We start from the raw sequence: 175,988 nt of genomic DNA, 5'->3' as shown, positions 1-175,988 counted from the left end.
TCGCCGTTTAAAGTGGTACGCGAGCTGGGTTTAGAACGTCGTGAGACAGTTCGGTCCCTATCTGCCGTGGGCGCTGGAGAATTGAGGGGGGTTGCTCCTAGTACGAGAGGACCGGAGTGAACGCACCGCTGGTGTTCGGGTTGTCATGCCAATGGCACTGCCCGGTAGCTAAGTGCGGAAAAGATAAGTGCTGAAAGCATCTAAGCACGAAACTTGCCCCGAGATGAGTTCTCCCTGACTCCCAGAGAGTCCTGAAGGGACGTTGAAGACGACGACGTTGATAGGCCGGGTGTGTAAGCGCAGCGATGCGTTGAGCTAACCGGTACTAATGACCCGTGAGGCTTAACCTTACAACGCCAGAGGCGTTTTTGAGAGACAGATTTTCAGCCTTGTACCGGATATTCTGCGCGGCCATCAGCGGCGGCGCGGAGAACAGAATTTGCCTGGCGGCTGTAGCGCGGTGGTCCCACCTGACCCCATGCCGAACTCAGAAGTGAAACGCCGTAGCGCCGATGGTAGTGTGGGGCCTCCCCATGCGAGAGTAGGGAACTGCCAGGCATCATATAAGTGAAGAAGCCCCGCACGAAAGTGCGGGGCTTTTTTACGTCTGTTGTTTGCCACTTTAAGCTGAAACATTTTCATTTTCTGCATGAAACCTCGACAATCTCTGCTGATCACTATAATGTTGGGCATCCAGATGTCTAAACGTTTATATGGTTGCAAGAGGTGAGCAGGTTATGCCAATCAGGGTTCCCGACGAATTACCGGCAGTGAATTTTTTGCGTGACGAAAATGTCTTTGTCATGACATCGTCGCGCGCCAGTGTTCAGGAGATCCGCCCACTTAAAGTTCTCATACTGAATCTGATGCCGAAAAAGATCGAAACGGAGAATCAGTTTCTGCGTCTGCTTTCCAACTCGCCCTTACAGATCGATATTCAGCTGCTTCGCATCGACAGCCGTGAGTCACGCAATACGCCCACTGAGCACCTCAACAACTTCTACTGCAATTTTGAAGATATCCAGCACGACAACTACGATGGCTTAATCGTCACAGGTGCACCACTGGGACTGGTCGATTTTAATGATGTCGCCTACTGGCCCCAGATTCAGCGCGTACTGCACTGGGCCAATGAGCACGTCACCTCCACCCTGTTTGTTTGCTGGGCAGTGCAGGCTGCGCTTAATATTCTGTATGGCATTCCCAAGCAAACCCGGCATAACAAACTTTCCGGCGTCTATGAGCATCAGATACTGCATCCTCATGCGTTACTGACCCGGGGTTTTGATGATAATTTCCTTGCGCCACACTCACGCTATGCTGATTTTCCTACTCAACTGATCACGGATTACACCGATCTTGAGCTGTTTGCTGAATCGGAACAAACCGGTGCCTATCTGATGGCGAGTAAAGACAAACGGCTGGTGTTTGTTACCGGGCATCCGGAGTATGACGCGCTGACATTGTCTGGTGAATATCATCGTGATTATGAAGCGGGAGTAGGCCCGGAAATACCTTATAACTACTTCCCGCAGGATAATCCGGTACTGCCACCGCGCGCCACCTGGCGCAGTCACGGCAATCTGCTGTTCTCAAACTGGCTCAACTACTACGTTTACCAGATCACGCCGTTCGATCTGCGCCATATGAATCCGACGCTGGAATAGTCCCACCCGACAATCAACTGAACCGTGTTAGCCGATGGCAACACGGTTTTTTTTCGTGCGTAAAACAGAGAAGAAAGTGGTTCCTTTAGTAAATAAAAATTTAAATTCAAATAAAACAACATGATATAATGATTTAATACTAAAAATGGAAATAGTTTTTGATTTAGAAAAATAAATGCTTATGCTCTGATCCTGTCGCTCACAAAACAAACACCGCGTGGATCCGCTGCATTCGATCCTTTGAATACAGGAGAAAGCCAGCATGACAGACTCAGTGATCAGCCATACCCTCTCTTTCAGCCAGCCCTTTAACCATGCCGAACAGCAGTTGTTAACCCCCGAGGCCGTCTCTTTTCTGGAGGCGCTGGTTGCACGCTTTGCACCACAACGCAACGTGCTGTTATCAGCTCGCCAGCAGCGTCAGCAGCAATATGACCAGGGCTATCTGCCAGACTTCGATATGGAAACCGCTTCCATAAGATCCAGCGAATGGCGTATTCAACCCATTCCGGCAGACTTAGAAGATCGTCGGGTCGAGATTACGGGGCCACCCGAGCGAAAAATGGTTATTAATGCCCTGAACGCAAACGTAAAAGTTTTTATGGCCGACTTTGAGGATTCGCTGTCGCCGGAGTGGTCAAAGCTGATTGACGGGCAGCTTACCCTGCGTGAGGCGGTGCATGGCACGCTGCGTTACACCAGCGACACGGGCAAAATTTATCAGCTCGGCGCTAACCCAGCGGTACTGATGTGCCGGGTCCGCGGCCTGCATCTGCCAGAAAAACATGTCAGCTGGCAGGGCGAGGCAATTCCGGGCGGGCTGTTTGATTTCGCGCTTTATTTCTTCCACAACGTCCGGCCTTTACTGGCTAAGGGCAGCGGACCTTACTTCTATTTGCCTAAGACCGAGAGCTGGCAAGAGATCGCCTGGTGGCGTGAGATCTTCAGCTTTAGCGAAGATCAGTTCGATCTGCCGCGCGGCACTATCAAAGCAACAGTGCTGATTGAAACCTTACCCGCCGTGTTTCAGATGGATGAGATCCTGTGGAATCTGCGCGATCACATCGTTGGACTCAACTGTGGCCGCTGGGATTACATCTTCAGCTACATCAAAACCCTGAAACAGCATCCGGATCGCGTCCTGCCGGATCGCCAGTCCGTCACCATGTCTCAGCCGTTTCTGGATGCTTACTCGCGCCTGCTGATTAAAACCTGTCATCGCCGGGGAGCATTCGCAATGGGCGGGATGTCAGCGCTGATCCCCGCTAAAGATCCGACGCGTAATGCCTGGGTGCTGCAGCGCGTGACGGAAGATAAACAGCGGGAGGCGGGCAACGGGCATGACGGCACCTGGATTGCCCATCCGGGCCTGGCAGATACCGCAATGGCGATCTTCAATGCCGTGCTGGGCGACCGACCCAATCAGCTGCATGTCATGCGTGAAGAGGATGCCGCAATCACGGCGGAGCAGTTACTCGCGCCCTGCATGGGCGAGCGCACTGAAGCCGGAATGCGGGCCAACATCCGCGTTGCGCTGCAATATCTTGAAGCGTGGATTAGCGGCAACGGCTGTGTGCCGATTGACGGACTGATGGAGGATGCCGCGACTGCTGAGATCGCGCGTACCTCAATCTGGCAATGGATTCGTCACCAGCAAATGCTGAACAGTGGCCAGCAGGTCACAGCCGAACTGTTTCTGCGCTGGCTGAGCGAAGAGCTGCATCTGCTGCAAAACGCGCTGGGCGAAGCCCGTTTTAGTGCCGGTCGCTATAACGACGCGGCACAGCTGATGGCGCAGATCACTACCGAACGCGAGCTGGTTTCCTTTCTTACCCTGCCAGGCTACCGCCTGATCCCCTGAACAGAGGAGCTATTGCCATGACACGTACTCAACAGATAGATCAACTGGAACAACTCTGGCAGACCGCACGCTGGCAGGGCATTACCCGCCCTTACAGCGCAGCAGAGGTTGTCAATCTGCGCGGTTCTGTTCTGCCCGCCTGTACGCTGGCAGAGCGCGGTGCAGAAAAATTATGGGCGCTGCTGAACGGGGAGGCGAAGAAAGGGTACATCAACAGTCTGGGTGCGCTCAGCGGCGGCCAGGCACTGCAGCAGGCTAAGGCGGGCATCGAAGCGATCTACCTTTCTGGCTGGCAGGTGGCTGCGGATGCCAACGTGGCAGGGCAGATGTATCCCGATCAGTCTCTCTACCCGGTGAACTCTGTGCCGGAAGTCGTGACCCGCATTAATCAGACCTTTCAGCGTGCCGATCAGATTCAGTGGTCCAGCGGTATCGAAAAGGGTGACAGCCGGTACACCGATTTCTTCCTGCCGATTGTTGCCGATGCGGAAGCCGGTTTTGGCGGCGTACTCAATGCGTATGAGCTTATGAAAGCGATGATTCAGGCGGGCGCGGCTGCGGTCCACTTCGAAGATCAGCTGGCGGCAGTAAAAAAATGCGGTCACATGGGCGGTAAAGTGCTGGTACCGACTCAGGAAGCGATTCAGAAACTGGTGGCGGCACGGCTGGCTGCCGATGTGATGGGTGTGCCAACCATACTGCTGGCCCGCACTGACGCCGATGCCGCGGACCTGATTACCTCAGATTGCGATGAATACGATCGTCCCTTTATCCGTGGCGACCGGACGGCAGAAGGCTTCTTCCGCACTCATGCCGGTATTGAACAGGCGATCAGCCGCGGGCTGGCTTATGCACCTTATGCTGACATCCTGTGGTGCGAAACCTCGACGCCGGATCTGGCGATGGCGCAGCGCTTTGCCGACGCCATTCATGCGCGCTTCCCGGACAAACTGCTGGCTTACAACTGCTCACCGTCGTTCAACTGGAAGAAAAACCTCGACGATCGCACCATCGCGACGTTCCAGCAGGCGCTCAGCGACATGGGCTATCGCTTCCAGTTCATCACGCTGGCGGGCATCCACAGCATGTGGTTCAACATGTTCGATCTGGCGCATGCCTATGCCCAGGGCGAAGGCATGCGTCACTACGTGGAAAAGGTGCAGCAGCCTGAGTTCGCCGCCCGCGATCGCGGTTACAGCTTCTCGTCACATCAGCAGGAAGTGGGCACCGGTTATTTCGATCAGGTGACCAACATCATTCAGGGCGGTAAGTCTTCTGTCACCGCGCTCACCGGCTCGACCGAAGAGCACCAGTTCTGACGCTTTTTCTCTGACGGATTCCCCGCCCGCACCACGCGGGCGGGCATTGACCGGAGCTGACTATGCCACCACGTGAATCCCTGATCGCCCACACTATTTTGCAGGGTTTTGATGCGCAGTATGGCCGCTTTCTGGATATTACCGCCGGGGCGCAGCAACGGTTTGAGCAGGCGGAATGGCAGGCAGTGCAGCATGCCATGAAGGCCCGCATTCATCTCTATGATCATCATGTCAGGCTGGTCGCCGATCAGCTGCGGGTGCTGAATGGCGCGGCCAGCTGGGATGAGATTTTCTGGCTGCGGGTCAAGGATCACTATCAAAGCCTGCTGCCTGGCTATCCACGGCATGAGATCGCTGAAAGCTTCTTTAACTCGGTTTACTGCCGGTTGCATGGACATACTGACCTGAAACCGGACCGGCTATTTATCTTCAGCTCCCAGTCCCAGACCGCACCGGTCACACCTTTGAGGCCGTTGTCACGCCATTATCAGCCGGAGCGGGGGTGGCGGGCATTAGTGGATCAGGTGCTGGGAGATTTACCGCTGACGCTGCCGTGGCAGCATCGCGCGCGCGATGTCGGCTGGATTGTCCGCCACCTGCAGTCGCATTTCCCCCGGCTGGATCAGGGCTGGCTTGAGGTTAACAGTGAACTTTTCTATCGCAACAAAACCGCCTGGCTGGTGGCGCGCCTGCATCTGCCGGAGGGCATTTTTCCCTGTCTGCTGCCGATCCAGCGCACTGAAACTGGCGAGCTGTGGATCGACACCTGCCTGACCGATGTGAATGACGCCAGCATTGTCTTTGGTTTTGCCCGTGCCTATTTCATGATTTATGCCCCGGTGCCTGCGGCGCTGGTGGCCTGGCTGCAACCAATTCTGCCCGGCAAAACCCTGGCGGAGCGCTATATAGCGATTGGCTGCCAGAAGCACGGTAAAACTGAAAGCTATCGTGAATATCTTCAGGCGCTGGCAGAGAGTGACACCGCTTTTGAGATCGCGCCTGGCGTGCGGGGCATGGTGATGCTGGTCTTCACGCTGCCGGGCTTTGACTGGGTGTTCAAGGTGATAAAGGATCGCTTCGCACCGCAAAAAGAGGTAACGGAAGCGCAGGTCCGCGCCTGTTATCAGCAGGTCAAAGAGCACGATCGCGTAGGGCGCATGGCAGATACGCAGGCGTTCGAGCAGTTTGCGCTGCCACTGTCGCGCATCTCACCGGCACTGCTGACGGAACTCCACGCCTGCGTGGCAGAAAAGCTGCATATCGAAGATGATCGCCTGATCATTCGTCATCTGTGGCTGGAGCGTCGCATGCAGCCGCTTAACCTCTACCTGGCGCAGGCCAGCGACGCTGAGCGACGACACGCTATTGAAGAGTATGGCCACGCGATTAAACAGCTCGCAGCCGCCAACATCTTTCCTGGTGACATGCTGTTTAAAAACTTCGGCATAACCCGTCATGGGCGCGTGATTTTCTACGACTATGATGAGATCCGCCCGATGCAGGAGCTGAACTTCCGGGAGGTGCCCGCGGCACGCTATGAGGAAGATGAACTCAGCGCTGAGCCGTGGTACAGCGTTGGGCCGGATGATGTCTTTCCGGAAACCTTCCGCTATGCGCTATGCAGTGAAGCCGTGACCGGGGCCTTGCTGCTGCAACTCCATCCGGAGATATTCGACGCCCGCTGGTGGCGGGCGCAGCAGCAGCGCCTCGCTCATGGCCATGTGGAAGAGGTGATCGCCTGGCGGCAGACGCAGCGTTTTAGTGTCTGCTACGCCGCAGAAACCGTTAACGACCGCTGTACGCCAGCGTAACCTGACGCGCTTCGCGGATGACCAGCGCACCTAATTCTGTAATGCGATCGTCTGTCATGCGGGCGATGGGGCCGGAAATCGAGAGCGCGGCAAACGCCTCGCCATGTTCATCATAAATGGGGGCGGCGACACAGCGCAGTCCGAGTGCATGCTCTTCATCATCCAGCGAAAAGCCCGCTTTGCGTACCTGCGCCAGATTCTCTTTCAGGCTCTGCGGTGACATCAGGGTTTTCGGCGTGTAGTAGTGCAATCCTTTCTGATGCAGCAGGGCGGTGACCTGTTCATCACCCAGATGCGCCAGAAACGCTTTGCCTGCACCTGACGCATGCATCGGTAGCTTGCCGCCTATCGGCGCGGACATCCGCATCAGCTGGGTACACTGCACCTGATCAATGATCACCGCCTGGTGGTCACTGAGATCCAGCACCGCCAGATTTACCGTCTCACCGGACTGCTCCATCAGGCGACGCAGCACCGGGTGGACCAGCGCCAGCAGATTGCGGCTTTGCAGGAAACTGCTGCCGACCACAAAGGCGTGTGCGCCGATTGTCCACAGCCCGAGATCGCCCACCTGACGGACAAAGCCCTGCTGCTGCATGGTGCTGAGCAGGCGATGCGTGGTGGAGTTAGGCAAACCCGCCTGCTGCGCCAGCTCGGTCAGCGCCACGCTGCCATGTGAGTCAGCAATCAGCTCCAGCAGCGTCAGGCCGCGCGTCAGCGACTGGACCTGACCACCCGCGGTTGCGGCGACAGGGGTGCCGCGGGGTTTCTTACCGCGCTTAACGGGAACAGGCGTTGCCATCGTTGTTTCTCCTTTTACATTGTGGAAATCATTTTCGTTTTAATTACGCGGTTTGCAAACGCTGGTTTTCTGGTCAGACCTGTGCAGCCATTATCTGAACCTGACTCAGAAGAGGTTACTTTGTCGCCAGACAGGCTTGTGCCAGAATGAAAAACAGGGTTTTCCGCCAGCAGACTGACGTGAATGGGGCAACAGTGAGCAATAAAATCGACGCGCTACATCAGCAGCTCGCACGACGCATTATGGTGTTGGATGGCGGCATGGGCACTATGATCCAGAGCTACCGGCTGAAGGAAGAGGATTATCGCAGCAGCCGTTTCGCGGACTGGCCCTGCGATCTCAAAGGCAACAACGATCTGCTGGTGCTGAGTAAACCGTCGGTGATCCGCGAGATCCACGATGCTTATCTGGCTGCCGGTGCGGATATCCTGGAAACCAACACCTTCAACGCGACGTCGATTGCGATGGCGGATTACCAGATGGAAAGTTTATCGGCGGAGATCAACTTCGAAGCGGCCCGGCTGGCGCGCGCCTGCGCCGATGCGTGGACGGCGAAAACGCCGGATCGTCCGCGCTACGTCGCAGGTGTGCTTGGCCCGACTAACCGCACCTGCTCGATCTCACCCGACGTCAACGATCCCGCCTACCGAAACGTTACCTTCAATCAGCTGGTGGAAGCCTACCGCGAATCGACCCGCGCGCTGGTGGAGGGCGGTGCTGACCTCATCATGATTGAAACGGTGTTCGATACGCTGAATGCCAAAGCGGCCATTTATGCGGTACAGACTGAGATGGAAGCGCTGGGTGTGAAACTGCCGCTGATGATCTCCGGCACCATCACCGACGCCTCAGGCCGGACGCTCTCCGGCCAGACCACCGAAGCCTTTTACAACTCGTTGCGTCATGCCGAACCGCTCTCTTTTGGCCTGAACTGCGCGCTGGGACCGGATGAGCTGCGTCAGTATGTGGCGGAGCTGTCGCGCATTGCCGAGGGCTACGTCACTGCCCATCCCAACGCCGGTCTGCCCAATGCCTTTGGCGAATACGATCTCGATGCAGAGCTGATGGCGGAGCAGATTGGTGAATGGGCCACCTCGGGCTTCCTCAATATTATTGGCGGCTGCTGTGGCACCACCCCGCAACATATTGCGGCCATGGTCGCAGCGGTTGACGGCGTCGCGCCGCGCAGGTTGCCGGTAATTCCGGTGGCCTGTCGTCTCTCCGGCCTGGAGCCGCTGAACATCACCACAGAGTCACTGTTTGTTAACGTCGGTGAGCGCACCAACGTCACCGGCTCAGCAAAATTTAAGCGGCTGATTAAAGAAGAGAAGTACAACGACGCGCTGGAAGTGGCGTTGCAGCAGGTGCAGAGTGGCGCGCAGATCATCGACATCAACATGGATGAAGGGATGCTCGACGCTGAAGCGGCGATGGTGCGCTTTCTGAATCTGATTGCGGGCGAACCCGATATTGCCCGCGTGCCGATCATGATCGACTCATCAAAATGGGCAGTGATTGAGAAAGGGCTGCAGTGCATTCAGGGCAAAGGGATTGTGAATTCGATTTCGATGAAAGAAGGTGAAGCGGCCTTTATCCACCATGCGCGCCAGGTCCGGCGTTACGGTGCGGCGATGGTGGTCATGGCGTTTGACGAAGTGGGCCAGGCAGATACCCGCGCCCGTAAAATCGAAATCTGTCGCCGCGCTTACCGAATTCTGACCGAACAGGTCGGCTTCCCGCCGGAAGATATCATTTTCGATCCCAACATCTTTGCGGTTGCCACCGGCATCGACGAGCATAACAACTACGCGATGGATTTCATCGGTGCCTGTGAAGACATCAAGCGTGAATTACCCCATGCGCTGATCTCCGGTGGCGTCTCTAACGTGTCGTTTTCATTCCGTGGCAACGACACGGTGCGTGAAGCGATACATGCGGTGTTCCTCTACTACGCCATCCGAAATGGCATGGATATGGGCATCGTCAACGCAGGCCAGCTGGCTATCTATGACGATCTGCCTGCAGAACTGCGCGAGGCGGTAGAGGATGTGATTCTTAACCGCCGGGAGGATAGCACCGAGCGGCTGCTGGCGCTGGCGGAAAAATACCGTGGCGGTAAAAGCGACGGTGCGCAGGACAAGCAGCTCGCCGAGTGGCGCAGCTGGGATGTGGTGAAGCGGCTGGAATATTCGCTGGTCAAAGGCATCACGGAGTTCATCGAGCAGGATACCGAAGAGGCGCGCCAGCAGGTGCCACGCCCGATAGAGGTGATTGAGGGGCCGCTGATGTCCGGCATGAACGTGGTTGGCAACCTGTTCGGCGAAGGCAAAATGTTCCTGCCGCAGGTGGTGAAATCGGCGCGCGTGATGAAGCAGGCGGTGGCGTATCTGGAGCCGTTTATCGAAGCCAGCAAAGAGGCGGGGCGCAGTAACGGTAAAATCGTGCTGGCTACCGTCAAAGGCGACGTGCATGACATCGGCAAAAACATTGTCGGCGTGGTGCTGCAGTGTAATAACTACGAAATTATCGACCTTGGCGTGATGGTGCCGGGCGAGAAAATCCTCAAAACAGCGCGTGAAGTGAAGGCAGACATCATCGGCCTGTCTGGCCTGATTACGCCGTCGCTGGATGAGATGGTCAATATGGCGAAAGAGATGGAGCGGCAGGGCTTTACCTTGCCGTTGCTGATTGGCGGCGCGACCACCTCGAAGGCGCATACTGCCGTCAAAATTGAACAGCACTACAGCGGCCCGACGGTCTACGTGCAGAACGCCTCTCGCACCGTTGGCGTGGTGTCGTCGCTGCTCTCCGCCACCCTGAAAGACGATTTCATCGCCCGAACGCGCAAAGAGTACGAAACCGTGCGCATCCAGCATGCACGTAAAAAGCCGCGCACGCCGCCGGTCTCGCTACAGGCGGCGCGCGATAACGCCACCTCAATTGACTGGGAGAGCTACACGCCGCCGGTGCCGCATCGCCCTGGTGTCCGTCAGGTGGAGGCCAGCATTGCGACGCTACGGCACTACATCGACTGGACGCCGTTCTTTATGACCTGGTCGCTGGCGGGTAAATATCCCCGCATTCTGGAGGATGAGGTGGTGGGTGAAGAGGCGCAGCGTCTGTTTGCCGATGCCAGTGAGATGCTCGACAGATTGAGTGAGGCGTCGCTGCTAAAGCCGCGTGGCGTGGTCGGTATTTTCCCGGCTAACCGGGTTGGTGATGATATCCATATTTACCGTGACGAGCGACGCGATGAAGTTTTGTGTGTGAGTCATCACTTACGTCAGCAGACCGAGAAAACCGACTTCGCCAACTACTGCCTGGCGGATTTCGTCGCCCCAAAAACCGCCGGAAAAGCGGATTACCTTGGCGCGTTCGCGGTGACAGGCGGACTGGAGGAGGATGCACTGGCGGAGGCGTTCGATCGTCAGCACGATGACTACAACAAGATCATGGTGAAAGCGCTGGCGGACCGTCTGGCAGAAGCCTTTGCTGAATACCTGCATGAGCGGGTGCGTAAGGTGATCTGGGGCTTTGCGCCCAACGAAAATCTGAGCAATGAAGAGCTGATTCGCGAAAATTATCAGGGGATACGTCCGGCACCTGGCTATCCGGCCTGCCCGGATCACACTGAGAAAGCGGTCATCTGGACGCTGCTGGGGGTGGAAGAACAGATCGGCATGACGCTCACCGAATCCTTTGCCATGTGGCCGGGCGCAGCCGTCGCTGGCTGGTACTTCAGCCATCCTGACAGCCGCTATTTCGCCGTGGCGCAGATCCAGCGTAACCAGGTGGAGGATTATGCGGTACGTAAAGGCATGTCGGTCACAGAGGTGGAGCGCTGGCTGGCACCGAATCTCGGCTACGATGCGGACTAAATAAAAAAAGCGGCAGAAGGCTGCTTGAAGGGAGGGGAATTAACTCGGGACCTGTCAGCTGTGATATCGAGCCAGCGCAGGAAACACGGTCAGATCGGAAAGACGCAAAAGCCGTCATCCATGACACGCTCGGCCCGCGCGATTACGCACCTCATCCCTGAGGTGCGCCCGTTGCCGGGCCAACGCTCTGCGTTGTTCAAAAACGCTCCCGGCGTTTTTGTCCATGGCGCGGGACGCTTTCCTCTTCTGTCCATGTCTCCTGTGCATCAGGCTTCTTCATCGCTGAGAATCACCCCGTCCGGGCTTGTCAGCCAGCTCATCCATACAGGTGACTTCCTGAAGCGCGTGCCGAAGTCAAAGCGATGGGAGCATACGTCTGGAGTAAAGCATCGCGGGCCACGGATGGCCCGCGTTGAGCCGCCATGGATGGCATCTTTGCGTCTTTACGTAGGGCGTATGCTCCCTGAGCCTGCTTTCTGTTAACCGCATGAAACGGCCCTGAGGCCGCCTCTGCTTAGTTGAAGCGAGCGTCGCGATCCGACGTCAGATCATACAGCTGGTACTTACGTCCCAGCATCTGACCGCCATCACGCGTCAGCGGCACCCAGTTCACCTGCGCGCGACCGCGTGTTGGCGTCACGGTGAACAGATCCATCGGCACGGAGATATAGAAGCCTTTGGTGAAGTCGCCTTCGCCATACTCTTCAGACGAGACGTTGGTTTTGGTGGCATAAACACCGACCATCACGCCGCTGTCGAAGCGCTTCGACACATCGACCGTCACGCCTTTATCTTTTGCCAGATACTGTCCTACGCTGGTTTTAACCAGCACATCCTGCATGAACCACGGACGCCAGTAACCGGTGAGGTTGCCGGTGGTCGCTTTATAGCGGTTAAACTGCATCATATTGTCCCAGTCACGCTGACGGACGTAGTTGGCATCGACACCCACGGCCCAGTTCGCATCGACCGGACGATAAAGCAGCTCGCCGCCCACGCCGCCGTACATCGTCTCCAGATAGCCGCCGTAGACCTGACCATAGAAGCCGTTACCGAGGTGGCCCATATAATTCGCCTGCAGATCGTTGACATAAACGTTGTTCTCAACGTAATCGCGGATATGAGTACGCACGCGCGGCAGCGAAGAGTCCGCCGGTGCGCCGTTGTAGTTGAACTTGTCGTAGTTATTGGCGAGGTTACCAAACAGACTGCCGCCCACCAGCAGGTGATCCGTCAGCCAGTAATCCGCATTGGCCATGACGCCAACCTGATACATGTAGAAGCTTTCCGGGCCACCCACCGACTGATTCAGCACCGGTGACAGGCTGTAGTTCAGGCGATCTTTACGGATAAACATACCCTGCTCAGTGTTACCCGGATCGACCGGTTCTTTGCGGATCTGTTGCAGCGGCTGCTCGTGGCCCAGCGGGTAGCCTTCCAGCTCTTTACGCAGACTGGCAACTTTCGTTTCAGTGGTCACCTGCGGCATGTTAAAGCGCGACTCGGTCACATTGATCGTGTCGATGCCGTCCGGCAGGTGGTTCATGATGATGCGGTTAGCGCGATCCACCCCTTCACGGGTATCACGATACTTCGTCTGCTCGCCTGACACATACAACGTGTGGCCCTGAGTCTGAATCCGCGGACCATCAAGGCCCGCGTTGTATTTCAGATCGGTCAGCTGAGTGCCGACTACCGTCGGTTCCAGCAACTGCGGCTGCGGCTGTGGATTGTAGGCCGGCTTCTCGCTGTCGATATGCACCTGACGCAAATCATTAAAGTTGGTACGGATGGTGACACCAAACATAAAGGTATTACCGCGTTCGTAGCTGGCGTTGATGTCAGCCCAGTCGGTCACACGGTAAATCGCGCCGACGTTGAGCTTGCTGCGCTGATCAAGGCGGCCAGCAAAGTCATTCTGGTAGTCGTTGCCCTCATACTCCATCTTGAGTCGCAGCGGCTGCCAGGGCGTCTGATACTCCACGCCGCCGAAAAATGCTGTCGGACCGTGGAACATCTGCGAGCCATTGATGGAACCCGCTTCGCCCACCTGTGGACGCTGGCAATAGCTGTCGCTGTAGGAGCAGAACGGGTTCTTCACGGTGCCGCTATTGCCGAGATAGCCCCAGCCGAGGCCCAGGGTGAAGTCGAACGGTCCCCAGGCTTTAGTTCCCACCACATATTCACTGTCGAACAGGCCGGTACCACCGAGATCGCGCGTTCCCACCGCCACTTCCGGCAGCCAGAAGCCTTCCTGCCACAGACGCAGTTTCAGGTCGAAGGCTTTATCCTTATAGCTCTGCGTGCCGCTGAATTCTGACACTGCACTGTACTGCCGGGTGCGCACGTCGGTATAACGCACGGTCGTCTCCAGCCAGGGAAAGAGCTGCAGTGACGCTGAGTAATAGCGGTACTGATCGTTGTCACGCGCATTGAGGCTGAACTCGCCTTCTCTGGACATGCGCGCCGTCGGCACCTGCATCAGGCCCACACCACCGAAGTCAGATTGTGACGGGCCCACCGGCGCGGGGAAGGTGTCGGCCTGCGCCTGACAGGCTGCCGCCACGGAAACAGCCAACAGGCTGAAGAGATAACGTTTTTTCATCAGTCTGGTATCCGGTGAGTCAGTACGGAAAGGATGCGATCGTTCAGGTCTTCATAGCTGCCTGGCAGGCTCCATGAGGAAAAGCCGAGCCAGATAACGCTGCCTGGCTCCACTTCCGCGTGGCGGTGATTCCAGTATGCAACCGGCACCTGCTGTGTGGCGCCTGAGGGCGCAATGACCGTGACAAAATTGCGTTCTGCGCCGGAGAGTGACGGATGACCCTCCAGATAGTCGCGTACTGATTTACCCGGCTGCCAGCTCACTTTGCCTGCGCCGCTTAATGCGCCGAGCAGCAGTACTGAATCGGATGGTGCCTGCAGCCAGAGGTCATAGCTGCCTTCCAGCCGACGGTTGTCCGCCGGATGGAGACGAATCCAGTCCGGGTCAAGCGGGGTGAACTGACGACCTGTCACGTTGATGGCGCTCAGCTGGCGGATGACCTCATCAATGGCCGCTGCCCGATCGCCGCTGCTGTCAGCACGCCAGGCACGTAACGCGGCAAGCGTCTGTTGATATTGCTGCTGTGCGACGGCGCTGGCACCGCGCTCAGCAATAACGGTACGTCGCCAGTCCGTGTTGGTCTGTAGCGGAGGCAGTGTCACCAGTTGTGAGAGATCCGCGATCTGGCTCAGCTCAGCCTGACCACCGTTGTGCGGTGCATGGACGATAACCTGCGCAGTCGCCTGCGCTTCTGCGGCGCTGAACAGGCTCAGCCCGGCCAGCAAAATAGTGATTTTTTTCATGATTTCGCCGGCTTCAGAATAGTAATATCAACAGGGAAGGCATCGGCCGCCAGCATCTGATGGGCCTGCACCACATCACCGCTGCTGTTGTCGATCCAGAAGGTGTTTTCCCACTCGCGGTTACTGCTGTCGATGCTTACCTGCTCATGCCAGACACGGCATGGGATGCGGTTGCCCGCCACGGTCAGCACTTCGTCGGTGCCACGCTGGAAGGTGGAGCGTAGGGTCGCACCGCGAACCTTGCCCTGCTCGGTCCACTGCACAATGCGGGTCCAGCCTGCGCCACTGCTGATATGCAGGCTGTCAGCAAGCGGATCCTGTTGCAGATTGCTGACGCTCAGCAGGTTATCCGGTAAGCCCAGGGTTTTAACCAGGCGGCCGTGCTGTGTCACCAGCATCGCCTGATCCTGCGTCACCCATTTCTGCTGCCCCTTCTCGTTGTAGCCCAGCACCACAAAAATGCGCGGACCGTCATTCAGACGAGCATAGAGACTGGCATAGGGAAGATTGTTGACCTGTTGATCGGTGACGGTCACGTCATCCGGACCGTTAACCGCGAGCAGCAGGGTCTGTTCAAGACCTTTTTGCGTTTGTGTACAGGCCTGCAGCAGCAGGCAAGCGAGCAGCAGAGGAAGTCGGCGCACTGTGTGTCCCTGATAAGTCATGCCAAAGTAAAAAATAACCACACAGGCGTGTGGTTATGTTTAAAGGTGCTCTGCCCGTCACGGCTGGCTGCAGAGATACAGGTTGCGAGGCTTAGCGTCATCACTTAACGGAGTCAGTGATTCAGCCTCGGCCCGTTTGCTGCAAATCAGCAATCAGACGAGAGTCGGGCATCCATCAACGAGTGGTGCTCGTCGTGGTCGTGGTTGTTGTACCGGTATTTGCACCGTCACCACCGCCAGAAGCAGCAATGCCGAGCCCAACCAGCGCGCCAAGTGCGCCGATACCGACAGCCGTGGACGTGCCAGCAGAGATTGCTCCCGCCTGCGCGCCAGCTGCAGTACCTGCTTCACCTGCTTCCTGCGGCGCAGCAAATGCGCTGGAAGAAGCAGCAACGAGGATCAGGGCTGCACCGGCAACCATAGTTTTTTTCATAACAACGTTTCCTGCATTGAGTGAATGAAGGATCTCTGACCGGCGACAAGGGCAATACAGACAGGCTGCAGCCAAAGCGACGGACAGTCCCATTGCGGGCGCGTTCATTATAGGGCAACAAAATATCAGAGTTCAGTGCCATAAAAACCAGGGTAAATAACGAAGCAATTGCGTGATTTAATCAGCTGGATTGGGGATAACTACTTTTTATATCGGAGTTTTTCCGGTTGATACCCTATATTTCGCTACGGGTAAGGCAAATGCAAAGCGGAATGTTCTTTTTTAGTTATATCTGGCACGGAATAAGAATAATCAGAATTTACTCAGAAGGGATTAATTTAAATATGGCTATAAATCAACAGCTAATCCTGCTGCCAGCCAGTTTCAGATCCATTTTATACTGGATATCACACTGTTTTAGCACCCGATGTTCAGAATTATCTTAGGGTATTTTAAGACTTTTCCCGCGCTGGCGTGAATGACAAAATCGATTATCAGGCCGCCCGGATGGAAAAAGAGACAAAAAAAGGGCGGCAATGTTGCCGCCCGATGAAATTAACACCAATTAACGCCAGGATTTATAGCGGTTAATTAAGGCATTAGTGGAACTGTCGTGAGAGGTAATTTCGTCCTCATTTTCCAGTTCCGGCAGAATACGGTTCGCCAGCTGCTTACCTAATTCCACACCCCACTGATCGAAGGTGAAGATATTCAGGATGGCACCCTGCGTGAAGATTTTGTGCTCGTACAGCGCAATCAGCGCGCCCAGGCTGTACGGCGTAATCTCACGCAGCAGAATGGAGTTAGTCGGACGATTACCTTCAAACACCTTGAACGGCACAATGTGGGCTACAGATTCTGCCGATTTGCCGGCATCGGTAAACTCTTTCTCCACGACGTCGCGTGACTTACCAAACGCCAGCGCTTCGGTCTGGGCAAAGAAGTTAGAGAGCAGCTTCGGATGGTGATCCGCCAGCGCGTTATGAGTAATAGCCGGCGCAATAAAGTCACACGGAACCAGTTTGGTCCCCTGATGGATCAGCTGATAAAACGCATGCTGACCGTTAGTACCGGGTTCGCCCCAGATAATAGGGCCAGTCTGGTAGTCCACCGGATGACCGTCGCGATCCACATACTTGCCGTTAGACTCCATATTTCCCTGCTGGAAATAGGCGGCAAAGCGGTGCATGTACTGGTCGTAAGGCAGAATCGCTTCGGTTTCGGCACCAAAGAAGTTGTTGTACCAGATGCCAATCAGCGCCAGCAGCACCGGCAGGTTCTGCTCTGCCGGGGCAGAGGCGAAGTGCTGGTCCATGGCATGTGCGCCGCTCAGCAGTTGCTCGAAGTTATCGAAACCAATCGAGAGAATGATCGACAGGCCGATCGCTGACCACAGTGAATAGCGGCCGCCAACCCAGTCCCAGAATTCAAACATGTTATTGGTGTCGATACCGAATTCACCCACTGCTTTGGCATTGGTCGACAGTGCAGCAAAGTGTTTCGCTACATGCTGCTGATCGCCAGCGGTTTTCAGGAACCAGTCGCGCGCGCTGTGGGCATTGGTCATGGTTTCCTGGGTGGTGAAGGTTTTCGATGCGACCAGGAACAGGGTGGTTTCCGGGCTGAGATCTTTCAGCGTTTCGGCGATGTGGGTGCCGTCAACGTTGGAGACGAAATGCATATTCAGATGGTTTTTATACGGGCGCAGCGCTTCCGTCACCATAAACGGGCCCAGATCGGAGCCGCCGATACCGATGTTCACTACGTCGGTGATCGCTTTACCGGTATAGCCTTTCCATTCGCCGCTGATGATGCGCTCTGAGAAGCCTTTCATCTTGTCCAGCACGGCATTGACCTCTGGCATCACATCTTTGCCATCCACCAGAATCGGCGTGTTACTCCGGTTACGCAGTGCGACGTGCAGCACCGCACGATCTTCGGTGCGGTTAATCTTCTCACCCGAGAACATAGACTTAATGGCACCGCTGAGATCGGTCTCTTTGGCCAGCGCCTGTAACTTATCGAGGGTTTCCTGGGTGATGCGGTTTTTGGAGAAATCCACCAGCATCTGATCATCAAAGGTGGCAGAGAATTTGGCAAAACGATCGGCATCCTGGGCGAACAGATCGGCAATTTCTACCGATTTCATTTGCTCAAAATGCTGTTGCAGCGCTTTCCAGGCTGCGGTTTGTGTCGGATTGATATTTTTCATGGCAACACTCTTGTTGATATTAAGAACCGTCATTCCATCGGAGGCACATCATGCCTGTTTAGCGTTTCAGTATGACCACACTTGTAACTGAAAGGAAAAATTTTGTCAGCGCACGCCGCGCAGACGAGATGAACGCTGCGGTCTGTCGTCAGCATTCACTGGCGCGAACCGCCTGCGGATGGCAGTCGTATCACGCGCTAAAGTGTGACGCGAAAGCCTGCGCAAAACGTTGTGCCGTGTCAGGGATTGTTGCAGGGGCTGAACCCATTAAGCACTGTAGCCGCTGCGGCGCAGGGCAATTTGTTTTCTGATGCGGCTCTCCGGCCATCGCTGACATTGACAGCAGGTCCAGAAAAGGCTAGATCTATGCGCCTACTTGCGCACCTGTGTGCAAGCCAGAAGAGGCGCGTCGCCCAGGCAGTGTGTTGGAGGAACCGTATCCGGTGAAAACACATCATGGGGAGCGACGCCGAGGTGGGTCAGCACGCGGTGTGTTGCCTGTCGGCTACAGGGGCTGAATCCTCTGGGTTGTCACCAGAAACGTCTGCAGTCGACGTTTTGCAAGGTGGGGCGCTTCTGGGTGACTCGTCTATCCGATCTTGTCCGCCCGTTTCTGCTCTTTCCTTGTGCCTGGCTGAAAGAATGTTTCTCGACCCTTTCATCGGCGAGAACAAGATAACCTGACACGAGGTCTTACATGTCTCAAACTCTGATAGTGGCAAAATTTGGCGGCACCAGCGTAGCCGATTTTGAAGCGATGAACCGCAGCGCCGATGTGGTGCTGCAGGACGCCAGCACGCGTCTGGTGGTGCTCTCTGCCTCGGCAGGCATTACCAATCTGCTGGTTGCGCTGGCTGAAGGCCAGCAGGCTCCCCAGCGCGCTGCTCTGCTTGATGATATCCGCCGTATTCAGTACGCCATTGTCGATCGCCTGCAGCATCCGGGCGTGATCCGCGATGAAATCGATCGGATGATCGACAATATCAGCACGCTCTCAGAAGCGGCGTCACTCGCCACCTCAAATGCCCTGACCGATGAACTGGTCAGCCACGGCGAGCTGATGTCCTCACTGCTGTTTGTTGAAATTCTGCGTGAACGTCAGGTGAATGCAGAGTGGTTTGATGTTCGCAAAGTGATGCGCACCGACGATCATTTTGGTCGGGCAGTCCCGGATGTTCAGGTGCTGGCGGAGCAGGCGACGGCGCAGTTGCAGCCGCGTATTGCGCAGGCGCTGGTGATAACTCAGGGCTTCATCGGCAGTGAAAGCGAAGGGCGCACCACCACCTTAGGGCGTGGCGGCAGTGATTATACCGCCGCGCTGCTGGGCGAAGCGCTGAATGCGGCGCGGGTCGATATCTGGACGGATGTGCCGGGTATCTATACCACCGATCCGCGCGTGGTGCCGACGGCCAAGCGCATTGATGAAATCACCTTTGAAGAAGCCGCTGAGATGGCGACGTTTGGTGCAAAAGTCCTGCATCCGGCGACGCTGCTGCCCGCCGTACGCCGGGGTATTCCGGTCTTCGTCGGCTCCAGCAAGGATCCGGCAGCGGGCGGCACCCGCGTTTGCAACGAAACCCGCAACCCGCCGCTATTCCGGGCGCTGGCGTTACGCCGTAAGCAGACGCTGTTAACGCTGCACAGCCTTAACATGCTGCATACGTTTGGTTTCCTTGCCGAACTGTTTAGCATTCTGGCGCGTCATAACGTCTCCGTTGACCTGATCACCACCTCCGAAGTGAGCGTGGCGCTGACGCTGGACACCACCGGCTCGACCTCAACCAGCGCCAGTCTGCTGACCCAGGCGCTGCTGACTGAACTCTCGTCGCTGTGCCGGGTAGAAGTGGAGGAAGATCTGGCGCTGGTGGCGATTATCGGCAATGAGCTGTCAAAAGCCTGCGGTGTTGGCAAAGAGGTGTTTGGTGTACTCGACCCGTTCAACCTGCGGATGATTTGCTATGGTGCCAGCAGCTACAATCTCTGCTTCCTGGTACCGGGCAACGATGCGGAAAGCGTAGTCCGCACGCTACATCGTAATCTGTTCGAGTAAGCTTCTCCGCTTTTCAGGCCGCGCCAGCGCGGCCTGAAAAGCGGCAAAAAAGGTGCAGTCTGGCCTGATCCTCATCTGGTTTCCTTCCTCCATATAGTTCCATAAATACAAAGACTTATTGATAATATTGCCAAATGGCAACCCCTTTCTTTGCGCATTTCGTGTACCGGCGTTGCGCTCCCTTTCCTCAGATTTATAATCCCGCCGCTGAATCCATTCACCCAAATTTAGGAAATATCATGAAAAGGTTAGTCGCAGAGGCGCTGGGGACTTTCGTACTGGTTGCAGGCGGTTGTGGTAGTGCCGTACTGTCAGCGGCGTTCCCGGAACTGGGCATTGGCTTCATGGGCGTGGCGCTGGCTTTCGGGCTGAGCGTGCTGGTCATGGCGTATGCGGTCGGTCACATCTCTGGCGGTCACTTTAATCCGGCCGTCACCCTGGGATTAGTGGCAGGCGGACGTTTCTCCGCCTCGCAGGCCATTCCTTACATCATCGCGCAACTGGTGGGCGGCATTGCTGCTGGCGCGGTGCTTTATCTGATCGCCAGCGGTAAAGGCGACTTCAGCGCAGCGGCCAGCGGCTTTGCGGCAAATGGCTACGGCGAACACTCGCCGGGCGGCTTCAGTTTGCAGGCAGGCATGATCACTGAGGTCGTGATGACGGCTATCTTCCTGATTGTGATCATGGGCGCTACCAGCGAACGCGCGCCAAAAGGCTTTGCGCCAATCGCGATTGGCCTGGCGTTAACTCTAATCCACCTGATTAGCATTCCAGTGACCAACACCTCCGTTAACCCGGCCCGCAGCACCGCAGTAGCCCTCTTCCAGGGTGACTGGGCGATCGCTCAGCTGTGGATGTTCTGGTTAATGCCGATTATCGGTGCCGTGATTGGTGGTTTGATCTACCGCGGTTTAGAGGAAAAAGCAGCGTAATTTCTGCGATATGCAGCGGATCGGCAGCAGTCGATCCGCATTTTCCTGCCTCGCCCCATCTTCGCCTTACGCCATGATAATGAAATGTTATGATCCCGCCTTCGTCACGGCAGTCGTTCCTGCCTGGCGACGCTCTATGGCAAATCTGCACTAAACATAACATTCTTATAAGGAAGTCTGGCTATGCTCGCCACGTTAACCCGCCTGTTCCCGCTCTGGGCCGTGCTGCTGTCTGTCGCCGCGTATTACTCTCCAGGTACCTTTCTTGGCATCGGACCCTGGGTCACTTATCTGCTGATGCTGATTATGTTCGGCATGGGTGTCACCCTGAATATCGACGATTTCAAACGGGTGCTGACCCGGCCTGCGCCGGTGGTTGCCGGAACGTTCCTGCACTATCTGGTGATGCCGCTAGCCGCCTGGGGGCTGGCAAAACTCTTTCATATGCCGCCCGATCTGGCCGCCGGTATGATTCTGGTCGGCTCAGTTGCCAGCGGCACGGCCAGCAACGTCATGATCTATCTGGCGAAAGGGGATGTGGCGCTGTCGGTAACCATTTCTTCCGTCTCCGCGCTGGTGGGCGTGTTCGCCACGCCGCTGTTAACCCGCTTTTATGTTGATACCCACATTCAGGTTGATGTGGTGGGCATGCTGCTGAGCATCGTGAAGATCGTGGTGATCCCGATTAGCCTTGGGCTGATCATTCATCACAGCATGAACAGCGTGGTGCGTCGGGTGGAGCCGTGGCTGCCTGCGTTTTCGATGGTCTGCATTCTGCTGATCATCAGCGCGGTAGTCGCGGGCAGTCAGGGTTTCATCGGATCGGTGGGCCTGATGGTGATCGCGGCGGTGATCCTGCATAACGCGATTGGTTTGCTTGGCGGCTACTGGGGCGGCAAACTGTTTGGCTTTGATGAGTCAACCTGCCGCACACTGGCGCTGGAGGTCGGCATGCAGAACTCCGGTCTGGCGGCGACGCTGGGCAAACTCTACTTCTCGCCGCTGGCGGCATTGCCGGGCGCGCTCTTCTCAGTGTGGCACAACCTGTCAGGTTCACTGCTGGCGGGGTACTGGTCCGGAAAGCCGATTAAGAAGAAGTAAACGTGACGGCGCATTAATGCGATGCGCCGCTTCTCACTGCTGCAGCGCCGGACGATAGCCGTTCCGGCGCTGCAGCAGGCTATTCACCTGCCTTATTCATAATCTCGCTCATCATCGGGTTGTTCCAGCACGGTATAGGCCACGCTGCAGAAGAGGGAATTCAGGCGCTTCATGTCGCCGAGTAAACCGAGGTGCAGCGAGCTGGTTTCAATGCTCTGCACATTCTGCTGATGCAGGCGATCAACATGGGCGTGAGAGTAGCGACGAATCATCAGACGGAAGCGATGTTTCGCGCGGCGCAGACGTCTGGCGCTGGTGACATCGTGCGACAGAAACACCGACAGGCTCATTCTGAGGTTGGCGATCAACAGTTCCTGTAGCCCCTCCAGTTCCTTTAATCCTTCGGCAGAAAATGCACGGCCCGCTGCAAGCGACTTGTCAGCGACATCGCCGCTCATTCGCTCAATAATGTCACCGGCCTGCTCCAGATTCAGCGACATTTCAATGATTTCACCCCAGCGGCGCGAATCCTCTTCCGGCAAATCCTCTTTGGGCATCCGCGCCAGATAGAGTTTGATGGCGGTATAGAGCACATCGACATCATCATCCAGCCGCCGCACCGTGCGCTCCTCGCGGGATTCACCATGCACGACTTTATTAAACGCTTCCAGCATCTGTTCCAGCACGTCACCCATGCGCAGCGCTTCGCGGGCAGCATTCACCAACGCCAGCGCCGGGGTATCCAGCGCGCTGCGATCGAGGTGCTTTGGCTTGAGCTGCAGCGCGTTGTCGACGTCGTCGGCAATGAGTCGACGGCAGAAGCGCGCCATCAGGTCAGCAAACGGCACCATCGCCACGCAGCGGATCAGGTTGTAGAAGACGTGGAAGAAGATCACCAGCTCTTCATCGTTGACCGGCAGCTTATCGAGCCAGGTCGCCACGATATCGACAAAGGGCAGGATCAGGACGCAGCCAATGAACTTGAACAGCAGGCTGCCGAGCGCTACGCGCTTACCGGCGGCATTCGAGCCGCTGGCGTTAATCATCGCCAGCAGACCGCTGCCGAGATTGGCACCAATGACCAGACAGAGCGCGACCTTGAACGAAATCACGCCTGTGGCGGTGAGCGTTGCGGTAATCAGCACCGCGGCCAGACTGGAGTAACTGATAATGGCAAACACGGCGCCCAGTAGCGCATCGAGCATCACGTCGCCCGTCAGACTGGAGAAGAGTACCTGCACACCCGCGGCCTGAGTAATCGGACGCGCCGCTTCGACAATCAGTTGCAAGGCCAGCAGGATCAGGCCCAGGCCAATACTGGCGCGGCCTAATTGACCGGCGCGGGTCTGCTTGCGGCTGAGGAAGAACACCACGCCAAAGAAGATAAACAGCGGTGAGAGCCAGGAGAGATCAAAGGTCAGGATACGGGCCATGATAGCGGTACCGACATCCGCGCCCAGAATCACCACCAGTGCGGGCGTCAGGCTGACCAGATTCTGCGCCACAAAAGAGGTGACCAGCAACGTCGTGGCATTACTGCTCTGCACCAGCGTAGTCACGCCGATACCCGCCAGAAACGCCATCGGTTTTTTTTCGATGCTGCGGCTCAGCACGCGGCGCAGATCGGCACCGTAGACCCGCATGATGCCGGTTCGCACGATATGCGTGCCCCAGACCAGCAGGGCCACTGCAGAAAGTAAATTAAGCAGGGTTAACACGGGGTATCGCTCCTCGTTTGTCAGGCTTCAAACAGCACAGACTGCCAGCCTGACAGCGAGAGCAATCTGTGAAGGGGATTGCCGTGCGATGCGTAATTTTTTCCTGTGTTTTAAGCCACCTGGCGCAAAGTCGACAGCTCTAATTGTAGACCAATCTTCCTGCCAGCGGGATGCAAATCCGCCGCCGATCGGTTAAGCACATCGACCGAAAGTTCCACGTCATGCGCCCGGATACGGTAGCGGATGACGTTGCCCAGCAGGCTGTGGCTGAGGATTTCCGCAGGAATACCCTGGCCCGGCGCGGTTAACAGCATTGATTCCGGGCGAATAGCCACCTGGTTATGGAAAGGCTGGCCGGTCAGCCGCGTCGCCTGCTCGGCACTCAGCAGGTTGTAATTGCCAATAAATCCGGCGGCGAAAAGATCAACTGGCTGGGTATAGAGCGCTTCTGCATCGCCGTTCTGCACGATTTTGCCCCGGTTCATCAGCACGATGCGGTCGGAGAGCGTCAGCGCCTCCTCCTGATCGTGGGTGACGAACAGGGTGGTGAGATTCAGCTCACGCTGGATGCGCCGGATTTGATCGCGCAGATGGCGACGGATACGTGCATCCAGCGCCGACAGCGGCTCATCCAGCAGCAGCAGCCGTGGACGCGTGACCAGTGAACGCGCCAGCGCCACGCGCTGACACTGGCCGCCTGACAGCTGATGCGGATAACGGCGCGCATAGTCACTGAGTTCCACCAGTTCCAGCACCTCCCGCACCCGCTGGCGGATCTGTGCCTCGGGCAGCTTCTGCATCTTCAGGCCAAACGCGACGTTCTTCTCCACCGTCATATTGGGAAACAGCGCATAGCTCTGGAACACCATGCCGATGGCGCGCTTCTGCGGGGCCAGCGGCACGATATCCTTGCCCTCCAGCCTGATTTCACCGCTGTCGACGCCGGTTAATCCCGCCAGACAGCGCAGCAGTGTTGATTTGCCGCAGCCGCTGGGGCCGAGCAGGGTCACAAATTCCCCTTCAGCAGCGCTGAAATCAATCTGCTCAAAAATCGGCGTCGGTCCATAGGACTTGTTCAGCTCTCTGACCTCAAGGTAACTCATATTCAGCCTCGTTCGGGATTCAGGGCATTAGCCAGCCAGGTGACCAGCAGCACCACAAAGAAACAGGAGATCACCAGCGCGCTGGTGAAGTGACCGCTGCCGTTACGCATGTTGAAGAGGTAAACCTGCAGGGTTTCATAACGGTTGCCGACCAGCAGGTTAGCGAAGACAAATTCGCCAATCAGAAAGGAGAACGAGAGCAGCACGGCAATCAACATCCCTTTGCTCAGGTTAGGCAGCACCACCCACAGCGCCGCCTGCCAGGTGCTGGCACCCAGCAGTTGTGCAGCATCAATCAGCTCTTTAAGGTTGATTGCCTGCATATTGTTCGCCAGTGCACGATAGATAAAAGGCAGTGCGATAGTGAAATAGCAGCCGATTAAGATCCACGGCGTGCCGGTCAGCATCAGCGGTGACGAAGAGTAGAGCTGGAGCAATCCCACGGATGACACCACCGGCGGTACGGCAAAAGGCATCAGAATCAGGATGTTCATCACCGAATCGAGTCGGGGAAAATAGTAAGCGATTACAAACATGGCAGGCAGCACCAGCACCAGCGAGAAGAGCAGCGCACCAAAGCAAATCAGCAGCGAATGACCCAGTGCCGTCAGAAAACGTGGATCGCTCCAGAGCTGGATGAACCACTTCAGGCTATAGCCCTGCGGCAGAATGGTATTACTCCAGTCGGACGAGATTGCATAGAGCAGTGTAGCCAGCAACGGCAGCGCCAGCAGGGTAAAAAGTAACCCAACCATGATCCGGTGATAGAGGTGCTCAGCACGTGACATGACGGCTCCTTTCATGGCTGTTTCGCATTGAGATAGCTGCGGCGCACCAGATACTGCTGCACCAGGGTGATGAGCGCCATAATCGTCACCAGCAGCATCGCCAGCGCGCTGCCGGTGTTGGGATCGAGCGAAATATCACCGGAGACCAGCGCGGCGATGCGTACCGGCACCACGTTAAAATTACCGGTGGTCAGAGCATAAATCGTGGCGTAAGCGCCCAGCGCATTCGCCAGCAGGATCACAAAAGTTCCGAGCAGCGCCGGGAACAGAATCGGCAGACCGATATGCCACCCGTAGCGCCAGCGGCTGGCACCCAGTAGCGCTGCGGACTCCTGCCACTCCTTTTTCAGCCCGTCGAACGCCGGATAGAGCAGCAATACGCCCAGCGGGATCTGGAACCAGGTGTAAACCAGCACCATGCCGTTGCGCGAGAAGAGTCTGAAGTTCTCAATCACACCATAATGGCGCAGCAGCAGCGTCAGACAGCCGTTCAGCCCCAGCAGAATCACAAAGGCAAACGCCAGCGGAACACCGGCAAAGTTGCTGGTCATGTTGGTAAAAGAGATAAGGAAGCGCTGGAGTCGTCCGCCGCCGAGCTGATGCAGCGAATAGCCGGTGACCAGCGCAATCAGCAGTCCCCAGACGCTGGACCAGAGCGAGATATCCAGTGAGAAGCGAAATGCCTGCTGGTAGAAAGGCGAGGTGAGAATGTCCTGATAGTTATCCCAGCCCCACTGGCTGTTCATCTCACTCCAGAAGCTGTTGATGGCGATCCACAGCAGCGGTGCCAGCTGAAAGGCGACCCAGAACAGGGCAAACGGCAGCAGCAGCAGCAGGGCAAAGCCTTTTCTCCTCATCTCTGTGGCTCCGCCAGCAGTCCGCGGCAGACCGGTTTGTCATGCGGCACCTCAAGCAGTTCGCACAGGGTGCCGCACAGATCGGTCTGCTGCGGTGCCAGATCAGGCTGCAGCGAGAAGGCCCGGCCAAAGACAAACAGCGGCACCGTGGTCTCCTCAGGCAGAATGCCGCCATGGGAGCGATCGTCATTCATACCGTGATCGGCGGTCACCATCACCTGATAGCCCTCGGCCAGCCACAGCGGCATCCACTGCGACAGCAGGCCGTCGGCGATGCGTGCCCGGTTGCGGTACTGCGGTGAGGAGAGCCCCGATTTATGACCGGCGTCGTCGATGTTCATCGGGTGGATCAGCAGGAAGTCGGGATCGTGACGCAGCCGCAGGCTCTCTGCGTCTTCAAACAGATGCGAATCGGGATAGCTGTCGTCAGAGTAAAAATGACCATACTGAATCGGCAGTTCCGGTGCGTCCGTATGCCGATCGCGCGCCGGAACAAACGGGGTTCGGTTATAAAGTTCACTCACCCAGTGGTAGGCCGCCGCCGCGGTGGTCAGGCCCGCGGCACGGGCAAAGTGAAAGATGCTGCGCTCGCGACTTAACCGGCTGACGCCATTGTGAATAATGCCGCTTCTGACCGGCGGGACGCCGGTCAGGATGCACTCATAAAGCGGCCGCGACAGCGACGGCAGTTCACAGGTCAGACGATAATAAAAACCGTTGCCCTGCGAACATTCGGCATGCAGATAACCCATTGCATGTTGTGCGACCTGATTGCTCAGCCCATCCAGCACCACCAGGATAGTCTTCATTTCCTCTCCCCGCCGCAGGTTACTGCTGCATGTTGATGATGACGTTTTCCTGCCACAGGCGCGGCAGCATTTTTGACGATTTATCCCAGGCGGCCTGATCTTTAACCGGACGGGCATTTTTATACTCTGACTGCGGCAGCAGGCGAGCCTGAACATCGGCAGGCAGCGTCAGATGCTCGGCACGAATCGGACGGGCATAGCCCTTCGCCAGGTTAATCTGACCCTGGTCTGAGAAGATATATTCGCGCGTCAGTTTTGCCGCGGCAGGATGTTTCGCATATTTGTTGATGAGGGTGGTGTAACCGGAAGTCACAGAACCGTCAGAGGGGATCACCACTTCGTAGCGGCTTTTATCAATCTGGTCACGGTAGTTAAGGGCGTTAAAGTCCCACACCACTGACATCTGCACTTCGCCTTTTTCGATGTTGGCGATCACCGGATCGGTCACGCCAAGACGCCCCTGTTTTGCCAGGTCAGCAAAGAATGCCAGCGCCGGTTTCAGGTTCTTCTCGTCGCCGCCTAATGCGTAGTTTGCCGCCAGCACACCGTTGGCTGCCTGAGCTGCCACGCCGACATCACCGATAGTAACCACATACTTACCTTTTTTCAGATCGGCCCAGCTGTGGGGGATATCCTTAACCTGCTGCTTGTCGATCAGGAAAGCGATGGTGCCGGTATAGGCCAGCGCCCAGTGACCCTCTTTATCTTTGGCCCAGGCCGGGATCTGATCCCAGTGGGTCGGTTTATACGGCTGCGTCAGCCCTTTCGCCACGGCGATGGGGCCAAAGGCCGCGCCGACGTCGCCGATGTCAGCGCTGGCGTTATCTTTCTCCGCATCAAATTTCGCCAGCTCCTGCGCCGATGACATATCGGTGTCGCTGTGCTTAAGGCCATATTTGCTGTTGAGATCGCTCCAGGTCTCCTTCCAGTTGGCCCAGCTGTCCGGCATCCCGACGCTGTTGACCTGGCCTTCACTGCGCGCCGCTTTTTCCAGCGCGGCGAGGTCGTTATCGGCGGCCTGCGCGACGGGCAGGGTGAGCACTACAGCACTGGCTACTACAGAGGCGATAAACGCTTTCATCTCAGTTGCTCCGGGTGTAAGTTGAGGGGCCTGACTGGTCTAGTCCAGCAAGAACCGAGCCAATGTAGCCCCTCTATATGAACGATTTATGACAAGGCGGCGCGGTGCGGGGAAGGGACGACAAAAGACGCGGCCCGTTCGCCCACCTCAGGCGCGTTTACCTGAACAGTAAGAGTGCGAAGTCGCACCAAAATGAGGCTACTGTTGTGGAGTCGATAGCACTCAAAACGGCGGATGCGATTGCCAGCGCGCTGCTGACGCGCATCCAGGCGGGGGAGTTCAGCGGCGGACGACTGCCGGCAGAACGTGCCTTAAGCGAGGCGTTCAGCACCACCCGGATTACCCTGCGGGAAGCGCTGGGCAAGCTGGAAGCCCAGGGGATGATCTACCGGGAACTGCGTCGCGGCTGGTTTATCGCGCCACCACGTCTGATTTACAATCCGCTGCATCACAGCCACTTTCATGCCATGGCGAGGGAGCAGGGACGGCAGGCGACCACGGAGGTGATCGCTGCTGAGCAGGTTGCGGCGCACGACAGCGTAGCGACTGCGCTGCGTCTGGCTCCAGGTTCGTCGGTTTACTGTATTCGCCGCCTGCGCCGCATTGATGGGCGCGCGGTGCTCTATGTAGAACACTACCTCAATCCGCGTTTTTTCCCTGGCCTGCTTGATGAAGATCTGACCCGCTCCCTGACCGATCTCTATGACCAGCGCTACGGTATTCGCTACGGCGGCGCGCGCTTCACAATTCTGCCCGGCCCGTTACCGGAGGTGGCTGCACCCACGCTCAATGTGGCACCGGGCAGTCCCGGTCTGCTGATCACCCGTATCAACCGCAATCAGCTAAAAGAGGTGATTGATTGCGACTGTGAATACTGGCGGTACGACGCGCTCTGTGTGGATGTTGAGGCTTAGGGTTATTGTGATTTGCATCACACTCACGCATGATATCGCGCGCTGATAACCCCTTTTTAAAGGCGCAACATGAGTGACAAAAATCCTTTTGCCCGCCACCTTGCAACGGTACTGCAATGGGTGCTGAATCTGGGTCTGCTGAGTCTGGCGATCATCCTGATCGTCTTTTTAGGCAAAGAGACTATTCATCTGGCAAACGTCCTGTTTAATACCGGCGAGCAGGCTTCTTCTTACCTGCTGATTGAGGGAATTGTTATCTATTTCCTCTACTTCGAATTTATTGCCCTGATTGTTAAGTACTTTCAGTCGGGCTATCACTTTCCCCTGCGCTACTTCGTCTATATCGGTATCACGGCCATTATCCGCCTGATTATCGTCGACCATAAAAATCCCTTCGATACCCTCTGCTACTCAGCGGCGATCCTGATTCTGGTGGTCACACTGTGGCTGGCCAACAGTAACCGGCTGAAACGCGAATAATCCACCTGCCGTCTGACACGACGGCAGGTGTTCGCATCGCCGCTCTGCGCTAAACTAGCGACCTGAAAATTATCGGGAGTGGTGCCATGCCGCAAGACGCACTCAGCTTATTACGTTCGCTCAACTGGCTTTCTCCGTCGCAGGCTACCCTTACGCCACCCTTGCTCGACTGGCTGATGGAGGAGGATTCGATGACGCGCCGTTTTGAACAGCACTGTCAGCGGGTCACGGTTCAGCCGCTACGTGAAGGCTTTATCGACGCCAGCGAGTTGGGTGAGGAAAGGGCGTTGTTACCAGACGATGAACGCTTCTGGCTGCGCGAAGTGCTGCTATCCGGCGACGATCAGCCCTGGCTGGCTGGCCGCACGCTTGTGCCGGAAAGTACCCTTAACGGGCCAGAGGCGATGCTGCAACAACTCGGTACTCGTCCTCTTGGGCGCTATCTTTTTTCGTCGTCGACGCTGACCCGCGATTTTATTGAGCCGGGGCAGGTGGAGGGATTATGGGGACGGCGTTCCCGCCTGCGTCTCTCTGGCAAACCGCTACTGCTGACTGAACTGTTTTTACCGGCATCGCCGCTCTATCGCGATCTGGTCTGAGGATTTTGTGGTGCAAACGAGCTTAAGTATGAATAAATGGCGGGCCTACGCTCGCCTGATGCGTATCGACAAACCGATTGGGACGCTGCTGCTGATGTGGCCCACGCTCTGGGCATTATGGCTGGCTGACATGGCGATGCCGCCGCTGCCGGTGCTGGTGGTATTCGTTGCCGGGGTATTTGTCATGCGCGCGGCCGGTTGTGTGATCAATGACTACGCCGACCGCAAAGTTGATGGTCATGTGGAGCGTACGAAGCACCGGCCACTGGCCAGCGGCGCGGTGAGTGCCAAAGAGGCGAAGCTGCTGTTCGTGATCCTGGCGCTGGTGGCTTTTGCGCTGGTGCTGACCATGAACCTGATGACGATTATGCTCTCGGTTGTGGGGCTGGCGCTGGCCTGGGTTTATCCGTTTATGAAGCGCTACACTCACCTGCCGCAGGTCGTACTGGGGGCCGCGTTTGGCTGGGCGATTCCGATGGCATGGTCCGCAGTTAGTGAGTCCTTACCTCTGGTCTGCTGGCTGGTGTTTATTGCCAACATCTGCTGGACGGTTGCTTATGATACGCAGTATGCGATGGTTGATCGGGACGATGACCTCAAGATTGGCGTAAAGTCGACGGCGATTTTATTTGGTCGTTTCGACAAGCTGATCATCGGGTTGCTGCAACTGGCAACCCTGCTGCTGATGGCGCTGGTGGGCATGATGCTGCATCTGAACGGTGCCTTCTACTGGACGTTGCTGCTGGCGGCTGCGCTGTTTGTTTATCAGCAGAAGCTGATCGCCGGACGCGAGCGCCAGCCCTGTTTCCAGGCTTTTCTGAATAACAATTATGTCGGGATGGTGCTGTTCCTCGGCGTACTGATGAATACGCCGCCGTTCACTCAGCTGTTCTGACTGGAAAGGCAGCCTGTCATAGCGGGAAGACCGCGCCTGCACAGGGGACAGGGCCAGATCGGAAAGACGCAAAAGCTGTCATCCATGACGGCTCGGCCCGCGCCATCCCTGGCGCGGGACGCTTTCCTCTTCTGTCCCTGTCCCCTGCGCGTCAGGTTCTTCGTTGCTGTAAGAAGCCTGCCAGACAGCCCTGTGCGACATAAAAAAGGCGACCCTAAGGTCGCCTTTTTTGCTTTACGCGGGTATCAGTCGTGCGCGACAGCCGTTTCAATGGTCATCCGGACATCGCTGGTCACCAGGTCAGCCAGGATATGCCAGGTGGCCTGGGTCTGGGCCACATCCGCATCTCCGCTGTCGCTGATGTAGCCTTCATCACGCAGCGTCAGTACCAGTGAGGTAAAGACCGCTTTGTCGAAGAACTCCGGCGCATTGATCCCGTGCAGTACCGACAGACGCTGAGCCAGCGTCCGGCTCTCTTTCTCCAGCGTGCCGCGGTTAATCGTCGGCTTGGCGCTGAGAATCGAGAAGGTAATGGCATAACGCTGTAGCGTTTCACGCACACCGGCAGCCAGCAGTTGCAGCGTGCGGTAGCGCGCTGCGGTAAAGCGCAACTCACCGGCTTCGACGGTAATCAGGCCCTGACGCGCCAGCTCCTGACTGATGTCAGTCAGCAGTTGTGGCAGCTCATCGGTCTGCCAGCGCAGGAACAGTTCGCTCTTCAGCATCGGATAGATCAGGCTCACCTGACGCAGCAGTTCCGCTTCGCTCAGCGTCTGATGCTGCTGAACAATGGCGGCAATCAGCGACGGCATTACCAGCATGTGATGAATGTTGTTGCGGTAATAGGTCATCAGCACCGCCTGCTCACGCGGCAGAATGATGATGTCGCCAATACTGTCCTTTTCACTCTCAAACTTATTCATACCCATGGCGTGATCCAGCAGCGCTTCTGCTGAGAGATCGGGTACGGTTGCGTTAGGTGAATAAGGCACATTGCGCAGCAGCTGGGTGTAGCACTCCAGTTGTTCTATCAGCTGTTCGCGGGTAAGTGAGCGCTGACGTGAGGCAAGCAGGGCCGTGACACAGAGGTTCATGGCGTTAGCCGCGCCCGCTTCATTGATACGTACCATCAGGCTGGCCGCGATATCATTTACCGTCGGTGTTAACCAGCTCGGACGCTGCGGCTCAATCGGATCGATCGCGTCGCGCCATTCCGGTACCCGCTTGTTAAGATAGTTGACCAGCGGCAGCGGTTCGCCAAAGTTAACGTAACCCTGACCGAGGTTACGCAGCTTGCGCAAGCCACGCACCATCTGCATGAAGCCCTCTTTCTCTTTCGCCGCGCCGCGCAGTTCTTTGGCGTACGTACCCACTTCCATCACGTGCTCGTAGCCGATGTAGATCGGCACCAGCGTGATCGGGCGATTACCGCCGCGCAGCATCGCCTGCAATGTCATGGCTAAGGTGCCGGTTTTCGGATCCAGCAGGCGACCGGTACGAGAACGACCACCCTCGACAAAGTACTCAACCGAATAGCCGCGGGTAAACAGCTCACCAAGATATTCGCGGAACACCGTGGCGTACAGCTTGTTGCCTTTAAAGGTGCGACGGATAAAGAAGGCACCCAGACGACGGAAGATCGGACCGGCTGGCCAGAAGTTAAGGTTGATACCGGCAGCAATGTGTGGCGGTACCAGCCCCTGATGATAGAGCACGTAGGAGAGCAGCAGATAATCCATGTGGCTGCGGTGGCAGGGCACGTAGACAATCTCATGTCCATCCTGCGCCAGCTGGCGCACTTTTTCGCCGCCATTGACGTTGATGCCCTGATAGAGACGGCTCCAGAGCCAGCCCATCACGCGGTCGGTAACGCGAATCGCTTCATAGGAGAAGTTCGCCGCAATCTCTTCCATCATCTCGACGGCATTCTGCTGCGCTTTCTCATGGGAGATTTTTTTGCTGCGCGCCTCATCTTCTACTGCTTTTTCAATCGCTTTGGATTGCAGCAGACGATTAAACAGATCCTGACGGGCCGGTAAACGCGGGCCAATCGCAGCCAGCCGCTGACGGGCAAAATGGATACGCGCGACGCGGGCCAGCTTCTGCGCGATCGACTTATCTGTCCCATGTTCCGTGGCCATACGCCGCAGAGAGACGGTCGGCGAGAAGCGGACAAAGCTGTCGCGCCCATGCCAGATGACCGCAAAGAACTTCTGCACGCCGTTCAGCACCCGCAGGTGTGGTGTGGCTTCGCCCTGAACTTCACGTCCCGGTGCACGACCAAACATCACGGTGACGGGAAGCATCTGAATATCCAGCGTGGGATTATTGCGATGCAGGTCCAGGTAATCGTGGAAAATTTTCACCGATTCCACGCTGGGTACAAAATAGGGGAAGACGCGCGGGCCATCGTGGATAAAGACGTGGCGAGGCAGCAGGGAACCATCAATCTCCAGTGGAGAGAGCGGATCGGGCAGATGATGCCGCAGACACTGCGCGCGCAAAGTCAGTAAGTCAGCCTTCGAATCGTAAGGCAAAACATACATAATAGGTCGGGTCGGATCCAGACCATGTTCAGACACGGGATCGGCCGGAATGGCCTTACTCTTTACCAGAAACGAGAGTGGTAAATTAAGCAATTTATAATAAAGTTTACGCCAACCTGACATAGACAACATGAAGCCTCTTGTTAGCAAAGCGCCGCAAGCATACCAGAAAGTGCAGCGAAGATCTGTGGTGGTGCCAAATGCACGCAGCCCAGACATTGACGTCAATCCGATAAAAGGGTTCCCACACATGGCAAATAATGCCACCGGACTTATCAGAATAGTAAAAGCCGCAGGTTACTCCTGGCAGGGGCTGCGTGCCGCGTGGCAACATGAAGCGGCGTTTCGTCAGGAAGCCCTGGCTGCGCTGGCGGCGATCATTATCGCCTGCTGGCTGGATGTCGATGTGATCTCGCGCATCCTGATGATTGGGTCGGTGGTGCTGGTGGTCATCGTCGAAATCCTCAATAGCGCCATTGAAGCGGTGGTCGATCGCATCGGTCAGGAGCATCATCCGCTGGCAGGCCGGGCCAAAGATATGGGCTCTGCGGCGGTACTGATCAGCATCTTACTGGCACTGTTTGTCTGGATCGCGCTGCTCTGGACACATTTGCGATAAGCGTTCCATATCGCGCCAGAAGCCGCGTTTTGCCTGACAATCGGTTTCCATTTCGCCAATACCTGTATATACTCACAGCGACTGTATAAACAACCAGGGGGCGGGATGAAAGCATTAACCAGCAGGCAGCAGCAGGTCTATGACCTGATTCGCGACCATATTTCTTCAACAGGCATGCCGCCTACGCGCGCAGAGATTGCTGCACAACTGGGCTTCCGCTCACCGAATGCGGCAGAAGAGCACCTGAAAGCGCTGGCGCGTAAAGGCGTCATCGAGATCGTTTCCGGTGCATCGCGCGGCATTCGTCTGCTAATGGAAGAAGAAGCCTCAGAAGGCATACCGTTGATTGGCCGGGTTGCTGCCGGTGAGCCGATCATGGCGCAGGAACATATCGAAACCCACTATAAAGTGGATCCGGGCCTGTTTAAGCCGTCTGCTGACTTCCTGCTGCGCGTCAGCGGAATGTCGATGAAAGATATCGGGATTATGGATGGCGACCTGCTCGCGGTACATAAAACCCAGGATGTGCGCAACGGCCAGGTTGTCGTTGCCCGCATTGATGATGAAGTCACCGTTAAGCGCTGGAAAAAGCAGGGTGCTATCGTGCATCTGCTGCCTGAAAACAGCGACTTCGACCCGATTGTTGTCGATACCCGTGCACAGTCCCTGACCATCGAAGGTCTGGCGGTTGGCGTGGTACGCAACGGCGAGTGGCTCTGATTTGAGGCCGGCGTGCATTCGCCTTTACTGATGCTATTCTGTCTGCCCTAATTTTGTCGCTGCCTGTTTTGCGCAGCGACACCGAGCACGGAACGGCGAATGCGCTTTATTACGGCAACCGATAAAAACCTCTGGCGGCTTGCGCTGCCGATGATCCTTTCAAATATCACTGTTCCCTTACTGGGGGTGGTCGATACTGCAGTCATTGGTCATCTCGACAGCCCCGTCTATCTTGGCGGGGTTGCGGTCGGGACCACGGTGACCAGCTTCCTCTTTATGCTGCTGCTTTTCCTTCGAATGAGTACAACTGGCCTGACGGCACAGGCGTTTGGTGCGGGCGATAAAACCGCGCTGGCACGCGCGCTGACTCAGCCGCTGATTATTGCGCTGCTGGCAGGTGTACTGTTCATCGCTTTACGTTATCCGATTATTCAGCTGGCGACCCATCTGGTTGGCGGTAATCCCGCGGTACTGGAACAGGCGGCGCTGTTTATTCAGATTCGCTGGCTCAGTGCGCCTGCTACGCTGGCAAATCTGGTCATTCTGGGCTGGCTGCTGGGCGTGCAATATGCGCGCGCGCCGGTGATCCTGCTGGTGGTGGGCAATCTGGTTAATATTGTGCTCGATCTCTGGCTGGTGATGGGGCTGCACTGGGGTGTCGCGGGTGCGGCAACCGCCACGGCGCTGGCGGAGTATATTACACTGGGTGTCGGCAGCATCATGGTCTGGCGGGTCCTGAAGCTGCGCGGTATTCCCCTGAGCCTGCTGAAGCAGAGCTGGCGCGGAGACAGCGGCCGGCTGCTGCGGCTGAACCGGGATATCATGCTGCGCTCATTGATGCTGCAACTCTGTTTTGCCTCGCTGACCGTGCTGGGCGCGCGGCTGGGCCCGGATGTGGTGGCGGTCAACGCGGTATTGCTGATGTTCATTACGTTCACGGCCTATGCGCTGGATGGCTTTGCCTACGCGGTTGAAGCGTTTGCTGGCGAGGCGCATGGTGCAAAAGATGGCGGCAAACTGCTGCGCGTCTGGCACTCTGCCTGTCGACAGGCAGTTGTGGTGGCGCTGTTCTTCTCGCTGATCTATGCCATTGCTGGCCCGCAGATTGTTACCCTGTTGACCTCTCTTCCTTCGCTGCAACAGAGTGCTGACCGCTATCTGGTCTGGCAGATCGTTATGCCGCTGATCGGCGTCTGGTGTTATCTGCTGGATGGGATGTTTATCGGCGCAACGCGTGGACGTGAGATGCGTAACAGCATGGTGATGGCAGCAGCAGGCTACTTTCTGACGCTGCTGAGCGTACCGGCGCTGGGCAATCACGGACTGTGGCTGGCGGTAACGGTTTTCCTGGCGCTGCGCGGTCTGTCACTGTGGCTCATCTGGCGCAGGCACTGGCGTCAGAACAGCTGGTTTGATGCCTGATGCTGTAGAGGTGGATACAGACTATTCTGTATTATTCCAGGGTTTTGAAAATTGCTACTATAATTAACTTTATCCGGCGCAGTTAACCAGCGCTTTGTATTGTTATTTTGTAAAGTAGCAAGATAATCATTAAACCCTGAGGATTGGAGGTCTGCCAAGAATAAAGACGAAGCGAGCGGCAACTGGAAGCAGTTCAAAGGTAAAATGAAAGAGAAATGGGGCAAGCTGACCGACGATGACATGCAGGTTATCGAAGGTAAACGCGATCAGCTGGTCGGTAAAATCCAGGAACGTTATGGCTATGCGAAAGATGAAGCAGAGCGTGAAGTGACGAACTGGGAAGGCGAGAACAAAGACCATCGCTGGTAATGCAGCGGTGAGCAGTTAATACGTTCCGGTGCGGCTGCACCGGAATCACGCAATGATATGCCGGTTATCCGCGTTTTCCCCGCTTTTTACCCTCATCCTGATGATCGTGATCGCAGCTTTCATGGCGCGTACAGGCTTCAACCGCAGCACAATTTTCACATAAGCCATGGGCTTCAATGACGCTATGGCGTAAAGCGAACTGCGCTTCACCTGCCAGCGTTGCGATAATCTTCTCCACACCCTGCGCCTGTTTCTCCGTTACCGCAGCACAGCGGTCGCAGACCAGCATCACCGACGTATGGGCTGGTGCGTCAAAGTGGTGACACATGACGTAGCTGTTGTTGGACTCCACCCGATGAATGAAACCCTGCTCGAGCAGGAAATCCAGCGCACGATAGACCGTGGGCGGCTTAGCCTGCGGTTCGCTGATGCGGAGCTGATCCAGCAGATCGTAAGCGCTGATTGAACCAGGCTGTTCGGCCATCAGGCGCAATACCTCAGCACGCTGCGAAGTCAGACGTACACCGCGCTGCAGGCACATTTTTTCAGCCTGAATCAAAATTTGCTGCGACGTCATGTTTGTCATGAAAAATTCTCCGCTGGATAAGTGATGTTATTTTATCACACATAGTTTTGCGGCGCTGATGTTCGTTTTTGCCTGATAAAACAGCATTATTTGCCTGATAAAGCAGCATTTTAAGAATTTCGGCCGCTATCTATCTCAAATATGACGAGAAATCAGATCCATTCTCAATCGACCTGAAGCGGAATTTGTTGGCATTTTGCTTTGCATCTCACTGTGTTAAGAAGTAATGTTCAGAAAGACTTAAGAAAAGTCTGGCATTATTTGAAATACCGCGACGCAGTTTGAACAATTACAACGGTTTTTTGATTGGAAACGTCCAATCCTTTGAATTAAGACACTGTTTCCTTTGAATTCACAGCAATAACGCGTTAGCCAGAGTTCACAATAGGGCTAACAAACTATTCAGTCGTTGAATGTTTCAATGACAATTTCTCAGGTGATGGCAGGCAAATGGTGAAAAAATCCGCTCAACGTTCAGCGCTGAAATATTCCGCTGCAGCGACCGCGCTTTTCCTTTCTTCTTCCGCCATGGCGGCAGGGACCTGGTATGATGCACGTAATGACGCCATGGGCGGTACCGGCGTAGCATCTTCTGTTTATGGCTCAGCAGTGCTGGTGAACCCGGCATTAATGACGCGTGCTAAGTCTGACGATAACGTCAGCATTATTCTTCCCTCGGCAGGTATTCAGGTTACTGACAAAGATAAGCTGATCGATAAAGTCGATGATATTACGGACACCGTAGATCGCTATCGTGACGTAATTGGTAACCTGACTTTTGCAGATTATCTGCGTGGCTATCCTGAACTGCGCGCTGCCTCCGGCGATGTTGCTGACAAGCTAAGCGATCTGCGCGGTAACAAGGCGGACGGCAGTGCAGGCGTGGCCGTGGCCGTTACGATCCCCAATGAGACTCTGCCTTTTGCATTTGTTACCAAAGCCTACGGTACGGCGCACGTCCGTGCCAACGTGGTCCAGGGTGATATCGACTACCTGCGCGGTGTCGCTAATGGAACGGTGCTGCCAAGTCCAGGCGATCAAAATAACCTTCGTTCCAGTGCGAATGGCTTAGCGGCATTGACCATTGATTATGGTGTGGCGGTGGCGCATGAGTTCACCATCGCTGGTCAGCCGGTCTCGGTGGGCGTGACGCCGAAAGTGCAGAAAACCTCGCTCTATAACTACACTGCCAGCATCTATAACTACGACAAGAACGACATCAACAATAGCCAGTATCGCAGCACCGACACCGGCTTTAACGTTGATGCCGGTCTGGCGACCACCTTTGCTGAAAACTGGACGCTGGGGGTGACCGGACAGAACCTGGTTTCGCGCGATCTGCAGACCAAAGAGGTCAACGGGTTCCGCGATACCTATCAGATTCGCCCGCTGGTCACCACCGGCCTGTCCTGGGATAAAGGTCCATTTACCGTGACCGGCGATGTGGATCTGACGGAAACCAAACGCTTCAAAACGCAGGATAACAGCCAGTATGCGGCAGTAGGCGCGGAATACCGCGTGCTTGACTGGCTGCAGCTGCGTGCCGGTTATCGTGCGGACATGCGGTCTAATGACGAAAATGTTGCCACCGCAGGTTTTGGTCTGTCACCGTTTAACAAAGCTGTCCATCTGGATCTGGCCGGCTCTGTAGGCGCTAACAACACCTGGGGCGCGATGATGCAGCTGGGCTTTAACTTCTAAATACGTTATTCAGGCTGTTCGGGGGCGGGCGATGCACTATCGCCCGCCCTTGTGTTATCCTTGCACAGAATTCCATCACCCTTAATTACCGGATTGTCTGCGCTTCATGTCTAATTTCTCTTCGCAACGTTTCTCTGTCGCCCCTATGCTCGACTGGACCGATCGCCACTGTCGCTATTTTCATCGTCAGCTCACCGGTGACACGCTGCTCTACACCGAAATGGTGACCACGGGCGCGATCATTCATGGCAAAGGGGATTACCTGGCTTATAGCGAGGCTGAGCATCCGGTCGCGTTGCAGCTTGGTGGTAGCGATCCGGCGGCGCTGGCGCAGTGTGCGAAGCTGGCAGAGCAGCGCGGCTACGATGAAGTAAATCTGAACGTCGGCTGTCCTTCGGATCGGGTTCAGAATGGCCGTTTCGGTGCCTGCCTGATGGCCGAGGCGAATCTGGTCGCGGATGCGATTAAAGCGATGCGTGACGTGGTGTCGATTCCGGTCACGGTGAAAACCCGCATCGGGATTGATGAGCTGGACAGCTATGAATTTCTGACCGACTTTATCGGCACGGTGGCAGGTCGCGGTGAGTGCGAGACATTTATTATCCATGCGCGAAAAGCCTGGCTCTCCGGCCTTAGCCCCAAGGAGAACCGCGAAATTCCACCGCTGGATTATCCCCGCGTCTGGCAGCTGAAACGCGATTTTCCGCATCTCACGATCGCGCTTAATGGTGGCGTAAAAACGCTGGAAGAGGCACAGACCCACCTGCAGCACCTGGACGGTGTGATGATGGGACGCGAAGCCTATCAAAATCCGGGCATTCTGGCGCAGGTCGATCAGACGCTGTTTGGTCGTCAGCACCCCGCGGCTAACCCGGTGGAGGTGGTACGCGCCATGTATCCCTATATTGAAGCGGAGCTGGCGAAGGGCACGTATCTGGGACACGTCACTCGCCATATGCTGGGACTGTTCCAGGGGATCCCGGGTGCACGCCAGTGGCGACGTCACCTGAGTGAAAACGCCCATAAACCGGGTGCCGATGTTCGCGTACTGGAAGCGGCGCTGGCGCTGGTGGCGGATAAGATCCCACAGGAAGTCTGATTTCTGACCTGAACAAGAAAGCCAGCTTTTGAAGCTGGTTTTTTTACGCCAGAATATGGTTTTTCTCACCAGGTCGCTACGCCTTTTTTAAGCCTTATCAGTATAAAATCAATACGTTATCGATTGGCACGCTTTTTGTAATAGCTATAACAACTGATTTCAATAGGAGCGCTGACGTGGAAATTTTATTCGTATTGGGGTTTTTCCTGATGCTGTTGCTGACCGGCGTTTCACTGCTGGGCGTGCTGGCGGCACTGGTGGTCGCAACCCTCGTGATGTTTGTCGGTGGACTGTTTGCACTTGTTATCAAAGTGTTGCCGTGGCTGGTGCTGGCGGTTATCGCTGTATGGCTGCATCGTGCCTTTTTTGGCGATAGCGATGCGCGAGCGCGTCGTAAGCTGAGACGTAAGATCAGCAGGTTAGACCGTAAAGGCTGGCGTTAAATGCGGTGACGATCACAGTGTGAGAGATTGTTCGGCGCTGATCTGCAATTAAACATATTTTTTACTTATGTTTTCTGGCAGGATGCCTGTCGTCAAATCGATGTGCCATCGACTCGACATGAATTCATCGCCGCTGTCCCTACACCAGCGCGAACAAAAAATAAAAAAAAGAAGAGGGCTTCCCGGGGGAAGCCCTTTTTGTTGCTGACGGGGCGCTGACGGTTACGGGATTAACAGGCAGGATCCCTGCGTGGCGCGGCTCTCCAGCATCTGGTGCGCTCTACTGGCCTCTTTCAGCGCAAACTTCTGCTGCTCCGGCACATCAACCTTGATCGCGCCGCTCGCCAGCAGGGAGAACAGCTCGGCACTGGCGGTTTCCAGCTCCTGGCGATTGGTGATATAGCCAAACAGGGAAGGTCGGGTTACAAACAACGAGCCTTTCTTATTCAGAATGCCCAGATCGATGCCGGTCACCGGACCGGAAGCATTACCAAAACTGACCATCAGGCCATGACGACGCAGCGAATCCAGCGATGCTTCCCAGGTGTCTTTACCCACGGAGTCATACACCACGCCCACTTTTTTCCCTTCCGTCAGTTCGCTGACGCGCTGTGCAATGTTCTCTTCGCGATAATTAATGGTGGCCCATGCTCCAGCATTTTTTGCCATCGTGGCTTTTTCCGCTGAACCCACGGTGCCGATCAAATGCGCACCCAGCGCTTTTGCCCACTGACAGGCAATTAATCCGACGCCGCCCGCCGCAGCATGAAACAGGAAGGTCTCACCAGCGCTGATTTTATAGGTCTGACGCAGCAGATATTGTGTGGTCAGCCCTTTCAGATAGCTTGCTGCACCCTGCTCAAAGCTGATCGCCTCCGGAAGATGCATCAGACGGTCTTCCGCTACGTTGTGCACCTCACTATAAGCCCCCATCGACGCCAGACAGTAGACTACGCGATCGCCGGGTTTAAACAGCGTCACACCACGGCCAACCCGCGACACCACACCCGCCGCTTCCGTCCCCAGGCCAGAGGGAAAAGCGGCAACCGGATAGAGCCCGCTGCGAACATAGGTATCGATGTAATTAATCCCGATAGCGCGATGCTCGACCTGCACTTCATGTTCAGCCGGGTCAGCAGGTTCAAAATCTGTCCACGCTAAGACGTCCGGGCCGCCATGCGCGCTGAACTGAATATGCTTTGCCATTCTGACTCCTGTGATTGTTTCATCATGAGGGTGAGGCGCGCACCCTAACTAAGGTATACTTGCGCGTCCCCACAGAAGATCGGTAATGCATTCACTATGGCAGGAAATAAACCCACCAACAAATCGAACGAAACGCAGGATCGCCAGCTCGCAGGCGTGAAAATGCCCCCGCATTCTCTGGAAGCGGAGCAGTCGGTGCTCGGTGGGTTAATGCTGGATAACGAGCGCTGGGATAACGTCTCTGAGCGCGTCGTCGCGAATGATTTTTTCAACCGCTCGCATCGACTGATTTTTTCCGAGATGCAGCGGCTGCTGGAAAACAGCAAGCCTATTGACCTGATTACGCTCTCCGAATCGCTGGAAACCCGGGGCGAACTGGAGATGGCAGGCGGCTTCGCCTATCTGGCTGAGCTGGCAAAAAACACCCCGAGTGCAGCAAACATCGGTGCTTATGCTGACATCGTGCGTGAACGTGCGGTGGTGCGTGAGATGATCTCTGTCGCCAACCAGATTGCCGATGCCGGTTATGATCCGCAGGGACGTAACAGCGAAGAGCTGCTCGACTTTGCGGAGTCGAACGTCTTTAAAATCGCTGAAGCGCGCGCGGATAAAGATGCTGGCCCGAAAAACATTGAGCAGATTCTGGAATCGACCGTTTCCCGTATCGAATCGCTCTATCAGACCCCGCACGATGGTGTCACCGGGGTCGATACCGGCTATCAGGATCTGAATAAAAAGACCGCGGGCCTGCAGGGTTCTGACCTGATTATTGTTGCCGCACGTCCGTCGATGGGTAAAACCACCTTTGCGATGAACCTGTGCGAAAACGCCGCCATGCTGCAGGAGAAGCCGGTGCTGATCTTCAGTCTGGAGATGCCCAGCGAGCAGATCATGATGCGTATGCTGGCGTCACTTTCCCGCGTCGATCAGACCCGCATCCGAACCGGACAGCTGGATGATGAAGACTGGGCGCGTATCTCCGGCACCATGGGCATCCTGCTGGAGAAGAAGAACATGTACATTGATGACTCTTCCGGCCTGACCCCCACTGAAGTGCGTTCGCGTGCCCGACGTATCTACCGTGAAAACGGTGGCTTAAGTTTGATTATGATCGACTACCTGCAGCTGATGCGCGTGCCGTCATTGTCTGACAACCGTACGCTGGAGATTGCTGAGATCTCCCGCTCGCTGAAAGCGCTGGCTAAAGAGCTGAATGTACCGGTGGTGGCGCTGTCGCAGCTTAACCGCTCACTGGAACAGCGTGCTGACAAGCGTCCGGTCAACTCGGATCTGCGCGAATCAGGCTCGATCGAGCAGGATGCGGATTTGATCATGTTTATCTATCGCGATGAGGTTTACCACGAGAACAGCGATCTGAAAGGGATCGCCGAGATCATCCTGGGTAAACAGCGTAACGGCCCCATCGGTACGGTACGCCTGACCTTTAACGGTCAGTGGTCGCGCTTTGATAACTACGCTGGCCCGCAATACGACGACGAATAATCTCTGCTTTGTGCTGTCATGCACGATCTGTGCATGACAGCCCCCATCATCAGAAAATAGTGTTGGACAACCTCTCGGGTTATCGGGTTATCTGTAACAAAGCGACGCCCATTACGCTGTGGAAACGGAATGACTCACGTAGACGATTACGACCTTAAAATCCTGACTTTATTACAATCTAACGGCCGGCTGACCAATCAGGAACTCAGCGATCTGGTCGGCCTTTCTGCCTCTCAATGTTCCCGCCGCCGTATCAATCTGGAACAGGCTAACCTCATCCTGGGTTATCACGCCCGGCTGTCACCCGATGCCATCGGGCTTGGCATGGTGGGATTGATTGAGGTACGCCTGATTAACCACACCGCGGAATATGTTGAGAGCTTTCACCGGATGGTGGAGCAGGAGCAGGCGATCGTCGATGCCTATAAAACTACGGGTGATGCAGACTATCTCCTCAAAGTGGCGGTGGCCGATCTCAACTCCCTCAGTGCGTTAATCAGCCAGTTAGTTGCCGGACACCAGAGCGTTTCTCATGTGAAAACCTCAGTGGTACTGGGACGAATGAAAGAGAACGGGCTGATGATGATTCCCGGAGAGAAGACGCGCTAAAAGGATGCGCGCTGTGCGATTTTGGTGCACACTGGCGGCAGTTAATGCGAATAACGCGCATCGTAATAGAGCTTAACGCATAGATTAACGGTATAAGCCGGAATTTATGCATAAAGTTATCTTTCAAAGCGCCTTAGATATCAATGGGATATCGCTGGCATCCGCTTTACAGCCCTTCAGTGCTGTGACGATGGTGCGTTTTTTGCATCGGAACCGCATCATTTGCACTGAGAAAACCCCCATGGATAACATTGCAGAACCCACCCGCGTCCCGCATTCGCGCATTGAAGATGCGCTGGCGATGGTGCTCGGCACACTGATGGTCTCGTTCGGCGTCATTATGCTGAAACAGGCCGGTGCGCTGACTGGCAGCACCGCAGGTATCGCTTTTCTGATCAGCTATCTCTCGACGCTCTCGTTCGGCAGCGCATTCTTCCTGATCAATATCCCGTTTTACTGGCTGGCGGTAAAACGCATGGGCTGGGAATTTACCCTGAAAACCTTCTGCGCCGTCGGGCTGGTGTCGCTGTTCACCCATCTGCACCCGCTGTTTGTCCACTTTTCTGACCTTAACCCCTTCTATGCGACACTGTTCGGTAACGTCATCATGGGAATCGGGTTTATAGTGTTATTTCGACATAAGGCGAGCCTGGGCGGCATCAATATTCTGGCGCTGTGGCTACAGGATCGCTTCGGGATCCGCGCGGGTAAACTGCAGATGGCAGTCGATACCTGCGTCGTGCTGGCGTCACTGTTTGTGGTGAGTGGCCCCATCCTGCTCGCGTCGATTGCGGGTGCGGTGATCCTGAACCTGATTATTGCAATGAACCACCGTCCGGGACGCTATCGGGTTTAAATCGCCTTTTACCTCTGGACCAATCATGGAGACCTACACCGTGTTTCAAAACGTTGATGCCTATGCTGGCGATCCGATTCTGTCGTTGATGGAAGCGTTCAAACAAGACCCACGCGAACACAAAGTTAACCTGAGCATCGGGCTTTATTACAACGAGCAGAACATTATCCCGCAGCTAAAGGCCGTGGCGGCTGCTGAAGAGCAGCTCTATGCTGAGCCGCATCAGGCATCGCTTTATCTGCCAATGGAAGGGCTGAACAGCTACCGTAGTGCGATTGCCCCGCTGCTATTTGGTGCCGATCATCCGGTGTTAAAGGCGGGCCGTATTGCGTCGATTCAGACCCTTGGCGGTTCTGGCGCGCTGAAAGTCGGCGCGGATTTCCTGAAGCGCTACTTCCCGCAGTCTGCCGTATGGGTCAGCGATCCGACCTGGGAAAACCACATCGCAATTTTTAACGGTGCAGGTTTAGAGGTAAACACCTATCCCTGGTATGACGCAGAGACTCACGGTGTGCGGTTTGATGCCTTTATCAGCACCCTGAAAACTCTGCCCGCGCAGAGCATCGTGTTGCTGCATCCCTGCTGTCATAACCCGACCGGCGCTGACCTGACGGATGCGCAGTGGGATCAGACCGTTGAGGTGCTGAAAGCACAGCAGCTGATTCCTTTCCTGGACATCGCCTATCAGGGCTTTGGTGCCGGTATGGAGCAGGATGCGTATGCGCTGCGCGCGGTCGCGGCAGCGGGCCTGCCTGCGCTGGTCAGCAACTCCTTCTCCAAAATCTTCTCGCTCTATGGCGAGCGCGTAGGCGGTCTTTCTATCGTCTGCGACAGTGCCGAAGAGTCAGCACGTGTGCTGGGCCAGTTAAAAGCCACCGTTCGCCGTAACTACTCCAGCCCGCCGAATTTCGGTGCACAGGTTGTCGCACGCGTCCTCAACGACGAGGCGCTGAAGGCCAGCTGGCTGGCTGAAGTAGAGGCGATGCGTCTGCGCATTCTTGCGATGCGCCAGTCGCTGGTGGACGTACTGAGCACCGCGCTGCCAGGTAAAAACTTCGACTACCTGCTGAAGCAGCGCGGCATGTTCAGCTATACCGGCCTGAGTGCGCAGCAGGTTGATCGCCTGCGTAACGAATTTGGCATCTATCTGGTGGGCAGCGGTCGCATGTGTGTGGCCGGTCTGAACAGCAAAAATGTGCATCAGGTAGCGGAAGCGTTTGCCGCCGTGATGTAACAGCAGCAAGGCCGTAAATAAGACCGCCAGGGTTTTCTCTGGCGGTTTTTTTATGGGTCAGGGTTTACCTTTCGGCGACATGCTGCACACTTAAACGGGATAACCGTTTCAGGAATAAGCTATGTGGCATCAACAAACTATAACGCTGAGTGCGAAGTCGCGCGGATTTCATCTGGTCACCGATGAAGTCGTTAATTCGCTTTCCGGACTACGTGATATCAAAACCGGACTGCTGCATCTGCTGTTGCAGCACACTTCGGCGTCGTTAACCTTAAACGAGAATTGCGACCCGACGGTGCGTAGCGACATGGAGCAGCATTTCATGCGGCACGTGCCGGAGAATGCGCCTTATCAGCACGACTATGAAGGACGTGATGATATGCCCGCGCACATCAAATCATCGACCTTAGGGGTTTCGTTGTTATTACCGGTTCAGCGGGGACGTCTGGTGCTGGGCACCTGGCAGGGTATCTGGCTGGGCGAGCATCGCATTGATGGCGGTGCCAGGCGGATTGTCGCCACTTTACAAGGGGAGTCGTAATGAATAACTCAGACTTACTGACCTATTGCATGAGCAAGCCGGGCGCGGAGCAGAGCGTCCACAATGACTGGAAGGCTACCCAGATTAAAAGTCACGGCGTGCTGTTTGCGATGGTGCACGAGGTAAAAGGGCGGCCCGCCGTCTCGCTGAAATCGACGCCAGCGCTGGCGGAATTACTGCGCGAAGAGCACAGCGATATTATTCCCAGCGAGCATCTGAATAAGTCTCACTGGAGCACGCTGTTCCTCGACGGTTCGCTGAAAGATTCGCAGATCTACTATCTGGTCGATGCCTCATACCAGCAGGCGGCGGCTGCCCGTTAAACGGCAATAAAAAACCCTCTTACCTGAGCAGGAGGGTTTCAGATCAAGCAGTTTACGCGGCAGACTGATCGCGCAGCGTATTGATATCGATAACAAAGCGATACTTCACATCGCTTTTCAGCATGCGCTCATAGGCTTCGTTGATCTGGTCCATCGCAATCAGCTCAATGTCTGACGTAATCCCGTGCTCGCCACAGAAATCGAGCATCTCCTGGGTTTCCGCGATGCCGCCAATCAGTGAACCGGCGATGCTGCGACGTTTAAAGATCAGGTTGAAGACCTGGGGTGCCGGATGATCGTGCTCCGGTGCGCCCACCAGCGTCATGTTGCCATCCAGTTTCAACAGGGTGATGAACGGATTGAGATCGTGCTGAGCCGCCACGGTGTTCAGGATGAAGTCAAAGCTGTTCGCGTGCTGCGCCATCTGCTCTGCATCTTTGGAGATCACCACTTCATCGGCACCCAGACGTTTGCCATCTTCAATTTTGGATGGTGAAGTGGTGAACAGCACCACATGCGCGCCCATGGCGTGCGCAATTTTTACCCCCATATGGCCCAGGCCGCCTAAGCCTACGATCCCCACTTTCTTGCCTGGACCGACATTCCAGTGACGCAGCGGCGAATAGGTGGTGATACCGGCACACAGCAGCGGTGCAACGCCCGCCAGCTCCAGGTTCTCAGGAATCCGCAGCACAAAGCTCTCATCAACTACCATCGACGTTGAGTAACCGCCGTAGGTAATAGCGCCGGTTTCGCGATCTTCGCCGTTATAGGTGCCGACAAAGCCGTTTTCGCAATACTGCTCCAGACCCTGCTGACAGCTCGGACAGCTGCGGCACGAATCGACCATGCAGCCGACGCCAACCAGATCGCCGACTTTGTATTTCTGCGTTTGTGGACCAACAGCCGTCACGCGACCCACAATTTCATGACCCGGAACCACGGGGAAAATGGTGTTTTTCCACTCATTACGGGCCTGATGCAGGTCTGAGTGGCAAACGCCACAGAACAGCACCTCAAGCTGAACGTCATGGGCGCGCAGCTCACGCGGCTTAAAATCGAACGGTGCCAGTTTGGATTTTGCATCCTGAGCAGCATACGCATGCGTAATATTCATGGTGTCTCCAGTTTCGATGTGTCGTGAGTGTTTTTTGATGATGTGCAGCAGCGTGGATGTGCTGCGAAAACAGGGCGACGCCAGGGGCGTGCCAAAGAGGAACCGCTTAAGGATAGTCAGCGTGGGGAAAAGCGTATATGCCTATACATGTCTGAATCTTGCCTGATTCTGCATTTTTCTGGCTGAATCAGCAGGGGGTAAAAAAAGGCCCGCACGCGGCGGGCCTGAGTGAATTACTTCTATAACAGGGGCTTCAGGAAGCGTGCGGTGTGGGATTTCTCACACTCCGCCACGGTTTCTGGCGTGCCAGCAACCAGGATTTCACCGCCGCCGCTGCCGCCTTCCGGACCGAGATCGACAATCCAGTCTGCGGTTTTGACCACATCGAGGTTGTGCTCAATCACCACGATGGTGTTGCCCTGATCGCGCAGCTTATGCAGCACTTCCAGCAGCTGCTGGATATCGGCAAAGTGCAGGCCAGTGGTCGGCTCATCCAGAATGTAGAGCGTCTGACCCGTGCCACGCTTCGACAGCTCACGCGCCAGCTTCACACGCTGGGCTTCCCCGCCGGAAAGAGTGGTGGCGGATTGACCGAGGCGGATGTAGGTGAGACCGACATCGATCAGCGTCTGCAGCTTACGCGCCAGCGCTGGCACGGCATCAAAGAACTCTCGCGCCTCTTCGATAGTCATCTCCAGCACTTCGTGGATGCTCTTGCCTTTGTACTTCACTTCCAGCGTTTCACGGTTATAGCGTTTGCCTTTGCACTGGTCGCACGGCACATAAATGTCCGGCAGGAAGTGCATCTCGACTTTCAGCACGCCATCACCCTGGCAGGCTTCACAGCGTCCACCCCGCACGTTGAAGCTAAAGCGACCCGGATTGTAGCCGCGCGAACGCGCTTCCGGCACGCCCGCAAAGAGTTCACGCACCGGGGTAAAGATACCGGTGTAGGTGGCCGGGTTGGAGCGCGGTGTTCGACCAATCGGGCTCTGGTCGATGTCAATCACTTTGTCGAAGTGCTCCAGCCCCGCTACGTCACGGTAAGGTGCCGGTTCGGCGATGGTCGCGCCGTTCAGCGCCCGCTGGGCAATCGGGAACAGCGTATCGTTGATCAGGGTCGATTTACCCGAACCGGACACACCGGTAATACAGGTGAACAGCCCGACCGGCAGCGTCAGCGTGACATCCTTAAGGTTGTTGCCGCGAGCGCCGGTAATCTTCAGCACTTTGGCCGGATCGCCTTTAACGCGCTCCTCTGGCACCACAATGCCACGCTTGCCGCTCAGGTATTGACCGGTCAGCGACTCTTCCTGCGCCATAATCTGATCAACGGTGCCTTCCGCGACGACCTGGCCGCCGTGTACGCCTGCACCCGGACCGATGTCGATCACATGATCAGCGGCACGAATCGCATCTTCATCATGCTCAACCACGATTACGGTGTTACCGAGGTCGCGCAGATGAATCAGCGTGCCGAGCAGCCGTTCGTTGTCGCGCTGGTGCAGGCCGATTGAAGGCTCATCCAGCACATACATCACGCCGACCAGACCCGCACCGATCTGGCTGGCCAGACGGATACGCTGTGCTTCACCCCCGGACAGGGTCTCGGCGGAACGAGACATTGATAGATAGTTCAGGCCGACATTGACCAGGAAGCTCAGGCGATCGCCAATCTCTTTCAAAATTTTCTCAGCGATCTTCGCACGCTGGCCGCTGAGTTTCATGTTTTCAAAGAAGGACATCGCATGACCGATGCTCATCTCAGAGATGGTTGGCAGCGTGGTGTTCTCCACGAAGACGTGGCGCGCTTCACGACGCAGACGGGTACCTTCACAGCTGGCACAGGCGCGGTTGCTGATAAACTTCGCCAGCTCTTCGCGCACCGCAGAGGATTCCGTCTCTTTATAGCGGCGCTCCATGTTATTGAGCACGCCTTCAAACGGATGACGGCGAACCGAGGTATCGCCGCGATCGTTGATGTACTTAAATTCGATGCTCTCTTTGCCTGACCCATACAGAATCACTTTCTGCACGTTGTCAGGCAGGCTACCGAACGGCGCTTCAATATCAAAACTGAGGTGGTCCGCCAGCGAACGCAGCATCTGGAAATAGTAAAAGTTACGACGATCCCAGCCGCGGATAGCACCGCCCGCCAGCGAAAGTTCAGGGTTCTGCACCACGCGATCAGGATCGAAATATTGCTGTACGCCCAGGCCGTCACAGGTTGGACAGGCGCCCGCCGGGTTGTTAAAGGAGAACAGGCGCGGCTCCAGCTCACTCATGCTATAACCACAAATCGGGCAGGCGAAGTTCGCGGAGAAGAGCAGCTCTTCGGCCTCGCTGTCATCCATGTCCGCCACAATCGCCGTGCCGCCTGAGAGCTCCAGGGTTGTCTCAAAGGACTCTGCCAGACGCGTCGCCAGATCGTCACGCACTTTAAAGCGGTCAATCACCACTTCGATGGTGTGCTTCTTCTGCAGCTCCAGTTTCGGCGGGTCTGACAGGTCGCACACTTCGCCGTCAATACGCGCACGGATGTAGCCCTGCGTCGCCAGATTTTCCAGCGTTTTGGTGTGCTCACCCTTACGATCTTTCACTACCGGGGCCAGCAGCATCAGGCGACGACCTTCCGGCTGCGAGAGCACCTGATCCACCATCTGACTCACAGTCTGCGCCGCCAGCGGTACGTTGTGGTCCGGGCAGCGCGGTTCGCCTACGCGGGCAAACAGCAGACGCAGGTAGTCGTGGATCTCGGTGATGGTTCCCACCGTCGAACGTGGGTTATGCGAGGTGGATTTCTGCTCAATGGAAATGGCGGGCGACAAACCTTCGATATGATCGACGTCCGGCTTCTCCATTAACGAAAGAAACTGGCGCGCATACGCAGAGAGCGACTCCACATAGCGGCGCTGACCTTCCGCATACAGCGTATCAAACGCCAGTGAGGATTTACCGGACCCTGACAGGCCGGTTACCACAATGAGTTTGTCGCGTGGGATGGTCAGGTTGATGTTTTTCAAATTATGGGTGCGGGCACCACGAACTTCGATCTTATCCATTCACCTTTCCCGGATTAGCTGCACTCACCGTGCCTTGCCGACACGGCCAGAATAAACGTGTCATTATGGCACAAAAAATAGACTGAATATATATCCAGTACTCTCAGGCCTGGAAGCGGAGAGGGATTAAAACTGGAACCCCGCTCGAAAGTGGGAAACAGTCCGCAGGACGTGTTAGAATTGATGGATTAGACTGTATGCATTAACTCATCGGGAGACAGCAACATGGCCAGTCGTGGCGTTAACAAAGTGATTCTTGTCGGGAATCTGGGTCAGGATCCGGAAGTACGTTACATGCCAAATGGTGGCGCGGTTGCCAACATTACGCTGGCTACGTCGGAAAGCTGGCGCGACAAGCAGACCGGTGAAAACAAAGAGATCACGGAATGGCACCGTGTAGTGCTGTTTGGCAAACTGGCTGAAGTCGCAGGCGAATACCTGAAAAAGGGGTCGCAGGTCTACATCGAAGGCCAGCTGCGCACCCGTAAATGGCAGGATCAGGGTGGCCAGGAACGTTATACCACTGAAGTCGTGGTTAACGTTGGCGGCACCATGCAGATGCTGGGTGGCCGTCAGCAGGGCGGCAATGCCGGTGCAGGCGCGCAGGGTGGTGGCAACAACAATGGCTGGGGTCAGCCGCAGCAGCCGCAGGGCAACAACAACCAGTTCAGTGGTGGCGCGCAGTCCCGTCCGCAGCAACAACCGCAGAGCGCTCCGGCCAGCAACAACAACGAACCACCAATGGATTTCGACGACGATATTCCATTCTGATTCCGCTGAACTGAGAATGCAAAAAAGCCCGCTTATGCGGGCTTTTTTATGCACGGCTTTTGCATGCGGTTACGACCACTCCGTCACAATATCCTCTGTGCTCAGCACGCGCGGCACGTTGCCCGGAATCGACAATGAGGACCAGACTTCATTGTGCTGGTTTATCAACGCTTCAGCGCTGACCCAGTGACGATCGGCGGTGGTGTGCGCATCAGCAGCAACCGTAATGGCATAACCCGCACTGGCACCCACTTTTATGGTGGTATCCAGACAGTAGTCAGTGGCGCAACCGCATACCACAAACTCTTCCACCGCCAGCTTCTTTAACAGTGCGGCCAGCTCAGTCTGCCAGAAGCTGTCGCAGGCGGTTTTTGTCACGTAATGTGCGCCAGCAGGCTGAACCAGTTCTGGCAGCAGATTAAAAGTGTCATTTCCCTCGCACATCGCGCCTTCGCGGTGCTGGATAAAAAGGGTGATATCGGCGCGTTCAGTCAGCCGGTTAATCTGCGCCACCCGTCCCGCCTGGTCGAAGCGCGGCGAGCTGAAGACCCCATTCTGCATATCGATAACCACTACCACACGCTGTGCCATACTTAACCCACTCCGCCTGAAAAAAACAGTGTTATCTACGGCGTTGCGGATAGCAATCTTTTGCATTTTAGCCCCGGTCACAGGCATGCTTAGCAGACGGGTTAAATAAGGAGAGAGAAGTGAACGGTGTTCCGGCAAGTTTCCCCTGTGAAAAAGATCGCGCCCGGTTCCGGCAACTCGCAGAGCTGCCCGGTGTGGAACTCTATCAGGCCCACATCTCTCGCTACGCCTTTGAACCTCACACTCATGAAGCCTTTGGGATCGGCACCATTGAAGCGGGCGCACAGCGCTTTCGCTATCGCGGCACCGAATATACTGCGCCGGAGAACTCACTGGTCATGATGAACCCGGATGAGCTGCACACCGGTGAGTCAGCGTGCGAAGAGGGCTGGCGCTATCAGATGATCTACATCCAGCCGCAGCTGATGGATGAACTGACCGGCGACCGCGGCTGGTGGTTTAACGAGGCGCTGCTGACCGATCCGCGCGTGGCGCAGCCGCTTTCCCGCCGGCTTGCCGCACTCTGGCAGGCAGAGTCTGAACTGGCGCGCCAGAGCCTGATTGCTGAGCTGCTACTGCAAATCCGTCCGCTGGCGCGTATGTCCTCACAGGGCAGACCCGATGCCCGGCATCGTTTTGATCAGGTCAGAGAATTTTTGCGCGCAAACCTCGCAGAACCGGTGCGGCTGGAGGAGCTGGCGGCGCTGGCTTCACTGTCGCCGTGGCACTTCTTACGTGCCTTTCGCCAGCACTATCACGTTACGCCGCATCAGATGCTGATGGCTTTCCGGCTCTATGACGCCAAGCAAAGGCTGGCACAGGGTGAAGCGGCCGCCAGCGTCGCGGCGGCGGTTGGATTAACCGATCAGGCTCATCTCACCCGCGCCTTTGCTCACCGTTATGGCATTACGCCGGGCCGCTATCAAAAGCAGGTCCGCCAGCCCTGATACCACCGCAATCTGCTACAAGCATTTCCCGCCCGAACCCGCCACACTCTGCCAAAAGTCTGTATAAGGAAGAAATCATGTTTGCGGGAATTATGTTTGCCGTCACCGCCGGGCTGATGTGGGGGCTGATCTTTGTCGGGCCGCTGCTGGTGCCAGACTATCCCGGCGCACTGCAATCAGCGGGACGCTATGTGGCGTTTGGTCTGATTGCGCTGCCGCTGGCCTGGCACAGCCGTCGTCGTCTGCGTCAGCTGTCACGCGCTGACTGGCTTGAGGCCATGAAGCTCTCGCTGGTGGGAAACCTCTTCTACTATGCGTTTCTGGCGAACGCCATTCAGCGTACCGGCGGGCCGGTCTCCACCATGATTATCGGCACGCTGCCGGTGGTGATAGCTGTCACGGCTAATCTCTGTTATGGCCATCTTGAAGGTCGGCTGCCGTGGCGGCGGCTGTTTCCGGCACTGGTCATGATGGCGGCTGGCTTACTCTGCGTGAATGCGGCGGAACTGCAGAGTCAGGGTGCCACGCTGGATCTCAGTCGTTATCTGACTGGCATCGTGCTGGCACTGTTGGCGGTAGCCTGCTGGACCTGGTATCCGCTGCGTAATGCCCGCTGGCTGCGCACGCATCCTGAACTGCGCCCCTCAACCTGGGCTACCGCGCAGGGGCTGGTGACGCTACCGTTGGCACTGATCCTGTACGCGCTGGTCAGCGTACAGCTCGCCTGGCAGCAGCCCGGTTTTTCCCTGCCGTTCGGGCCGCGCCCCACGGTATTCATCGCTTTGATGCTGACGATTGGCCTGCTCTGCTCCTGGCTTGGCACCTTATGCTGGAATGCTGCCAGCCAGCGTCTGCCCACCGTAATGATGGGGCCGCTGATCGTTTTCGAGATACTCTTTGGCCTGTTATGGACTTTTCTCTGGTATCAACGCTGGCCGCCGCAGCTCACTCTGATAGGAATTGTTTGTCTGATGGCGGGTGTGATCTGGGCAATGCGCATCAAACCACAACCGCAGGTAGTTACGATTAAAGAGTAAACCGTAAAACTCACCGAATACCTTTACCGCGCGGACAACACACTGCGCGGCTTTTTAAGATTAAACCCTATCCTGATTTGCTCGCTCTTCGGCAGATTTATACCGCGAAATCGATTTCATGGTTCCGCACTGTTGTCCGGTATTCCCCCATAACCTCATTCATCCTCCCTTTGTCAGTAAAAAAACGGCCCTTTCTGGCGACTGAAAGTAGCCTGTTCCATCTCTGGCAACCTTTCACTGGTCAGATATCGGTCATTAATCAGGAAAAATAGCGCAGCATTATGGACGTTACGCTTTTATCCGCTGCGGTTTATTGCGTTATGGTCCTGTGAAAAGGGGACTAAAAACCACCATTAACTTCACTCAGTGATAAATGAGTAAGAGAATTCCGCCGCTGCGTTAATAATTAAAGATTAATGTCTGGCATCAATGATGCGCAATGAAGAGAGCCAAAAGATAGAGTCATAACGTTAGTGATAAGGAGCAATAAACTATTTAACCCGGATTAATCCTGGAGAAAGTTAATGTAATGAACCCATCATCGGGAATTAAAGCGTAACCGCAAAATTCCAGGCAGATCCACCATTAACTCAAATGTACGGTGATTGTTTTTTGTGCGATGTTTAAAGCGGCTTAATGATGTTGAGACGATTTAGTTCCGACGATTAGCAGGGTTAAACTAAAAATGGGAAGGCCCAATCCCGCATAAACGGGATTGGGAGGGGAAGATAAGGCGTGGAATGCGAGACTTTTGCTGTTGTGAATCAATTTTACCGCAAAAAAAGAAGCTTAGCTGTGAAGCCATTCATTAGTTATAAATGGAGCGGAAAAGGGGGCCGCAATTGTCCTGTTAAATGATCTTCATCTCTTCTGGTAAGAACAAATCTCAGCGTTAAGTCTAAAAAGCGCGGTAGCATTAGGTTTAGCGATTCTCCGTGCTTGACGGATAGTGGTATACGCTGCGGCTGATATCTAATAAGCGGCAGCTGCGACGGGTGCCAATGTCGAAGGTAGTCTGCAGGAAATCTACAGCCTGTCGTTTTTCATTAGTCGTAAAGAAGTGCTTCAGAACGCTCTGCAGCATCTCTTTATCCGAGTTGAGGGTCTGCAGTTCGCGTGTGACATTCTGCAGTTTTTCTTCCAATTCCTTGATTTTTCTGCCTTCTTCCGAAGACAACCCAGAAAACTTCTTTTTCCAGCTATAGAACGTGGCTTCAGAGATGCCTAACTCTTCACAAATCTCTCTGACTTTCACGCCCGATTCAGAAGCTTTAATGGCATTTGTGATTTGATCTTCGCTGTATCGTGACTTTCTCATAAATGCTCTTACCTTTCTTATCGATTAATGGATGAGAATGACTTTAATAATTTCTGGCACTGTAAGATTTTATTAAGGCAGTATTAAAGTGCGCGAATTGAATTGCGAAGCCTAAATTAAGATATTTAGAAGAAATATCATCATGGGATAAATCTTATTTTATTCTTATCCGCGGAGCGTGCCTTCCTGGAGGCGGGTTTTTGTTATAAATTCATCGCATCCAAAATACGAAAAAATTCTACGTACACTGGATATTTAGCTTCGCCGACTTGATTAATATGCCGGTATAGCGCTTTAGGGTTGTTTTATTCTCAGCCTGAAATCGTTTCCATTTGAAGTGATTCGCGCCATTTATAATAAGAATTATCCTGAATTCACTCTCCGGATCATGATTTACATCTCAATTTTCGGACCAGTTTGGTCTGAAGTCATACATTTTCGCCAGGCCCACTGAGCGCTTATTAATTCGTTACAGGGATGTTGTACCGAAGCGGTTGTAGTTGAGTAATACTAAGGAAGAGTCGATGAAATTGAGCGTAATGTCTAATGCCGCCTGGATGATGTCTGAGAAGATCATCTCCGTTTTTGGCGTCATTTTTGTGACGTCTTACGTGGCGAAATCCTTTGGTCCAACGGTGTTTGGCCAGATGGCGTTTTCTACTTCACTATTTGCAATGGTGCAAACCGTCGCAATCTTTGGCACCGAAACCATTCTGTTTAAGCGCGTCAGCAAAAATGCGTCGAAAGGCCTGCGTCTGATGACCATCGCCCGTACGCTGCGCATGGTACTGTTGCTGGTCACTTCGGTGCCAGTCTTAATTTGGGTCTGGTACAACATGCAGGAAAACTTCCTGGCGTTTGCACTGGCCTCATTTGTTGCCTCGGTTTTTGTCACCCAGGACACCTTCAGCGTTTATAACAACGCACGTCTTGCCTCGCGTCTTAACACCATCGCTAACGCGGTGGGCATGCTGCTGAGTTTCGGCATCAGCTTTACCGTGGCCTGGCTGCGTCTTAATCCGCTCTGGCTGACGCTGTCGATTGTTGCCGTGACGCTGGTGCCTTACCTGATCAAGCGGCACAACTTCTATCAGGACCATCAGGATCAGATGCCACCGCGCGAAAAGCGCACCGCCTATCTGCGGTATCTGATGTATGCCGGTCTGCCGCTGGCGATCTCCAGCATCTTTATCTCGGTGCAGGTCAAAGCGGCGCAGATGTTTCTGGCAGGCACGGCACCTGCGCGCGATCTCGGTCTCTTTGCGGCGGCGAATACTATTTCCGCCTCCTGGATTTTTATCCCGGTTGCGCTGATCACCTCCTGCTTCACTGAAATCTTCAGGGAGCGCGGCGAGGTCGCCATTAAGCTGGCTGCCCGGCTCAATGGCTACGTTATGGCGGTTTCATTGCTGATGCTGCTCGTCATTTCGCTTTACGGCGAGCAGATCATCATCGCGTTGTATGGACCGGAATACACACAGTCAGGAAGTCTCATTACGTTGCTGTCGATAGCGACCAGCTTTTCGGCAATGGGGACCGTAGCGTATCGCTACATGGTCAAAGAGGGAGGATTTAACTACTTGCTGAGGAAAATCATCTGCCTGATGGTTATCAGTCTGCCGCTCTCCTGGTGGTTGATCCAGGGTCACGGCATCATGGGGGCCGCGTGGAGCGTTTTCCTTTCAGAACTTTTGTCCCTGACCGTAATGAATTACTTCTTTAAAAACGGCGTCATTCAAAAGATTCAGGTTTCCTCACTCAACTACAAAACATACAAATGAGGTCAGATATGCTCAAGTTGAAAGAAGAACTCAGAAGAAGTGTGCAGTACTTTATCAAGAAGATGCCCTGGGCTTATCAGGACCGCATCTACTACTTCCATAAGTTCAGAAAGCTGCCTAATCTGCGTCAGCCAAAAGTGTTCAACGAGAAGGTGTTGTACCGTAAGTTTATCTTCGGCGATTACCAGAACTATGGTCGTCTGTCAGATAAGTACTCGGTGCGCGAATTCATTGCTGAAAAAATCGGTAATGAATACCTGATCCCGCTGGTACATGAAACCACTGACCCGACCACGCTGAACAGCCTGCCTTGCTGGAAGGGAACGGTGATCAAGCCGAACCACGCTTCCAACATGGTAGAAATTCTGCTGGAAGAGCCGGACGCGCTGCGTAAGCAGCAGATCATTCATGACTGTTATCGCTGGCTGAAGACCGACTTCGCCAACGAAGCGCGTGAGATTCACTATCGCTACATCAAGCCACGCATCCTGGTTGAGAAGTACATTGGTGATGGCAAAAGCGCGCCGATCGATTACAAGTTTCATATGTTCAACAAGCGTGATGGCAGGTTTGAATATGTGCTGCAGGTGATCTACAACCGCTGTCAGCCGCTGCTGTCGATGAATTTCTATGTGAATAACCTCAATGAGGCCTATCACAAGATTCGCGATACCGGTCTGGATGTGTCACCGATTATGCCATCACTGGAACATGCGCTCGAACTGAGCAAGAAGCTGGCCAGTGATTTCGACTACGTGCGTGTGGACTGGTATATCCATGACGAGCATATCTACTTTGGCGAACTGACCTTCACCCCAGGTGCAGGGCTGGTTACCGGATTGGATCGTGGTTTAAACCAGATGATGGGAGATATGTGGATTCAGGACCGCCGCGGAACGCAGAGCCCGGGCGTTACAGTGCAGGATGTTAATATTCCTGCCATATTGAAGAAAATTTAAGTTCACACAGCAATATAAAAAACCCCGCTAAGCGGGGTTTTTTATGCGTAAAAATCAGGGCATCGGCCAGTCGGCAGGCGCCTGGCTCATCACATCGATAAAGGCGTGCTTTGAGATTTCCACGAAGTTATGCACGTTTTCCATGCTCAGGGTAATGCCCATCAGACCGGTAACAAACCAGCAGGTCATGCCTAAACCAATCCCGCCACACATAAAGGCCATCACGTGACGGCTATCCTGACGAAGTTTGGTTTTCAGGGTGCTGGCAAAAAACATCAAGATTGCGCTCAGCAGTTCCCAACGCATAACAAGAAAACTGGCGGTTAACGTAGCCATCGGCCGGACCTCAATATCAGTAAGTATTCCTGACAATCTGCGGACATCACCGGCGACAAAAAAGTGTGTCAGGTAGGACTTTTTCGCCGTCAACCCAGGTTCAAAGTGTGACTTGGGTCACATTATATCACCCGATTTTAAATTTTGAACAAAATTTGACTCTTGTATGGTAGTGACGTGCAGGAAAAGTGAGCAGCAGAAGAAGAACGGCGGGGAAATCAGTCAGATGCGCCCGGAGCGGGCGCAGCGAAGCATTAACGGACCGGGCAGCACTCGCCGGTGGTGCGCTGGGTAAAGCTGTTGATCGGATCGTTACAACCAAAACTCAGCAGGCGAGGGCGCTGAATCGCCTGGCGTCGCATGGTGTGGCGGTATGCGGTCGGAGTCTGTGAAAACTGACGACGAAACACCCGTGAGAAGGTCTGCTGCGAGTCATAGCCATACTGCATCGCGATATCAAACACCGGGCGCTGTGTCTGCGACAGGGCTTCTGCTGCCAGCGTCAGGCGGCGCTCACGAATATAGCCACCCAGCGTCTGTTTCGTCACGGAACGGAACATACGCTGCAGGTGCCATTTCGAATAGCCTGATTTTGCCGCAACCTCATCAATCGACAGGCTCTTATCGAGGTTCTGGTCAATCCAGTCCGTCAGGGAATGAATGATCTCTTCTTGCATCATGGCCTCATCCTTCTGGTGCTTAATAAGGGGTAATGGGATTTTAGGGGTTTCAATGGAGAAGGAGTATAATTCCTCAAGTTAACTTGAGGTAAAGGGTCTGATGAAAAAAGAACGTAACTATCCAAAACCGGTCTTAACACCCGGTGAAGTGGCGCGCCGCAGCGGTGTGGCGGTCTCGGCGCTGCACTTTTATGAAACCAAAGGCCTCATTTTCAGTACCCGTAACAGCGGCAATCAGCGCCGATACAGTCGTGACGTGCTGCGACGCGTGGCGATCATCAAGATTGCTCAGCGCATTGGCATCCCGCTGGCAACGGTCAGTGACAGTCTCGACCACATTCCGCCAGATAAGCGCATGTCGACGACGGAATGGGATGCGCTGACCCAGCACTGGCGTGAAGAACTGGATAAGCGCATTGAAACCCTGACCCGCCTGCGCAATGACCTGGATGGCTGTATCGGCTGCGGCTGCCTGTCGATGCGTGACTGCCCGCTGCGTAATCCCGGTGACCGGCTGGGTCAGCAGGGGTCAGGTGCAGTGCTGCTCGACCCGGAACAGGATGATAAACATCCGTCTGTGGAGTGACGTCTATACTTGGTGAAGGTCAAAACACAGGGAATCATGATGATCACCGTTCACCATCTTGAGAAATCGCGCTCGCATCGGGTGCTGTGGCTGCTGGAAGAGCTGGAAGTGCCGTATCAGATTAAACGCTATCAACGTGAACCGACCATGCTGGCCCCGGAAGCGCTGAAAAAAGTGCACCCACTGGGAAAATCGCCGGTCATTACTGACGGGAACCAGGTGGTAGCAGAATCGGGTGCCATTCTCGAATACCTTGAAGAGAAATATGATCATGAATTCCGCCTGAAAGTGAGTGATGAGGCGTCACGGTTACAGTGCCGCTACTGGCTGCACTATGCCGAAGGCTCGCTGATGCCGCTGCTGGTGATGAAACTGATCTTCGGTCAGATGGGTAAAGCGCCGGTGCCCTGGCTGCTGCGTCCGGTCGGCGCGGCATTTGGCAAAGGGGTACAGAAGGCGTTTCTGGATAAACAGCTCAAGCCGCACAGGCAGATGATTGAACAGCATCTGGCAGCCAATCCGTGGTTTGCCGGTGAGCGTTTCACCATTGCGGATATCCAGATGAGCTTTCCGCTGCTGGCACTGGCGCGCCGTGCCGGACTGGATCGGATGCCTGCCACTGAGAAATGGTTGCAGACAGTGCAGCAGCGTGCGGCCTGGCATCGCGCGATTGCGCAGGGCGGCGAGCTTTCGCTGCCAGGTTAATCGTCTCTCTCCGCCGGCGTATCCTGTTTCATCACGACTGCGCCGGTGCGAATCCTTCCTTTATATGACATTAACGTTATGGTCTCAGCGTTTCGGGCTGGTCTCTGCCAGCCTCTTGCGTCCAATCTTATGCCAAAGAATCTCCCTCTTAGAGTTGAAAACGTGGCGCTAAACGCCGGATAATCGCATGCCTTTTTATCTGGCCGCTTTTGACGGCTAATTATCTGCGGCAAGGTAAACGTTTGCCTGGTGGTGAATCCCGACGGTGAGGCCGTTTACCCGCTTATTCCAGGGACAGCGATGGTCGCAGAGCGATCCACACAACAAAAATTTTTGAGGCTCAACTATGTCAACTGAATCACGCCCGGCCAGTGGTAAACTGGACGCCTGGTTCTCGATCTCGGCGCGCGGCAGCAGCGTGCGTCAGGAAATTCTGGCCGGACTCACCACCTTCCTGGCGATGGTTTACTCCGTCATCGTGGTACCGGGGATGCTGGGCAAAGCCGGTTTCTCGCCCTCCGCCGTGTTTGTCGCCACCTGTCTGGTCGCCAGCTTTGGTTCCATCCTTATGGGGCTGTGGGCCAATCTGCCAATGGCCATTGGCTGCGCCATCTCCCTGACTGCTTTTACCGCTTTCAGCCTGGTGCTGGGTCAGCACATCAGCGTGCCGGTGGCGCTGGGCGCGGTGTTCCTGATGGGCCTGCTGTTTACCCTGATCTCCGTGACCGGCATTCGTGCCTGGATTTTGCGTAACCTGCCGATGGGCGTGGCGCACGGCACCGGTGTCGGGATTGGCCTGTTTCTGCTGCTCATCGCCGCTGACGGCGTGGGTCTGGTGGTGAAAAACCCGGCTCCGGGCCTGCCGGTGGCACTCGGTCACTTCACCACTTTCCCGGTGATGATGACGCTGCTGGGACTGGCCGCGATTATCGGACTGGAGAAGCGCCGGGTACCGGGCGGCATCCTGCTGACGATTATTGCTATTTCGCTGATTGGCCTGATCTTTGACCCGTCGGTGACATATCAGGGACTGTTTGCCCTGCCGAGCCTGCGTGACGCCAGCGGTCAGTCGCTGCTGTTCAGCCTCGACATCATGGGGGCGATGCAGCCTGTGGTACTGCCCAGCGTGCTGGCACTGGTGATGACGGCGGTCTTTGACGCCACCGGCACCATTCGCGCGGTCGCGGGGCAGGCCAGTCTGCTGGATAAACAGGGCCAGATTATCAATGGCGGTCGTGCGCTGACCAGCGACTCCGTCAGCAGCCTGTTTGCGGGTCTGGTAGGCGCATCACCGGCTGCGGTCTATATCGAATCGGCGGCAGGGACAGCGGCCGGTGGTAAAACCGGTCTTACCGCGATTGTGGTCGGCCTGCTGTTCCTCGCCATCCTGTTTATGTCGCCGCTGGCTTATCTGGTGCCCGCTTACGCGACTGCGCCAGCCTTAATGTATGTGGGTCTGCTGATGCTCAGTAACGTGGCGAAAGTGGACTTCAGTGATTTTGTCGATGCGATGTCAGGCCTGCTCACTGCGGTGATTATCGTGCTCACCTGCAACATCGTCACCGGCATCATGATCGGTTTCGCCAGCCTTGTGGTGGGGCGTCTGTTCGCCGGTGAATGGCGTAAGCTCAACGTCGGCACCGTGATCATTGCCGTTGCGCTGGTGGCATTTTATGCCGGTGGCTGGGCGATCTGACTGTACAACCGGGCGTGCGGCTGCGCGCCCGGAATTTTCCACTTTTTTCCCGCCCGGCGCACGCGTAGCTGACAATCTTCACCGCAGTTTGTTTTACACTTTAGCGCTTAACCAATGATTGAAAGAAACGACGCCTAAGGAAAGCATGGAAATCTTTTTTACTATTCTCATCATGACGCTGGTCGTGTCGCTCTCTGGCGTCGCGGCCCGCATTCTCCCTTTTCAGATCCCGTTGCCGCTTGTGCAGATCGCCGTAGGTGCGATGCTGGCCTGGCCAACGTTTGGTCTGCATGTCGACTTTGATCCGGAGCTGTTTCTGGTGCTGTTCATCCCGCCGCTGCTGTTCGCAGATGGCTGGAAAACGCCGATCAGTGAGTTCCTGCATCATGGTCGCGAAATCATCGGCTTAGCGCTGGCGCTGGTGCTGATTACCGTGATCGGCATCGGCTATCTGATCTACTGGATGGTGCCAGGTATCCCGTTGATCCCGGCCTTTGCGCTGGCGGCAGTGCTGTCGCCGACCGATGCTGTAGCGCTCTCCGGCATTGTCGGTGAAGGTCGCATTCCCAAGAAGATTATGTCGATCGTGCAGGGTGAAGCCCTGATGAATGACGCATCGGGCCTGGTATCACTGAAGTTTGCCGTCGCCGTCGCCATGGGCACCATGGTGTTTACCTGGGGCGGTGCCAGCGTTGAGTTCCTGAAAGTCGCCATTGGCGGCCTGATTGCTGGTGTGGCCATCTGCTGGCTGTACGGTAAATCGCTGCGCCTGCTCAGCCGCTGGAGCGGTGACGATCCGGCGACGCAGACCGTGCTGCTGCTGCTGCTGCCATTCGCCTCTTATCTGATTGCCGAACATCTGGGTGTCTCAGGCATCCTGGCGGCTGTCGCGGCCGGTATGACCATCACCCGTTCCGGCATTATTCGTCAGGCTCCGCTGGCGATGCGCCTGCGTGCCAACAGCGTCTGGCAGATGCTGGAGTTCGTGTTCAACGGCATGGTCTTCCTGATGCTGGGCCTGCAGCTGCCGGACATTCTGCAGACCTCAATCGACCAGGCGCAGGCCGATCCGAATGTGGAACTGTGGATGCTGTTCGCCGATATCGGGCTGGTCTATGCCGCGCTGATGATCGTGCGTTTTGGCTGGCTGTGGATTATGCAGCGCTTCAGCAAACGCCTGCTGAAGAAGAAGCCGCTGGAGTTCTCAAATTACTCGCTGCGTGAACTGCTGATCGCCTCGTTTGCCGGGGTACGCGGTGCAATCACCCTGGCCGGTGTGCTCTCTATCCCGCTGTTCCTGACCAACGGCGAGCCTTTCCCTGCGCGTTATGAGCTGGTGTTTATCGCCACCGGCGTGATTCTGTTCTCGCTGCTGGTAGGGGTCGTGATCCTGCCAATTTTGCTGCGCGGCATTGATAGTATCGACAAAGGTGCCCATCGCCGTGAGCTACAGAATGCCCGTGCGGTGATGGCGGGTGCAGCGATTGAGAGCCTGCACAAGATGGAAGAGCGGCTGGAGAATGAGTCAGAAGAGAACATCGATCCGGAACTGCTGAAAGAGGTCAGTCTGCGCGTGATTGGCAACTTACGCCGCCGCGCCGAAGGCAAGAATGATCTTGAACATGCATTGTTTGCTGAGAACCTTGAGCGTCGCTTCCGCCTGACCGGGCTGCGTGCCGAACGTGCGGAGGTCTATCATCTGCGCGCCACCCAGCAGATCTCCAATGAGACGATGCAGAAGTTACTGCACGACCTGGATCTGCTGGAAGCACTGCTGATCGAAAAAGAAGAGTAATTTGCTAACTGGCACGCCTGTGGATTCATGCGGGCGTGCCAGCTTTTCACACCGACAGGCGCGGCGGTTCATCCGGCCAGTGCTCGCGACAACAGTTGATCCACGCCTGCGCACTACGCGACAGATAACTCCCTTCCCGCCAGATCAATCCCAGACTCCACTTCAGCTCCGATTCCAGCGGCAGCCACAATAATGACTGCTTATCCAGCCGCTGACAGATCGGCTCCGGCAGAATCGCCACCCCCATCTCCGCCTGCACCATTGCCGCCAGAAAATCCCATTGACCGCTGCGCACCGCCACCGTTGGCGTCAGGCTAAGCCGCTGAAACGCCTGCATCAGCTGACGATTCAGCGAGAACTCCTCATTGAAAATCAGCAACGGGTGCGCTGCCAGCTCCGCCAGTCCTATCTGCTGGCGGCTGAGCCACGCCGGGCGGCGCGGCAGCAGCACGCAGAGCGGATGATGCATCAGAGGCAGGGTGTTCAGCGGCAGCCCGGCATCGACCGGCAGCGCGGTCAGAGCGATATCCAGCGTGCCCGCCAGCACCGCCTGCTGTACGGTCAGGCCGCCGAATTCAGAGATTTTCAGCTTCACGCCAGGATAGCGGCGGCGAAAGGCGGAAATCGATCCGGCTATCTGCATCCCGACCATCGGCGGAATACCGAGCCGCAGCTCACCGGTTTTGAGCTGGTTGATGTCACCAATCTCCGCCTCAAGTTGATGAAACTCCTGCAGGATCGCCAGGCCGCGCTGATAAACCGCCTGGCCGCTGTCGGTGAGGTGCAGACGGCGGCCATCCCGCAGGATCAGCGTACAGCCCAGCTCCTCCTCCAGCTGACGCAGCATTTTGCTGATGGTCGGCTGTGTCACAAACAGCTTTTGCGCTGCACGGGTAAAGCTCTGCTGGCGGACTACTTCAGTAAAGTAACGCAGGGCGCGGACATCCATAACTATTCCTTTAAGGCATGATTACGATAATTTTAATTCATTTTTTTCACCTTATGCGGACGATTTATACTGATGACATCATTTTAATGGGGAGACAAGGTGATGGCGTCAGCACTCGCTTTTCGCACTAACCGCGCCGTGCAGTGGCTCAGCCTGCCGCTGCAATTGGGCTTCTATATCGGCCTGTTTGTCGCCTGTGACCGGCTGGTGAGCTGGCTGAAGCTGCCGCTGCCCGCCAACATTGTCGGGATGTTGCTGCTGCTGGCATTAATCGTGACGCGTATTGTGCCGCTGAACTGGGTAAAAGCCGGGTCACGCTGGCTGCTGGCTGAGATGCTGCTGTTCTTTATCCCGGCGGTGGTGGCGGTGGTGAATTATGGCGATCTGCTGCGGGTCGATGGCTGGCGCATCTGCGTAGTGATTGGCGTCAGTACGCTGCTGGTGCTGGCCTCTACCGCCTGGGTGGTGGACCGGCTCTATCAGTATGAAGTCGCGCGCGCCGCGCGTAAGCAGGATCCTCATGCGTGATTTTTTGCTCAGCCTGCTGTGTGTGGCGGTTACGCTGCTGGTGTATGCGCTGAATAAACGGCTGTATCGCCGCTGGCGTACGCTGCTGTTAATGCCGCTGGTGATGACGCCGCTGGTACTGGTGGCGCTGCTGCTGCTGACCCACATCAGCTGGCAGGATTACATTGCAGAAAACCACTGGCTGCTCTGGCTGCTGGGCCCGGCGACGCTGGCGTTTGCGGTACCGGTCTACGAGAACGTAGCGATTATAAAGCGGCACTGGCTGTCGCTGAGCGCCGGTGTGCTCACCGCCACGCTGGTCGCCGTCTGCAGTTCGGTCTGGCTGGCACGGCTGCTGACGCTGCCGGAGTCAATCCAGCGCAGTCTTGCCGTGCGCTCCATTACTACGCCGTTTGCGCTGGCCGCCGCCGGGCCGATTGGTGGTCAGCCCGATCTGGTGGCGCTGTTTGTGGTCATTACTGGCGTGTTTGGCATGGTGGTGGGTGACGTGCTGTTTCTGCGCATCGCGATTAAGCAGGGGGTGGCGAAAGGGGCCGGGTTTGGGGCTGCGTCGCACGGTGCCGGAACGGCTCGCGCTTATCAGCTTGGACAGCAGGAGGGCGTCGTCGCCAGCCTGGTCATGATGCTCTCGGGAGTGGTGACCGTGATACTGGCTCCGGTGATTGGACACCTGATGTGGACAATATAGTCTACACTGCGTTGCGCAGGGACAGCTGCAATTCTGAACGCGACACGTATTTTTACGTAAAGTTTCCCGGATTTTGTTGTCTCCCCGTTTCAGGCTGTTAACCTTGCGGCCGAATTAATTGTCCTTCACGGAGTGGAATCATGTTTAAGCATCTTGTTACCGGAAGCGCCCTCGGGCTGGTTTTACTGAGCGGTGCCGCTCAGGCGATTGAAGGGAGTGTTGATGTCAGCGAACACAACACCAACCTGAATCTGGGTCTGGGCACCACTACACCCGGTCTGTTTCTGAAAGGTAACTGGCTGCGTAGCGACCATGATGGCAGCACCTACGGTGCCGGTCTGGGCTACAACGTTGACTTCGGGCCGCTGCGTCTGGCGCCGACCGCAAAAGCGATCTTCACCCATCCTGAAGATGGAAAAGATGGGTTTGCGGTGGCGGTGGGTGGTGCAGCGCACTATAGCCTGAACAGTATGTGGGGCCTGTATGGTGAATATTATTATGCGCCAGAGTCGTTCACCGATCAGCTCGACAGCTATCAGGAAGCCGCTGGCGGCCTGAGCTTCACGCCGGTTTCACTGCTTAACCTGCGTGTGGGTTATCAGTACATCGAACTGAACAACAAAGATGGACGCAAAGATAACGTGCTGGTCGATGGCCCGTACGTGGGTGCATCACTGCGCTTCTGATTCTGTTGCGTGAAAGAAAAGGGCGGCTACCTCGGTAGCCGCCCTTTTTTATTGTCCGATCGTCAGGAATGAAAAACGGCGATCAGTGCGCTTTACCCTGTTCAATCCCGGTACCGGTCTGCGAGCGAATAAACTGTGCGCGGAAGCGTGAACGCTCCTCTGCGCCCTGCTGCGAATGGTCGGTAATGGAGAAGAGCCAGATACCGACAAAGGCTACCACCATTGAGAACAGCGCCGGATACTCATACGGGAAAATCGGCGTGGCGTTGCCCAGCACCTGTACCCACACGGTCGGGCCCAGGATCATCAGGATAACCGCGGTCAGCAGACCGAGCCAGCCGCCCACCATCGCGCCACGTGTAGTGAGTTTTGACCAGTACATCGACAGCAGGATGATCGGGAAGTTACAGCTGGCCGCAATCGAGAAGGCCAGCCCGACCATGAAGGCGATGTTCTGCTTCTCAAACAGAATACCCAGCGCAATCGCCACCACGCCCAGTGCCAGCACGGTGATTTTAGAGACCCGCAGCTCATCTTTTTCGCTTGCCTGACCTTTACGATAGACGCTGGCGTAGAGGTCATGCGAAACCGCCGACGCGCCCGCCAGGGTTAAGCCTGCGACCACCGCCAGAATCGTGGCGAAGGCAACCGCAGAGATAAAGCCCAGGAAGGTGCTGCCGCCGACCGCGTTAGCCAGATGCACTGCCGCCATATTGGTGCCGCCAATCAGCGCGCCGCTGACATCTTTAAAGGCCGGGTTCGCACCCACCAGCAGAATCGCACCGAAGCCGATAATAAAGGTCAGGAAGTAGAAGTAGCCCATAAAGCCGGTGGCCCAGAAGACGCTTTTACGCGCCTCTTTGGCATCCGCGACGGTGAAGAAGCGCATCAGAATATGCGGTAAACCTGCCGTACCAAACATCAACCCCAGCCCCAGCGACAGCGCCGAGAGAGGATCTTTGACCAGCCCGCCAGGCTGCATAATCGCGATGCCTTTGGGATGGACCGCCATCGCCTCGGTGAACAGCGTATTAAAACTGAAGTTGGCCGCCTTCATCACCATTATGGCCATAAAGGAGGCACCAAATAGCAGCAGGACTGCTTTGATGATCTGCACCCAGGTGGTCGCCAGCATGCCGCCAAACAGTACATACATCACCATCAGAATGCCGACCAGAATCACCGCAACATGGTAGTTCAGGCCGAACAGCAGCTGGATGAGTTTACCGGCACCCACCATCTGGGCGATCAGGTAGAGCGCCACCACCACCAGTGAACCGCAGGCTGACAGGGTACGGATCGGCATCTGCTTCAGACGATAGGAGGCGACATCGGCAAAGGTATAGCGACCCAGGTTGCGCAGCCGCTCGGCGATTAAAAACAGAATCATCGGCCAGCCGACCAGGAAGCCGAGCGAGTAAATCAGCCCGTCATAGCCGGAGGTGTAGACCAGCGCTGAAATGCCCAGGAACGAGGCCGCTGACATGAAGTCACCCGCCATCGCCAGGCCATTCTGGAAGCCGGTGATATTGCCGCCTGCGGTGTAGTAGTCGTTACGCGAACGGGTTCGCTTTGACGCCCAGTACGTAATCCCCAGCGTGGCACCGACGAAAATCGTAAACATGATAATCGCCTGATAGTTGGTCGCCTGGCGCTGCACCGCACCGGTGATTGCATCGGCGGCCAGCGCTGAAAACGGCAACATTAAGGCCAGCAGCCACAAGGTGAGACGGGTCATGATTTCACCTCGCTGAGGATCGCTTTGGTTAAACGGTCAAACTCACCGTTGGCGCGCCAGACATAGACGCCGGTCAGCACAAACGACATCACAATCAGCCCGACACCAATCGGGATACCGCGGGTGACGTTGGTACCGGCATGCAGCGGCGCGCCGAGCCAGCCCGGTGCAAATGCAATCAGCAGGATAAAGCCAACATAGAGCACCAGCATGATCAGCGACAGCAGCGTCGCGAATGCCTGGCGCTTACGGACTAACTCATGAAAACGGGGATTACGTTCAATCTGCTGATTGATTGCATCCTGATTCGAAAGGGCGTCATTCATCACATTTTCTCCAGAGGGCTTGCAGGCGAGAACCTCACGACAGGGCGCGGATTCAGCTGGTTATAATTTTTGTGACTAGCGAAACAGACTGCGTAGGGCGGGTGTGGCGGGAAGCGATCTTCCCGCCGGACAGCGTGCGCTTAAGGCATTTTGATCGACTGTTTCTCCTCAAGCAGTTTTTCGACGACGCCAGGATCGGCGAGGGTCGAGGTATCACCCAGGTTACTGGTATCGCCGGTGGCAATTTTGCGCAGAATACGCCGCATGATTTTGCCGGAGCGGGTTTTCGGCAGTGAGTCGGTCCAGTGCAGCACATCAGGCGTGGCGAGCGGGCCGATCTCTTTGCGAACCCACTGTCGCACCTCGGTATAGAGCTCCGGCGACGGCTCTTCGCCATGATTCAGCGTGATATAGGCATAAATCGCCTGGCCTTTGATGCTGTGCGGAATCCCGACGACGGCGGCTTCGGCAATTTTAGGATGCGACACCAGCGCCGATTCAATTTCGGCAGTGCCAAGACGGTGACCGGAGACGTTGAGCACGTCGTCGACACGTCCGGTGATCCAGTAGTAGCCATCTTCATCGCGACGGGCACCGTCACCACTGAAGTAGACGTTTTTAAAGGTAGAGAAGTAGGTCTGCTCAAAACGGTCATGGTCGCCAAAGAGGGTGCGCGCCTGTCCTGGCCAGGACTCGGTGATCACCAGATTGCCTTCACAGGCACCTTCCTGCGGCTGACCTTCGTTATCCACCAGTGCCGGTTGCACACCAAAGAACGGCCGGGTGGCGGAACCCGCTTTCAGCTCAGTCGCACCCGGCAATGGCGTGATCATGAAGCCGCCGGTTTCGGTCTGCCACCAGGTATCCACTATCGGGCAACGGCTGTTGCCGATTTTTTTGTAGTACCACTCCCAGGCTTCCGGGTTAATGGGCTCACCGACCGATCCCATAATGCGCAGGCTGCTGCGATCGGTACCTTCAATAGCCTTATCGCCTTCCGCCATCAGCGCACGGATGGCGGTGGGTGCGGTATAGAGCAGGGTGACGTTATGTTTATCGACCACTTCCGCCATGCGGCTCGGCGTGGGCCAGTTCGGCACCCCTTCAAACATCAGCGTGGTGGCACCGCACGCCAGCGGGCCATAAACCAGATAGCTGTGTCCCGTTACCCAGCCGACATCGGCAGTACACCAGTAGATATCATCCTGATGGTAATCAAAGACGAACTTAAAGGTGGTGGCGGCATAGACCAGATAACCGCCGGTGGTATGCAGTACGCCTTTAGGCTTGCCTGTAGAGCCGGAGGTATAAAGGATAAACAGCGGATCTTCCGCGCCAACTTCGGCTGCAGAGTGATTGGTGCTGGCGTCCCGCATCAGGTCATGCCACCACCGATCGCGGCCTTCAACCCAGCCCACATCTTTACCGGTGCGCTGGAACACCACCACGTTTTTGACGCTGGTGACATTCGGGTTTTTTAACGCATCATCGACATTTTTCTTCAGCGGAATGCTGCGACCGGCGCGGATCCCTTCATCGGCGGTAATCACCAGCGAGGCGCTGGAGTCGACGATGCGGCCAGCGACCGCTTCCGGTGAGAAGCCGCCAAAAATCACAGAGTGAACGGCACCGATACGCGCACAGGCCAGCATTGCCACCGCCGCTTCAGGCACCATCGGCATGTAGATCGCCACCACGTCGCCTTTTTTTACTTCCAGCAACTCAAGCACATTGGCGAAGCGACAGACTTCAGTATGCAGCTGGCGGAAAGTCAGCGTTTTACTTTCGCTGGCGTCGTCGCCTTCCCAGATAATCGCCGGTTGATCGCCGCGCGTCGCTAAATGACGGTCAAGGCAGTTTGCCGCCAGGTTGAGCGTGCCATCTTCGTACCAGCGAATGTTAATGTTACCTGGCGCAAATGAGCAGTTTTTCACCTTGCTGTAAGGTTTAATCCAGTCAAGGATTTTACCCTGTTCGCCCCAGAAACTGTCTGGATCGTCGACAGATTGCTGATACATCGCCTGGTACTGTTCAGCCGTAATCAGGGCGTTTGCTGCAATGTTCTCTGGAACGGGATGTTTGTGTATTTGGCTCATGGCGGATCTCCTTGAAGATGTTAATGATATGTCAATCAATGGTTAATTGAAGCCTGCGCCATAGCTTTGTTTCTTTTTTGCGCCACAGATCACGAGATAAACCTCTTAGGGAGAAGCGTGAAGCCGTTCTGATATTTCCGGTTAACTCTCTGGCGGCCAGGGGAAATTAAGAAGGGGTATCATTTGGGATTAGGCTGGATAAAAAGCAAGCAAACGCGCCTGGCGCGTTTTTAACCCACTCTGCATAGCTATGCGTAAATTCATCTAAGTATTACTTTTCATAACAGCAGGTTAGGGATTTTTAGTGCTGGCAGCACTTTATGCTACTCAGGTGGCTAACTTTTAATCGGATCCGCCAGGGGTTGCATTTACCACAGTGAAAATGGTACTTATCTCGCCCCTGTTCTGCAGGTATCAACTCAGACCGCGTCTGAAAATGGGTATGGGAATCATCAGATTTTCATACGAGGCGCTGTTTCTAAACACCCTCTAATTTACCGGGCTTTTTGCTCACTCCCTGTGTGTATTGTCTTCTGCACCTTCGCAGTAGAGAGAAACGGGTTTTGACTGAGGAAATTACGCGTTATGAAAGGTTTTAAAATCAGCCTGGCCTGGCAGATTCTGACAGCCCTGGTGCTCGGCATCGTTGTGGGTGCTGTGTTGCATAATCAGCCAGACAATCGTGAATGGTTAGTCACCAACATTCTCAGTCCTGCAGGCGATATCTTTATTCATCTTATCAAGATGATTGTGGTACCGATTGTGATTTCATCCCTGATTGTCGGCATCGCTGGCGTGGGTGATGCAAAGAAGCTGGGACGCATCGGCGTCAAAACAATTCTCTACTTTGAAGTGATCACCACCATTGCCATTGTGGTCGGTATTACGCTGGCCAACGTATTTCAACCCGGCACCGGCATTGATATGTCAACGCTGGCAACGGTGGACATCTCTAAATATGAAGCGACCACGGCAGAGGTACAGGGCGGTCCGCACAGCCTGGTAACCACCATTCTGTCGCTGATCCCGCAGAATATTTTCGCCTCTATGGCGAAAGGCGACATGCTGCCGATTATCTTTTTCTCGGTGCTGTTTGGCTTAGGCCTGTCGTCACTGCCGTCAGAACAGCGCGATCCGCTGGTGAACCTGTTCCGTGGCATCTCTGAAGCGATGTTTAAAGTAACGCACATGATCATGCGTTATGCGCCGGTCGGTGTGTTCGCGCTAATCGCGGTGACGATAGCTAACTTCGGTTTTGCCTCGCTGTGGCCGCTGGCTAAGCTGGTGCTGCTGGTTTATGCGGCGATTCTGTTCTTCGCCTTTGTGGTGCTGGGCGGGGTCGCGCGCTTCTGTAAGCTGCGCATCACCACGCTGATGCGTATTCTGAAAGATGAGCTGATTCTCTCTTACTCCACGTCCAGCTCGGAAACCGTGTTACCGCGCATCATGGAGAAGATGGAAGCCTACGGCGCGCCGAAAGCGATCACCAGTTTTGTGGTGCCGACCGGTTATTCATTTAACCTGGACGGGTCAACGCTGTATCAGAGTATCGCGGCGATCTTTATTGCGCAGCTGTATGGCATTGACCTGTCGCTGACCGATGAGATTGTGCTGGTCCTGACGCTGATGGTGACCTCGAAAGGGATCGCTGGCGTGCCGGGCGTATCCTTCGTGGTGCTGCTGGCTACGCTGGGCAGCGTCGGCATTCCGCTGGAAGGTCTGGCATTTATCGCCGGTGTTGACCGCATTATGGATATGGCGCGTACCGCGCTGAACGTGGTCGGTAACGCGCTGGCTGTCCTGGTGATTGCCCGCTGGGAAAACCAGTTCGACGCCGAACAGGCGAAAGCGTATGAGCTGCAGTTGCGGACGCAGACCGCAAGCTGAGAACAGCGTTAGCGTAAAGAAGGGCTCAACGAAAGTTGGGCCTTTTTTGTTGGTGTGGCTTAGTTCTTACCTGGTCAATAGAGCAGAAATGAAAGATCAGCCTTTGTGCCGTTCAGTCGGGCACAAAGACGGGCTGCGTAAAGTCGGCGTAAACCCGTCCCTGAGCCTCGGCCGCCGGTTACTCGCCTCATCCATGAGGCTCGCCCGCAAGCGGGCCAGCGCTTTACGTTGTTCAAAAACGCTCCAGGCGTTTTTGTCCATGCGGCGGACGCTTTACTCCGCTATTCATGTTTATTCGCCACACTTGTTCGAACAGCAGTAAAACAGCCTGAGGGAAGAAAAGGTTCACCTGAAGAGTAAAGCGTCCCACGCCAGGGACGGCGTGGGCCGAGCGTCATGGATGACGAATGCGTCTTTACGATCAGGTGAACCTTTTCTGACCGGCTCCGATTTCCCAGCAACACTACTCACACACCCTGCGCCCAGACCGGAATGCGCAGTGATCAAGTGCCGAATGCCCGATATCACTCATTCAGCCCACTCCCTGCAACATGACTCACCCCACATCCATTGAAAAAAGATCTCACCCAATGAATTAATCATTCGTTATGATATTTGTTAATTTGAATAATTTATTCCTTAACGGAGCCCGCCATGAAACTCGACCTCAGCCAGATGATCACCGAAGGCCGCAATCCGGCCAGCCAGAACATTGATGAACTCTCCACCGAAGCGATGCTGCGCGTCATTAATGATGAAGATAAAAAGGTGGCGCTGGCGGTTGAGGCCATCGTGCCGCAGATCGCTGCCGCCGTTGACGCCATCTGCGCTGCGTTTAAGGCAGGTGGGCGATTAATCTATTGCGGTGCGGGCACCTCCGGGCGGCTGGGCATCCTGGATGCCAGCGAATGCCCGCCCACCTTTGGTACACCCCGCGAACAGGTCATCGGCCTGATTGCCGGCGGCCATACCGCCATACTCCAGGCGGTCGAAAATGCCGAAGATAACCGGGAGCAGGGCGCGCAGGATCTGAAAGATATTCACTTCAGCCGCCACGATGTGCTGGTCGGTATCGCCGCCAGCGGCCGCACACCTTATGTGCTGGGCGCGCTGGCTTACGCTAACGAGCTTGGCGCAACCACCGTGTCGCTCACCTGTAATCCCAGCAGCGCCATGTCGCAGGTCGCTGCGATTGCGCTCACGCCGGTGGTCGGCCCGGAAGTGGTCACCGGCTCCTCACGGATGAAAGCGGGCACGGCGCAAAAACTGGTGCTCAATATGCTCACCACTGGCTCGATGATCCGCAGCGGAAAAGTGTACGGCAACCTGATGGTCGACGTGGAAGCCACTAATCAGAAACTGGTGCAGCGCCAGGTCAACATCGTCATGCAGGCCACGGACTGTGATGACGCAATCGCCAGCGCCGCGCTCACCGCCTGTGGCGGACACTGCAAAACCGCGATCCTGATGGTGCTGGCTGACCTGGCCGCCGATGAGGCAAAAGCGCTGCTCAGTCAGCATCAGGGCTTTATCCGCCAGGCTCTGCAGGCAGCGGGAGCACGCTAATGGCGAAAATCACCGAGGCACTGTTGCGTGACATCCTGCAGGCGGTCGGTGGCGCGCAAAATATCGCGGCCTGTGGTCACTGTATGACACGGCTCCGCCTGACACTGAATCAGCCAGAACAGGCTGATCTGACAGGATTAAAAAGCCTGCCGGGCGTGCTGGGTGTAATCGACAGCGAGGCGCAGTTACAGATTGTCCTGGGGCCAGGCAAAGCGCAAACCGCCGCCGAGGGGATGCAGAGCCTGCTGACAGAGGGCGGAACAGCAGAACTCAGCCAGCTGGCAGCGCAGCAGAAGCAGCAGCTCAAAGCGAAGCAGACCAGCGGGGTGCATCAGTTTCTGTCGCGCTTCGCCACTATCTTCACCCCGCTGATCCCAGGCTTCATCGGCGCGGGACTGTTGCTGGGCTTTGCCACGCTGATTGAGCAGAGCCTCCACCTTAATGTGCCCGGCGACCACGCGCACTGGCTGCTGCACACCGTGGCGTACATGAAAGTGTTCGGCAAAGGGCTGTTTACCTTTCTCAGCATCCTGATTGGCTACAACGCGCAAAAAGCCTTTGGCGGCAGCGGCGTCAATGGTGCCATCATCGCTTCGCTGTTTGTGCTCGGCTATGTGCCCACGGCCACCACCGGCTACTACAGCGGCATGGAGAGCTTCTTTGGCCTGACGATCGACCCGCGCGGCAACATTATCGGCGTGCTGATGGCGGCGATTATCGGGGCGTGGATTGAGAAACAGCTGCGCAAAATCATTCCTGACAACCTTGATATGATCCTGACTTCGCTGTTTACGCTGGTGATTACCGGGGCCATCACCTATCTGCTGATCATGCCGCTGGGTGGTGAACTGTTTAAGGGGATGTCGTGGCTGTTTATCCACCTCAATAACAATCCCTTTGGCTGTGCGCTGCTGGCTGGGCTGTTCCTGAGCGCGGTGATGTTCGGCATCCATCAGGGCTTTATTCCGGTCTACTTTGCGCTGATGGAAACGCAGGGTTTTAACTCGCTGTTCCCGATTCTGGCGATGGCGGGCGCAGGTCAGGTCGGCGCATCACTGGCACTGTGGTGCAAAGCAGAAAAAGGGGCGCTGCTGCGGGCACAGATTAAAGGGGCTATCGTGCCGGGCCTGCTGGGCGTCGGAGAACCACTCATTTATGGCGTCACGCTGCCGCGCCTCAAACCCTTTATCACCGCCTGCGGTGGCGGGGCGCTGGGCGGTTTCTTTATCGGGCTGGTAGCATGGCTGGGTTTGCCGGTTGGGATGAATACGGTATTCGGCCCTTCCGGGCTGGTCACGCTGCCGCTGATGACCTCCAGCCAGGGGATCTTCGCCGGTATGGCGGTTTACCTGGCTGGGCTGATCGTGGCCTGGGTCGGCGGATTCCTGCTGACCTGGTGGTTTGGCACCCGGAATGTTGACCTCAGCTGACTGGCTGCCGGAATTCTGAAATCCGGCTAACGGATGAATAATCACCCAAAAATGTGAAAGCCGCTGCAAAGCGGCTTTTTATTGCCAGTAATTTAACTTAATCGCTAAAGAGTAGGCGGACGCATGCCGAAAACATAAAAAAAGGTAATCGTTATTTCTCAGCCCACAGTTTTCACGCTGGCACGCAGACTGTCACGTGCAGGACGTCGGGTCTTCAAGGACTTTTGATGCGTAACAACCAGCCTGTCTCTCAGCGTGAATATCAGTTTGACGAGCATGCGACACTCATGTCGACCACCGATCTCAACAGCCACATCACTTATGCCAACGACGCCTTCATCGAAGCGAGTGGATTCTCTGCCGAAGAGATTAACGGCCAGCCGCATAACATGGTGCGTCATCCCGATATGCCACCAGAAGCGTTTGCTGATATGTGGGCGACGCTGAAACAGGGTGAACCCTGGACCGCGCTGGTTAAGAACCGCCGTAAAAATGGCGATCACTACTGGGTGCGGGCTAATGCCATTCCGGTGGTGCGCGACGGTAAAGTGCAGGGCTATATGTCAGTACGCACCAAACCCACGGCAGAGGAAGTCCGTCAGACCGAAGCGCTCTATCAGGATTTTCGTGAAGGCCGGGCCAAAGGGCGACGTTTTCACAAAGGCCTGCTGGTTCGCAGCGGCTGGCGTCGTCCCGCCTCCATTCTGAAAATGCTGCCCCTGCGCTGGCGGATCCGCAGTACGCTGCTGGCATTACTGCCCCTCTCGGTGGCAGGTGTCTGGGCGCTGGGTATGACGCACGCAGCACTGGCCGGCTTTGCTGCAGGTATGGCGGCGCTACTCACACTGAGCAGTCTGTGGCTGGAGCAGCAGATTTCACGCCCTATCGAGCGGATGTGTAAGCAGGCGCTGAGCGTGGCGACTGGTGCGAGTCACAAAGTTGAGCAGATGGATCGCGTTGATGAGGTCGGTGTCACGCTGCGCGCTATCGGTCAGCTCGGATTGATGTTCCGCTGGCTGGTGGATGATGTCAGCGGACAGGCGATCAATGTGCTGAGCGCCAGCGACGCCATCGCCCGCAGCAACAACGAACTCAGTCGCCGTACCGAACAGGCCGCGGCCAACGTGCAGCAGACCGCGGCCACCATGAATGAAATGACCGCCACAGTGAAGAGCAATACCGAAACCGCGCACGAGGCGAATAGTCTCTCAGCCAGCACCAGCCACGCTGCCAGCAAAGGTGGGGAGGTGATGAGTGAGATGATGGGCATGATGGGCGAAATTGCCGACAGTTCAAAACGGATCGCCAATATTACCAGCGTCATCGATGGCATTGCCTTCCAGACCAATATTCTGGCGCTGAATGCCGCCGTGGAAGCGGCGCGGGCCGGTGAGCAGGGCAAAGGCTTTGCCGTGGTGGCGGGTGAAGTCCGCAGCCTGGCTCAGCGCAGCGCCAAAGCCGCCAGCGAAATCAAAATGCTGGTCGAAACCAGTGCCAGCCGCGTTCAATCGGGCAATGAGCACGCCAGCGCGGCAGGCCGCACGATGCAGGATATCGTGTCGCAGGTGCAGAATGTCACCGCACTGATCGCTCAGATCAGTTCAGCTACGGCTGAACAGGCGACCGCGCTCAGTGAAGTCAGTTCAGCGGTGGAAGATCTTGATGACATCACTCATCAGAACGCCGCCCGCGTAACAGAAAGCGCCGAGGCTTCAGGTCGCATGACCCATCAGGCTAACCGGCTGGTGGAAGCGATTAGCGTGTTTCGTTAAGAGATCAGACTACGAGGCCAGCGCCTGCGTGCCGTCGCGTTCGGCACGCAGCGCGCCTGGCGACTGCCCGACAATCCGCTTGAAGGCGCGACTGAATGCCGCGATCGAGCCGTAGCCGAGATGATAAGCGACGGCTTCCACCGCTTCGCCATTGTTTACGATCCGCTGCACCGCCAGCCGCATCCGTAATTCGGTCAGATATCGCAGCGGCGTCATACCGGTAGCCGTGAGAAAGCGTCCGGCGAACACCGAACGCGAACAGCCCGCCACGCGGGCGAGTCGCGCCACCGTCCAGTTTTCGCCCGGCTCCCGATGCATCGCGGCAATCGCCTGACTCAGACGCGGATCGCGCATCGCCTGCACCAGCCCGCTACTCTGGCCGCAGCCGTTCTCTACCCAACCGCGAACTATCAACGCGGCAACCACATCAGCCAGACGCGACAGAATCCCGGCAAAGCCCGCCTGGCGGGTCCGCGATTCCCGCTCCATCGCCGCCAGAATCGGCTGAATCTCCGGGTACTGCGACAGCAGCGTACTCACCAGCATCACATCCGGCATGGTGTTGATCAGCGGTTGCATGCCGCCAAGCTCAAACGCCATGCAGGCGCTGAACAGCAGCACGCTGTGCTCGTCATTACAGGCATTTTCCGGTGCGGCAATCGCGCAGACGCTGTCGCAAATCGGCTTACTCGCCATGTTCTTAATACACTGGCAGTCCGCCTCCTCACTGGAGATCAGGCTGTGCGGCTTACCGTGCGGCACCAGCAGCGCATCGCCGCTGTTGAGCTGAAACAGTTCGCCGGAGGCGCTGCGCACCAGCAGTGAGCCGCGTCCGACAAAGTGAAACTGCGCCCGCCCCGGCGCGTGCTCATAATGCAGCCCGAACGGCGCGCTTACCGCGATTCGCTGATAGTTCACGCCATACAGACGCATTCCCATCAGCAGCTCACTGGTCAGATCTCCATAGTGACTCATACGATTCCAGACGAATTATCAAAAATGAAGGTGTAAGCATCATAGATCGTCCTGACGCTCCACTCTATGCTCTCTCACACTTTTTTATCTTCCGGAGAAGCAGCATGAGTCTGACAACCGAAGTGGCTGATGAGGTTTCCTCGCCGACCCATCCCGCGTGGGGCGCAGTTTTTGCTATGGCGTTTGGGGTGTTCAGCCTGATTACCGCCGAATTTTTGCCCGTGAGTCTGCTGACGCCCATGGCAGACAGCCTCGGCGTTTCAGAAGGGCAGGCGGGACAGACCGTCACCATTACCGCCCTGGTGGCGCTGTTTACCAGTCTGGTCACCGGCAGCGTCACGCGGCGTATCGATCGCCGCATCGTGATGCTGGTGTTCTCACTGCTGCTGATCGCCTCGGCGCTGATGGTGGCATTTGCCGGTGACCTGACGGTGATATTGCTGGCACGGGTGCTGCTGGGGATGGCCATCGGCGGCTTCTGGACGCTCTCAACCGCCATTACCATGCGTCTGGTTCCCGTCGATCAGGTGCCGCGCGCGCTCTCCATTGTCTTCAGCGGGATCTCGCTGGCGACGATTATCGCCACGCCGCTTGGCAGCTATCTCGGCGGACTGGTGGGCTGGCGCAACATCTTTATGCTGACCGCCGGGCTGGGCGCGGTGGCACTGCTGTGGCAGTTCTTTACCCTGCCCGCCATGCCGGCAGAGAACAAAGCCCGCAATGGCGGCGTGCTGGCGCTCCTGCGTATCGGCGTGATGCGCTGGGGCATGCTGGCGGTGATCATGATGTTTACCGGCCACTTCGGTTTCTTCACCTATCTGCGTCCATTCCTGGAAGGCGTTGCACAGCTCAACCTTAATCAGCTGTCGCTGGCGCTGCTCGCCTTTGGCGTGGCGAACTTCTTTGGTACCTCGCTGGCGGGTTTCCTGGTCACCCGCAGCGTATCGCTGACGCTGAGCGGGATGGCGCTGTTAATGAGTGTCACTGCGCTGATGCTGGTGAGCTTTGGCGATGTCAGCTGGATGGTAGGCGCAGGCGTGGCAATCTGGGGGATGGCATTTGGTTCGATGCCAACCGGCTGGTCAACCTGGATTTCGCGCGCGGTGCCGGATGACGCGGAATCAGGCGGCGGGTTACTGGTCGCCACCATTCAGCTGGCGATTACCGTCGGCGCGGCTGCGGGCGGCTGGATGTTTGACCTGCGCGGAGCAGGCGGCGTGTTCGTTGCCAGTGGCGTGCTGATGCTGCTGGCTGCACTGACCATCTTCACGCGGGTGCGGCATCACGGTTAATCTTCTGAGGGCAGCGTATTATGCTGCCTTTTTTTATGGAAGTGGGTTATTAACCTTTTGAGCGATAACTGTGCGATACGTGCTTTTTATGTTCAATTTTACTGAAAGAGTTAAGCAAAACCCTCCGCTTTTTACTGATCAACTTCCGGACTAATATATCTATCAACAAGGCAGCACGCCTTACCTGATAAAAATTAACCGAGGAATTGACCATGAAATCTATCAAAACTTTTGCAGCTGTTATCGCGCTTTCTGTTCTGCCATTCGCCAGCTTCGCGCAATCTGTGACCGCCATCGACTCTACGCTGGATGGTGCGGAAGCGAAAATTGCTGCACAGGCGCAGGAAGCTGGTGCTTCATATAAAATCACTGAAGCCTATACCAATAACGGCGTTCACATGACCGCTGAACTGCTGAAATAAAACGTTCTACCCTCTTGTGCTGACAGGACGCCCTCCGGGCGTCCTGGCTTCGTTTCTCCGCGAATAATCCTGTTACTTTTCTTCATAAATAATTATCATTCTCAAAAAGAGCGTAACTCAGCCTGTGCGTCAGGCCTTTCTGGTTGCAATGTCGGGCTTTCTTATCACTGCGTCTGCAGTGGATTAACTCTGGAGAAGTTATGAAAGCGATTACCATTTCGCGCCGGACTCTGCGTCCGCTGCTACTGGCTACGGCCCTGTTCTCTGCCTCAGGATGGCTGGCAGTGCAGGCTGAGGATCTTAATCAGTCAGTGGGTAAAGGTGTTTATGAACTGGCGGTCAGCCCGAAAGATAACGCGCTGTTCGTGGCCACAGCGCAGAACAGCAGCGGTAACGGTGGCACGGTCTTCCGTCTCGACCCGGCGACGCTGGCAGTGCAGCAGGCAATCAACACTGAGCTGAAATCGTTTGGTGCGGCGATCAATCCACAAACCAACGTGCTTTATATTGGTAACACGGTAAACGGTTCGATCACCGCTATCGACGCCAGTAGCGGCAAGGTACTGAATACGCTGGTGCTGGATAGCCGTCCGCGGAGTGAGACCGTGCGTCCGCTGCAGCCGCGCCAGGTGGCGGTTGATGTGAAAACTAACCGGGTGTATATCAACGGACTGGGACCGCAGAGCGTGGTCTGGGTGGTGGATGGCAGCACGATGAAGCTTGTCAGCACCATCCCGAATACCGGCAAAATGGGCACTGGCCTGGCTGTGGATGCAGGCGCACAAAAGGTCTACGTCACCAATGCCGATGGCGAACTGGTCACGATTAATGCGCGTACAAATGCGGTAGAGAAGAAGCAGAAGATTGACGGCGATAAAGCGCACTTCTTCCTGAACATTGCGCTGGATACGCGTGGTCAGCGCGCTTTTCTGACAGATTCAAAGCAGGCGCAGGTGCTGGTCGTGGATCTGCGTAATCAGCAGGTGATGCAGCGGATTGATGTGCCTGAATCGCTGGCGGTTCTGTTTAATGCGCAGCGTGATGAGCTTTATGTTACCCATCGCAAAGCCGGTGAAGTCAGCATCATCGACGCCAGCAGCTATAAGGTGAAGCGCACGGTAAAAACTCCGGCATTGCCTAACAGCCTGGCGCTCTCGGCGGATGGTAAGGTGCTGTACGTTAGCGTAAAACAGCCCGGCTCGCGCAAGGAACCGCCAAAAAATCCTGACAGCGTGATGCGTATTGTACTGTAAGTGATTCCTCTTCCTCTCCAGCCAGAGAGGAAGAGTCTTCCCCTGAACCACTAAACCTCTTCCGATGCCTCGCGCTTCATCTCATCATGGGGTACATCATCCAGAATCTGCTCAAAGCTGCGCAGACGCTTGTAGATCGACATCAGTTCGATCAGCGTCGACCAGGAGGCGATCAGATACTGAAACGAACCGCGCACCTGATCAAACACGTTGGTAATCTGGTTGAGTAAGCCCAGCGTAATAGTGCCTGCCACAATCGACGGGAACAGCAGGAACAGACCAAACACGTTATCGACCTGCAGATAGAGAATGCGGGTGATGTTGAAGTAGAGATAGTGAAAGTAGAGACGGAAGTAGTTAACCCGCACCCGGCTAAACAGTTCCTGTACGGTCTGCGGTTGTGCACGATCGGCATTATCTTCGCCGTAGACCAGCTCTTTACGGTAGGCGGCTTCAACCCGCTGATTACGGAACTCCAGCCCTGGCAGCTTAATTCCGACCAGCGCCAGCAAGCCGGTGCCGAACACAGACCAGAGCACTGCGGCAATCACCAGCGCGTAAGGAATATTGCCGAGGAACGGGATATCTTTTACGTGATGTGACAGCGCCACCAGTACCGGCAAAAACGCCACCAGCGTCATAATCGCCTGAATAAAACTGACACCCCAGTTTTCCAGCGTAGTTGCAAACCGCATGGTGTCTTCCTGCACACGCTGCGCGGCACCTTCCACATGACGCAGCCGCTGCCAGTTGTGCATGTAGTAGTTATTCATGGCGGTACGCCAGCGGAAAACCCAGTGGCTGATAAAGAAGGAGTTGAGAACGCCAATCACCACCGCAATTAAGGCAATGCCGAGAAAGGCGATAACCTGATGGTAAAACTCTGCAATCTGCACCGATCCCGCTTTGGTCAGCGCTTTCTGTATCAGATCATAGAACGGACCATACCAGGCATTAATAGCCACACCCACCTGCACGCCAAACCAGGTGACAAAGATAATCAGCGCGGAACCCCACACTGACCAGCGTTGCCACGGATGCGCATCAATCAGCCGCCAGGCCAGAGCAAAAATGGCTACCATGATCCAGTAATAGAGATAAAACCAAATCTGACTCGCGGCGATAAAACGAGCCGCTGTGGTCGGTAAAGGTTGTTTCATTGCTGCTTCAAAAGTCGGCCACATGCCGGGCAGATGCGCGGCAAAGCCGAACCAGGCAAAAATCGCTACTAAGCTCCAGACAGCCGCAGAGCTGAAAAACAGCGCTGGCCGCGGAAAAAAAGACTTAAACATAGGCACTCCGCTGTTGTGTGTTGCCTGTTATAACGTTTTTGGCGGGTCGCTGTCTGTAGTCTGTTGTTTCTGCTCATGACAGGACGATGATAGATGTTAATGAAATTGTGCGGTTTTGTTTCGTGGAACTAAATCTTTGTGAATGGCAGTGTTACAATATGGCGCTTTGTTACCGGTAACAAAAATCTGTCGCCCTGAATTTGCTTATAAAAACCATTACAACGCAACCCTCTACTTTTTCATACCGCTCACGATAGCGGGAATGAGGCAATGTCATGTCAGAACAAAAAAAAGGTCATTCACGCAGGGATTTTTTGCTGAAGACGATTACCCTTGCGCCTGCAATGGCGGTAGGTTCCACAGCGATGGGCGCGCTCTCTCTGCCGCTCGCCGCACAGGCGGCTGAAACCCCGGCGGGTCCACAGCAGGCGCGTGACTACCAGCCAGCCTGGTTTACCGCCGAAGAGTTTGCCTTTATTACTGCCGCCGTAGCTCGGCTGATCCCCTGCGATGAACGCGGGCCGGGTGCGCTGGAAGCTGGCGTGCCGGAGTTTATCGATCGTCAGATGAACACGCCATATGCCACGGGTTCGAACTGGTATATGCAGGGGCCGTTTAATCCCGATCTGCCGAAAGAGCTGGGCTATCAGCTGCCGCTGGTACCTCAGCAGATCTATCGTCTCGGGCTGGCCGATGCCGACAGCTACAGTAAAAAGCAGCACGGTAAGGTGTTCGCCCAGCTCAGCGGCGAGCAGCAGGATGCCTTACTGCAGGCGATGGAAAGTGGCAGTGCGGAATTCAGCCAGCTGCCAGCAAAAGTCTTCTTCAGCTTCCTGCTGCAGAACACCCGTGAAGGCTTCTTCAGCGATCCCATCCACGGCGGGAATCAGGGCATGGTCGGCTGGAAGCTGATCAACTTCCCTGGCGCACGCGCCGACTTTATGGACTGGGTAGAGCGCGGAGAACGATATCCGTTCCCGTCAGTGTCGATTCGCGGGGAGAGAAGCTAAGCATGGCTAACGAAATGAAAAAAGTGGATGCGGTGATTGTCGGCTTCGGCTGGGCAGGCGCGATTATGGCGAAAGAGCTGACCGAAGCGGGTCTTAACGTACTGGCGCTGGAGCGCGGACCGCATCGCGATACCTATCCTGATGGCTCCTATCCGCAGTCCATTGATGAGCTGACCTATAACGTCCGCAAAAAGCTGTTCCAGGATCTCTCTAAAAGCACCGTAACCATTCGTCATGACGCCTCGCAGACGGCTGTTCCCTATCGCCAGCTGGCGGCGTTTCTGCCTGGCACCGGCACCGGTGGCGCAGGTCTGCACTGGTCAGGCGTCCATTTCCGCGTTGACCCGATTGAACTGCGGATGCGTAGCCATTACGAAGAGCGCTATGGTAAGAACTTTATCCCGGAGGGCATGACGATTCAGGATTTCGGCGTCAGCTACGATGAGCTGGAGCCGTTCTTCGACAAGGCAGAGAAAGTCTTTGGCACCTCCGGCAGCGCCTGGAGCATCAAGGGGAAAGTGGTCGGCAAAGATAAAGGCGGCAACCCGTTTGCGCCGGATCGCTCCGATAACTTCCCGCTGCCCGCGCAGAAGCGAACATACTCGGCGCAACTGTTTGCTCAGGCGGCCGAGTCGGTTGGTTATCACCCTTACGATCTGCCGTCCGCCAATACTTCGGGTCCTTATACCAATACCTATGGCGCGCAGATGGGTCCGTGCAACTTCTGCGGATACTGCAGCGGCTACGCCTGCTACATGTATTCCAAAGCGTCGCCTAACGTCAACATTCTGCCCGCGCTGCGTCAGGAGCCGAAATTTGAGCTGCGCAACAACTCTTATGTACTGCGGGTCAATCTCAGCGATGACAAAACGCGCGCAACTGGCGTGACCTATGTGGATGGTCAGGGTCGCGAGCAGGTTCAGCCTGCTGATCTGGTGATCCTTTCCGCTTTCCAGTTCCATAATGTTCACCTGATGCTGCTGTCAGGGATCGGTAAACCCTACAACCCGATCACCAACGAAGGTACCGTAGGCCGCAACTTCGCCTATCAGAACCTCTCAACGCTCAAGGCGCTGTTTGATAAAAACACCACGACCAATCCGTTTATCGGCGCGGGTGGTGCGGGCGTGGCGGTTGATGATTTCAACGCAGATAACTTCGATCACGGGCCGCTGGGCTTTGTCGGCGGTTCGCCATTCTGGGTCAACCAGGCGGGCACCAAACCGATCTCCGGCCTGCCGGTGCCGGCGGGCACACCTGACTGGGGCAGCCAATGGAAAGCGGCGGTGGCGGATACCTACACCCACCATCTGTCGATGGATGCGCACGGCGCGCACCAGTCCTATCGCGCCAACTACCTCGATCTCGATCCCAACTACAAAGATGCCTATGGGCAGCCGCTGCTGCGCATGACCTTTGACTGGCAGGATAACGACATCAAAATGGCACAGTTTATGGTTGGCAAGATGCGCAATATCGCGGAAGCGATGAATCCGAAGATGATCATCGGCGGCGCGAAAAAGCCGGGCACCCATTTTGATTCCACGGTGTATCAGACCACCCACATCAGTGGCGGGGCAATCATGGGCGACGATCCTAAAACCAGTGCGGTGAACCGTTATCTGCAAAGCTGGGACGTGCCAAATGTGTTTGTACCAGGCGCATCCGCCTTCCCGCAGGGACTGGGTTATAACCCGACCGGCATGGTGGCGGCGCTGACCTACTGGTCAGCCAAAGCGATTCGCGAACACTACCTGAAAAACCCCGGTCCACTGGTGCAGGCATAAGGAGATGGCGATGAAAAATGGCATTCTGGCTCTGATTCTCGGCTCCCTGTCGTTCGCCGCCCTGGCGGATAACAGCCAGGACGATCTGGTTAAACGGGGGGAGTATCTGGCACGCGCCGGTGACTGTGTGGCCTGCCACACCAGCAAAGGCGGCGCTCCCTTTGCCGGTGGTCTGCCGATGGCGACACCGATTGGCACCATCTACTCCACCAACATCACCCCCGATCGCGCGACCGGTATTGGTGAGTACAGCTATGACGACTTCCAGAAAGCGGTGCGTCATGGCGTGGCGAAAAATGGTGATACGCTCTATCCGGCGATGCCATTTCCCTCCTACGCGGTGGTCAGCGATGAGGACATGAAGGCGCTTTATGCCTGGTTCATGCATGGCGTTGCGGCGGTTAAGCAGCCAAACCGGGAGAGCGACATTCCCTGGCCGCTGTCGATGCGCTGGCCGCTGGCGATCTGGCGCGGCATTTTTGCGCCCGATGTAAAAGCGTTCCAGCCTGCCGCCCAGGAAGATCCGGTGCTGGCGCGGGGTCGCTATCTGGTTGAAGGGCTGGGCCACTGTGGAGCCTGTCACACACCACGCAGCATCACCATGCAGGAGAAGGCGCTGACCAACCAGGAGGGCAGCGACTATCTGGCGGGCAGCAGCGCACCGATTGATGGCTGGACCGCCAGCAACCTGCGCGGTGACAACCGTGACGGGCTGGGACGCTGGAGCGAAGAGGATCTGCGTCAGTTCCTGCGCTATGGCCGCAACGATCACACCGCCGCGTTCGGTGGCATGACCGACGTGGTGGAACACAGTCTGCAGCACCTGAGCGAGGCCGATATCACCGCCATTGCGCGCTATCTGAAGTCGCTGGGTGCAAAAGACCCGAATCAGGCGGCGTTCAGCGTGGATGATGCCACGGCAAAAGCGCTGTGGCGTGGCGATGACAGCCAGACCGGTGCGGCGACCTACGTCGACAGCTGTGCAGCGTGCCATAAAACCGATGGCAGCGGCTATAAACGTTTCTATCCGGCACTACGCGGTAATCCGGTGGTGATGGCAGAGGATCCGACCTCGCTGATCCACATTGTGCTGGTGGGTGGACAGTTGCCTGGCGTCAATGGTGCGCCGTCGACCATCACCATGCCGGCATTCGGCTGGCGTCTGAATGATCAGCAGGTGGCGGACGTAGTGAACTTCGTGCGCAACAGCTGGGGCAACAAGGCGTCAGAACCGGTGACCGCGAAACAGGTCGCGTCGCTGCGTAAAGATGAGAAGGATCGTCTGGGCAGTGCAGACATCCGGGTGCTGGAAGGCAAATAAGCGAGAGTAAAAAAGGCCGTCATCATCAGGATGACGGCCTTTTCTTTTAGATATTCTCCAGATCGATTCCGCGCGTTTTCGGCCCGTAAATCCCCACCGACAGCATCACCATCACCATGCTCAGCACGATAAAGGTAATCACGCCTGCCGTTCCTGCGTACTGCAATATCACCCCAATGAGAATACTGCTGAAGACCGTTGAGAGGCGGCTGAAGGAGTAGCAGAAGCCGACTGCCCGCGCCCGGATGTGGGTCGGGAAGATCTCGGTCTGATAGGCGTGGAAGCTGAAAGTCAGCCAGGCGTTGGACCAGGTAATCAGGAAGCCGCAGAGGATCAGTAGCACCGGGTGCGTCTGGAAGGCAAAGAGCGTACCGAACACCACCGTCATCAGCGACGACAGGACGATCTGCCACTTATTCTCCAGCCTGTCGGCGTAGCGGCTGCAGATCAGCGATCCCAGCGGATAGGCCAGCGTGATGAAGAAAGCATAGAGCAGGCTGTGCGTCACCGTGGCTCCACGGCCTGACAATAGCGCAGGCAGCCAGTTACCAAAGCCGAAAAAGCCGATTGCCTGAAAAAAGTTCATCACCACCAGCATCAGAGTGCGCTTGCGGTATGCAGGAGACCAGATTTCACTGAAGCGTCCCTTTTTGGGCAGTTTTGCCGCTGCATCTTCAGCTGAAAACGCGGGTCCGGCCGGGATGCCGCAGCGTTGCTCCATCACCGACAGCACTTTATGCGCCTCCTGATGACGATCCTGCTGCGCCAGCCAGCGTGCTGACTCCGGCAGATTTCTGCGCACCAGCCAGATCACCAGCGAACAGACCGCGCCCGCGATCACTACCCAGCGCCAGCCTTCCAGACTGAGCAGTGTTTGCGGAATCAGCCACCAGGACATCAGAGCCACCGCAGGCACCGACAAAAACTGCACGAAAAAGGAGAAGGCAAAAGCGCGGCTGCGCAGATGGCTCGGCACCCATTCCGACAGATAAGTATCGATGGTCACCAGCTCGACGCCCAGCCCGATCCCTACCAGAAAGCGGAACAGAATGATCATCTCCGCGCTCTGCTGGAACGCCATCAGCAGCGAAAATAACCCGTACCAGAGCAGCGCACACATAAAGGTCAGGCGGCGGCCAAAGCGATCAGCGTAGGGGGCCAGCAGGCTGGCACCGAAAAACAGACCCAGGAAGGTGGCCGAGGCGAACGCCGCCTGATCGGAGAAACCCAGCACGCCCGCCGCGCCCGTGTGAAATACGCCCGCCGACAGCAGGCCGGTGCTGATATACCCGGTTTCAAACAGGTCATACAGTTCAAAAAAACCGCCCAGCGCCAGCAGCGTGATAAAGCGCCATAATCCGGCAGAGGAGGGCAGCGCATCAATGCGCGCGGCTAAGCTGTTACGGGCCGCCAATGAAGCGTGCATCGGCGGCAGGCTGGTGGAGTGGGTGGTCATATCAGCGTGAACCTCAGGCAATGTGGATACGACTCGCAGCCGGTCAGAGGCTTATACCGTTAGCAAGCGAAGAGATAGCAGAATAATCAATTCATCTGCCAATGCCGAGAGCGTCGTTGCTGACGATTTAGCAAGATACGTTGCAGGTTTTGCCATTCATCGCAGACCAACTCCGGCATTGTGATCAGGCCAGGATCTGTTTGCAAACTCAGAGCTGTCTCTCAGTCCGATAACGCGGTAGCAGGCCCGCATGGATGCAAATGCTACAATTGCGCTATCATAGTCTCGCTTTGTTACATCTTCTTCATGGATGCAGAAAAGCTGAGCTGAAGAAGCTGACACAATCAGGGAAAGATGAGGTGTAACGTGAGTTTTTTTGACGAGCTTAAAGCATCGCTGAAAGAAGCTGTTGAGATCAAAAACGGTGCCAAAGAGCCAGGTCGTGTTACCCGCTATGCGGTGGCCGACGTGAAGACTATTCGGGCACTCAATCCATGCCCATATATCCCTCCTGCCGGAAAAGCGAGAAAGCGCCACCGATAATGCCCGCATCGGTGGCACGTTACTTTAAGGCAGTTGCGGCCAGACGCCGGGTCCAATCGGCAGTCCCAGCCAGTACCAGGCGACCAGCAGTGCTATCCAGCTGATAAAGAACACCAGCGGATAGGGGAAGATCAGCACGTAATAGGTCCCGAGCTGCGCATCTTTCTGGTAGCGCTGCAAAAAGGCCAGGAACAGCGGCAGAAACGGCGACATCGGTGCCAGCGGCAGCACGGCGGAGTCGGCGATGCGGAAAATCATCTGGGCAAAGGCGGGATGGAAGCCGAGCAGCATAAACATCGGCACGAAGACCGGGGCGAGAATCGACCAGATTGCTGAGCCGCTGGCGATAAACATGCAGAGAAACGCCGAGAGGAACATCAGGCCGAGAAACGCGGGCGCACCGCTGACGCCAGCGCTCTCCAGCACGTCGGTCAGCCCGATTGCCATGAACTTGCCCATGTTGCTCCAGTTAAAGAACGCCACGAACTGCGAGAGCGGAAAGACCATCACGATAAAGCCCGCCATGCCCTTCATCGGATCGACCAGCAGCTGCGGGATATCATCCGGACGGCGGATCTGCCGGGTGACCACGCCGTAAGCAATGGCGACCACAAAGAAGAACAGAATGATGATCGGTACGATGCCCTGAATAAACGGCGAGGGAATAATGGCGCCGGTAGCGGGGTTACGCAGCGGCGCATTTTCCGGCACCACCAGCAGCGCCATCACGGCGATAAACAGCAGTGCGGCCATCCCGGCGGCCCGCAGGCCGCGGTTCTCCAGCGGCGTCAGTGCCGCCAGCTTCTCACCATTGCCCTTCCACTGCGGCAGGCGCGGCTCGACAAACTTATCGGTCAGCAACGCGCCCACAACCGTCAGCACAATCACCGAGGTGGCCATAAAGAACCAGTTATCGATGACGCTGACATGCACCGTGTCGCTGACCGCTTTCGCCGCTTCGGTGCTGATCCCCGAGAGCAGCACATCGGTGGTGACAATCAGCAGGTTGGCGGTAAAGCCTGAGGCCACACCGGCAATGGCGGCCAGCAGGCCCGCCACCGGATGACGGCCCACCGCCAGAAAGATCAGTGCGCCCAGCGGCGGCATCACTACCAGCGCGGCATCCGAGGAGATATGACTGAAAAAGGCGATAAACAGCACCATATAGCTGGCGTAACGACGGCTGACGCGCGACGCCATCTTCACCATCAGCGACTGTAACAGGCCGACCTTTTCTGCCAGTCCGGCACCAATGACCAGCGCCAGAATCGAACCCAGCGGGGTAAAGCTGCTGAAGTTCTTAATGATATTAGGCAGGATCCACTGAATGCCTGCGACGCTCAGCAGGTTATTCACCCGGACAATTTCGCCGTTGCTGGGGTTTTTTACCGCCAGGTCCAGCGCGCTGATAACGGCGGTCGCCACCATCAGAACAACAATCAAATAGACAAACAGTAAAAACGGGTTAGGTACTTTATTGCCCACACGCTCGATCCAGCTGAAAAGCCGGCCAGGGCTGCGGTTCCCGGATGTTGCTTCCATGGTATTGATTCTCGTCTTGTGTTCCCCTTATCGGTGGAGGCCCGGTCTGACGCTTGTCGTGATCTACAACAGGCGGTGAGTTCAGATTCGGCTCCGCTGAATCAGGGAAGTGTTTGCAATATTTTTTATAGTGGTCCGTATCAGAGACACGGCCATTGGCTCATTCGGCCAGTTTTGTGGGTGTGATCCCCGCCGGGATAGGGCAGTAATAAGGCTGCGCGCCACGTACCCGTTCGAACTCGGCCCTGCAGCCAGCCAGTGCCTGCGGTTCTGTTAACAGCGTTAACACCGTGGCCGCCATCACTTTACTCGCCAGAAACATCCCCTTATGCCCGATACTGGTGCGACCCTGCGCCACCAGTTGCCAGGTGTGCAGCGGCGTGCCGAAGGTAAAGCAGGGCGCAAAGCACTGTGCGGTCGGCGTTACCCAGCTGACATCGCCGACATCGGTGGAGCCATAAAGCAGCTCACGCGTGACCGCATAGGGCGCAACCTCATCCATAAACAGCCTGTCGCCCAGCTGTTCAGCCCAGGCATACCCGGCTTCGCCACCAGTGCGGGCGACATTGAGCCGGGCATTGCGCAGATCGTCATCGGTCAGGGTGGCACGCAGTTCGGCCGCAAACGCGCGCTCTTCGTCGCTGTAGTCGGGCAAACCAAACTGATGCAAATAACGCTCCATCACCGCTTCCAGCGCGCGGTTAGGCACGTAGTCCGAACAGGCTTTGTCAAAACGCACGGTCAGCGTGGTATCGGTCATCAGCGCTGCGCCCCTGGCGATATTGATGACTCTCTCATAGATCGCCTGCGCCTGAGGCAGTTCCGGGGCGCGAATCAGGTAGAGCACTTCTGCATCGGCCTGCACCACATTTGGTGAGACGCCGCCGCTGTTGGTGATGGCGTAATGCAGACGCGCCTCCTGCACGATATGCTCGCGCAGGAAGTTGGCCCCGGTATTCATCAGCGTGACGGCATCCAGTGCGCTGCGGCCCAGATGGGGTGAGTTGGCCGCGTGAGCGGCGACACCTTTGAAGCTGAAGGCCGCCTGTATATTGGCAAGCGTCCGCAGATTAAACATCCCGCTGAAACCTTCAGGATGCCAGGTCACGGCGGCATCGACGTCGTCAAACAGCCCTTCGCGTACCATAAAGGTTTTGCCCGATCCGCCCTCTTCGCCGGGGCAGCCGTAAAAGCGAACCGTGCCGCCCGTGTGATGCTGTTCCATCCACGCTTTCACGGCGCAGGCTGCAGCAACGCCTGCCGTACCGAGCAGGTTGTGACCGCAGCCATGGCCGTTGCCGTTGGCTTCCAGCGGTTGTGGCCGGGCGCAGCCCGACTGCTGGCTCAGACCGGCCAGCGCATCAAACTCGCCGAGGATGGCAATCACCGGCCTGCCGCTGCCCGCGCTGGCGATAAAGGCGGTGTCGATGCCCCCCACGCCGCGCTCTACTGTGAAACCCTCTTCCTGCAGCGCATCAGCCAGCAGAGCAGAGGAACGGGTCTCGGCGAAGCGGGTCTCAGGCGTGTCCCAGATGGCGTCGCTGAGCGTGCTGAAACGAAGCTGATGACGATTGATATAGTCGGCAATAAAGTCTTCCATCATCATGAGCCCCCAAACTGCGCCTGGTTCAGCGCCAGGGTTGCCAGCAGCGTGATGGCGTCCGGCATCACCCGCTCATCAAAGTCGAATTTCGCATTGTGATGACCCGCCGCCAGCTCACAGCCAAAAATGACGTAAGAGGCCTGACCGCCGCGCTCTTTTACCCGCTCCATCATGTAGGTCGCATCTTCTGATCCTGCCGCCTGCGCTTTACGATCGACCACCGAGTCGAAGATACCGAGCGCGTCCGCCTGCTGATGGATGAAATCGACCCACGGCTGCGTCGGGGTACAGCTTCGCGCAGCACCCATCAGCGAAACTTCCTGCTCAACGCCATACATCGCTGCTGCACCGGCAATCACCCGCAGCGCCTGCTGATAAATATCGTCGTTAACCTGATTGGTCACGCCACGGGTTTCGACCTTCAGCAGAGCGCAGTCAGGCACTACGTTGCGGCCGGTTCCGGCCTGCAGCACGCCCACGTTGACCCGCGCCACGCCGCCGCTGTGCTGGGTTAAGCCATGCAGCGCCAGCGTCGCCTGTGCGGCGGCCAGCAGGGCATTGCGACCCTCTTCAGGGCGACCGCCTGCGTGGGCACCGATGCCGGTAAAGTGAACATCCAGCTTGGTGGTGGCCAGGAAGCTGTCGCTGCCGCAGACCACTTCGCCTGCCGGCACGCCGGTGCCGATGTGAATCGCGGTGAAGCGCTCAACGTCATCGACCACGCCCGCGGCGACCATCGCTTTTGCGCCGCGCACGCCCTCTTCGGCGGGCTGGAAGATCAGTTTAATCGTGCCGCTGAGCTGATCTTTCATCGCCATCAGCACTGAGGCGAGGCCCAGCCCAATGGTGGTATGACCATCGTGGCCGCAGGCGTGCATCATCCCGGCGTTACAGGAGACAAACCCTTCGCGCTGCGGCAGATGATCGGCTGCCTGGCTTTCATTGAGATCCAGTGCATCCATATCGACCCGGAAGCCCATCACCGGACCGGGACGGCCGGTCTCAAGCGTCGCCACGATGCCGCAGAATCCACCGGAGAAGTGACTGATCCACTGCGGCAGCGCGCCCTGTTGCAACGCACGTGCCTCCTGCTGCTTCAGTATGGCTTCGTCGGGCAAGCCCATCCGCGCATCGGCATCGACGACCTCACGGCCCAGCTTCAGTTGATAACCGAGCTTATGCAGTTCTTCTGCGACTAACGTCGCGGTGCGGAACTCCAGCCAGCCCGATTCGGCGTAGTGATGGAAGTCGCGACGCCACTGTTGCAGCTGTGGCAGCAGGGCGCTGATGCGGTCTGAAAGGGATTTCATCGGCTCTCTCCTCATTGTTGATTTTTTATGCACTGCGTCGAATCTACACAATGGTACTGGGCGGCATAAGATGCGAATATCTTGTGACTGATAAACAACGGTTATCGCAAAACTATGTCTGCCAATCTCAAACTTCATCAGCTGCGTGCCTTCACTGACGTGGCGCGACAGGGCAGTATCCGGGCGGCAAGCCGTCTTTCCGGGCTGTCGCAACCGGCGTTAACCAAAGCGATTCAGGAACTGGAGCGAGAGCTGGGAGCAAAGCTGTTTATCCGCCGCCAGCAGGGCGTGGTACTGACCGATATCGGTGATAACTTTTTTCGCCATGCCAGCCTGGTGCTGGCTGAGCTGCGGGTTGCAGAAGAGGATATCCAGCAGCGACTGGGGCTGGGTGGCGGTCAGGTGAACATCGGCGTGGGTGGCAGCGTGGCGCGCACCATCATGCCGCAGGTGATAAACCAGTTTCATCGCGAATACCCGCTGGTTAAGGTACGCATCGTTGAAGGCCAGCTGGTGTCGATGGTGCATGAACTGCGTCAGGGGGCGCTCGATTTCACCATCAACACCTACGATCAGAGCCATCTCGATCAGGAGCTGATGTATGAAAGGGTAATGGAGCGCGAGTATAAAGTGGTGGTGCGTAAAGGCCACCCGCTGGAAAAGGCCCGTTCTCTGGCGGCGTTACAGCAGGCGGACTGGACGATGCCAACGCCGAAAGGGAGTTACTATCGCCTGCTGCACGATTTGTTTGGCGAGCGCGGCATGGCACCCAAAATCGTGGTGACCTGTGAAACCTTTATGGCCTGCACCAGCCTGGTGGCGCAAAGCGATTTCATCAGCATTCTGTCGGTCGACGTGATTGACGATCCCATTCTGGGGCGGTCGCTGGTGGCGCTGACGCTCGACGAGCCTCTGCCGAAAGCGATCTTCTACCTGATCCAGCGCAAAGACACCGCGTTGACGCCGATGAGCAGTTATATGGCGCAACTCTTTCGGCGTTATTGTCATTAAAATCAGTGAGTAAAGCCGATCGTCTACACTGTAGAGGTACTGTAAAAAATCCACCCGACAAATAGAGGTTACGATGCAAGTCAGTCCTTATCTGTTTCTCTATGGCCGTTGTGAAGAGGCTATCGACTTTTACCTGCAGGCGACCGGGGGAGAGCTGCTCTCCAAAATGAAATTTGGTGACATGCCGGATCAGGGTGAGCAGGTCGGCGATCAGTCCGCAGCGCCGCAGCCGCCAGAAAAGATCATGCATGCCCAGCTGCGTATCGGTGACGGTGAGCTGATGCTGAGCGACGGCAACACTGAGAAGCCGCCCGCGTCTGAACATGCCGGTTACGCGGTCAGTCTTTCTACCAATGATGTTGAAGAGGGCAAAGCCTGGTTTGAGAAATTGTCGGCAGGCGGCAAGGTGACAACGGAGTGGCAGGAGACATTCTGGTCGAACGGATTCGCGATGTTCATTGATAAGTTCAACATTCCATGGCGCATCAACGTTGAGAAGCCACAGGAATAACCGAAGGTAAGATGCAGGACTGAGTTGTTAAACCTGCCTCTCAAAAGCTGGCCTGGAGGAATTAACGCCCCAGGCCAGTTTTCCTGCGCAACGGGCGCTTTTTTCAGCCGCCCGTTATCATTATCAGAAGTTATAACCCGCCACCAGGTAGTAACCCCAGCCAGTCGATTTCACTTCAAATGGTCCTTTGCCGAAGTTCAGCTCCTGACCATCTGCCCACTGTCCGCCGTTGTGGAAGTAACGCGCCACCGCAGAAATATGCCAGTGATCGTAACCCAGTGACAGAATGTGGCTGGAGGCGATGGAGTTGCTGGTACGTGATGAACCGCCTTTCTCGTTGAGGTCAGAACCCCAGTCGAAGTTGGTGAAGCCCACATAGCCCAGATTACCGCCCCACAGCTGGGTGATAGGCACGAAGTATTTCACCTTGAAGCGATAGCCATCCCAGCTGTTTTCGTTCGCCGCGCCATAGTTTTCCCACTGATATTTGGCATAGACGTTCAGCGACAGGCCGACATCGCTATGCGTATCGATATCGGTGCCCAGACCCATATACCAGGTATTCTGACGGTTGTCGCTGTTGCGGCCCATATCGTAGATATAGTTATTGGCGAAATACCACTCCTTGAACGGACCAAAAGCCAGGCTGGTGCCGGTCAGTTTGTCGATAGAGAAGCGCGGTTCAATCTCCATAAACATCGGTGAACCGTGGTCGAACACGCCGTTGGCATTGCTGTTGCCCACGCCGAAGAAGTTAGGCACGTCCAGATAGCCATAGAAATCGAACCACTCTTTCTTCGCAAACGCTTCATATTCCAGATAAACGTCGTTGTTAAACTGCGGTCCGAAACGCGTGTGGTAGCTGCCTACCACGTTAACGCTCTGATGCCACCAGTCGGAGAGGTACTGCGGATCGCTTTCAGCAGCCTGCGCAGCACCACTCAATGAACATGCCAGCACGGCACCTGCTATCAACGTTTTAAATTTCATTATCATCAGCCACATGCTTTTGACCGCCGCACAGCAGACGCAGTCAGAGAGAAGTCGGTCCCTGGAGGGGAGTGAGGTATTCAGCAAAAAACAGCCAGTTCTTCAGCCCGCGTAGCGTGCCTGTAACAGATCGATAGAAAATAGATTTTGCTCACGTTTGTCAAAAAGTGTTGCATTACAATTCAGCTAAAATGTGATGCGCTTCACAATAATGACCGGGATCGAACGGAACCAGGCAACCGTTTACGTTGTCTGGTTCGTGATCAAACAGGCGGGATCAGGGAAGGGTGACGCGAACCTGCAAACCACAAACAGCCCCCTGTGGCGTCAGGCAGTTGGAAAGGGCGACGTGAATCTGATGTTTCTGTGCGACGTTACGCACAATGGAAAGTCCCAGCCCGCTGCCCTGGGCTTTGACATCAGGCGAACGGGTAAAACGGTCGAACGCGCGTTCGATAAAGGATTCCGGCATGCCCGGTCCATTATCGACAATATCGACCACCGTTTTGCCCGCGACCCGATGCAGTAGCACATCGACCAGGCTGCCTTCCGGCGTGTGCAACATAGCGTTACCGATCAGGTTATCGAACAGGCTGCGCAATTCGGAACGGCTGGCCTGCAGACGGTACTGCGTTGAGCCATTAAAGCCGATATCAATGCCGCGTTTGTCCGCCACCACCATCAGCTGCTCAATGCTCTCTTTCAGCAGATCTTCCAGCTCAATATGCTCCACACTGGCCACCACGCTCTGGTCATCCTGGCGTGAGACATTGAGTAACTGTGTGACCAGGTGCCGGGTACGCGTGACGCCCGCTTCCAGCTGGCTGAACTGACGGCTCGCTTCGCCGGGCTGGATGTGCTGACGCAAATTTTCCAGTTGTAACGTCACCGCTGTTACTGGTGTACGCAGCTCATGGGCAGCATCTTCCAGGAACTGACGCTGCGACGACCAGGCGTCACGTAGCTTACTCAGCAGCGAGTTGTAAGCGGCTACCAGCGGCAGAATCTCATCCGGTAAGCCCTCCGGTGAGACATTATGTGGATGATGGGTTTCCTGCGCCGCAATCTGCCGTGAAGCGACCTGCAGATCGCGCGTGATCTTACGCACCACCAGCCAGATCACCAGCAGCGACAGCGGCATCATCAGGATCATCGGAATGATCGCCGACAGCGCCCGCTTCACCATCGAGGCTTTCATGTAGCTGAGGTTGTGCATGACCTGGATGGTTTTAATCTCGCTGCCGGGCATGCCGGGCCGGGTAAAAATACGCCATTCGCAGTCGTCGCACTGTCCCACATGCACATCGTGATACCCGCGCTGATTTTGCAGCGGGGCCTGCAACTCCGGCCATGAGCTGGCCCGCAACTGGCCCTGATCGTCCCAGAGCTGAACCACAAAGGCGCTCTTTGCCTTGTCCGGCGCGATAAGCATTGGCATCAGGGCGGGCATCTGTTTATTGGTGGACCAGGCATCAGCGATTTTTGCCAGCTGATCGTCCTTCATTGTGCCGACCATATCGCCGTAGCAGCTGAAAAAATACCAGGTGACGCCGCCGATCATCAGCAGATGAATAATCAGCAGGGTAGAGAGAAGTTTGTTGCGCAGTGAGCGCATAAAGGTGAAAGGTTTCATATTGCCGGAACCCGCCAGCCCAGTCCGCGCACGTTACGGATCACGTCGTTGTCCAGCTTACGCCGCATCCCGTGGATCAGCACATCGACCGCGTTGCTGCTGACTTCATCGCCCCAGCCGTAGATACGGTTTTCCAGCTGCTCACGCGACAGAATAGCACCCGGCCGCTCCAGCAGCGCGTAGAGCAGGGCATATTCCCGTGCCGTCAGCTGCTCGCGCTGGCCTTTGTAGAGCACCTCGCGGGTCATCATATCCAGTTGGACATCGCCGCTGCCCAGCACCGAGTCTGCTGCACCGTGGCTGCGTCGCGTAATGGCGCGCATCCGGGCCATCACTTCCTGGAGATCGAACGGTTTAAGCAGGTAGTCGTCCGCACCGCTATCGAGTCCCTGTATCCGCTGCGCGACCGTGTCGCGCGCGGTAAGAATCAGCACTGGCGTCGCGTCGCCGCGGCCGCGCGCCCGGCGCAGCACCTGCAGACCGTCATCGCGCGGTAAGCCGAGATCGAGTAGCACGCAACTGTAGCCGCCTTCGCTCCAGGCATTTTGGGCATAAACGCCATCGCGCACCCAATCTACTGACCAGCCCGCGCCCTGCAGTGCCTGCTGCAGGTTCGCGCCGATCATTTCATCATCTTCAACCAGTAACACGCGCATGGCTGATCTCCTTCATAAAGATAAGAGAGAGTTTACTCACCAATTGTTAGGCCAGAATTATCCTTCCGCCGTCATACTTCGCACTGTCGCGGCGTTGGCTGCTTTTGCTCACCCCAGTCACTGACCAATTTCAGCTCCTGGGGATTCGCGCATTTGCCGCCTTGCTACAGCACGAATTATTTTGGCGGACCGCGGCCGTCATACTTCGCACTGTCGCGGCGTTGGCTGCATCTACAGTGCTCAATCAGAACCCTACCCGTATTCACCAAATTAAACGAGGGCAAAACCACATGTTTCAGGATGAAATTTTGATGTTTTCATTATTAAGTAAACACTATCCAGAATCTGCAGGAGTTATTTAATTACACAATTACATTAAAATAATTTTTATTAAATATGGACTTCATTTTCGATAATCAAATTCAGCGCAAAAATGTTAAAACTATGCAATGAAAATTAACTCTGCGAACGAATTGTGCTCGATATCACAAAATTACATAAATATTAATGTTCTTGCAAGATAAAAAGACAGGCAGGAGCTCAAAAACAACCGTTTATCTCCATGAATCTATTTGATATTAATTGTTTTTTGCTGAATTTTATTAAGGATAATAAGTATTTGATCATAAAAAACTGAATTGATATAAAAGTGCTGGCAATAGAGATTGCTAAAGATAAAAAAACAGAAGGAATTTGTTAAATGAAAATATTAGAAAATAATCAATGTCTTTTAGTTACAGGTGCAAGCGGTGCATATGACCCTGCCTATGCTGGAGCGTCTTCTTATGCGAGCCAGCATGGTAATAAGTTGGGTAGTTCCAGTAATCTATTTGGACCGAGTAATGGCGTAGTACAGGTCGTAGCTGCTCATCCTGAAATTGCGGGATGCCTCAATGGTATTCTCGGCGGGATGGTTGGTGGTTCAGCAGGTGGTCCGGGCTCAGCTGTGGCAAGTGCCATTGGTGGTGGTATTGGTTCATGTTTTAATAATTCTGGAAACAGCAATGCCGGGAATAGTTTTGGTGGTCAATGTACCTGGTGAAGTTAGTCTCCATGACTAATGACAGCTGAGGGTCTTATGCAAAAAATAGTCTGCTATCTGTCTATACTAATCAGCATATTGATAGGCGCAATGTTTTTGAGTGGCGCGGGCGTCTCTTATGTAGGCTGGTATGCTATGCCAGAAAATGCATCAAAAATGGTGGTTACAATCGCTACATTGGCGACTTTTGTTAAAGCTGCTATTTCTTTATGTTCAAGTTTTTTCAGTACATCTGACAGCAGTAAAAACACTTAAGCGCCGATATTAAATCTGCAGGGGCTTCGGCCCCTTTATTTATTCAACAAAATCAATAAAACAGGAGGCTAATAAATATCCCCTGTGACTATAAATGGTTCAACAGCGATGCTTTGACAGGATTTGCTCAGAAATGGAGGATTTGTGTGTGGGGCAGAGAATTATTGATAACGTATAAGTTCAGATGCAACCAGGAACTAATCACCACATCACACACAAAAAATGCTTCCGACTGACTAAGCTTTTTAAACATCTCACCTCTTTTTTTAACAGCAATCTCACCACAGATTTCCCCCCAAAGCCCCGCTGGCCGCACCCTTCCGCGCCCATTCTCGCCCTTGCTAATTCTGCGCTAATTTTCTGCTAATTAAGGGATAAATTTTAGCGGGTAGAGTGGCTCCACTGCACATCAGCATCAACAGGAGGAACCATGAATCAGCGCGAGTTTATTCGGAGTTTGCTGGACTGGATTGAGAACAACTTAGGACACGATCTGCATCTGGATGAGGTGGCACGCCGCTCGGGCTATTCGCGCTGGCATCTGCAACGCCTGTTCCGCCAGCATACCGGCTTTTCACTGGCAGAATATATCCGCCAGCGCCGCTTAACCGAGTCTGCACTCAGTCTGCTAAGCAGCAACGAAGCGATATTACAGGTGGCGATGAATTACGGCTTCGATACCCAGCAGGCCTATACCCGCACCTTTAAAAACTACTTTATGATGACGCCAGGCCAGTTGCGCCGTCAGCGTCGCGTCGAGCCGGATCGGCTGCTGTTCCCTCTGGCGATGGCCAGCTGATGCCTGATAAGACCTTTCCGTCACCGCACAGAGACGGGAAGGTCGGCCTTCGCTCTGCGCCGCTCTCCTCCTGAACTTCGCCTCGCTTTTTTTGCCCGTCAGCCACAGCGATCCCGCCCGAACATGTTAGTTTGTTGCCATCCCCCTTTACTGCCGGAGTCGGGAAACATGGAAAATGGCGCGAACATAACCGCCATGCTGGTATTTGCACGGGTTGTGGAATTACAGAGTTTCAGCGAGGCGGCACGCGCACTTGGCCTGTCCAAATCTCATGTCAGCCGGGAAATTGCCCGTCTGGAGTTGCGGCTCGGTATCCGGCTGCTGCAGCGTACCACCCGGCGGCTGGCACTGACTGAGCTGGGTCAGGCTTATTACCCCTACTGTGTGCGGATGCTGGCTGAAGTACAGCGCGCCGAGGCGTTTGTGCAGCAGGTGCATCAGCAGCCCGCTGGCCATGTCAGGCTACAGGCACCCGTCACCTTTGGCTGCCAGTGTGTGGTTCCCGTTCTCAATCGTTTTCTGCGCCGCCATCTGCATATCAACGTCGATCTCGATCTGACCGATCGCAATCACGATCGGCTGGACGATCAGGTCGATCTGGCGATTGTGATCCGATCCCGATCGCCGCAACAGGGCAATTTTCGGGTACTGAGCGATATCGAGTGGGGACTTTATGCCGCGCCCGCTTACCTGGCGCAGCAACCCGCCATCACCCATCCTGAGATGTTGCCGCGCCACGACCTGCTGCTGTTTCACGGTCCGGCGCACACCGCCGCGCTGCCGTTCCGCCGTGATAAACAGCGGCTGGCCCTGGACGTGCGCAGCCGCTTTCGCGCCAATAACAGCATGGCGCTGCTCAATGCCGCACTGGCGGGCAGCGGCATCGCTTATCTTCCGTCCTACATGGCACAGGAGGCGGTGACGCGTGGCGACATTCAGCAACTGCTGCCGGAGTGGCAGATGGATCGCCTGCAAAGCTATCTGCTGCTGCACAACACGCCTGAACCGGCGTCACCTGTGACACTGCTGTGCGATGCCCTGATTGCGGCGTTGAATCCGGACTGATTGTTGCCTGCTGACAACAGTCAGCGCCACAGAGTAACTATCCTGCGATGACTGTTGTTCATCCGCTACGCCGGTTAGCCTGTAACCCTGATCATTCAACGGATATCACCATGCAACAGTCACCCGAAGCGGCAGAGTTTCAGCACTGGCGACGTAACTTAGCGGTCTGCGTCGTCGGCTCTTTTACCACCATCGTGGCAATGACGCTGCTGCTGCCGTTTCTGCCGCTCTATGTGCAGCAACTGGGCGTTGAGCAGCCGGCAGCCATCGCCCGCTGGTCCGGGATAGCCTATGGCGCGACCTTTTTCAGCGCCGCGCTGACTGCGCCGCTGTGGGGCAGGCTGGCTGATCGCTATGGTCGTAAGCTGATGCTGATTCGGGCCAGCCTGGGGATGGCGATTGCGATGTCGCTGATCGGCATGGCGACCGCGCCGTGGCAGCTGGTGGCACTGCGGCTGCTGGCCGGGCTGCTGGGTGGCTACGCATCGGGATCGATCATTCTGGTGGCGGCGCAGACGCCAAAAGCGCAGACCGGCTGGGCGCTGGGCATCCTGTCATCCGGCATTATGGCGGGCAACGTGGTGGGCCCGCTGCTGGGTGGCGCTTTACCGCCGCTGATCGGTATTCGTCAGACGTTCTGGCTGACCGGCGCGGTCATCTTTATCGCCTTCCTCGCCACCACCTTTTTACTCAAAGAGCAGCCGCGTGCTGCTGCGACGTCACGCACAAGCCAGCCACTGTCGTCTGAGGCCGAGCCAGTGAATCATAACCTGGTGCGCCTGATGTGGCTCTCAGGCATGTTGCTGATCTTCGCCAGCATGTCGATTGAGCCGATTATCACGCTGTATGTGGGCGAGTTTGTACAGGGCGACCATCAGATTACATTAGTGGCCGGGCTGGTGATGTCTGCGGCGGCGCTGGGCACGGTGCTGGCAGCACCCCGACTGGGTCGTCTCGCCGATCGGGTAGGGCACTGGCGAGTTCTGACCGGCGGACTACTGGTCAGTGGGCTGCTGCTGATTCCGCAGGCGTTTATTACCGCGGCCTGGCAACTGGTGCTGCTGCGTTTTCTGATGGGGATGGCGCTGGGCGGATTGATGCCGTGCATTACGGCGATAATCCGTCATAACGTGCCGGGTTCACAGGTCGGGCGGATGCTGGGATATTCAACCTCGGCGCAGTATATCGGTCAGGTCAGCGGCCCGCTGTTTGGTGGGCTGGTGGGTGGGACATTCGGGATGCGGCCAGTGTTTCTGGCGACCTGCGTGGTGATGCTGTTTTGCGCCTGGCTCAACTGGCGTGAGATGCGTAAATAACGCGATCAAAAAAGGCGGACCGGAGTCCGCCTTAGGTTGTTCACAGCGTCGTGAATTACTTCTGGTCTGGCAGGGCGTAGGCAATCACATAATCGCCCAGCTTAGTACCAAACGAACCGTGCCCACCTGCTGCGATGACAACGTACTGCTTGCCATCTACTTCATAGGTCATTGGGGTCGCCTGGCCGCCTGCTGGCAGACGGGCCTGCCATAACAGCTCGCCGGTATCGGTGCTGAACGCACGCAGGTAGTTATCTGCGGTCGCGCCAATGAAGAACACCTTACCCGCGGTGGTGATAGGACCACCCAGCATCGGCATACCCATTTTGAACGGCAGCGGAACCGGTGCGCTATCGCGAACGGTACCGATACGCTGTTTCCACACCACATCGTTGGTCTTCAGATCTACCGCGGAGATGTAACCCCAGGCAGGCTGTTTACATGGCAGACCAAACGGTGAAAGGAACGGATTCAGCTCGACGCCATACGGCACGCCATACTGTGGCTGAATACCGGTTTCCGTACCTGAACCACCCTCTGCGCCTTTCGGCGGCTCAATCGGGTTGCCCGGGCCACGTGGAACCAGCTTCGAGACAAACGGCAGCGCCATTGGGTTAGCAATCGCAATCTGACGATGTGGATCGACGGCAATACCGCCCCATTCGAACATACCGAGGTTACCCGGGAACACCAGCGTACCCTGCTCAGATGGCGGAGTGAACGGACCTTCATAGCGCAGGCGCTTGAAGATCACGCGGCACACCAGCTGGTCAAACATCGTTGCGCCCCACATATCCTTGTCCGTCAGGTTCTGCTTTGGACGGAAGGTCAGCTCAGAGTAGGGCTGAGTGGCGGCAACGTGGTCGCCTTTGGCAGCACCCTGTGGCACTGGCGTTTCTGGCGCAGGGACCACTGGCTTGCCAGTACGGCGATCCAGGACAAAGATGTTGCCGGTTTTCGCTGGCGCGTAAACCACCGGTACGGTGTTGCCATCTTTGTCGGTGATGTCAGCCAGCGTTGGCTGCGACGGCAGATCCATATCCCACAGGTCGTGATGCACGGTCTGATAAGACCAGACCAGCTTACCGGTGGTGGCGTTCAGCGCCAGCACGCTGCTCGCATAACGCTCCTGCTCTGGTGTGCGGTTACCGCCCCAGATATCCGGTGTGGCCACACCCATTGGCAGATAAACGGTATCCAGTTTCGGATCGTACACTGCCGGTGCCCATGAGTTCGGTGAATTCATGGTAAAGGTGTGTTCATCAGCCGGAATGGCATTCGGGTCTTTCGCGCCTGGATCAAACACCCACAGCAGTTTGCCGGTATTCACATCAAAACCACGAATCACGCCTGACGGCTCGCGGGTTGAGAAGTTATCGGTTACTGCACCGGCCATTACGATGGTGGTGTTGGTAATGACTGGTGGAGAGGTCGGCTCATACATACCCGCAGTGGTAACAGGCTGTTTGTGCTGCAGATCCAGCTCACCGTTAACGCCAAATGACGGGCAACGTTCGCCGGTCTCTGCGTCCAGCGCAAACAGACGGCCATCGTTGACAGGCAGATAGATACGACGTGAGCAAAGCGCAGGCTGTGTGTTTGCCGCATCGGCGGCTGCCGGTACTTCGTGATAAGAAACACCACGACAGGTCACGTGCTGGAAGGTTGGGTTAACCTTCATGCCCGGATCAAACTTCCACTTCTGCTTACCGGTGGCCGCATCCAGCGCAAACAGAATCTGGTGTGGTGAACAGAGATAAAGCGTGTCGCGGATTTTAATCGGGGTAACTTCGTCGGTGATTTCACCCGGATCGTTAGGCCCTTTCATGTCGCCCGTCTGGAACTGCCAGGCAACCTGCAACTCTTTCACGTTCTGGTGATTGATCTGCTTCAGCGGCGAGAAACGGGTTCCCTGCTGATCGCGCGCATAAGCGGGCCAGTCAGCATCAGGAATGTTACTCAGCGGCGCAGCCTGCGGGGCGTTGTCAGCGGTTTCTGGCACTGAACCGTTTATCACCTGCGGGTCGTTAAACACCGCATAGGCCAGCACGATAGCACTGGCAATCAGCGCCACAGCCATGGTCCCCAGCGCGGCTTTGCTGCCAGCGTTAACACTGCGATAAACAAACGGCAGGATCAGCCAGACACCAAAGATCACCAGCACATCGGTGCGTGGTGCCAGTGCCCAGAAGTCCGTACCCACTTCCCATACACCCCAGATCAGGGTGCCAATCAGCAGCAGCGCATAGAGAACCAGCGCGGTGCTTTTACGACGGGAAAGCAGATAGGCGGTGATAAGCATCACTACACCGCCGAAAACGTAATACCAGGAACCACCAATGGCGGCTAACCAGCCACCGCCAATCAGCATAAACGCGCCCGTCAGTACTGCGAACAGCACTGTCAGAAAACGAATTACGCCAAATGATGAGGAGTTTTTCCCCATAATATCGACCTCGTTTCGTTACCATAAAACACACGAAAACAACCAGATAGGTTGCTTCCAGTTATCAAGTACAAATGATTAAGGGTGTTCTTGAGTATCTCTTCCGTTAAGACAGACGATCCCTTTGTGTTAAATGTTATAGCAAAATCAGATCGAGGTTTGATTTTTTTAGCTTAAAGCGCTTAACAAATGCAGTAATACGACATTTTATGAGGGATTAAAGGACGTTAAGCGCACCGCCGTGTGCCCTTAACGCCGGAAGGCAGGATTTGTGAATCAACAGCTAATAAGATCGCCGTCCGAGCGTTGCTGTTGCCAGCCGCTGATATTTATCTCAGCAAACTGTTCAGCCGTTAAAGTCGGCGTATGACTTCGCACGATGACCTCTGCCCCCTTTTCACGAAATGTCGCCATAAAAAAGGGAAAGGTAAATTTTTCATAATTGTCATTAAAGAACGCTTCGTTTAAAACAATCCCTGAAAAAGGAAAAGATTCCAGCAGTCGCCAGTCTGCTCCCGGCGGCGCAAAATCATAAAGCCAGAAATCAAATTTCTTAGTTAATTCAAGTAGTGGCGCATAGTGTGCCGCTAAACTGGAATAATTGATTCCAATCCGGATTCGCCCATTCTGTAAATGTGAATAAGCGTCCGGTACAGCCATCATTCCCCGCAATCGCATATCATCGATTGGAATAATCATTAATGCTGCTTCAGTAGCAATTTGATTGTGTAATGAAATAATGTTGTTTGTATTAAGTGTATTGCCGATTTCCTGGTTTTGCTGAAGATAAGGGACGCTATAGCAAATGCCAGTGACATTACGCTTAACGTGATGGATTGGTTCAGTAACATAGGGGTTATATAAACTGTTTTTCATTATCTCTATGAAATGCAATAAAAAAGGATTTATTGATAATTGATCATATAAAAAGTCGCATTTTTTTAAACGCGCGAATAAATATAGATCATCTCCTTAATCCAAATCATCCTTTTGTTGCCTGAGAAAGTAAATAAACCCATTAGCGAAGAGAACATAATTCCTTTGGCGTCTGATGATGCGCTGGAATATATTCAATAGTCGGGACCAATAGGCTGGTAATAGTCAGGAGAGGTCGGATGTGCCTGTGCCGGACAGGTCTGCGTTTTGTTGTGCAGAGAGCCGGGGCGGGTGCCGCAGCCATTCAGGTCTCATCCGGTCTGTTAATTTAACATCTTCAATAACCACACCAATAACACCGCGCAACGATGCGGGCTTCCTCACCTGATTAGGGATAAGACATGGGATTTATGGCATCAACAGCGGAAGAGTCGCTGTGGCGACATCGCACATTTGTCGCGTTCTGGCTGGCGCGCACCTGTTCATCATTTGGTTTTCAGATGTTCTCGGTGGCAATCAGCTGGCAGATCTATGCGCTGACCAACAGCGCAATGGCGTTGGGGATGATTGGCCTGATGCAGTTTCTGCCGTCGGTATTGCTGGCGCTACCTGCCGGTCATCTTGCGGATCAATATGACCGGCGGCGCATTGTGCTGCTGGGGCAGCTGGTGGAATTTGCTGCACTGGTGGCATTAGTGGTGCTTACCTTATTCCATTCCGCCGATAAGACCGCACTGTGGGGGCTGGTGTTTATGATTGCGGTGGCGAAGGCACTGGAGTGGCCTGCAATGTCCTCGATGCTACCGTCGCTGGTGCCGCCTTCGATTCTGGCGCGCGCCATGGCGATGAACTCGGTAGGGGGCCAGGCGGCGGTGATTGTCGGGCCGACGATGGGCGGGCTGCTTTATGTTGCCGGGCCCCATGTTGTGTATGGCGTTTCCGGGCTGTTTTATCTGATTTCGCTGACGCTGGTGAGTCTGCTGCGTTATGAGCGTCCGGTGCAGACCCGTCTGCCGATGAATATGAAGAATCTGTTTGCCGGGATTCACTTTATCCGTGAGCGCAAAGATGTCCTTGGGGTGATTTCGCTCGATCTGTTTGCGGTGTTGCTCGGTGGCGCAACCGCGCTGCTGCCGATTTTTGCCAAAGATATTCTGCATACCGGGCCGTGGGGATTAGGGATGCTGCGCGGTGCACCCTCAGCAGGCGCATTGCTGGTGGGCATCTGGCTGAGCCGTCATAAGCTGGACAAGCATGTCGGGATGATTATGTTTGGTTCGGTGGCGGGCTTTGGTGTTGCCACGCTGGTGTTCGCGCTGTCCACGCAGCTGTGGCTGTCGCTGATTGCTCTCTGTGCGCTGGGTGGCTTTGATATGGTGAGTATGGTGATCCGGGGTGCGCTGGTGCAACTGGATACGCCGGATGCGATGCGCGGACGGGTGAATGCGGTTAACGCGATTTTTATTAATACGTCGAATCAGCTGGGCGAGTTTGAGTCGGGATTGCTGGCAGCCTGGATGGGAGCGGCACCTGCGGCAGCGATTGGCGGCATCGGTACGCTGATTGTGGTGGCGTTGTGGATGAAGCTGTTTCCGCATCTGCGGCGGCGTCAGAAGCTGGAGAATGAGGGGGATCCGGTTTAGGACTGGTTAGAAGTATGCAGCGGTCATGGGCCACTGAGCAGGCTCAGGGATCATACGCCTTGCGCAAAGACGCCTGAACGCCTTCCATGGCAGGCTCAGCCCGGGCGATTACGCACCTCATCCCTGAGGTGCGCCCGTAAACGGGCCAACGCGTTGCGTTGTTCAAAAACGCTCCCGGCGTTTTTAGTACGCACCTCATCCCTGAGGTGCGCCCGTAAACGGGCCAACGCGTTGCGTTGTTCAAAAACGCTCCCGGCGTTTTTAGTACGCACCTTATCCCTGAGGTGCGCCCGTAAACGGGCCAACGCGTTGCATTGTTCAAATCGTTCCCGGCGTTTTTGTCCATGGCCCGCGATGCTTTGCTACAGGCGTATGCTCCCATCGCTTTGAGTACGTAAGTTGCCTTGGGCTGCGGAGTGGTTTGTTGGGGGCTGGTTGTGGTGAGCAGGTCTGGATCTGGTGCAGGCGTATGCTCCCATCGCTTTGCGTCTGATCGTTGCCTCAGGCTGGGGAGAAGGGAAAAGACGTTGGTTGAGCGTTGGGCAGAGTTATTACGGTGGCGCTCACCAGCAATAATGTCACTGGCCCGAAGGCCAGTACAGGAAGTGACCAGTCATACTGCCATTTTAATCCTGGGGTCAGAGGGGGAGTCCGGCCCACAGGGTGGAGCCATCAGGCCCCGGTTTTTCCCAGGTTGGCGTCAAATGTCAGCCAGCTTTCACGCATGTCCACTACGCTGCGGGTTTTGCGCGCCTCATCGATTTTTATGGCGGTGAGGCCCGCTTCCAGCGCGTCCACCACTGAAACTTTCAGCGGTGTTCCCTGTTTAATATGTTTAACGATCTCTTCTGCCATCAGGGCATCTGCACCGTAGTGACCATCATAAGCATTGCCGCTGTAAGCGGTATCGACCTCTTTCTCACCGCTGCGCGCGTTGTGTACACGGAAGTAGTTTCGTACGAAGTCGCCTTCCGCCATGCCGTCCGTGCCCATCACACAGAAACGGCGGAACTCATCCGGGACGTTCAGGTTGGCATGGAAAGCAAGCGTCGCGCCGCCTTCATACTCAATCAGCGCAGTCTGGTAGTCGACAATATCGGCGTCGCTGTCGAAGACCGCATCGGTGCTCGACCAGCCACTCGGCTTCACGTGATAAAGCTCTGACTCAGCGGTGATCGCCCCCTGAGGCGCATGCGCCGGGGTAAAGGATTTCCGGCCACCAAAGCTGGCGACGTGAGTCGGACGCTCCTGCAACAGGCCCTGATAGAGGTCAATGTCATGGCAGCACTTCTCCAGAATGTAAGGACCGGCATACTTTTCCAGACGCCGCCAGTCGCGCTGAAAGAAGGCACCGTGATAAGGCTTGATATGTTCTGTCGCCTCAATCGAGGTGATCTCACCCAGCTGACCGGCATCGCGTGCCGCCAGCAGATCGTGATAGAGCGGGGAGTAGCGCAGCACCAGGCCGACCAGAATGCGTGCCTCGCCATACTGGCGCACCAGCTTCGCCATCGCCATGGTCTGCTCTTCATTGATTACCACCGGCTTTTCGGTAAAGACGGTATAGCCTGCCGCCAGTGCCTGACCCACATGCTCCAGATGCAGGAAGTTGGGTGAGCCAACCAGCACCACATCCATGCCGCCGTGTTCCAGCAGCGCGTCGATGGATGCAAAGGCCTGGCCAGGCGCGATACCAAAGCTGTGCAGATTAGGCAGTCCGGCCGGGGCCGGATCGTAATAACCCACCACTGAGAAGGTGTCGTCGGCGTTGCTGAACTCTTTGATCACGTGGGACAGACGAAAGCCGAGACCGATAATGCCTACTTTCATGTTAAACCCCTGTTCCTGAAATCGGATAATGCATAGCCCGCCTGTGATCGGGCACGGCTGTTGATAATCTGACCACCAACTTATTACGATAGAAAAACTAATGTCAATAACGTACTACCCGTTTTGCGGGGCTGTTTTTTGTTATAACTATGTAAAGTAAAGAAAAACCGTCGATATTCTTTTGCCATATTTATTTGTTATTGCGATTTAAGTTTTTTTATCCTATCGTTCGCTCATTATGGCTATAACCCAAAATCGGGAAGGAAGCGCGTGCAACCACACTATCTTCTTGGCATTGATGGCGGCGGTACACAGTGTCGCGCGCGGTTAACCGACCTGCAGGGCCGCGTGCTGGCGGAAGCCGCTGGCGGGCCTGCCAACGTCTGGTCAGACTATGACGCGGCACTGACCTGCGTCGGACAACTGATTGACCGGATATTGTCACAGGCGGGATTAGCGCCAGAGGCGCTGGCGCAGACCGCACTGGTTGCCGGATTAGCGGGTGCCAATGTTTCCTCGGTGCAGGCGCGGCTCGCCAGCTGGCAGCCTGCCTGCGCGGCATTACAGGTGGTCAGCGATGTGGAGATCGCCTGTGCGGGCGCGCATAGTGGCGCTCCTGGCGCTGTCTTTATCATCGGCACCGGTAGTCAGGGCGCGGCCTGGGATGGCGAACGTTTTACGCTGCTTGGCGGCTGGGGTTTTGCCCTGTCTGATCAGGGCTCGGGCGCAGAGCTGGGCCGGCGTGCGCTGCGTCTGGCGCTGCTGGCCTATGAGTCCATTATTACGCCGACTGCCTTTACCCGGCAGTTGATGGCGCAGTTCAGTGACAGCCCGGAAACGATGCTGCTCTGGACGCGCTCAGCGACGCCGGCCGACTGGGCGCGTGTAGTGCCACAGATTTTCGCGGCCGCTGACGCGGGTGATTGTCATGCTCAGGATCTGCTGCATCAGACCGCCGCCGATATCGGTCTGATGGTGCGCCGTCTGATTGCGCTGAGCAGCGGACGGGTGGCGCTGATGGGTGGCCTGGCGACGCCAATACAGCGCTGGCTGGATAACGATATTCAGGCCAGGCTGGTCACGCCACAGGGCGATGCCCTGAGCGGGGCGCTGATACTGGCGCAGCAGCTGACGCCTGTCCGATTACCGATCTGAAACTGGCTGAGCCTTCTCAGTCAGATAACCCGAGGAATTTATGACCGCTCCCAACGTAACCGCGCGCATTCTGCGGTTGATTGTTGAAAATGCGCCGATCAGCCAGTCAGACCTGAAAGTCCGCAGCGGACTGAGCATGTCGACCGTGTCGCAGGCGACTAATCGGCTGCTGGCGCAGGAGATTGTGCAGGAGCTGGGGCTGCGTCGTGTATCGATGGGACGGCCAAAAACGCTGCTGGGACTCAATCCCGATCGCGCCAGCGTGATTGGCATTCAGCTTAATGCGGAACGTAACCTGATTGTCATGACCGATCTCAGCGGCAATCTGCTGGGCGAACAGCAGATGCCAAAAGGCACGCTGACACCGCGTCAGCTTGGCGATGCGCTGGCGAAGTTCCTGCGCGGCGTGGAGGAAAAGCGGGTCGGGGCGATTGGCCTGGCGCTGTCAGGCCTGGTCGATGCCGAAAATGGCTACTGCATCCGTTCCAAAGTGCTCGACTGGGATAACGTCCCGATTGCACGCCTGCTGGAAGAACGCTTCTCGCTGCCAGTGTTTATCGAGAACGACGCCAACGCCATGGCGATGGCGGCGCTGGTGTTTGGGCAGCTCGGTAATGCCCAGTCAGCGGTGATCGCGACCTACGGCAAAGGGATCGGGGCGGGCATCATCCTGAATCGTCAGCTCTACCGCGGTCGTCATGGCAAGGCAGGAGAGATTGGCAACGGACTGGTAGGCGACGGCTCGCTGCGTCTGCTGGAGGATGTCGCCTCATCGCGCGCCATTCTGCAGCAGCTGGCAGAGCAGGAACCGGTGGAAAACCTCACGCTACAGGCGCTGGATCAGCGGCCAACGCCTGAGGTGCTGGCGGTACTGGAAGAGGCAGGGCGCGAGCTGGGGATTTCGCTGGCGAATCTGTCGGTGGCCTACGACCCGGATGTGGTTTATCTGGCGATGGAGCCGCACATGGCCTCACGCATTCTGCTCGATCACATCACCCAGAGCTTCCAGGCTTACCGGCTCAAACTGACGCCGCACATGACGCCGTTGCAGTTTCTGACGGAATCGAACCGGATGTGGGCGCTGGGTGCGGCGGGTTTTGCCGTCAACCGGCTGCTGGATTTACTGGCGGCGCAGGCCGATGAAGAGCCGGTCACCTGAGTTTCCCTGCAATTAAAAACGGGCACCATAGCGCCCGTTTTTGTTTCCGCGCTTCCCTTAGCGCAGACGCATGCCCTGCTCATCAAACAGCAGGCAGTGCGCGGCAGAAAAGCCCAGTTCAACCTGCGTGCCCAGTTCGCGCGTGGTCGCCTCGCGCTCTTCCACCACCAGCATCTGCTCGCGCCCGATATCCAGGTAGAGATAGTTGGTGTGGCCCAGCATCTCGCCATAAGCCAGCTCGCCGTGGAAGCGCTGTGCCTCCGGCGTCAGCGCGGCAGGCTGGAAATGCTCAGGACGAATGCCCAGCGTCACGGTCTGGCCCTCGCGGCAGTCGGCGGCAATCTTTAGCACCAGCTCCTCAATTTTCAGTTCCGGCACCCGTAGCTGCACTTCACCTTCGCCGGTGGCGCTGATTTCCGCCCGCAGGAAATTCATCTTTGGCGAGCCGATAAAACCGGCCACAAACAGATTATCCGGATCGTGATAGAGCGTCAGCGGCGCGCCGACCTGCTCAATGCGGCCCTGACGTAGCACCACAATGCGGTCAGCCAGCGTCATCGCCTCCAGCTGATCGTGGGTCACATAAATCATCGTATTACCGAGCGAGGCGTGCAGCCGGGCGATCTCAATCCGCATCTGCAGACGCAGTTCGGCATCAAGGTTAGAGAGCGGTTCATCAAACAGGAAGATACGCGGATGACGGATAATCGCCCGGCCAATCGCTACGCGCTGCCGCTGTCCGCCAGAAAGCGCACGCGGCAGGCGGTCGAGCAGTTCAGTCAGGTGCAGCCGTGCTGCCGTCTGCTCAATGGCCTGGTTGATCTCTGCTTTGGACTTTTTCATCACCTCCAGCGGATAGGCCAGATTGCCGCGCACCGTCATGTTGGGGTAGAGCGCATAAGACTGAAACACCATCGCGATGCCGCGCTCGGTGGCGGGCTGCTGCGTCATGTCCTGCTCCTCAATCAGCAACTGACCGCTGCTGATCTCCTCCAGCCCCGCAATCATCCGCAGCAGCGTCGATTTGCCGCAGCCGGATGGCCCGACAAACACCACAAATTCACCGCTGTTGATCGTCAGATCGATGCCATGAATGACATTCACGTGTTCATACGACTTCTTCACATTCTGCAAGCGCAGGCTGGTCATCGGCTACCTCACTCAGAGTAACTGGCCCATGTAGATGGCATTGCTGCGCAGGATAGGGGTAAACCCCAAGCGCGCATAGAAGGCACAGACCTGCTCGTTCTGCAGGCTGACGCCAAGATGGACACCGCTGACACCCGCCGCCCGCAGCGCCGCCAGTTCATGCTCAATCATCCGGCGACCCCAGCCGCCTTTCTGCGCTGATGGCAGCAGGTTGATATGCAGATGCGCGGGCCACTGCGTCACCAGGGTGTCAGCGGCCTGGTCGGGATGGCGTATCGCGTCGAGCACCTTGCTGTCGAGCGGGGCGCTGGCGCTGCGGTCGCGATATTTCTCCTGCAGCTGCGGCCACCATTCGGCCTGAAGCTGTGCTTCAAACGCGCGGGTATCGGGCGTTGCGACGACATAACCCTGCACCTCGCCGTCCCGCTCCAGCACAAAAGCAAAGTCAGGCGCGAAGCGCGCATAGGGCACGGCAAAACGCTGGCCGGGATAATCGGGATCGGAGTAGAGCGCGCGGGCATCGCTGCCTGCATCGGCTGTTTCCAGGCAGATGCGGTAGAGCGCCGGGTAGTCCGCCGGAGTGGCCGGACGAATGACACCTTGATTCGCCATGGTCAATTCTCGTGAGTGAGGGAACCGGTCAGGGATTGAACAGATCCGCAGATGAAAGTTACGTTAATTAAAGTAGACTTAGTTTTCAAGATAGAATAATTACCTTATCGCACTAACCCGGGCAGTTCGGCAACGTTTAGCGGCGTCAGGATACACAACTGTGATCGCCAACACGCCCGGAGCGCCGCGGCTGACCGTCGTTTTAAGACCGTCCGGAAGGGAAAAGTGTGAGCGTGATAGGATTTTCATATGTTTTATCAGGACGTTATTTTGCGATTATCGTACTGGTATCTCCTGCTATTAAGAAAGTGCCTGGCGACGTTCCGCCAGGGGTAATCGTGTGAAAGCCAGCGCGGTGTGCTGAATTTCACGGCATGTCGCTGTTTATTTGCGCGCGCTCACAGCGTTGTAATTCCCACTGCAGGCTGTTTGACTTTATTTTTCCATTAAAGTAAGTATGGTTGAGTGCGTTTGTGTGCGGCTGCAGCCTGCAGGATGTCAGGCGGTGAGATGAAAGGATGCCGATCCTGGTCTGAAGAAGGTGAGCATAATGTCTGTTTCCTCCGTTCGTTCGTTCCGAATTCGCAATGTGGGTCGGCTGCTGGCAGCGGGCCTGCTGGCGGGCAGCGTTTCTCATGCCGCTCACGCCGCCGTCACTCTGAATGAGTGGGATATCTACAACTATCCGGAGCAGACTGCTGCGGTGGATGAAGGGATTAAAGAATTCTCACAGCAGAATCCCGGCATCGTGATTAACCGCTCGGTTCACTCCTTTGAAGATACCCGCATTCCGCTGAAGCTGGCACTGACTGCCGGTGATGGCCCGCAGATCGCTCAGGTCAATCAGGGCGGTGGCGATATGGGTTCGCTGGTTAAAGATAAGCTGCTGCTGCCGCTCGACGGCTATGCCGCCAGCTACGGCTGGACCACGCGCTTCCCGGACTCGATTCTGAAACGTAACCGCTGGTCAGACAGCGGTGAATTTGGCAGCGGCAAGCTGTATGGCATCGCCAGCCTGGGCGAAATGGTCGGGCTCTATTACAACAAAGCGCTGCTGGATAAAGCGGGCATTGCGGTACCGAAAACGCTGGCAGAGCTGGAAAGTGCCATGGCGAAGCTGAAACAGCAGGGCACCGCGCCGATGATGCTGGGCCTGCTTGATGGCAACATGGGCCAGCAGCTGCTCAGCACCCTGTGGCAGGCGCAGATTGAGAGTCACGACCGCAAGACGCTGGATAATCTGATTTACGATGTGGGCGGTACCTTTAAAGACAGCAAGCTGGTCAATGCCGCCACCATGATGAAGAGCTGGACCGACAAAGGGTACTTCTTCCCTGGCTTCCAGGGTATTGGTCATGATGATGCGGCGACGCTGTTCCAGAACGGCCAGGCCGCGTTCCTGGTCAGCGGCACCTGGTATCTCGGCCAGTTTAAAGACAACAAGGATATTCACTTTGCCGCAATGCCTGCTGGTGACGGCGTGAAGCAGCCGCTGATGGTGGGCGGAACCGATCTGGCGTTCTCCATCACCAGCACCGCCAAAGGCAAAGATCAGCAGGAGGGTGCAGCGAAGTTCATCAACTATATGGTCTCGGATGCCATGGCAAACCGCTGGCTGAAAGTGGGCTTCCTGCCGGCCAGCACCAACAAAGCGGCCAAAATGCCGGCGGATAATCCGCTGCTGGCAGAGGCGTATCAGGTCTGGCTGACGCTCAACGACTATGACGGTTTAGGCCACTACGTGGACTGGGCGACACCAACCATGAATGCCGAGCTGAATCAGAATGTCCAGCTGCTGCTTGCGGGTCGTCAGACCGCCGATCAGATGGTGGTTAATTTTGATAATAACTATCAGCGTTACCTGAAAACCCTGAAGCATTAAGCCGGAGGCCCGGCGCATTCACTGCCGGGCCTGAGCATCGTTCTGAACCACGAGTAGGGTTATGTTGAATTTAAGCAGCTGGCGTAATTTTCTCTATGTTCTGCCTGCGGTGCTGGTCTATGCGGTGTTTCTGCTGTTCCCGCTGCTGGCCTCGCTGGGTATCAGTTTTACCGAATGGGACGGCACCTCGCTGCCGGTGTTTAGTGGCATCAGCAACTACCTGCGGATGTTCAGCGATCCGGTGTTCTGGATTGCGCTGGGCAACAACGCCATCCTGATGCTGTTCTATACCCTGTTGCCGATTGGCGTCGGCCTGCTGCTCTGCAGCTTTCTCTATGACACGCGCAACAACAGCGAACGCAGCGTGTTGCGCATTCTCTTTTTCCTGCCCTACATCATGCCGATGGCGGTACTGGGCGTGGTGTGGCGCTGGCTCTATAACCCGGCGTTTGGCCCGATCGACCAGATATTACGCGCCATCGGCCTGCCACAGCTGGCGCTCTCCTGGCTGGGTGATTTTACCTGGGCGCTGCCTGCCGTGGGGCTGGTCGCCACCTGGTACTTCTTCGGCTTCTGTCTGGTGCTGTTTATGGCGGGTCTGCAGCGCATGGATCCGTCACTGCTGGAAGCCGCCGATCTGGATGGCTCGTCACGTCGCCAGAAGTTTATGCGCATCACGCTGCCTGGCCTGCGGCCCGAACTGCGTATTGCCCTGCTGCTAACGGTGATCGCCAGCCTGAAAGCCTTTGACCTGGTCTATGTGATGACCCAGGGCGGGCCGGGCACCTCCACCATGGTCACCAACATTTTTATGTATAAGCAGGGCTTTGACCTGCACTACTTTGGCTACGCCTCGTCGGTAGCGGTGTTCAGCATGATCATTGTTCTGGGGATTAACTACCTGATCCATCTGGCCTTAAAGGAGCGTTACTGATGCGAAGCACGCCGGTGATTTCACGCGCGCTGATCTGGATCGTGGCGCTGATGACGATTCTGCCGTTTCTTATGGCGCTGATGACCTCGTTTAAAACCCAGATGGAGCTGTTTCAGGGTGTTTTCACGCTGCCCGCCTCGCTGAATTTCAAAAACTACCTGACCGCCTGGCAGCAGGGACACTTTAACGTTTACTTCCTGAATTCAGTGCTGGTGGTCATTCCGGTGGTGCTGTTCAGCGTGCTGCTCGGCATTCTGGCCGGGTTCGGTTTCGCCTGGCTGAAAATCCCCGGTAAAAAAATCATCGGGGCGATGCTGGCGCTGGGGATGGTGCTGCCGAGTGAAGCCTTTATCATTCCGCTCTATCACGAGCTGCGCTGGATGGGGCTGACCAACACTTATCTGGCGCTGATCCTGCCGCAAATCGCCCTGTCGCTGCCCTTTACCACGTTGATGATAGCCAGTGCGTTTCAGCAGGTGCCGAAAGAGCTGGTAGAAGCGGCGGTGATGGATGGCGCGTCACGCGTCAAAATTCTGTGGGGCATTCTGGTGCCCGCTATCTGGCCGACCCTGTCAACGCTGGGGCTGCTGCTGTTTATCTGGACGTGGAATGAGTTCCTGATCCCGCTGATTCTGGTCAACAAGGATGAGCTGCGCACGCTGCCGATTGGCATGATGTTTTTCCAGAATAAAAACACCATCGACATTCCGGTGCTGATGGCGGGCGCGATGATTGTGATTATGCCGCTAATCGTGGTGTTCCTGATTTTCCAGCGCAAGTTTATCAGCGGCGTCACCGAAGGGGCCGTGAAGTAATTTGTGAAGTTCCGCACGAAACGGCGTACTGGCGACCAGACAAAGGTTTACTGCGCCGTGTCGTGCTGCAATTCCTCCTCCTCAACCCTGCGGGAGACGCATGATGCACCTTTCCCTTGCTGATTTTCACCCTGTCGCCGATGGCGAAACCCTGGACACGGCCGTGTTGCAACGCGCGATGGATCAGATTGCGGCGGCAGGCGGTGGCCGTCTGACGCTGCCTGCCGGACGTTATCGCAGCGGCTGCCTGAATCTGCCTTCTGATTTTGAGCTGCGCCTTGAAGCGGGTGCGGTGCTCATCGCCAGTCCGCGGCTGGCCGACTATCAGGCGGTGCAGGCGCTGAGCTGCGCGGAAAAGTCCCACAACGTGCTGCTCTATGCGCTGGGCCAGCGCAATATCACCATTAGCGGCACTGGCCGCATCGATGGCGAGGGTGAAGCCTGGTTTGCCGCTGAGCGGGATGAGCAGGGCTATCGTCTGCCGCGTGCCGACCGGCCACGTATTATTGTGTTTGAGGATTGCGAGCAGGTGACACTGACCGCCTTTACCATTATGCAGGCACCGATGTGGACAGTGCATCTGGTGAGCTGTCGCCATGTGCATATTGACCACCTCACCATCGACAACGCCATGACCATGCCGAATACCGATGCACTGGATATCGACAGCTGCGAAGCCGTGTTTGTCAGCAACAGCTACCTCAGCGCCGCCGATGACGCTATCTGCATTAAAACCACCCATAAACCGGCCGCGCTGCGGCGTCCGGCTCGGCAGATCATGATCACCAACTGCCTGCTGCGCAGTTACAGCTGCGCCTTTAAGATCGGCACCGAAACCTGGGATGACGTCGAAGATGTCACAGTAACCGGCTGCACCATTTTTGATTCCAACCGCGGCATCGGCATTCTGTCGCGTGACGGCGGGGCGATGCGGCGTCTGCTGTTCAGTAACCTGACCTTTGCCTGTCACCACGCACCGCCCTGTCACTGGGGCAAAGCCGATCCGCTGCATATTTCGGTACGCTGCCGCGATCCCGCCATCACGCCCGGCATCGTGGAACAGGTGCAGTTCAGTAACCTGACGGGCGTAGCAGAAGGGGCGATTAACCTGCATGCGGCAGAACCGGGCTGGATACGCGATGTGGTCATCAGCCAGCTGCAGATGCGGCAGAGTGTATCGCCGATGACACAGGGACACTTCGACGTGCGTCCGCCCTGTAATCCGGACTCGCCGACCGGCATGGGGCTGGATAACGCCTACAAACTTGACCCGAAAACCGGCGAAGCCTTTGGCGTCGAGCGCTATCCCGGCGGACTGCCGGGCCTGTTCGCGCGTGGAGTAGAGAACCTGCAACTGCACAGCCTGGTGATAACACGTCCGGAGCCGCTACCGCCAGGCTGGCACCCTGAGTGCGTGGTGCAGTTGCCGGATTGATTTACAGCGCGGCGGCGATGGCGGCACCGAGCTGTTCTGTGCTGGCACTGCCGCCGAGATCGCGCGTCAGATGCTGTCCGGCCGCCAGCGTGCGTTCAATCGCATCTAACACCGCATCACCCGCCGCTTTGTAGCCGAGGTGCTCCAGCATCATCGCCCCGCACCAGATCTGCCCGATGGGATTGGCGACGCCTTTGCCAGCGATATCGGGCGCAGAACCGTGAACCGGCTCGAACAGGCTGGGGAACAAGCCTTCCGGGTTGATATTGGCGGAAGGCGCAATGCCAATGGTGCCGGTACAGGCCGGGCCGAGATCGGAGAGGATATCGCCAAACAGGTTGCTGGCGACCACCACATCAAACCAGTCCGGGTGCAGCACGAAGTTGGCGGTGAGAATATCGATGTGATATTTGTCAACGCGAACCTCGGGGAACTGGCCGGACATCGCTTCGACGCGGCTATCCCAGTAAGGCATGGTGATGGCGATGCCATTGGATTTGGTGGCGGAGGTCAGGTGTTTCTTCGGACGGCTCTGCGCCAGCTGATACGCAAACTTCAGGATACGATCGACGCCGGTGCGCGTCATCACCGTCTCCTGAATCACCACTTCACGGTCGGTGCCGGGGAACAGGGTGCCGCCAACGCTGGAATATTCACCCTCGGTGTTTTCGCGTACCACATAGAAGTCGATATCGCCGGGCTGACGATTCGCCAGCGGCGCTTTGACGCCTGGCATCAGTCGCACCGGGCGCAGGTTGACGTATTGATCGAACTCACGGCGGAACTGCAGCAGCGAGCCCCAGAGCGAAACATGGTCGGGCACCACATCGGGCCAGCCAACCGCGCCAAAGTAGATTGCATCAAAGGCTTTCAGCTGCGGGAACCAGTCGTCAGGCAGCATTTTGCCATGCTGCTGCCAGTAGTCGGCGCTGGCGTAATCGAACCACTCCCAGCGTAGCGGTATGTTAAATTTCTCTGCGGCCGCATTCATTACGCGGACGCCTTCCGGCATTACTTCTTTGCCGATGCCGTCGCCAGGGATGACGGCAATAGAGTGAATTTTGTCAGTCACAGAGTACCTTTCCGGTTGATGTTCGAATTGTGTACGCAGTATAACGGTCGATTCCGGGGAAATAATGAGCCTCAAAGGCAATCCATTGTTGAATCAAAGTAGAGAATCCCGCACCTCCACCGATGACTTAGCCTTCTTTGTTCGCCTGGCGGCGCTGGACAGTCTGACCGCGGCGGCGCGCGAACTGGGCCTGTCGCTGGCGGCGGTCAGCAAGCGTCTGAGCCAGCTGGAGCAGCGACTTGGTGTGCAGCTGCTGCGTCGCACCACGCGGCGGCTGGAGCTGACGCCGGAAGGCCGCCGTTATCTGGCAGGCGCGCGCCCGTTGCTGGATCAGCTGGTGGCGCTGGAGGAGGCGGTCAGCGGTGAAACGGCTCAACTGCGCGGCACACTTAACATCAACGCCTCATTTGGTTTTGGCCGTCGGCACATTGCGCCCTGCGTTTCGGCCTTTGCCGCGTTGCATCCGCAGCTCTCGCTGTCGCTGTCGCTCAGCAGCCAGCCGCTTAATTTTCTGGATGCGCACATGGACATTGATATCCGCGTCGGCGAACCGCCTGACTCGCGGCTGGTGGCGCGTAAACTGCGCACTAATCCGCGCATCCTTTGCTGCTCACCCGCCTATGCTGCCCGTCACGGCCTGCCCGCTACGGTGCGCGATCTGGCGCAGCACAACTGTATTTTACTGCGTCAGCACGACAGCGATTTTACGCTGTGGCGGCTGACCAGCGGCGAACAGAGCATCAGCCAGAAAGTGCGCGGCAGCCTGATTACCAACGATGGCGAAGTGGCGATGCGGCTGGCGATGGATGGGCATGGCATTCTGTTGCGTTCCTGGTGGGATGCGCAGCACAGCCTGGCATCAGGCGAGTTGCTGCATGTCTTACCCGGCTGGCAGGCAGCTGATGGCGATATTTTTGCAGTATGGCAGGCGCAGCGTCAGCTGCCGGCGCGGATCACCGCGTTTGTTGCATTTTTGCAGAGCAAACTTCAATATATTGATTAATAAGAATTTTATACAGGCGTGTTGGCGCGATGGCACGGCGGTGGACAATTCATATACCGCATAAAGCTGATTCGCCCGCTTCAGCGTGCCACTGCGTTTACAGCCTTTTTACTGATGCGTATGATTCTCATTTATTTTCTTCCCTGCCCGCTGTGCTGCGGCCAGCCGGGAGCAGCAGGTCGATAGGGGAGTGAAGTATGAAAGCGTTGTTCAGTCCACGTAAAGCGGCACTCGCACTGGCGATGGTCATCACCTTCAGCCTGACGGCATGCCAGACCGCGGTGAAAAAAGTGGATGGCGGTGCCGTAGTGATGCAGCCCTCCAGCCCCGATAACCTGATTGAGCGCGAGCTGGGTGAAGGGTTGTATGAGATGGCTTATCTGCCCGCGAAAAACGCGCTCTATGTTGCCAGCGCCCAGGGCTTTAAAGATGTCAGCGGCGGGATGATCTACCGTCTTGATGCCACCACGCTGCAGAGCACTGGCGCAGGCCACTTCGATCTGAAAAATTTTGGGCTGATTAGCGAGCCGGACGGCAGCGCACTCTACGCTACCAACTCACTGGACGGCGGTATCTCTAAGATCGATCCGGAGAACGGAAAGGTGCTGAAGCGTCTGATGTTTGACGACAAAAATGAGAAAGGGTTACCGGTCGGCACGCGTGAAATCTTTCTGCATGACGGGCTGATCTATGTCGGCGGCACAGGCGATCCGGGTGTTATCTGGGTGGTCGATGCCAAAACGCTGACCCTGAAAACCCGGATTAAAAATGCCGGGAAGTGGGTCACAGGCATTATCTTCTCGCCGGTCAGCGACCGGATCTATGCGGCGAACGGCAGCGGTGAAATCCTGGTGATCAATCCACGTAATCACAAGATCGAACAGCGTCTGACAGCCGGTGACGGGCAGGATTATCAGTTCCTGAACATGGCCGAAGATCCGGCGACAGGACGCCTGTTTGTCACGAATAATTCTAAGGCGAAAAACACCCTGGTGTTTGATGAGCGCAGCGGCAAGGTGATTAAGCGTCTTGACGTGGGCGATTCGATGGGGATTAAGTTTAACGGCAAGCGCAATGAGATTTACATCAGCCAGCTTGAGTCGAAGAAGGTGCTGCAACTGGATGGCACGACCTATGAAGTGAAAAACAGCTGGTCATTTGATCGTCACCCTGACAATCTGCTGGTCTCACCGGATGGGCAGACGCTCTATGTCACCACCAGGCCTGACTTTAATCAGCATCACAGCAGCAAAGAGCTGGACGGCGTAGCACGTATTCAGCTGAATTAAGTTAATAAATGGCGGTCGCAGGCCGTCTCAATGCTTTTATCTGATTTTCAATTTCAGTTGTTGTTTTTAATTATTAGCAACATGTTTCTTGTCTTTTTGCATGGACCTATTTCACTGGCTGGGGAATGACTTTTGCTATTCATTCTGGAATTAATGTTGTCAAAAAATTAACCATATAACCAGGTGGCTGGCTTTTTTTATTATTATCATTCCAATATTACCCCGGTTTTTTGATTGTTCCATAATATCTGGAAAGTGATTTTATTATATTTAAATTTTTCCAGAAAATGGATTTTTTTACTATTTTTTTTAGCATTCTGCTGCTGTATTGTTCCAGTAAATCAATTTTACATTTCCTGAAATAAAAGGGCTTATAAATTTACATTAAATAGCCGGAGTAAAAATAATGAGAAAGCTAAAGGAATACGAGATTAGTGTCGTAAGCGGTGGCGCTCCAGCGACGGCCGATGAGGTTAACGCTTTTTTTGAAGGTATTGTCTGGGGGGCAATCGATGGATTAGCGACCGGTGTTACCGTCGGCGGAAGCGCAAGCCGCGATGCCGTATTCGGTATTGTCGCACAGGGCGTCGGAGCGATATTAGGTGGCATCATTGGCCCAATAGCGGGCGCGATTATGGGCGCAATGGCGGGCAGAGATGCTGTTGCAGCGTATGCGGCAGATATCAGAAAGCAATATTCCAGTTAACTACAGGCATTGCGCCATATCCTCTTCATTAAAAATATTTTTAATGAAGTTTATTAACCATGTTATTTTTAAACATAAGGAAGTTAATCATGCGTGAGTTATCTTTGATCGAAATGGAAACCGTAAGCGGCGGTGCATTAGTAACTACTCTGGCTGACGCTGCGGAAGGTGCGCTCTGGGGTATCCTTGAAGGTCTGGCTACAGGCGTAACAGTCGGCGGCAGCGCCAGCCGTAGCGCCGTGTTCGGTCCTATCGCTCAGGGCGTTGGTGCTATTCTGGGTGGCATTATCGGTCCGGTTGTAGGTGCCGTGATGGGTGGGCTGTGGGGTAAGGACACTGTGGCCGCCTATGCTGCTGACTTCCGTCAGAATTATGGCACCAACGGCAGCGCAGCCATCGTTTAATATTTTCTGAACGAAACATGATCTGAGTTGTACGATAGCGCTATTATCTATCCATAATGTTAGCGATGGATTTTTACTAACGTTTTTGAAAATAAAATCACGGACGATATTCGAATACTCAGAGAGTTTAATCAAATCCGTAACGTTTCGACGTTGCGGATTTTTTTGTGCAGTTATCTCAGTAACCTGTTGGCGAATGAGAATGTAAGCCGCACCTTAATGGCTACGGCTTACTGTTCTCATAGTCATAACAGGTTATGACTGCTCTACACCCTGGACCAGCACCACACGGTATTCCGCACCTTTCAGGCGATGCTGTTTTGCTTCCTGATATTCCGGGCTGTCATACCAGCCGTGCGCCGCTTCAACTGTCGGGAACTCCAGCACGACTACGCCGTCTGCTTCCGGTCCTTCCAGCGTCTCAAGCTGTCCATAAAACGCCAGCGGCGTAATTGGATGGTCGCCGCGCGCTTTGCCCGCTTTCTCGCCGTAAATAGCGAATTCCTCAGGGTTAGTAATTTTGTCGCGAATAAAGATGACATATGCGCTCATTGTGGGCTCCTTTACGCCTGGCGTTTATCTTCAGTGTTAATGTCAAAATCGGCTGCATCATGACGCTCATGCAGTTGATCGGCCGGGTCACCCATAACGCGGTTAACCTTGCGGCCACGGATGACGGCAGGACGCTGTGCGATCTCTTTTGCCCAGCGCACCACGTTTTTATAGGACTGCACATCCAGGAATTCGGCAGCGCCATACTGATCGTTGAGCACCATGTTGCCGTACCACGGCCAGGTGGCGATGTCGGCGATAGTGTAGTCATCACCGGCCAGATAGCGGTTATCGGCCAGTCGACGATCCAGCACGTCAAACTGGCGCTTCGCTTCCAGGGTGAAGCGGTTGATGGCGTACTCAATTTTTTCTGGCGCGTAGTGATAGAAATGGCCGAAACCCCCCCCCAGGTATGGCGCTGAGCCCTGCAGCCAGAACAGCCAGTTCAGCGTTTCAGTGCGGCCAGCGATATCTTTCGGCAGGAAGTAACCATATTTTTCTGCCAGATAGAGCAGGATATTGCCTGATTCAAATACCCGAATCGGCGGTGTAGCTGAATGGTCACTCAGCGCCGGGATTTTTGAGTTCGGGTTCACGTCGACAAAACCACTTGAAAACTGATCGCCGTCGCCGATGCGGATCAGCCAGGCATCATACTCGGCATCTTTGAGGTTAAGCGCCAGCAGCTCTTCCAGCAGGATGGTGACTTTCTGGCCGTTAGGCGTGCCGAGCGAATAGAGCTGCAGAGGGTGTTTGCCGACCGGCAACGCTTTTTCATGGGTGGGACCAGCGAACGGACGATTAGTTTTAGCGCCGTTACCTTTGGCTTCAGGGTCCCAGGTCCAGACTTTTGCGGGCTGATATGCATTTTCCGACATAATGAAAGTTCGCCTTATGGTGTGGTATTGGTCTGGAGTGTAGCAGGTGCTGCGAAGGCGGTTTAACTCTGCTGGCTGCGCGACGCCATGCTGTGACGGGCCGATGTCAGGCGGGAAGCGGCTCAGGGGAAAAGTGATCGAAAGTGTGTCAGACGGGGCGATGTTTGTCCTGCGCGGACATGACCGTGCAGCCAGCAACGACTGCACGGCAGGGAGGTTTACAGCAGTTCGCGCTCAATCAGTTCGCGGGTTTCAATCGCCTGCACCTTCATTTTTTCCGGGTAGCCAAACAGTGATGCCGCGATAATCGGTTCACCGCCAACTTTATGGCTGCGGGTGGCAAAGCCGGTGTCGCGCAGGGTTTTAAACAGGGTATCGAAGTCGACTTCACCTTCGCCTACGCCAACATGCTGGTGAATAGTGGCATCCACGCCTGGCGGGTTAACGATATAGCGACAGTGTTTCGTATGGTTCATGGTGTCGGCGATCAGCATGTGCGACAGATCGTCCCCCGCATACTCGAGCATCGGTTTCACATCGCCTTTGCCTTTGTCATAGAAGAAGGTGTGCGGCGCGCTGTAGATATACTTCACGTTATCGCTGCGGAACGACTTCACGATATCCACGGTTTCATTATTCTCTTCGCAAAAATCCCACGGGTGCGCCTGAATTTCGACGCGGATCCCTTCACGTTCGATAATCGGCAGCAACTCTTCCATTGAACGATAGAACATCTCTTCACAGATTTCCGGCTCGTTAGGCGTGCCGGAGAGTTCGGTGTTAATGACCTGCACACCCATCTCAACCGCAATCTCAATCATGCGTTTCCAGTTCTTCACCGCCGCCTGACGGCGCAGCTCATCCGGGCCGGACCAGCGATAGACCACGATAAAAGAAGAGATTTCAAGCCCGGTGGCGCTTAATGCATTCTTATACTCGGTGATAATTTCACGGCTGGCTTTGGGATGTTTATAAAACGGGTTGATCTGCGGATGCGGCGACTGTTCGATATATTTGTAGCCCCAGTCGGCCACCTGATGAACCATTCGGGTGATGCCTAAGTCTTTAATCACATCCACATCAAAAGCGATTTTCATCTTTCTGCTCCGGGCACATTAAGGTTGCTGTTCTTCATTGAAGGTCACGCCAATCTGCTGCCTGACGTTGTCCATTGTGGCCAGGGTGATAATCGCCCGATCAAGCGAATGGACAGGCGAATCGATCAGGTTCTGGCCCACACACCAGGCGAAGTGGTTAATCTCATGACAGAGCTGTTCATAGCGGTTAGTGGGTTCCTGCCATCGCAGGCGGTGACGCCGGTCGCTGGAGGTCAGGGTGAAGTCACCGGGCGCATAGAACTGGCCTGCCAGCTCCAGGGTGGCGTCACGACCGGCGATCACTGCGCCGCCAGGCGTGTTGCTGAACAGGGTAGTATTCAGCACCGACTGCATACCGTGATGATGGGTAAACAGCATCGATGTCTGACCGTTGACGCGGCCATCCGGTACAGGCTGACCACGGGCGACGATCGTGTCAGGTGCATCGCCGCCAACAAATACGCTAAGCGCCACCAGATAACTGCCGAGATCGAGCATCGGACCGCCCGCCAGATCGGCATTGAAGATGCGGTGATCCGGGGTGAAAAACTCACCATGATCGGCAATCAGCGTGTGGATATCACCGAACACGCCATCTTCCAGAAGCTGACGGATGACGTCATACTTCGGCGCAAAGTTGCACCACATCGCCTCCACACAGAGCAGGTTCGCGACAGCGGCGGCCTGTTTAAGCTGAGCCGCCTGCTGCGCATTCAGCGCCAGCGGTTTTTCGATCAGCAGATGCTTTCCGGCAGCGATCGCGCGCAGACCATCGGGAAAATGGTGGTTGTGGGGTGTCGCGATATAGACCGCATCCACATCATTCCGCGCCAGCATCGCATCGGGGTCGCCTGTGGCATAGCCGATTGACCATTTGTCAGCAAAGGCCTGTGCTTTTGCCGGATCGCGCGCAGCCACCGCCGTGATCTGCTGGTGGGTATGCTGGCGCAGCGCATGGGCAAAATGGTCGGCGATCCAGCCTGGCCCGATAATGCCCCAGCGCAGTCGCGGAACCTGGCGGGCATCGGTTATGCGTGGAGCCGGAAGCGTTGATGGGAACATTACTTTTCCTTTTTTACGTGCAGGCTGGGGGTGCTCAGAACTCCACTATAAAAAGCTCACCGTCACCGCTCTAACCTTTTGATGATGTGATCCCATCAACCGTATCGACGCGGGATTTTTACCCGTTTTAGCAAATAGACGTTTTAAAGAGAACATAGAAAGAAATGGATGTTTCATTTTGAGAGGCAGATCAAAATCAGCCGCATTTTTCTATCAAAAAAATGAGAGGAAATGGCCGTGTCGCGATAAAGTAGCGCTGTTTTAAACAACAGAGCATAAAGGCGTAGCCGTCAGCTAACGCGATCAGGAAAAGCAGGAGAAGGGTGATGCCAAAAGTGACGATGACTGCCATTGCGCAGGCGGCGGGCGTGGGGGTGGCGACGGTAGACAGGGTGCTGAACCGCCGCGCGCCGGTACGCAGTGTGACCGAGCAGAAGGTGCTGGCTGCGGCCCACGACCTGGGTTATCGCCTGACCCAGGCGCACAGCCAGACTACCCTGCCGCTGACTGCGGCCACGCTACGCGTGAGCTTTATCCTCCTGCCTGCCCGCTATTCGTTTTATCAGCAGCTGGGCGAGGCGCTGAAACAGCAGCTCAGGGCGCAGCAGCCACAGGGTAGCGAACCTGAATTCTGCTGGCATGATATTCACGAGGTTGAAGCCGTAGCGCATTCCTTGCGTCAGCTGGCCCAGCGCAGCGATGTGATTACTCTGGTGGCGCTGGATCACCCGTTGATCCGTCACGCAATCCAGGATGTTTCACGGGCAGGTGTGCGGGTTTACGCGCTGTTCTCCGATTTCTCACCCTGTGACCATGCCGGGTTTATTGGCATTGATAATCAGAAAGCAGGACGCACTGCGGCCTGGATGGCGCAACATCTGCTGCGTAAGCCGGGATGTGTTGGCGTGCTGCTGGGAGACCATCGCTTTACATGCCAGGAGAGCAGCGAAATCAGTTTTCGCTCCTACCTGCGCGAGTCGGGCATCAGTCAGCAGGTGCTGGAACCGTTAAAAACGCATGAATCGGGTGAAGGAGGCTATCAGGCGACCCGCCAGCTGCTGGAAACCCACGACGATCTGGTCATGATTTATGCGCCCTGCGGCGGCATAGAGGGCGTGATACAGGCACTGCGTGAGAGCGGTCGTACGCAGATTGATTTGCTGTGCCACGGCCCGCTGCCCGGCGATGAACTGGCGCTAATTGACGGCACCATCACGCTGATGCTGCGCCACCGTATTGATGCGATGGCGGAGGCGGTTATTGCTACCTGTCTTAGCCGCCGGATGGATCAGCCTGACCATTTTGCACAGGTGACCGTGCCCTTTGAGATCGTAACGCGTGAAAACGTGTAGAAAGAACAGGTTAGTCAGTGTTTGATAGCAATCTATCATTTAACGAAACTTTTAAACGCGATCTCTATCAAAAAATGAAACTTTCATTGTTGTGTGAGATGAAATTTTTATTTGATACTGCCAGCAGTTTTCACTGCACAGGCAGATATCATGACCTTTCATATTGCGAATGCGCCCTGTAGCTGGGGCGTGGATGATCCCGCTAATCCTTTTCTGCCGCCGTGGCAGAAAGTCCTGACCGAAGCCGCGCAGGCCAGCTATCCCAGTATTGAACTCGGCCCCAGGGGCTATCTGCCAACCGATGCCGCCGAACTGACCCGGCAGCTTAATGCGCATCAGCTTTCTCTGGTGGCAGGCACGATCTTCGATGATTTGGTCAGTGAGGCGCATTTTCCGGCGCTGGTGACGCTGACCCACAATCTGTGTCGCACGCTGTCCAGCGTACCTGTTGCGACTAAAACGCCCGGAGCCAGCGCGCCTTATCTGGTGATCATTGATTTCGGCAATCCGGAGCGGGCGAAATATGCCGGTCAGTCTGAAAAAGCGCCACGGCTTTCCGCTGACGACTGGCAGCGCATGATGCAGCACATCACCATTCTTAGTGAGATCGCCTGGCAGGAGTATGGCGTGCGGCCCGTGATCCATCCGCATGCGGGTGGCTGCATTGAGTTTGCCGATGAGCTGGCACAGCTGGTCTCTGACATTCCGCATAAGGTTGCGGGTTTGTGCCTGGACACCGGCCATCTCTATTACGCCGGGATGGATCCGGTCGCTTCGCTGGAACAGTACTGGGACCGTATCGATTACCTCCATTTCAAAGACGTTAACCAGCCGGTCTGGCGTGATGCTCTCTCGCAGGGACTCGACTTTTTCACTGCCTGCGCGCAGGGGGTAATGTGCCCGCTGGGGCAGGGCGCAATCGACTATCCGGCAGTGCGTAGCTTGCTGACTGAACGTCATTATCAGGGCTGGATCACCATCGAACAGGAGCGCGATCCACGCCATGCCGACACCAGCCTGCAGGATGTGAAAGCCAGCCTGGACTATCTCCGATCAACAGGATTCTGAGGACAACAGCATGATTAACGGTAAAAAAGCAGTTAACCGCTCGCTGCGCTGGGGCATGATCGGCGGCGGCGGCACCAGCCAGATTGGCTATATTCATCGTTCGGCGGCGCAGCGTGACGGCAATTTTGCATTGCTGGCGGGGGCGTTTGATATCGACGCGGCGCGCGGCCGCGAGTTTGGTCAGGCACTGGGTGTGGCACCTGAACGCTGCTATCCCGACTACGCCAGCCTGTTCGCCGAAGAAGCCGGGCGTGAGGATGGTATTGAAGCGGTGTCGATTGCCACGCCTAACAATACCCATTTCGCCATTTGCCGGGCGGCGCTGAATGCCGGGTTGCATGTGGTGTGCGAGAAGCCGCTCTGTTTTACGGTCGAAGAGGCCGATGAGCTGGAGCAGCTTAGCCGGGAGAAGCAGAAGATTGTCGGCGTCACTTACGGCTATGCCGGGCATCAGCTGGTTCATCAGGCCAGAGAGATGATCGCTGAAGGCATACTGGGTGAGATCCGCATTGTAAATATGCAGTTTGCTCACGGCTTCCATAATGAGGCGGTGGAGTTGCAGAGTGAAAGCACCCGCTGGCGGGTTGATCCGCGCTTTGTCGGGCCGAGCTATGTATTAGGCGATCTGGCGACACATCCGCTGTTTATCGCCGAAACGATGTTACCGAAGCTGAAGGTGACGCGCCTGCTCTGTTCGCGCCAGAGCTTTGTCGCCTCGCGTGCGCCGCTGGAGGATAACGCCTTTGTGATGATGGAGTATGACAACGGCGCGGTGGGCACGCTCTGGGCCTCGGCGGTGAATGCGGGTTCCATGCACGGGCAGAAGATTCGCGTAGTCGGATCGAAAGCCAGTCTGGAGTGGTGGGATGAGCAGCCAAATCAGCTGCGCTACGAAGTGCAGGGCGAGCCGGTTCGCATTCTGGAGCGCGGCATGGGCTATCTCAGCCCGCGTGCGCTGGAAGAGGATCGCATTGGCGGAGGCCATACCGAGGGGTTATTCGAAGCCTGGTCAAATCTCTACCGCCGCTTCGCGCTGGCGATGGATGCCACCGATCGTCGTGACACCGCCTTCCTGGAGGATTTCTGGTATCCCGATGTGCATGCCGGATTAGCGGGCGTGCGCTGGGTAGCCCAGTGCGTGAAATCAGCAGATGCCGGTGCGGTCTGGGTGGAAGGGTAAGGGCGTGATAAATAAAACCTCAACCCGCCAGAGACGGGTTGAGGAAAGCGGCGTCATCTGTGTGTGCACCGCACTGCCGCTGACATTTTAATTATCACCCGTTGAAAAGGGCCGTAACAAGCAGGACAAAAAACATCCTGACCAGATAATTGCATCCACACGACATTATCAACTTTTTATCCCGGATATATCAGCCTGTAAAGCGGGACGCCAGGCAGACCTGCTCCTGATTACGTCAGGCAATACTGTGCGGGACTAAGCTATGCGTAGCGTTGAAGCGATAAAGCTAAGCGAGCTATGCTGAACAGACTGCAACACATTCTCAATGCTGCTGATCGTTCCGCCGGCAATCATATTTCGTGAGTCTTTTCCGTCTACCGTAATGATGTTGTCACGGTAAACTGTGACGTTATTGCCTTCGTCGCGAATAACAGAACTGATTTCATCTGCATATTTCCCGCCCAGTTGCAGAGCGGCTCCCTGACGACTTTGATAAGGAAGCGGTGCCTGCCATTGACCCGAAGAAATAAGGTACGTTGACTCAAATGAATTGACGCCGCTTGCTGCTGAGCTCAGGCAACTGATTCCGCTAATACGTGGGTTAATTTCCAGCAGATAAAGGCTGTTTTCCGTAACAATAAAATCGACGCAGCAGACACCATTGAACCCCAGGTGATTTAATAGGAGAATCAGTTTTGTCTGGACCTCGCCGGTTAACTGTTTGCTGAAAAGACCAGGATGACAGACGCGTATCGTATCAAAATCAGAGCGAACTCCCAGTAAACTCTGGCCGGTATAACAGGGAGGCTGGAAAAAGTAATTCCCCGGCGTACCAGCAATTTCTATGCAACCAAGCGCACCATCAATAAAGGACTCAATTAAAATATTCTTGCGCTGATTCTGACTCAGCGTCTTGATCAGCTGGTCTTTGTTACTGATTATCTCAATACCATGTCCCATACAATCCCACAGGGGTTTCAGAATGACGGGAAAAGCAATATGGCTGACCAGTTCCTGCTCAAGTTTGTCTCTGCAGCCCGGTTTTAAAAGCTCGCCATGTGTAAATTCTCGGTCCAGAAGTTCCCAGCGCGGCGTAGGAAGGGCGAATTGCTCAAAAAGCATTTTGGTTGCTCTTTTATCGGAGAGCTTATATACAGCATTAATTGGGCCAGGGACCGCGCTGACGCCTTCTGACAAAGTGATGTCTTCAATGGTCCTTTCATTGGGAATAGACCAGGAAATAACATGGCTGACGTAAGCCGGTTGACGCTCACTTTGGGCATCGTCAATTGCGGCATCAGGCCCCATCGGAGACGAAAAGTGAGGCTGATCTTTGAGCAGCAGTCTTGAATCACTGTGCCTGCTTTTGATCGTTTCCCATGCCATTTCGAGAAAAGGTGATGCCTGGCTTATATCCAGCGAGCGGATGCAGAGTACGGGAAAATCACTCATACGATAGAGACCCTGGTGCTTTGTGAAAATTCATCCATAGCCAAAAGTATCGACTGCTCAGAATCAGCGGTAAAAATGGCCCATCCCAGACGTTCAATATTTGTTGAGCCCGGTTTTACCGGTGAATTTTCACTAACGGTAGAGCGGGTTTCAATGACGGATGCATTTTCCAGCCTGGAAGGAATTTCAAGCTGCTTTAAAACGCCTTCGGCGTCAGGCCGGACAAACTGAATGGCACAATAGCGTTTAGGCACGGCAGGTTTAAAGTCACTATCCAGCATACCGACGGCCTGGCGGGCATAGATTTCAAGCGGGTCCTGATCGGTGGAAAGGGCGACAAGGCGAGGAATATAGTCACCTGCTGGCCGTGAACAGCTCTCAATAACGCGTGGCTTTCCTTCTTTGTCTAATTTGATTTCGGTATGGCTTATGCCATTCGTGATGCCCAGGGCAATAACCGCCTGAGTGGCAACGTTCAGAATCTCATCGCGTAAGGCGTCAGGAACAGGCGCCGGGAAAATGTGTCCGGTTTCTGCACGAGCTTTGCCGGGCGTGGTGAACTTCATTGTCACACCCCAGGGCGCATATCGACCTGAGACGGAAAGGCCTTCAACACTAAACTCCTGTCCAGGAATATATTCCTGAACCAGAATTTCTTTGCTGAAAGGAATACCGTGTGGATATTCATGTGTCCATTGTGATGCGTCTTTACATGCCTGAGGAAACTCGTTGCACTCCATCAGCACTGAAACGCCAAAGGAGGCTGCATTTTCAGCCGGTTTGACCACCAGAGGAAACGCCAGCTCTTCCAGAGGAAGCTGATGCACATCATCCTTGTCGGTTAATACCGCCAGCAGTGCCGGTAACGGACACTCTGCCTTCGACAGCGTGCGGTACATGTCATATTTGTTTCTTCTGGCTCTGGAAAGCGAGGCATCCGGACCGCAAAGATCGAGCCTTTGTGCGACTTCTGCTGCGATATCTGTCAGGAACTCCCAGGCGACAACTACCCCGGAAACGCCTTTCTTCTTCGCTTCGCTGACCAGCGTCTCAATGGCCAGCTGGCGCACTGAAAAGTCCAGAAAAATGAGGTCATCAATCATGCCTGAGACTTCTTGCAGCATGGAGTCATAGACTTCTTCTGTTGTGGCGACGACTGAATGATAACCCAGTGCGCGTATTGCCTTAAGAAGCAGCTCTCCTCCCATACCGATCGGCTCAATAACCAGTATGCTTTTATTTCCATTAATAGTTGTATTCATTAACTCCTCCTTTTAAATTTTTGAATCCCAGACTAAAAGTGACTGCGGTCAGTAAGAGCAGTACTATCCAGGTGGAATGCGTATTCATATCCAGCAGCCAGCCAAAAATTGCCGGAGACAACGTCATTCCTGCCGACCAGGTCATCTGGAAGGCAGCCATGTAATTTCCATTATTTACTTCCGGGGCTAGTTTTATACTTAGCATGTTAACCGACGGCGTAGATAACATTTCTGCAAGGCTGTAAATAAGCATCGCAACAATTAACAGCCCACCAGTAACTATCTGGTTATTTAAAGTTATGCTGGCACACCAGAAAATAATGAACGAAAGAATATTCAGGTAATAAGCGAGTTTTATGTTCTGGACGGGATCGTTCTCTTTTGTCCATGATGCAATATGGGTGCTGATTAGCGCCACAATGGCCGTGTTTAAAATGACCAGTCCGCCTGAAAAAAAGGCAGGAAGGCCAAGTTGTTTGGTTGCATAAATAACAATTACGAGCGGAATAACCATTGCAGCAATAACTAAGCCAAAGTTGACAATCAGAAGCTGGCGATAGCTGGGATCGCTCAACACTTTTCTAATATTATGACTTTCTGCTTTGTTGTGGCTATTCTTTACCGTCTGCACGGCTACAGGATGCCACATCAAAAGTGCCAGGCAGGATAGAAAGTAAAGTGATGCCGACGCAATAATAATAAAATGCAGACTGCTGTCAGAATCAACAGAAAAAGCCAGTGAAGTAAAGATGGTGCCCAGTCCCAGACCAATATTCCTGATAGACGCAATAAGTCCGAACCAGGTTTGAGTCCCTTTCCCACCTGAAGCCAGTGAAACCAGCCCTCGGTTGCTCGTCCAGAAAATATGAGATCCTGCCTGGGTAAAAAACTGCGTCAGCATTATGGTAAAAGGGTCTCTGGCGAAAAGACACATGACAAAACCCGCGCCGCTGATAAAATCGCCCCATATCGACAGTTTTTTAGGACCGAGTCTGTCCAGTAACCTTCCTATCAGGACAGGTACTAAAGAGGAAAGGGCACGGCCTGTGGCAATAGCTACGCCTATTATTGAGAGCGTAAGCGTTGTCGTTCTGTCAAAGTAGATCATCATAAACGCCATGATCAATCCACCACCCGTTGCATTTAATATTGTCGATGCAACAAATAGTCTGGAACGTTTTAGGTTTGGCACTGAAATTTTTAATGTAGTTTTCACGCAGAGACCTTTAAAACTAAGTGATTAGACTGCTATTTACCGGGTTCTTCATTGAGGTAAATGCCTGATAAAATTCATCTGAAATTGTGCTGACTGCTGCCAATGTTTCCTGGGATTTCCATTTCCTGCTCAGATATTCAAGTGCGGCAATGTGGAAATCACTATTGCCCAGCTCTTTGAGGTAGTTATTGATAATGTCCCGATCGACATTTAGCTGCAGCGCATTATAAATTTTCAACAAGGTCGCGGCCTTTCTGAAAAAAGGATCGGCTATATTCTTCTCGATCTCAGACGAATTTTTAAAGTTGCCGTTTCGTGAAGCCTCTTCAGCCTGAAAAACCATTGCCAACACTTCATCAATATTTTCTGCACACGTGGTTATTTTTGTCGGGTTAATCTGGCATTCGTACATGCTTACCGGGTTCTTCATGCTGCTGATTTTCTCTGCAGTTGAGTAATGACGGTTATAGATATGGAATGTGCCTACATACCAGGATAACTTTCCGACTTTCCACCCAAGCGTATTAGCAATAATTTCGTGTAAAACGCTCCACTCAAAAAAATTAATGCCGCTGAATCCCCAGATGGCATCATTCGCGCGGACGGTAACATGTAAATCAAGATAACCGCCTCGCTGGATGAAGTGCAGCCAGTTATTACAGGGAACATCTTTTGTTTCCTGATAATCCGTTTCAGGATCAAAGATATTCATTACTGCACGTTTTGTCAGCGGATCTTCTCTAAGGCGATTCACTACTCCCTGCAACTGGTCTACTTTCCCTTTCCATTTGCGTAACCGGGGTCCGTAGGCTGCTCGCCAGGTCAGTGAGTCATCGGAATAGTCTTCTGCGCGAGGAAGATAATGTTTAAGGAAGTGCAGATCATCCCGTCCAGCGAGTACCCACATCGTTTCTGCAACCTGCGCAAAGACGTTATTATTTCTGTGGGGTAATACCAGGAATCGCTCTGTGGGATGGCTGATTTTGGTTAATGTAGAGAGAATTTCCCGTTGCTCCTGATCGCGTGAGCCAACATCGTTACCATTCATCATGATGTTATTTACGGTATTAACCAGCGCATGCGTAATATTACGATTCATGGGCGACCTCATAACCTAACTTCGCCATTTCACTTTCGATAATCTGAAAGGCATCTTCAACCTGCTGATAATCATAATGGCGACATCCATCACTGCCAGATATCATGGCTGAAACGTTTTTTTCATTTTTTCTGTAGAGCGTGATAACAGGAATACGCCAGCTGATTGCCGTCGCAATTTCATAACCTACTCCCAGACTTGGAGTTGTGACTTCAGCGACAACTACCTGGGAATGGCGCAGCCAGTGCAAATCACGGTCATGAATAAATTTGTCACCCAGGAAAGACTGACCACCATCAGATAAACTGTAATCACCCACGTGTTCGGTAATAACTTTACCGTAGCCCTTGAGCTTATTAATCAGTTTCGCGTAAACAGGAACATCATCCCGTCCGGCTCTGATTGAACCAGCAAAATAGATAACCAATCCATTGTCAATAACAGTTTCAGGCGAAAGGGTATGTACTAATTCACTCACGATGCTTCTCCATATAAGGGTTTCCTTTGACCAAAAAATAACAGTCAAGCTTTCAGTTTTTTGAAGCTTATAAAAAGAGTTTCATCCGGTTTATTAACGGAATTAATAAAGCCGGGGAGGTACTCTTACTATTTTGAAAATTTGACAAGCGACAGTGCCTTTCAGGTAATTTAACAATTCATTTTCATCAAGACTAAAATGCAGTGACATCATTGTAAATATAAGTAAAGGTACTTACACTAAGGAAAAAAATTCCACAATTGGAGGGGGGGATGGAGAGTCTGCGAGGTCTCAGGGCGTTTGTTTATACGGCTGAACTGGGCAGCTATGTTGCAGCGGCAAGGGTGTCAGGCATCTCTTCTTCAGCGATTGCAAAGAGCGTGGCGAAACTTGAAGACGAACTCGGGGTAAGGCTTTTTCATCGGACAACGCGCAGCATCGGTCTGACTGAAGAAGGGAATGTCTTCTATGAACGGTGTAAGTTCATCCTGAATGAGATTCGCGATGCCAGAGCTCTGATTGCCGAAACGCGCATCACGCCCTGCGGCAGATTACATATCAGCGTGCCGCAAATTTTCGGGCATTCCCTTTTAATGCCCATACTTCCACGTTTTATTGAAAAGTACCCTGATATACAGCTTGATATCGATTTTGAAGATCGCGTGGTGGATCTGATTGCGGAAGGAATAGATGTCGCGGTGAGAAGTGGTGAGCTGGCAGATAACCGCCTTGTGAGCAGAAAGCTGGGAGAGCAGTATTTTGTCGTCTGTGCCAGCAGAGAGTATCTAAAAACGCATGGCGTCCCTTTGAACCCTGCTGATCTGGTCCACCATCGCTGCATACATTTCAAATATCCCTCAAGTGGTCGAATCGCCAGTTGGGCTTTCTCTGCCGATTTTGAAAACCTGGACCTTCCCAGGGATCTTATATTCAACAATACTCACGCTGGGTTGCGGGCAGCCATTGATGGATCAGGCGTAGCTCATCTGCCGGTCTATGTTGCTGAAGAAGCATTTGAAAAAGAATTACTCGTCCCTTTGCTGACTGAATACATGCTGCCATTAGGATCGATGTCGCTAATCTGGCCTTCTAACCGCCATTTATCCTCGAAGGTCAGAGCATTTGTGGATTTTGTCAGCAGCGAACTGGTTCAGGGGAACTATTTTACGAATATCGGCAGTCAGACGCTGAGTGGGCCTGACGAAGCGTGAATTGAAGGGGATGGGCGAGCCACAGGAAGTGGCGAGTCTATTGAACCTTCGATAACGGGTTCGCTCTGAAAAGCAAAAACCCGCCAGAGGCGGGTTCTTTAAAGATGGTGCCCGAACCCGGAATCGAACCAGGGACACGGGGATTTTCAATCCCCTGCTCTACCGACTGAGCTATTCGGGCAACGGGGCGCATTAAACCGTAAAGGCCGCGGGTCGTCAACGGCTTTCACTAAAAAACCCCTGGAAACGTGACTGATTGCCTGATTTTCAGTCAAAGCAGGCAAAACCTCAGGCCAGCGCGCCGTTTTTGCGGCACAGCGCGATGCTGTAAACATCTTCCGCCAGTCGCTGGGCAGTGGCGACATCCTGCACATTACGCTTCACCAGCAGCTTGCTCAGGCAGCCTTCAAGGATCAGCTCCATCTGATCGGTCACCATGCTGGGGTTATCCAGCCCTTGCTCCACCAGAATGTCATGGGTGAACTGCCATGAGCCGCTTTTTTGCTGCTCGGCCAGTTGATGGATGGGCTGATCGGGCTGTGGGTAGAAGCTACAGGCGGCGATAAACAGGCAGCCCGGAAAGCGTCCTTTACTGACCTGCTCACTCAGGACTTCGTAGCGTGCCATCAGCTTCTGATCCGGTGACAGCGACACATCCAGCAGGATTTGGCGTCGCCAGGTTTCGATCTGCTGGCCATGATAGCGCAGCGCATCATAGAGCAGAGCATCACGATCGGGCCAGAACAGCTGAAGCTGCTCAAGGGTTAATTCAGTCTGTCCCGCCAGGGTTTCCAATGAGAGGGTGGCGGCAAGGCCGTTCTGTTCAAGCACATTCAATGCATGCTCGAGTATCTGTTCACGCTGCAAGTGACTCTCCTCTGGTATGCAGGCCCGGCAATTTCACCGGGCAATGACCTGACTCCAGTGTTGTTTACGGGGTAAGTTTCTGCAAATGCGCTCTGAAGTCGGCAGCATTGAGAAAACCGGTGATGCGCGAGCCGGGGATTTCACGGCCCTGCGAATCGAAGAACAAAATCGTCGGTAAACCCAGCACCTGAAGATGCTGCAACAGCGCGTTGTCGCTGGCGCTGTTGGCGGTGACGTTGGCCTGAAGCAGCTGTACCTGACGCAGGCTATCGCGCACGGAGCTATCGCTAAAGGTATATTTTTCAAACTCTTTGCAGGCGACGCACCAATCGGCGTAGAGATCGACCATGGTGATGCGGCCGCTTGCCTGCTGCAGCGCGCTTGCGAGCTGCTGCGGCGTCTGAAGAGTCTGGAACGGCAATGGAGCCACAGCATGCTGCGCGGTCTGACCGCCAAAGGCCCAGTCCTGCAACGGACGCGCGCTGATCAGCGCAGCGGCCAGCATGATAATCTGCACCACGCGCCACTTACCGCTGCTGGCGCGCAGGCTGATGCTAAACGCCCAGCCAAAGAACGCCACGCCGAGCAGGCTCCAGAGCCGCACTCCCCACGCGTCGCCCAGCACCCGTTCCAGCAGGAACACCGGCAGCGCCAGGATGACAAAACCAAAGCCCTCTTTAACTGTCTGCATCCACGGGCCGCTTTTCGGCAGCAGCCGGTTGCCAAACAGGGTCACGGCGATCAGCGGTAATCCCATGCCGACCGCATAGAGCCACAGCGTTCCGGCACCGGCCCATAGATTTCCGCTCTGCGCGATGTAGAGCAGAATGGCACTGAGCGGGGCCGTGGTGCAGGGCGAACAGATCAAACCTGCCAGCGCGCCCATCAGGAAGACGCCGGGCAGCGATCCTCCCTGCTGGCGATTGCTCCACAGGGTCAGACGGGTTTGCAGGCTGGCGGGCAGTTGCAGCGTAAACAGTCCGAACATCGACAGTGCCAGCACGATGAACAGCAGGGAAAGCGTGAACAGCACCCACGGGTGCTGCAACGCGGCCTGGAAGCGCAGACCCGCGGCCGCGACCACCATCCCCAATAACGTGTAGGTCAGCGCCATTCCCTGGACATAAACCATCGCCAGCGCAAACAGTCTGCCCAGCGAATAGTGGCGCTTGCCGCCAAGGATGATGCCGGAGATCAACGGATACATCGGCAGTACGCAGGGGGTAAATGCCACACCGATGCCGATCAATAACGCCCAGAGCGGAGAAAAGGGCAGCGAGCTGGCGGGGGCAGGTTGAGTACTGTTCGGTGCTGGCACGCTGCTGGCTGCTACCTGACTTACCGGTATGCTGCGTGTCTCAGGCGGGTAACAGAATCCGGCGGCGGCACAGCCCTGATACGTGACGCTGAGCGTGGCATCAGGGCCTGCCTGTTTCAGCGTCACCGGCAGCGTCAGGTCCCGAGGATAGATCTCACTTTTGCCGAAGAATTCATCTTCATGTGGCTGACCGGCGGGCAGCGTCAGCGGCGCAATGGTCGCGTTCTGCGGCGTAATGCGGATCTGCTGGCGATAAAGGTAGTAACCCGATTTCACTTTCCAGTGCAGGTTGAGCTGCGTGCCCTGCTGGTCAAAGTCAAACGTAAACGCCTGATCGACCGGCACAAAGCGGCTGGTCGCCGGGTTTGAAAAGAGTGATGCGTGCGCCTGCAGACAGATGAACAGCGTCAGCAGGAGCGTAATTAAGCGAGAGATGCGTGCAGCCATGACAAGTATTCACTGTCTCCATATTGAACCGGCAGCGCCAGCAGTTCAGGCACGTCGTAAGGATGCGCCTGTTTGAGCAGGTCACACAGCGTCTGCTGATGATCGCTGTCGCACTTCAGCAGCATCTGGACTTCGCTGCTCTGCTCCATTTTACCCTGCCAGAGATACCATGAGGTCGCACCCGGCAGCAGGGTGACGCAGGCCGTCAGTCGGGCTTCCAGTGCCAGGGCAGCAAGTTTTTCTGCCGTGGCCTGATCGGGCACGGTGCAGAGGATCACGACAGCGTTCATCCTGTAACTCCTGTTGAAAAGAGCGCCGATGATAGCACGCTCCATCAGTAACACGATGACGGCGCTACAACAGCAATCCGCCAAAGACGAAGCCGGAGAGCACCGACAGCGCAATGGCGATCACGCCGGGAATAATAAAGGCATGGTTAAAAACAAACTTGCCAATCCGGGTTGAACCGGTGTCATCCATCTCCACGGCGGCCAGCAGGGTCGGGTAGGTCGGCAGTACGAACAGCGCCGAAACCGCCGCGAACGAAGCAATGGCCGTCAGCGGCGTCACGCCCAGCAGCAGCGCGGCGGGCATCAGTGCTTTGGTGGTGGCGGCCTGCGAGTATAGCAGCATGGAGGCGAAGAACAGCACCAGCGCCAGCATCCACGGATAGGTTTTCAGCGTGTCGCCCGCCAGCATCTGAATATCCGCCAGATGCGCTTTGACAAAGGTATCGCCCAGCCAGGCGACGCCCATCACGCAGATACAGGCGCTCATGCCGGATTTAAAGGTGCTGGCGCTGAGGATCTCGCTGGTGTCGAGCTTGCAGGTCAGGCTGATCAGCGTAGCGATAGTCAGCATAAACACCACAATCGCTTCGTTGCGTGGCAGCGGCGGATTGACGATCAGCCCGACGCTGGCGCTGGTCGCGGTGGCATAGAGCACCACGGCCACAATACCAATCAGAAACAGCAGCACCGATTTTTTCGCGCCCGGTTTTGCCTGGAAGATGCTGGCACCGCGCAGCGTAACTTCGCCTTTAGCAAGACGAGCCTGATAGACCTCATCATCCTTCAGCTCACGGCCTAAGAAGTTCGTCACCAGTGCCGCCAGGAACAGGCCAACCATGGTTGAGGGAATGGCAATCGCCAGCAGCGTGATATAGCTGACGCCACGCGGTTCAAGCAGCGTGGCGAAGAAGACCACCGCCGCTGAAATCGGTGATGCGGTAATCGCGATCTGCGAAGCCACTACCGCAATCGACAGCGGTCGGGAAGGGCGAACACCTTGCTCCTTCGCGACTTCGGCAATCACCGGCAGCGTTGAGAACGCGGTGTGCCCGGTTCCGGCCAGCAGCGTCATCAGGTAAGTTACCAGCGGGGCCAGCAACGTGACGTGGCGCGGATGACGGCGCAGCAGGCGTTCTGCCAGGCTCACCAGATAATCCATGCCGCCCGCTACCTGCATGGCGGCGATCGCGGCGATCACCGCCATGATGATTTCGATCACATCGAAGGGGATAGCGCCGGGTGCCATGCCAAATCCCAGCGTCAGCACCAGCACGCCCATGCCGCCGGCGAATCCGATACCAATGCCGCCAAGACGCGCGCCCAACCAGATCGCCATTAAGACGATAAGCAGCTCAACCACGAACATGAATCACTCCTGAAAAGTAAACCGGTAAAACCTGGGTGTGCTGTTTAACAAAAAAAAAGGCACACCGTGTTGATCGCGGTATGCCTTTGGTTAACCAGCGTCGGTTAAGCCTTACTGTTCGTTTTCATCGGTATAACGTTTCGCTTTATAAACCGGGTACATCAGGTTCTGCACCGAGAAGATATCGTCCAGCTCACTTTCCGTCAGCAGGCCACGCTCCAGCACCACCTCACGCACGCTTTTACCGGTCTCCGCACAGATTTTACCGACGATGTCGCCGTTGTGGTGGCCGATGTAAGGGTTAAGGTAAGTGACGATACCAATCGAGTTAAAGACGTAGGCTTCGCACACCGCGCGGTTGGCGGTGATACCGTTAACGCACTTCTCCAGCAGGTTGTAGCAGGCATTCGTCAGGATGCTGATTGACTCAAACAGCGCCTGGCCAATGACCGGCTCCATCACGTTAAGTTGTAACTGACCTGCTTCAGAAGCCATCGTTACGGTAATGTCGTTGCCAATCACTTTGAAGCAGACCTGGTTTACCACTTCCGGCACCACCGGGTTCACTTTGGCCGGCATGATAGACGAACCTGCCTGCAGCTCTGGCAGGTTGATTTCGTTCAGGCCAGCGCGCGGACCGGAGGAGAGCAGGCGCAGGTCGTTACAGATTTTTGAGAGCTTCACCGCCAGACGTTTCAGTGATGAATGGACCATCACATAAGCACCGCAGTCAGAGGTCGCTTCAATCAGATCTTCCGCGGGTACCACCGGCAGGTTGCTGACTTCCGCCAGACGCTGAACCGCAAGGTGCTGATAGCCTTCCGGCGTATTGAGGCGGGTACCGATGGCGGTCGCGCCCAGGTTCACTTCCAGCAGCAGTTCAGCGGTGCGCAAAATGCTTTTGGTCTCTTCATTCAACAGCACGCTGAAGGCGTGAAACTCCTGACCGAGGGTCATCGGCACGGCATCCTGCAACTGGGTGCGGCCCATTTTCAGGATGGTCTGGAATTCATCGGCTTTGCGCTGGAAGCCTTCGGCCAGCTGGCTGATGCCATCAAGCAGCTTCAGCAGCGAGCTGTAAACTGCGATACGAAAACCGGTCGGGTAGGCGTCGTTAGTGGACTGGCACTTGTTCACATGATCGTTAGGGTTAAGGTACTGATATTCCCCTTTCTGATGGCCCATCAGCTCAAGGCCGATGTTTGCCAGCACCTCATTGGTATTCATATTGACTGAGGTCCCGGCACCGCCCTGATAGACATCCACGGGGAACTGGTCCATACAGCGACCGTTGTTCAGTACTTCGTCGCAGGCCTTAATGATGGTATCGGCAATGTTACGCGGAATGGTCTGCAGCTCTTTATTGGCCATCGCCGCCGCTTTTTTTACCATTACCATACCGCGGACAAATTCAGGTATGTCGCTGATTTTGCTGTTGCTGATATAAAAGTTTTCAATCGCACGCAGAGTATGAACGCCATAATAGGCATCCGCCGGAACTTCGCGCATACCTAACAGGTCTTCTTCGATACGAATGTTGTTCGCCATGATAACCTTCTTGTTGTTGCCGCTAACCATCACAAAGGATGTGTTTATTTTGTTGTGGTGTGCCCGTGCCGACATATTATCCGTCTTCACAGTGGCATGTGCGATCATATTCTGATGCATAACAAAAGCACGCATGCAGATCACTTAATGCTGCCGTCTGGTTAACGATATGTGAAGTTGGTTACAAAATTAACCCCACAGGATAAATTTGACAGGATCGGTTGAAAATGGCGGCGCGGGTGCCCATCTCTTTTCTTATCATCCTCAGGATGAACGCTTTCTGCTGACCGGCACGCTGCCGTTCAGCCCTACTTACAGGAGAGTACGGTGCGCTGGATACCGTTATTAGTCTTTTTTGTTCTGGCCTGGATCGAGATTTCGCTCTTTATTCAGGTTGCACACGTCATGGGTGTGCTGCTGACCATGCTGCTGGTGGTCTTCACTTCGTGCATCGGGGTCTCGCTGGTTAAAAATCAGGGCATGAAGAACTTCATGCTGATGCAGGAGAAGCTGGCGCGTAACGAAAGCCCGGCCAGTGAGATGATCAAGAGCGTATCGCTGATTATCGCAGGCTTCCTGCTGCTGTTGCCTGGTTTCTTTACTGACCTGCTGGGCCTGTTGCTGTTACTGCCACCGGTGCAGAAGCATCTGACGCTGAAGCTGATGCCCCATCTGCGCGTCTGGCGCGGACCAGGTGCCGGACCAGACAGCGGCTACACCATGGATGGTGAGTTTGAGCGTAAAAACAGCGATCGCCTTGAGCACCATGATGATCACAAGGATCGTTAATCGCAGCGGTCACCTTTGAAAGCGCAGCCTCCGGGCTGCGTTTTTTATTTGTCGCGCCTTCTGTTCAAAAAGCCGCCACTTATCATGTTCGGGTAAAAAATTTGTTGTCCGCCCCCTTGAAAGCAGGTGGGTATGACCCTATCTCTCTGGTCACGAGGCCGGAAGCCATGCAGCCCGGTGTTCAACCCCAAAACTGAATGATTGGACTTCTCAAAGGAGAGCTATCAAATGAAAATTCGTCCATTGCACGATCGCGTTATCGTCAAGCGTAAAGAAGTTGAAGCTAAATCAGCTGGCGGCATCGTGCTGACCGGTTCTGCAGCCGGTAAATCCACCCGAGGTGAAGTTCTGGCTGTCGGCAATGGCCGCATCCTTGAGAGTGGCGACGTTAAGCCGCTGGACGTGAAGGTTGGTGACGTCGTGATCTTCAATGAAGGTTACGGTGCTAAAACCGAAAAGATCGACAACGAAGAAGTGCTGATCATCTCTGAAAGCGACATTCTGGCGATTGTTGAAGCGTAATTTTTTCGCGTAACTCACTGAACGAAACGAATTTAAGGGACAATTGAAATGGCAGCTAAAGACGTAAAATTCGGTAATGACGCTCGCGTAAAAATGCTGCGTGGCGTGAACGTACTGGCAGATGCAGTAAAAGTTACCCTGGGCCCGAAAGGCCGTAACGTGGTTCTGGATAAATCTTTTGGTGCACCGACCATCACTAAAGATGGTGTTTCTGTAGCACGTGAAATCGAACTGGAAGACAAGTTCGAAAACATGGGCGCGCAGATGGTGAAAGAAGTGGCCTCTAAAGCGAATGACGCTGCGGGCGACGGCACCACCACTGCAACCGTACTGGCACAGTCAATCATTACCGAAGGCCTTAAAGCGGTCGCAGCGGGTATGAACCCGATGGATCTGAAGCGCGGTATTGACCAGGCCGTTGTGTCTGCGGTTGAAAAACTGAAAGCGCTGTCTGTGCCTTGCTCAGACTCTAAAGCGATTGCGCAGGTTGGTACTATCTCTGCTAACTCCGATGAAACCGTAGGCCAGCTGATTGCTCAGGCGATGGAAAAAGTCGGTAAAGAAGGCGTGATCACTGTTGAAGAAGGCACCGGCCTGCAGGACGAGCTGGATGTGGTTGAAGGTATGCAGTTCGATCGTGGCTACCTGTCTCCTTACTTCATCAACAAGCCAGAAACGGGTGCAGTTGAACTGGAATCGCCGTTCATTCTGTTGGCTGACAAGAAAATTTCTAACATCCGTGAAATGCTGCCAGTGCTGGAAGCCGTTGCGAAAGCAGGCAAACCACTGCTGATCATCGCGGAAGATGTTGAAGGCGAAGCGCTGGCAACACTGGTGGTGAACACCATGCGCGGCATCGTGAAAGTCGCTGCGGTTAAAGCACCAGGCTTCGGTGACCGTCGTAAAGCCATGCTGCAGGATATCGCTATCCTGACCGGCGGTACCGTAATCTCTGAAGAGATCGGTATGGAGCTGGAAAAAGCTGCGCTGGAAGATCTGGGTCAGGCAAAACGTGTTGTGATCAACAAAGACACCACCACCATCATCGACGGTGTGGGTGAAGAGAACACCATTCAGGGCCGTGTTACCCAGATTCGTCAGCAGATCGAAGAAGCGACCTCTGACTACGACAAAGAAAAACTGCAGGAGCGCGTCGCGAAACTGGCAGGCGGCGTAGCCGTTCTGAAAGTGGGCGCAGCCACTGAAGTTGAAATGAAAGAGAAGAAAGCGCGCGTTGAAGATGCACTGCACGCAACCCGTGCTGCTGTCGAAGAAGGCGTGGTTGCAGGTGGTGGTGTGGCGCTGGTTCGCGTTGCAGCACAGCTGTCAGAGCTGCGTGGTCAGAACGAAGACCAGAACGTCGGTATCAAAGTTGCGCTGCGCGCGATGGAAGCACCACTGCGTCAGATCGTCTCTAACGCCGGTGAAGAGCCTTCTGTTGTGGCGAACAACGTGAAAGCGGGCGACGGTAACTACGGTTACAACGCGCAGACTGAAGAGTACGGCAACATGATCGACTTCGGTATCCTGGACCCAACCAAAGTGACCCGTTCTGCACTGCAGTACGCGGCCTCTGTTGCGGGTCTGATGATCACTACCGAGTGCATGGTCACTGACCTGCCAAAAGGCGACGCACCTGATTTAGGCGCAGGCGCTGGCGGTATGGGTGGCATGGGCGGTATGGGCGGCATGATGTAATTGCCGTTGACTGCCTGAGTCACAAAAGAACCCCCGACCGGAAACGGCCGGGGGTTTTTCTTTTGGGCAGGAAAATAGTATAAGTAGTGGCGCAATCGTACGTCTTTCCTCCTGATATTTCCCGTTGTCTGCACGCTGTCTGCAGTTGTCAGGCTGAATTCACTGATGTTCAGTTCATTCTTCAGGCAGGCAGAGTCGCCGAGACGTAACATGAAATATTGAGGGGATATAACGGGATTAAGGCAATGAATGTGCAGAAAAAAGTGCTTTTTTTCTGCTACGCTGCCATCCGACTCTGATGATAATAAATGGGGATTACAATGCGGATTAACCTCTTGCTCGGACTGACGGCTGGCACGTTATTGCTGGCGGGCTGCAGCAGCTCTACGCAACTCTCTTCGGCAGGCGAGCGCGTGACGTTTACCGATCAGCAGCCTGCCAGTTCCTGCCAGCTTCTGGGCAACCTTACCGGCTCACAGAGCAACTGGCTGAGCGGTGCAGGCGGCGAAACCAGCGCACTGCGCGGTGCTGCTAATGATCTGCGCAATCGCGCCGCGGAGATGGGCGGCAACGTCATTTATGGTGCCACCAGCCCGACGCAAAATCTGTTATCCGCGTTCGCGCCACTCGACAGCAAAATGACCGGTCAGGTTTATAAGTGCCCATAAGGTAACAAACGCCAGCGCCAGCCTTTCTGGCGCTGTTGTTTTTACTTTTTCACCTCTTTTTTGACACTGGGTAGAGCAGGCACGAAGTCTGCCCGCACTATCGCTCCCAGCGTGGGCACAACCTCCTGTCGGCTGACCTCCATTTTCATCTCTTCTGACATGCCTGACGTATCCAGCGTGATGTTATTGACGCGCCACGGTGTCAGATAGCTAATCAGCAGGCGGCCCCGGCTATCCGTTGTGGTGCCGTACTGATTGTAAACGCCGGCCTGCGCGCTGGCCGGCATTGTCACTAACCCCATGGTTTCACCCAGCGTCTGACCGGCGGTAATGCCATCCGCATGCCACATCAGGCTGCCACTCAAATCACCATGTAATGCACGTTGCTGGCTGCCGTTTTCAAAACTGACATTGGCTTCACCCGCGTTGTACCTGTAACCCAGATTACCGGCGAGGCGTTCACTGCCATTTCGCATGGTATAGGCACCCATGCCGTAGCGCAGACTGAAATCCCGAAATGCTGTGCCGTCCATCTCCACGCCCTGGGTCACTGCACCGGCCCGATCGACCTGCGTGACGTGACTGGCGGTGAGATAATTTGAACCGAAGGTAAAAGGCAGGCTCAGGCTGAGCGCAACGGTATTTTCTGCCAGGGAGTGGCCATAACGGTTGTGGCTAGCGCTGAGGCTGATATCCACTTCTTCCCAGACCGCGCTGAGATCCAGGCTGGCGGTACGAGTGTGACTACCGGGCGCGCGTCCGGCCTGTTGTGCCCAGCCCATCGTCAGCGTGATGTCCTCAGTAAAATTGCGGCTGAGATTGAGTTCAGCACGCCAGCGGCGGTTATCCAGGCTGGCACTGCTGTAGCTGGCCTGGCTGATCTTCTCTCCCAGCGTATGAAAATGGCTGCCCGGCGGATAGTAAGCGACCAGACCATTCAGGCTGGTGTTGTTACTGAAAAACGCTTTGGCGTAGCGCAGACGCCAGACTTCACCTCTGCCCGGTGTCTTTTTGCCGCTGTCCTGAGATTGGGTGACATCAAGCGACAGCGTGCTGTCGGCGCGCAGGGCCAAGCCGATACCACTCGCCACGCTGTAGTAGGCGGCCGAGGATTGTATGCCGCCAAACAGCGTCAGATTCTGCGCGATCCCGCCAGAAAGCGTACCCTGCCAGAAGACCGGTTGCGGCAGGCTCGATTTGTACGTGGGCCGGTAGTGACCCGCCAGGACTTCATAGTTAATGACGCCTTCATGCACCAGATTGGGCAATGACACCCACGGCAGCAGACTGGTATGTTCCGTGCCGTCACTCTCTTCAACCTGCATCGTAATGGTGCTGCTACTGCTGCTACTACTGGGCAGATAGTCGCGGATGGTGAAAGATCCGGGTGGAACCTGGGTGCGATAGATCTGCGTGCCACCCTGATAAAGCGTGACCGTCGCGTCTGAGCGGGCATAGCCGGTAATCCAGGGGGCCTGACGTCGCCAGCTATTGGGATACATCGTTTCATCGCTGACCAGCGAAACACCACGCAGGGGGAGTGAAGCAAAAACTGCATCAGAAGAGGTAGAGTCCCCGATTGTCATACGAGAGCGTAATGGCGTAATACTGCGCCAGATCGCCATCGAACGGGTGTAAGAACCGTGATCGCTGGGATCGCTCCAGACGGTGTTCTGATAGCGGACCCGCCAGGGACCGACATTGAGACCGCTGTTAAAATCCAGCGTGCTGGATACACCGGTTTCATCCCACTCGCTCAACGCGCGCTCGCGATCAATATTCAGGCTGTAACTACTGAACAGGGCGTTAATGCCATCATCCCAGCGGCTGGTGGTGACCCCGCCGAGCTGCGAGTCAAACCAGCTTTCGGGGAGCGTCAGCGTCAGCATGTTGAGGTCAGCACGATAGCGAAAAATCTCCCCCGCCAGCGCCGGTGACTGCGGATCAAGGCAACCTTCGGCAGTCCAGATCGGTTCAGCCAGCTGGCTATCCATCACGCTCCACTCTTCCAGCAGTTCATGCTGAAGACAGGGCCGCTGATGCACGATTTCCAGTGCGACGTTGCCTTTGTAGAGATGATTGACGAATAGGGTAGTTTTTTCGGCACTAGCGGCCAGTGCGCTGTAGGGCAATAGCAACAGAAGTAAAATGAGGGGAAGCATGATGACAGTCACGACAAAAACGGAAGCACCTGCTTCCGTTTTTGTCGAACAACGCCTGAAAATTAGCTGTTCAGTGCAGCAAGATTAGCGCGAGCGGTTTCCAGCTCGGAACTGACCTGCTCAACCTTGGCCTGTTTTTCAGAGATTTTATTCTGATATTTAGTGATTTTGCTGGTTTTACCCTGAGCCTGAGCTTTCTGCAGATCGGCCTGCGCTTCAGTCACTTCTTTCTGCGCTTTAACCAGTTTCTTCTCAAGTTTGGTGACTTTTTCCTGAGCTTCTTTCTGCTCTTTAACGGCGCAGTTAGTTTCAATATTAGCCAGAGCTTCTTCCAGCGCCGCGGCTTTCGCCGTGTTGCCATACTTGTTCGCCATGGTAATTTCTTTCTTCAGCTTGGCGCTGTTGATGGCAGTACAAGCGGCAACTGATGCCTGTGCAGCGCTTGCTGCGCCCAGTGTCATCATAAGGGTCAGTGCGATAGCGGATAATTTTTTCATGATAGTGCTCCTGGTTAGGTTCTCCGAGGGCCACCCTGGCTTCCTCTGGTGAGCACGATAATAGGCAGCCATACTCAGCGTCTCAATGTCAGACCAGACTCACTTTACTGTCAGACCGTCCGTGATTTTTGTAGTCTCTTCGGCCAACTCCTGACGCAGTAACCGGGTAAGACTTATCAACTCTTGCAACATTTCCGGAGCGGGATCAGGTTGCTGGCACAGCGATGTCAGCTGCGTGGCACCCAGCAGGGCAACGCCACCCTGCAGACGATGCAGCGTCGCGGAGAGCGGCGGCTGACCATCCTGCTGCCAGCAGGCAAGATCGGTTAGCGCCTCATCCAGCGCAGTGATTTGCATCTGAAGAAACGGAAGATAATGAGTGCTGGAGAGCAGAGCATCCGGCAGGGCCGCAGGTGACCAGAGCGTTGCGACAGGCTGCATGAGCTGATCCAGTTGTTTTTGTAATTCGCCCAGCGTGAGCGGCTTAGGTAAGCAGATTGTCATACCCGCTTCAGCCGCCGCTTCCAGCGTCTGTTTGTCACGATCGGCGGAGATGCCCCAGATGGTGAGGTGTGGCCAGCGCTGTTTCAAGTTACGCGTCAGGGTAAAACCGCTTTGCTGCGGCATAAGGCAGTCGGTTATCACCAGTTCAGGACTGTAGCGGGTGATGTCATCGGCGATTTGCGCCAAATCAGTACATTCAATGGCCTCATGACCGAGCCAGCGTAGCTGCTGTCGTAAAAGAAACCGGTTAGCGGGCTGATCGTCCACCACCAGCACGCAGAGCGAACGACGACTCGGGGAAGAGGGGGTGACATCAGGCTGAGAGAAGTCAGACTCTTCCAACTGCCGCAGTTGCAGGGTGACACTAAACGTCGACCCTTTACCCGGCTTGCTGTGTAACACAATATCGCCGCCCATCATGCGCGCCAGTGAACGAGAGATGTAGAGCCCCATACCGCTGCCCTGAGCGACACTCTCGCTTTCTCCCTGCGAGAAGGGCTGGAACAGGCACTGTGCTGTCGCAGGATCAATGCCTGCACCGCTGTCCTGCACGCGCAGGGTGATAAACAGTAGTGCATCAGGTTTTTCATCGCAGAGAGCTTCCAGCAGAATGTCACCTGCGGAAGTGAATTTTATCGCATTGCCCAGCAGGTTAGTCACAATCTGGCGCAGACGCAGCGGGTCAGCCAGCACTTTACGGCTCAGGGCTGCATCAATGGCCAGTAGCAGGCGCAGATTCTTCTGGCGGGCAATGCTTTCATAAACAGCGGCCACAGACTCCAGCAGCGCCCGCAATGAGACCGGCTCCGGACGCAGAATGAGCCGGTTTGCTTCCAGCCGGGTAAAGTCGAGGATTTCACTGGTCAGGCTAAGCAGTGCGTCAGTCGCTTCATAGGCGACACGCAGGGCATCGTCATCAGGATGAGTAGCCGATCGGGGCTGGCAGAGTAACTCCAGCATGCCGTTGATGGCACTGAGTGGGTTACGTATTTCATGGCTCAGGGTTGCCAGAAAGGCGTTTTGTTGCTGAACACGATGCTGTGCCTGTTGTAACGCTTTGCGCTGGCGCAGGTAACGCCAGATGAGCCAGATGAGTGCGATCAGCCAGGGGATAACCATGACCGGTAGCCACCCGAGCGGCAGGCTGGTGGGCAGATGTCGCGCTGAGATCGTGGCAGGCAACTCTGACTGCTTAGTGCTGATGATGGCGTTCATCTCTTCAGGTGGCAGGCTCATCAGCGTTTTGTCGAGAATACTGGCTAACGTGTATTGCTTACCTGCGGAGGCCAGAACCACGCGCAACGGTTCATGCCATAGCCCCTGTGCGAGCCTGAGTTGCTTAGCATAGCGACCGTTAACCAGCGGCTCAGCCACGATCAGCGGCATCAGCATGCCATCGGCTTCGCCCCGTACGATTTTATCCAAACCCTCCTGCCAGCGATTAACCGCGAGTAAATGACTGTCAGGATAGTACTCATGTAATTTTTGCTCAGGCTGTTCACCGTACAGATAGGCGAGGCGCTGCGGCAGGATATCTGCTGGCGCATTACGGGAAATCACCAGCGCGCGTGACGAGTAGAAAATCGCGCGTGAGGCCAGCAAACCCTGCTGCTGGGCGCTGTAAAGTGAGGCGCCCGCCAGCACCTCACTCTCACCCTGGCGCAGCGCAGCAAAAGCATCAGTCAGTTTTTTTTCCCGACGAATAACGAACTGCAGCCCCACACGTTTTTGTATGGCTGACAGCACATCGGCGAGGATGCCCTGAAACTGCCCCTGTTGATCGATGTAACTCAGTGGAAAATTATCGTTGAGCACCGAAACCGTCACCTGCGGATTCTCACTGAGCCATTTTTCCTCAAGCTGACTCAAATGGGGTTTGAGTTCTTGTTTGTCTCTGGCGGAAGAACCGCCGCGCCAGCGTTGCTGGATCTCGGCCTGGGTCGATTGCGGAATGCGGGACAGGAGTTTGTTAATAATCACAATCCAGTTGCGCTGATCGGGTATAGCCGCAAAGGAAAAGGCAGGCGCGGGCACGCCATGCCGGATCTCAACATCCAGCTCCTTGAGATTCTCCTGATTGATCAGGTATTGCGTGGTGATGAGATCACCGAGGTAAAGGTCGAGGTTACCGAAAGTCACGGCTTCCAGTGCCTGGCGTGTGTAATCAAAAGGGATGAACAGGGCAGACGGAAAACGTTTTTTTTCATCCTCAGCATGACTGTCATCGCGATCAACGCCAATCCGCAGCGCAGTACCTGGAGAGGCATCGCTGCCTTGTCTGCTGACCAGCACCGGCAAAGAGGTACTCCATGGCTGGCTCAGAGTCAGGTGAGAAAAGAGGGCGTCATGCTGGGCAAAGGCGATAACATCAGCGGTTCCCAGCCTGAGCGCGCGCAGCGCCTCTTCACGATTTTCATACAGGATGACCGTAACCGGCAGGCGTAACGTAGCTGCGATGATGCCAAGATAATCGGCTGCGATGCCGCTGTAGTCCTGACGGCCGGGGATAAGTGAGTAGGGCGGGTTTACGGGTTTCCAGGCCGCCAGGCGCAGTGACTTTTTGCCATAAATCCACTGCCACTCCTGTTGAGTCAGCTCAGGATGTTTAAGTGAGAACTGCGTATGGGCTAATAGCTGAAGGGATTCTGCCGCAGGTGACTGGGTGCAAAACAGCAGCAGCAGAAATGCAATCCACCTCATGGCGAAGCAGCATCCGCAGCAAGCCATTCAGTTAGCTGTTCAATTGAATTTGCCCCGCTTTTTTCCAGAATTCGGGCTTTGTAAGTACTGACCGTTTTGTGGCTCAGCGCCAGCTGATCGGCAATCGCTTTATGGCTTTTGCCTTCCTGTAAGAGGCGCAGCACCACCATTTCCCTGTTGGAAAATTTAGCCAGAAGCTGACGAGGATCGCGGGTGTTATCAGATAGGGACTGGAGAGCAATTCCTGTCGGGAAAACCGTATAGCCATTCAGCAGCAGATGGCACGCAGGGAGGAGGTGCAGCAGAGAGGTCTGTTTGCTGATAAAGCCATCTGCACCAGCCTGTAGGGCGCGCCCGGCGTAGCTTTGCGCAGGCAAACCACTGTGGATCAGGATTTTACAGTCGGGATAATGCTCACGGATGCGTGGTAAGAGCAGCAGCCCATCTTCATTCTCCAGCGCAATGTCCAGTATGAGCAGTTGGGGCGCATGCTGATGCAGTTGTAACAACACCTGACCCCCACGCGAGGTCGCTACGGTAAAGCCGGGCTCTTTTTCCAGCACCGCTTTGACGGCAAAACAAATTGCCGGATGATCATCAATGACCAGAATGACACACATAAACATCCTTGTTAATGAAGTGCGTTAATCAGGGGAGAATCTACCGGTAATGTTATTCCTGACGCAACTGTAAATCTAACGGTGTTTTACTTGGCTCCCCACCAATTTCTCGCGCCAGCTTTGGCACCAGATAACCCGAGACCTGTGACAGCAGGGCACGCACCAGTTGACGGGCTTCCTCATCAGACACAAAGAAATGCGCGGCACCCTGTACCTTATCCAGCACGTGCAGATAGTAGGGCAGAATACCCGCATCAAACAACGCATTGCTCAGCGTGGCCAGCGTCCGGGCATTATCATTGACGCCACGTAGCAGCACGCTCTGATTCAGCAGGGTCACCCCGGCACGCTTCAGGCTGATCATCGCCTCGCGCAGCTCATCATCGATCTCCTGCGCATGATTGATGTGCGTCACCATCAACACCTGCAGACGGGTTTCGCTGAGCATCAGACAGAGCTGATCGGTGATGCGCGCGGGGATTACCACCGGCAAACGGCTATGGATGCGCAGACGCTTAAGGTGCGGGATCTTTTCCAGCGCTGCGATCAACCAGGCGAGCTCATGATCTTTTGCCATTAACGGATCGCCGCCGGAGAAAATGATCTCATCCAGCTCAGGATGATCGGCGATATAGTCCAGAGCAGCCTGCCAGCTCCGCTTGTTGCCGGGATTATCCTGATAGGGGAAGTGACGACGGAAGCAGTAGCGACAGTTGACCGCGCAGCCGCCTTTTACCAGCAATAACGCCCGGTTTAGGTATTTATGCAGCAATCCAGGTACAACGTTGCTTTGTTCATCGAGCGGATCGGTGCTATAACCTGGCGCATCGATGAATTCCTGACGCTGAGTCAATACCTGCAGCAGCAGTGGATCGTGCGCATCGCCTTTTTTCATCCGCCGGATGAACGCATGCGGAACACGCAGGGCGAAAAGACGCCGCGCATCCGCACCCTCTGTCAGCTCTGTGTGCTGATCCAGGGCTAAAATCCGCAGTAATTCATCAGGTTCAGTGACAACATCAGCAAGTTGCTGCAACCAATCTTCTCTGGAAGGTATTTTTAGGGTTACAATGTGTGCCATTTTTTTGGCTTAGTACCAGTATCAATTTTCGTAGAGGGCCTTCATGGCGACTTATTCTAGCAACGATTTCCGTCCCGGTCTTAAAATCATGTTTGAAGGCGAGCCATATGCCATCGAATCCAGTGAGTTCGTTAAACCGGGTAAAGGTCAGGCATTCGCACGCGTTAAAATGCGTCGCCTGCTGACGGGTTCTCGCGTTGAGAAAACTTTTAAATCCACCGACTCCGCCGAAGGCGCAGACGTGATGGATACCAACCTGAGCTACCTGTACAACGACGGTGAGTTTTACCACTTCATGCACCAGGAGAGCTTTGAGCAGTTCCCGGTTGAAGAGAAGACTGTGGGCGAAGCAGCGAAATGGCTGCAGGACAACGCAGAATGTATCGTTACGCTGTGGAACGGTCGTCCAATCGCCGTTCAGCCGCCAAACTTTATCGAAGCTGAAATCGTGGAAACCGATCCAGGCCTGAAAGGTGACACTGCGGGGACCGGCGGTAAGCCAGCCAAGCTGTCTACCGGCGCTGTGGTGAAAGTGCCATTGTTCGTGCAGGAGGGTGAAGTGGTGAAAGTTGACACCCGCTCTGGCGAATACGTGTCACGCGTAAAATAAGATTCGCAGGCGCATCTTCTGGTGCGCCTTTTTCTTGTCTGAGAGAAAAAATGATCAAGCTGGCAAAATTAATCGCATTCGCGTTGCTGGTCTCTTCTGCGCTTAGCGCCTGCAACACATTCCACGGTTTTGGTGAAGATGTCTCCCACTTAGGTGGTGCCATTTCGCGTGCGGCAAAATGACCTTAACTGATTGTCCTTTTTAGAGTCACGCCCACAGCAACTGCCTGAAATCCGGCTATGCTTAAAACGCTGTACTTTACATCCATCAAAAAGGACATTGTTATGTTAAAGAAAAGTATTGCCGCAATCTTCTCTGTACTGGTGCTCTCTTCTCTGCTGACGGCGTGTAATACCACGCGTGGCGTCGGTGAAGATGTCGAAGCGGGTGGCCAGGCGATTCAGAACAGCACGAAGTAACCTGTTATTTCAACCGGTACGAAAGACTTTTCGTACCGGCTTGTCATCGTCTGCACTATTTCTGTTTTACCCAGATTAACTCTTCGACCGGGAAACCATCCCGACGCGCCTGTTCAACCAGTTTCTCTTTTACGCCTGGCTCCAGTTGGGGTGTCCGTGACAGTATCCAGAGATAATGGCGATTCGGGCCGCACACCAGCGCATAGCGATAGTCGGGATCCAGTGCGATAACGTTATAGCCGCCGTAGAAGGGGCCAAAGAAAGAGACTTTCAGCGACGCACGCTGGGGTTCACCAGTAAAATAGGCTTTACCGACGCTCTCCTGCCAGCGCTGCTTTTTGACGTTATAGCCACGATTGATGACTTTCAGACCGCCATCTTCACGCGGGCTGTAGTGTGCCGTCACCTGCTCAAGGCCACGCTCAAAGGGATGGTTAAGGCGGGCAATCTCATACCACTGACCGAGGTAGCGCTGGCTGTCAAAGTTATCAACGACCGTGACGTTCTTTGGCGGTGTGGTGCTACAGGCAACAGAGAGAAAAGCACTCAGGCTGGCAACAACTGTTTTCCATGGAGACATAGTGGGATTCCTTTGTGATTTAACCGCTTAAGTATAGAAGCCGAAACGCTGTTTTTGGCATCGCGGGCACGAGATTGTTTGCCGCAGGCATTGCAGGTAGACTTCCCCCCCTAATTTGTATCAGGAGTCATCACCATGAGCGAAACGACAAGCTGGCAACCAAGCGCATCCATCGCCAATTTGTTAAAACGCGCCGCTATTTTAGCTGAAGTGCGTCGTTTCTTTGCCGATCGCGGCGTGCTGGAAGTCGATACGCCAGCGATGAGCCAGGCAACGATTACCGATATCCATCTGGTGCCGTTCCAGACGCGTTTTGTCGGGCCTGGTGCGGCGCAGGGACGCGATCTCTGGCTGATGACCAGCCCGGAATATCATATGAAACGCCTGCTGGCGGCGGGCAGTGGCCCGATCTACCAGATGGCGCGCAGCTTCCGCAATGAAGAGGCGGGACGTCACCACAACCCCGAATTTACCATGCTGGAGTGGTATCGTCCGCATTACGACATGTACCGTCTGATGAACGAAGTCGATGATCTGATGCAGCAGGTGCTGGAGTGTGACAGCGCAGAGTCGCTCTCTTATCAGCAGGCGTTTATCCGCCATCTTGAGCTGGATCCGCTGTCAGCAGATAAATCACAGTTGCGTGAAGCGGCAGAGAAGCTGGGTGAGGGCGAGCTGGCGCGTGCAGAAGAGGATCGCGATACCTTACTGATGCTGCTGTTTATGCTGGGTGTGGAACCAAAGATTGGTCAGGATAAGCCCTGCTTCGTTTATCATTTCCCGGCCAGCCAGGCTGCACTGGCGGAGATCAGTACGGAAGATCATCGTGTGGCCGAGCGTTTTGAGGTCTATTACAAGGGTATTGAGCTGGCGAACGGCTTCCGTGAACTGACCGACAGCCGTGAGCAGCGTCAGCGCTTTGAACAGGATAACCGCCGCCGTGCGGCGCGCGGTCTGCCGGTCCATCCTATTGATACTTATCTGCTGGATGCGCTGGCGCACGGTATGCCCGCCTGTTCCGGGGTCGCGCTGGGTATTGATCGGCTGATTATGCTGGCGTTAAAAGCAGAGTCACTGAGTGAGGTGATCGCCTTTCCGGTTGATCGCTGCTAAGAGCCCGGGCGAAAAGGGCAGGGATGGCCCATCTGATCGCAAAGGAAACCTACATCCCTGTAGGTCTGCCTCGCCATCCTGGCTCGGACGCTTTGCTCTTCAGATGGGCCATCCCCGCCCCTCCGGCTAAGGCATTGCTGGTAGTTTAAAACCCCGCCAATCAGCTGCTGCTATCCGGAAATTCCTGAATGGTCACCGGCAGCGTCAGCTTCTGATCGTTTCGCAGCACCTGCACATCAATTACTGAACCCGGACGAATTTCGGCCACCTGATCCATGGTTTCCTGCGCGGAGATGGCTGGCTTGCCGTTGACGCTGAGCAATACATCGTTGGCCTGAATCCCGGCTTTATCTGCCGGTCCATCTGGCGTGACCACACTGACAATAATCCCCTGAACCCGATCCAGATTGCTGCCCTGTCCGTGCAGCGGCGGCAACTCACGCCCGGTAATGCCGATATAGCCGCGGATGACCCGGCCATCACGAATCAGCTTATCCATGATTTTTGAGGCTAAGACGGTTGGAATGGCGAAGCCAATCCCTTCCGGCGTTTCGCCATCGTTACTTTTATCGAAGGTCAGGGTATTAATGCCCATCAGCTCGCCAAGCGAGTTAATCAGCGCGCCACCGGAGTTACCCTGATTGATCGACGCATCGGTCTGCAGGAAGTTCTGACGGCCTGATGAACTCAGTCCAACCCGACCCGTGGCGCTGATAATGCCCTGCGTCACCGTCTGTCCCAGGTTATAGGGGTTACCTATCGCCATCACGACATCACCGATATGCGGCTGCCGGTTGGGATTGATCGGGATAACAGGCAGGCCAGAAGCGGTAATCTTCAGCACGGCCAGATCGGTCATGCCATCGGAACCCACCAGCGTCGCTTCAAAGAAGCGGCCATCCTGCAATGCCACGATAATCTGATCGGCATTGTTGATCACATGCTTATTGGTCAGGATGTAGCCTTTCGTATTCATGATCACCCCTGAACCCAGGGTGGTGATGCCACGATTGTTGTTGCCATGGGCGCTGCGGTTGTAAACGTTCACAACGGCAGGCACAGCGCGGCGCACCCCCTGATTGAAGCTGAAGGGCGTTTCGTCGGCGATATTGTCGTGGTTATAGAGGGCGTCGCTGCCCATACGCAGTGCAGGCAGCGCTGCGAGTAGAATACCCGCCACAATCAGGCCCAGCACTACGGCACGCAAAAGTTTAAGAAACATGGTGTTAAATCACGCCAGGGGAGATCGCAGGGGAGAATAACATGAGAGCGGCGGACACACACGCGCTTGTGTCCGCCATAATGCGAGGTTTATCTCAACAACAGATAGATACTTTCATCGCCGCGCACCACGTTCAATGCCAGAACCGGCGGTTTGCCTTCCAGTATTTTGCGCATCTCAGCCAGGGTCTGAACCCGATTGCGGTTAACGCCGATGATCACATCATCTTTCTGGAGGCCAACCTGTTCAGCCGGTGTCCCTTTTTCGATGGTATCGACCTTAACGCCTTTATCACCGGTTTTGGTCTGTCCATCACTCAGGGTTGCGCCCTGAAGTGCAGGTGACATCAGCTGAGCGCTGGCGGTACTCTGGGCGCTCTGTTCCAGCGTGACGGTAACGGTTAGCGGTTTACCTTCGCGCAGCAGGCCAAGTTTAACCTGCTCGCCTGGCGGCGTGGTGCCCACTTTGACGCGTAATTCTGCGAAGCTGGTAATCGGCTTGTCGTTGATCGACGTAATGATATCGCCGGACTTCACGCCCGCTTTCTGTGCGGCAGACTGCGGTAAGACTTCTGAGACAAAGGCCCCGCGCTGCGCATCGACATTGAACGCTTTAGCCATATCCGCCGTCATTTCAGTGCCTTTGATGCCGAGCTGACCGCGCTTCACTTCACCAAATTTGATCAGCTGCTGCGCGAGGTTCATCGCCATATCGCTCGGAATCGCAAAGCCAATGCCGATGTTACCGCCGCTGGAGGCCAGAATCGCGGTGTTGATACCGATTAGCTCACCGTTAAGGTTAATCAGCGCGCCGCCCGAGTTACCGCGGTTAATTGCGGCATCGGTCTGAATAAAGTTTTCCAGCCCTTCCAGATTCAGGCCGCTGCGGCCCAGCGCAGAAATAATCCCGGAGGTGGCAGTCTGCCCCAGACCAAACGGGTTACCGATCGCCACCGCGAAATCACCCACTTTCAGCTGATCGGAGTCTGCGACTTTCACCTGCGTGAGGTTTTTTGCGCCCTGAATCTGAATCAGCGCGATATCGGTCTGCTCATCATGGCCGATCAGTTTGGCTTCGTATTCGCTGCCGTCGCCAAGCTGTACGTTGATCTTATCCGCACCGTTGACCACGTGATTGTTGGTCAGCACGTAGCCTTTAGCGGCATCAATGATGACGCCAGAACCTAAGCCTTCAAATGGCTGTGGCTGATTGTTTCCGCCAGGCATCTGGCCGAAAAAACGCTTCAGGGGTTCAGGAATATCCTGAGCCTGTGCACCCGAATCAGTGCCTTCCACGTGAACACTGACCACGGCAGGTAACACTTTTTCCAGCATCGGTGCCAGACTTGGCAGCGGCTGGCCCGCAATTTGTGCTGGCAGCGTTGCCATCGCGTCTGGCGCGGCGGCAAGGCTCATCCCAATACTCAGGGCTAATGCGCTAAACAGGCGTGCTTGTTTTTTCATTGCTACAACGCTCTCGCTGCAAAAGGTGGGAGGAATTAGTAAGTGTGACAGTCGTTTGCGGTCAGGGTTCGCAAATTCAGTGGGCGCAGACAGTCTGCGCCCCAAAAAGATTAGTCGCGGGCAGGGCGCTCGCCACGCAGTAAACCGGATGCGCCTTCAGAGTAGTCGCGCGGCATCTGCACCGGCACCTGATCGTTGTCCGCTTCAGCTTCAGTCAGCTGATAGGCAAACGGATTTTTCTGGCCAGGCAGATTTGGCAGCAGGTCATTCGAGCCTTTTGCCATGTGCTGATAGAGCTGACGATAGTCACGCGCCATGTTGTCCAGCAGCTCCGCGCTCTGCGCGAAGTGGTTGGTCAGCTCTTCGCGATAGTCAGCCAGCTCCGCTTTCGATTTTTCCAGCTCGTACTGCATGCTGCGCTGCTCACGCAGTTTTTTGTTGCCAAAACGCATGGCGACTGCGCCGACAATAATACCTACCACTAAACCAATTAGCCCGTATTCCCAGGTCATAATGACTCCCGTGTTATTTCCATTGTTCCGTAGGGCATTGCACCACTTCAATAACAGTCACTATAACCGTTAATCTTATGGATGTGGAACTCCAGAGCTGCATGGCTTAGTGTAGAACGGCCTTTTTTTCAGCAACCGTGGTATCAATCAGACACCATTCAGGGACTTTGAAACAATAATGCAAACCTCAACTCCGCTTGCACGCTATGAGCAGGCGCTGTCGCAGGGCGAATTCAGGCCCGATGACGTACAACGTGAAGCGATTACCCGTTTAGACGCGCTGCAGCAGGCGCTGGTTGCCCGGCAACAATCCGCCGCGCCTTCCTCATCCGGCCTGCTGGGTCGCCTCTCTAAATTGATTGGCAAAGAGAAAAACGAGACGATACAACCGGTACGCGGGCTCTATATGTGGGGCGGTGTTGGTCGCGGTAAGACCTGGGTTATGGATCTCTTTTTTCAGTCTATTCCTGGCGATCGCAAACTGCGTCTGCACTTCCACCGCTTTATGCTGCGGGTACACGAAGAACTTACGCAGCTTCAGGGCCAGAGCGATCCGTTGCTAATTGTGGCGGACAAATTCAAAGCCGAAACCGACATCCTCTGTTTTGATGAGTTTTTTGTCTCCGATATCACCGATGCCATGCTGCTGGGCACGCTAATGGAAGCGCTGTTTGAACGCGGTATTGCGCTGGTCGCCACCTCGAACATTCCGCCGGACGATCTCTATCGCAATGGTTTGCAACGCGCGCGCTTCCTGCCTGCGATTGAGCAGATAAAACGGCACTGTGATGTGATGAACGTGGATGCCGGTATCGACTACCGGTTACGCACGCTGACCTCCGCACATCTGTGGAACTTCCCGCTCAACGCAGAGACGCATGCCGAGATGGGCCGGATGTTCAAAGCATTGTCAGGAAGTCAGCCTGAAGCGGCACCGGTTCTGGAAATTAATCATCGCCAGATGCCGACGCTGGGCGTCAGCGAAGGCGTACTGGCGATTAATTTCACGACCCTGTGTGGAGAGGGCCGCAGCCAGCATGACTACATTGCGCTGTCGCGCCGTTTTCACAGCGTGCTGCTCTATGACGTGCCGGTGATGATCTACAAAACCGAAGATCAGGCGCGCCGTTTCCTGGCGCTGGTCGATGAGTTCTATGAACGTCATGTGAAGCTAGTGGTCGCGGCGGAAACGTCACTGACCGAGATTTATCAGGGCACGCGACTGAAATTTGAATACCAGCGCTGTTTATCGCGACTTCAGGAGATGCAGAGCGAAGAGTATCTGCGCTTACCGCACCTGCCGTGAGAATAAACAGGATAAATACCGAAATAGGGTTCGATTTTTGTAACCGACTTCTCTATAATCTTGCGACCCCACGTTACAGCAAAGGATTTTTTTCCCAAATCCTCTGTGTTCCAGTAACTCTATCCGAAGGGGTGGCTTGCTGGTCAAAATGGTCGTGTGAGCCTCATTCGTTTACTTAAGCGTTTGGGATTTCACCAACGTGTAACTTAATTTGGGTAAGCTTTTCGATGAAAACTTTTACAGCTAAACCAGAAACCGTCCAACGTGACTGGTTTGTAGTTGACGCAACGGGCAAAACTTTGGGTCGCCTGGCGACTGAACTGGCGCGCCGTCTGCGTGGTAAGCATAAAGCGGAATACACTCCGCACGTTGATACGGGTGATTACATCATCGTTCTGAACGCAGAAAAAGTTGCTGTAACCGGCAACAAGCGTACTGACAAGATCTACTATCACCACACTGGCCACATCGGTGGTATCAAACAGGCGACCTTTGAAGAGATGATTGCTCGCCGTCCTGAGCGTGTGATTGAGATCGCGGTTAAAGGCATGCTGCCGAAGGGCCCGCTGGGTCGTGCTATGTACCGTAAACTGAAAGTTTACGCAGGCAACGAGCACAACCATGCGGCACAGCAACCGCAAGTTCTTGACATTTAATCGGGATTAAAGGCAATGGCTGAAACTCAAAACTACGGCACTGGTCGCCGCAAAAGCTCTACCGCTCGCGTATTCATTAAGCCGGGTAGCGGTAACATCGTTATTAACCAACGTTCTCTGGAACAGTACTTCGGTCGCGAAACTGCCCGCATGGTCGTTCGTCAGCCGCTGGAACTGCTGGATCTGGTTGGTAAATTCGATCTCTATGTCACTGTTAAAGGTGGCGGTATTTCTGGTCAGGCTGGTGCGATCCGTCACGGTATCACCCGCGCTCTGATGGAATACGACGAATCACTGCGTGGCGAACTGCGTAAAGCAGGCTTCGTTACCCGTGATGCGCGTCAGGTTGAACGTAAGAAAGTCGGCCTGCGTAAAGCACGTCGTCGTCCTCAGTTCTCCAAGCGTTAATTGTTTGCAGCTCCGGCTGTGGCAATTGGCTCAAAAAACCCGCTTCGGCGGGTTTTTTATTTTCTCTCCTCCCACGACTTCCCCGCGAAAACCGTAACGTCGCGCTCAATTTACCTGCAAAGATTCATTACTCGCCCACAAGCAGCCTAAAATCTGGTAAACTCTGTGTCACTTTGCGCCCGCAGGCCGGTGCGTTATGCGCCTTCCCACTGTCGGGGCGTCAGTATCTGTGACGCGGCTAACCAGGTTGCGTGCGAGTTCGATAAGCTGGTGAATCGCCGTGTGGTTGGCTATTCGCAGTATCTTTTTGTGAACAAACTTGGAGGTTTTCATGGCTGTCGCTGCCAACAAACGTTCGGTAATGACGCTGTTTTCTGGTCCTACTGACATTTTCAGCCATCAGGTTCGTATCGTCCTGGCGGAGAAGGGTGTCAGCGTAGAGATCGAGCAGGTCGAAATGGATAACCTGCCGCAGGATCTGATTGACCTCAATCCGTATCGCACGGTACCAACGCTGGTAGATCGTGAGCTGACGCTGTATGAATCACGCATCATCATGGAATATCTGGATGAGCGCTTTCCGCATCCTCCACTGATGCCGGTTTATCCGGTTGCCCGTGGTGACAGCCGCCTGATGATGCATCGTATCGAGCAGGACTGGTACAGCCTGATGCGGAAGGTCGAGAACAGCACGGGTCAGGAAGCCGAAGCCGCACGCAAGCAACTGCGTGAAGAGCTGCTGGCCATCGCGCCACTGTTTGGCCGTACGCCTTACTTTATGAGTGAAGAGTTCAGTCTGGTCGATTGCTACCTGGCACCGCTGTTATGGCGTCTGCCTTCTATGGGCATCGATCTCATCGGCTCGGGTTCAAAAGAGCTGAAAGGTTACATGAACCGCGTATTTGAGCGTGACTCTTTCCTTGCTTCATTAACTGAAGCTGAACGTGAAATGCGCCTGCAAGCCCGGGCTTAACGTATGGAAATGTCGCAACTTACTGCACGTCGTCCCTATCTGCTGCGCGCCTTCTATGACTGGTTGCTCGACAACCAGCTGACGCCGCATCTGGTGGTCGACATTAATCTGCCGGGTGTGCAGGTGCCGCTGGAGTATGCGCGTGATGGTCAGATTGTCCTGAACATTGCGCCACGCGCTGTCGGTAACCTCGACCTGGCCAATGATCAGGTGTCGTTCAACGCCCGCTTTGGTGGCGTTCCTCGCCAGGTTAGCGTGCCGATGGCGGCGATTCTGGCGATCTATGCACGTGAAAACGGTGCCGGCACGATGTTTGAACCGGAACCGGCTTACGAGCTGGGTATGCAGGAGGCATCAGAGGGTCAGGAAGAGACCATGATGTCAGTGATTGATGGCGATCGTCCTGACGACGCCAGCGATGACGAGACACCGCCTGATGACGATCCACCGCCACGTGGCGGACGGCCTTCACTGCGCGTCGTGAAATAGCCGTGACATAACAGCGAATACCCGCCCATCCGGCGGGTATTTTTTTGCCTGTCAGCCATAAAAAAATCCGGCTGCCTGCGCAAGCCGGATTTTTCAGCAGACCTTCGCGATTAGTAGACGTCGCGCAGGTAGCGTTTCTCTTTCTTCAGCTGATCGACGTAGTCCGCAGCACGCTCGGTAGAGAGACCACCAAACTGACGAACCACTTCATACAGCGCATTATCCACATCCTTCGCCATACGTGAGGCATCGCCACAGACGTAGAAGTACGCCCCTTCCTGCAGCCACGCATAAAGCTCTGCGCCCTGTTCCAGCATCCGGCTCTGTACGTAGATTTTCTTCTCCTGATCGCGCGAGAACGCCAGATCCAGACGCGTCAGCAAGCCGTTATCCCGCCAGGCAAGTAATTCATCCTGATAGATAAAGTCATGTTCCTGATGCTGATCGCCGAAGAACAGCCAGTTTTTCCCCTGCGCGCCGGTTGCCTGGCGCTCCTGCAGGAAGGCACGGAATGGTGCGATACCGGTGCCCGGTCCCACCATGATCAGCGGTGCGCTGTTGTTAGCAGGCACGCGGAACGATTTATTGGGTGAGATAAAGATAGCGGGCTTCTCACCCCGACGCACGCGCTCGGCCAGATAGGTCGAGCAGACGCCACCGCGATTACGGCCGCCACTGTGATAACGCACCGAGGCAACGGTCAGGTGCACCTGGTTAGGGTGTGCTTTAGAGCTGGATGAAATAGAGTAAGCACGATGCTGCAGCGGGCGCAGCAGGGCAACAAACTCAGGCACCGCCAGCGTGCGCGTCAGCTCAAGCTGCAGCAGATCAAGGGTATCTTTGCCCCACAGCCAGACGCCCAGTGCATCTTTATCATCATGCTGTAAGACATGACGCAATTCCTGATTGGTCGTGTTCTGTCCAACCCATTCGATTAACTTGCGTGACGGCTCAGAGATTTCGAACTGATAGGTCAGCAGGTCGCCGAGGCTGCGGTCAAAGCCAGGCACTGGCGTCTGGTAATCAGCATTGAGCTGCGTCAGCAGAAGGCTGACCAGTGACGGCTCATTGACCGGAATCACGCCCAGCGCATCGCCTGCTTCATACTTCAGGCCGCTATCCGACAGGTCGAATTCGAAATGACGAATATCTTTGGCTGACAGCTCACCTGACAAACGCTTGTTGGTGATTAGCGCGGCAGCATACGGATTCGATTTGTTGCTGCCCGGGATGACCGGTGCTTCAGGCGCACTCTCCAGCACAGTGCCGCTGCTGCCCGCGCTGGCCGCAAACTGTGGCATTGAGCTGTTCAGCCATTCGCTGGACGGCTCTTCATAGTCGATATCGCAGTCAATACGATCCACCACGCGTTTCGCACCCAACTGCTCAAGGCGCATATCAATGAACTTGCCCGCCTGGCAGAAGCCATCGTAGCCGGTATCGCCAATCGCCAGCACGGCGAAATGCATCTGCTCCAGACGCGGTGCGGTACTGGCAGAGATCGCATCCCAGAACAGCTGTGCGTTGTCCGGCATTTCACCTTCGCCATAGGTCGAGGTGACAATCAGCACATGGCGCATGGTGGCAAATACGTCAAGATCGACATCGCCCAGCGCCTGCACCACGGGCACCAGCCCTTTCGCACGGGCAGATTTCGCTGCGGTCTGCGCCAGTGCTTCGGCGTTGCCGGTCTGTGAGCCGTACAGAATGTGCAGTTGCGTGGTCGCGGCTGCGCCTGTACCCGCGGCGGGTTGCTGTTTGTCTTCTAATACCAGCAGACGGGAGTGAAGCCCCGCAAGAAAGCCAGCCAGCCAGTATTTCTGATCGCCATTAAAAGGTGCATCTTCTGGAATATAAGGAATTTTCATGGGTACTTTTACTCAATCCCGTTCTCGCCCGATATCAGTGGCGTTCTCCGGTCTGAAAGCAGTTCCGCCTCCCCGCGCCGCAGCATGTGCAGCAGGGGAGAGCGGTTCTGCCTCTGTCCGGTACAACGATTAATCCGGGCAATGATCAATTAATAATATTCAGTTCAGCCTGATCAGTATCACTGTCAGGAGAGTTTACCCACCGCAGCGGCGATTTCCGGCAATGCCGCACGTGCAAACAGCTCTTCAAAGTCAGGCAGGCGGCCCAGCACTTCCCGATTACAGGCATCCTGATACATGATCCAGCCATAGGTCGCCAGACTGTCCATGGAGCGGATGTTACGTTGCGTCAGTGCCGCTTTGTAATCTGACATACGTTTAGTACCAATCAGACTCGCCAGTTCGTCATCGCTGTAACTCTCGATGGCGGAACGGGCATGACGTTGCAGCTTGCTGATCAGCGAAAAGTCTTCCGTCATTAGCAGATTACGCACCGCTTTTTCCACCGCGGCATCTTCAACCGGCGTGCCTTTCGGCAATTTAGCCAGTGCCAGTTGCTGAGCAAAGCTCAGCACGGTGTAGTTGTTCAGCAGGACAAACATCTCCTGCGTATCGGTCGCGCCATAGGCCGGGACGGCACCATTGGCGATGGTTTTACCCTGACGCCACGCGGCTTTGAATTTCGCTACCTGATGGCCGGCCAGCGCCGTTGACAGCTCTTCGAGCAGATCTTTGCGACTTCTGGCTTTGAGGATCTCGCCGCCATCCTGATAGAGCAGCAGCGAACGCGGCATCACGTAAACAAAGTGGTGGCACTCTGTTTCCCAGTTCTCCAGCAGCCAGGCAGCACGCGGTGACTGGGTCGCCTCCAGGTGCCAGTTCAGCATGGTCAGCACGGCCTGTTTGTGCACCTGCGCCATCTCATCCTGATCGGCAATCGATCCGAACCGCACTGAATCACCTGCGGCGTGGCTGGCCAGCGATCCATACGGATCGTACTGGTAAGCAAAGCCGCCGCTCATGCCGTTGCCAAATCCTTTACCAAAGGTGCCCAGGTTAAGAATGGCACCGTTAGTCATGTATTCGCAGCAGAAGTCACCGACGCCTTCAACCACGGCCGTTGCGCCGGAGTTACGCACCGCGAAGCGGTCACCGGCCTGACCCTGCACGAACAGACGTCCGCCGGTCGCGCCAAACAGCGCAAAGTTACCAATCAGCACGTTGCCATCGCCATCCTGCGCGCCGCCGCCCGGCGACATGACAATCAGCTCACCGCCACACTGTCCCTTGCCGACGCCATCATTGCAGGTGCCGTAGTGGGCCAGCTGCATGCCATCGTTGCAGAACGCGCCAAATGACTGACCAGCAGAACCGGTGGTGGAAATTTTTACGCTCTCAGGGGCCAGATAACGGCGGCCGCGATCGTCGGTCATCACCGCAGGCATCGCCTGCAACTGCGCCACACTCAGTTCATGGTTCAGCATGCGTTCAATGTCGATCGCTAACTGGCCGCCCACACTTTTGTTGCGGTTGTTCAGAACGATGCCGTTGCCCAGTGCGACGTCAGGATTTCCCTGCTCTACCAGCGACAGCTTCAGCTGCTCAATCCAGCCATCATCCAGCTCAAAGTCCTTCTCCAGATAGACGGGCTTGTCGATCTTCAGCTCTGGCACCACGGTCAGCATGGCGCGTAAGTCGAGTTTGCCCACTTCCAGCGGGTGATCCATCAGGTGCAGCAGGTCGGCCCGGCCACGCGCCTCACGCAGGGAACGCAGGCCCATACGTGCCAGAATCTCACGCACTTCATGCGCTACGTTGAGGAAGTACTGCGCCAGCTGACGCGGATCGCCATCAAAGGCTTCGGCATTAGTGGTTAAACCAGCCGGGCACTTAACGTTGCAGTTTTTCGCCATCACGCATTTCAGCATCATCAGCGCTGTTGTACCGAACTCAAAACTGTCACCGCCCAGCAGAGCAGATTTCACCACGTCGCTGCCGGTCTGCTGCGCGCCAGAGCAGCGCAGCTGTACTTTATCGCGCAGGCCGTTTGCGCATAGCGCCTGATGGACTTCAGCGATGCCGATTTCCGCCACGCGTCCGGTATATTTCAGGCTGGTTACCGACGCCGCGCCGGTCCCGCCGGTGTTACCCGCGACGTTAATCACGTCTGCGCCCGCTTTAGCCACGCCAACCGCGATGGTGCCGATGCCTTCAGACGAGACCAGTTTAACGATAACGCGCACCCGCGCGGCTTTACAGTCGTGGATCAGCTGCGCCAGATCTTCGATGGAATAGGTGTCGTGATGCGGCGGCGGGGAGACCAGCTCAACGCCTGGCGTACCGCCACGGGCCGCAGCAATCTCGACGGTCACTTTGGCCGCCGGTAACTGACCACCTTCGCCAGGTTTCGCGCCCTGACCAATTTTGATCTCCAGCTCTTCCAGCATCGGATCCGCCAGATAGGCAGCCCAGACGCCGAAACGACCCGAAGCCAGCTGTTTGATACGCGAGGCGCGGATGGTGCCGTGACGGGAGTAATGCTCGCCACCTTCACCACAGTTACTCATGCCGCCGACCATGTTGGTGCCGTGTGCGACCGCTTCATGAGCCGGGGCGACCAGTGCACCGTGGCTCATTGCCCCGGAAGCAAAGGTACGGGTAATTTCACAGGCTGGCTGCACGTCGCTCAGCGGCAGTGAGGGCAGGGTGGTGAAAATACGAGACAGATAATCTGCCGCTTTACCGTATGCGGTTACCTTCAGTCCGCCCGTCACCACATCGCTGCTCTCGATTTCGTCGCCAAAGCGGGATTTCAGGGCGCGAGACAGGTTCTGCAGACGTTCGCTCTCTGGCTTCAGCCCCTCAATCGCATCGGTCAGACGCAGCATAAAGTGATTCAGGCTGCCATCCACTGCTTCACACACCATGCCACGAATAGCAAAGCCGTTGTTGGTCAGCGAGTAGCGTCCAAGCTTACGGCGGAACTCCGCTTCGCTGTCGATGTGGGTCAGGTCAGCCGGGAAGGTCAGGATGTCGCGCAGGGCCGCCGGGCGACGCTTACGCTCTTCATACATCAGGCTTGAGAACTGACGGTAATCGGCCGTAATCGCAAAGTTGTTGATCACATCATCCGGGATACGCTCGAAGCTGCTGTCTTTAAAGGTCTCTGGCTTAATGCCAAAGGCGTTATCCAGTTTTGCCAGCGTCATCAGACGAATGAAGTTGTCCTCTTCGCGCGCCTTGTCGGCAAAGCGAATCGGCTCTTCGGTCATGTCGATGAAGGTCCGCACGGCGATGGTGCCGTAGGAGTGACCCGCGCCTTCTGCACGCTCTTTGAACAGGCCCAGCAAGGGCACTTCAGATTCGCCCTGAATCTTCAGCGCGCTCTGATGCCAGTCAACGGCCATTGCCGCGATGGCTGCGAAGCCTGCGCCACCCACAGGGGTTTTGATATTCGGGAAATACTTTTTCAGAACCGGATCATCGGTGTTGAGGAAGTTAGGCTCAAAGAATTCGCCGCTGCTGTAACTCTCAACGGTACAGAGACCGACTTTGCCCATGGTTTTCATCAGGGCTTTTTCGGCGGCTTTGGCATAGCGCTTAAAGGCTTTGTTACCTTCTTCACCTTCACCAAATTTTTCCTCTGCACGCATCTGTACGCCCAGCGGATAGATAGCAGAAGCCCCGAAGCCGAGGGTGGCAGCTATGTGATGCGAGGAGATGCTCTGGCCGCTTTCCACCACCAGAGAAACATCCAGACGCAGACCTTCCTGCACCAGGCGCTGGTTGATGGCAGAAACCACCAGCAGCATCGGGATTGCGGCGTGCGTTGATGAGATATGGCGGTCGGTCAGAACGGCGATGCCGCCCTGCGTCCGGGCAAAATCCACCACCTGCTGCGCCAGGTCATCAATCGCTTTTTCCAGCGCATTCGCGTTCGCAGTGGTGCTCAGCAGATCTTTGCCGATGACCGGCTCATAGAGCATCTCAAAGCGGGCGTAAGGTGCGATGGTCTGCTCGCGCAAACGCAGCATATCAAGATGGCTGAGGATGGGGCTCGGTACCACGATCTGACGCCCCTTGCTGCGGCCCAGATGGGGTTTTGCGCCCAGCGCGACACGCAGCGTCATGCCATCCACTTCGCGGATTGAGTCCAGCGGTGGGTTGGTGACCTGAGCAAAGCGCTGAGAGAAGTAGTGCGCCATGCCGCCTTCATGATCGGATAAACCGTTAATGGCGTTGCCGTAACCCATTGCGGAGATTTTCTCTGCGCCGGTGTTCAGCATCGGGTCCATCATGAATTTGAAGCTTTCCTGGTTGTAGTAGTAAGCCACAAAGCGCTGATAGGTTTTCAGATCGCCGCGATAACGCAGCGGTGAACCCTGCTGTTCTGCCGGGATCTCAGGCAAATCGTCAAGACCGACACGCGCTTCACGCAGCAACGCTGAGTAATCTTTTTCCGCAGCCAGTTTTTCCAGCGCCTGCAGCGTGGTGTAGCTGCGTTTTTCACGATGATCGAAATAGAGCATGCCGCCCGCTTCGATACGGCCACGACGTAATACGCTTTCCGGTGGGAAGGCGATCTGACCGGCTTCCGACATCGCCCCAATATACTCAGCCGTTTCAACTGAACGCAGTGGACGCAGGCCAAGACGGTCAAGGCGGGCACCTATTACTTCGCCGTTGCCGAAGATTAATGCCGCCGGGCCGTCGTTCTTCTCTTCATAAAGAGAGAAATATTCCAGCATGTCACGCACTTCTGCTGGCAGTGAACTGTCGTTTTCCCAGGCGGGCGGCATCATTGAGACGACGGCGGTGATCAGGTCGAGGTTATCTTCCATCAGACGGCTGTGGATACTCTGATCCAGACGCGAGCTGTCAGACTGACCTTTCGGCCGCACGATTTTCTTGCCACGGGCCAGTGCCAGCGCGGACTCAGCGATGCGGTTTTTACGGTCCGTGTTCAGCTCACCGTTATGCGCCATCAGGCGGAACGGCTGGGCCATCGTGGTATGCGGATCGGTGTTGGTGGAGAAGCGGGTATGGAAAAACAGCCCGCGCACCTGATGATCGGGATCGGTCAAATCTTTGAAATAGGGGATCACTTCATTGGAGTTCAGACGGGCTTTAAACACCTGGGTGCGCGACGACAGCGACAGCGGATAGAGGCCACCAAATTCACTTTCGGTAAAGGCGCGGGCTTCAATCGTTAACAGGGCGCGGTAGATGCGTTGTTCGAAGTCGTTCTGGTCATTCACGTCCTGTGGCGCAGTGAAAATCCACTGCAGAATCGGTAACTGAAATTGTACGGCGGCCGGACGCGTCACGCTGCTGTCGAGCGGCATGTCACGCTTCATGATGACAGGCAGGCCAAAGCTGCTGAGTGTCTCATCTACCAGACGTTCAGCATTCGCGCGCAGCGCAGCATCTTTCGGCACAAAGAAGTTGCCGACGCCAAAGCGGCCTGCTTCCAGCGGCTGGCCGGTAATCTTGCGGAAGAAGTGCAGGGAAAGGTCAACGTTGACCCCCGCGCCGTCGCCAACGCCTTCCGCTGACATACCGCCACGATGTGGCACTGTGCACAGAGCGCTGTGCGCCATCTGCAGAATTTCGTGGGTCTGCTCGCCGTCCTTGCGCGTAATGAAACCTACACCACAGCTGTCACTGCCTGCTGTCGGATCATACAAGCCATAGGATTGAGGTTTTTTAGTGGACATTGAGGGTCTCCTTAACTGCTTTGACATTACCTGCACTGTTTCAGGGTCTGAGCGCAACGAGCGCTATCATTTTCATCGCCATGCTCTGTCGAGCGCGCGTCATAGCCCTGAGCATTTCTCTCCAGACATCGTTAAAACGTCCTTAATTGAGCTGCTCTCTGATTTCCGGTCTCTTAAAGGAGATGACTTAAACCGCGCGGGAGTCTTCTTGTTGCATAGATATGCCGAGACAATGGCCCGTCTGGAAAGCTTTCAGCGGATTTCCAACTTATCGGGAAAGCGTAATCAGGTCAAATAGGGCGGTCAGAGAAGGTTAACAGGCCTTTTATACGGGTAACTTTATGAATTAATAGGTTTTTAAGGTTTAAAATGTATCACTCTGTAGCCTGGTGATCGGCCCATAAATGTGAACTGACTCACTGTAGTGCAGGCGTCAGATCTCTGCACCATGCTGGTGACAGGGTGTTAGACAGCATTAAATGCTGTTCAGAACCGTTGATGCATAGCATGTATCTGTTTTTCTTATGTCCGGCTATTTGAATGAAACAGCGGTTGGTTATAAGAAAAATTAATCAGCACGAACGTGCTTAAAATATCATTTAAGTTGAATGAGTATGCAGGTAAACAAGGTGTGCCTGCGCAACGTGACGTTGCCAGGATATTGAAAAAAGGCCATACAGAGAAATCACGGATTCGCTGGCGGCATTACAGATTATTCATTTGGCACAATCAGTCAAGGGTTTTAGGCCCTTTGTCCTTAACGTCGCCGATCGGCTATGCGAATGCACCATAAAAGCGCACTTGATCCCGCATCTCCACGCGACGTGCCGGGACGTCAGCAATCTAACTGCGCTATTATGAGGCTGTTTCTCTTCCAGGGAGTTGTTATGAAACAAATTCGTCTGTTGGCGCAGTACTACGTTGATTTAATGGTCAAGCTTGGGCTGGTGAGGTTCTCGCTGCTGCTGGCATCTGCGCTGGTGGTGCTGGCGATGATTGTCCAGATGGCGGTTACGATGGTACTGCGGGGTCATGTTGAGAGCATTGACGTGGTGCGTTCGGTCTTCTTCGGGCTGCTGATTACACCCTGGGCGGTCTATTTTCTGTCGGTGGTGGTCGATCAGCTGGAGGAGTCGCGTCAACGTCTGGCACGGCTGGTAGATAAGCTGGAAGAGATGCGAACCCGCGACCTGGAACTGAACCAGCAGATGAAAGAGACCATCACGCAGCTGAATCAGGAGATCAGCGATCGTAAGAAGGCGGAGCTGGCTCGCGAACAAGTGATGGACAAGCTGCGTGAAGAGGTGACGCGTCGCGAGCAGGCACAGATTGAGCTGGAGCAGCAATCCTCTTTCCTGCGCTCATTCCTGGATGCGTCGCCTGACCTGGTTTTCTATCGCAACATTGATAAGCAGTTCTCCGGCTGTAACCGCGCGATGGAACTGCTGACTGGCAAAAGCGAAAAGCAGCTGATTGGCCTGACGCCACGCGATATCTACGATGATGAAGCGGCAACGAAGGTGCTGGAAACGGACGAGAAGGTGTTCCGTCATAACGTCTCGCTGACCTATGAACAGTGGCTGCAATATCCCGACGGGCGCAAAGCCTGTTTCGAGATCCGTAAAGTGCCTTATTACGACCGCGTCGGTAAGCGCAGCGGGCTGATGGGCTTTGGTCGCGATATAACGGAGCGTAAGCGCTATCAGGACGCGCTAGAGAACGCCAGCCGGGAAAAGACCACCTTTATCTCTACGATCAGCCACGAGCTTCGTACGCCGCTTAATGGCATTGTCGGCCTGAGTCGTATTCTGCTGGATACCGACCTTAACCAGGAACAGCTGAAATACCTGAAAACCATCCACGTCTCTGCCATCACGCTGGGCAACATCTTTAATGACGTGATTGAGGTGGACAAAATCGAGCGCCGCAAAGTACAGCTGGATAATCAACCCCTCGACTTCACCGGTTTCCTCGCCGATTTAGAAAATCTTTCCGGCCTGCTGGCCCAGCCAAAAGGGCTGAAGTTTGTACTCGCGCCGCAACTGCCGCTACCACATATGATTTCGACGGACGGAACGCGTCTGCGTCAGATTCTATGGAACCTGATTGGTAATGCCGTGAAGTTCACTCAGCAGGGCGAAATCGTAGTGCGGGTAGCCTATGAGCAGGACGAAACGCTGCGCTTTGAGGTGCAGGACTCCGGTATGGGTATTCGTCAGGAGGAGCAGGATAAGATCTTCGCGATGTACTATCAGGTCAAAGATCAGCATGGCGGTAAACCGGCGACCGGCACCGGCATCGGGCTGGCGGTTTCACGTCGTCTGGCGCAGGCAATGGGCGGTGACATCCGCGTACATAGCGCACCAGGACAGGGATCATGCTTCACGGTTGAGATCAAAGCGCCACGCATTGCTGAAGAGGTGGAAGATGAAGGCCTGGACGACAGCCTGCCACTCCCTGCGCTGCATGTGCTGCTGGTGGAAGATATTGAGCTGAATGTGATTGTGGCACGCTCGGTGCTTGAGAAGCTGGGTTGCAGCGTCGAGGTCGCGATGACCGGCAGCGAAGCGCTGGCGATGTTCGACCCGCTGGAGTTTGATCTGGTGCTGCTGGATATTCAACTGCCCGATATGACCGGACTGGATGTCTCGCGTGCGATTCGCCAGCAGTATCAGGGAACGCATCTGCCACCGCTGGTTGCGCTGACCGCCAACGTGCTTAAAGACAAAAAAGAGTATTTCGATGCGGGAATGGATGATGTCCTGAGCAAACCGCTGGCAGTACCGGCGCTGACCGCGATGATTAAAAAGTACTGGGATTATCAGGCAGATTCGGAAGAGGAAACCACAGATGCCAGCGATGACAAAACCCGGATGCTGCTGGATGTGGCGATGCTCGAACAGTATATCGAGCTGGTTGGTCCGGCCCTGATTACCCAAAGTCTGACGATGTTTGAAAAGATGATGCCGGACTATCTTGCTGTACTGGAATCGAATCTGATGGCGCGCGATCAGAAAGGCATTGCTGAAGAGGGGCACAAGATTAAAGGGGCGGCGGGTTCGGTCGGGCTGCAGCGTTTGCAGATGCTGGCGAAACAGATCCAGAGTCCTGAATTACCGGCGTGGTGGGACAACGTTGTTGAATGGATTGACGAGCTGAAGCATGAGTGGCGACACGATGTGCAGGTATTGCGCGACTGGGTGGCAGAGCAGGATCAGTCATATGCCGGAAAAAAATGACCCCAGCCGAGGCCGGGGTGCGCGAATACTGCGCCAACACCAGGGAAAATGTTGCGACCGCTATGATTTGAATAATTAATGCAGCCGCAGGGTATTGGTTAACACTGTCATCACCTTAGCAAATTCATCTTCTCATGCGAAAAGATTCATTAAAATTTGTGATATTGAGCAGCGTTTAAATACAGAAAACATTAATTTGGCAACACAGTCAAGCAAGGAATCATTTTCTCTGCTGCATTGCTGATATTTTAATCAAATTTGTGGTTTTTGGTGTGGTTTTGACGCTGCTCAGCTGCAAAGCAAAGGTTGAGCGGCAGTAAATTAAGCTGGCATTAACATCTGCCTCCTGAGGCAGGCTAACGCGCTGATATTGCAAGTGACCGCCCTGAAATGACACGAATTATCCAAAACGATTTGGAATGATAAAAAAGAATCTAAAACTTTGGCCCTTCATTGCGCTGACATCATTGTGCTTACCGAAAGTAACCAGGGCCATAACAACGATGAGTGACGCTCTTAAACGCTGTTTATTTATACGTTATAAGCATGGTTCTGTTTAAGCTTTGGGCAGTCCATCATTCATAAAAAAATAATAGTTAAGTATGTTGAATGATTTAAACCAGCGCTTATTTCCCATTATTAAGTGTTTATCTGGAAAGATGCTAAGCAGTGGCAATGAATGGAACCGATTCCTTTTTTCCGGAAGTCCTTGAACTATTTCGAACTGTTGCAGCATTTTGATGCAAAATGATTGAATAAAGTCTGGAAACCGCGATGAGGTTTCCAGC

General features: G+C 55.3%; 147 protein-coding genes, 1 tRNA gene, 2 rRNA genes, 2 pseudogenes and 1 riboswitch. Of the genes and pseudogenes, 86 read left to right on the top strand and 66 right to left on the bottom strand.

Features of this window, described 5'->3' with window-relative positions; translation table 11 throughout:
- From F3I44_RS13125 to aceK, 6 genes are all read left to right on the top strand, one after another.
- Positions 1-350 (top strand): 23S ribosomal RNA (locus F3I44_RS13125); the annotation flags it as partial.
- A gap of 92 nt (positions 351-442) precedes the next feature.
- A 5S ribosomal RNA gene (gene rrf, locus F3I44_RS13120) occupies positions 443-558 on the top strand.
- 179 nt (positions 559-737) lie between these two features.
- Entirely contained in the window at positions 738-1,667 is a 930-nt protein-coding gene (metA, locus tag F3I44_RS13115; protein ID WP_150012085.1) for a homoserine O-succinyltransferase, read from the top strand.
- 262 nt (positions 1,668-1,929) lie between these two features.
- Positions 1,930-3,528 carry a malate synthase A gene (gene aceB, locus F3I44_RS13110; protein WP_150012083.1) on the top strand — a complete coding sequence of 533 codons (1,599 nt, stop codon included), beginning with the start codon at positions 1,930-1,932 and terminating at the stop codon, positions 3,526-3,528.
- Between the two features lie 17 nt (positions 3,529-3,545).
- Positions 3,546-4,847: an isocitrate lyase gene (gene aceA / locus F3I44_RS13105; protein ID WP_150012081.1), complete on the top strand. Its 1,302-nt coding sequence runs from the start codon at positions 3,546-3,548 to the stop codon at positions 4,845-4,847.
- A 62-nt stretch (positions 4,848-4,909) separates the two neighbouring features.
- Positions 4,910-6,658 carry a bifunctional isocitrate dehydrogenase kinase/phosphatase gene (gene aceK / locus F3I44_RS13100; RefSeq protein WP_150012079.1) on the top strand — a complete coding sequence of 583 codons (1,749 nt, stop codon included), beginning with the start codon at positions 4,910-4,912 and terminating at the stop codon, positions 6,656-6,658.
- Here the strand turns inward: aceK and iclR are convergent.
- On the bottom strand, positions 6,633-7,460 hold the full coding sequence (gene iclR, locus F3I44_RS13095; RefSeq protein WP_150012077.1) for a glyoxylate bypass operon transcriptional repressor IclR: 828 nt from the start codon (positions 7,458-7,460) through the stop codon (positions 6,633-6,635). The two genes, aceK and iclR, sit on opposite strands and share 26 nt — an antisense overlap.
- Before the next feature lie 194 nt (positions 7,461-7,654).
- Here iclR and metH point away from each other — a divergent pair, with 194 nt between their 5' ends.
- Positions 7,655-11,338, top strand: a complete 3,684-nt coding sequence (gene metH / locus F3I44_RS13090) for a methionine synthase (protein WP_150012097.1) — start codon at positions 7,655-7,657, stop codon at positions 11,336-11,338.
- Between the two features lie 514 nt (positions 11,339-11,852).
- Here metH and F3I44_RS13085 read toward each other — a convergent pair.
- From F3I44_RS13085 to pgi, 5 genes are all read right to left on the bottom strand, one after another.
- Complete coding sequence (locus tag F3I44_RS13085; RefSeq protein ID WP_150012075.1) at positions 11,853-13,943, bottom strand: YjbH domain-containing protein; 2,091 nt, start codon at positions 13,941-13,943, stop codon at positions 11,853-11,855.
- Positions 13,943-14,686 carry a capsule biosynthesis GfcC family protein gene (locus tag F3I44_RS13080; protein ID WP_150012073.1) on the bottom strand — a complete coding sequence of 248 codons (744 nt, stop codon included), beginning with the start codon at positions 14,684-14,686 and terminating at the stop codon, positions 13,943-13,945. The genes F3I44_RS13085 and F3I44_RS13080 overlap by 1 nt, the downstream gene beginning before the upstream one ends.
- Positions 14,683-15,330 (bottom strand): YjbF family lipoprotein, encoded by a 648-nt coding sequence (locus F3I44_RS13075; RefSeq protein WP_150012071.1) that lies wholly within the window; start codon positions 15,328-15,330, stop codon positions 14,683-14,685. The genes F3I44_RS13080 and F3I44_RS13075 overlap by 4 nt, the downstream gene beginning before the upstream one ends.
- 196 nt (positions 15,331-15,526) lie before the next feature.
- Complete coding sequence (yjbE, locus tag F3I44_RS13070; protein ID WP_013359757.1) at positions 15,527-15,784, bottom strand: exopolysaccharide production protein YjbE; 258 nt, start codon at positions 15,782-15,784, stop codon at positions 15,527-15,529.
- A 565-nt stretch (positions 15,785-16,349) separates the two neighbouring features.
- Entirely contained in the window at positions 16,350-17,996 is a 1,647-nt protein-coding gene (gene pgi / locus F3I44_RS13065) for a glucose-6-phosphate isomerase (RefSeq protein ID WP_150012069.1), read from the bottom strand.
- Between the two features lie 391 nt (positions 17,997-18,387).
- Positions 18,388-18,580: riboswitch (Lysine riboswitch) on the top strand.
- A gap of 113 nt (positions 18,581-18,693) precedes the next feature.
- Between pgi and lysC the strand changes: the two genes are divergently transcribed.
- The 3 genes from lysC (at position 18,694) to panS (ending at position 22,079) form a co-directional block, all read left to right on the top strand.
- A complete protein-coding gene (lysC, locus tag F3I44_RS13060; RefSeq protein ID WP_150012067.1) occupies positions 18,694-20,046 on the top strand; it encodes a lysine-sensitive aspartokinase 3 in 1,353 nt (450 codons plus the stop codon).
- A gap of 239 nt (positions 20,047-20,285) precedes the next feature.
- Positions 20,286-20,978: an aquaporin Z gene (gene aqpZ / locus F3I44_RS13055; RefSeq protein WP_150012065.1), complete on the top strand. Its 693-nt coding sequence runs from the start codon at positions 20,286-20,288 to the stop codon at positions 20,976-20,978.
- Positions 20,979-21,161: 183 nt separating this feature from the next.
- Positions 21,162-22,079, top strand: coding sequence for a ketopantoate/pantoate/pantothenate transporter PanS (gene panS / locus F3I44_RS13050; RefSeq protein WP_150012063.1), 918 nt, complete (start codon positions 21,162-21,164; stop codon positions 22,077-22,079).
- Positions 22,080-22,171: 92 nt separating this feature from the next.
- Here panS and F3I44_RS13045 read toward each other — a convergent pair whose 3' ends face one another.
- The 6 genes from F3I44_RS13045 to F3I44_RS13020 all read right to left on the bottom strand — a co-directional run bounded on the left by F3I44_RS13045 (position 22,172) and on the right by F3I44_RS13020 (position 28,435).
- Positions 22,172-23,797, bottom strand: coding sequence for a Na/Pi cotransporter family protein (locus F3I44_RS13045; RefSeq protein WP_150012061.1), 1,626 nt, complete (start codon positions 23,795-23,797; stop codon positions 22,172-22,174).
- A gap of 110 nt (positions 23,798-23,907) precedes the next feature.
- Positions 23,908-24,900: an ABC transporter ATP-binding protein gene (locus F3I44_RS13040; RefSeq protein WP_150012059.1), complete on the bottom strand. Its 993-nt coding sequence runs from the start codon at positions 24,898-24,900 to the stop codon at positions 23,908-23,910.
- Between the two features lie 2 nt (positions 24,901-24,902).
- Positions 24,903-25,688, bottom strand: coding sequence for an ABC transporter permease (locus F3I44_RS13035; protein WP_150012057.1), 786 nt, complete (start codon positions 25,686-25,688; stop codon positions 24,903-24,905).
- Positions 25,689-25,699: 11 nt separating this feature from the next.
- Positions 25,700-26,545: an ABC transporter permease subunit gene (locus F3I44_RS13030; protein ID WP_150012055.1), complete on the bottom strand. Its 846-nt coding sequence runs from the start codon at positions 26,543-26,545 to the stop codon at positions 25,700-25,702.
- On the bottom strand, positions 26,542-27,354 hold the full coding sequence (locus tag F3I44_RS13025; protein WP_046101007.1) for an alkaline phosphatase family protein: 813 nt from the start codon (positions 27,352-27,354) through the stop codon (positions 26,542-26,544). The genes F3I44_RS13030 and F3I44_RS13025 overlap by 4 nt, the downstream gene beginning before the upstream one ends.
- A gap of 19 nt (positions 27,355-27,373) precedes the next feature.
- A complete protein-coding gene (locus tag F3I44_RS13020; protein WP_150012053.1) occupies positions 27,374-28,435 on the bottom strand; it encodes an ABC transporter substrate-binding protein in 1,062 nt (353 codons plus the stop codon).
- A 206-nt stretch (positions 28,436-28,641) separates the two neighbouring features.
- Here F3I44_RS13020 and F3I44_RS13015 point away from each other — a divergent pair, with 206 nt between their 5' ends.
- The 4 genes from F3I44_RS13015 (at position 28,642) to ubiA (ending at position 31,323) form a co-directional block, all read left to right on the top strand.
- A complete protein-coding gene (locus F3I44_RS13015) occupies positions 28,642-29,349 on the top strand; it encodes a UTRA domain-containing protein (RefSeq protein WP_190285940.1) in 708 nt (235 codons plus the stop codon).
- A 69-nt stretch (positions 29,350-29,418) separates the two neighbouring features.
- Positions 29,419-29,829: a phosphate-starvation-inducible protein PsiE gene (psiE, locus tag F3I44_RS13010; protein ID WP_110331192.1), complete on the top strand. Its 411-nt coding sequence runs from the start codon at positions 29,419-29,421 to the stop codon at positions 29,827-29,829.
- Between the two features lie 86 nt (positions 29,830-29,915).
- Positions 29,916-30,428: a chorismate lyase gene (gene ubiC, locus F3I44_RS13005; protein ID WP_150012051.1), complete on the top strand. Its 513-nt coding sequence runs from the start codon at positions 29,916-29,918 to the stop codon at positions 30,426-30,428.
- A gap of 28 nt (positions 30,429-30,456) precedes the next feature.
- The gene (gene ubiA / locus F3I44_RS13000; RefSeq protein ID WP_370452847.1) at positions 30,457-31,323 is read left to right on the top strand and encodes a 4-hydroxybenzoate octaprenyltransferase; all 867 of its coding nucleotides are present in this window, start codon (positions 30,457-30,459) and stop codon (positions 31,321-31,323) included.
- A 245-nt stretch (positions 31,324-31,568) separates the two neighbouring features.
- Here ubiA and plsB read toward each other — a convergent pair whose 3' ends face one another.
- The gene (plsB, locus tag F3I44_RS12995; protein ID WP_150012047.1) at positions 31,569-33,992 is read right to left on the bottom strand and encodes a glycerol-3-phosphate 1-O-acyltransferase PlsB; all 2,424 of its coding nucleotides are present in this window, start codon (positions 33,990-33,992) and stop codon (positions 31,569-31,571) included.
- 127 nt (positions 33,993-34,119) lie between these two features.
- Between plsB and F3I44_RS12990 the strand changes: the two genes are divergently transcribed.
- From F3I44_RS12990 to F3I44_RS12975, 4 genes and pseudogenes are all read left to right on the top strand, one after another.
- Positions 34,120-34,488, top strand: a complete 369-nt coding sequence (locus F3I44_RS12990) for a diacylglycerol kinase (protein ID WP_150012045.1) — start codon at positions 34,120-34,122, stop codon at positions 34,486-34,488.
- 105 nt (positions 34,489-34,593) lie between these two features.
- Positions 34,594-35,208 (top strand): transcriptional repressor LexA, encoded by a 615-nt coding sequence (gene lexA / locus F3I44_RS12985; protein ID WP_013359774.1) that lies wholly within the window; start codon positions 34,594-34,596, stop codon positions 35,206-35,208.
- Positions 35,209-35,307: 99 nt separating this feature from the next.
- Positions 35,308-36,630 carry an MATE family efflux transporter DinF gene (gene dinF / locus F3I44_RS12980; protein ID WP_150012043.1) on the top strand — a complete coding sequence of 441 codons (1,323 nt, stop codon included), beginning with the start codon at positions 35,308-35,310 and terminating at the stop codon, positions 36,628-36,630.
- 159 nt (positions 36,631-36,789) lie between these two features.
- Positions 36,790-36,999 (top strand): annotated as a pseudogene (locus F3I44_RS12975) (CsbD family protein); the annotation flags it as partial.
- 64 nt (positions 37,000-37,063) lie between these two features.
- Here F3I44_RS12975 and zur read toward each other — a convergent pair.
- Positions 37,064-37,585 carry a zinc uptake transcriptional repressor Zur gene (gene zur / locus F3I44_RS12970; RefSeq protein ID WP_150012039.1) on the bottom strand — a complete coding sequence of 174 codons (522 nt, stop codon included), beginning with the start codon at positions 37,583-37,585 and terminating at the stop codon, positions 37,064-37,066.
- A 450-nt stretch (positions 37,586-38,035) separates the two neighbouring features.
- On the opposite strand from zur, the gene F3I44_RS12965 reads away from it, so the two are divergent.
- From F3I44_RS12965 to pspG, 3 genes are all read left to right on the top strand, one after another.
- On the top strand, positions 38,036-39,286 hold the full coding sequence (locus F3I44_RS12965; protein WP_150012037.1) for a conjugal transfer protein TraF: 1,251 nt from the start codon (positions 38,036-38,038) through the stop codon (positions 39,284-39,286).
- Between the two features lie 106 nt (positions 39,287-39,392).
- A complete protein-coding gene (gene dusA / locus F3I44_RS12960) occupies positions 39,393-40,385 on the top strand; it encodes a tRNA dihydrouridine(20/20a) synthase DusA (protein WP_150012035.1) in 993 nt (330 codons plus the stop codon).
- 176 nt (positions 40,386-40,561) lie between these two features.
- Complete coding sequence (gene pspG, locus F3I44_RS12955; RefSeq protein WP_150012033.1) at positions 40,562-40,828, top strand: envelope stress response protein PspG; 267 nt, start codon at positions 40,562-40,564, stop codon at positions 40,826-40,828.
- Between the two features lie 222 nt (positions 40,829-41,050).
- Here pspG and F3I44_RS12950 read toward each other — a convergent pair whose 3' ends face one another.
- On the bottom strand, positions 41,051-42,034 hold the full coding sequence (locus F3I44_RS12950; RefSeq protein ID WP_150012031.1) for a quinone oxidoreductase: 984 nt from the start codon (positions 42,032-42,034) through the stop codon (positions 41,051-41,053).
- 96 nt (positions 42,035-42,130) lie between these two features.
- Between F3I44_RS12950 and dnaB the strand changes: the two genes are divergently transcribed.
- From dnaB to F3I44_RS12920, 6 genes are all read left to right on the top strand, one after another.
- Positions 42,131-43,537 carry a replicative DNA helicase gene (gene dnaB, locus F3I44_RS12945; protein WP_098051787.1) on the top strand — a complete coding sequence of 469 codons (1,407 nt, stop codon included), beginning with the start codon at positions 42,131-42,133 and terminating at the stop codon, positions 43,535-43,537.
- 129 nt (positions 43,538-43,666) lie between these two features.
- Positions 43,667-44,146 (top strand): Lrp/AsnC family transcriptional regulator, encoded by a 480-nt coding sequence (locus F3I44_RS12940; protein WP_003855753.1) that lies wholly within the window; start codon positions 43,667-43,669, stop codon positions 44,144-44,146.
- A gap of 241 nt (positions 44,147-44,387) precedes the next feature.
- Positions 44,388-45,002 (top strand): YitT family protein, encoded by a 615-nt coding sequence (locus F3I44_RS12935; protein ID WP_150012029.1) that lies wholly within the window; start codon positions 44,388-44,390, stop codon positions 45,000-45,002.
- Between the two features lie 40 nt (positions 45,003-45,042).
- A complete protein-coding gene (locus F3I44_RS12930; protein WP_150012093.1) occupies positions 45,043-46,236 on the top strand; it encodes an amino acid aminotransferase in 1,194 nt (397 codons plus the stop codon).
- A gap of 121 nt (positions 46,237-46,357) precedes the next feature.
- Complete coding sequence (locus F3I44_RS12925; protein ID WP_013359785.1) at positions 46,358-46,777, top strand: secondary thiamine-phosphate synthase enzyme YjbQ; 420 nt, start codon at positions 46,358-46,360, stop codon at positions 46,775-46,777.
- The gene (locus tag F3I44_RS12920) at positions 46,777-47,100 is read left to right on the top strand and encodes an MmcQ/YjbR family DNA-binding protein (protein ID WP_150012027.1); all 324 of its coding nucleotides are present in this window, start codon (positions 46,777-46,779) and stop codon (positions 47,098-47,100) included. The genes F3I44_RS12925 and F3I44_RS12920 overlap by 1 nt, the downstream gene beginning before the upstream one ends.
- Before the next feature lie 52 nt (positions 47,101-47,152).
- Here F3I44_RS12920 and F3I44_RS12915 read toward each other — a convergent pair whose 3' ends face one another.
- Together F3I44_RS12915 and uvrA are read right to left on the bottom strand one after the other, a co-directional pair.
- Positions 47,153-48,217: an NAD(P)-dependent alcohol dehydrogenase gene (locus F3I44_RS12915; RefSeq protein ID WP_135910413.1), complete on the bottom strand. Its 1,065-nt coding sequence runs from the start codon at positions 48,215-48,217 to the stop codon at positions 47,153-47,155.
- 239 nt (positions 48,218-48,456) lie between these two features.
- The gene (uvrA, locus tag F3I44_RS12910) at positions 48,457-51,279 is read right to left on the bottom strand and encodes an excinuclease ABC subunit UvrA (RefSeq protein WP_150012025.1); all 2,823 of its coding nucleotides are present in this window, start codon (positions 51,277-51,279) and stop codon (positions 48,457-48,459) included.
- A gap of 225 nt (positions 51,280-51,504) precedes the next feature.
- Between uvrA and ssb1 the strand changes: the two genes are divergently transcribed.
- Positions 51,505-52,050 (top strand): single-stranded DNA-binding protein SSB1, encoded by a 546-nt coding sequence (gene ssb1 / locus F3I44_RS12905; protein WP_150012023.1) that lies wholly within the window; start codon positions 51,505-51,507, stop codon positions 52,048-52,050.
- A gap of 69 nt (positions 52,051-52,119) precedes the next feature.
- On the opposite strand, the gene F3I44_RS12900 is transcribed toward ssb1, so the two are convergent.
- Complete coding sequence (locus F3I44_RS12900) at positions 52,120-52,641, bottom strand: isochorismatase family protein (protein WP_150012021.1); 522 nt, start codon at positions 52,639-52,641, stop codon at positions 52,120-52,122.
- Positions 52,642-52,760: 119 nt separating this feature from the next.
- Between F3I44_RS12900 and F3I44_RS12895 the strand changes: the two genes are divergently transcribed.
- Positions 52,761-53,588, top strand: coding sequence for an AraC family transcriptional regulator (locus F3I44_RS12895; RefSeq protein WP_150012019.1), 828 nt, complete (start codon positions 52,761-52,763; stop codon positions 53,586-53,588).
- Positions 53,589-53,665: 77 nt separating this feature from the next.
- Positions 53,666-54,625 carry a DMT family transporter gene (locus F3I44_RS12890; RefSeq protein ID WP_150012017.1) on the top strand — a complete coding sequence of 320 codons (960 nt, stop codon included), beginning with the start codon at positions 53,666-53,668 and terminating at the stop codon, positions 54,623-54,625.
- A gap of 922 nt (positions 54,626-55,547) precedes the next feature.
- Here F3I44_RS12890 and F3I44_RS12885 read toward each other — a convergent pair.
- Positions 55,548-55,943, bottom strand: coding sequence for a transposase (locus F3I44_RS12885; RefSeq protein WP_150012015.1), 396 nt, complete (start codon positions 55,941-55,943; stop codon positions 55,548-55,550).
- A 524-nt stretch (positions 55,944-56,467) separates the two neighbouring features.
- Here F3I44_RS12885 and F3I44_RS12880 point away from each other — a divergent pair.
- Positions 56,468-57,724 carry an oligosaccharide flippase family protein gene (locus F3I44_RS12880; RefSeq protein WP_013359794.1) on the top strand — a complete coding sequence of 419 codons (1,257 nt, stop codon included), beginning with the start codon at positions 56,468-56,470 and terminating at the stop codon, positions 57,722-57,724.
- A gap of 8 nt (positions 57,725-57,732) precedes the next feature.
- On the top strand, positions 57,733-58,683 hold the full coding sequence (locus F3I44_RS12875; RefSeq protein ID WP_150019435.1) for an ATP-grasp fold amidoligase family protein: 951 nt from the start codon (positions 57,733-57,735) through the stop codon (positions 58,681-58,683).
- A 54-nt stretch (positions 58,684-58,737) separates the two neighbouring features.
- Here the strand turns inward: F3I44_RS12875 and F3I44_RS12870 are convergent, their stop codons facing one another.
- Both F3I44_RS12870 and soxS read right to left on the bottom strand, forming a co-directional pair.
- Positions 58,738-59,019, bottom strand: coding sequence for a YjcB family protein (locus F3I44_RS12870; RefSeq protein ID WP_150012011.1), 282 nt, complete (start codon positions 59,017-59,019; stop codon positions 58,738-58,740).
- 254 nt (positions 59,020-59,273) lie between these two features.
- Positions 59,274-59,699 (bottom strand): superoxide response transcriptional regulator SoxS, encoded by a 426-nt coding sequence (gene soxS / locus F3I44_RS12865; RefSeq protein WP_150012009.1) that lies wholly within the window; start codon positions 59,697-59,699, stop codon positions 59,274-59,276.
- 100 nt (positions 59,700-59,799) lie between these two features.
- On the opposite strand from soxS, the gene soxR reads away from it, so the two are divergent.
- The 4 genes from soxR to F3I44_RS12845 all read left to right on the top strand — a co-directional run bounded on the left by soxR (position 59,800) and on the right by F3I44_RS12845 (position 64,481).
- Positions 59,800-60,285, top strand: coding sequence for a redox-sensitive transcriptional activator SoxR (gene soxR / locus F3I44_RS12860; RefSeq protein WP_150012007.1), 486 nt, complete (start codon positions 59,800-59,802; stop codon positions 60,283-60,285).
- 39 nt (positions 60,286-60,324) lie between these two features.
- Entirely contained in the window at positions 60,325-60,990 is a 666-nt protein-coding gene (locus F3I44_RS12855; RefSeq protein ID WP_150012091.1) for a glutathione S-transferase family protein, read from the top strand.
- 346 nt (positions 60,991-61,336) lie between these two features.
- A complete protein-coding gene (locus F3I44_RS12850; protein WP_150012005.1) occupies positions 61,337-62,686 on the top strand; it encodes an NCS2 family permease in 1,350 nt (449 codons plus the stop codon).
- Positions 62,687-62,831: 145 nt separating this feature from the next.
- A complete protein-coding gene (locus tag F3I44_RS12845) occupies positions 62,832-64,481 on the top strand; it encodes a Na+/H+ antiporter (protein ID WP_150019434.1) in 1,650 nt (549 codons plus the stop codon).
- Positions 64,482-64,527: 46 nt separating this feature from the next.
- Here F3I44_RS12845 and F3I44_RS12840 read toward each other — a convergent pair whose 3' ends face one another.
- Entirely contained in the window at positions 64,528-65,430 is a 903-nt protein-coding gene (locus tag F3I44_RS12840) for a LysR family transcriptional regulator (protein ID WP_150012001.1), read from the bottom strand.
- Positions 65,431-65,532: 102 nt separating this feature from the next.
- On the opposite strand from F3I44_RS12840, the gene F3I44_RS12835 reads away from it, so the two are divergent.
- From F3I44_RS12835 to F3I44_RS12825, 3 genes are all read left to right on the top strand, one after another.
- The gene (locus tag F3I44_RS12835) at positions 65,533-65,958 is read left to right on the top strand and encodes a CidA/LrgA family protein (RefSeq protein WP_150011999.1); all 426 of its coding nucleotides are present in this window, start codon (positions 65,533-65,535) and stop codon (positions 65,956-65,958) included.
- Entirely contained in the window at positions 65,951-66,646 is a 696-nt protein-coding gene (locus tag F3I44_RS12830; RefSeq protein ID WP_150011997.1) for an LrgB family protein, read from the top strand. The genes F3I44_RS12835 and F3I44_RS12830 overlap by 8 nt, the downstream gene beginning before the upstream one ends.
- 140 nt (positions 66,647-66,786) lie before the next feature.
- Complete coding sequence (locus F3I44_RS12825; protein WP_150011995.1) at positions 66,787-67,332, top strand: YfaZ family outer membrane protein; 546 nt, start codon at positions 66,787-66,789, stop codon at positions 67,330-67,332.
- Between the two features lie 82 nt (positions 67,333-67,414).
- Here the strand turns inward: F3I44_RS12825 and F3I44_RS12820 are convergent, their stop codons facing one another.
- From F3I44_RS12820 to acs, 3 genes are all read right to left on the bottom strand, one after another.
- Positions 67,415-69,070, bottom strand: coding sequence for a cation acetate symporter (locus F3I44_RS12820; RefSeq protein WP_150011993.1), 1,656 nt, complete (start codon positions 69,068-69,070; stop codon positions 67,415-67,417).
- Complete coding sequence (locus F3I44_RS12815) at positions 69,067-69,396, bottom strand: DUF485 domain-containing protein (protein WP_150011991.1); 330 nt, start codon at positions 69,394-69,396, stop codon at positions 69,067-69,069. Before F3I44_RS12815 ends, F3I44_RS12820 begins: the two co-directional genes overlap by 4 nt.
- Before the next feature lie 140 nt (positions 69,397-69,536).
- Positions 69,537-71,492, bottom strand: a complete 1,956-nt coding sequence (gene acs / locus F3I44_RS12810) for an acetate--CoA ligase (protein WP_150019433.1) — start codon at positions 71,490-71,492, stop codon at positions 69,537-69,539.
- Positions 71,493-72,077: 585 nt separating this feature from the next.
- Here acs and gltP point away from each other — a divergent pair.
- From gltP to F3I44_RS12790, 4 genes are all read left to right on the top strand, one after another.
- Complete coding sequence (gene gltP, locus F3I44_RS12805) at positions 72,078-73,379, top strand: glutamate/aspartate:proton symporter GltP (RefSeq protein WP_013359809.1); 1,302 nt, start codon at positions 72,078-72,080, stop codon at positions 73,377-73,379.
- A gap of 654 nt (positions 73,380-74,033) precedes the next feature.
- The gene (murQ, locus tag F3I44_RS12800) at positions 74,034-74,945 is read left to right on the top strand and encodes an N-acetylmuramic acid 6-phosphate etherase (protein WP_150011987.1); all 912 of its coding nucleotides are present in this window, start codon (positions 74,034-74,036) and stop codon (positions 74,943-74,945) included.
- Positions 74,945-76,375, top strand: a complete 1,431-nt coding sequence (murP, locus tag F3I44_RS12795; RefSeq protein ID WP_150011985.1) for a PTS N-acetylmuramic acid transporter subunit IIBC — start codon at positions 74,945-74,947, stop codon at positions 76,373-76,375. The genes murQ and murP overlap by 1 nt, the downstream gene beginning before the upstream one ends.
- Before the next feature lie 227 nt (positions 76,376-76,602).
- Positions 76,603-78,147 carry a PAS domain-containing methyl-accepting chemotaxis protein gene (locus F3I44_RS12790; RefSeq protein ID WP_150011983.1) on the top strand — a complete coding sequence of 515 codons (1,545 nt, stop codon included), beginning with the start codon at positions 76,603-76,605 and terminating at the stop codon, positions 78,145-78,147.
- A 9-nt stretch (positions 78,148-78,156) separates the two neighbouring features.
- Here the strand turns inward: F3I44_RS12790 and F3I44_RS12785 are convergent, their stop codons facing one another.
- Positions 78,157-79,122 carry an AraC family transcriptional regulator gene (locus F3I44_RS12785; protein ID WP_150011981.1) on the bottom strand — a complete coding sequence of 322 codons (966 nt, stop codon included), beginning with the start codon at positions 79,120-79,122 and terminating at the stop codon, positions 78,157-78,159.
- Between the two features lie 104 nt (positions 79,123-79,226).
- Between F3I44_RS12785 and F3I44_RS12780 the strand changes: the two genes are divergently transcribed.
- From F3I44_RS12780 to F3I44_RS12770, 3 genes are all read left to right on the top strand, one after another.
- Positions 79,227-80,414: an MFS transporter gene (locus F3I44_RS12780; RefSeq protein WP_150011979.1), complete on the top strand. Its 1,188-nt coding sequence runs from the start codon at positions 79,227-79,229 to the stop codon at positions 80,412-80,414.
- Between the two features lie 212 nt (positions 80,415-80,626).
- Positions 80,627-80,836 (top strand): DUF1471 domain-containing protein, encoded by a 210-nt coding sequence (locus F3I44_RS12775; RefSeq protein WP_009092571.1) that lies wholly within the window; start codon positions 80,627-80,629, stop codon positions 80,834-80,836.
- A 200-nt stretch (positions 80,837-81,036) separates the two neighbouring features.
- A complete protein-coding gene (locus tag F3I44_RS12770) occupies positions 81,037-82,089 on the top strand; it encodes a YncE family protein (protein WP_150011977.1) in 1,053 nt (350 codons plus the stop codon).
- Positions 82,090-82,139: 50 nt separating this feature from the next.
- Here F3I44_RS12770 and sbmA read toward each other — a convergent pair whose 3' ends face one another.
- Positions 82,140-83,381: a peptide antibiotic transporter SbmA gene (sbmA, locus tag F3I44_RS12765; protein WP_150011975.1), complete on the bottom strand. Its 1,242-nt coding sequence runs from the start codon at positions 83,379-83,381 to the stop codon at positions 82,140-82,142.
- Positions 83,382-83,656: 275 nt separating this feature from the next.
- Between sbmA and F3I44_RS12760 the strand changes: the two genes are divergently transcribed.
- Genes F3I44_RS12760 through F3I44_RS12750 form a run of 3 tightly spaced genes read left to right on the top strand, consistent with a single transcriptional unit; the run spans position 83,657 to position 87,499 of the window.
- Entirely contained in the window at positions 83,657-84,391 is a 735-nt protein-coding gene (locus tag F3I44_RS12760) for a gluconate 2-dehydrogenase subunit 3 family protein (RefSeq protein WP_150011973.1), read from the top strand.
- 2 nt (positions 84,392-84,393) lie between these two features.
- The gene (locus tag F3I44_RS12755) at positions 84,394-86,178 is read left to right on the top strand and encodes a GMC family oxidoreductase (RefSeq protein WP_150011971.1); all 1,785 of its coding nucleotides are present in this window, start codon (positions 84,394-84,396) and stop codon (positions 86,176-86,178) included.
- 10 nt (positions 86,179-86,188) lie between these two features.
- The gene (locus tag F3I44_RS12750) at positions 86,189-87,499 is read left to right on the top strand and encodes a cytochrome c (protein WP_150011969.1); all 1,311 of its coding nucleotides are present in this window, start codon (positions 86,189-86,191) and stop codon (positions 87,497-87,499) included.
- Between the two features lie 46 nt (positions 87,500-87,545).
- Here the strand turns inward: F3I44_RS12750 and F3I44_RS12745 are convergent, their stop codons facing one another.
- Complete coding sequence (locus tag F3I44_RS12745; RefSeq protein ID WP_150011967.1) at positions 87,546-88,955, bottom strand: MFS transporter; 1,410 nt, start codon at positions 88,953-88,955, stop codon at positions 87,546-87,548.
- A gap of 366 nt (positions 88,956-89,321) precedes the next feature.
- On the opposite strand from F3I44_RS12745, the pseudogene nadS reads away from it, so the two are divergent.
- A pseudogene (nadS, locus tag F3I44_RS23735) lies at positions 89,322-89,441 on the top strand (NadS family protein); the annotation flags it as partial.
- A gap of 81 nt (positions 89,442-89,522) precedes the next feature.
- Here nadS and abgT read toward each other — a convergent pair.
- From abgT to F3I44_RS12730, 3 genes are all read right to left on the bottom strand, one after another.
- Positions 89,523-91,040, bottom strand: coding sequence for a p-aminobenzoyl-glutamate transporter (gene abgT, locus F3I44_RS12740; protein ID WP_150011965.1), 1,518 nt, complete (start codon positions 91,038-91,040; stop codon positions 89,523-89,525).
- A gap of 160 nt (positions 91,041-91,200) precedes the next feature.
- Positions 91,201-92,643 carry a M20 family metallopeptidase gene (locus F3I44_RS12735; protein ID WP_150012089.1) on the bottom strand — a complete coding sequence of 481 codons (1,443 nt, stop codon included), beginning with the start codon at positions 92,641-92,643 and terminating at the stop codon, positions 91,201-91,203.
- Positions 92,643-93,953 carry an amidohydrolase gene (locus F3I44_RS12730; RefSeq protein WP_150011963.1) on the bottom strand — a complete coding sequence of 437 codons (1,311 nt, stop codon included), beginning with the start codon at positions 93,951-93,953 and terminating at the stop codon, positions 92,643-92,645. The genes F3I44_RS12735 and F3I44_RS12730 overlap by 1 nt, the downstream gene beginning before the upstream one ends.
- A 114-nt stretch (positions 93,954-94,067) precedes the next feature.
- On the opposite strand from F3I44_RS12730, the gene F3I44_RS12725 reads away from it, so the two are divergent.
- Together F3I44_RS12725 and yjdN are read left to right on the top strand one after the other, a co-directional pair.
- Positions 94,068-94,964, top strand: a complete 897-nt coding sequence (locus F3I44_RS12725; RefSeq protein WP_150011961.1) for a LysR family transcriptional regulator — start codon at positions 94,068-94,070, stop codon at positions 94,962-94,964.
- 73 nt (positions 94,965-95,037) lie between these two features.
- Positions 95,038-95,475: a VOC family metalloprotein YjdN gene (gene yjdN, locus F3I44_RS12720; RefSeq protein WP_150011959.1), complete on the top strand. Its 438-nt coding sequence runs from the start codon at positions 95,038-95,040 to the stop codon at positions 95,473-95,475.
- A 123-nt stretch (positions 95,476-95,598) separates the two neighbouring features.
- Here yjdN and F3I44_RS12715 read toward each other — a convergent pair whose 3' ends face one another.
- The 3 genes from F3I44_RS12715 to F3I44_RS12705 all read right to left on the bottom strand — a co-directional run bounded on the left by F3I44_RS12715 (position 95,599) and on the right by F3I44_RS12705 (position 98,754).
- Entirely contained in the window at positions 95,599-96,465 is an 867-nt protein-coding gene (locus F3I44_RS12715; RefSeq protein WP_150011957.1) for a nucleoside-specific channel-forming protein Tsx, read from the bottom strand.
- Positions 96,466-96,742: 277 nt separating this feature from the next.
- Positions 96,743-98,098: a HAMP domain-containing sensor histidine kinase gene (locus F3I44_RS12710; protein ID WP_150011955.1), complete on the bottom strand. Its 1,356-nt coding sequence runs from the start codon at positions 98,096-98,098 to the stop codon at positions 96,743-96,745.
- A complete protein-coding gene (locus tag F3I44_RS12705; RefSeq protein WP_003855687.1) occupies positions 98,095-98,754 on the bottom strand; it encodes a response regulator in 660 nt (219 codons plus the stop codon). The genes F3I44_RS12710 and F3I44_RS12705 overlap by 4 nt, the downstream gene beginning before the upstream one ends.
- A gap of 700 nt (positions 98,755-99,454) precedes the next feature.
- Here F3I44_RS12705 and F3I44_RS12700 point away from each other — a divergent pair.
- The 5 genes from F3I44_RS12700 (at position 99,455) to F3I44_RS12680 (ending at position 103,231) form a co-directional block, all read left to right on the top strand.
- Positions 99,455-99,796: a hypothetical protein gene (locus F3I44_RS12700; protein WP_150011953.1), complete on the top strand. Its 342-nt coding sequence runs from the start codon at positions 99,455-99,457 to the stop codon at positions 99,794-99,796.
- Positions 99,797-99,832: 36 nt separating this feature from the next.
- A complete protein-coding gene (locus F3I44_RS12695) occupies positions 99,833-100,051 on the top strand; it encodes a hypothetical protein (RefSeq protein ID WP_150011951.1) in 219 nt (72 codons plus the stop codon).
- Between the two features lie 430 nt (positions 100,052-100,481).
- Positions 100,482-100,850 (top strand): helix-turn-helix domain-containing protein, encoded by a 369-nt coding sequence (locus F3I44_RS12690; protein WP_013359828.1) that lies wholly within the window; start codon positions 100,482-100,484, stop codon positions 100,848-100,850.
- Between the two features lie 168 nt (positions 100,851-101,018).
- Positions 101,019-101,915, top strand: coding sequence for a LysR family transcriptional regulator (locus F3I44_RS12685; protein ID WP_150011949.1), 897 nt, complete (start codon positions 101,019-101,021; stop codon positions 101,913-101,915).
- Positions 101,916-102,025: 110 nt separating this feature from the next.
- The gene (locus tag F3I44_RS12680) at positions 102,026-103,231 is read left to right on the top strand and encodes an MFS transporter (RefSeq protein WP_150011947.1); all 1,206 of its coding nucleotides are present in this window, start codon (positions 102,026-102,028) and stop codon (positions 103,229-103,231) included.
- Positions 103,232-103,286: 55 nt separating this feature from the next.
- Here F3I44_RS12680 and F3I44_RS12675 read toward each other — a convergent pair whose 3' ends face one another.
- Positions 103,287-105,677 (bottom strand): glucose/quinate/shikimate family membrane-bound PQQ-dependent dehydrogenase, encoded by a 2,391-nt coding sequence (locus tag F3I44_RS12675; RefSeq protein WP_150011945.1) that lies wholly within the window; start codon positions 105,675-105,677, stop codon positions 103,287-103,289.
- A gap of 276 nt (positions 105,678-105,953) precedes the next feature.
- A complete protein-coding gene (locus F3I44_RS12670; RefSeq protein WP_150011943.1) occupies positions 105,954-106,553 on the bottom strand; it encodes a hypothetical protein in 600 nt (199 codons plus the stop codon).
- A 401-nt stretch (positions 106,554-106,954) separates the two neighbouring features.
- On the opposite strand from F3I44_RS12670, the gene F3I44_RS12665 reads away from it, so the two are divergent.
- Positions 106,955-108,196 (top strand): MFS transporter, encoded by a 1,242-nt coding sequence (locus F3I44_RS12665; RefSeq protein WP_150011941.1) that lies wholly within the window; start codon positions 106,955-106,957, stop codon positions 108,194-108,196.
- Positions 108,197-108,868: 672 nt separating this feature from the next.
- Here F3I44_RS12665 and F3I44_RS12660 read toward each other — a convergent pair.
- The gene (locus F3I44_RS12660; RefSeq protein ID WP_150011939.1) at positions 108,869-110,026 is read right to left on the bottom strand and encodes a Gfo/Idh/MocA family protein; all 1,158 of its coding nucleotides are present in this window, start codon (positions 110,024-110,026) and stop codon (positions 108,869-108,871) included.
- Positions 110,027-110,296: 270 nt separating this feature from the next.
- Between F3I44_RS12660 and F3I44_RS12655 the strand changes: the two genes are divergently transcribed.
- Together F3I44_RS12655 and F3I44_RS12650 are read left to right on the top strand one after the other, a co-directional pair.
- Positions 110,297-111,181 (top strand): BadF/BadG/BcrA/BcrD ATPase family protein, encoded by an 885-nt coding sequence (locus tag F3I44_RS12655; protein ID WP_150011937.1) that lies wholly within the window; start codon positions 110,297-110,299, stop codon positions 111,179-111,181.
- A gap of 40 nt (positions 111,182-111,221) precedes the next feature.
- On the top strand, positions 111,222-112,340 hold the full coding sequence (locus tag F3I44_RS12650; RefSeq protein ID WP_150011935.1) for an ROK family transcriptional regulator: 1,119 nt from the start codon (positions 111,222-111,224) through the stop codon (positions 112,338-112,340).
- 57 nt (positions 112,341-112,397) lie between these two features.
- Here F3I44_RS12650 and F3I44_RS12645 read toward each other — a convergent pair whose 3' ends face one another.
- Both F3I44_RS12645 and F3I44_RS12640 read right to left on the bottom strand, forming a co-directional pair.
- Positions 112,398-113,489, bottom strand: coding sequence for an ABC transporter ATP-binding protein (locus F3I44_RS12645; protein ID WP_150011933.1), 1,092 nt, complete (start codon positions 113,487-113,489; stop codon positions 112,398-112,400).
- A 12-nt stretch (positions 113,490-113,501) separates the two neighbouring features.
- Entirely contained in the window at positions 113,502-114,101 is a 600-nt protein-coding gene (locus F3I44_RS12640; protein ID WP_150011931.1) for a GNAT family N-acetyltransferase, read from the bottom strand.
- 550 nt (positions 114,102-114,651) lie between these two features.
- Between F3I44_RS12640 and F3I44_RS12635 the strand changes: the two genes are divergently transcribed.
- The 4 genes from F3I44_RS12635 (at position 114,652) to F3I44_RS12620 (ending at position 119,167) form a co-directional block, all read left to right on the top strand.
- The gene (locus F3I44_RS12635) at positions 114,652-115,983 is read left to right on the top strand and encodes an extracellular solute-binding protein (protein WP_150011929.1); all 1,332 of its coding nucleotides are present in this window, start codon (positions 114,652-114,654) and stop codon (positions 115,981-115,983) included.
- 61 nt (positions 115,984-116,044) lie between these two features.
- A complete protein-coding gene (locus F3I44_RS12630; protein ID WP_013359841.1) occupies positions 116,045-116,917 on the top strand; it encodes a carbohydrate ABC transporter permease in 873 nt (290 codons plus the stop codon).
- A complete protein-coding gene (locus tag F3I44_RS12625) occupies positions 116,917-117,732 on the top strand; it encodes a carbohydrate ABC transporter permease (protein WP_150011927.1) in 816 nt (271 codons plus the stop codon). The genes F3I44_RS12630 and F3I44_RS12625 overlap by 1 nt, the downstream gene beginning before the upstream one ends.
- Positions 117,733-117,835: 103 nt before the next feature.
- Entirely contained in the window at positions 117,836-119,167 is a 1,332-nt protein-coding gene (locus F3I44_RS12620) for a glycoside hydrolase family 28 protein (protein WP_150012087.1), read from the top strand.
- Between the two features lies 1 nt (position 119,168).
- Here F3I44_RS12620 and F3I44_RS12615 read toward each other — a convergent pair whose 3' ends face one another.
- On the bottom strand, positions 119,169-120,239 hold the full coding sequence (locus F3I44_RS12615) for a tartrate dehydrogenase (RefSeq protein ID WP_150011925.1): 1,071 nt from the start codon (positions 120,237-120,239) through the stop codon (positions 119,169-119,171).
- 64 nt (positions 120,240-120,303) lie between these two features.
- On the opposite strand from F3I44_RS12615, the gene F3I44_RS12610 reads away from it, so the two are divergent.
- From F3I44_RS12610 to F3I44_RS12595, 4 genes are all read left to right on the top strand, one after another.
- Positions 120,304-121,242 carry a LysR family transcriptional regulator gene (locus F3I44_RS12610; protein WP_150011923.1) on the top strand — a complete coding sequence of 313 codons (939 nt, stop codon included), beginning with the start codon at positions 120,304-120,306 and terminating at the stop codon, positions 121,240-121,242.
- A 197-nt stretch (positions 121,243-121,439) separates the two neighbouring features.
- Entirely contained in the window at positions 121,440-122,531 is a 1,092-nt protein-coding gene (locus tag F3I44_RS12605) for a YncE family protein (RefSeq protein ID WP_150011921.1), read from the top strand.
- A 406-nt stretch (positions 122,532-122,937) separates the two neighbouring features.
- On the top strand, positions 122,938-123,237 hold the full coding sequence (locus F3I44_RS12600) for a hypothetical protein (protein ID WP_150011919.1): 300 nt from the start codon (positions 122,938-122,940) through the stop codon (positions 123,235-123,237).
- A gap of 89 nt (positions 123,238-123,326) precedes the next feature.
- Positions 123,327-123,641 carry a hypothetical protein gene (locus F3I44_RS12595; protein ID WP_150011917.1) on the top strand — a complete coding sequence of 105 codons (315 nt, stop codon included), beginning with the start codon at positions 123,327-123,329 and terminating at the stop codon, positions 123,639-123,641.
- A gap of 255 nt (positions 123,642-123,896) precedes the next feature.
- Here F3I44_RS12595 and F3I44_RS12590 read toward each other — a convergent pair whose 3' ends face one another.
- From F3I44_RS12590 to F3I44_RS12575, 4 genes are all read right to left on the bottom strand, one after another.
- A complete protein-coding gene (locus F3I44_RS12590; protein WP_150011915.1) occupies positions 123,897-124,193 on the bottom strand; it encodes a DUF1330 domain-containing protein in 297 nt (98 codons plus the stop codon).
- An 11-nt stretch (positions 124,194-124,204) separates the two neighbouring features.
- Complete coding sequence (gene yghU, locus F3I44_RS12585) at positions 124,205-125,071, bottom strand: glutathione-dependent disulfide-bond oxidoreductase (protein ID WP_150011913.1); 867 nt, start codon at positions 125,069-125,071, stop codon at positions 124,205-124,207.
- 218 nt (positions 125,072-125,289) lie between these two features.
- Positions 125,290-126,168: a sugar phosphate isomerase/epimerase family protein gene (locus F3I44_RS12580; RefSeq protein ID WP_150011911.1), complete on the bottom strand. Its 879-nt coding sequence runs from the start codon at positions 126,166-126,168 to the stop codon at positions 125,290-125,292.
- Between the two features lie 18 nt (positions 126,169-126,186).
- Complete coding sequence (locus tag F3I44_RS12575) at positions 126,187-127,230, bottom strand: Gfo/Idh/MocA family protein (protein WP_150011909.1); 1,044 nt, start codon at positions 127,228-127,230, stop codon at positions 126,187-126,189.
- Between the two features lie 326 nt (positions 127,231-127,556).
- On the opposite strand from F3I44_RS12575, the gene F3I44_RS12570 reads away from it, so the two are divergent.
- The 3 genes from F3I44_RS12570 (at position 127,557) to F3I44_RS12560 (ending at position 130,830) form a co-directional block, all read left to right on the top strand.
- Complete coding sequence (locus F3I44_RS12570; RefSeq protein ID WP_150011907.1) at positions 127,557-128,582, top strand: LacI family DNA-binding transcriptional regulator; 1,026 nt, start codon at positions 127,557-127,559, stop codon at positions 128,580-128,582.
- 150 nt (positions 128,583-128,732) lie between these two features.
- On the top strand, positions 128,733-129,650 hold the full coding sequence (locus F3I44_RS12565; protein ID WP_150011905.1) for a TIM barrel protein: 918 nt from the start codon (positions 128,733-128,735) through the stop codon (positions 129,648-129,650).
- A gap of 10 nt (positions 129,651-129,660) precedes the next feature.
- Positions 129,661-130,830, top strand: a complete 1,170-nt coding sequence (locus F3I44_RS12560; RefSeq protein ID WP_150011903.1) for a Gfo/Idh/MocA family protein — start codon at positions 129,661-129,663, stop codon at positions 130,828-130,830.
- 255 nt (positions 130,831-131,085) lie between these two features.
- Here the strand turns inward: F3I44_RS12560 and F3I44_RS12555 are convergent, their stop codons facing one another.
- From F3I44_RS12555 to F3I44_RS12535, 5 genes are read right to left on the bottom strand one after another with little or no spacing between them, the layout of a single operon-like run.
- A complete protein-coding gene (locus tag F3I44_RS12555; protein ID WP_150011901.1) occupies positions 131,086-132,282 on the bottom strand; it encodes an ATP-grasp domain-containing protein in 1,197 nt (398 codons plus the stop codon).
- Positions 132,279-133,544, bottom strand: coding sequence for an ATP-grasp domain-containing protein (locus F3I44_RS12550; RefSeq protein WP_140922733.1), 1,266 nt, complete (start codon positions 133,542-133,544; stop codon positions 132,279-132,281). Before F3I44_RS12550 ends, F3I44_RS12555 begins: the two co-directional genes overlap by 4 nt.
- Positions 133,528-134,760 carry an MFS transporter gene (locus tag F3I44_RS12545; protein ID WP_150011899.1) on the bottom strand — a complete coding sequence of 411 codons (1,233 nt, stop codon included), beginning with the start codon at positions 134,758-134,760 and terminating at the stop codon, positions 133,528-133,530. The genes F3I44_RS12550 and F3I44_RS12545 overlap by 17 nt, the downstream gene beginning before the upstream one ends.
- A gap of 16 nt (positions 134,761-134,776) precedes the next feature.
- Entirely contained in the window at positions 134,777-135,859 is a 1,083-nt protein-coding gene (locus F3I44_RS12540) for a thymidylate synthase (protein ID WP_190285938.1), read from the bottom strand.
- On the bottom strand, positions 135,849-136,337 hold the full coding sequence (locus tag F3I44_RS12535; RefSeq protein ID WP_161731759.1) for a nucleoside 2-deoxyribosyltransferase: 489 nt from the start codon (positions 136,335-136,337) through the stop codon (positions 135,849-135,851). The genes F3I44_RS12540 and F3I44_RS12535 overlap by 11 nt, the downstream gene beginning before the upstream one ends.
- A gap of 272 nt (positions 136,338-136,609) precedes the next feature.
- Here F3I44_RS12535 and F3I44_RS12530 point away from each other — a divergent pair, with 272 nt between their 5' ends.
- Positions 136,610-137,548, top strand: coding sequence for a LysR family transcriptional regulator (locus tag F3I44_RS12530; protein WP_150011895.1), 939 nt, complete (start codon positions 136,610-136,612; stop codon positions 137,546-137,548).
- A gap of 105 nt (positions 137,549-137,653) precedes the next feature.
- On the opposite strand, the gene F3I44_RS12525 is transcribed toward F3I44_RS12530, so the two are convergent.
- From F3I44_RS12525 to aspA, 6 genes are all read right to left on the bottom strand, one after another.
- A tRNA-Phe gene (locus F3I44_RS12525) sits at positions 137,654-137,729 on the bottom strand.
- A 107-nt stretch (positions 137,730-137,836) separates the two neighbouring features.
- On the bottom strand, positions 137,837-138,415 hold the full coding sequence (locus tag F3I44_RS12520; RefSeq protein ID WP_150011893.1) for a transcriptional regulator: 579 nt from the start codon (positions 138,413-138,415) through the stop codon (positions 137,837-137,839).
- A gap of 64 nt (positions 138,416-138,479) precedes the next feature.
- Positions 138,480-140,180 (bottom strand): protein-disulfide reductase DsbD, encoded by a 1,701-nt coding sequence (locus F3I44_RS12515; protein ID WP_150011891.1) that lies wholly within the window; start codon positions 140,178-140,180, stop codon positions 138,480-138,482.
- Positions 140,156-140,470 carry a divalent cation tolerance protein CutA gene (gene cutA / locus F3I44_RS12510; RefSeq protein WP_150011889.1) on the bottom strand — a complete coding sequence of 105 codons (315 nt, stop codon included), beginning with the start codon at positions 140,468-140,470 and terminating at the stop codon, positions 140,156-140,158. Before cutA ends, F3I44_RS12515 begins: the two co-directional genes overlap by 25 nt.
- A 64-nt stretch (positions 140,471-140,534) precedes the next feature.
- A complete protein-coding gene (locus F3I44_RS12505) occupies positions 140,535-141,836 on the bottom strand; it encodes an anaerobic C4-dicarboxylate transporter (RefSeq protein WP_150011887.1) in 1,302 nt (433 codons plus the stop codon).
- 111 nt (positions 141,837-141,947) lie between these two features.
- A complete protein-coding gene (gene aspA, locus F3I44_RS12500) occupies positions 141,948-143,384 on the bottom strand; it encodes an aspartate ammonia-lyase (protein ID WP_150011885.1) in 1,437 nt (478 codons plus the stop codon).
- Positions 143,385-143,711: 327 nt separating this feature from the next.
- Here aspA and F3I44_RS12495 point away from each other — a divergent pair, with 327 nt between their 5' ends.
- The 4 genes from F3I44_RS12495 (at position 143,712) to F3I44_RS12480 (ending at position 147,061) form a co-directional block, all read left to right on the top strand.
- Positions 143,712-144,173 (top strand): FxsA family protein, encoded by a 462-nt coding sequence (locus tag F3I44_RS12495; RefSeq protein ID WP_013359865.1) that lies wholly within the window; start codon positions 143,712-143,714, stop codon positions 144,171-144,173.
- Positions 144,174-144,401: 228 nt separating this feature from the next.
- A complete protein-coding gene (locus tag F3I44_RS12490) occupies positions 144,402-144,695 on the top strand; it encodes a co-chaperone GroES (protein WP_009092502.1) in 294 nt (97 codons plus the stop codon).
- A 48-nt stretch (positions 144,696-144,743) separates the two neighbouring features.
- Complete coding sequence (gene groL / locus F3I44_RS12485; RefSeq protein ID WP_150011883.1) at positions 144,744-146,393, top strand: chaperonin GroEL; 1,650 nt, start codon at positions 144,744-144,746, stop codon at positions 146,391-146,393.
- 320 nt (positions 146,394-146,713) lie between these two features.
- Positions 146,714-147,061: a DUF4156 domain-containing protein gene (locus F3I44_RS12480; RefSeq protein ID WP_150011881.1), complete on the top strand. Its 348-nt coding sequence runs from the start codon at positions 146,714-146,716 to the stop codon at positions 147,059-147,061.
- A gap of 41 nt (positions 147,062-147,102) precedes the next feature.
- Here F3I44_RS12480 and F3I44_RS12475 read toward each other — a convergent pair whose 3' ends face one another.
- From F3I44_RS12475 to epmB, 5 genes are all read right to left on the bottom strand, one after another.
- Positions 147,103-149,223 carry a fimbria/pilus outer membrane usher protein gene (locus F3I44_RS12475; RefSeq protein ID WP_150011879.1) on the bottom strand — a complete coding sequence of 707 codons (2,121 nt, stop codon included), beginning with the start codon at positions 149,221-149,223 and terminating at the stop codon, positions 147,103-147,105.
- Between the two features lie 62 nt (positions 149,224-149,285).
- Positions 149,286-149,720 carry a DUF1090 family protein gene (locus F3I44_RS12470; RefSeq protein ID WP_190286019.1) on the bottom strand — a complete coding sequence of 145 codons (435 nt, stop codon included), beginning with the start codon at positions 149,718-149,720 and terminating at the stop codon, positions 149,286-149,288.
- 99 nt (positions 149,721-149,819) lie between these two features.
- Entirely contained in the window at positions 149,820-152,924 is a 3,105-nt protein-coding gene (locus F3I44_RS12465) for a transporter substrate-binding domain-containing protein (protein ID WP_190285936.1), read from the bottom strand.
- The gene (locus F3I44_RS12460; protein ID WP_150011873.1) at positions 152,921-153,544 is read right to left on the bottom strand and encodes a response regulator transcription factor; all 624 of its coding nucleotides are present in this window, start codon (positions 153,542-153,544) and stop codon (positions 152,921-152,923) included. Before F3I44_RS12460 ends, F3I44_RS12465 begins: the two co-directional genes overlap by 4 nt.
- 52 nt (positions 153,545-153,596) lie before the next feature.
- Positions 153,597-154,625: an EF-P beta-lysylation protein EpmB gene (epmB, locus tag F3I44_RS12455; protein ID WP_150011871.1), complete on the bottom strand. Its 1,029-nt coding sequence runs from the start codon at positions 154,623-154,625 to the stop codon at positions 153,597-153,599.
- A gap of 43 nt (positions 154,626-154,668) precedes the next feature.
- Between epmB and efp the strand changes: the two genes are divergently transcribed.
- The 3 genes from efp to F3I44_RS12440 all read left to right on the top strand — a co-directional run bounded on the left by efp (position 154,669) and on the right by F3I44_RS12440 (position 155,654).
- Positions 154,669-155,235, top strand: coding sequence for an elongation factor P (gene efp, locus F3I44_RS12450; RefSeq protein WP_009092495.1), 567 nt, complete (start codon positions 154,669-154,671; stop codon positions 155,233-155,235).
- Between the two features lie 50 nt (positions 155,236-155,285).
- Positions 155,286-155,417 (top strand): entericidin A/B family lipoprotein, encoded by a 132-nt coding sequence (locus F3I44_RS12445; protein ID WP_003848306.1) that lies wholly within the window; start codon positions 155,286-155,288, stop codon positions 155,415-155,417.
- A 102-nt stretch (positions 155,418-155,519) separates the two neighbouring features.
- Positions 155,520-155,654 carry an entericidin A/B family lipoprotein gene (locus tag F3I44_RS12440; RefSeq protein ID WP_003848302.1) on the top strand — a complete coding sequence of 45 codons (135 nt, stop codon included), beginning with the start codon at positions 155,520-155,522 and terminating at the stop codon, positions 155,652-155,654.
- A 55-nt stretch (positions 155,655-155,709) separates the two neighbouring features.
- On the opposite strand, the gene F3I44_RS12435 is transcribed toward F3I44_RS12440, so the two are convergent.
- Positions 155,710-156,234 carry a lipocalin family protein gene (locus F3I44_RS12435; RefSeq protein ID WP_150011869.1) on the bottom strand — a complete coding sequence of 175 codons (525 nt, stop codon included), beginning with the start codon at positions 156,232-156,234 and terminating at the stop codon, positions 155,710-155,712.
- Between the two features lie 135 nt (positions 156,235-156,369).
- Between F3I44_RS12435 and epmA the strand changes: the two genes are divergently transcribed.
- Positions 156,370-157,347, top strand: coding sequence for an elongation factor P--(R)-beta-lysine ligase (gene epmA / locus F3I44_RS12430; protein WP_150011867.1), 978 nt, complete (start codon positions 156,370-156,372; stop codon positions 157,345-157,347).
- Positions 157,348-157,507: 160 nt separating this feature from the next.
- Here epmA and degS read toward each other — a convergent pair whose 3' ends face one another.
- The 3 genes from degS to zapG all read right to left on the bottom strand — a co-directional run bounded on the left by degS (position 157,508) and on the right by zapG (position 160,544).
- Positions 157,508-158,569: an outer membrane-stress sensor serine endopeptidase DegS gene (gene degS, locus F3I44_RS12425; protein WP_150011865.1), complete on the bottom strand. Its 1,062-nt coding sequence runs from the start codon at positions 158,567-158,569 to the stop codon at positions 157,508-157,510.
- 89 nt (positions 158,570-158,658) lie between these two features.
- Entirely contained in the window at positions 158,659-160,032 is a 1,374-nt protein-coding gene (degQ, locus tag F3I44_RS12420) for a serine endoprotease DegQ (protein WP_150011863.1), read from the bottom strand.
- Positions 160,033-160,142: 110 nt separating this feature from the next.
- Positions 160,143-160,544 (bottom strand): Z-ring associated protein ZapG, encoded by a 402-nt coding sequence (zapG, locus tag F3I44_RS12415; RefSeq protein ID WP_003848291.1) that lies wholly within the window; start codon positions 160,542-160,544, stop codon positions 160,143-160,145.
- Between the two features lie 178 nt (positions 160,545-160,722).
- On the opposite strand from zapG, the gene zapE reads away from it, so the two are divergent.
- The 5 genes from zapE (at position 160,723) to sspB (ending at position 164,376) form a co-directional block, all read left to right on the top strand.
- Entirely contained in the window at positions 160,723-161,850 is a 1,128-nt protein-coding gene (zapE, locus tag F3I44_RS12410) for a cell division protein ZapE (RefSeq protein ID WP_150011861.1), read from the top strand.
- A gap of 227 nt (positions 161,851-162,077) precedes the next feature.
- Positions 162,078-162,506: a 50S ribosomal protein L13 gene (gene rplM / locus F3I44_RS12405; protein WP_150011859.1), complete on the top strand. Its 429-nt coding sequence runs from the start codon at positions 162,078-162,080 to the stop codon at positions 162,504-162,506.
- Positions 162,507-162,521: 15 nt separating this feature from the next.
- Positions 162,522-162,914, top strand: coding sequence for a 30S ribosomal protein S9 (rpsI, locus tag F3I44_RS12400; RefSeq protein ID WP_008925401.1), 393 nt, complete (start codon positions 162,522-162,524; stop codon positions 162,912-162,914).
- A gap of 331 nt (positions 162,915-163,245) precedes the next feature.
- Positions 163,246-163,887 carry a stringent starvation protein SspA gene (sspA, locus tag F3I44_RS12395; protein WP_003851135.1) on the top strand — a complete coding sequence of 214 codons (642 nt, stop codon included), beginning with the start codon at positions 163,246-163,248 and terminating at the stop codon, positions 163,885-163,887.
- Positions 163,888-163,890: 3 nt separating this feature from the next.
- A complete protein-coding gene (gene sspB / locus F3I44_RS12390) occupies positions 163,891-164,376 on the top strand; it encodes a ClpXP protease specificity-enhancing factor (RefSeq protein WP_150011857.1) in 486 nt (161 codons plus the stop codon).
- Positions 164,377-164,486: 110 nt separating this feature from the next.
- Here sspB and F3I44_RS12385 read toward each other — a convergent pair whose 3' ends face one another.
- Both F3I44_RS12385 and F3I44_RS12380 read right to left on the bottom strand, forming a co-directional pair.
- Positions 164,487-166,244, bottom strand: coding sequence for a sulfite reductase subunit alpha (locus F3I44_RS12385; protein WP_150011855.1), 1,758 nt, complete (start codon positions 166,242-166,244; stop codon positions 164,487-164,489).
- A gap of 185 nt (positions 166,245-166,429) precedes the next feature.
- On the bottom strand, positions 166,430-171,961 hold the full coding sequence (locus F3I44_RS12380; protein ID WP_150011853.1) for a glutamate synthase-related protein: 5,532 nt from the start codon (positions 171,959-171,961) through the stop codon (positions 166,430-166,432).
- A gap of 887 nt (positions 171,962-172,848) precedes the next feature.
- On the opposite strand from F3I44_RS12380, the gene arcB reads away from it, so the two are divergent.
- Positions 172,849-175,200, top strand: coding sequence for an aerobic respiration two-component sensor histidine kinase ArcB (gene arcB, locus F3I44_RS12375; RefSeq protein ID WP_150019431.1), 2,352 nt, complete (start codon positions 172,849-172,851; stop codon positions 175,198-175,200).
- Positions 175,201-175,988 lie beyond the last annotated feature (788 nt).

The sequence above is a fragment of the Pantoea sp. F_5 genome (genome assembly GCF_008631595.1).
Taxonomy (GTDB): domain Bacteria; phylum Pseudomonadota; class Gammaproteobacteria; order Enterobacterales; family Enterobacteriaceae; genus Pantoea; species Pantoea gossypiicola.
This window is presented reverse-complemented; position numbering and strand designations above follow the sequence as displayed.

What these genes read in the sequence shown, in the direction of transcription:
- F3I44_RS12775 (WP_009092571.1), top strand. Translation starts at nt 80,627, where the DNA reads ATGAAATCTATCAAAACTTTTGCAGCTGTTATCGCGCTTTCTGTTCTG.
- F3I44_RS12935 (WP_150012029.1), top strand. Translation starts at nt 44,388, where the DNA reads ATGGATAACATTGCAGAACCCACCCGCGTCCCGCATTCGCGCATTGAA.
- F3I44_RS12460 (WP_150011873.1), bottom strand. Translation starts at nt 153,544, where the DNA reads ATGTGTGTCATTCTGGTCATTGATGATCATCCGGCAATTTGTTTTGCC.
- F3I44_RS13040 (WP_150012059.1), bottom strand. Translation starts at nt 24,900, where the DNA reads ATGAGTTACCTTGAGGTCAGAGAGCTGAACAAGTCCTATGGACCGACG.
- F3I44_RS12620 (WP_150012087.1), top strand. Translation starts at nt 117,836, where the DNA reads ATGCACCTTTCCCTTGCTGATTTTCACCCTGTCGCCGATGGCGAAACC.
- F3I44_RS12670 (WP_150011943.1), bottom strand. Translation starts at nt 106,553, where the DNA reads ATGAAAAACAGTTTATATAACCCCTATGTTACTGAACCAATCCATCAC.
- F3I44_RS12845 (WP_150019434.1), top strand. Translation starts at nt 62,832, where the DNA reads ATGGAAATCTTTTTTACTATTCTCATCATGACGCTGGTCGTGTCGCTC.
- groL (WP_150011883.1), top strand. Translation starts at nt 144,744, where the DNA reads ATGGCAGCTAAAGACGTAAAATTCGGTAATGACGCTCGCGTAAAAATG.
- F3I44_RS12825 (WP_150011995.1), top strand. Translation starts at nt 66,787, where the DNA reads ATGTTTAAGCATCTTGTTACCGGAAGCGCCCTCGGGCTGGTTTTACTG.
- F3I44_RS12725 (WP_150011961.1), top strand. Translation starts at nt 94,068, where the DNA reads ATGTCTGCCAATCTCAAACTTCATCAGCTGCGTGCCTTCACTGACGTG.
- lysC (WP_150012067.1), top strand. Translation starts at nt 18,694, where the DNA reads ATGTCTCAAACTCTGATAGTGGCAAAATTTGGCGGCACCAGCGTAGCC.
- sspA (WP_003851135.1), top strand. Translation starts at nt 163,246, where the DNA reads ATGGCTGTCGCTGCCAACAAACGTTCGGTAATGACGCTGTTTTCTGGT.
- F3I44_RS12685 (WP_150011949.1), top strand. Translation starts at nt 101,019, where the DNA reads ATGGAAAATGGCGCGAACATAACCGCCATGCTGGTATTTGCACGGGTT.
- F3I44_RS12675 (WP_150011945.1), bottom strand. Translation starts at nt 105,677, where the DNA reads ATGGGGAAAAACTCCTCATCATTTGGCGTAATTCGTTTTCTGACAGTG.
- F3I44_RS12700 (WP_150011953.1), top strand. Translation starts at nt 99,455, where the DNA reads ATGAAAATATTAGAAAATAATCAATGTCTTTTAGTTACAGGTGCAAGC.
- F3I44_RS12875 (WP_150019435.1), top strand. Translation starts at nt 57,733, where the DNA reads ATGCTCAAGTTGAAAGAAGAACTCAGAAGAAGTGTGCAGTACTTTATC.
- F3I44_RS12885 (WP_150012015.1), bottom strand. Translation starts at nt 55,943, where the DNA reads ATGAGAAAGTCACGATACAGCGAAGATCAAATCACAAATGCCATTAAA.
- degQ (WP_150011863.1), bottom strand. Translation starts at nt 160,032, where the DNA reads ATGAAAAAACAAGCACGCCTGTTTAGCGCATTAGCCCTGAGTATTGGG.
- ubiC (WP_150012051.1), top strand. Translation starts at nt 29,916, where the DNA reads ATGCCGCAAGACGCACTCAGCTTATTACGTTCGCTCAACTGGCTTTCT.
- F3I44_RS12480 (WP_150011881.1), top strand. Translation starts at nt 146,714, where the DNA reads ATGCGGATTAACCTCTTGCTCGGACTGACGGCTGGCACGTTATTGCTG.
- F3I44_RS12780 (WP_150011979.1), top strand. Translation starts at nt 79,227, where the DNA reads ATGAGTCTGACAACCGAAGTGGCTGATGAGGTTTCCTCGCCGACCCAT.
- F3I44_RS12580 (WP_150011911.1), bottom strand. Translation starts at nt 126,168, where the DNA reads ATGAAAATCGCTTTTGATGTGGATGTGATTAAAGACTTAGGCATCACC.
- F3I44_RS12850 (WP_150012005.1), top strand. Translation starts at nt 61,337, where the DNA reads ATGTCAACTGAATCACGCCCGGCCAGTGGTAAACTGGACGCCTGGTTC.
- F3I44_RS12445 (WP_003848306.1), top strand. Translation starts at nt 155,286, where the DNA reads ATGATCAAGCTGGCAAAATTAATCGCATTCGCGTTGCTGGTCTCTTCT.
- F3I44_RS12665 (WP_150011941.1), top strand. Translation starts at nt 106,955, where the DNA reads ATGGGATTTATGGCATCAACAGCGGAAGAGTCGCTGTGGCGACATCGC.
- plsB (WP_150012047.1), bottom strand. Translation starts at nt 33,992, where the DNA reads ATGTCAGGTTGGCGTAAACTTTATTATAAATTGCTTAATTTACCACTC.
- aqpZ (WP_150012065.1), top strand. Translation starts at nt 20,286, where the DNA reads ATGAAAAGGTTAGTCGCAGAGGCGCTGGGGACTTTCGTACTGGTTGCA.
- ssb1 (WP_150012023.1), top strand. Translation starts at nt 51,505, where the DNA reads ATGGCCAGTCGTGGCGTTAACAAAGTGATTCTTGTCGGGAATCTGGGT.
- F3I44_RS13025 (WP_046101007.1), bottom strand. Translation starts at nt 27,354, where the DNA reads ATGAAGACTATCCTGGTGGTGCTGGATGGGCTGAGCAATCAGGTCGCA.
- F3I44_RS12750 (WP_150011969.1), top strand. Translation starts at nt 86,189, where the DNA reads ATGAAAAATGGCATTCTGGCTCTGATTCTCGGCTCCCTGTCGTTCGCC.
- F3I44_RS12590 (WP_150011915.1), bottom strand. Translation starts at nt 124,193, where the DNA reads ATGAGCGCATATGTCATCTTTATTCGCGACAAAATTACTAACCCTGAG.
- zapE (WP_150011861.1), top strand. Translation starts at nt 160,723, where the DNA reads ATGCAAACCTCAACTCCGCTTGCACGCTATGAGCAGGCGCTGTCGCAG.
- F3I44_RS12790 (WP_150011983.1), top strand. Translation starts at nt 76,603, where the DNA reads ATGCGTAACAACCAGCCTGTCTCTCAGCGTGAATATCAGTTTGACGAG.
- F3I44_RS12890 (WP_150012017.1), top strand. Translation starts at nt 53,666, where the DNA reads ATGTTTGCGGGAATTATGTTTGCCGTCACCGCCGGGCTGATGTGGGGG.
- epmA (WP_150011867.1), top strand. Translation starts at nt 156,370, where the DNA reads ATGAGCGAAACGACAAGCTGGCAACCAAGCGCATCCATCGCCAATTTG.
- F3I44_RS12710 (WP_150011955.1), bottom strand. Translation starts at nt 98,098, where the DNA reads ATGAAACCTTTCACCTTTATGCGCTCACTGCGCAACAAACTTCTCTCT.
- F3I44_RS12950 (WP_150012031.1), bottom strand. Translation starts at nt 42,034, where the DNA reads ATGGCAAAGCATATTCAGTTCAGCGCGCATGGCGGCCCGGACGTCTTA.
- F3I44_RS12730 (WP_150011963.1), bottom strand. Translation starts at nt 93,953, where the DNA reads ATGAAATCCCTTTCAGACCGCATCAGCGCCCTGCTGCCACAGCTGCAA.
- murQ (WP_150011987.1), top strand. Translation starts at nt 74,034, where the DNA reads ATGAAACTCGACCTCAGCCAGATGATCACCGAAGGCCGCAATCCGGCC.
- F3I44_RS12915 (WP_135910413.1), bottom strand. Translation starts at nt 48,217, where the DNA reads ATGAATATTACGCATGCGTATGCTGCTCAGGATGCAAAATCCAAACTG.
- lexA (WP_013359774.1), top strand. Translation starts at nt 34,594, where the DNA reads ATGAAAGCATTAACCAGCAGGCAGCAGCAGGTCTATGACCTGATTCGC.
- F3I44_RS12635 (WP_150011929.1), top strand. Translation starts at nt 114,652, where the DNA reads ATGTCTGTTTCCTCCGTTCGTTCGTTCCGAATTCGCAATGTGGGTCGG.
- F3I44_RS13085 (WP_150012075.1), bottom strand. Translation starts at nt 13,943, where the DNA reads ATGAAAAAACGTTATCTCTTCAGCCTGTTGGCTGTTTCCGTGGCGGCA.
- sbmA (WP_150011975.1), bottom strand. Translation starts at nt 83,381, where the DNA reads ATGTTTAAGTCTTTTTTTCCGCGGCCAGCGCTGTTTTTCAGCTCTGCG.
- aspA (WP_150011885.1), bottom strand. Translation starts at nt 143,384, where the DNA reads ATGGCGAACAACATTCGTATCGAAGAAGACCTGTTAGGTATGCGCGAA.
- F3I44_RS12695 (WP_150011951.1), top strand. Translation starts at nt 99,833, where the DNA reads ATGCAAAAAATAGTCTGCTATCTGTCTATACTAATCAGCATATTGATA.
- F3I44_RS12755 (WP_150011971.1), top strand. Translation starts at nt 84,394, where the DNA reads ATGGCTAACGAAATGAAAAAAGTGGATGCGGTGATTGTCGGCTTCGGC.
- F3I44_RS12640 (WP_150011931.1), bottom strand. Translation starts at nt 114,101, where the DNA reads ATGGCGAATCAAGGTGTCATTCGTCCGGCCACTCCGGCGGACTACCCG.
- F3I44_RS12705 (WP_003855687.1), bottom strand. Translation starts at nt 98,754, where the DNA reads ATGCGCGTGTTACTGGTTGAAGATGATGAAATGATCGGCGCGAACCTG.
- yjdN (WP_150011959.1), top strand. Translation starts at nt 95,038, where the DNA reads ATGCAAGTCAGTCCTTATCTGTTTCTCTATGGCCGTTGTGAAGAGGCT.
- yjbE (WP_013359757.1), bottom strand. Translation starts at nt 15,784, where the DNA reads ATGAAAAAAACTATGGTTGCCGGTGCAGCCCTGATCCTCGTTGCTGCT.
- F3I44_RS12595 (WP_150011917.1), top strand. Translation starts at nt 123,327, where the DNA reads ATGCGTGAGTTATCTTTGATCGAAATGGAAACCGTAAGCGGCGGTGCA.
- degS (WP_150011865.1), bottom strand. Translation starts at nt 158,569, where the DNA reads ATGTTTCTTAAACTTTTGCGTGCCGTAGTGCTGGGCCTGATTGTGGCG.
- F3I44_RS12605 (WP_150011921.1), top strand. Translation starts at nt 121,440, where the DNA reads ATGAAAGCGTTGTTCAGTCCACGTAAAGCGGCACTCGCACTGGCGATG.
- F3I44_RS13020 (WP_150012053.1), bottom strand. Translation starts at nt 28,435, where the DNA reads ATGAAAGCGTTTATCGCCTCTGTAGTAGCCAGTGCTGTAGTGCTCACC.
- F3I44_RS12715 (WP_150011957.1), bottom strand. Translation starts at nt 96,465, where the DNA reads ATGAAATTTAAAACGTTGATAGCAGGTGCCGTGCTGGCATGTTCATTG.
- F3I44_RS12475 (WP_150011879.1), bottom strand. Translation starts at nt 149,223, where the DNA reads ATGCTTCCCCTCATTTTACTTCTGTTGCTATTGCCCTACAGCGCACTG.
- F3I44_RS12565 (WP_150011905.1), top strand. Translation starts at nt 128,733, where the DNA reads ATGACCTTTCATATTGCGAATGCGCCCTGTAGCTGGGGCGTGGATGAT.
- F3I44_RS12680 (WP_150011947.1), top strand. Translation starts at nt 102,026, where the DNA reads ATGCAACAGTCACCCGAAGCGGCAGAGTTTCAGCACTGGCGACGTAAC.
- abgT (WP_150011965.1), bottom strand. Translation starts at nt 91,040, where the DNA reads ATGGAAGCAACATCCGGGAACCGCAGCCCTGGCCGGCTTTTCAGCTGG.
- F3I44_RS12870 (WP_150012011.1), bottom strand. Translation starts at nt 59,019, where the DNA reads ATGGCTACGTTAACCGCCAGTTTTCTTGTTATGCGTTGGGAACTGCTG.
- F3I44_RS12630 (WP_013359841.1), top strand. Translation starts at nt 116,045, where the DNA reads ATGTTGAATTTAAGCAGCTGGCGTAATTTTCTCTATGTTCTGCCTGCG.
- metA (WP_150012085.1), top strand. Translation starts at nt 738, where the DNA reads ATGCCAATCAGGGTTCCCGACGAATTACCGGCAGTGAATTTTTTGCGT.
- efp (WP_009092495.1), top strand. Translation starts at nt 154,669, where the DNA reads ATGGCGACTTATTCTAGCAACGATTTCCGTCCCGGTCTTAAAATCATG.
- F3I44_RS12830 (WP_150011997.1), top strand. Translation starts at nt 65,951, where the DNA reads ATGCGTGATTTTTTGCTCAGCCTGCTGTGTGTGGCGGTTACGCTGCTG.
- F3I44_RS12645 (WP_150011933.1), bottom strand. Translation starts at nt 113,489, where the DNA reads ATGACCAGCCTGCGCTTGCAGAATGTGAAGAAGTCGTATGAACACGTG.
- F3I44_RS12760 (WP_150011973.1), top strand. Translation starts at nt 83,657, where the DNA reads ATGTCAGAACAAAAAAAAGGTCATTCACGCAGGGATTTTTTGCTGAAG.
- F3I44_RS12650 (WP_150011935.1), top strand. Translation starts at nt 111,222, where the DNA reads ATGACCGCTCCCAACGTAACCGCGCGCATTCTGCGGTTGATTGTTGAA.
- aceB (WP_150012083.1), top strand. Translation starts at nt 1,930, where the DNA reads ATGACAGACTCAGTGATCAGCCATACCCTCTCTTTCAGCCAGCCCTTT.
- F3I44_RS12490 (WP_009092502.1), top strand. Translation starts at nt 144,402, where the DNA reads ATGAAAATTCGTCCATTGCACGATCGCGTTATCGTCAAGCGTAAAGAA.
- aceK (WP_150012079.1), top strand. Translation starts at nt 4,910, where the DNA reads ATGCCACCACGTGAATCCCTGATCGCCCACACTATTTTGCAGGGTTTT.
- F3I44_RS12900 (WP_150012021.1), bottom strand. Translation starts at nt 52,641, where the DNA reads ATGGCACAGCGTGTGGTAGTGGTTATCGATATGCAGAATGGGGTCTTC.
- iclR (WP_150012077.1), bottom strand. Translation starts at nt 7,460, where the DNA reads ATGGCAACGCCTGTTCCCGTTAAGCGCGGTAAGAAACCCCGCGGCACC.
- F3I44_RS12575 (WP_150011909.1), bottom strand. Translation starts at nt 127,230, where the DNA reads ATGTTCCCATCAACGCTTCCGGCTCCACGCATAACCGATGCCCGCCAG.
- F3I44_RS12555 (WP_150011901.1), bottom strand. Translation starts at nt 132,282, where the DNA reads ATGAGTGATTTTCCCGTACTCTGCATCCGCTCGCTGGATATAAGCCAG.
- F3I44_RS12560 (WP_150011903.1), top strand. Translation starts at nt 129,661, where the DNA reads ATGATTAACGGTAAAAAAGCAGTTAACCGCTCGCTGCGCTGGGGCATG.
- F3I44_RS12385 (WP_150011855.1), bottom strand. Translation starts at nt 166,244, where the DNA reads ATGAAAATTCCTTATATTCCAGAAGATGCACCTTTTAATGGCGATCAG.
- F3I44_RS12880 (WP_013359794.1), top strand. Translation starts at nt 56,468, where the DNA reads ATGAAATTGAGCGTAATGTCTAATGCCGCCTGGATGATGTCTGAGAAG.
- F3I44_RS12515 (WP_150011891.1), bottom strand. Translation starts at nt 140,180, where the DNA reads ATGGCTGCACGCATCTCTCGCTTAATTACGCTCCTGCTGACGCTGTTC.
- F3I44_RS13035 (WP_150012057.1), bottom strand. Translation starts at nt 25,688, where the DNA reads ATGTCACGTGCTGAGCACCTCTATCACCGGATCATGGTTGGGTTACTT.
- F3I44_RS12600 (WP_150011919.1), top strand. Translation starts at nt 122,938, where the DNA reads ATGAGAAAGCTAAAGGAATACGAGATTAGTGTCGTAAGCGGTGGCGCT.
- F3I44_RS12785 (WP_150011981.1), bottom strand. Translation starts at nt 79,122, where the DNA reads ATGAGTCACTATGGAGATCTGACCAGTGAGCTGCTGATGGGAATGCGT.
- F3I44_RS12465 (WP_190285936.1), bottom strand. Translation starts at nt 152,924, where the DNA reads ATGAGGTGGATTGCATTTCTGCTGCTGCTGTTTTGCACCCAGTCACCT.
- uvrA (WP_150012025.1), bottom strand. Translation starts at nt 51,279, where the DNA reads ATGGATAAGATCGAAGTTCGTGGTGCCCGCACCCATAATTTGAAAAAC.
- arcB (WP_150019431.1), top strand. Translation starts at nt 172,849, where the DNA reads ATGAAACAAATTCGTCTGTTGGCGCAGTACTACGTTGATTTAATGGTC.
- F3I44_RS12770 (WP_150011977.1), top strand. Translation starts at nt 81,037, where the DNA reads ATGAAAGCGATTACCATTTCGCGCCGGACTCTGCGTCCGCTGCTACTG.
- gltP (WP_013359809.1), top strand. Translation starts at nt 72,078, where the DNA reads ATGAAAGGTTTTAAAATCAGCCTGGCCTGGCAGATTCTGACAGCCCTG.
- F3I44_RS12505 (WP_150011887.1), bottom strand. Translation starts at nt 141,836, where the DNA reads ATGTTCGTGGTTGAGCTGCTTATCGTCTTAATGGCGATCTGGTTGGGC.
- F3I44_RS12815 (WP_150011991.1), bottom strand. Translation starts at nt 69,396, where the DNA reads ATGAATGACGCCCTTTCGAATCAGGATGCAATCAATCAGCAGATTGAA.
- zur (WP_150012039.1), bottom strand. Translation starts at nt 37,585, where the DNA reads ATGACAAACATGACGTCGCAGCAAATTTTGATTCAGGCTGAAAAAATG.
- F3I44_RS12440 (WP_003848302.1), top strand. Translation starts at nt 155,520, where the DNA reads ATGTTAAAGAAAAGTATTGCCGCAATCTTCTCTGTACTGGTGCTCTCT.
- yghU (WP_150011913.1), bottom strand. Translation starts at nt 125,071, where the DNA reads ATGTCGGAAAATGCATATCAGCCCGCAAAAGTCTGGACCTGGGACCCT.
- F3I44_RS12380 (WP_150011853.1), bottom strand. Translation starts at nt 171,961, where the DNA reads ATGTCCACTAAAAAACCTCAATCCTATGGCTTGTATGATCCGACAGCA.
- F3I44_RS12530 (WP_150011895.1), top strand. Translation starts at nt 136,610, where the DNA reads ATGGAGAGTCTGCGAGGTCTCAGGGCGTTTGTTTATACGGCTGAACTG.
- F3I44_RS12745 (WP_150011967.1), bottom strand. Translation starts at nt 88,955, where the DNA reads ATGACCACCCACTCCACCAGCCTGCCGCCGATGCACGCTTCATTGGCG.
- dnaB (WP_098051787.1), top strand. Translation starts at nt 42,131, where the DNA reads ATGGCAGGAAATAAACCCACCAACAAATCGAACGAAACGCAGGATCGC.
- F3I44_RS13080 (WP_150012073.1), bottom strand. Translation starts at nt 14,686, where the DNA reads ATGAAAAAAATCACTATTTTGCTGGCCGGGCTGAGCCTGTTCAGCGCC.
- cutA (WP_150011889.1), bottom strand. Translation starts at nt 140,470, where the DNA reads ATGAACGCTGTCGTGATCCTCTGCACCGTGCCCGATCAGGCCACGGCA.
- F3I44_RS12735 (WP_150012089.1), bottom strand. Translation starts at nt 92,643, where the DNA reads ATGATGGAAGACTTTATTGCCGACTATATCAATCGTCATCAGCTTCGT.
- zapG (WP_003848291.1), bottom strand. Translation starts at nt 160,544, where the DNA reads ATGACCTGGGAATACGGGCTAATTGGTTTAGTGGTAGGTATTATTGTC.
- rpsI (WP_008925401.1), top strand. Translation starts at nt 162,522, where the DNA reads ATGGCTGAAACTCAAAACTACGGCACTGGTCGCCGCAAAAGCTCTACC.
- epmB (WP_150011871.1), bottom strand. Translation starts at nt 154,625, where the DNA reads ATGGCACACATTGTAACCCTAAAAATACCTTCCAGAGAAGATTGGTTG.
- F3I44_RS12990 (WP_150012045.1), top strand. Translation starts at nt 34,120, where the DNA reads ATGGCAAATAATGCCACCGGACTTATCAGAATAGTAAAAGCCGCAGGT.
- F3I44_RS12965 (WP_150012037.1), top strand. Translation starts at nt 38,036, where the DNA reads ATGGTGAAAAAATCCGCTCAACGTTCAGCGCTGAAATATTCCGCTGCA.
- F3I44_RS12925 (WP_013359785.1), top strand. Translation starts at nt 46,358, where the DNA reads ATGTGGCATCAACAAACTATAACGCTGAGTGCGAAGTCGCGCGGATTT.
- rplM (WP_150011859.1), top strand. Translation starts at nt 162,078, where the DNA reads ATGAAAACTTTTACAGCTAAACCAGAAACCGTCCAACGTGACTGGTTT.
- F3I44_RS12435 (WP_150011869.1), bottom strand. Translation starts at nt 156,234, where the DNA reads ATGTCTCCATGGAAAACAGTTGTTGCCAGCCTGAGTGCTTTTCTCTCT.
- F3I44_RS12690 (WP_013359828.1), top strand. Translation starts at nt 100,482, where the DNA reads ATGAATCAGCGCGAGTTTATTCGGAGTTTGCTGGACTGGATTGAGAAC.
- soxR (WP_150012007.1), top strand. Translation starts at nt 59,800, where the DNA reads ATGAAAAAAGAACGTAACTATCCAAAACCGGTCTTAACACCCGGTGAA.
- ubiA (WP_370452847.1), top strand. Translation starts at nt 30,457, where the DNA reads ATGAATAAATGGCGGGCCTACGCTCGCCTGATGCGTATCGACAAACCG.
- dinF (WP_150012043.1), top strand. Translation starts at nt 35,308, where the DNA reads ATGCGCTTTATTACGGCAACCGATAAAAACCTCTGGCGGCTTGCGCTG.
- F3I44_RS12540 (WP_190285938.1), bottom strand. Translation starts at nt 135,859, where the DNA reads ATGAATCGTAATATTACGCATGCGCTGGTTAATACCGTAAATAACATC.
- F3I44_RS12660 (WP_150011939.1), bottom strand. Translation starts at nt 110,026, where the DNA reads ATGAAAGTAGGCATTATCGGTCTCGGCTTTCGTCTGTCCCACGTGATC.
- F3I44_RS12610 (WP_150011923.1), top strand. Translation starts at nt 120,304, where the DNA reads ATGAGCCTCAAAGGCAATCCATTGTTGAATCAAAGTAGAGAATCCCGC.
- F3I44_RS12920 (WP_150012027.1), top strand. Translation starts at nt 46,777, where the DNA reads ATGAATAACTCAGACTTACTGACCTATTGCATGAGCAAGCCGGGCGCG.
- F3I44_RS12835 (WP_150011999.1), top strand. Translation starts at nt 65,533, where the DNA reads ATGGCGTCAGCACTCGCTTTTCGCACTAACCGCGCCGTGCAGTGGCTC.
- acs (WP_150019433.1), bottom strand. Translation starts at nt 71,492, where the DNA reads ATGAGCCAAATACACAAACATCCCGTTCCAGAGAACATTGCAGCAAAC.
- pgi (WP_150012069.1), bottom strand. Translation starts at nt 17,996, where the DNA reads ATGAAAAATATCAATCCGACACAAACCGCAGCCTGGAAAGCGCTGCAA.
- F3I44_RS12550 (WP_140922733.1), bottom strand. Translation starts at nt 133,544, where the DNA reads ATGAATACAACTATTAATGGAAATAAAAGCATACTGGTTATTGAGCCG.
- F3I44_RS13030 (WP_150012055.1), bottom strand. Translation starts at nt 26,545, where the DNA reads ATGAGGAGAAAAGGCTTTGCCCTGCTGCTGCTGCTGCCGTTTGCCCTG.
- F3I44_RS12940 (WP_003855753.1), top strand. Translation starts at nt 43,667, where the DNA reads ATGACTCACGTAGACGATTACGACCTTAAAATCCTGACTTTATTACAA.
- soxS (WP_150012009.1), bottom strand. Translation starts at nt 59,699, where the DNA reads ATGATGCAAGAAGAGATCATTCATTCCCTGACGGACTGGATTGACCAG.
- panS (WP_150012063.1), top strand. Translation starts at nt 21,162, where the DNA reads ATGCTCGCCACGTTAACCCGCCTGTTCCCGCTCTGGGCCGTGCTGCTG.
- dusA (WP_150012035.1), top strand. Translation starts at nt 39,393, where the DNA reads ATGTCTAATTTCTCTTCGCAACGTTTCTCTGTCGCCCCTATGCTCGAC.
- psiE (WP_110331192.1), top strand. Translation starts at nt 29,419, where the DNA reads ATGAGTGACAAAAATCCTTTTGCCCGCCACCTTGCAACGGTACTGCAA.
- F3I44_RS12840 (WP_150012001.1), bottom strand. Translation starts at nt 65,430, where the DNA reads ATGGATGTCCGCGCCCTGCGTTACTTTACTGAAGTAGTCCGCCAGCAG.
- sspB (WP_150011857.1), top strand. Translation starts at nt 163,891, where the DNA reads ATGGAAATGTCGCAACTTACTGCACGTCGTCCCTATCTGCTGCGCGCC.
- F3I44_RS12820 (WP_150011993.1), bottom strand. Translation starts at nt 69,070, where the DNA reads ATGACCCGTCTCACCTTGTGGCTGCTGGCCTTAATGTTGCCGTTTTCA.
- murP (WP_150011985.1), top strand. Translation starts at nt 74,945, where the DNA reads ATGGCGAAAATCACCGAGGCACTGTTGCGTGACATCCTGCAGGCGGTC.
- F3I44_RS12570 (WP_150011907.1), top strand. Translation starts at nt 127,557, where the DNA reads ATGCCAAAAGTGACGATGACTGCCATTGCGCAGGCGGCGGGCGTGGGG.
- F3I44_RS12625 (WP_150011927.1), top strand. Translation starts at nt 116,917, where the DNA reads ATGCGAAGCACGCCGGTGATTTCACGCGCGCTGATCTGGATCGTGGCG.
- F3I44_RS12470 (WP_190286019.1), bottom strand. Translation starts at nt 149,720, where the DNA reads ATGAAAAAATTATCCGCTATCGCACTGACCCTTATGATGACACTGGGC.
- aceA (WP_150012081.1), top strand. Translation starts at nt 3,546, where the DNA reads ATGACACGTACTCAACAGATAGATCAACTGGAACAACTCTGGCAGACC.
- F3I44_RS12855 (WP_150012091.1), top strand. Translation starts at nt 60,325, where the DNA reads ATGATCACCGTTCACCATCTTGAGAAATCGCGCTCGCATCGGGTGCTG.